This is a genomic window from Pseudoxanthomonas sp. F11 (assembly GCF_037046485.1).
In the GTDB taxonomy this organism is placed as follows: Bacteria; Pseudomonadota; Gammaproteobacteria; order Xanthomonadales; family Xanthomonadaceae; genus Pseudoxanthomonas_A.
The window spans coordinates 113,981-341,526 of sequence record NZ_JBANLZ010000002.1 but is presented as its reverse complement, the minus strand read 5'-3'; the positions used below and the strand labels follow the sequence as shown (position 1 = coordinate 341,526).

Annotated in this window: 206 protein-coding genes, 1 tRNA gene, 4 pseudogenes and 1 riboswitch (2 of these 212 running past the window's edge); of the genes and pseudogenes, 98 read left to right on the top strand and 113 right to left on the bottom strand. The window is 68.1% G+C overall.

Annotated elements, in window-relative coordinates:
• The 3 genes in view from V8246_RS07325 to V8246_RS07315 are tightly spaced (at most 46 nt apart) and all read right to left on the bottom strand, a layout consistent with a single transcriptional unit that may run on beyond the window.
• Positions 1-354, bottom strand: partial view of a DUF6776 family protein gene (locus V8246_RS07325; protein WP_336188582.1) — the start only. 375 nt of this gene lie to the left of the window's left edge; the window shows 354 of its 729 coding nt (coding positions 1-354); it begins with the start codon at positions 352-354; the stop codon falls past the left edge of the window.
• Between the two features lie 46 nt (positions 355-400).
• A complete protein-coding gene (locus tag V8246_RS07320) occupies positions 401-826 on the bottom strand; it encodes a polymer-forming cytoskeletal protein (RefSeq protein ID WP_336188581.1) in 426 nt (141 codons plus the stop codon).
• Between the two features lies 1 nt (position 827).
• Positions 828-1,562, bottom strand: coding sequence for a DUF6776 family protein (locus V8246_RS07315; protein ID WP_187573579.1), 735 nt, complete (start codon positions 1,560-1,562; stop codon positions 828-830).
• Between the two features lie 98 nt (positions 1,563-1,660).
• On the opposite strand from V8246_RS07315, the gene V8246_RS07310 reads away from it, so the two are divergent.
• The 3 genes and pseudogenes from V8246_RS07310 to V8246_RS07300 form a co-directional block, all read left to right on the top strand.
• Complete coding sequence (locus V8246_RS07310; RefSeq protein WP_187573580.1) at positions 1,661-2,281, top strand: DUF4126 domain-containing protein; 621 nt, start codon at positions 1,661-1,663, stop codon at positions 2,279-2,281.
• An 85-nt stretch (positions 2,282-2,366) separates the two neighbouring features.
• Positions 2,367-4,265 carry an EAL domain-containing protein gene (locus V8246_RS07305; RefSeq protein ID WP_336188580.1) on the top strand — a complete coding sequence of 633 codons (1,899 nt, stop codon included), beginning with the start codon at positions 2,367-2,369 and terminating at the stop codon, positions 4,263-4,265.
• 29 nt (positions 4,266-4,294) lie between these two features.
• Positions 4,295-6,679 (top strand): annotated as a pseudogene (locus V8246_RS07300) (ATP-binding protein); the annotation flags it as partial.
• Positions 6,680-6,765: 86 nt separating this feature from the next.
• On the opposite strand, the gene bfr reads toward V8246_RS07300, so the two are convergent.
• The 3 genes and pseudogenes from bfr to V8246_RS07285 form a co-directional block, all read right to left on the bottom strand.
• A complete protein-coding gene (gene bfr / locus V8246_RS07295; RefSeq protein WP_336188579.1) occupies positions 6,766-7,236 on the bottom strand; it encodes a bacterioferritin in 471 nt (156 codons plus the stop codon).
• A 122-nt stretch (positions 7,237-7,358) separates the two neighbouring features.
• Positions 7,359-7,571, bottom strand: a complete 213-nt coding sequence (locus V8246_RS07290) for a (2Fe-2S)-binding protein (protein WP_162111469.1) — start codon at positions 7,569-7,571, stop codon at positions 7,359-7,361.
• A gap of 154 nt (positions 7,572-7,725) precedes the next feature.
• Positions 7,726-8,241 (bottom strand): annotated as a pseudogene (locus V8246_RS07285) (RNA pyrophosphohydrolase); the annotation flags it as partial.
• Between the two features lie 116 nt (positions 8,242-8,357).
• Here V8246_RS07285 and V8246_RS07280 point away from each other — a divergent pair.
• The 4 genes from V8246_RS07280 (at position 8,358) to V8246_RS07265 (ending at position 12,768) form a co-directional block, all read left to right on the top strand.
• A tRNA-Met gene (locus V8246_RS07280) sits at positions 8,358-8,434 on the top strand.
• A gap of 292 nt (positions 8,435-8,726) precedes the next feature.
• Positions 8,727-10,148 carry a protein kinase gene (locus tag V8246_RS07275; protein ID WP_336188578.1) on the top strand — a complete coding sequence of 474 codons (1,422 nt, stop codon included), beginning with the start codon at positions 8,727-8,729 and terminating at the stop codon, positions 10,146-10,148.
• Positions 10,149-10,159: 11 nt separating this feature from the next.
• Entirely contained in the window at positions 10,160-11,305 is a 1,146-nt protein-coding gene (locus tag V8246_RS07270) for an ATP-dependent helicase (RefSeq protein WP_336188577.1), read from the top strand.
• Between the two features lie 170 nt (positions 11,306-11,475).
• Complete coding sequence (locus tag V8246_RS07265; RefSeq protein ID WP_336188576.1) at positions 11,476-12,768, top strand: hypothetical protein; 1,293 nt, start codon at positions 11,476-11,478, stop codon at positions 12,766-12,768.
• Positions 12,769-12,839: 71 nt separating this feature from the next.
• On the opposite strand, the gene V8246_RS07260 is transcribed toward V8246_RS07265, so the two are convergent.
• Both V8246_RS07260 and V8246_RS07255 read right to left on the bottom strand, forming a co-directional pair.
• Entirely contained in the window at positions 12,840-13,763 is a 924-nt protein-coding gene (locus tag V8246_RS07260; protein WP_336188575.1) for a hypothetical protein, read from the bottom strand.
• A gap of 186 nt (positions 13,764-13,949) precedes the next feature.
• A complete protein-coding gene (locus V8246_RS07255) occupies positions 13,950-14,279 on the bottom strand; it encodes an HNH endonuclease signature motif containing protein (protein WP_336188574.1) in 330 nt (109 codons plus the stop codon).
• Positions 14,280-14,884: 605 nt separating this feature from the next.
• On the opposite strand from V8246_RS07255, the gene V8246_RS07250 reads away from it, so the two are divergent.
• Positions 14,885-15,940 (top strand): bifunctional nicotinamide-nucleotide adenylyltransferase/Nudix hydroxylase, encoded by a 1,056-nt coding sequence (locus V8246_RS07250; protein WP_336189066.1) that lies wholly within the window; start codon positions 14,885-14,887, stop codon positions 15,938-15,940.
• A gap of 62 nt (positions 15,941-16,002) precedes the next feature.
• Positions 16,003-17,427 carry a nicotinate phosphoribosyltransferase gene (locus V8246_RS07245; RefSeq protein WP_336188573.1) on the top strand — a complete coding sequence of 475 codons (1,425 nt, stop codon included), beginning with the start codon at positions 16,003-16,005 and terminating at the stop codon, positions 17,425-17,427.
• Between the two features lie 4 nt (positions 17,428-17,431).
• On the opposite strand, the gene V8246_RS07240 is transcribed toward V8246_RS07245, so the two are convergent.
• The 8 genes from V8246_RS07240 to V8246_RS07205 all read right to left on the bottom strand — a co-directional run bounded on the left by V8246_RS07240 (position 17,432) and on the right by V8246_RS07205 (position 23,987).
• Positions 17,432-18,031: a NapC/NirT family cytochrome c gene (locus V8246_RS07240; RefSeq protein WP_253457229.1), complete on the bottom strand. Its 600-nt coding sequence runs from the start codon at positions 18,029-18,031 to the stop codon at positions 17,432-17,434.
• 3 nt (positions 18,032-18,034) lie between these two features.
• Entirely contained in the window at positions 18,035-18,589 is a 555-nt protein-coding gene (locus V8246_RS07235; protein WP_312770119.1) for a nitrate reductase cytochrome c-type subunit, read from the bottom strand.
• 10 nt (positions 18,590-18,599) lie between these two features.
• Positions 18,600-21,092, bottom strand: coding sequence for a periplasmic nitrate reductase subunit alpha (napA, locus tag V8246_RS07230; RefSeq protein WP_336188572.1), 2,493 nt, complete (start codon positions 21,090-21,092; stop codon positions 18,600-18,602).
• Positions 21,076-21,405, bottom strand: a complete 330-nt coding sequence (locus V8246_RS07225) for a chaperone NapD (RefSeq protein ID WP_336188571.1) — start codon at positions 21,403-21,405, stop codon at positions 21,076-21,078. Before V8246_RS07225 ends, napA begins: the two co-directional genes overlap by 17 nt.
• Positions 21,402-21,914 (bottom strand): ferredoxin-type protein NapF, encoded by a 513-nt coding sequence (gene napF, locus V8246_RS07220; protein ID WP_336188570.1) that lies wholly within the window; start codon positions 21,912-21,914, stop codon positions 21,402-21,404. Before napF ends, V8246_RS07225 begins: the two co-directional genes overlap by 4 nt.
• A 3-nt stretch (positions 21,915-21,917) precedes the next feature.
• A complete protein-coding gene (locus V8246_RS07215; protein ID WP_336188569.1) occupies positions 21,918-22,088 on the bottom strand; it encodes a periplasmic nitrate reductase, NapE protein in 171 nt (56 codons plus the stop codon).
• Positions 22,089-22,170: 82 nt separating this feature from the next.
• On the bottom strand, positions 22,171-22,746 hold the full coding sequence (locus tag V8246_RS07210; RefSeq protein ID WP_336188568.1) for a molybdenum cofactor guanylyltransferase: 576 nt from the start codon (positions 22,744-22,746) through the stop codon (positions 22,171-22,173).
• Positions 22,743-23,987, bottom strand: coding sequence for a molybdopterin molybdotransferase MoeA (locus V8246_RS07205; RefSeq protein ID WP_336188567.1), 1,245 nt, complete (start codon positions 23,985-23,987; stop codon positions 22,743-22,745). Before V8246_RS07205 ends, V8246_RS07210 begins: the two co-directional genes overlap by 4 nt.
• A 158-nt stretch (positions 23,988-24,145) precedes the next feature.
• Here V8246_RS07205 and hemN point away from each other — a divergent pair, with 158 nt between their 5' ends.
• From hemN to V8246_RS07175, 6 genes are all read left to right on the top strand, one after another.
• A complete protein-coding gene (gene hemN / locus V8246_RS07200; protein WP_162108207.1) occupies positions 24,146-25,543 on the top strand; it encodes an oxygen-independent coproporphyrinogen III oxidase in 1,398 nt (465 codons plus the stop codon).
• A 19-nt stretch (positions 25,544-25,562) separates the two neighbouring features.
• Positions 25,563-26,318, top strand: a complete 756-nt coding sequence (locus V8246_RS07195) for a helix-turn-helix domain-containing protein (protein ID WP_245125781.1) — start codon at positions 25,563-25,565, stop codon at positions 26,316-26,318.
• 211 nt (positions 26,319-26,529) lie between these two features.
• Positions 26,530-28,803: a nitric-oxide reductase large subunit gene (locus V8246_RS07190; protein ID WP_336188566.1), complete on the top strand. Its 2,274-nt coding sequence runs from the start codon at positions 26,530-26,532 to the stop codon at positions 28,801-28,803.
• 312 nt (positions 28,804-29,115) lie between these two features.
• On the top strand, positions 29,116-29,562 hold the full coding sequence (locus tag V8246_RS07185) for a hypothetical protein (protein WP_336188565.1): 447 nt from the start codon (positions 29,116-29,118) through the stop codon (positions 29,560-29,562).
• A 303-nt stretch (positions 29,563-29,865) separates the two neighbouring features.
• Positions 29,866-30,159 carry a hypothetical protein gene (locus V8246_RS07180; RefSeq protein WP_271248985.1) on the top strand — a complete coding sequence of 98 codons (294 nt, stop codon included), beginning with the start codon at positions 29,866-29,868 and terminating at the stop codon, positions 30,157-30,159.
• Between the two features lie 40 nt (positions 30,160-30,199).
• A complete protein-coding gene (locus V8246_RS07175) occupies positions 30,200-30,469 on the top strand; it encodes a hypothetical protein (protein WP_271248984.1) in 270 nt (89 codons plus the stop codon).
• 32 nt (positions 30,470-30,501) lie between these two features.
• Here the strand turns inward: V8246_RS07175 and V8246_RS07170 are convergent, their stop codons facing one another.
• Positions 30,502-30,747 carry a hypothetical protein gene (locus V8246_RS07170; RefSeq protein WP_185894354.1) on the bottom strand — a complete coding sequence of 82 codons (246 nt, stop codon included), beginning with the start codon at positions 30,745-30,747 and terminating at the stop codon, positions 30,502-30,504.
• Between the two features lie 165 nt (positions 30,748-30,912).
• On the opposite strand from V8246_RS07170, the gene V8246_RS07165 reads away from it, so the two are divergent.
• The 5 genes from V8246_RS07165 to V8246_RS07145 are packed head-to-tail and all read left to right on the top strand — an operon-like array spanning position 30,913 to position 34,214.
• Positions 30,913-32,169: an NnrS family protein gene (locus V8246_RS07165; protein ID WP_336188564.1), complete on the top strand. Its 1,257-nt coding sequence runs from the start codon at positions 30,913-30,915 to the stop codon at positions 32,167-32,169.
• Positions 32,166-32,576 (top strand): SirB2 family protein, encoded by a 411-nt coding sequence (locus tag V8246_RS07160; RefSeq protein ID WP_313221289.1) that lies wholly within the window; start codon positions 32,166-32,168, stop codon positions 32,574-32,576. The genes V8246_RS07165 and V8246_RS07160 overlap by 4 nt, the downstream gene beginning before the upstream one ends.
• Positions 32,577-32,581: 5 nt before the next feature.
• Positions 32,582-32,731 (top strand): hypothetical protein, encoded by a 150-nt coding sequence (locus tag V8246_RS07155; RefSeq protein ID WP_162108212.1) that lies wholly within the window; start codon positions 32,582-32,584, stop codon positions 32,729-32,731.
• Complete coding sequence (locus tag V8246_RS07150; protein WP_336188563.1) at positions 32,716-32,982, top strand: DUF2249 domain-containing protein; 267 nt, start codon at positions 32,716-32,718, stop codon at positions 32,980-32,982. The genes V8246_RS07155 and V8246_RS07150 overlap by 16 nt, the downstream gene beginning before the upstream one ends.
• Positions 32,979-34,214 (top strand): hypothetical protein, encoded by a 1,236-nt coding sequence (locus V8246_RS07145; protein ID WP_336188562.1) that lies wholly within the window; start codon positions 32,979-32,981, stop codon positions 34,212-34,214. The genes V8246_RS07150 and V8246_RS07145 overlap by 4 nt, the downstream gene beginning before the upstream one ends.
• Positions 34,215-34,390: 176 nt before the next feature.
• Here V8246_RS07145 and V8246_RS07140 read toward each other — a convergent pair whose 3' ends face one another.
• The gene (locus V8246_RS07140) at positions 34,391-36,406 is read right to left on the bottom strand and encodes a TonB-dependent copper receptor (protein WP_336189065.1); all 2,016 of its coding nucleotides are present in this window, start codon (positions 36,404-36,406) and stop codon (positions 34,391-34,393) included.
• Positions 36,407-36,668: 262 nt separating this feature from the next.
• On the opposite strand from V8246_RS07140, the gene nirK reads away from it, so the two are divergent.
• From nirK to V8246_RS07115, 5 genes are read left to right on the top strand one after another with little or no spacing between them, the layout of a single operon-like run.
• On the top strand, positions 36,669-37,727 hold the full coding sequence (nirK, locus tag V8246_RS07135) for a copper-containing nitrite reductase (protein WP_162108216.1): 1,059 nt from the start codon (positions 36,669-36,671) through the stop codon (positions 37,725-37,727).
• A gap of 16 nt (positions 37,728-37,743) precedes the next feature.
• The gene (locus tag V8246_RS07130; protein ID WP_336188561.1) at positions 37,744-38,517 is read left to right on the top strand and encodes an SUMF1/EgtB/PvdO family nonheme iron enzyme; all 774 of its coding nucleotides are present in this window, start codon (positions 37,744-37,746) and stop codon (positions 38,515-38,517) included.
• Positions 38,514-39,077: an SCO family protein gene (locus V8246_RS07125; RefSeq protein WP_336188560.1), complete on the top strand. Its 564-nt coding sequence runs from the start codon at positions 38,514-38,516 to the stop codon at positions 39,075-39,077. Before V8246_RS07130 ends, V8246_RS07125 begins: the two co-directional genes overlap by 4 nt.
• A 47-nt stretch (positions 39,078-39,124) precedes the next feature.
• On the top strand, positions 39,125-39,580 hold the full coding sequence (azu, locus tag V8246_RS07120; protein WP_336188559.1) for an azurin: 456 nt from the start codon (positions 39,125-39,127) through the stop codon (positions 39,578-39,580).
• Positions 39,581-39,631: 51 nt separating this feature from the next.
• Positions 39,632-39,871, top strand: coding sequence for a hypothetical protein (locus V8246_RS07115; RefSeq protein WP_336188558.1), 240 nt, complete (start codon positions 39,632-39,634; stop codon positions 39,869-39,871).
• Between the two features lie 16 nt (positions 39,872-39,887).
• Here V8246_RS07115 and V8246_RS07110 read toward each other — a convergent pair whose 3' ends face one another.
• The 19 genes from V8246_RS07110 to V8246_RS07020 form a co-directional block, all read right to left on the bottom strand.
• Positions 39,888-41,255: an ATP-binding protein gene (locus V8246_RS07110; protein ID WP_336189064.1), complete on the bottom strand. Its 1,368-nt coding sequence runs from the start codon at positions 41,253-41,255 to the stop codon at positions 39,888-39,890.
• Positions 41,256-41,272: 17 nt separating this feature from the next.
• Complete coding sequence (locus tag V8246_RS07105; protein WP_336188557.1) at positions 41,273-41,947, bottom strand: response regulator transcription factor; 675 nt, start codon at positions 41,945-41,947, stop codon at positions 41,273-41,275.
• 24 nt (positions 41,948-41,971) lie between these two features.
• Positions 41,972-42,613: a hypothetical protein gene (locus V8246_RS07100; RefSeq protein ID WP_336189063.1), complete on the bottom strand. Its 642-nt coding sequence runs from the start codon at positions 42,611-42,613 to the stop codon at positions 41,972-41,974.
• Positions 42,614-42,617: 4 nt separating this feature from the next.
• Positions 42,618-43,457, bottom strand: a complete 840-nt coding sequence (locus tag V8246_RS07095) for an SDR family oxidoreductase (protein WP_336189062.1) — start codon at positions 43,455-43,457, stop codon at positions 42,618-42,620.
• The gene (locus tag V8246_RS07090; protein ID WP_253457182.1) at positions 43,457-44,131 is read right to left on the bottom strand and encodes an iron-containing redox enzyme family protein; all 675 of its coding nucleotides are present in this window, start codon (positions 44,129-44,131) and stop codon (positions 43,457-43,459) included. The genes V8246_RS07095 and V8246_RS07090 overlap by 1 nt, the downstream gene beginning before the upstream one ends.
• A complete protein-coding gene (locus V8246_RS07085; RefSeq protein ID WP_336188556.1) occupies positions 44,128-45,630 on the bottom strand; it encodes an AMP-binding protein in 1,503 nt (500 codons plus the stop codon). Before V8246_RS07085 ends, V8246_RS07090 begins: the two co-directional genes overlap by 4 nt.
• Positions 45,627-46,286, bottom strand: a complete 660-nt coding sequence (locus tag V8246_RS07080) for a thermostable hemolysin (protein WP_336188555.1) — start codon at positions 46,284-46,286, stop codon at positions 45,627-45,629. Before V8246_RS07080 ends, V8246_RS07085 begins: the two co-directional genes overlap by 4 nt.
• 140 nt (positions 46,287-46,426) lie before the next feature.
• A complete protein-coding gene (locus V8246_RS07075; RefSeq protein WP_336188554.1) occupies positions 46,427-47,989 on the bottom strand; it encodes a sodium/sugar symporter in 1,563 nt (520 codons plus the stop codon).
• Positions 47,990-48,147: 158 nt separating this feature from the next.
• A complete protein-coding gene (locus V8246_RS07070; RefSeq protein ID WP_336188553.1) occupies positions 48,148-50,691 on the bottom strand; it encodes a glycoside hydrolase family 3 N-terminal domain-containing protein in 2,544 nt (847 codons plus the stop codon).
• Between the two features lie 8 nt (positions 50,692-50,699).
• Positions 50,700-52,133, bottom strand: coding sequence for a sugar porter family MFS transporter (locus tag V8246_RS07065; RefSeq protein WP_336188552.1), 1,434 nt, complete (start codon positions 52,131-52,133; stop codon positions 50,700-50,702).
• 33 nt (positions 52,134-52,166) lie between these two features.
• On the bottom strand, positions 52,167-53,501 hold the full coding sequence (gene xylA / locus V8246_RS07060) for a xylose isomerase (protein WP_336188551.1): 1,335 nt from the start codon (positions 53,499-53,501) through the stop codon (positions 52,167-52,169).
• Between the two features lie 41 nt (positions 53,502-53,542).
• Positions 53,543-55,036: a xylulokinase gene (gene xylB / locus V8246_RS07055; protein ID WP_336188550.1), complete on the bottom strand. Its 1,494-nt coding sequence runs from the start codon at positions 55,034-55,036 to the stop codon at positions 53,543-53,545.
• 13 nt (positions 55,037-55,049) lie between these two features.
• Positions 55,050-57,452, bottom strand: coding sequence for a glycoside hydrolase family 95 protein (locus V8246_RS07050; protein ID WP_336189061.1), 2,403 nt, complete (start codon positions 57,450-57,452; stop codon positions 55,050-55,052).
• Between the two features lie 64 nt (positions 57,453-57,516).
• Complete coding sequence (locus V8246_RS07045; protein WP_336188549.1) at positions 57,517-60,363, bottom strand: TIM-barrel domain-containing protein; 2,847 nt, start codon at positions 60,361-60,363, stop codon at positions 57,517-57,519.
• A gap of 67 nt (positions 60,364-60,430) precedes the next feature.
• Positions 60,431-62,104 carry a DUF5597 domain-containing protein gene (locus V8246_RS07040; RefSeq protein WP_336188548.1) on the bottom strand — a complete coding sequence of 558 codons (1,674 nt, stop codon included), beginning with the start codon at positions 62,102-62,104 and terminating at the stop codon, positions 60,431-60,433.
• Positions 62,105-62,111: 7 nt separating this feature from the next.
• Positions 62,112-64,019 (bottom strand): sialate O-acetylesterase, encoded by a 1,908-nt coding sequence (locus tag V8246_RS07035; RefSeq protein ID WP_336188547.1) that lies wholly within the window; start codon positions 64,017-64,019, stop codon positions 62,112-62,114.
• Positions 64,016-66,214 (bottom strand): cellulase, encoded by a 2,199-nt coding sequence (locus tag V8246_RS07030; RefSeq protein WP_336188546.1) that lies wholly within the window; start codon positions 66,212-66,214, stop codon positions 64,016-64,018. Before V8246_RS07030 ends, V8246_RS07035 begins: the two co-directional genes overlap by 4 nt.
• A 118-nt stretch (positions 66,215-66,332) precedes the next feature.
• Positions 66,333-69,296: a TonB-dependent receptor gene (locus V8246_RS07025; protein ID WP_336188545.1), complete on the bottom strand. Its 2,964-nt coding sequence runs from the start codon at positions 69,294-69,296 to the stop codon at positions 66,333-66,335.
• Positions 69,297-69,588: 292 nt separating this feature from the next.
• Positions 69,589-70,596: a LysR substrate-binding domain-containing protein gene (locus V8246_RS07020; protein WP_336188544.1), complete on the bottom strand. Its 1,008-nt coding sequence runs from the start codon at positions 70,594-70,596 to the stop codon at positions 69,589-69,591.
• A 290-nt stretch (positions 70,597-70,886) separates the two neighbouring features.
• Here V8246_RS07020 and V8246_RS07015 point away from each other — a divergent pair, with 290 nt between their 5' ends.
• From V8246_RS07015 to V8246_RS06985, 7 genes are read left to right on the top strand one after another with little or no spacing between them, the layout of a single operon-like run.
• Entirely contained in the window at positions 70,887-71,627 is a 741-nt protein-coding gene (locus tag V8246_RS07015; protein ID WP_336188543.1) for an SDR family oxidoreductase, read from the top strand.
• A 5-nt stretch (positions 71,628-71,632) separates the two neighbouring features.
• On the top strand, positions 71,633-72,256 hold the full coding sequence (locus V8246_RS07010; protein ID WP_336188542.1) for a 2-dehydro-3-deoxy-6-phosphogalactonate aldolase: 624 nt from the start codon (positions 71,633-71,635) through the stop codon (positions 72,254-72,256).
• Positions 72,253-73,404, top strand: a complete 1,152-nt coding sequence (gene dgoD, locus V8246_RS07005) for a galactonate dehydratase (RefSeq protein WP_336188541.1) — start codon at positions 72,253-72,255, stop codon at positions 73,402-73,404. The genes V8246_RS07010 and dgoD overlap by 4 nt, the downstream gene beginning before the upstream one ends.
• The gene (locus V8246_RS07000; protein WP_336188540.1) at positions 73,376-74,308 is read left to right on the top strand and encodes an SMP-30/gluconolactonase/LRE family protein; all 933 of its coding nucleotides are present in this window, start codon (positions 73,376-73,378) and stop codon (positions 74,306-74,308) included. The genes dgoD and V8246_RS07000 overlap by 29 nt, the downstream gene beginning before the upstream one ends.
• Positions 74,305-75,213: a 2-dehydro-3-deoxygalactonokinase gene (locus tag V8246_RS06995; RefSeq protein WP_336188539.1), complete on the top strand. Its 909-nt coding sequence runs from the start codon at positions 74,305-74,307 to the stop codon at positions 75,211-75,213. The genes V8246_RS07000 and V8246_RS06995 overlap by 4 nt, the downstream gene beginning before the upstream one ends.
• Positions 75,214-75,225: 12 nt before the next feature.
• The gene (locus V8246_RS06990) at positions 75,226-76,899 is read left to right on the top strand and encodes a glycoside hydrolase family 43 protein (RefSeq protein ID WP_336188538.1); all 1,674 of its coding nucleotides are present in this window, start codon (positions 75,226-75,228) and stop codon (positions 76,897-76,899) included.
• 21 nt (positions 76,900-76,920) lie between these two features.
• Positions 76,921-78,531 (top strand): family 43 glycosylhydrolase, encoded by a 1,611-nt coding sequence (locus tag V8246_RS06985; protein WP_336188537.1) that lies wholly within the window; start codon positions 76,921-76,923, stop codon positions 78,529-78,531.
• A 3-nt stretch (positions 78,532-78,534) separates the two neighbouring features.
• Here the strand turns inward: V8246_RS06985 and V8246_RS06980 are convergent, their stop codons facing one another.
• The 5 genes from V8246_RS06980 to V8246_RS06960 are packed head-to-tail and all read right to left on the bottom strand — an operon-like array spanning position 78,535 to position 84,239.
• Positions 78,535-78,768, bottom strand: coding sequence for a hypothetical protein (locus V8246_RS06980; RefSeq protein ID WP_336188536.1), 234 nt, complete (start codon positions 78,766-78,768; stop codon positions 78,535-78,537).
• Entirely contained in the window at positions 78,707-80,593 is a 1,887-nt protein-coding gene (locus V8246_RS06975; protein ID WP_336188535.1) for an FAD-dependent oxidoreductase, read from the bottom strand. Before V8246_RS06975 ends, V8246_RS06980 begins: the two co-directional genes overlap by 62 nt.
• Positions 80,586-81,899 carry an amino acid permease gene (locus V8246_RS06970; RefSeq protein WP_336188534.1) on the bottom strand — a complete coding sequence of 438 codons (1,314 nt, stop codon included), beginning with the start codon at positions 81,897-81,899 and terminating at the stop codon, positions 80,586-80,588. The genes V8246_RS06975 and V8246_RS06970 overlap by 8 nt, the downstream gene beginning before the upstream one ends.
• 8 nt (positions 81,900-81,907) lie before the next feature.
• The gene (locus V8246_RS06965) at positions 81,908-83,191 is read right to left on the bottom strand and encodes an amidohydrolase family protein (protein ID WP_336188533.1); all 1,284 of its coding nucleotides are present in this window, start codon (positions 83,189-83,191) and stop codon (positions 81,908-81,910) included.
• Positions 83,184-84,239, bottom strand: a complete 1,056-nt coding sequence (locus V8246_RS06960) for an aromatic ring-hydroxylating dioxygenase subunit alpha (RefSeq protein WP_336188532.1) — start codon at positions 84,237-84,239, stop codon at positions 83,184-83,186. The genes V8246_RS06965 and V8246_RS06960 overlap by 8 nt, the downstream gene beginning before the upstream one ends.
• Before the next feature lie 326 nt (positions 84,240-84,565).
• Here V8246_RS06960 and V8246_RS06955 point away from each other — a divergent pair, with 326 nt between their 5' ends.
• Together V8246_RS06955 and V8246_RS06950 are read left to right on the top strand one after the other, a co-directional pair.
• Positions 84,566-86,608, top strand: coding sequence for a sulfotransferase (locus tag V8246_RS06955; RefSeq protein WP_336188531.1), 2,043 nt, complete (start codon positions 84,566-84,568; stop codon positions 86,606-86,608).
• Between the two features lie 28 nt (positions 86,609-86,636).
• Entirely contained in the window at positions 86,637-89,114 is a 2,478-nt protein-coding gene (locus V8246_RS06950) for a TonB-dependent receptor (RefSeq protein ID WP_185894369.1), read from the top strand.
• Positions 89,115-89,187: 73 nt separating this feature from the next.
• On the opposite strand, the gene cydX is transcribed toward V8246_RS06950, so the two are convergent.
• Genes cydX through V8246_RS06935 form a run of 3 tightly spaced genes read right to left on the bottom strand, consistent with a single transcriptional unit; the run spans position 89,188 to position 92,041 of the window.
• Entirely contained in the window at positions 89,188-89,304 is a 117-nt protein-coding gene (cydX, locus tag V8246_RS06945; RefSeq protein WP_336188530.1) for a cytochrome bd-I oxidase subunit CydX, read from the bottom strand.
• 10 nt (positions 89,305-89,314) lie between these two features.
• Positions 89,315-90,460, bottom strand: a complete 1,146-nt coding sequence (gene cydB / locus V8246_RS06940) for a cytochrome d ubiquinol oxidase subunit II (protein ID WP_336188529.1) — start codon at positions 90,458-90,460, stop codon at positions 89,315-89,317.
• 12 nt (positions 90,461-90,472) lie between these two features.
• On the bottom strand, positions 90,473-92,041 hold the full coding sequence (locus tag V8246_RS06935; protein ID WP_336188528.1) for a cytochrome ubiquinol oxidase subunit I: 1,569 nt from the start codon (positions 92,039-92,041) through the stop codon (positions 90,473-90,475).
• A gap of 202 nt (positions 92,042-92,243) precedes the next feature.
• Between V8246_RS06935 and ccoN the strand changes: the two genes are divergently transcribed.
• The 12 genes from ccoN (at position 92,244) to cydC (ending at position 104,546) form a co-directional block, all read left to right on the top strand.
• On the top strand, positions 92,244-93,683 hold the full coding sequence (ccoN, locus tag V8246_RS06930) for a cytochrome-c oxidase, cbb3-type subunit I (RefSeq protein ID WP_336188527.1): 1,440 nt from the start codon (positions 92,244-92,246) through the stop codon (positions 93,681-93,683).
• Between the two features lie 11 nt (positions 93,684-93,694).
• On the top strand, positions 93,695-94,315 hold the full coding sequence (gene ccoO, locus V8246_RS06925; RefSeq protein ID WP_336188526.1) for a cytochrome-c oxidase, cbb3-type subunit II: 621 nt from the start codon (positions 93,695-93,697) through the stop codon (positions 94,313-94,315).
• 3 nt (positions 94,316-94,318) lie between these two features.
• Positions 94,319-94,459: a cbb3-type cytochrome c oxidase subunit 3 gene (locus V8246_RS06920; RefSeq protein WP_162108238.1), complete on the top strand. Its 141-nt coding sequence runs from the start codon at positions 94,319-94,321 to the stop codon at positions 94,457-94,459.
• Positions 94,456-95,385 (top strand): cytochrome-c oxidase, cbb3-type subunit III, encoded by a 930-nt coding sequence (gene ccoP, locus V8246_RS06915; protein ID WP_336188525.1) that lies wholly within the window; start codon positions 94,456-94,458, stop codon positions 95,383-95,385. The genes V8246_RS06920 and ccoP overlap by 4 nt, the downstream gene beginning before the upstream one ends.
• Complete coding sequence (locus V8246_RS06910; RefSeq protein ID WP_162108240.1) at positions 95,382-95,678, top strand: hypothetical protein; 297 nt, start codon at positions 95,382-95,384, stop codon at positions 95,676-95,678. Before ccoP ends, V8246_RS06910 begins: the two co-directional genes overlap by 4 nt.
• Before the next feature lie 110 nt (positions 95,679-95,788).
• The gene (locus tag V8246_RS06905; protein ID WP_336188524.1) at positions 95,789-97,378 is read left to right on the top strand and encodes a 4Fe-4S dicluster domain-containing protein; all 1,590 of its coding nucleotides are present in this window, start codon (positions 95,789-95,791) and stop codon (positions 97,376-97,378) included.
• The gene (locus V8246_RS06900) at positions 97,375-97,896 is read left to right on the top strand and encodes a FixH family protein (RefSeq protein WP_336188523.1); all 522 of its coding nucleotides are present in this window, start codon (positions 97,375-97,377) and stop codon (positions 97,894-97,896) included. The genes V8246_RS06905 and V8246_RS06900 overlap by 4 nt, the downstream gene beginning before the upstream one ends.
• A 7-nt stretch (positions 97,897-97,903) precedes the next feature.
• A complete protein-coding gene (locus V8246_RS06895) occupies positions 97,904-100,279 on the top strand; it encodes a heavy metal translocating P-type ATPase (RefSeq protein WP_336188522.1) in 2,376 nt (791 codons plus the stop codon).
• Positions 100,276-100,470 carry a cbb3-type cytochrome oxidase assembly protein CcoS gene (ccoS, locus tag V8246_RS06890; protein ID WP_336188521.1) on the top strand — a complete coding sequence of 65 codons (195 nt, stop codon included), beginning with the start codon at positions 100,276-100,278 and terminating at the stop codon, positions 100,468-100,470. The genes V8246_RS06895 and ccoS overlap by 4 nt, the downstream gene beginning before the upstream one ends.
• Complete coding sequence (locus V8246_RS06885; RefSeq protein WP_336188520.1) at positions 100,460-101,185, top strand: sulfite exporter TauE/SafE family protein; 726 nt, start codon at positions 100,460-100,462, stop codon at positions 101,183-101,185. Before ccoS ends, V8246_RS06885 begins: the two co-directional genes overlap by 11 nt.
• Positions 101,182-102,876, top strand: a complete 1,695-nt coding sequence (gene cydD / locus V8246_RS06880) for a thiol reductant ABC exporter subunit CydD (protein WP_336188519.1) — start codon at positions 101,182-101,184, stop codon at positions 102,874-102,876. Before V8246_RS06885 ends, cydD begins: the two co-directional genes overlap by 4 nt.
• A 2-nt stretch (positions 102,877-102,878) precedes the next feature.
• Positions 102,879-104,546 carry a thiol reductant ABC exporter subunit CydC gene (gene cydC / locus V8246_RS06875; protein ID WP_336189060.1) on the top strand — a complete coding sequence of 556 codons (1,668 nt, stop codon included), beginning with the start codon at positions 102,879-102,881 and terminating at the stop codon, positions 104,544-104,546.
• 164 nt (positions 104,547-104,710) lie between these two features.
• Here cydC and V8246_RS06870 read toward each other — a convergent pair whose 3' ends face one another.
• Positions 104,711-105,475: a Crp/Fnr family transcriptional regulator gene (locus V8246_RS06870; RefSeq protein ID WP_185894380.1), complete on the bottom strand. Its 765-nt coding sequence runs from the start codon at positions 105,473-105,475 to the stop codon at positions 104,711-104,713.
• 400 nt (positions 105,476-105,875) lie between these two features.
• Here V8246_RS06870 and V8246_RS06865 point away from each other — a divergent pair, with 400 nt between their 5' ends.
• From V8246_RS06865 to V8246_RS06855, 3 genes are all read left to right on the top strand, one after another.
• Positions 105,876-107,237 (top strand): DEAD/DEAH box helicase, encoded by a 1,362-nt coding sequence (locus V8246_RS06865; protein ID WP_336188518.1) that lies wholly within the window; start codon positions 105,876-105,878, stop codon positions 107,235-107,237.
• A 64-nt stretch (positions 107,238-107,301) separates the two neighbouring features.
• On the top strand, positions 107,302-107,658 hold the full coding sequence (gene queD, locus V8246_RS06860) for a 6-carboxytetrahydropterin synthase QueD (protein WP_336188517.1): 357 nt from the start codon (positions 107,302-107,304) through the stop codon (positions 107,656-107,658).
• 157 nt (positions 107,659-107,815) lie between these two features.
• Positions 107,816-108,208 carry a phasin family protein gene (locus V8246_RS06855; RefSeq protein ID WP_162108250.1) on the top strand — a complete coding sequence of 131 codons (393 nt, stop codon included), beginning with the start codon at positions 107,816-107,818 and terminating at the stop codon, positions 108,206-108,208.
• Positions 108,209-108,330: 122 nt separating this feature from the next.
• Here V8246_RS06855 and bioD read toward each other — a convergent pair whose 3' ends face one another.
• Positions 108,331-108,999: a dethiobiotin synthase gene (bioD, locus tag V8246_RS06850; RefSeq protein WP_336189059.1), complete on the bottom strand. Its 669-nt coding sequence runs from the start codon at positions 108,997-108,999 to the stop codon at positions 108,331-108,333.
• A gap of 119 nt (positions 109,000-109,118) precedes the next feature.
• Here bioD and V8246_RS06845 point away from each other — a divergent pair, with 119 nt between their 5' ends.
• The 3 genes from V8246_RS06845 to btuB all read left to right on the top strand — a co-directional run bounded on the left by V8246_RS06845 (position 109,119) and on the right by btuB (position 112,377).
• Positions 109,119-109,604, top strand: coding sequence for a GAF domain-containing protein (locus tag V8246_RS06845; RefSeq protein WP_336188516.1), 486 nt, complete (start codon positions 109,119-109,121; stop codon positions 109,602-109,604).
• On the top strand, positions 109,601-109,969 hold the full coding sequence (locus tag V8246_RS06840) for a TfoX/Sxy family protein (RefSeq protein WP_093489871.1): 369 nt from the start codon (positions 109,601-109,603) through the stop codon (positions 109,967-109,969). The genes V8246_RS06845 and V8246_RS06840 overlap by 4 nt, the downstream gene beginning before the upstream one ends.
• A 202-nt stretch (positions 109,970-110,171) precedes the next feature.
• A riboswitch (cobalamin riboswitch) is annotated at positions 110,172-110,390 on the top strand.
• 118 nt (positions 110,391-110,508) lie between these two features.
• On the top strand, positions 110,509-112,377 hold the full coding sequence (gene btuB / locus V8246_RS06835) for a TonB-dependent vitamin B12 receptor (protein WP_336188515.1): 1,869 nt from the start codon (positions 110,509-110,511) through the stop codon (positions 112,375-112,377).
• Positions 112,378-112,423: 46 nt separating this feature from the next.
• Here btuB and V8246_RS06830 read toward each other — a convergent pair whose 3' ends face one another.
• Together V8246_RS06830 and dinB are read right to left on the bottom strand one after the other, a co-directional pair.
• Positions 112,424-112,900: a hypothetical protein gene (locus V8246_RS06830; RefSeq protein WP_336188514.1), complete on the bottom strand. Its 477-nt coding sequence runs from the start codon at positions 112,898-112,900 to the stop codon at positions 112,424-112,426.
• 122 nt (positions 112,901-113,022) lie between these two features.
• Entirely contained in the window at positions 113,023-114,093 is a 1,071-nt protein-coding gene (gene dinB / locus V8246_RS06825; RefSeq protein ID WP_336188513.1) for a DNA polymerase IV, read from the bottom strand.
• A gap of 215 nt (positions 114,094-114,308) precedes the next feature.
• Here dinB and fabA point away from each other — a divergent pair, with 215 nt between their 5' ends.
• Positions 114,309-114,824, top strand: coding sequence for a 3-hydroxyacyl-[acyl-carrier-protein] dehydratase FabA (gene fabA / locus V8246_RS06820; protein ID WP_336188512.1), 516 nt, complete (start codon positions 114,309-114,311; stop codon positions 114,822-114,824).
• Positions 114,824-116,032 carry a beta-ketoacyl-ACP synthase I gene (fabB, locus tag V8246_RS06815; RefSeq protein WP_336188511.1) on the top strand — a complete coding sequence of 403 codons (1,209 nt, stop codon included), beginning with the start codon at positions 114,824-114,826 and terminating at the stop codon, positions 116,030-116,032. The genes fabA and fabB overlap by 1 nt, the downstream gene beginning before the upstream one ends.
• 136 nt (positions 116,033-116,168) lie before the next feature.
• Here fabB and glmS read toward each other — a convergent pair whose 3' ends face one another.
• Entirely contained in the window at positions 116,169-117,995 is a 1,827-nt protein-coding gene (glmS, locus tag V8246_RS06810) for a glutamine--fructose-6-phosphate transaminase (isomerizing) (RefSeq protein ID WP_336188510.1), read from the bottom strand.
• A 194-nt stretch (positions 117,996-118,189) separates the two neighbouring features.
• On the opposite strand from glmS, the gene V8246_RS06805 reads away from it, so the two are divergent.
• From V8246_RS06805 to V8246_RS06775, 7 genes are all read left to right on the top strand, one after another.
• A complete protein-coding gene (locus V8246_RS06805) occupies positions 118,190-119,458 on the top strand; it encodes an efflux RND transporter periplasmic adaptor subunit (RefSeq protein ID WP_336189058.1) in 1,269 nt (422 codons plus the stop codon).
• Between the two features lie 150 nt (positions 119,459-119,608).
• Positions 119,609-120,337, top strand: a complete 729-nt coding sequence (locus V8246_RS06800; RefSeq protein WP_336188509.1) for an ABC transporter ATP-binding protein — start codon at positions 119,609-119,611, stop codon at positions 120,335-120,337.
• Positions 120,338-120,462: 125 nt separating this feature from the next.
• Complete coding sequence (locus tag V8246_RS06795) at positions 120,463-121,773, top strand: ABC transporter permease (RefSeq protein ID WP_336188508.1); 1,311 nt, start codon at positions 120,463-120,465, stop codon at positions 121,771-121,773.
• 23 nt (positions 121,774-121,796) lie between these two features.
• Entirely contained in the window at positions 121,797-123,020 is a 1,224-nt protein-coding gene (locus V8246_RS06790) for an FtsX-like permease family protein (RefSeq protein WP_336188507.1), read from the top strand.
• Positions 123,021-123,077: 57 nt separating this feature from the next.
• Complete coding sequence (locus V8246_RS06785) at positions 123,078-124,280, top strand: ABC transporter permease (RefSeq protein WP_336188506.1); 1,203 nt, start codon at positions 123,078-123,080, stop codon at positions 124,278-124,280.
• Between the two features lie 3 nt (positions 124,281-124,283).
• A complete protein-coding gene (locus tag V8246_RS06780) occupies positions 124,284-125,621 on the top strand; it encodes a sigma-54 dependent transcriptional regulator (protein WP_336188505.1) in 1,338 nt (445 codons plus the stop codon).
• Positions 125,618-126,946, top strand: coding sequence for a HAMP domain-containing sensor histidine kinase (locus V8246_RS06775; protein WP_336188504.1), 1,329 nt, complete (start codon positions 125,618-125,620; stop codon positions 126,944-126,946). Before V8246_RS06780 ends, V8246_RS06775 begins: the two co-directional genes overlap by 4 nt.
• 176 nt (positions 126,947-127,122) lie before the next feature.
• Here the strand turns inward: V8246_RS06775 and glmU are convergent, their stop codons facing one another.
• The gene (gene glmU / locus V8246_RS06770) at positions 127,123-128,490 is read right to left on the bottom strand and encodes a bifunctional UDP-N-acetylglucosamine diphosphorylase/glucosamine-1-phosphate N-acetyltransferase GlmU (protein WP_336188503.1); all 1,368 of its coding nucleotides are present in this window, start codon (positions 128,488-128,490) and stop codon (positions 127,123-127,125) included.
• A 119-nt stretch (positions 128,491-128,609) separates the two neighbouring features.
• Between glmU and V8246_RS06765 the strand changes: the two genes are divergently transcribed.
• Entirely contained in the window at positions 128,610-129,011 is a 402-nt protein-coding gene (locus tag V8246_RS06765) for a GtrA family protein (RefSeq protein ID WP_336188502.1), read from the top strand.
• An 85-nt stretch (positions 129,012-129,096) separates the two neighbouring features.
• On the opposite strand, the gene V8246_RS06760 is transcribed toward V8246_RS06765, so the two are convergent.
• The 9 genes from V8246_RS06760 to V8246_RS06720 form a co-directional block, all read right to left on the bottom strand.
• Positions 129,097-129,522 carry a F0F1 ATP synthase subunit epsilon gene (locus V8246_RS06760; protein ID WP_245091062.1) on the bottom strand — a complete coding sequence of 142 codons (426 nt, stop codon included), beginning with the start codon at positions 129,520-129,522 and terminating at the stop codon, positions 129,097-129,099.
• 106 nt (positions 129,523-129,628) lie between these two features.
• Positions 129,629-131,035 carry a F0F1 ATP synthase subunit beta gene (atpD, locus tag V8246_RS06755; RefSeq protein WP_185894405.1) on the bottom strand — a complete coding sequence of 469 codons (1,407 nt, stop codon included), beginning with the start codon at positions 131,033-131,035 and terminating at the stop codon, positions 129,629-129,631.
• Positions 131,036-131,074: 39 nt separating this feature from the next.
• Positions 131,075-131,938: a F0F1 ATP synthase subunit gamma gene (gene atpG, locus V8246_RS06750; RefSeq protein ID WP_336188501.1), complete on the bottom strand. Its 864-nt coding sequence runs from the start codon at positions 131,936-131,938 to the stop codon at positions 131,075-131,077.
• A gap of 81 nt (positions 131,939-132,019) precedes the next feature.
• Positions 132,020-133,567, bottom strand: coding sequence for a F0F1 ATP synthase subunit alpha (gene atpA, locus V8246_RS06745; protein ID WP_162108280.1), 1,548 nt, complete (start codon positions 133,565-133,567; stop codon positions 132,020-132,022).
• A 46-nt stretch (positions 133,568-133,613) separates the two neighbouring features.
• A complete protein-coding gene (locus V8246_RS06740; protein ID WP_336188500.1) occupies positions 133,614-134,141 on the bottom strand; it encodes a F0F1 ATP synthase subunit delta in 528 nt (175 codons plus the stop codon).
• 17 nt (positions 134,142-134,158) lie between these two features.
• Entirely contained in the window at positions 134,159-134,629 is a 471-nt protein-coding gene (locus tag V8246_RS06735) for a F0F1 ATP synthase subunit B (protein ID WP_185894407.1), read from the bottom strand.
• Positions 134,630-134,734: 105 nt separating this feature from the next.
• Positions 134,735-135,034 carry a F0F1 ATP synthase subunit C gene (atpE, locus tag V8246_RS06730; protein WP_055939490.1) on the bottom strand — a complete coding sequence of 100 codons (300 nt, stop codon included), beginning with the start codon at positions 135,032-135,034 and terminating at the stop codon, positions 134,735-134,737.
• A 63-nt stretch (positions 135,035-135,097) separates the two neighbouring features.
• On the bottom strand, positions 135,098-135,895 hold the full coding sequence (gene atpB, locus V8246_RS06725; RefSeq protein WP_313223830.1) for a F0F1 ATP synthase subunit A: 798 nt from the start codon (positions 135,893-135,895) through the stop codon (positions 135,098-135,100).
• Positions 135,896-135,924: 29 nt separating this feature from the next.
• Positions 135,925-136,296, bottom strand: coding sequence for a hypothetical protein (locus tag V8246_RS06720; protein ID WP_245091055.1), 372 nt, complete (start codon positions 136,294-136,296; stop codon positions 135,925-135,927).
• A gap of 411 nt (positions 136,297-136,707) precedes the next feature.
• Between V8246_RS06720 and V8246_RS06715 the strand changes: the two genes are divergently transcribed.
• Together V8246_RS06715 and V8246_RS06710 are read left to right on the top strand one after the other, a co-directional pair.
• Entirely contained in the window at positions 136,708-137,526 is an 819-nt protein-coding gene (locus V8246_RS06715) for a hypothetical protein (RefSeq protein WP_336189057.1), read from the top strand.
• Positions 137,527-137,627: 101 nt separating this feature from the next.
• Complete coding sequence (locus tag V8246_RS06710; RefSeq protein ID WP_162108285.1) at positions 137,628-137,831, top strand: DUF2061 domain-containing protein; 204 nt, start codon at positions 137,628-137,630, stop codon at positions 137,829-137,831.
• A 73-nt stretch (positions 137,832-137,904) separates the two neighbouring features.
• Here the strand turns inward: V8246_RS06710 and lpdA are convergent, their stop codons facing one another.
• Both lpdA and V8246_RS06700 read right to left on the bottom strand, forming a co-directional pair.
• Positions 137,905-140,037 (bottom strand): dihydrolipoyl dehydrogenase, encoded by a 2,133-nt coding sequence (gene lpdA, locus V8246_RS06705; RefSeq protein ID WP_336188499.1) that lies wholly within the window; start codon positions 140,035-140,037, stop codon positions 137,905-137,907.
• Positions 140,038-140,054: 17 nt separating this feature from the next.
• Positions 140,055-141,491, bottom strand: a complete 1,437-nt coding sequence (locus tag V8246_RS06700; RefSeq protein WP_336188498.1) for a dihydrolipoyllysine-residue acetyltransferase — start codon at positions 141,489-141,491, stop codon at positions 140,055-140,057.
• Positions 141,492-141,765: 274 nt separating this feature from the next.
• Between V8246_RS06700 and V8246_RS06695 the strand changes: the two genes are divergently transcribed.
• Positions 141,766-142,524 carry a hypothetical protein gene (locus tag V8246_RS06695; protein ID WP_336188497.1) on the top strand — a complete coding sequence of 253 codons (759 nt, stop codon included), beginning with the start codon at positions 141,766-141,768 and terminating at the stop codon, positions 142,522-142,524.
• Here V8246_RS06695 and V8246_RS06690 read toward each other — a convergent pair.
• The 3 genes from V8246_RS06690 to V8246_RS06680 form a co-directional block, all read right to left on the bottom strand.
• Entirely contained in the window at positions 142,486-143,040 is a 555-nt protein-coding gene (locus V8246_RS06690; protein WP_336188496.1) for a DNA-deoxyinosine glycosylase, read from the bottom strand. The genes V8246_RS06695 and V8246_RS06690 overlap by 39 nt on opposite strands.
• 3 nt (positions 143,041-143,043) lie before the next feature.
• Entirely contained in the window at positions 143,044-143,484 is a 441-nt protein-coding gene (locus V8246_RS06685) for a DMT family transporter (RefSeq protein WP_336188495.1), read from the bottom strand.
• A gap of 177 nt (positions 143,485-143,661) precedes the next feature.
• Positions 143,662-144,111, bottom strand: a complete 450-nt coding sequence (locus V8246_RS06680) for a DUF1801 domain-containing protein (RefSeq protein ID WP_336188494.1) — start codon at positions 144,109-144,111, stop codon at positions 143,662-143,664.
• A 312-nt stretch (positions 144,112-144,423) separates the two neighbouring features.
• Between V8246_RS06680 and V8246_RS06675 the strand changes: the two genes are divergently transcribed.
• On the top strand, positions 144,424-145,056 hold the full coding sequence (locus V8246_RS06675; RefSeq protein WP_336188493.1) for an OmpW family outer membrane protein: 633 nt from the start codon (positions 144,424-144,426) through the stop codon (positions 145,054-145,056).
• Positions 145,057-145,126: 70 nt separating this feature from the next.
• On the opposite strand, the gene V8246_RS06670 is transcribed toward V8246_RS06675, so the two are convergent.
• Positions 145,127-145,684: a DUF1453 domain-containing protein gene (locus V8246_RS06670; protein ID WP_336188492.1), complete on the bottom strand. Its 558-nt coding sequence runs from the start codon at positions 145,682-145,684 to the stop codon at positions 145,127-145,129.
• Positions 145,685-145,708: 24 nt separating this feature from the next.
• Positions 145,709-146,590 (bottom strand): DMT family transporter, encoded by an 882-nt coding sequence (locus V8246_RS06665; RefSeq protein WP_336188491.1) that lies wholly within the window; start codon positions 146,588-146,590, stop codon positions 145,709-145,711.
• A gap of 77 nt (positions 146,591-146,667) precedes the next feature.
• On the opposite strand from V8246_RS06665, the gene V8246_RS06660 reads away from it, so the two are divergent.
• Together V8246_RS06660 and V8246_RS06655 are read left to right on the top strand one after the other, a co-directional pair.
• Positions 146,668-147,150, top strand: a complete 483-nt coding sequence (locus tag V8246_RS06660; RefSeq protein ID WP_336188490.1) for a YajQ family cyclic di-GMP-binding protein — start codon at positions 146,668-146,670, stop codon at positions 147,148-147,150.
• Positions 147,143-147,706: a DUF1415 domain-containing protein gene (locus tag V8246_RS06655; RefSeq protein WP_336188489.1), complete on the top strand. Its 564-nt coding sequence runs from the start codon at positions 147,143-147,145 to the stop codon at positions 147,704-147,706. Before V8246_RS06660 ends, V8246_RS06655 begins: the two co-directional genes overlap by 8 nt.
• 50 nt (positions 147,707-147,756) lie before the next feature.
• Here the strand turns inward: V8246_RS06655 and V8246_RS06650 are convergent, their stop codons facing one another.
• The 6 genes from V8246_RS06650 to V8246_RS06625 all read right to left on the bottom strand — a co-directional run bounded on the left by V8246_RS06650 (position 147,757) and on the right by V8246_RS06625 (position 154,197).
• Positions 147,757-148,179, bottom strand: coding sequence for a transposase (locus tag V8246_RS06650; RefSeq protein WP_336188488.1), 423 nt, complete (start codon positions 148,177-148,179; stop codon positions 147,757-147,759).
• Positions 148,180-148,362: 183 nt separating this feature from the next.
• On the bottom strand, positions 148,363-149,049 hold the full coding sequence (locus V8246_RS06645; RefSeq protein ID WP_336188487.1) for an HAD family phosphatase: 687 nt from the start codon (positions 149,047-149,049) through the stop codon (positions 148,363-148,365).
• Complete coding sequence (locus V8246_RS06640) at positions 149,046-149,753, bottom strand: pseudouridine synthase (RefSeq protein WP_336188486.1); 708 nt, start codon at positions 149,751-149,753, stop codon at positions 149,046-149,048. Before V8246_RS06640 ends, V8246_RS06645 begins: the two co-directional genes overlap by 4 nt.
• A 4-nt stretch (positions 149,754-149,757) precedes the next feature.
• Positions 149,758-150,771 (bottom strand): class I SAM-dependent methyltransferase, encoded by a 1,014-nt coding sequence (locus tag V8246_RS06635; RefSeq protein WP_336189056.1) that lies wholly within the window; start codon positions 150,769-150,771, stop codon positions 149,758-149,760.
• A 208-nt stretch (positions 150,772-150,979) separates the two neighbouring features.
• On the bottom strand, positions 150,980-153,481 hold the full coding sequence (locus V8246_RS06630; protein ID WP_336188485.1) for an FtsX-like permease family protein: 2,502 nt from the start codon (positions 153,479-153,481) through the stop codon (positions 150,980-150,982).
• Complete coding sequence (locus V8246_RS06625) at positions 153,478-154,197, bottom strand: ABC transporter ATP-binding protein (RefSeq protein ID WP_336189055.1); 720 nt, start codon at positions 154,195-154,197, stop codon at positions 153,478-153,480. The genes V8246_RS06630 and V8246_RS06625 overlap by 4 nt, the downstream gene beginning before the upstream one ends.
• A gap of 88 nt (positions 154,198-154,285) precedes the next feature.
• Here V8246_RS06625 and V8246_RS06620 point away from each other — a divergent pair, with 88 nt between their 5' ends.
• Together V8246_RS06620 and V8246_RS06615 are read left to right on the top strand one after the other, a co-directional pair.
• A complete protein-coding gene (locus V8246_RS06620; protein ID WP_336188484.1) occupies positions 154,286-154,930 on the top strand; it encodes an arylesterase in 645 nt (214 codons plus the stop codon).
• Between the two features lie 135 nt (positions 154,931-155,065).
• A complete protein-coding gene (locus V8246_RS06615; RefSeq protein ID WP_162108305.1) occupies positions 155,066-155,278 on the top strand; it encodes a hypothetical protein in 213 nt (70 codons plus the stop codon).
• A gap of 5 nt (positions 155,279-155,283) precedes the next feature.
• Here V8246_RS06615 and V8246_RS06610 read toward each other — a convergent pair whose 3' ends face one another.
• The 5 genes from V8246_RS06610 to V8246_RS06590 all read right to left on the bottom strand — a co-directional run bounded on the left by V8246_RS06610 (position 155,284) and on the right by V8246_RS06590 (position 159,858).
• Complete coding sequence (locus V8246_RS06610; protein WP_336188483.1) at positions 155,284-155,940, bottom strand: DsbA family oxidoreductase; 657 nt, start codon at positions 155,938-155,940, stop codon at positions 155,284-155,286.
• A 22-nt stretch (positions 155,941-155,962) separates the two neighbouring features.
• Positions 155,963-156,454: a YfbM family protein gene (locus V8246_RS06605; protein ID WP_336188482.1), complete on the bottom strand. Its 492-nt coding sequence runs from the start codon at positions 156,452-156,454 to the stop codon at positions 155,963-155,965.
• A gap of 54 nt (positions 156,455-156,508) precedes the next feature.
• A complete protein-coding gene (locus V8246_RS06600; RefSeq protein WP_336188481.1) occupies positions 156,509-157,780 on the bottom strand; it encodes an amidohydrolase family protein in 1,272 nt (423 codons plus the stop codon).
• Between the two features lie 208 nt (positions 157,781-157,988).
• The gene (locus V8246_RS06595) at positions 157,989-159,023 is read right to left on the bottom strand and encodes an aldo/keto reductase (protein WP_336188480.1); all 1,035 of its coding nucleotides are present in this window, start codon (positions 159,021-159,023) and stop codon (positions 157,989-157,991) included.
• Positions 159,024-159,123: 100 nt separating this feature from the next.
• A complete protein-coding gene (locus V8246_RS06590; protein WP_336188479.1) occupies positions 159,124-159,858 on the bottom strand; it encodes an SDR family oxidoreductase in 735 nt (244 codons plus the stop codon).
• Between the two features lie 199 nt (positions 159,859-160,057).
• Here V8246_RS06590 and V8246_RS06585 point away from each other — a divergent pair, with 199 nt between their 5' ends.
• The 6 genes from V8246_RS06585 to V8246_RS06560 all read left to right on the top strand — a co-directional run bounded on the left by V8246_RS06585 (position 160,058) and on the right by V8246_RS06560 (position 163,825).
• On the top strand, positions 160,058-160,966 hold the full coding sequence (locus tag V8246_RS06585; RefSeq protein ID WP_336188478.1) for an AraC family transcriptional regulator: 909 nt from the start codon (positions 160,058-160,060) through the stop codon (positions 160,964-160,966).
• 107 nt (positions 160,967-161,073) lie between these two features.
• Positions 161,074-161,646 carry a DUF3016 domain-containing protein gene (locus tag V8246_RS06580; protein ID WP_336188477.1) on the top strand — a complete coding sequence of 191 codons (573 nt, stop codon included), beginning with the start codon at positions 161,074-161,076 and terminating at the stop codon, positions 161,644-161,646.
• Between the two features lie 91 nt (positions 161,647-161,737).
• The gene (gene msrB, locus V8246_RS06575) at positions 161,738-162,205 is read left to right on the top strand and encodes a peptide-methionine (R)-S-oxide reductase MsrB (RefSeq protein ID WP_162108312.1); all 468 of its coding nucleotides are present in this window, start codon (positions 161,738-161,740) and stop codon (positions 162,203-162,205) included.
• Positions 162,206-162,370: 165 nt separating this feature from the next.
• Positions 162,371-163,144 carry a HipA family kinase gene (locus tag V8246_RS06570; RefSeq protein ID WP_336188476.1) on the top strand — a complete coding sequence of 258 codons (774 nt, stop codon included), beginning with the start codon at positions 162,371-162,373 and terminating at the stop codon, positions 163,142-163,144.
• On the top strand, positions 163,131-163,538 hold the full coding sequence (locus V8246_RS06565) for a DUF3037 domain-containing protein (protein WP_336188475.1): 408 nt from the start codon (positions 163,131-163,133) through the stop codon (positions 163,536-163,538). The genes V8246_RS06570 and V8246_RS06565 overlap by 14 nt, the downstream gene beginning before the upstream one ends.
• Entirely contained in the window at positions 163,535-163,825 is a 291-nt protein-coding gene (locus V8246_RS06560) for a DUF4031 domain-containing protein (protein ID WP_336188474.1), read from the top strand. The genes V8246_RS06565 and V8246_RS06560 overlap by 4 nt, the downstream gene beginning before the upstream one ends.
• 9 nt (positions 163,826-163,834) lie before the next feature.
• On the opposite strand, the gene V8246_RS06555 is transcribed toward V8246_RS06560, so the two are convergent.
• Both V8246_RS06555 and V8246_RS06550 read right to left on the bottom strand, forming a co-directional pair.
• Complete coding sequence (locus V8246_RS06555) at positions 163,835-165,634, bottom strand: M56 family metallopeptidase (RefSeq protein WP_336188473.1); 1,800 nt, start codon at positions 165,632-165,634, stop codon at positions 163,835-163,837.
• Position 165,635: 1 nt separating this feature from the next.
• On the bottom strand, positions 165,636-166,031 hold the full coding sequence (locus V8246_RS06550; RefSeq protein WP_336188472.1) for a BlaI/MecI/CopY family transcriptional regulator: 396 nt from the start codon (positions 166,029-166,031) through the stop codon (positions 165,636-165,638).
• 163 nt (positions 166,032-166,194) lie between these two features.
• On the opposite strand from V8246_RS06550, the gene motA reads away from it, so the two are divergent.
• Positions 166,195-167,049 (top strand): flagellar motor stator protein MotA, encoded by an 855-nt coding sequence (motA, locus tag V8246_RS06545; protein ID WP_336188471.1) that lies wholly within the window; start codon positions 166,195-166,197, stop codon positions 167,047-167,049.
• A gap of 9 nt (positions 167,050-167,058) precedes the next feature.
• A pseudogene (gene motB, locus V8246_RS06540) lies at positions 167,059-167,982 on the top strand (flagellar motor protein MotB); the annotation flags it as partial.
• Between the two features lie 24 nt (positions 167,983-168,006).
• Here motB and V8246_RS06535 read toward each other — a convergent pair.
• The 4 genes from V8246_RS06535 to V8246_RS06520 form a co-directional block, all read right to left on the bottom strand.
• Positions 168,007-168,462, bottom strand: a complete 456-nt coding sequence (locus V8246_RS06535; RefSeq protein WP_336188470.1) for a VOC family protein — start codon at positions 168,460-168,462, stop codon at positions 168,007-168,009.
• A 65-nt stretch (positions 168,463-168,527) separates the two neighbouring features.
• Positions 168,528-168,995, bottom strand: coding sequence for an AAC(3)-I family aminoglycoside N-acetyltransferase (locus V8246_RS06530; RefSeq protein ID WP_336188469.1), 468 nt, complete (start codon positions 168,993-168,995; stop codon positions 168,528-168,530).
• Positions 168,982-171,477: a mechanosensitive ion channel domain-containing protein gene (locus V8246_RS06525; protein WP_336188468.1), complete on the bottom strand. Its 2,496-nt coding sequence runs from the start codon at positions 171,475-171,477 to the stop codon at positions 168,982-168,984. Before V8246_RS06525 ends, V8246_RS06530 begins: the two co-directional genes overlap by 14 nt.
• A gap of 47 nt (positions 171,478-171,524) precedes the next feature.
• The gene (locus tag V8246_RS06520; protein ID WP_336188467.1) at positions 171,525-172,079 is read right to left on the bottom strand and encodes a hypothetical protein; all 555 of its coding nucleotides are present in this window, start codon (positions 172,077-172,079) and stop codon (positions 171,525-171,527) included.
• A gap of 230 nt (positions 172,080-172,309) precedes the next feature.
• Between V8246_RS06520 and V8246_RS06515 the strand changes: the two genes are divergently transcribed.
• From V8246_RS06515 to V8246_RS06500, 4 genes are all read left to right on the top strand, one after another.
• Positions 172,310-172,807 (top strand): fasciclin domain-containing protein, encoded by a 498-nt coding sequence (locus V8246_RS06515; protein WP_336189053.1) that lies wholly within the window; start codon positions 172,310-172,312, stop codon positions 172,805-172,807.
• A 126-nt stretch (positions 172,808-172,933) separates the two neighbouring features.
• Positions 172,934-173,644: a DUF6445 family protein gene (locus tag V8246_RS06510; protein ID WP_336188466.1), complete on the top strand. Its 711-nt coding sequence runs from the start codon at positions 172,934-172,936 to the stop codon at positions 173,642-173,644.
• 51 nt (positions 173,645-173,695) lie between these two features.
• The gene (locus tag V8246_RS06505) at positions 173,696-173,944 is read left to right on the top strand and encodes a DUF3297 family protein (RefSeq protein ID WP_162108327.1); all 249 of its coding nucleotides are present in this window, start codon (positions 173,696-173,698) and stop codon (positions 173,942-173,944) included.
• Positions 173,945-174,032: 88 nt separating this feature from the next.
• Entirely contained in the window at positions 174,033-174,407 is a 375-nt protein-coding gene (locus V8246_RS06500; RefSeq protein WP_336188465.1) for a YciI family protein, read from the top strand.
• A 7-nt stretch (positions 174,408-174,414) separates the two neighbouring features.
• On the opposite strand, the gene V8246_RS06495 is transcribed toward V8246_RS06500, so the two are convergent.
• From V8246_RS06495 to V8246_RS06440, 12 genes and pseudogenes are all read right to left on the bottom strand, one after another.
• Complete coding sequence (locus V8246_RS06495; protein ID WP_336188464.1) at positions 174,415-176,349, bottom strand: prolyl oligopeptidase family serine peptidase; 1,935 nt, start codon at positions 176,347-176,349, stop codon at positions 174,415-174,417.
• A 71-nt stretch (positions 176,350-176,420) separates the two neighbouring features.
• Positions 176,421-177,779: a DUF2235 domain-containing protein gene (locus V8246_RS06490; RefSeq protein WP_336188463.1), complete on the bottom strand. Its 1,359-nt coding sequence runs from the start codon at positions 177,777-177,779 to the stop codon at positions 176,421-176,423.
• A 23-nt stretch (positions 177,780-177,802) separates the two neighbouring features.
• The gene (locus tag V8246_RS06485) at positions 177,803-178,543 is read right to left on the bottom strand and encodes a hypothetical protein (protein WP_336188462.1); all 741 of its coding nucleotides are present in this window, start codon (positions 178,541-178,543) and stop codon (positions 177,803-177,805) included.
• Between the two features lie 326 nt (positions 178,544-178,869).
• Positions 178,870-179,400: a hypothetical protein gene (locus tag V8246_RS06480; RefSeq protein ID WP_336188461.1), complete on the bottom strand. Its 531-nt coding sequence runs from the start codon at positions 179,398-179,400 to the stop codon at positions 178,870-178,872.
• 575 nt (positions 179,401-179,975) lie between these two features.
• Positions 179,976-180,503 carry a hypothetical protein gene (locus V8246_RS06475; RefSeq protein ID WP_336188460.1) on the bottom strand — a complete coding sequence of 176 codons (528 nt, stop codon included), beginning with the start codon at positions 180,501-180,503 and terminating at the stop codon, positions 179,976-179,978.
• A gap of 222 nt (positions 180,504-180,725) precedes the next feature.
• Positions 180,726-181,133, bottom strand: coding sequence for a VOC family protein (locus V8246_RS06470; protein ID WP_336188459.1), 408 nt, complete (start codon positions 181,131-181,133; stop codon positions 180,726-180,728).
• A gap of 10 nt (positions 181,134-181,143) precedes the next feature.
• Entirely contained in the window at positions 181,144-181,569 is a 426-nt protein-coding gene (locus V8246_RS06465; RefSeq protein WP_336188458.1) for a YciI family protein, read from the bottom strand.
• 93 nt (positions 181,570-181,662) lie between these two features.
• Positions 181,663-183,762 (bottom strand): NHL repeat-containing protein, encoded by a 2,100-nt coding sequence (locus tag V8246_RS06460; RefSeq protein WP_336188457.1) that lies wholly within the window; start codon positions 183,760-183,762, stop codon positions 181,663-181,665.
• A 71-nt stretch (positions 183,763-183,833) separates the two neighbouring features.
• On the bottom strand, positions 183,834-185,432 hold the full coding sequence (locus V8246_RS06455) for a hypothetical protein (protein WP_336188456.1): 1,599 nt from the start codon (positions 185,430-185,432) through the stop codon (positions 183,834-183,836).
• 456 nt (positions 185,433-185,888) lie between these two features.
• Entirely contained in the window at positions 185,889-186,632 is a 744-nt protein-coding gene (locus tag V8246_RS06450; RefSeq protein WP_336188455.1) for an energy transducer TonB, read from the bottom strand.
• A gap of 45 nt (positions 186,633-186,677) precedes the next feature.
• The gene (locus V8246_RS06445) at positions 186,678-187,634 is read right to left on the bottom strand and encodes an isoaspartyl peptidase/L-asparaginase (RefSeq protein WP_336189052.1); all 957 of its coding nucleotides are present in this window, start codon (positions 187,632-187,634) and stop codon (positions 186,678-186,680) included.
• A 222-nt stretch (positions 187,635-187,856) separates the two neighbouring features.
• Positions 187,857-188,423: pseudogene (locus V8246_RS06440) on the bottom strand (cyanophycinase); the annotation flags it as partial.
• Positions 188,424-188,736: 313 nt separating this feature from the next.
• On the opposite strand from V8246_RS06440, the gene V8246_RS06435 reads away from it, so the two are divergent.
• From V8246_RS06435 to V8246_RS06425, 3 genes are all read left to right on the top strand, one after another.
• On the top strand, positions 188,737-189,333 hold the full coding sequence (locus V8246_RS06435) for a sigma-70 family RNA polymerase sigma factor (RefSeq protein ID WP_336188454.1): 597 nt from the start codon (positions 188,737-188,739) through the stop codon (positions 189,331-189,333).
• Entirely contained in the window at positions 189,311-190,360 is a 1,050-nt protein-coding gene (locus V8246_RS06430) for a FecR domain-containing protein (RefSeq protein WP_336188453.1), read from the top strand. Before V8246_RS06435 ends, V8246_RS06430 begins: the two co-directional genes overlap by 23 nt.
• 135 nt (positions 190,361-190,495) lie before the next feature.
• Positions 190,496-193,552 carry a TonB-dependent receptor gene (locus V8246_RS06425; RefSeq protein ID WP_336189050.1) on the top strand — a complete coding sequence of 1,019 codons (3,057 nt, stop codon included), beginning with the start codon at positions 190,496-190,498 and terminating at the stop codon, positions 193,550-193,552.
• 366 nt (positions 193,553-193,918) lie between these two features.
• Here V8246_RS06425 and V8246_RS06420 read toward each other — a convergent pair whose 3' ends face one another.
• Positions 193,919-194,479 (bottom strand): lysophospholipid acyltransferase family protein, encoded by a 561-nt coding sequence (locus V8246_RS06420; protein WP_162111245.1) that lies wholly within the window; start codon positions 194,477-194,479, stop codon positions 193,919-193,921.
• Between the two features lie 40 nt (positions 194,480-194,519).
• The gene (gene arfB / locus V8246_RS06415) at positions 194,520-194,954 is read right to left on the bottom strand and encodes an alternative ribosome rescue aminoacyl-tRNA hydrolase ArfB (protein ID WP_336188452.1); all 435 of its coding nucleotides are present in this window, start codon (positions 194,952-194,954) and stop codon (positions 194,520-194,522) included.
• A 134-nt stretch (positions 194,955-195,088) separates the two neighbouring features.
• Here arfB and V8246_RS06410 point away from each other — a divergent pair, with 134 nt between their 5' ends.
• The gene (locus V8246_RS06410; protein ID WP_336188451.1) at positions 195,089-195,646 is read left to right on the top strand and encodes a DUF2059 domain-containing protein; all 558 of its coding nucleotides are present in this window, start codon (positions 195,089-195,091) and stop codon (positions 195,644-195,646) included.
• Positions 195,647-195,703: 57 nt separating this feature from the next.
• Here V8246_RS06410 and V8246_RS06405 read toward each other — a convergent pair whose 3' ends face one another.
• The 6 genes from V8246_RS06405 to rhlB form a co-directional block, all read right to left on the bottom strand.
• Positions 195,704-196,357 carry a hypothetical protein gene (locus tag V8246_RS06405; protein WP_336188450.1) on the bottom strand — a complete coding sequence of 218 codons (654 nt, stop codon included), beginning with the start codon at positions 196,355-196,357 and terminating at the stop codon, positions 195,704-195,706.
• Between the two features lie 32 nt (positions 196,358-196,389).
• A complete protein-coding gene (ung, locus tag V8246_RS06400; protein WP_336188449.1) occupies positions 196,390-197,097 on the bottom strand; it encodes a uracil-DNA glycosylase in 708 nt (235 codons plus the stop codon).
• 16 nt (positions 197,098-197,113) lie between these two features.
• On the bottom strand, positions 197,114-197,953 hold the full coding sequence (locus V8246_RS06395; RefSeq protein ID WP_287758532.1) for a response regulator: 840 nt from the start codon (positions 197,951-197,953) through the stop codon (positions 197,114-197,116).
• A 13-nt stretch (positions 197,954-197,966) separates the two neighbouring features.
• Positions 197,967-198,911: a permease-like cell division protein FtsX gene (ftsX, locus tag V8246_RS06390; protein ID WP_336188448.1), complete on the bottom strand. Its 945-nt coding sequence runs from the start codon at positions 198,909-198,911 to the stop codon at positions 197,967-197,969.
• On the bottom strand, positions 198,908-199,594 hold the full coding sequence (ftsE, locus tag V8246_RS06385) for a cell division ATP-binding protein FtsE (protein WP_162111233.1): 687 nt from the start codon (positions 199,592-199,594) through the stop codon (positions 198,908-198,910). Before ftsE ends, ftsX begins: the two co-directional genes overlap by 4 nt.
• A 163-nt stretch (positions 199,595-199,757) precedes the next feature.
• Positions 199,758-201,446: an ATP-dependent RNA helicase RhlB gene (gene rhlB / locus V8246_RS06380; RefSeq protein ID WP_336188447.1), complete on the bottom strand. Its 1,689-nt coding sequence runs from the start codon at positions 201,444-201,446 to the stop codon at positions 199,758-199,760.
• 226 nt (positions 201,447-201,672) lie between these two features.
• Here rhlB and trxA point away from each other — a divergent pair, with 226 nt between their 5' ends.
• Positions 201,673-202,014 carry a thioredoxin TrxA gene (gene trxA / locus V8246_RS06375; RefSeq protein WP_055939299.1) on the top strand — a complete coding sequence of 114 codons (342 nt, stop codon included), beginning with the start codon at positions 201,673-201,675 and terminating at the stop codon, positions 202,012-202,014.
• 208 nt (positions 202,015-202,222) lie between these two features.
• Complete coding sequence (gene rho / locus V8246_RS06370) at positions 202,223-203,926, top strand: transcription termination factor Rho (RefSeq protein WP_336188446.1); 1,704 nt, start codon at positions 202,223-202,225, stop codon at positions 203,924-203,926.
• A gap of 61 nt (positions 203,927-203,987) precedes the next feature.
• Here rho and V8246_RS06365 read toward each other — a convergent pair whose 3' ends face one another.
• The gene (locus V8246_RS06365) at positions 203,988-204,854 is read right to left on the bottom strand and encodes an energy transducer TonB (protein ID WP_336188445.1); all 867 of its coding nucleotides are present in this window, start codon (positions 204,852-204,854) and stop codon (positions 203,988-203,990) included.
• A gap of 72 nt (positions 204,855-204,926) precedes the next feature.
• Here V8246_RS06365 and V8246_RS06360 point away from each other — a divergent pair, with 72 nt between their 5' ends.
• Positions 204,927-206,723, top strand: coding sequence for a monovalent cation:proton antiporter-2 (CPA2) family protein (locus V8246_RS06360; RefSeq protein WP_336188444.1), 1,797 nt, complete (start codon positions 204,927-204,929; stop codon positions 206,721-206,723).
• On the opposite strand, the gene V8246_RS06355 is transcribed toward V8246_RS06360, so the two are convergent.
• Both V8246_RS06355 and V8246_RS06350 read right to left on the bottom strand, forming a co-directional pair.
• Positions 206,720-210,016, bottom strand: a complete 3,297-nt coding sequence (locus V8246_RS06355; RefSeq protein ID WP_336188443.1) for an ankyrin repeat domain-containing protein — start codon at positions 210,014-210,016, stop codon at positions 206,720-206,722. The two genes, V8246_RS06360 and V8246_RS06355, sit on opposite strands and share 4 nt — an antisense overlap.
• Positions 210,009-210,266: a YcgL domain-containing protein gene (locus V8246_RS06350; RefSeq protein WP_336189049.1), complete on the bottom strand. Its 258-nt coding sequence runs from the start codon at positions 210,264-210,266 to the stop codon at positions 210,009-210,011. The genes V8246_RS06355 and V8246_RS06350 overlap by 8 nt, the downstream gene beginning before the upstream one ends.
• A gap of 163 nt (positions 210,267-210,429) precedes the next feature.
• Between V8246_RS06350 and V8246_RS06345 the strand changes: the two genes are divergently transcribed.
• Genes V8246_RS06345 through hemF form a run of 3 tightly spaced genes read left to right on the top strand, consistent with a single transcriptional unit; the run spans position 210,430 to position 214,309 of the window.
• The gene (locus tag V8246_RS06345; protein WP_336188442.1) at positions 210,430-212,796 is read left to right on the top strand and encodes a S9 family peptidase; all 2,367 of its coding nucleotides are present in this window, start codon (positions 210,430-210,432) and stop codon (positions 212,794-212,796) included.
• 3 nt (positions 212,797-212,799) lie between these two features.
• Positions 212,800-213,369, top strand: coding sequence for a hypothetical protein (locus V8246_RS06340; RefSeq protein ID WP_336188441.1), 570 nt, complete (start codon positions 212,800-212,802; stop codon positions 213,367-213,369).
• Between the two features lie 10 nt (positions 213,370-213,379).
• On the top strand, positions 213,380-214,309 hold the full coding sequence (gene hemF, locus V8246_RS06335; RefSeq protein ID WP_336188440.1) for an oxygen-dependent coproporphyrinogen oxidase: 930 nt from the start codon (positions 213,380-213,382) through the stop codon (positions 214,307-214,309).
• Positions 214,310-214,443: 134 nt separating this feature from the next.
• Here hemF and V8246_RS06330 read toward each other — a convergent pair whose 3' ends face one another.
• Positions 214,444-214,941, bottom strand: a complete 498-nt coding sequence (locus V8246_RS06330; protein WP_253456807.1) for a YetF domain-containing protein — start codon at positions 214,939-214,941, stop codon at positions 214,444-214,446.
• Positions 214,942-215,308: 367 nt separating this feature from the next.
• Entirely contained in the window at positions 215,309-218,071 is a 2,763-nt protein-coding gene (gene polA, locus V8246_RS06325) for a DNA polymerase I (RefSeq protein ID WP_336188439.1), read from the bottom strand.
• A gap of 105 nt (positions 218,072-218,176) precedes the next feature.
• On the opposite strand from polA, the gene V8246_RS06320 reads away from it, so the two are divergent.
• Entirely contained in the window at positions 218,177-218,473 is a 297-nt protein-coding gene (locus tag V8246_RS06320; RefSeq protein WP_336189048.1) for a DUF2782 domain-containing protein, read from the top strand.
• 10 nt (positions 218,474-218,483) lie between these two features.
• Here the strand turns inward: V8246_RS06320 and V8246_RS06315 are convergent, their stop codons facing one another.
• The 3 genes from V8246_RS06315 to V8246_RS06305 form a co-directional block, all read right to left on the bottom strand.
• Positions 218,484-218,930 (bottom strand): universal stress protein, encoded by a 447-nt coding sequence (locus V8246_RS06315; RefSeq protein WP_336188438.1) that lies wholly within the window; start codon positions 218,928-218,930, stop codon positions 218,484-218,486.
• A gap of 81 nt (positions 218,931-219,011) precedes the next feature.
• A complete protein-coding gene (gene uvrD, locus V8246_RS06310; protein WP_336188437.1) occupies positions 219,012-221,204 on the bottom strand; it encodes a DNA helicase II in 2,193 nt (730 codons plus the stop codon).
• A 163-nt stretch (positions 221,205-221,367) separates the two neighbouring features.
• Entirely contained in the window at positions 221,368-221,985 is a 618-nt protein-coding gene (locus tag V8246_RS06305) for a TIGR00645 family protein (protein ID WP_162110786.1), read from the bottom strand.
• Between the two features lie 108 nt (positions 221,986-222,093).
• On the opposite strand from V8246_RS06305, the gene V8246_RS06300 reads away from it, so the two are divergent.
• From V8246_RS06300 to V8246_RS06290, 3 genes are all read left to right on the top strand, one after another.
• Complete coding sequence (locus tag V8246_RS06300) at positions 222,094-222,810, top strand: glutathione binding-like protein (protein WP_336188436.1); 717 nt, start codon at positions 222,094-222,096, stop codon at positions 222,808-222,810.
• 155 nt (positions 222,811-222,965) lie between these two features.
• Positions 222,966-225,194, top strand: a complete 2,229-nt coding sequence (locus V8246_RS06295; protein WP_336188435.1) for a S9 family peptidase — start codon at positions 222,966-222,968, stop codon at positions 225,192-225,194.
• Positions 225,195-225,225: 31 nt separating this feature from the next.
• Positions 225,226-225,660 (top strand): cytochrome c oxidase assembly factor Coa1 family protein, encoded by a 435-nt coding sequence (locus V8246_RS06290; RefSeq protein ID WP_336188434.1) that lies wholly within the window; start codon positions 225,226-225,228, stop codon positions 225,658-225,660.
• Positions 225,661-225,720: 60 nt separating this feature from the next.
• On the opposite strand, the gene V8246_RS06285 is transcribed toward V8246_RS06290, so the two are convergent.
• The gene (locus tag V8246_RS06285) at positions 225,721-226,182 is read right to left on the bottom strand and encodes a hypothetical protein (RefSeq protein ID WP_336188433.1); all 462 of its coding nucleotides are present in this window, start codon (positions 226,180-226,182) and stop codon (positions 225,721-225,723) included.
• A gap of 132 nt (positions 226,183-226,314) precedes the next feature.
• On the opposite strand from V8246_RS06285, the gene V8246_RS06280 reads away from it, so the two are divergent.
• Together V8246_RS06280 and V8246_RS06275 are read left to right on the top strand one after the other, a co-directional pair.
• On the top strand, positions 226,315-227,334 hold the full coding sequence (locus V8246_RS06280; RefSeq protein ID WP_336188432.1) for a pteridine-dependent deoxygenase: 1,020 nt from the start codon (positions 226,315-226,317) through the stop codon (positions 227,332-227,334).
• A gap of 69 nt (positions 227,335-227,403) precedes the next feature.
• Positions 227,404-227,546: the 5' portion of a hypothetical protein gene (locus V8246_RS06275; protein ID WP_336188431.1), read on the top strand. 106 nt of this gene lie beyond the right edge of the window; only the first 143 of its 249 coding nucleotides appear in the window; its start codon is at positions 227,404-227,406; the stop codon falls past the right edge of the window.

Below are 227,546 nucleotides of genomic sequence, written 5' to 3'. Positions count from 1 at the left end.
ACCGCGTCGCTGGGCGGTGGCGCCGACGAAGCGCTCGTAGAACGCCACATCGGCGCGCAGGCCCGCGATTTCCTCGTCTCGCTCGGCCAGCGTGGCCTGCAGGTCGCGGTTGGCGTCGCGGCTGATCTGGTCCGAGCGCGACAGGGTGGCCACCTGCTGCTCCAGCGATTCGATCCGGCGCTGCTGCGCACGCACCTGCGCGGGCGTGGCCTCATCGCCCGCGCCGCCCGCCAGCCCGCGCCACAGGGCCCAGCCGCCCAGCACCAGGGCAATGGCCAGCAGGATGCCGGCGATCACCGGCCCCCTGCGGAAACGGGGCGGTGGCACGGTCGGCGGAGCGGGCCTGGCATTCATGGCCGCAGGATAGCGCGGCCGGTCCCAGCGGGCTCTGAATGCCCGGTCAGGCGTCGGCGGCCGCCCAGGCCTCCGGCGGGACCGCGCCCTCGTGCCCCGGGGCGGGCACGGCATCGGCATGCACCAGGCGCCCGGTCAGCTGCGCACCGGCGCTCATCTCCACCACCTTGTAGTGCAGGTTGCCCTGCACGCGGGCCTTGCCCGCCAGTTCGATGCGCTCGTGCGCGTGCACGTCGCCGGTCAGGCGACCGTTGATCACCACCACCGGCGCCTGCACCTCGCCCTCGATGCTGCCCTGCTCGGCCAGGGTCAGCACGGCGCGTTCCCCGGCTTCGGCGATCACCTTGCCCTGGATGTGCCCTTCCACGTACAGGCCACCACTGAACATCACGTCGCCGCGGATGGTGACCTGGGGACCGATCAGGGTGTCGATGGCGCCCACGTCGGGACGGATGGGCTTGGGCTTGAACATCTCACTTGCCTCCTGCGGCTGTGGCGGTTTTCCAGTCGAAGGCCTGCTCCACCGCCGCGTCCTCGCCGTTCAGCGTCACCTTGACGCGTTGCGGCGTGAACCCGTGCGGCAGCATCACGTTGCCGTCCAACTGCTGGAAATAACGGAAGGAATAGGTCTGCCCGGGCGCGCCGCGCTGCTGGTGCAGTTCGTCCCACTGCACGGCGGCGAGCTTGCCGTCGCGCACGCCCTCGACGCTGAAACGCATCTGTCCCTGGCTGATCGCGCCGCGGTTGAGCGTCTGCGTCAGCATGATCTGGTAACGCCAGGTGCCGCCGGCTTCCGGAGCGAACTCGGCCACATGCACGCTGAGCCCCTTGCGCTGGCTGGTCGATCCCACCAGGCGCTCGTAGAAGGCCACGTCGGCGCGCAGTGCGGCGATTTCCTCGTCGCGCTCGGCCAGCGCATCCTGGACCTCGGCGTTGGCGGCGCGGCTGATCTGGTCGGAACGGGCCAGGGTGGATTCGCGCTGGCGCAGCGTGCGCGCCTCGGCCTGAGCCGCCTGCAACGCCTGCTCCGCGCGCACCCGCGCCGCATCGGCCTGCGCCAGGCGCGGGGCCGCGGTATGGCTGGCGACGAACCAGACCGCGCCCAGGCTGGCGAGCCAGGCCAGGCCCAGCAACAGCGACGTGCCGCGGCGGCGCACGGCCACGTCGCGAGGCACGATCCGGAAGCGGGAAGGAACAGGTGCGGACATGACGGACGGGCGGCGGGCGATGCTCAGCCGGCAGCCAGACGGGACCCCTATACTCGCCGCAGTGGCGCGAGCCCACGAGTCTAACGGGAGTGGCCGGGATGTCCGAAGCGCATCTTTTCGTAATTGGGATCCTGTTGGCATGGATGGCCGGGATCCGCGTCTATCTCACCGTGTTCGGCGTGGGCCTGGCCGGCGCCCTCGGCTGGCTGGACCTGCCGCCCGCGCTGCAGGCCACCCAGTCCTGGTGGGTGCTGGGCACCTCCGGTGCGCTGGCCCTGGCCGAGTTCTTCGCCGACAAGATCCCGGGCGTGGATTCGGGCTGGGACCTGCTGCAGACCCTGGCCCGCGTGCCGGCGGGCGCCTTCCTCGCCGCGGCCACGCTGTCGCCCGACGGACAGCTGAGCGGCGGCGCGCTGGCCGCGGGGGCCGGCATCGCCCTGACCAGCCATGTACTGAAAAGCGGATCGCGTGCGCTGATGAACACCTCGCCCGAGCCGGTCAGCAACTGGGCCGCCTCGGTCACCGAGGATGCCGTGGTGGTCGGCGGGCTGGCGTTGGCCTTTGCGCACCCCTGGATTGCGTTATGTCTGGTGATCGGGGTGTCGCTGCTGATCGCCGTGGCGGTGTGGTGGGTCTGGCGCAAGGTCGCGCGCGGACTGAAGCGCCTGCTACAGACGGCGCCCTCGGCGCAGGCGACACCCCCGACCTCCGGCCCGTGACAGGGGCCGGCGCTTCGGGGATCATGGCCCTCCTGCCTCGGCCGTGAACTTGATCGCATAATGGGGCTCAGCTTGGGGAAGCCTGATGTCCGTCCTCGATTCCACGTCCCGCCCGCAGGATGAGCCCTCGCGCTCGCGCCTGCGTGCGGAAACCCCGCCGGCGCATCATTGGCGCCGCTGGGTGGGCGATGCCACGCCCGAAGACATGGAAGAGGCCCCCGATGCCGGAGAGTCCCCCACGATGAATTCCCTCCCGCAGCCCCCCGTCGACACCGCGCCGGCCACCCCGCCCACGGAGGCGCCCGCCGCGGCCGCGCCCCAGGCCCCCGAGCCGGTCGATCCCGAATCCCCATACCGCGTACTGATCGTCGAGGACGACCGCGGGCAGGCGCTGTTCGCGCAGAGCGTGCTGCACGGCGCCGGCATGCAGGCCGAGGTGCAGATGCAGTCGGACGGCCTGCTGGACGCGATGCGCCGCTTCCGCCCCGACCTGGTGCTGATGGACCTGCACATGCCGGGCAAGGACGGCATGTCGCTGACCATGCTGCTGCGCCAGCAGCCCGAATACCTGCACCTGCCGATCGTGTTCCTGACCGGCGACCCGGACCCGGAGCGCCAGTTCGAGGTGCTGGAAAGCGGCGCCGACGATTTCCTCAACAAGCCGATCCGGCCACGCCACCTGATCGCGGCGGTCTCCAACCGCATCCAGCGCGCGCGCCAGCGCACCCAGGCGCTGCAGGCCCCGCGCCCCTCGGTCAACAGCGACACCGGCCTGCCCACGCGCACCTTCGTGCTGCAGCAGTTGGCCGACTCGCTGCAGCGGCAGTCGCGCGGCGGGCTGTTCTTCCTCGAGGTCAACAGCGCGCTGAGCCTGCGCGAGCGCTACGGCTACGCGGTGTTCGAACACCTGATGAACCAGGCGGGCCGCCAGCTGGCCGCCGCCGCATCGCCGCACCCGGTGGCGCGCCTGAACGACAACAGCTTCCTGATGCTGGCCGACGGCGTGGACGAAAGCACGCTGCCGGCACTGGCCCAGCAGTTGCGCGACGGGCTGGGCAGCCATGATTTCCAGACCCGCGCCAACGAAGTGCTCAAGCTGCGCAGTTCGGTGGGCTATACCGCGCTGTCGCTGGGTTTCGCCGACGCCGGCAGTGCGCTGGAGGCGATCGAGCGTGCGGTGCTGCAGGCCCGGCTGAAGCCCGACAGCGTGGCCGAGTACGTCCCGGCCGAGATCGACGACGATGCCCCGCGCATCTCGCTGGAGGACGGGCAGTTCGAGCTGGCCTACCAGCCCATCGTGGCCGTCGCCGGCAGCGAGCAGGCGCAGTACCAGGTGCTGCTGCGCATGCGCCAGCCCGACGGCTCGCTGCTGCCCGCCTCGCAGGTGATCCCCGCCGCCGAACTGGCCGGTGGCATCGCCCAGATCGATCACTGGGTGCTGGAACACGCGCTGTTCGTGCTGGCCGAACGGCAGGCCCAGGGCCCGTCGCTGCGCCTGTTCGTTTCGCAGTCGCCGCGCTCGCTGGCGCGCGAGTCGCATGCGCAGTGGCTGCTCGACGCCCTGCGCGCGCGCGGCATCGAGGGCACGTCGCTGGTCATCGACCTGCGCCTGGCCGATGCGCTGATCCACACCGTCACCCTGCGCCAGTTCTGCCAGCAGCTGATGCCGGCCGGCGTGCAGTTCTGCCTCAGCCAGTTCGAGCCGGGCGCCGAAGCCGACGCGCTGCTCACGCAGTTGCCGCTGGGCTTCGTGCGCGTATCCAGCAAGTACGCCAGCGCCCACGCCGACATGCAGCTGCGCGACCAGCTGCGCGGGATCATCGACAACGCCCACCGCCAGGGCCTGCAGGTGATCGGCCAGCAGATCGAGGATCCGCAGGCCGCCGCGGCCATGTGGATGGGCGGCGTCGACTTCATCCAGGGCAACCTGGTGCAGGCGGTCGGCAGCGAACTCGGCTTCGACTTCCACAACGCGGTGCTGTAACGATGCCCGCCGCCGGACGGACGCCGGTGATGCCCTGGGTGACGGCCGCGTTCGCCGCGGCATCGCTCGCGTCGGTCGGGTTGCAGCAGGCCGGCATCGCGGGCCCTTGGCTGCCGGTCGCCCTGGGCGGCGGTGCCTGCGCCCTGGCGTCCGCCATCGCGACTGCGCTGCAGTCGCGTGCGCAGGCGCACCTCCAGGCCGGCATCCAGGCGCGGGCGGCGATGGCCGAATCCGAACGCGATGGTCTGCAGCGCGACCTGCAGCGCCACGACCGCCTGGAACAGGAGCTGCTGCGCGCCAAGCAGGCCGCCGAATCGGCCGCGATGGCGAAGGGCGAGTTCCTGGCCACGATGAGCCACGAGATCCGCACGCCGCTCAACGGCATCGTGCCGATGCTGGAGATGCTGTCGCGCGCGCCGCTGGCGCCGGACCAGCGCGAGATGCTGAGCACGGCGACCGCCTCCTCGCACCAGCTGCTGCGCATCGTCGACGACATCCTCGACTACTCCAAGCTGGAAGCGAACAAGCTGGATCTGGAGATCACTGGGTTCAACCTGCGCGAACTGCTCGACGGCGTACTGCAGCTCATGCACCGCCCCGCGGAGAACAAGGGGCTGCGGTTGAGCCTGCAGCTGGACCCGGCCGTGCGCCTGCCGGTACGCGGCGACCCGGTGCGCCTGCGCCAGGTGCTGACCAATCTGGTGGGCAACGCCATCAAGTTCACCGACCGCGGCTCGGTCACGCTGGTGGTGCGGCGACTGGGCGAGACGGCGGCGCAGCACCTGCTCCGCTTCGAGGTGCGCGATACCGGCATCGGTATCGAGGAAGATGCCCGCCACCGCCTGTTCCATTCCTTCAGCCAGGCCGACGCCTCGACCACGCGCCTGTACGGCGGCACCGGGCTGGGCCTGGCGATCTGCCGGCGCATCGTCGACCTGATGGGCGGGCGCATCGACGTGGTGTCCGAGGTCGGCCGTGGCTCGACGTTCTGGTTCGAAGTCCCGCTGATGAAGGTGATCGGCGATCTGCGGCAGCGCGACAACGGCGCGCTGGACCACGGGCGCGTGCTGATCGTCTCCCCCGATGCGCGCCTACGACAGCGCCTGACCCTGCTGGCCACCAACTGGGGCATGCAGCCTGTGGCGGTGGAGACCACGCAGGAGGCGATGGACCGGCTGCGCCTGGTCGGCGAGCAGGGGCAGCAGGACTATCTGGCCGTGCTGGCGGACATCGGCGGCATCCGCAGCACCGCCCTGGCGCTGCACCGGGCGATCTCGCGACGGCCCTCGCCGGACGCGCTGCGGCTGGTGTGGCTGTACGGCGACGAGGCCGTGCCGGCCGAACTGCAGCCGCGCAGCACGCAGCTGTCGCGGCAGTCGCCCGATGCGGACCTGCGCGCGGCCCTCACCGGCGCTGCGCCGGAAAGGGACGCCTCGGCCCTGCCACCGACCATGGAGGAGATCTTCCCGGAACCGGTCCGCGAGCCGGCCCCGGCCGCACCCGTCATCGAGGTTGCCGAATCGCCGCCGGTCCCCGCTTCCGTGGCTGCACCCGGCGTCGTCGAACGGGCCTCGGCGGCCCCGGAGCCCGCCATCGTCAGCGCCATGCGCACCGAGCCGCGCCTGCTGTTGGTCGAGGACAACCCGGTCAACCTGCTGGTGGCGCAGAAACTGCTGGCCGCGCTGGGCTTCCACTGCGACACGGCCGCCAACGGCGACCTGGCCCTGAAGCGCATGCAGGCCGACGCCTTCGACCTGGTGCTGATGGACTGCCAGATGCCGGTGCTGGACGGCTACGCCGCGACGCGCCGCTGGCGCGAACTGGAAGCCGAGCGCGCCGACGGCGCCCGCCTGCCCATCGTGGCGATGACCGCCAACGCGATGGCCGGCGACCGCCAGCGCTGCCTGGACGCGGGCATGGACGACTACCTGGCCAAGCCGGTCTCGCGCGAACAGCTTGAAGGGTGCCTGCATCGCTGGCTGCCGGACCGCATGAACTTCGTGCTGCGCAACGCAGCCCTGGTCCCGCCCGCCGAACCGGCCCCGCCGCCCCCCGCGGTCGCCACCGCGCGCGCGCCGGCGCCCAGCTTCCCGGTGCTGGACCAGACCATGCTGGAGGAACTCCGCGAGATCGCGGGCGACGAGACCACGCGCATCATCACCATCTTCCTGGAGGACGCGCCGCGCCTGATCGGCACGCTGGAGAAGGCCGCGGCGGTACCGGACCTGGACGCCATGCGCGATGCCGCGCACACGCTGAAGTCGTCCAGCGCCAACGTGGGCGCGATGGCCCTGTCCGCCGCTGCCAAGCGGGTGGAACTGGGCGCGCGCGCGCGCAAACTCGAGCGCCCGGCCGTCGCCGTGGCGCTGGTCATCGCCGAATACGCCCGCGCCCGCATGGCGCTGCAGGGTTACGCCGCGCAGCAGCTAGGCCGGCCGCTGCTGCCGGTACCGCCGCAGGCACGGCCGTCATCGCCGACGCCCACTGCGCCGGCAACGCCTCAGTCGTCGAGCTTGGTCAGCAGGTAGTTCGGCTCGCCGATGCGGTCGATCACCGACAGCTGGGTTTCCAGCCAGTCGATGTGTTCCTCTTCCGAATCCAGGATGTCCACGAACAGCTGGCGGCTGACGTAGTCGGCCACCGATTCGCAGTAGGCGATCGCTTCGCGCAGCGGCGGCAGGGCCTCGTGTTCCAGGGCCAGGTCGCACTCGAGGATCTCGCGCGGCGTCTCGCCGATGCGCAGCTTGCCCAGCGCCTGGAAATTGGGCAGCCCATCGAGGAACAGGATGCGCTCCGACAGCTTGTCGGCGTGCTTCATCTCGTCGATGGATTCCTTGTACTCGTGCTCGGCCAGTTCCTTGAAGCCCCAGTTCTTCAGCATTTTGGCGTGCAGGAAGTACTGGTTGATCGCGGTCAGCTCGTTGTAGAGCGCCTTGTTGAGGTACTCGATGACCTTGGCGTCGCCTTTCATGGCCATGCTCCGTGGGCGGAAGGACGGCACAGGTTAGCCCGCGCGCGCCGCCGGTGCCGGAACGCGAATCGTGATCATCTTGACCGTGCAGGATGCGCCGGGGGCGCCGCGGCAGGGGCGCGTCAGGCGGCGTTCGACAGGGTGAGGATCGGGAGCAGCGACTCGCGTGGGGCCGGTTGCGCCGCCTGCAGGATGTCCGCCGCCATCTCCAGGCAGCTGCCGCAGGTGGCGCCGGCGCCGGTCCGCATGGTGAGTTCGGCCACGGTGGCGCACCCGGCGGCGGCGGCTTCTCGGATCTGGCGGTCGGTCACGCCATTGCAGATGCAGACGTACACGGTGTCGACGGCAGGACGGCAGGCACGGGATGGCCCGCGACCATTCCACCTTGAATGAGAATGATTGTCAATTCTTGGCAGGCTCGCCGGTCCCGCCCCGTTTACGTGCGGGCCGGTCGCGGCCACGACGACGCGCCCCGTCCGGCACGCGGGGGGCGGCAGAGGGCAAGGCGGCAGGGATGGCCTGGGGACCGGCCACGGAGCGGGCGAAGGTGGCCAGGTGGCCCAGGGCACGGGCGTAGACGCGGCGCTTGAAGACCACCACGTGTTCCAGCGGGTACCAGAAATCCACCCAGCGCCAGTGGTCGAACTCGGGGCTTTCGGTCAGGTCCAGCCGCAGGTGGGCTTCGTCGCCCACCAGGCGCAGCAGGAACCAGACCTGCTTCTGGCCAATGCAGACCTGGCGTTCGTGACGCCGGATGGCGCGGGGCGGCAGGCGATAGCGCAGCCAGCCGGGCGTGACGCCCAGCACTTCGACATGTTCGGGCAGCAGGCCGGTTTCTTCGCGCAACTCGCGGTACATGGCCTCGACCGGGGTCTCGTCCGTGTTCATGCCGCCCTGCGGGAACTGCCAGCCATCCCGGCGCACGCGCCGTGCCCAGAACACCCGGCCATCGGGCCGCATCAACACGATGCCGACATTGGGTCGGTAGCCGTCCGGATCGATCACGATGCGGACTCCTGAAATCTACTGTCCCCGACTCTGCCATGCCCCGCCGCAGGCGACAAGCGCGGCCGCCCGGCTTGACAGGCAGGGGGTCGAAATGAAGAATACGCGGTTCACGCGGCTATGTAGCTCAGCCGGTTAGAGCACAGCACTCATAATGCTGGGGTCGGTGGTTCGAGTCCACCCATAGCCACCAGAATTTCTTTGAAATTCAACGCGTTAAAAAGAACCCGTCTCACGGCGGGTTTTTTGTTGGGCGTGCTTTGGGCTTACGGGGGCGGGGGTGCCGGCTTAGGGCTGGCTTAGAGAGACAGGACAACCGATTCGGCTCATCGGTTGTGATTACCTATCCAGCAACGCTTACCCTCAACTCGGCACCCCACGCAGATCGCACGATCTTGACTCCCCCGGCCAGGTTAGATGACGCTGTTGAAGGGGCGGCTCACAACTAGACCGCTAAAACCGGAGCGGGGGGGGCTATGCCAGGGATGTCGCCCGAACAGCTTAAGGACGCCGGCGAGCGCCTAGGAAAGTACTTGTCAGAGCGACCCGGCTACGAGCTGCTGTCGTACATCGACTCAGGAGGTTCCGCATCGATTTACAAGGTTGGAACCCCCCATGGAGTCAGAGTAGTCAAGGTCTACGACTGCCGATTCTTTGAAGGGACGTCTGCCGATGCAGAGCGGCGGAGACTGAAACTCCAATTGGACCTAGTCGGCCATCCCTGCCCCACGTTGGTTCAAATCTACGAAGTGACGGAAGCGCACGGCACAGCATTCATTGAAATGGAGTTCGTGCCTTGGCCATCATTGAAGGCCAAGCTTAGTGAAGTTCCCGACGACTCGATTCCATCACTTCTATCGCAGCTGGTGGAGGCCGTCACTTACCTGGAACGACGAGAGATCGTCCACAGGGATATCAAGCCTGAAAACATTCACGTATCCGACGACTTCCAGCAACTAAAACTCATAGATCTTGGTGTAGCGCGGGAGCTATCTCGCGCTGGCGAAGATGGGCCCAACTCAACGGATCACGGAAATCTGCGTCCATTCATCGCCACGGCGCAATACAGCTCCCCGGAGTATCTATTCCGCCTTGACGAGCCATCCCCAAGCCTATGGAAGGGTTTGAGCCTTTACCAGATCGGTGCCGTCTTACATGACTTTCTGGCAAAAAGACCCCTCTTCGAAGCGGAGGTGTCGATGGGTAATCGCTGGCTAGTTGCACGAGCCGTACTCTCGAAGACTCCAACGTTTCCCGATGGGGATCCGGGAAGACTGCCGCACCTTAAGGCACTGGCGTTACGCTGTTTGACTAAGGACTCATCAACTCGGTTAAGAATAGTTGACTGGAGCGACTTCGATGCCGCTTCGACCTCAGAGCCCCTCGCAAGTCTCGCCGCGAGACTGTCGCGAGGAGGGGCCGCCGCGAACGCTCACGCTCTAGCCGCAACCGAGGCCCGGCTTTGCTTTGACAGAAGCCAACTTGTCCGACTGCTTTGCAACAACTGCAAGCAGGAACTGATTCATGCTTGCGGGAATCGAATTCCCATTGTCATGCAGATGTTGGCTGGCGACCCTCCCGAGGGTTGTGAACTGGAGCTCCGTATCTCCGATGATGTAAGAATCCAAGCCCGCATCAGGTTCGATTGGTTGGGCACACCCAACCAATCCTCTGCTCAGATTAATGTTCGCGCTTGCATCGCAAATGATACATCCGGGCTCGACACATCATGCGATCACCTCGTAACCGCTTGCACTCTCGACGGAGACGCTGACGTGTATTCCAAAGAGGCCGCAGGGCTAATCGCGCAGATGATTGCTAAAACCCTAGATATCCTGGAGGCAGGTACACCTCACGCTTCGCTTCAAGGAACCGACATCGCAACACTCACTTTTCAATCGAACTAACGGACACTCGCATGGATACGAGTTGGTGGCGCACAGCGGAAGACCTCGACAAAGCTCAGAAGGCGTTCGTGATGCTGCCTCCCTCAGGCAAGCACCTTCTTCAAGGGCCGCCAGGATCGGGCAAGACCAATATGTTGCTGCTGAGAGCCCAGTTCATCGCCGGCTCCGGATTCAAGAATGTGCTTGTGATCTCATTCACAAAAGCTTTGGCCGGCTTTATGAAGAGCGGTGTCGAGCGAAAAGGCATCATTCAAAAGGAACAGGTCAGAACCTTCCATTCGTGGGCTGCGGAATACATTCTTGAGCATCTAGGTGAGAGATTGATCGACAAAGGCTCAGATTTCGATGAAGCCGCTCGCGCTCGTACGATTGAGCTACTGCGCAAAGCAAGTACCAAAGCCGCATCCACCAGTCCATACGACGGCATATTTGTTGATGAGGCGCAGGACTTCACAGTCGCAGAGTTGGAGTGCCTTATTCCTCTCTCTGAGCGGATCTGCCTATGCGGTGACGTAAGACAGGGGATCTACAACAACGACGGCTTGGAAGTTGCCACCAAATTTGGCCTCACTTCCGTCACACTAGAAAATCACTACAGAATTGGCCCGCGAATTGCTCAGGTGGCCGACCGCATCATCCCACCATCGAGTGGCGAGAAGTCCCTGGAAGACACGTCCAACTACGACCAAAAACGGTGGGGCGAGTCATCCGCAAAGATGCATCCATGCGATAGCCGGGACGACCAGTTTCACAAAATGATGGAGCTAATCGAAGTGCAGCTCGATGCATTCAAAGGCGATCTAATCGGCATCCTATGCGGAAAGAGAGAGACCGCCCTTGATGTTATGCAACGCCTCGAGGCCAGCAAGCATAAGGATAACGTCTGCCTGCATCTCAATAGCGATGGTAGCTTCAACAGCGAAAAGGTCATTCACATCCTCACGCTGCACTCTTCAAAGGGAACGGAGTTCAGAGCAGTCCACATCTTTGGGGCTGAAGAAATGGCCTCCTATCCGCTTAATCGTACCAAGCTGGCTTACACTGCCGTCACTCGTGCAAAGACAGCGCTCAATGTTTATCGCACCGGCCCGACCCGCCCGGCATTCGAGGCGGCGTTTGCGACTCCCGCGCACCTCGAGCTCGAAGATCTCTTCTGACATTTCCGATGAATAAAGACAATCTAGCGTGGTATGTGGTGGACAGGGAGCGCCTACCTAGGGTTGCTTTAGGCTTATCACCACCGACTGGGAATAGTGCCCGCAACCCACACTCGATCCTCATGGATGACAACAGGGTTGCGGTGGGGTTCCCCACCGATCTCGCCCGGATGGATGACTACTGCCCGCCGTCCGCATTCGTCCTGGATACCTCCGCTGCCGCGGAGGTGCTTTCTTGGCTCCATGTCTACAATCCGGAAACTTTTCCACTAAGCCAGTTCGGAAGAGTAGTCACCTCGAGCGATTGGGAGCTATTTGATGGCGTTGAGCATCATGGGAGCTCTCGAACAGATCAATGGGCCTCATTGATTCTAGGCGAGATGCTTGCTCAAAGTGATACTGACACGGACTTGTCGTCCGTCCCTTTATCGCGTGCGTCAGGTTGCTTTTCCACTGCGATGGCGCGTGCCTACCATATATATGGAGACTTGGAAGCTGCCAAAGTATGCGAACAACGGTTGCGGGAAATCCAGGGGGATCGCCAGTTCTCGCACCGTACGATCTCAACTACAGATCTGTTTCCTGCATGGGCGACCTTGACTTCGGGCATCAATGCCTTTGATCTTCGCGAAGCTATTGATGTATCGCTTGAAAGCGCCCGCAAGTTCGAAGCGCGGAAGGCTCTTCGCGACATTGACTTGCACGACTACCCAGAGCTTTTTAGTGACTCGGCAGAGGGTCGCGTGTTAGCCTTTCGAAAGCTGTCCAACGTGGTCGCCAATCTCGCGCCAGAGACACGTGTTGCGGCAAGCACAGCAGCTATAATCGCCGCCGCCGCTTTTCTTGTCGGACGTAGCACTAGCCACGTATTCCTCCTCAGGACTCAGGGAATCAACGTTGCATTATCGCTTATCTGGTTCAGCCTGATAGCTGCGCTCGCGGGACCGCGCCACTGGGATGCGAAGTGGCTTCGCGCGAGTAAGTCTATTGAACGTCAGTTGCGCAATAGGTTCTCTTGGCACGAGCCCTCGCACTCCGATATTTGCTGGGTGGAGTATGCCTGGCTCAAGAAGGCTGTCAGCTCGAACAAAGGTCTTTCAGATGTTTCACGCGTCTTCCCTAGGGCGCTTGCAATTGAAGTGATACCCGGGGTGACTTGTCAGTTCCGGCTGGCCTCGAATGATCAGCCGAGTAACGCGGTCGAGCAGCAGCGCGCGAGAGCCGCTGCAATTCGCGAAACAGAGCTCAAGTCTGCGCTGGAGCAACTCGTCAGCATTGCACATAGACTTCGTAGTATCGCAGGAACATCAGGTGCTCCCACGACTAGCGCCGCGCCGCCAACTGCAGAGACAGTTGACCGTGCTGGCCGCGCCGACGCTCCCGAGCAACCAAGTTTGACTCTGTCAGAACCCCGTGCTCCGACCAGAACGAGCAAACGTAAGTCGCCTCGTAAGAGCATCTAGACCGAGCGATTCCCATGCCGCACGGAAGATCGCTAACTACGTAGCCTGCAAGCCGAGGCGCGCACTCAAGGCTATGCAACCTCGGCAAGGGCATCCAGCAAGCGAGTAGCCAAGTCCTGATGGGTGACGCCTTTTGCGTCAACATTTATCGGGAGCCCCTTTACTCGCAACACGCCGAAGATAACCGCAGCAGCAATAATCCAGAAGGATGTCTGCTCTGGAACTGTCTCCTTGACAAGGTCGAGCAGTCTTCGCAACCGATCTAACGGCGACGGATGCGGATCCCCCGTGCTGCCTTTCAATGGCGAGAGCGAGGCAATGACGAACATCGCCAGAGCTATTCCCATACCTCGCTTCGCCACTACTTTTCCGACTTCGTGACCACTTTCCTTTGCGTAAGTACGCGCGGCGCCAAGCAGCCAATCAAGAGCGAACTCGTCGGCTCGCCGCTCTTCTAGCTCTGCAGTCTCTTCCTGATCTTTAATCCGGTGCTTTAACTCATGCAGGAAAACGAATGCCACAGCAAGCTGCACGCAATCGTCCGCTAGAACCTCAAAGAGATTTCCCGAGTTGAGAGGGCGGATTGGCTTGCAGTGCAGGGCATCCGGTGAGTTCAAGCAATCAATCGCGTTGTTGACGTTACTGCGAAGGGCTTTCACATATGTGGCTTCGCTTGGATCAGCCGATTCGAGCTCTGACAGGTCCAGCATTCCGACCTGCGCCGCCCAGATCGCGCCACTGTAGAGTTCGACGGCTTGAGCACCCGAAGTTGCCAACACCCAAACTGCCTCAAGACTGCGCTGTGAGAATCGGATAAACCAACTGTTTGACTCCATCACGAAGCCAACTTGATCGCCACCCCGCAGCACGAGGTTACTCACACCCTCCAGCAAGGTGTCGAGTTCTTGAGAACGCTCAGGGGCAGCTGCGCGGAACAACTTAATGAATTCATCAGTAAGATCGCTTGGATCTTTTTGATCGTCGACGTCTCTCATTTCCTTCCCTTTGAATGCAGCTTACGAAGACAACCGGCGCTAGGAGTTGTCCGGTCAGATCCAACCCTTACCTCGCAACTGCGAGGCCGGCCCGCCCCGTGCATACTCGCTCGACCAAGTCATGAAGTACATCACATCAACCTAATGTCGAACGGCAACCTGGGCGCCCCTCGGGACTTAACGGGCTTACGGAAGAGAGCCTACCGAGCCTGCCTCCAGCTCCAAGGACTCACCCCCGGCCATTCGGCGACGCAGCGCCTCCGTAGATATCTTGGACGCGACCGTCAACGCCAAGGCTTTTCCATCAAGTGATCGATAGTAGGGATCGTCCACCCCTGATCTCAGGTAAACCACGAGATCGGGGCCGATGGTCAACAGCCCAGCGTCAAACAAGGCGTGGATGTCCGTGCGCAGCAGTGGGCCATTGCTCAATGCGTTCGTCGATAGCCCCCCCCTTAGGGCACGATATGGGCTGCGTCTATAACGCTTGAGATCGTCGTGCCCGCGACCATGCACACTACCCCATAGTAGGCTACCAGGCGCTTGCGAAAATCGGTCTGTCCCTGCCTGCTGACACGCAGCACCTGCTCAACACGTTTGCCGTCCATTAGCGCTACGCCCGAGGCGATGGGCTTTGGTATTGGGACCACAACGCGGGAGTCAACATTCCTTTGCACCGCGCGTGAGACGACGAACGCGGCTACTGATAACGACGCTCAACGCGGACGATCCGTATCCAATCATGAACCTCCGGCCCTTCCTATCGTTGGCTTACGCCAACGACGGAAGCACCCCGGATGTCTGTCACCACCCTTACCAAGCGTCTTGTCGCGTCAGCACAACCCAAGGATCGTGCATACGAGCTCAGGGACGCGCAGGTACGCGGTCTCTTACTCCGGGTGCAGCCCAGTGGGCATAGAGCCTGGGTCGTCACCTGGGAGCACGGGAAGCGTCGTACGCTAGGGTCTGCTGGGCGCCTGACCCTCGACGAGGCTCGCGAGATTGCCCGCAAGATCATCCGGACCGCGCTGCACTTCCGTCACGCTTGACTCCACCAACGACCGGCGTAGCATTTGAGCCAGCCAAGGGACAGACCCGCGGCAAGCACAACGACATGAGGGATTCTCATGGAATACGACTATCTGGTGTTCATCGGGCGATTCGAGCCCTTTCATAACGGCCATGCCGCCGTTGCCCGCCTCGCACTGGGACGGGCGAAGAAGCTGATCTTTCTTGTCGGTTCCGCCGACGCCCCCCGCAGCCTGCGCAACCCCTGGACCGTCGCCGAACGTGCCGTGATGATCCAGGCGGCCCTTGAAGGCGCCACCGACCGGCTGTTGATCCGCCCGCTGCGCGACCACCTGTACAACGAAGCCCAATGGATCGCTGGCGTGCAGCGCACCGTGGCCGAGGCCATCCGCGCCGATGACGGCGACGCTGACGCGAAAGTCGGCCTGGTCGGCATGGACAAGGACGCATCCAGCTACTACCTGCGCGAATTTCCGCAGTGGCCGCTGGTGGATGTGCAGCACACCGAAACCCTGTCGGCCACCGAACTGCGCCGCTATCTGTTCGAAGCCGGCTCCATCGACTTCCATGGCGCCCTGTTGATGCTGCGCGGCAACGTGCCGGCGCCGGTCTACGAGATGCTGGAGGCCTTCCGCCGGAGTTCGCCGGCGTACGCCCAGCTGGTGGCCGAATACCAGTTCATCGAGCACTACAAGGCCGCCTGGAAGGACGCGCCCTACCCGCCGACCTTCGTGACCACCGACGCCGTGGTGGTCCATTCCGGCCACGTGCTGCTGGTGCGCCGCCGCGCCGAACCGGGCAAGGGGCTGTGGGCGCTGCCGGGGGGATTCGTGGGCCAGAACGAGGGTCTGCTGGATTCCTGCCTGCGCGAACTGCGCGAAGAGACCCGGCTGAAGATTCCCGTGCCCGTCCTGAAAGGCTCGCTGAAAGGCCAGCACGTCTTCGACCACCCCGACCGCAGCCAGCGCGGACGCACCATCACCCACGCATTCCACTTCGACTTCCCTGCCGGCGAACTGCCTGACGTGCGCGGAGGCGACGATGCCGACAAGGCCCGCTGGATCCCGGTCAGCGAAGCACTGGAAATGGGGCCCAAGCTGTTCGAAGACCACCTGCACATCCTCGAGTTCTTCCTGGGCCGGGGCTGACCCGGCCTGACCCCGCCGGCGGATAGACCGCCGGCTTCATCCGACGCGAAGGAGCTTCCGTCATGCAAACCCTCAGCAACCTTCTCCTCAACACCGACAGCTACAAGGCCAGCCACTGGCTGCAGTATCCGCCGGGGACCGATGCCACGTTCTTCTACGTGGAGTCGCGCGGCGGCATCCATGACCGCACGGTGTTCTTCGGTCTGCAGGCCATCCTGAAGGAATACCTCGCCACGCCCGTCACCCATGCCGACGTGGACGAGGCGCGCGATGTATTCGCCGCGCACGGCGAGCCGTTCAACGAAGCCGGCTGGCGCGACATCGTCGACCGCCATGGCGGCCGCCTGCCGATCCGCATCCGCGCCGTACCGGAGGGCACCGTGGTGCCCACGCACGAAGCGCTGATGACCATCGAGTCGACCGATCCGCGCGCATTCTGGGTGCCGTCGTACCTGGAGACGATGCTGCTGCGCATCTGGTACCCCATCACCGTGGCGACCATCAGCTGGCATGCGAAGCAGACGATCCGCCAGTTCCTGGAACGCACCAGCGACGACCCGGAAGGCCAGCTGCCCTTCAAGCTGCACGACTTCGGCGCCCGCGGCGTGTCCAGCCTCGAATCGGCCGCCCTCGGCGGCGCCGCGCATCTGGTCAACTTCATGGGCACCGACACCGTGTCCGGCCTGTTGCTGGCGAAGGCGCACTATCACGAACCGATGGCGGGCTTCTCCATTCCGGCCGCCGAGCACAGCACCATCACCAGCTGGGGCCGCGACAACGAAGTGGAGGCCTACCGCAACATGCTGCGGCAGTTCGCCAGGCCGGGTTCGATCGTGGCGGTGGTGTCGGACAGCTACGACATCTTCCATGCCATCCGCCAGCACTGGGGCACCACGCTGAAGCAGGAGGTGATCGATTCCGGCGCGACCGTCGTGATCCGTCCCGACTCGGGGGATCCCGTCGCCGTGGTCCACCAGTGCCTGGACCTGCTGGACGAGGCCTTCGGCCATACCGTCAACGGCAAGGGCTACAAGGTGTTGAACCACGTGCGCGTGATCCAGGGCGACGGCATCAATCCCAACAGCATCCGCGCGATCCTGGAACGCATCACCAGCGCCGGCTACGCCACCGACAACCTGGCCTTCGGCATGGGCGGCGCACTGCTGCAGCGCCTGGACCGCGACACCCAGAAATTCGCGCTCAAGTGCTCCGCCGCGCGCGTCGGCGGCGAATGGATCGACGTCTACAAGGACCCGGTGACCGACAAGGGCAAGCAGAGCAAGCGCGGCCGCATGACGCTGCTGCGCCATCGCGAGTACGGCGGCTTCCGCACGGTGCCCGTGCCCGCCTCCGCCGCCTCGCTGGACGCGGTGGAACGGCCCGCCGGCTACGACGACGCCATGATCACGGTCTGGGAAGACGGCCGCCTGCTGCGCGACTGGACCTTCGCCGAGATCCGTGCGCACGCCGACGCGGCACGTCTCTAGCGGCTCATCCCTGCGGCACGCCGGTCATGTCGGGCAGGCGGTGCGCCACGCCCTTGTGGCAGTCGATGCAGGTCTTCTTGCCGGTGCCCAGCCACAGCTTGTGCACCTGCGCGGCGCGCGAGCCCTGGCGGGTGAGGTCCATCGAGTCGTAGTCGTGGCAGTTGCGGCATTCCAGCGAGTCGTTGGCCTTCAGCCGGTTCCATTCGTGCGTGGCCAGGATCAGGCGTTCGTCCAGGAACTTCTCGCGCGTGTTGATGGTGCCGAAGATCTTCCCCCACACCTCCTTCGATGCCTGCATCTTGCGTGCGATCTTGTCCGTCCAGTTGTGCGGTACGTGGCAGTCCGGGCAGGTCGCGCGCACGCCGGAGCGGTTGCTGTAGTGGATGGTGGTCTTCAGTTCCTCGAAGACGTTGTCCTGCATCTCGTGGCAGCTGGTGCAGAACGCTTCGGTGTTGGTGGCCTCCAGCGCCGTGTTGAACCCGCCCCAGAACAGGATGCCGGCGATGAACCCGGCCACCGTCAGGAAGCCCAGGCTGTAGTGCCGGCTGGGCAGTCGAAGGGTGCGCCACAGGTCCCGTATCCGCGCCTTGGTCCGTGACCACATGGGCTACTCCTTCGCCGTCGGCGGCGACAACACGCTGTCGATGTCGCGGAACTGGTTGGCCACCAGCACCGGCGCGTCGGTCTGCACCACGTGACACTGGTTGCAGAAATAGCGGCGCGGCGAGATGGTCGCCAGGAACTGGTCGTCGCGGTCCATGTAATGGGTCACGCTGACCGGCGGCGCCTGGAAGGTGGCCGCATTGGCGCGCGCGTGGCACAGCATGCAGCGGTTGCTGTTGCGGTCGACCTGATAACCGTCGATCGCGTGCGGAATGGTCGGCGGCTGCATGGGGTACGCGCGCGCGCGTTTGAGGTCGGCATTCTCCACGTGCGCCAGCGGCGGCGGATGCCCTTCCTGATCCACGGGCACGCCCCGGCGCAGCGCATCGATCTGTCCCGCGCCGGGGATGAACACCGCGCGCGCCTCCACCGGCACGGGTGCGGCGTCGGCCACGGCGTCCACGTGCTTCGGCCGGCCTACCAGCCAGCCCGCCACGAACACCAGCGCCATCAGCACGCCCGTCAGCGCCACCGCGATCCACAGCTGCTTGTTCTGCATGGCGAGCCTCCTAGGCGGCGACGACCTTGACCGCACACTTCTTGTAGTCGGTCTGCTTGGAAATCGGATCGGTGGCGTCCAGGGTGACCTTGTTGATCAGCTGGCCCGCGTCGAACCACGGCACGAACACGACACCGCGCGGCATGCGGTTGCGCCCGCGCGTCTCCACCCGCGAGCGCATCTCGCCCCGACGCGAGGCCACGATGATCTCGTCGCCGCGCTTGAGCCCGCGGTCTTTCGCGTCGTCCGGATTCATGAACACCACCGCGGCGGGGAACGCCTTGTACAGCTCAGGCACGCGCATCGTCATCGAACCCGAATGCCAGTGCTCCAGCACGCGCCCGGTGACCAGCCACAGGTCGAAGTCGTCGTCGGGCGATTCCGCCGGCGGTTCGTACGGCAGCGCCCATATCACCGCCTTGCCGTCCTTGTTGCCGTAGAACTCGAAACCGCTCCCCGCTTTCACGTAAGGATCGGCGCCTTCGCGATAGCGCCACCGCGTCTCCTTGCCCTTCACCACCGGCCAGCGCAGGCCGCGCGCCTTGTGGTAGTCGTCGAACGGCGCCAGGTCGTGCCCATGGCCGCGGCCGAAGGCGGCGTATTCCTCGAACAGGCCCTTCTGCACATAGAAGCCGAACAGCGCCGATTCGTCGTTGGCGTAACCGGCCTCGATGTCGGCGGTCGGAAACCGGTCCACGTTGCCGTTGCGGTACAGCACGTCGAACAGGGTCTTGCCCTTGAACTGCGGGTTGGCCGCCAGCAGTTCGGCCGGCCAGCACTCGTCGGTGGTGAAGCGCCTGGAGAATTCCATCAGCTGCCACAGGTCCGAGCGCGCCTCCCCGGGCGCCTTCACCAGCTGGTGCCAGAACTGCGTGCGGCGCTCGGCATTGCCATAGGCGCCCTCCTTCTCCACCCACATCGCGGCGGGCAGGATCAGGTCCGCCGCCTGCGCCGTCACCGTGGGATAGGCATCGGAGACGACGATGAAGTTGTCCGGATTGCGGTACCCCGGCCAGGTCTCCTCGCGCAGGTTCGCCGCCGCCTGCATGTTGTTGTTGACCATCACCCAGTACGCGTTGAGCTTGCCGTCCTTCAACGCGCGGTTCTGCTCCACCGCGTGGTAGCCCACCTTCGGATTGATGGTGCCGTGCGGGATCTTCCAGATCTCCTCGGCATGCTTGCGGTGCTCGGGGTTGGTCACCACCATGTCCGCCGGCAGGCGGTGGCTGAAGGTGCCCACCTCGCGCGCCGTGCCGCAGGCCGACGGCTGCCCGGTCAGCGAGAACGGGCTGTTGCCCGGGGTGGCGATCTTCCCGGTCAGCAGGTGGATGTTGTAGACCATGTTGTTGGCCCACACCCCGCGCGTGTGCTGGTTGAAGCCCATGGTCCAGAACGACATCACCTTCGTCTTCGGATCGGCGTACAGCTCGGCCAGCTGCTCCAGCCAGCCACGTTCCACGCCGGTCATCTCGACGGCCTTCTCCAGCGTGTACGGCGCGACGAAGGCGGCGAACTCCTCGTAGCCGATCGGCTGCCCGCCGTTGGGGTCCTTGGCGTTCTTCGCCTTCACCTCCAGCGGGTGTTCGGGGCGCAGGCCGTAGCCGATGTCGTCGTTGCCGCGCTTGAAGGTGGTGTGCCTGTCGACGAACGCCTTGTTGACCTTGCCGGTGCGGATGATGTGGTTGGCGATGTAGTTGAGGATCACCAGGTCGGTCTGCGGCTTGAAGATGATCGGGATGTCGGCCAGCTCGAAGCTGCGGTGCTCGAACGTGGACATCACCGCCACCTTCACGTGCGGATGCGACAGGCGGCGGTCGGTCACCCGCGTCCACAGGATCGGATGCATCTCGGCCATGTTCGAACCCCACAGCACGAACGCATCGGCCGCCTCGATGTCGTCGTAGCAGCCCATCGGCTCGTCCATGCCGAAGGTGCGCATGAAGCCCGCCACCGCCGAGGCCATGCAGTGGCGCGCGTTGGGGTCGATGTGGTTGCTGCGGAACCCGGCCTTCATCAGCTTGTTGGCCGCGTAGCCTTCGAAGATCGTCCACTGGCCGGAACCGAACATGCCGATGGCGTCGCTGCCCTTGTCCTTGAGCACGCGCTTGAACTGCGCGGCCATCACGTCGAAGGCCTCGTCCCAGCTCACCCCGGTGAACTCGCCGTCCTTGGCGTAGGCGCCGTTCTTCTTGCGCAGCAGCGGCTGGGTCAGGCGGTCGGCGCCGTACAGGATCTTGGAGAGGAAGTAGCCCTTCACGCAGTTGATGCCGCGGTTGACCTCGGCATGCACGTCGCCGTGCGTGGCCACCACGCGTCCCTCCTTCACCGCCACGTTCACGCCGCAGCCGGTGCCGCAGTAGCGGCACGGTGCCTTATCCCATTTCAGCGTGGTCAGGTCGCCTTCGGTGACGACGTTGCTGCCGGTGCCGGTCAGCGGCAGGCCGGCCGCGGCGGCCGCCGTGACCAGCGCGCTGTGGCGGATGAATTCACGACGTGTGCTCATGGGCATCTCCGGTCGCGGACAGGATGGACAGGGGAGGCAGTGCCTCGTCGAGCGCGTGCGCGGGCTCGGCGTGGTGGTAGACCAGCAGCACGTTCAGCACGCCCGGCACGGCCTGCAGCTGGTCCACACGCGCCATCACCGCATGGCGGTCGGCGGATTCGCAGATGACCACGCTGCGCGTGCCGCCGGCGAGCGCCAGGTCGAGGTCGGCATGTTCGCGGATCATCGCCGCCAGTGCGTCGGCCGCGGTTTCGCGGTGCTGGACGACGAAGCTGGCGATGTGGACTTCGGCATCGGGAGCGGGTGCGTTCAAGCGACGGCCTCCATGGCGGGTGCGTGATGCAGGGCGATGGCGTCCACGGGACAGGGAACGACGCAGGCGCCGCAGCCCGTGCATGCTTCGGGATCGACCGTGGCGGCGCCGCGCGCGCCGGGCGGCAAACGGATCGCGGATGCGGGGCACACCTCGCGGCAGCTGGCGCAGACCACGCCCTGTGCCGACAGGCAGGTGTCGGCGACGCCGGCGACGAGCGTCCACGGCGGATCGCGCGCGGGCTCGAACGCACCGCTGCCGCACGCGGCCACGCAGTCGCCGCAGAACGTGCACTCGCCCGCGCGCGACTCGAAGCGCGGCAGGCCGTCGGCGTCGCGCAACAGCACCTGCTCGGGGCAGGCGCGCACGCAGGCATCGCAGCGCGTGCACGCGGCGAGGAATTCAGGTTCTGACTTCGACCACGGCGGTCGGCATGCGGCAGGTGGCGGCGTGGCCGGCACACGACCGAACAGCAGGGCACGACGGGAAGGAGAACGGATGTCGTCCATCGCTCAGGGCCCGGTCGGCGGCCCGGCGAACAGCAGCTGCCACATCCACACCAGGAAGCCGTAGCCGGCGACGAACAGGATCGCCATCAGAGGGAACACGACCAGCGTCAGCAGCAGGAACGCCAGGCGCTCCTGCTGTCTGCTTGCAACGGCTGTTCCTTCGCCCTGCTCCATGATGCCTACCTTGTGGGTGGGTACTGGGTGCGACGGTGCTGCGGACGCAGGCTATCACATTAATGTGACGCGTCCGACCCGCTCATCCGCTGCGGGCCTGGGTCGCCGATTGCTGCAGTGCGATCCAGTCTTCCGGCGTGTTGCAGTTGCGCAATGCCCGATCGAAGTGCGTAGCAGGCAGATGCTGCGTGTCGATGCCCTGCTGCAGGGCCCGCAGCGAGCGCTCCCGGCCGGCGCGCGCGCCCACGGCACGCATCAGCACGCGCATGCCGTCGTCCACGCGCAGCATCATCGGCAGGGGATGGCCTTCCACGCAGGCGCATGCCGCATCGACGGTCAGCAACGCCTGCAACAGGTCCGTGGACAGCAACGGCATGTCCACGGGCACGACGATCCATGCACCGTCGGTCAGACGCGATGCCAGTTGTGAGAGCGCCCCCATCGGGCCGGTATCGCGCGTCGCATCGGGCACGCCGCCCATGTCAGGACGGTCCCCGCTGACGACCACCTCGACCGCGCCCGCCTCGATGAGCATGCCGCGCATGTGCGTCAACAACGTGCCGTTCCCCCACGGCAGCAAGGCCTTGTCCGTGCCCATGCGCGAGGAACGCCCACCTGCCAGCAGCACTGCACGCCATGCGGGCGATGTCTGGCTCATGCCGGCATCCAGGCGGGCGGCTGCAGATGGCTCAGGCCATGCACCTGCACGGGCGTACCCGCGCCCACGTCGCCCAGATCGGACGGCAGCGTGATCCACGCCGTCGCCTGCGAGAACGGCAACAGGCGGAACGATGCCTGCGCCTGCGCCACGTGCGCATGCAGGCGACCGTCGCGGTCGCAGCGCAGCGTGCCGTGCAGGACGGCATGCAGTCCCGCGCGCGAGCGGCAGTCGTCGGCCAGCGGCAGCCAGCACGGCGTTTCCGGCGGCAGGCCCAGCCAGGCGCGCAGCAGCGGCTCCACCAGGAAACGGAAGCCCACCGCCGTGGACAGCGGATTGCCCGGCAGGCCGACGAACATCGCGCCTTCGCGCAGGCGCGCAGCCAGCACGGGCTTGCCCGGACGCAGCGCCACCCCATGGAACAGCGTCTCGGCGCCGCGCGCCTGCAGCGCGGACGGCACGAAGTCGTAGCACCCTTTCGACACCGCACCCGTGCTGAGCACCAGGTCCGCGCCCTCGGCCAGCGCGGCGTCCACCGCGGCCTGGAAGACCGGGACCTCGTCGCCGACGCGCCGCACGAAGACCGGTTCCGCACCTGCCGCGACGAGCGCGGCACGCAGATAGGGCGAGGTCGCATCGTGGATGCCGCCCGGCGGCAGCGGCGTGCCTGCTGCCACGATCTCGCCACCGGTCGCCAGCACGGCCACGCGCGGACGCCGTGCCACCCGGATGCGCTCGATACCCAGCCCGGCGACCAGCATCACGGCGGCCGGATCCAGCACGTGCCCTGCGGGCAGCACGCACTGCCCGGGCTGCACGTCTTCGCCGCAGCGACGGATGTTCGCGCCCACCACCACGTCTCCCTGCACGCGTATGCGCGAAGCGCCCGACGCGGCGGCAGGCAAGGCCTCTATCCGCTCCACCGGTACCACCGAGTCGGCACGCGCCGGCAACGGTGCTCCGGTCATGATCTCCCAGGCGGATGCGTCGTCCTGCGGCGCGGGCTGTCCGGCGGCGATGCGCGCGCCGATCTCCCACACCTGCGCCGTGGCATCCGGCCGTCCGGCCGCGACCAGCGCAACGCCATCCAGCGCCGCGTTGTCGAACGGCGGCAGCGCTACCGGGCTGACCACCTCGTGGGCAAGCACGCGACCGACGGCATCGCCGGGGGCACAGGGCTGCACGCCCAGCCGGTCCGCGCCGCCGCGCAGCCGCTCCACCGCTTCCCGGTAACCGATCACCCTGTCCCCTCGCCGACAACGCCTGGCCCAGCCTAGTGCCGGCCGCCGGCCTTTGCCAGCCGCCGCCACGCCTTCATGCGACTGAACCTGCGACCGCAAGCCGCAGCCGATTGACCCATATCAAGGACAGTCGCGTGGTGCGGGCCTAGGCTGCCTCCATGGCCAACCTGTCCTCCCTGTTCGATCCCGACCTGCTGCGGCGCTACGACACGCCGGGGCCGCGCTACACCTCGTATCCCACGGCGCCGCAGTTCTCGCCCGGCTTCGACGAGAGCGACCTGCGCGCCATGGCGGCGACCAGCAACGGCGACCCCATCCCGCGGCCGCTGTCGCTGTACCTGCACATCCCGTTCTGCACCAGCCCGTGCTTCTACTGCGGCTGCAACCGCATCATCACCCGCGACACCGCGCGCGGCGCGGCCTACCTGACGCGGCTGTACCGCGAAGTGGCGATGGCCTCGGCGCTGTTCGACCGCGACCGCGACGTGGAGCAGGTGCATTTCGGCGGCGGCACGCCCAACTTCCTTACCCCGGCGCAGATCGCCGAAGTGATGGACGTGCTGCGGCGGCACTTCTCCTTCGCCGCACCGGCGCGGCTGGACTGTTCGATCGAACTGGATCCGCGCTTCATCACCCCGGACGACGTCGGCGCGCTCGCCGCCGCCGGCTTCAACCGCGCCAGCCTGGGCGTGCAGGATTTCGACCCCGAAGTGCAGCGCGCGGTCAACCGCATCCAGAGCGTGGAGCAGACGCTGGCGATCATCGACGCCTGCCGCACGCATGGCCTGCAGTCGGTGAACGTGGACCTGATCTACGGCCTGCCGAAGCAGAGCCTTGAGGGCTTCTCGCGCACGCTCGACATCACCCTGGAGGCGCGGCCCGACCGCCTGGCGATCTACAGCTACGCGCACCTGCCGTCGATGTTCCGCCCGCAGCAGCGCATCAACGCCGAGGACCTGCCTTCGCCGGAGGTCAAACTGGGCCTGCTGCAATGCGCGATCGACAAGCTGGGCGAAGCCGGCTACGTCTACATCGGCATGGACCACTTCGCCCTGCCTGGCGACAGCCTGGCGCAGGCGCAGCAACGTGGCGACCTGCACCGCAACTTCATGGGCTACACCACCCATGCCGAGAGCGACCTGGTGGGCCTGGGCGTAAGCGCCATCAGCCACATCGGCCCGAGCTTCAGCCAGAACCCGCGCGACCTGGGCAGCTGGGAACAGGCCATCGACCAGGGCCGCCTGCCCGTGTGGCGCGGCATGCGGCTGGAGGAAGACGACGTGATCCGCGCCGACGTGATCCAGCAGCTGATGTGCCACGGCACGCTGGACTACCGCGATCTGGGCCGCCGGCATGTGATCGAGTTCACGACTTACTTCGCCGACGCCCTGCAGCGGCTGCGCCCGCTGCAGGACGACGGACTGGTGGAACTGCGCCCGGACGGATTGCGGGCCACCTCGCGCGGACGGATGCTGTTGCGTATCATCGCCATGTGCTTCGACCGCTACCTGCCCACCGCTGCAGCCTCGACGCCTCGCTTCTCGCGCACCGTCTGACCACTCCGGGAGTGTCCGCATGAGCTCGCCGCTGGTCTTCCCGCGCACGGATGCGAGCATCGTCGCCGACGACGGCGATGCGCTGAGCTTCTGCTCCACCTGCGCGTTCTCGCAGGCCTGTCTGTCCGAGGGCATGGACAAGCGGGCGCTGATGGACCTGCATGTGCTGGTCGAACACGTCGGCCCACTGCGCGCCGGCGAACACGTGTTCCGCGAGGGCGATCCGTTCGGCGCCATCGCCGCGGTGCGGGCGGGCACGGTGAAGACCTACCAGATCGACCGCAACGGGCACGAGCAGGTGCTCGGCTTCCACCTGCCCGGCGAAGTCATCGGCCTGAACGCGATCCACGGCGACCGCTATCCCTGCAACGCCATCGCCCTGGACACGGTGATGCTGTGCCGCTTCTCGTTCCCGAAGATCGCCCTGCTGGCCACGCGCCTGCCCAACCTGCAGCAACACCTGTTCAAGCTGATGAGCCGCGACATCGGCGTGGCCTCGCTGTTCGCCCGCGACAATACCGCCGACGAGCGCATGGCCGCCTTCCTGATCGGCCTGTCGCGCCGGCTGGCCGCGCGTGGATTCTCGCCGCGCCGGTTCCAGCTGACCATGGCGCGTACCGACATCGCCAACTACTTGCGCCAGGCGCCGGAAACCGTCAGCCGCGTGCTGCGCCGTTTCGAGCAGGACGGCCTGCTGCACATCAAGCAGCGCGATGTCGAGATCCTCGACCTGCCCCGCCTGGAAGCCCTCGCGCTGAGCGTGCTGCGGGATTGAGGCCGCGCCTGGATGCAGATGTGGGAGCGACGTGAGTCGCGATCGCGTCTGGGGTCTTGACCCATCGGTTCGCGACTTACGTCGCTCCCACAGCATTCATGCAGGCTGCCAACGACTGCTTTCCTGCGATTCCTCCCCCGCTTGACCTGCGTCATGGAGCCCCCGTGCCGGGGCGCCGATGATGCGGCCGTTTCCCGAGGAGAGCCGCATCATGAATTCGACACGCAAGTTGTGGGTGGGGTTGGCGGCCCTGCTCATGGCGTCGTTCGCCGTCCTGCTATGGGTCGGCAGCGAGACCTACCGCCAGGCGCCACCCATGCCCGAACAGGTGGTCACCACCGACGGCAAGGTGGTCTACACCCGCCAGGACATCGAGACCGGCCGCCAGGTGTGGCAGTCCATCGGTGGCCAGCAGCTGGGCTCCATCTGGGGCCACGGCGGTTACGTGGCGCCCGACTGGGGCGCGGACTGGCTGCACCGCGAAGCGGAGGCGATCCTCGACCTGTGGGCCAAGCGCGACACCGGCGCGGACAGCTACAAGACGCTGGACGAAGCCACCCAGGCCGCCTACGCCAAGCGCGTGCAGTCACTGTTGCGGCCCAACACCTACGACGCCGCCACCGGCACCATCACGGTCGATGCCGATCGCGCGCAGGCCATGGGCCAGGTCGCCGACCACTACCAGCGCCTGTTCGGCCACGACCCTTCCACCGCGGAGCTGCGCGAGGCCTACGCCATGCGCAACGACACCGTGGCCGATGCCGAGCACCGTCGCCAGCTGACCGCGTTCTACTGGTGGGCATCGTGGGCGTCGGTCACCGAGCGCCCCGGCTCGGAGATCACCTACACCGCCAACTGGCCGCATGACGCGCTGGTCGGCAACACGCCGGCGTCCAACCTGCTCATCTGGACGGTGTTCAGCGTGCTGTTCCTGATCGCCGGCATCGGCCTGCTGGGCTGGCACTACGCCACCAGCCATGGCGAGGAAATGGTGCCGGTGCTGCCGAAGAAGGACCCGCTGGCCGCGATCAAGGTGACGCCCTCGATGCGCGCCACCGCCAAGTACTTCTGGGTGGTGATCGCGCTGTTCCTGGTGCAGATCCTGCTGGGCGCGACCACGGCGCACTACCAGGTCGAAGGCCAGGAGGCCTACGGCTTCGCGCTCGCCGAAATCCTGCCCTACTCGCTCACGCGCACCTGGCATACCCAACTGGCGGTGCTGTGGATCGCGACCGCCTGGCTGGGCATGGGCCTGTACATCGCCCCGGCGATTTCCGGACACGAGCCGAAGTTCCAGCGCCTGGGGGTGAACGTCCTGTGGGCGTGCCTGTTGATCATCGTGGTCGGTTCCTTCACCGGCCAGTGGCTGGCGGTGATGCAGAAGCTGGGGCTGGCCAGGAACTTCTGGTTCGGCCACCAGGGCTGGGAATACGTGGACCTGGGCCGCTTCTGGCAATGGTTCCTCTTTGTCGGCCTGCTGTTGTGGCTGACCCTGGTGGGACGCGCGCTGTGGCCGGCGATCCGCAAGGGCGACGATTCGCGTTCGATCGTGGGCCTGCTGTTCCTGTCGGTGGTGTGCATCGGCCTGTTCTACGCGGCCGGCCTGATGTGGGGCGAGCACACGCACCTGTCGATGGTCGAATACTGGCGCTGGTGGGTCGTGCACCTGTGGGTGGAAGGCTTCTTCGAGGTCTTCGCGGTGGCGGTGATCGCCTTCCTGTTCACCCGCCTGGGCCTGCTGCAGGTCCGCAGCGCGACGCTCACGGTGCTGTTCGCCACCATCGTGTTCATGGCCGGCGGCGTGCTGGGCACGCTGCACCACCTGTACTTCACCGGCACCACGCCGTCGGTGATCGCCCTGGGTGCGAGCTTCTCCGCGCTGGAAGTGGTGCCGCTGGCCTATGTCGGCTTCGAGGCCTACCACAACTACAAGCTGGGCAAGGCCACGCCGTGGATGGCGAAGTACAAGTGGCCGATCATGTTCTTCCTGGCGGTCTCGTTCTGGAACCTGGTGGGCGCCGGCCTGTTCGGCTTCCTGATCAACCCGCCGCTGCCGCTGTACTACATGCAGGGCCTGAACCTGACCGCCAACCATGGCCACACGGCGATGTTCGGTGTGTACGGCATGCTGGGCATCGGCCTGATGCTGTTCTGCCTGCGCGGTCTGAAGCCGGACGTGGCGTGGAACGAGAAGCTGCTGAAGACGGCGTTCTGGGCGCTCAACATCGGCCTGGCCGGCATGGCCGCCTTCACCCTGCTACCGCTGGGCATCCTGCAGCTGATCGCCTCGATCGACCACGGTTACTGGTACGCGCGCTCGGCCGAGTTCATGCAGCAGCCGATCGTGGAGATGCTGGTGTGGATGCGGGTGCCGGCCGACACGCTGTTCAGCGTGGGCGCGGTGGCGCTGGCCTGGTTCGTGTTCCGCCTGTGGGTGGCCCCGCGCCGCGAGCCCCTGCCCGCCGCGCAACCGAGCGAAGCCTGACCCTGGAACCGGCATCCGCGGATGGGGATGCCGGGCCACCTGCTGCAGGTTGCAGCCAGAGAGCCGCGCAAGCGGCTCTCTTTTTTGCGTGGGCATCAGATTGGAATCCTTCTCCCCGTTCACGGGGAGAAGGTGGCCGAAGGCCGGATGAGGGGCGCCGAAGCCGCGAACCCATGTACGTCCGGAAGCTCGCCCGGCGCAAACTCTGCGCAGCGTTTTGCCACTAACATCCACCGAGGCGGCGGACATCGCCGCTAGCTGGCGACTGGTGTTTCCACCTCAAGTGAACCCGATGCAATCGATGGAGCGATCATGGGCTACGAAATCCATATCACCCGCAAGACCGAATGGTTCGACGAAGACGGACCGGAGATATCGCTGGAGGACTGGAAGGCCTACATCGCATCGGACCCCGAAATGCGGCTGGACGGCTACGCGGAAGCGACCATGGAAAACGGCGACGTCTTCCGCACTGAGCACGACGGCATTGCGGTCTGGACCGCATATTCCGGACATGGCGTCGACGGCAACATGGCCTGGCTCTACCCCGGCTCAGGCGGCATCGTGGCCAAGAATCCGGACAGGGAAATCCTGGCCAAGATGTTCGAGATCGCCCAGGCGCTCGGCGCCCGCGTGGTGGGCGACGAAGGGGAAGAGTACGGGGCGGATGGGGAAATGGCCGAAGCCGCCGAGGCGGCCGAAGAAGCTGCATCGCCCGGCATGAAGCAGGCCAAGCGTCCGTGGTGGAAGATATTCTGATGCGGAAAGGCTCACGGGCTGGGCTGAGCAAAGCCCAGTACCCACACCGACTCGACCATGGAGCAAGAATCCTCTCGGCGGATAAAGATCACACTGTTGGGGTTTGCAGGCTTACCCCAACCTATGAACTAGGCGTCAATGCGCCTGGCCGTCGGGTCGCGTACATTCCCTTGTCATGAACCGTATCCATGCAGGCACACCATGAGATACCCCGGATTGCTGTTGGTCTGCCTGGCGGTCATGTCATCGACGGGGTGCTCGCGTCCGGCGCCTTCGCTTCCAGCCCAGCTCGTCGATATCCCGATGGCCCGCAAGCCCCAGCTTCCGGAAACCGAAGCCGCTTGCTCCCTGGTCGGCGGCTGGTGGGAGCGCCGGGGGCTGCCGCCCGGCGGGCCTTATGTCTGCGATTTCCCCGCACGCGATGCAAGAAAGATCTGCACGGACAATCGGCAATGCGAGGGCCGCTGTCTGGTGGCCGCCGACATCCCCAAGGGCGGTCCTGCCATCGGCAGTTGCTCCGATTCGATCCGCACGTACGGGTGCTTCAAGCAGATCGAAGATGACGTGGTACGGCATGTCTGCGTGGATGGCACGTGAGGCTTCTCGCGAACGTGGCCAATCCCGCCAGGAGAACTGCATGCGATTTCTTTCCATCTCCATGATGCTGGTCGGTGCGGCCATCGTCCTCGTGGGTTCGATCATGGTGCCTTCCTATTTGTCCAACGAGCGCCCTGCGATTCCACGGCCGGAGCGCGGACAGGTCGTCGCATTCAACAACCATGGAAAAGTCACCTACATCAGTAGACACGACGATCTGGTCCACAACGCGTACTTCATCGGAGGCGCTTTCATCAGCCTCCTCGGCGGAACCCTCTACCTGCGACAGGTGCCCCGTCGCCGGACATGACCCAAAGCGCCCGCGCCTTGGGGGGCGACGGATCAATGCGAACACCCACCACAGCACTGCCCCGCCTTGTGACCGCGCGGTTCGCTGTCACCGGCTTCGGCGTGTTCGCCGACCTCCTTGAGGATGGCGATCACGCGCTCGGTGGGCAGCGTGGTCATCACCATCAGCCGGCCGGTGCCGGCTTCCAGGCTGACTTCGGCTTCCGGGTCCCAGGCGCGCAGGGCCTCGGTCATGGCCTGCTGGCGTTGCGCGGAGGGTGCATGGGCGTGGTCGGACATCGGGCTTCCTGTGGTCGTGGGTGCGCGCTGGCGCGGATGGCAGGACTGTAGGCGTTCGCCACGCGCACGGCCTTGACCGGAATCAAGGCGACGCAGGCATGCGAATCGCGCCCGGCCTGACCCACGTCAAGGCGGTCGCGGGTCGGGGCGGGCACGCTGGCACCCATGAAGATCGACATCGTTCCCCCGCCCCGTCCGCGCGCCGCGCCGCCGCAGGCCGGCCTCTCGCCGGCGTGGCTGGCGCATGCACCGCATCGGCTGATGTTCTTCATCGGCGCCGGCAACGTATTGCTGGCGATGCTGTGGTGGGCGCTGTGGCTGGTGGCCACGCGCTGGAGCCTGTGGACGATGCCGCAGACACCGATCTACGCCGGCTGGCTGCATGCGTTCCTGATGCAGTACCTGGTGCTGCCCAGCTTCATCTTCGGCTTCCTGCTGACCGTGTTCCCGCGCTGGATGGGCATGGCCGACCTGAAGCGCTGGCATTACGTGCCGGTGGGCCTGGGCCTGATGGGCGGACAGCTGGCCATCCTGCTGGGCGTGGCGGGCTGGCAGGCGGGGCTGACCGTCGGCCTGTGGATGGCGCTGGCCGGCTGGACCACGGCACTGCTGACGCTGGGCCGGTTGCTCGCGGACGACACCGCCAGTACCTGGCACGCGCGCTCCTGCTTCGCCGGCTTGCTGCTGGGCTGGCTGGGGCTGGTGATGTTCATCGCCTTCGCGCTGGGCGCGTCGCCCACGTGGGCGTTCGCCAGCATCAAGCTCGGTGGCTTCGGCCTGCTGCTGCCGGTGTACGTGACGGTGGCGCACCGCATGTTCCCGTTCTTCGCCGGCAACGTGGTGCCGGGCTACGTGCCGTGGCGCTCGCTGCCATGGCTGGGCGCGGTGTGGGCCCTGCTGATGGCGCATCTGGGCCTGGAACTGGCGCACGCCTACGCCTGGCTGTGGCTGGCCGACGTGCCGCTGCTGGTGCTGACCGCGTGGGCGGTGCATCGCTGGTGGCCGCGCGGGCGCATGCCGGGACTGCTGGCCGTGCTGTTCGTCGGCACCGCATGGTTGCCCATCACTTTCCTGCTGTACGGGGTGCAGAGCATCACCTTCCTGGCGACGGGCGAGTTCGTGCTGGGGCGCGCGCCGATGCATGCGATGTTCATCGGTTTCTTCGGCAGCCTGCTGGTGGCGATGGTCACGCGGGTGACGCAGGGCCATTCCGGACGACCGCTGGAGATGCCGAAGGTGGCGTGGTTCGCCTTCGTCGCGATCCAGGGGGTGGCGGTGATGCGCATCGTGGCCGATGTCGCGCCGGATGCGATGGCGTGGCAGGCCGCCGCCGCCGTGGGCTGGCTGCTGGCGCTGGCGCCGTGGGTCGGGCGCATCGGTGGCATCTACCTGCGACCGCGTGCCGACGGGAGGCCCGGATGAGCGCCATGATGACCTTCTACCCCGACATCAAGCTGGTCCACATGGGCGCGGCGATGACCAGCGGCACGCTGTTCGCGCTGCGCGCACTCGCGCTGCTGGCCGGCATGCGCTGGCCGCGCGCGGCGGTGGTGCGCTACACCAGCTACACCATCGACACCGTGCTGCTGACCGGCGCGATGATGCTGCTGACGATCCTGCCGGCGGGCATGTTCGCCAACGGCTGGCTGACGGTGAAGATCGCCTTCCTGGTCGCCTACGTGGGGCTGGGCATCGCCGCGTTCCGTCCCGCACGCGGCAACGGTGCGCGCACCGCACTGGTGGTCGCGGCGGTGCTGTGCTTCCTGCAGGTGTATGGCATCGCCCGCGCCCACGATCCGTGGGGCTGGCTGCTGTGGCTGGGGAGTTGAACGCCATGGATACCGCTTTCGATACCGGACTGTTGCCCGAAGCCTTCGCGACCTGCGCCTGCTGCGTGCGCGAATCGCTGGACGCCGCCGGGCTGTCGCTGGACTGCGCGCCCGACCACCAGGACCCGGAGCCGGACGCATGGCACATGCCCTGACCCTGGTGCGGCTGGACCTGCGCGACCTGGCGGCACCGGAGCCGATGGAGCGCATCCTCGACTGCCTGCGCACCCTGCAGCGCGGTGAGCGCCTGGTGGCGCAGACGCCGCTGTTTCCCGCGCCGCTGCTGCCGATCCTGGACCAGTGGGGATTCGCATACCAGGTGCGCGATACCGAAGCGGGCAACGCCTGCATCGCGATCTGCCACGTCGCCGACCGGCATGTACTGGAGCCCCCGCAGGCGGCATGAGCGGACTGGCGTTCGCGTCGGCGCCGCGGCCGTCGCTGCCGATGCGCTTCCTGATCGCGGCGCTGGCGTGGGGCGCCGTGGCGGGGCTGTGGCTGGCCCGGCAAGGCGAGATCGCGCTGCTGTCGCGCTGGACGCCCGCGACGCTCGTGCTGGTGCACGTGTTCGCGCTGGGCCTGCTGGGCAACGCGATGCTGGGCAGCCTGGTGCAGTTCCTGCCCGTCGCCGCCGGCAGTCCCTTGCCGGGCACGCGTGTCGTGCCGTGGCTGCATGCAGCGTTCAACGCCGGCCTGGTCCTGCTGCTGGCGACGTTCGCCGTGTCTTCGCACGCACTGGCCCTGCCGGCGAGCGGACTGCTGGGCGGATCGCTGGCGATCTTCGCGCTGCTGGCACTGGCGGCCGTCATTCGCGGCAAAGGCGCACGCGTGGTGCGCGAAGGCATCGGCCTGGCGCTGCTCGCGTTGATCGCGACGGCGGCACTGGGCCTGCTGTTGCTGGCGGCACGCACCGGTTGGCGCGGGCCTGCGGCCGCGGACATGGTGGACGTGCACGCGGCCTTCGGCGTCATCGGCTGGGTGCTGGGATTGCTGGCCGCGGTGGGCGGAGTGACGCTACCGATGCTGCAGGGCACGCGCGCGCTGCCGGTCCCTGCATTGCGCACCTGGCAGGTCGCATCGATGCTGACGCTGGGCATCGCGGTGGCGACACTGGCGGACGTGCTCCCCGACAGCGCCTGGCGCCTCGCGGCGTGGCCGCCGGCCGCGTTCGCCCTCGCCGTATGCGTGCTGCAGGCGCGCGCACCGCATCGTCGCAATCCGGTCCTGCGCCGTTTCTGGCAGGCCGGCTGTGCGTGCCTGTTCGCCGCCAGCCTGCTCGTGCTGCGACCCGACGTGCCGCTGGTGCCGCTCGGCGTCCTGGTACTGGGGGTCGGCCTGCCGCTGCTGGTCGTCGGCATGGCGCTGGAGATCACCGCCTTCCTCACCTGGATCGCGTTGCGCCAGCGCGTACCGCGCGGCGTCCGTGTGCCCGGCGTGGGCAGCCTGTTCGAGGAAGCGGACAGGCGGCGCGCATTCGTCCTGCATGCCGTCGCGGGCGCATGGCTGGTGGCGGCCGCATTCGCGCCGGCCCTCGCCCGCGGCGCCGGCCTGGCGATCGCGCTCGCCTATGCGGTGAGCCTGCACGGGCAATGGCGCTGCTGGCGGCAGGCGGCGACGTGGCGGTGCGCTGGCGACTGATGTTCCAGCACCGTCCTCGTCCTGGAAGTCACGAACGACGGGCCGTTCGTGGCAGGCCTGTCGAACCACGCGTTCCACTGGGTCGGATAGCGGCAAGGGCCTCTTGATTCCTCGCAGAACGAACGGCATCGAGGGCCAGCGACCGCTCGACGCCGTTGTCAGCCGATACCGGTGCGTCAGTAGCGCAGGTTGAGCTTCATCCAGGCGGTGCGGCCAGGCTCGTTGATGCGCACCGGATCGGCCGGATAGCCGAAGGCGCTGTTGCCGCCCAGGTTGAGGTGCTCGCTGTAGGCGCGGTCGAACAGGTTGTCGATGCCCGCCGCGAGCTGCAGGCGATCGCTGAAGCGATAGCCCCCGTTGAGCGAGAACACCGCAAAGCCCGCGCTCGGCCCCAGGTCGCGTCCGACCACATTGCCCTGCGTGGTGCTCACCCGGTCCTGCGCGGCCGCCACGCGCCACAGCGCGCCCCACGACCATGGCCCGCGTTCATGGCTGACCGACAGGCGCGCCTCCAGCGGCGGCATCTGCGGCAGCGCCGTGCCGGTATCGCGTCCTTCGCCCCAGGCGTAGGACGCGGCGCCCGACAGTTTCCAGCTCTGGGCGGGACGCCAGTCGATGCCCGCTTCGCCGCCGCGGATACGGGCGTCCACGTTGTGTGCGCGGGTGGTGCTGCCCATCATCCCTGCGGTGTAGTCGAACAGGATGAAGTCCTGCACGCGGCCCGCGTACAGCGAGGCCCAGGCGTCCACCTTGGCACCGTTGAACTGCAGGCCGATGTCCAGCTGCGTGGTGCGCTCGGGCTGCACGCCGGCAAAAGCGTTAGGCGCACCGACTGGGCCGCGCGTGGGCGAGAACAGCTCCCAGTAGTCGGGCATGCGCTGCGTGTGGCCGAGGCCGGCATACGCGCCCCAGCGGCCACCCATGTCGTGCTCGTAGCGGACGAACGCACTGGGCAACGTCTCCCTGCGGACCATACCGGCGGTGGGATTGGGCATCGGCATCATGCCGCCGGTGCTGGCGCGCAGGTCCTGCGCCTCGGCGCGGTCGACGCGCACGCCGCTCATCACGTGGTGGGTATCGGTGATGTGCCAGTGCGATTCGGCGAAGGCGCCCCAGCTGTGGAACTTGGCGTCCACGCTCCACGGCAGCGCGAGGTAGGCTCCCCGCCCGCTGGCGCTGCGCCTGCGGTGCCGGCTGTCGCGCAGGTCCACGCCTGTGGTCACTTCCCAGCGCCCGGACTGCCAGGTGGTGGCGACGCGGCCGCCGCGCGTGCGGTGCGCCACGTTGCTGGCCATCGGCATGGGCATGCTGCCGGTGGGATCGGGGTCGCGCAGGCTGTAGTTGTCCATCACGTGGTCCACGTCGTTCTGGTAGACGTTGGCGACCACGGCATCGAGCACGCCGCCGATATGCTTCTTCTCGAAGCGCAGGCCCAGGCTGTCGCGGCGGAACTGCGCGCCGTCCATGCCGCGGCCGGCGTAGCGCGCCTGGGCGTCGCCGATGCCGGCGCTGAGTTCCAGCACCGTGTCTTCGTCGGGCGTCCAGCCGAGCGCGGCGTCTGTATTCCACTTCTTCCATGCCGACGGCACCCCGTCGCCATTGCCGTCCTGGTAGTCGTCGGCCTCGGAACGGTTGGCGGACACGCGCGCATAGCCTCGCGGCGTACCGGCGCTGATGTCCAGCACCTGGTCGTTGCGGTCGCGGCTGCCGGCCAGCAGGCTGCCGGTGGCCTGCACGCCCGGCTCGGCGAAGTACGGGATCTCGCGCTCGAAGCGCACCGTGCCGGCGGAAGCGCCGCCGCCCCACAGCACCGTCTGCGGCCCCTTGACGACGATCAGGCGGTCGTAGGTTTCCGGCGCGATGTACGACAGCGCGTTGTCCATGCGCGAGGGACAGGCGCCGCTCATCGCGCCGTCGTTGGTCATCAGGTTGATGCGCGAGCCGAACATGCCACGCAGCACCGGATCGCCGTTGGTACCGCCGCTGCGCAGCGTGGCGAAGCCGGGAATGGTCTTCAGGTAGTCCGCTCCGTCGCTGGCCGGCACCGGCTGCCGCGGCAGTTTGGGATCGGTGATGAAGGTGGTGGCCATGGCGGGCGCCACGCCGACCACGACGATGCCGTCCAGCGTGGTGGCGGGCATCGCATCGGCGTGCAGCGCGGCGTGCGATTCCTGTGCATGCGCGATCGGCATGTTCGCGAGCGCGCCCAGCAGGGCCATGCACAGCAGATTACGGTTCATGACGCTTCTCCTCGTGTGATGCCGCCATTCTCGCGACGCACCCTGGAGCGCAGATGCGACAAGGTGTCGCATCGATGCGCGCGCTTGACGTGAGTCAAGCCCCTGCGCGAATCCGTGCGTTCGCGCCCTTCCGATTGATTCAGATCAACGAGGTGCCGTGCGTGCATTTCCACCATGGCCGCACACCCACCGATGATCGACCGAGGAACGCACCATGAAACGCCTGTACCCCTCCCTGCTCGCCTGCGCACTCGCGGCACTGTCCGCTGCCCCCGCCTTCGCCGGCGAACAGGGCGGCCGCATCACGCCGGCCGGCGAAACCATCCACGCCGTGATGACGGCGCCGCCGATGGTGCCCCCGCCGATCACGCGCAAGACCCCGGCCCATGTCGTCGTCGACCTGGAGATGATCGAGAAGGACATGCGCATGGCCGATGGCGTGACCTACAACTTCTGGACGTTCGGCGGCACCGTGCCCGGCAGCTTCATCCGCGTGCGCAAGGGCGACACGGTGGAGTTCAAGCTGAAGAACCGCCACGACTCGCACATGTCGCACAACATCGACCTGCATGCCGTCACCGGCCAGGGCGGCGGTGCGGAAGCCACGTTCACCCTGCCGGGGCATGAAACGCAGTTCTCCTTCAAGGCGCTGAACCCCGGCCTGTACATCTACCACTGCGCGATGGCGCCGGTCGGCATGCACATCGCCAACGGCATGTACGGCCTGATCCTGGTGGAGCCGGAAGAAGGCCTGCCGCCGGTGGACAAGGAGTTCTACGTGGTGCAGGGCGACTTCTACACCGAAGGCGCGTACGGCGAGCCCGGCCTGCAGCCCTTCAGCCTGGAGAAGGCGATCGACGAGCATCCCACCTACGTGGTGTTCAACGGCTCGGTGGACGCGCTGCAGGGCGACAACGCACTGACGGCGAAGGCGGGCGAAACCATCCGCATGTTCGTCGGCAACGGCGGCCCGAACCTGGTGTCCAGCTTCCACGTGATCGGCGAGATCTTCGACAAGGTCTACACCGAAGGCGGCAGCAAGTACCAGGAGAACGTGCAGACCACGCTGATCCCCGCCGGCGGTTCGGCCATGGTCGAGTTCAAGGCCGACGTGCCCGGCAACTTCGTGCTGGTGGACCACAGCATCTTCCGCACGTTCCACAAGGGTTCGCTGGGCATCCTGAAGGTGGAGGGACAGAAGAATCCCGACATCTACACGGGCCAGCAGCACGACATCGAGTATCCGGAAGCCAAGCCGGCGGCCGGCAAGTGAGGACAGGATGAAACGGATGCCGCCTTCGACCGCCACGTTCCTGCTGCTCGCGCTGGCATCGGCGTTCGCCATCGCCGGCGACGCGGACAGCGGATACCGGCGCATCGAGGGCGGCGATTTCCGTTCGTCCGTGCGCTTCGAGGAGGACACCCGCGTGGTGCGGGTGCCCTCGTTCGCGCTGATGGCACGGCCTGTCAGCAATCGCGATTTCGCCGGATTCCTCGCGCGCCAGCCGCAGTGGCGACGCGACCGCATTCCCGCGGTATTCGCCAGCCCGGGCTATTTGGGCCACTGGACCACGGCCGACGCACCCGGGCCGGCGCTCGATCCGGACGCGCCGGTCGTGCACATCAACTGGTACGCCGCCGATGCCTACTGCCGCGCGCAGCAGGCGCGGCTGCCGCGCTTCGTCGAATGGGAATACGCGGCCGCCGCCGACGCCACGCGCCGCGACGCGCGCGCCGATGGCGCGTGGCGGATGCGCCAGGTCAACGACGGCACGCCCCACGCCATCGATGCGGCCGCGGACGCGCCTGCCAATGCCTACGGCGTCCATGGCCTGCACGGCGCGCACTGGGAATGGAGCGAGGATGTCGCCTCGCTGCTGGGCGACGGCGACCGTCGCGGCCAGCAGGACGGCGATGCCCTGCGCTACTGCGGCGCCACGGCCATGAGCTTCAACGACCCCGGCGACTATGGTGTGGTCAAGCGCTTCGTGCTGCTCTCCGCGCTGCCACCCGACGCCACGCTGGGCAACCTCGGTTTCCGCTGTGCCAGGAGCACGCCATGAAGATCGCCTCCCTGTTCCTTTCCCTGCTGGTCCTCGCCGCGCCGCTGCGCGCGCAGCCGCTGCCCGGCGATTCGGTCTACCACCTGCAGGCGGGCACGCAGGCCGCCGACGGACAACCGGTCGCCTGGTCCTCGCTGCGCGGCCAGCCCCGGCTGGTGTCGATGTTCTATACGAACTGCCACCTGATGTGCCCGCTGATCATCGAGAACGCCAAGAGCGTGCAGAAGCAGCTGTCGCCCGCCGAGCGCCGGCGGCTGGGCGTGGTCATGGTCAGCCTGGACCCGGCACGCGACACCCCGTCCGCGATGCGGGACGTCGCGCAGCGCCACCGCGTGCCGGACGGCTGGCGGTTCCTCACACCCGCGGCCGACGACGTGCGCGCCATCGCCAGCGTACTGGACGTGCGCTACCGGTTCCGCGACGACGGCAGCATCAACCACACCAGCGTGCTGGTGCTGCTGGACGCCGACGGCCGCGTGCGTGCGCGCAGCGAGGTGACCGGTGCCGCCGCGGATCCGCAGTTCCTGACCCAGGTCAAGGCGCTGCTCGCCGGACCGTGATGTCATGGTCCCACACCCACCCAAACGATGAACGACGGAGCCACACGATGAAACTCTCCCACTCCCTGCTCGCCCTTGCCCTGTTCGGCGCCGCCGGCATGGCCCAGGCCGCCGGCAACTGCACGGTCAGCCTGAAGGGCGACGACACCATGAAGTTCGACCTGAAGGAGGCCACCGTCTCCGCCAGCTGTGCCACCATCACCCTCGAGCTGACGCATACCGGCAAGCTGCCGGCCGCGGCGATGGGCCACAACGTGGTGGTGTCGAAGACCGCCGACCTGGCCGGCGTGGCACGCGACGGCATGAAGGCCGGCGCGGCGGGCGCCTACGTCCCGGCCGGCGACGCGCGCGTGATCGCGCATACCGCACTGATCGGCGGCGGGCAGAAGACGAAGATCACCTTCCCTGGCAAGAAGCTGACCGCCGGCGGCGACTACAGCTTCTTCTGCAGCTTCCCTGGCCACTCCACGCTGATGAAGGGCAAGCTGGTCGTCACCAAGTAACTCCTCTGCTGCGCCGCCCCCGGGCGGCGCAGCGCGTTCCGGAGACCGCGCATGGAATACGTCATCCGCCTGGACGATGCGCTCGCCGACTTGGCCGCGATCGAACGGCCACTGCTCGATCTCGATCCCGCCGCCGTGCTCGACCGCGACGCCGCGACCGGCACGCTCCGCTGCTCGACCAGCGCACTCGCCGTGGAACTCATGCTTGTGTTCGCCCAGGCCGGCCACCGGCTCGCGCCCGACGCCATCGAACGGCTGCCGTCGGTGTGCTGCGGCGGCTGCAGCGGCTAAGGCGCACCACGCGCGCTCACGCCAGGCAGGGCAGCTCCACCGACACCGACAGGCCGCCCCAGTGCGGCGACTGCGCCAACCGGATGGTGCCGGCGTGTGCCGTGACCACTTCCTTGACGATCGCCAACCCAAGCCCACTGCCCTCGTGGCGGCTGCCCAGCCGGCGGTAGAACCGGTCGAACACGCGCTCGCGTTCGTCGTCGGGAATGCCGGGACCACTGTCGTCCACCGACAGGAAGGCGCGGCCATCGGCTTTCCACGTGCGCACCTCGACGGTGGCGCCGGCCGGCGCATAGCGCGCGGCGTTCTCCACCAGATTGCGCACCAGCAGGCCGAGCGCGATTTCGTCGCCCGACACCAGCACAGGCTGCAGATCCAGGCGCAGGGTCTGCCCCCGCGCATCGAGCAACGGCCGGGCGGCGTCGATCTCGATGCCGGCCAGCGCGGCCAGGTCCAGCCGCGTCCGCGCCACCACGCGTCCCGTGCTTTCCGCGCGACTCAACGACAGCAACTGCGCCACCAGACGTTCGACGCGCTGCACGCTGGCGGTCAGCAGCTGCTGGGACGCTTCGCGTTCGCCCTCGTCGCCGGCGTGGCATGCGTTGTCGGCATGCACCTTCAGCGCGCTGATGGGCGTGCGCAGTTCGTGCGCGGCATCGGCCACGAAGGTGCGCTCGCGCGCCAGGGCGGCATCCAGCCGTTGCAGCAGGCCGTTGATCGCATCGACCAGGCCACGCGCCTCCAGCGGCACCTGGGCCGGATCCAGCGGCGTCATCCGCTCGGGGTCGCGCTGGCCGATCTCGTGCGACATGCGCCGCAGCGAGCGCGTGGCCAGTGCGACGCTCCACCAGACCGCCAGGGCGATCAGCGGCAGCGACAGCAGCAGCGGCAGCAGCGTGCCGCCGGCGATGTCGCCCGCCAGTTCCTCCCGGATGTCGGTGAGCTCGGCCGACTGGAACCATCGACCGTTCGGCGACCGCAGGGTGAACGCGCGCCAGTGCGCGCCATCCACCACCACGTCCTCGTATCCGGCCTTCAACGTCGCCAAGGGCCGCGCCGGCGCACTGTCCGAGCGCAGCAGCAGCCGACCCTGGGCGTCCCAGACCTGGAAGGCCAGCTTGTTCTCGTAGGCATGGCCGTCGTTGAACGCCAGCGCCTCGCCCACGCCGTGCGCCTGCCCGTGCCAGCCGCGCAGCACGATCGGCTCGCCCGGAAACGCGTTCAGTTCGCTGAGCGGCTCGTCGACCAGGCTGACCAGCACGCGAGTGGACTGCACCAGGCGGGCATCGAACATCTCGCCGGCTTCCTGCAGGCCGGCCCGGTAGCTGAGCAGGCCCGCCGCCGCCATCACCACCGCCAGCGTGCCCAGCAACAGCCACAGCAGGGTGGCGCGCATCGACCTCATGGCGCATCCCCGACGGCATCGCCCAAGGCATAGCCGAGTCCGCGCACAGTGCGGATGATGCCGGGCTCCAGCTTGCGGCGGAGCTGGTGGACATGGACATCGACGGCGTTGCTGGCCACGTCCGCATCCCAGCCGTACAGGTGCCGCTGGATCGCGTCGCGCGCCATCGGACGACCGCGCTGCTCCATCAGCACGCGCAGCAGCGCGAACTCGCGGCGGGTCAGGTCGAGCGGCCGCCCTTTCCAGCTGGCGGTGAGCGCGGCCGGGTCCAGCCGCAGCGGGCCCGATTCCAGCGTGGGATTGGCACGGCCGGCACTGCGCCGGATCAGCGCACGCACGCGCGCCAGCAGTTCGGCGGTATCGAAGGGCTTGCCCAGATAATCGTCCGCGCCCACGTCCAGGCCGAGGGTGCGGTCGGCCGGGCGCTCGCGCGCGCTCAGCACGAGGACCGGCACGGCATCGCCGGCGGCGCGCAGCTGACGGATCACCTCGATGCCGTCCATCCGCGGCAGCCCCAGGTCCAGCACGACCAGGTCGAAACCGCCGCCACGCAGGGCCAGCAGCCCGCTGGCCCCGTCCTGCACCCAGTCGACGGCGAAGGCCCCACGCCGCAGCGCGGTACGGATGCCTTCGCCCAGCGACAGATCGTCTTCCACCAGCAGGATGCGCATGCAGCCAGTCTGGTGGCCGTCTCCTCAGTGCGCAAGGTGCGCTGCGACTTCCTTCAGCTTGGCCTGCGCCTCCTGGCGACGGCCTGCATCGGCCACCTCGCGGCCGGGGCGAGCGGGGGCCGCCAGCGCCTTCTGGAAGGCCGTGCGGGCACCGGCCCAGTCCTTCTGGTCGCGCAGGAAATCCGCGTAGAAGTAGTTGGCGTCGATGCCGTCCGGATCGATGGCCAGTCCCTTGCGCAGCATCGTGCGCGCGGCCGCATCGTCGCCGAACCCCAGCGGCCAGCCGGGGACCTGGTAATACAGGGCACCCAGGCTGGTGTAGGCGGCACCGTCCAGCGCGCTCGCATCGAGCTTGATGGCCGCCTCGAAATCCGCGCGTGCCCGCTTCACCAGGCCCAGCGCGCCCATGCCGCCCTTCTCGCCGGCCAGGCTGGACAGCACGATGCCCTCCCAGATCAGCGCCGCGGCATCGCGCGGAGTGGCCTGGCGGATCTTCTCGGACTGGTGCAGCAGTGCTTCGAACGCGGCTTCCCGCTGCGGCTTGGGCAGCTGGTAGTTGATCTGCGCCCAGCGGTCGCGCACCTGGTTGACGCTGCTCGTCGCCGGCTCGCCGGCCACGGCGATGCCGACCAGCAGCGCCGTGGACATCAGGATGAGGAAGAACATGGATTTACCGTGGGTGCGCTTCATGGGGAACGTGCTCCGTCGTGGACAGGGGTGACCGTCGCGCATGCTTGCGGACGGCGGGAAGGCGGGACCGCAGGCTGCGGTCGACAAGGCCCGGCAGCAGGCCGTTGAGGCGGGCGAACAGCTTCTCCGGCCAGCCGATCTGCATGCGTGCGGTGCCGCGTTCGATGGCGCGGACCAGCTGGCGTGCCACCTCGGCCGGCGCATCGCTGGCGGTCTTCAGTTCGGCGTTCAGGGCGTCGACGGCCGGCGTGTTGAAGGGCGTGCGCGTGGCGCGGGGCGACAGGTACTGGAAGCGCAGCGGCGTGTCGGCGTACTCCCGTGCCAGGGCTTCGGTCAGTCCGCGCAGGCCGGACTTGCTGGCGCTGTAGGCGGCGAAGCCGGGAAACGCCAGGCTGCCGAAGGTCGAGCCGACCACGACGACCGACGCCGGCGCGTGCGTGCCCAGCACCGGCAGCAGCGCGTGCACCAGCAGCATGGGCGCCACCAAGTTGGTCTGCACCAGCCGCGCCATGTCCTCGGGGGACTGGTCGGCGAACAGGCCGAACGCGCCCTGGGCGTGCGCCACCACCAGCACCGAGGGCGTGGGGTTGGCCGCGGCCGCGGCGCGCACGACCTGCGCGCGTCCTTCGTCGGTGGCGACATCCGCCGCCACCCATGACAGAGCACCCGCGGGCAGGTGCTGGGCGAGCCGGCGCAACCTGCCTTCGTTGCGGCCCACCGCCAGCACGCGCGCGCCCGCGGCGATCAGGGCCGCGCACAGCGGCTCGCCGATGCCGCCGCTGGCGCCGGTCACCATCACCGTCCTGCCGGCCAGTTCCATCACGCCGCCTCCGCCAGGCGGGCACCACCGTCGCGCAGCGTGCGGAAGATGTCGCCGTACAGCACATAGAAGCGGCGCGCCGCGTGCACGATGGCGGCCTTGTCGCCCTCATCGTCGATGCGATCCATCAGGCGCTTGAAGAAGCCCACATGCTCGATGTCCAGGTCGCCGTGGGAGAGCAGGTAACTGAAGGCGTTGCGGGGAAGGTCCAGCGAGGTCTGCAGCGTGTTGGCGGCGCGCGTGGCGAGCGCGACGCTGGTGCCCTCCAGCACCAGCACCATGCCGAAGAAGCCGACCGGATTGCCGCGCTGGATGGTGTCGTAGGCGTAGCTGACCATCAGTTCGGTGGCGAGCGAAGGGGAAGACGCCTCCGCGGCGGCCCGGTCCTCGCCGCAGGCGGCGATGTCGTCCAGCACCCATTCGTGATGGCCCATTTCCTCTTCGATGTACTCGCCCACCGCCGTGCGCAACCACTCCAGGCGGGCCGGCAGCCGCGCCCCGCAGGCCATCAGCAGCGGCACGGTATGGCGGACGTGGTGGAAGGCCTGATTGAGGAAAGCCACGTAGTCCTCGCGCGCGATCCGGCCCGCCAGCGCGGACTGGATGATCGGGACGGACAGCAGGCCGTTGCGTTCGTGCGCAGTCTGCGCGACCAGCTCATCATGGAAACTCATGCGGCAACTCCGGAGGGGGATACATTCGGGGGGCGGCGGTAGCAGGCGTCGATCTCGGCCTGATAGCGGCCGAGGATCGCTTCGCGGCGCGGGCGACCGTTGGCGGTCATCAAGCCCGCATCGGCGGTGAAGGGAGCGCCGGCACGCACGAAGCGGGCGACGCGTGCGTAATCGGGCAGGCCCGCGTTGATGTCGGCCAGCGCACGTGCGAGACGGGCGTCGTCGATGTCGGCGCGTCGCGGCACCAGCACCGCGACGTTGTCCGCCTGGGCCTCGCCCCAGACCACGGCCTGGGCGATCGCGGGATGCGCCAGCAGTTCGCTTTCGACCCACTCAGGCGACACATTGCGGCCGAACGCAGTGATGAACACGTTCTTGCGGCGACCGGTGATGTGCACGTGACCCTCGGCGTCCTGGTAACCGAGGTCACCGGTGCGGACAGGGCCGTCCGGCAGCGGTTCGCCGCCGAGATAGGCGAGTGCACGCGCACCTTCGACCTGGATCTCGCCCTCCACGATCGAGACGCGGGCATGCGGCAGCGGACGGCCGACGCTGCCATCGCGCGTGGCCTCCGGGCGGTTGAGGCACACCACCGAGCCGCATTCGGTCAGACCATAGCCTTCGAAAACGGGCAGCCCGAGCGCGCGGGCGCGCTGCAGCAGGCCCGGCCCCACGCGCCCGCCACCGACGGCGATGTAGCGCAGCGAAGCCGGGAGCGGCGCACCCTGCTCGGCCGCCATCACCAGCGCCAGCAACAGCTGCGGCACCAGGATCACGCTCTCCGGCTGGTAACGGTGAAGGCAACGCAGCAGCGTGGGCACATCCAGGCCGGTGGCGCCGGTGTAGCCGATTTCCGACAGCGACGGCAGCGCGATGTCCGCATCCGCCAGCAGGGTCGCGTACAGGCCCGCCACGTTCTCCAGCAGCGTTGCCAGCGGCATCAGGCACAGGTGCCGACGCGGTGCGATCGGCGCCGCGGCATCCACCAGCGACGCGGCCACGGTGAACAGCGTGTCCGCGTCCAGGCATACACCGCGCGGGCGACCCGTGGTGCCGGAGGTATAGGTGATGCACGCCGTGCGATGCGGCAGTTCAGGCCCTGGCGCATCGTGCGCCGGGGTGCGCCAGTACGCCAGCCGCTCGCTGTCGAGGAATCCGCTGAGTGCTTCCACGCCAGGCGGCATGGCGTCCTCGCGCGCCGTCACCACGCACTGCGCGCCGCTGCTCGCCAGCGCATGCCGTATCTGCGCCTCGGAGAAGAACACCGGCAGCGGCACATGCACGCCCCCGATCTCGCGCAGGGCCAGGTCCAGCACGAACCAGCTGGGTCCATTGTCCAGGCGGCTGGCGACGCGGCGGATGCCGGTCCTGGCCAGCCACGCCACCAGCGCGTCGATCCGCGCCGCCAGTGCGGCATCGTCCAGCGAGCCCTGGGCGCTGATGACGCGCGGCGCATTCCGCCGTGCCCCGCGCAGCACGACATCCATCGGCCGCGTCATGGCGCACCCGCCAGGCAGGCATCCGGCGCGTTGCAGGCCGCCGGCCGCTCCACGCCGCGCAGATAGGCGACGCCCTCGGCCAGATTGCCGCAGATGAGCCGGGGACGCGCGTCGTAATAGCGCCCCCAGTCCGCGCCGGCATCGCCCAGGCGCTCGGCGCGCGCTTCGGCCAGCTCCAGCATCGGCAGGCGCAGCCGCTCGAAGGCGTTGCGCAGCTGCTGCGTGGCGACCAGCAATACCCAATCCATGCCGGCCGCCTGCAGGGTCAGCGCCAGCTGCAGGATCAGTTCGCGTGCGATCCCGGGCGAGGTGGCCGCGAAATTCCCCACTTCCACCACGCGGCGGCGGTCGATGTGTGCGATGCCTCGCCGTGCCATGGCGTGTTCCACCGGTCCGTCCAGATAGTGCTCGACGAACAGCGGCCCCTCCGCGCCGGCGCGGATGCCCACGGCGGCGGCCAGGCGGCCGTCGCTGTCCCGGTAGGCGATCAGGTGGGGGAAGAAGTTCCGCAGGACCGCGCCGTAGCGGTCCCGATAGACGTCGGCGATGAAGGCTTCCACGGCCTCGCGGCCGGGGTCGTCGCGCTCCACCAGCTGGACGCTGACGAAGCGTCCGGGAAGGGGCGCCAGGGCGATGTGGGGGCGGATCCAGTGCATGGCGGGCATGCTGGAAGCGCCGGATTAAGGCTCGATTAGGTGCGAGTTAAGCGCTCATTAGATTCTCGGCACGAATTCGTGAGAATGGGCACCGCATCACCGTGCAGCTAAATTCCTTCTGAACGCCGCAGCGCCGGACCTCACCAGAACAGCGCATACAGCGCGGTCAGGATCGCCAGCACGGCGACGGCGCCGATGTTGAACGCGCCGCCCGTGCGGTAGTCGACGTCGCGGGTCTGGATGATGTCCTTCTCCGGCGCATGCGGCGTGGCCAGCGAGACGACGACGGCCAGCGCCAGCGCCAGCAGGAACACCAGGCCGACGCGGTCGATGAACGGCAGCGCCGGCCACGCCAGCTTCAGCACGATGGACAGCGCAAACGACCCGATCGCCGCCGCCAGCGCGCCGGCCTCGTTGGCGCGCTTCCAGAACAGGCCCAGCACGAAGATCACCACGATGCCCGGTGTGAAGAAGCCGGTGTACTCCTGGATGTACTGGAACGCCTGGTCGAAGCTGCCGAGCAGCGGCTTCGCTGCCAGGATGCCGAGGACGACGGTGACCATGGCGGCGATGCGGCCCACGCGCACGAGCTGCGCCTCGCTGTGCTGGCGCTTGCCCTTGGCGTAGAAATCCAGGGTGAAGATCGTCGCCACCGAGTTGATCTTCGATGCCAGCGACGCGACGATCGCGGCCACCAGCGCGGCGAACACCAAGCCCAGGATGCCGGTGGGCAGCAGCCGCATCATCGTCGGATAGGCCTGGTCGGGCTTGTCCAGCCCCGGCGCCAGCATCACCGCGGCGATACCGGGCAGCACCACGATCACCGGCATCAGCAGCTTGAGGAAGGCGGCGAACAGCACGCCCTTCTGTGCCTCGCCGATGTCCTTCGCGGCGAGCGCGCGCTGGATGATGTACTGGTTGAAGCCCCAGTAGCTGATGTTCATGATCCACATGCCGCCGATCAGCACACTGAGGCCCGGCAGGTCCTTGTAGAAGGGGTTGTCCTTGTCGAGGATCATCTCGAAGTGGCCGGGCTGCGCCTCCCACAAGCGATGGAAGCCGGCGACGACACCGGCGCCCTCGCCCAGTTCGTTGAGCGTGAGGCCGGCGACCAGCAGGCCGCCCAGCACCAGCAGCGAGACCTGCACGATGTCGGTCAGCGCGACTGCCTTCAACCCGCCATAGAGCTGGTACAGCAGCGCGAACACGCCGATCAGCACCACCGCCAGCATCTGGTCCATGCCGGTGACCTGGGACACCGCGATGGCGCCCAGCCACAGGATGGAGGTGACGTTGACGAATACGTACAGCCCGAGCCAGAACACGGCCATCAGCGTGCGGATGCGCGTGCCGTAGCGCTGCTCGAGGAACTGCGGCATCGTGTAGATGCCGTTGCGCAGGAATACCGGCAGGAACCACTTGCCGACGATCAGCAGCGTGGCCGCCGCCATCCACTCGTACGATGCGATGGCCAGCCCGATGGCGTATCCGGAGCCGGACATGCCGATGATCTGTTCGGCCGAGATGTTGGCCGCGATCAGCGACGCGCCGATGGCCCACCACGGGAGCGACTTGCTGGCGAGGAAGTAATCCTTCGCGTCCTTGGTGTGTCCGGCCTTCTCGCGCGACACCCATTGCGCCAGCACGAAGATGCTGGCCAGGTAGGCCAGCACGATGGCGATATCCATTGTCCCCAGACCCACGGCCCCACTCCTGCGGTTGGATCGACCCACGCGCATCCCTTGCGCGGATCGGGATGCGAACCGCACGAGGCGGATCGCGATGACGGGAGATCATGCGCTGGCGTTCCCTGCCCTCGCACGCCGACGGTGGCATGGCTCATCGCCCACGTCTTGCCTTGTTACCTGACCGGGCAGGCGACCGTGGCTTCGGCTTCGTTCAACGCACCCAGGGCGATACGCGACACGGAGATTCGCAGCGCCGCGCCACTTTCCAGCACCGGCACCTGCACCAGCTTCGCCACATCGGCGCCGGCGGTCGCGAAGCACTTCAATGGAACGCCGACCACGTTCCATTCGCCCTGCGGGATCGCCTCCAGCGTCTTGCGCAGGTCGATGCGGCCACCGCAATCGTCACCGCAACCCAGGCCCAGCCACACGGGCGCGCTCACCGCACTCTCGCGGCGCACGGTCAGCTGCAACTGCACATCGCCGTTGCTTTCGCGGGTCATGTCGAGCGGCGTCCCGGACACCAGCAGCCATCTGGCCGGGGCGCTGCCCGACCAGGTCAGGCGGCGCGCATCTTCCTGTGCCCGGTGGTCGACGGCAGTCAGCGCGAGGCTGCCGTCCGCCAGCGCCACCGGCACCGTGGTGGCCGGCATGCCCGCCTGAGCGGCATTCGACAACTGCATCGCCACGCCCAGCGCCGGCTTGCCCTTGTCGAAATACACGCCGCTGGCGGCCTGCTCACCCTCGATCCCCGAGTCTTCCGGCAACGCGGCCAGGTCGCCCTTGTCGGCATAGGTCAGGCCATGACCGAAAGCGAACAGCGGGTCGTAGCCTTCCTGTCCCACGTTGTTGGCGTACTGCACGGCGGTGCGCGGCCAGCTGAAGCTCAGCTTGCCCTTGAAGTCGTGCTGCACGCTGCCGTCGGCCTTGCGCAGCAGCACATCGGCGATGCCGGCGCCTTCGGAGCCCGGCAGCCAGGCCGCCACGAACGCATCGGCCGCGTTGATCTCGCGGTTCATCCACAGTGGGCGCCCACTCAGGAACACGGCCACCACCGGGATGCCCTCGGCCTTCAGCCGCCTGATCAGTTGCAGGTCGCTGTCATCGCCGGGCTTGTAGAGCAGCGTCTGCAGGTCGCCCTGGAACTCCGCGTACGGGTTCTCGCCGAACACCACCACCGCCACGTCGGGCTTGTGGGTGTACTTGCCTTCGATGGCGAGGATCGCCTCGCCCCCCGCCGCCTTGGCCTGCTGCGCGATGCCTTCGAAGATCGTGTCGGCGTTGGGGAAGTCCTTGCGCGTAGTGCCGGTGCCCTGCCAGTTGAGCGTCCAGCCGCCGGCCTGCTTGCCGACATCGTTCGCGCCGTCGCCGGCCACCAGGATGCGCTGCTTCGGCGAAAGCGGCAGCACGCCGCCCGCGTTCTTCAGCAGTACCAGCGACTCGCGCACGGCCTGGCGCGCCACGGCGCGATGCTCGGGCGCGCCCAGCAGGGCGAACTGTCCGCCCACCGCGCGCGAGGACGGCTTGCCAGCCTCGAACAGGCCCAGGCGGAACTTCACCCGCAGGATGCGGCGCACCGCATCGTCCAGCCGCGCCTGGCTGATCGTCCCGGCCTTCACCGCCGCCAGCGTGGTTTCGTAGAAACCCTTCCAGCTGTCCGACGCCATCGCCATGTCCAGGCCGGCGTTGATCGTGGCCGGGCAATCGGTGTTGGTGCAGCCCTTCACCTGGCCGTGGCCGTTCCAGTCGCCCACCACGAAACCGCCGAACTGCATGCGGCCCTTCAGCGCATCGGTCAGGTACGGCTTGTTGCCGTGCATCTTCTCGCCATTGACGCTGTTGAACGAGGCCATCACCGTCTGCGCGCCGGCCGCGATCGCCGGCGGATAGCCGGCACCATGGATGCGCACCAGGTCGGCTTCGCTGATCTTGGTGTCGCCCTGGTCCTTGCCGTCCGTGGTGCCGCCATCGCCGAGGAAGTGCTTCACCGAGGCGATCACGTGGCGGCCGTCGAGGAAGCCCGGCGTGCCGACCTTGCCCTGCAGGCCCTCGACCATCGCACCGGCATAGCTGGCCACGATCTCGGGCGATTCCGAATAGCCTTCGTACGAACGGCCCCAGCGGTCGTCCTGCGGCACCGCCACGGTGGGTGCGAACGCCCACTCCATGCCGGTGGCGCGCGTTTCCAGCGCGGTGATCTCGCCGATCCGGCGCAGCAGATCCGGATTGCGCGTCGCGCCCAGGCCGATGTTGTGCGGGAACAGCGTGGCACCGACGATGTTGCTCTGCCCGTGTACGGCATCGATGCCGAAGATCACCGGGATCGCCTTGCCGCCCTGCGAGGTGTCCATCGATGCGTCGTAGAAGGCGTCGGCCAGGGCCAGCCACTCGGCGGGCGAGGCGTCGTAGCGGCCGCCCGGGTCGGAATTGCCGCCGGCCAGGATCGAACCGAGCCGGTAGGTGCGCACGTCGTCCGGCGTGATGCTGGCGATATCGCCCTGCACCAGCTGGCCGACCTTCTCCTCCACCGTCATCGTGGCCATCAGGTCGGTGATGCGCTGTTCGAGTGCGGCATCCTCGGCCAGCGGCCAGGCCACCTGCGGCCAGGGGTTGGCATCACCGGTCGCCGGGGCAACGGCCTTGTCATCGTTCTTGCAGGCACCCAGGGCCAGCAGCAGGGCGGCGATGAGCACACCGCGGCGGGTGTTCGTGGACATGATCGTCTTCATCCTTCCATCTGCTCCAGTTCCTTGCCCTTGGTCTCGTGGATGAACCGGCGGACCAGGAAGAAGCTGATCACGGCGCAGACCCCGTAGAAGGTGTAGCTGGCGGCCAGGCCCAGGCCCGATGCCATCAGCGGGAAACTCTGCGCGATGAGGTAGTTGGCGAACCACTGGGCAAACCCGCACACAGCCAGCGCCGAACCACGGATCTGGTTGGGGAACATCTCGCCCAGCATCACCCACATCACCGGGCCCCAGGACACGTTGAAGAAGATCACGTAAAGATTGGCGGCCACCACCGCGACCACGCCCATCTGCTGGGACAGCACCAGCGTGCCTGCCGCATCCAGCGTGCCCTGGCTGAAGGCGTAGACCATCACGAACAGGGTGACGGCCATGCCTGCGGAACCGATCAGCAGTAGGGGCTTGCGGCCGATCTTGTCGATCAGCGCGATAGTGACGAAACAGGCCGCGATCGACACCGCGCCAGAGCCGATATTGATCAGCAGCGCGTCGCTCTCGGTGAAGCCAGCCAGCTGCCAGAGCGTGGCTCCGTAGTAGAAGATCACGTTGATGCCGACCAGTTGCTGGAACACCGCCAGCAGCAGGCCGGCCCAGACGATGGCGCGGATGCCGAAGAAGCCGCGGCCACCTTTCGGTGTGAAGACATCGCTCAGGCGCGGCCGATGGTCGACGGAAAAGCTGGCTTGGATTTCGGCCATCTTGGTGGACGCTTCGGCAGGTCCCAACAAGCGGGTGAGCACCGCGTTGGCTTCCGCGAGGCGACCCTTGGACACCAGGTAGCGTGGGCTTTCCGGAATGAAAAACAGGGTGACGAGGAAAACCGCGGCCGGGACCGCCTGCATCAGGTACATCCAGCGCCACGCCTCGATCCCGCCCCAGAACGCCTCCGTGGAGCTGCCTGCCGCCGCTGCGAGGTAGTAGTTGACCAGGAAGGCCAGTGTCAGGCCGGTGATGATCATGATCTGCTGCGCCGTTGTCATGCGGCCGCGGATGCTGGCCGGCACGACTTCGGAAATGTAGGCGGGCGAGAGCACCGAGGCCGCACCGACGGCCATGCCGCCCAGGATGCGCGCCATCACGAAAATGCCCTGGCTATGTGCAAACCCCTGGATCAGCGCGCCGACCAGGAACAGGATGGCCGCGAGTCGCATCACGTTGCGACGCCCCATGCGATCGGCCAGGGTGCCGGCAAAGAAGGCGCCGATGAAACAGCCGATCAACAACGAGCCGACGGTGAAGCCCAGGCCGGCGTCGTCAAGGGCGAACGCACTCTTGAGGCCGGGCTGGGTGCCGTTCACAGCACCGCTGTCGTAACCGAAAAGCAGTCCACCGATGGTGGCGACGCAGCTGATCAAGATGATCAGACCGGTGTTGTGGCCTCCGGCAGATGGTGTTGCTGGCACGCTGGACATGCTGTTCCCTCCCAGGAATGGTGATCGCCGCGCTCAGCGCAGCAGGTACTGGTTGAGCAGGTTCTCGTAGCGCTCCTGCTTGCCGCTAGTCTGCCGGGGTTCGCCCTGTCCGGTCGCCAGCGCTGCCAGATCGGCCAGACCGAGCTTGCCGCTCTCGAAGTCCTTGCCCTTGCCGCTGTCGAAGCTGGCGTAGCGTTCCTTACGCCACTGTTCCCACGGCGACTCGGTCAGCAGCGCGTGCGCGACTTCCAGACCGCGCGCGAAGGCGTCCATGCCGCCGATGTGGGCGATGAACAGGTCTTCCAGGTCGGTCGATTCACGGCGCACCTTGGCATCGAAGTTCAGGCCACCCTCCAGCCCGCCCTGGCGCAGCACCACCAGCATCGCCCCGACGGTGTCGTACAGGTCGGTGGGAAACTGGTCGGTGTCCCAGCCGTTCTGCGCATTGCCGCGGTTGGCGTCGATGCTGCCGAGCAGACCGTGATCGGAGGCGACCTGCAGGTCGTGCTCGAAGGTGTGCCCCGAGAGCGTGGCGTGGTTGGCCTCGATGTTGAGCTTGAAGTCCTTCTCCAGCCCATGCTCCTTCAGGAAGCCGGCTACGGTAGCGCTGTCGAAGTCGTACTGGTGCTTCATCGGCTCCATCGGCTTGGGCTCGATCAGGAAGTTGCCGGTCAACCCGATGCTGCGGCCGTAGTCGCGCGCCATGGTCAGGAAGCGGGCGAAGTGCGCGAGCTCGCGCTTCATGTCGGTATTGACCAGCGAGGCATAGCCTTCGCGACCGCCCCAGAACACGTAGTGCTCACCGCCCAGCTCCACCGTGGCCTCCAGCGCCGCCTTCACCTGCACAGCGGCGCGCGCCACGATGGCGAAGTCCGGATTGGTCGAGGCGCCATTCATGTAGCGCGGGTGCGAGAACAGGTTGGCCGTGCCCCACAACAACTTGATGCCGGTCGCGTCTTGGCGCGCCTTGGCCAGGCCCACCATGTGCTTGAGGTTCTTCTCGTACTGGCCGATGTCCTCGGCATCCGGGGCCAGGTCGATGTCGTGGAAGCACCAGTAAGGTACCCCCAGCTTGGTGAAGAACTCGAACGCCGCATCGACCTTGGCTTCGGCCGTGGCCATGGGCGAGCCGGCTTCCCACGGGAAGTGGCGCGTGCCCGGGCCGAACGGATCGTGGCCGGCGTTGCAGAAGGTGTGCCAGTAGCAGACGGCGAAGCGCAGGTGCTCCTGCATGGTCTTGCCGCCGATGGTCTTGTTCGCGTCGTAGACCTTGAACGCCAGCGGGTTGTCAGAACCGCGGCCTTCGAAGGGAATGCGGCCGATGCCGGGGAAGTATTCCTGGGCGCCGATGAAGGGCTGGGTGCTCATGGTGCGTGATCCTGTGGTTGTGCGTGATATGCGGGGGAAGGTCAGCCGCGCTGCAGCGGCGTGACGGCATCGAGGTGTTGGAGGAAGCGGGCGTAGGCGGCCGCGTAAGCCGGTGCGCGGGACGCATCGGGCGTGGTGGACAAGGAGGGATCGACCGCGACGTGCGCGCGCGCGACCTCGGCGATGGACGCTTCACTGCCCTGCGTCTTGTCCAATGCCCACAGCGCCTGCAGGGCCGCGCCGAAGGCCGCGCCTTCCGACTGCGCCGGCACATCGACCGGCAGGCCGAACACGTCGGCCACCAGCTGGCGCCAGGCCGCGCTGTTGCTGCCGCCGCCGGTCAGCACGATGCGCTCAAAGCGCATGCCGGCGCGCACGAAGGCATCGAAGCCGTACTTCAGGCTGTAGGTGGCCCCTTCCATCGCGGCGCGGTAGACATGCGCCGGGGTCATGTTGGTCGCGTCCATCCCGGCCAGCACGCCCTTGCCTTGCGGCAGGTCGGGCGTACGCTCGCCGTTGAGGAAGGGCAGCATCACCAACCCGTCCGCACCCGCAGGCGTGGCGTGCAGATGCGCATCGCCCTCGCGCGTGCTGAAGCCGAAGGCCTTGGCCACCTGTTCGGTGGCCACGGTGCAGTTCATCGTGCAGATCAGCGGCAGCCAGCCGCCGGTGGAGGAACAGAATGCGGCCCAGGCGCCGTCGGGATCGACGACCGGCACGTCCGAGTAGGCGAACAGCGTCCCCGAGGTACCCAGGCTCATCGCCAGCCTGCCCTCCTCCACGCAGCCGGTGCCGATGGCCGCCATCATGTTGTCGCCGCCACCGACGGCGACCTTCGCCGTCGCCGGTAGACCGAGCTGCGTCGCCGTGGCCGGATCGATGTCGAACAGCGCATCGGGCGCGACGATCGGCGGCAGGCAGTCGGCCAGATCGCGATCGGGATCCGTCGCGCGCAGCAGGTCCTTCGACCACGTGCGCGTACGTACATCGAGCCAGCCCGTGCCGGAGGCATCGCCCCACTCGCAGAAGCGCTGCCCGGTCAGCACGAAGTTGAGGTAGTCGTGCGGCAACAGGATCGTCGCCAGCTGCGCGTACGCCTCGGGCCGATGGGCCTTCGTCCACGGCAGCTTCGAGGCGGTGTAACCGGCAAGGATGGGATTGCCGGCCAGTGCAATCGTCGCCGTCGAACCGCCCACGGCGTCCATGATCTGCGCGCACTGGGCCGTGGTGCTGGTGTCGCACCACAGCTTCGCCGGGGCGAGCACCTCGCCATCGGCATCCACCGGCACGAAGCCGTGCTGCTGGCCGGACACGGCCAGCGCCACGATGCGCGCGCGCGCGGCCGGGTCGATGCGGCCGAAGCAGGCCTGCATCGCGGCCACCCAGTCGGCGGCGTGTTGCTCGCGATGGCCGTCGTCGCCGCTCATCAAGTCGAGCGGCTCGCTGACCGTAGCCACGAGGGTGCGCGCGGCGGGGTCGTACACCACCACCTTCAGGCTCTGCGTGCCCGCATCGATGCCGGCGAACAGACTCATCGGATTGCCTTCTTCATGCTTTTCCCAATGCGCCATCGCGCAGTCGCACCGCCGCCGACGCCCCGGCGGCGAGCTCGATATCGAGGGCCTGGCCCGCATGGACCAACTGGTAACGGCCACCCTTGTCCGAGTGCAGCGTCGCGTGCGCCAGCCGTCCTGCCTTCCAGTTGAGGTCCAGGCGTGCGGCGTTGCGCACGCGTACGCCTTGGAGTTCGCCGTCGCGCCATGACGCCGGCAGCGCGGGCAACAGGAAGATCGATCCGCCCCAGCTCTGCACCAGCATCTCGAGGATGCCGGCAGCGCCGCCGAAGTTGCCGTCGATCTGGAAAGGGGGATGCGCGTCGAACAGGTTCGGGTAGCTGCGCTGCGGCGCCAGCAACATGCGCAGGATCTTCAGGCAGCGCTCGCCATTCCCCAGGCGGGCCCAGAAATTCAGCCGCCATGCGATGCCCCAGCCGGTGGCGTCGTCGCCTCGGATCTCCAGCGTACGTTGTGCGGCACGGGCGAGTTCGGGCGTGTCGCGCAGGTTGATCTGCGCACTGGGGTGAAGGCCGTACAGGTGCGAGATGTGGCGGTGGTGGATCTCGGGTGCCTGCATGTCCCAGTCGTGCTGCCATTCCTGCAGCTGCCCGGCCTTGCCGATCCGGTTGGGCGGAAGCTGTTCCCGCAGCGTGGCCAAGCGCGCGGCAAGATCGGCGTCCACGCCGAGAACGCGTGCGGCGTCGATGCACTGCCCGAACAGATCGCGCAGGATCTGCGCATCCATCGTCGGGCCGGCGCAGATCGCCGCACCGAACGGATGTTCGTTCTCCGGCGACAGCGACGGCACGGTGACCTTGTGGCCGGTGTGCGGATCATCCTGCAGCGTGTCGACGAAGAACTGCGCGGCGCCCTTGAACAGCGGCCAGACCTGCTTCAGGTAATCCGGATCGCGGCCGTAGTCCCAACGGTCCCACAGCGCTTGCAGCAGCCACGCGCCACCGGTCGGCCACAGCGCCCAGCGCGCGCCGTCCGGCGGCGTGGCGGCGCGCCACAGGTCGGTGTTGTTGTGCAGCATCCAGCCGCCGGCGCCGTACATGTCGCGGGCGACATCGGCGCCGCTCTTCGCCAGTTCCCCCAGCATGCGCTGCACCGGTTCGACGCATTCGCCCAGGCCGTTCGCTTCGGCCGGCCAATAGTTCATCTCGGTGTTGATGTTGACCGTGTACTTGCTCTCCCACGGCGGATCCATCAGGTCGTTCCAGATGCCCTGCAGGTTGGCGGGCTGGCTTCCCGGTCGCGAACTGCAGATCAGCAGGTAGCGCCCGTACGCGTGGTACAGCGATACCAGCGCGGGATCGTCGCCCTGCGCGAAGGCCGCGATGCGCTCATCGGTCGGCAGGTCCGCGGCGGCGTTGCGACCCAGGTCCAGCCGTACGCGATGGAACAACCGGCGGTGTTCGGCCAGATGGTCGGCCAGCACGGCATCGAAGCCCTTGTCCTGCACCCGCGCCAGCTGGGCGGCCGTGATCGCATCGGGATCACCGCTGACGTCGTCGTAGGCCACATGACTGGTCGCCGCCACGATGCGCAGCTCCAGTTCGCGCACGCCGTCGAACGCGATCTGGTCCTGCTCCACCCGCACCTGGCCCTCGCGGTGTGCGACCTGCACGCGGAAGGCGAAGCGCAGGTGCCCTTCGATGCCATGCTTGCCGACGTTGCGGCCGCTGACGTGCCAACCACCGTCGACGATTCGCGTGGTCGTCGCATGTTCGTTGCCGGTGCGGATCCGGCCGATCATCGCCTCGCCGCCTTCGATGGTGTAGCGCACGACGATGCACTGGTCGACCGGCGAGACGAACACCTCGCGCCGGTGCACGCCGTTTCCGACACGGAACGTGGTGCGCGCCACGGCGGCATCGAGATCCAGCTCGCGCCGGTAGTCGGCCACGCCATCCAAGCGGTCGAACTGCAGCCACAGGTTGCCGAGCGGCTGATAGGCCATCTGCTTCACCGGGCGCGAGATCAAGGTCTCGTCGGCCAAGGCGGCGGCCTCGGCGTAACGGCCGGCGAAGACGAGTTCGCGTATCCGCGGCAGGCCCTCGCGCGCCTTGGAATTGACCGCCGAGTACGGCCCGCCCGAATACAACGTGTCTTCATTGAGCTGGAGGCGCTCGTGGGCCACACCGCCGAACACCATCGCCCCGAGACGGCCATTGCCGACCGGCAAGGCCTCCACCCAGACCCGCGCGGGCTGGCGATACCAGAGCCGCAGGTCCTGCATTGCCGTCGCATCGACCATCACGGCATCGGAACGGCCCGGCAACGCCGCGATCACCGCACCCGCCGCCACGCCCTTGAACAGCGTACGGCGCGCGGAATCGCACGGCCCGGCGTCGACGGCGACCGGCGACGCGTCCGGGCGCGGGGACTGCATCATCCGGCCCTCCCGGACAGTTCTTGTCTACCGGTTACCATCGTGCCGTCCGGACGCCCGTCTGTCATCGTGCAGTGCGGGGAAACCGCACGACCTGCGCCTTGCCATCGTAGCGGACGGTGACGTCGCCCTGGGGTTCCAGCGTGCCGGCGTCGGCGCGCGGACCGTCGATGAAGCGCACGCGCACTTCGCGCGACGCGACCATGCCCGGATAGCGGCCCACACGCGCACCGATGCGCAATTCACCCGCCCTCTCGTTCCACGCCAGCGGTATGCGGCTGGACTCGCCGCGCTCGTAGCCGTAGTTGCGGCCGTTGTCCTCGTACAGCGAGAACGTACCGTCGGCGCCGGTGTAGACCTCGATCGTCAGCGGCGCATCGGGCTTCTCGTCCACGTACTGCTGGACCACGGTGCGCGGCACGATAGCGCCGGCGCGGACGAACAGCGGCATGCGTTGCAGCGGCGCGGCCGCCTCGATCGTCTGGCCGCCGTCGTAGCGCTTGCCGGTCTCGAAGTCGATCCAGCTCGTGCCCGCCGGCAGGTAGACCGGGCGCGTGGTGGCCTTGAACGTGGTGACCGGTGCGACCAGGAACGCCGGGCCGAACAGGTACTGGTCGGCGATGTCGCGCACCTTGGGGTCGGACGGGAAGTCCATCGCGAGCGTGCGCAGCAGGGTGCCGTCCTGGTGCCAGGTGTCGCCGGCCAGCGTGTAGATGTAGGGCAGCAGCGTGTAACGCAGCTTCAGGTAGTGGACGAAGCTGTCGTAGTGCGGCGTGCCTTCCGGGGCGATCTCCCAGATCTCGCGGTACGGGAACTGGCCGTGCAGGCGGAAAATTGGCACGAAGGCGCCGTGCTGAAACCAGCGCAGGCTCAGTTCGCGCCATTCGGCCAGGTGCGCCGGATCCTTCGTCTCGTAGCGCTTCTCCGGCGAGAAGCCGCCGATGTCGAAGCTGACGTTGGGCGCGCCCGCCATCGAAGCATTGACCAGGCCGGAGATCTGCTCGCGCAGGTCGTCCCAGCGCGGCACGATGTCGCCGCTCCAGAACGCCGCCCCGGCGCGCTGCTGGCCCGCGAAGAACGCGCGCGACAGGATGAAGACGCGCTTGTCCGGATCCTGCTCGCGCGAACCGCGGTAGACGCCTTCGGAGTGCACCAGCGGATACGAATTGAAGAACTCCACCGATGGGCCCAGCGCGGTCGGCGTGGTGCGCGCTTTGCGCTCGCCGATGTCGATGTTGCTGTGCAGGTCGGGTTCGCTGGCATCCAGCCACCACGCATCGAACCCCTTGCGGTTGAGCTTGCCGTTGACCTGGCGCCAGAAGATGTCCTGCGCCTCCTTCGAATACGGGTCGTAGAACGAGTTGAGATAGCCTTTGCCGATCCAGTCCAGCTCGCCGACCTCGACATTGCGGCGGTACATGTGGCCGGCGGCGTCCAGCTCCCTGTAGTTCGACGTGGTCGGATAGAACTTCGGCCACACGGAAATCATGATCTGCGCATGCTGGTCGTGGACGTGGTCGACCATGCCGTCCGGATCGGGGAAGTTCTTCGCATCGAAATCATGCGAACCCCAGGCGTCTTCCGGCCAGTACGACCAGTCCAGCACGATGGCGTCGATCGGCAGCTTGCGCTTGCGGTACTCGTCCAGCGCGCCGGTCAGTTCGGCCTGGGTCTTGTAGCGCTCGCGGCTCTGCCAGAAACCGTACGACCACTTCGGCAGCAGCACGGCCTTGCCGGTCAGCGTGCGGTAGCCGGCCAGCACCTGGTCGGCGTCGTCGCCGGCCACCACGTAGTAGTCGATCGCCTGGGCGGCCTCGGACCAGATCGACAGGTCCTTCGCTTCGTCGGCCGGCAGCGGATCGCGATGCAACAGCGCGATGTAGGCCGGTTCGATGCGGTCCCACACCAGCTTCACCGTGTGCCGCTGACCGGCCTTCATGTCCAGTGCGAACTCGTGGTGCCACGGGTTCCAGTTCTGGCGCCAGCGGTCGAGCACCAGCTTGCCGTCGATGTAGAGCCTGGCGTACTCGCTGTTGTACAGCGAGAAGGTATGCCGCCCGTCGCTGCGCGCGGCGATCTCACCTTCCCAGACCACGTCGCTGCGACCGCCCTCGGCCAGGTTCTTCCCCTTCGCCGGGAAGTTGGCCAGGTCCTTGATGTACTGGTAGTTCACCTCGCTTTCGCGACGCTCGACCACCTGCTTGCCGTTGACGGTGTAGCGCGCGGTCAGCGCACCCGGCTTGCCCTGCGCGTCGAACAGGTCCAGCGACGCGCCCAGCGGCTGCAAGCCGCGCGGATCGCCGTAGCGGGTGATCGCGTTGCTGTCCCACAGGATGCCGTAGCGGCGCGTGGAGACGAGATAGGGAATCGCCTTGTCGATGTTGTGCTGGAGCAGTTCGACATCGCGGCCCTTGAGGTTCATCCAGCCCTGCTGGTGCAGGCCGGTGCCGTAGAAGGCCTCGTCTTCCGTCGACTCGAAACGCTGGCGGATGGCGTAGTAGTCCTTGCCCTCGACCCTGGTCGGCGTGAACGTGCGGGCACGTTCGGCCAACAAGGGCATGCCGGCGGCGTCGAAGAAGCTGACCCGACCCGTGCGGGCATCGACCTTTGCCGAGATGCCCTGCGTGGATACCGTCACCTGTCCGCCGGCTTCGCCCACCTTCACCGCCGGCGGGGCGCTGGTCTTCGCGCGCATCAGGCTGGGCGTGCGGGCGAAATCGCCGTCGGGATCGGCCATCACGCGCAGGATGCCCGGCGCGACCGCTTCGATCTTGACGTCGGCGGCGGCCGCATCGGCAGGACGCACGATCACGCCGTGATCGATCCTCTCGACCGCGTCCTGCCCCGCGGCGTTGGCGCCCGCCGCGGCCAGGGCCAGCAGCGGCACCGTCAACGTCTTCAAGTAACCCATCGCTTGCTCCTCGTTCGGGCGCGTGGGCACCCGGGTTCTGGGACCGGCCTGCCGGTCCGCGGATCGATCAGTAGGTGGCCAACTTCACCCGCAGCAACTGCGGGATGCCTGAGAAATTGAGGCCGTAGTCGGTCTGGTCGCCATTCCAGCGCCGTCGGAAGACCCACTTGCCATCGACGTAGGTGCCCTCGTCGACATAGTCGTAGATCTGCCGCGCGGCCACGGCCGGATCGGCGGCGGTGATGTTGATGCGCGCGTGCGCGCCGGCGACCAGGAACTCATCCGGCCCCAGCTGCACCACCAGCGCACGACCGATGGGCTCCGGATTGCCGGGCGGCTCGCCCTGGAACCAGAACTGCGGTACGCCGTAGGTCACCACCATGTTCCAGCGGTCGTCGATCTTCACCGTCTGCACGGCCTGGCCGGGCTGCTCGGCGGTACCGCGCACCTTGCCCTCGAAGCTGGCCTGCGCGATGACGCGCGCCGCCGGGCGTGCGATGGCGTAGTTCAGCGCGAACGGAGCGAGCGTCTCGGCGTCCACTTTCTGCGCGCCCAGCGGCCAGTTGGTGTAGTGCGAGAAGTCGATGCCGAACGGCGACCAGCCGATGGCCTGCTCGCCCAGGGCGGAAAAGAAGTAGCGCGCGTATTCTTCCCGGTTGCCGGTCTCGGCGACGAACAGCGGATTGTCGGGGCGCGCGTAGCGGTCCAGCACCGTGGTGTAGTGCGTGTACTCCGGCATGTAGATGTCGGGCGCCAGCAGGTCGATATGCGGCGCAGCGGCCTTGTACACATCCAGGACGTTGTCGGTGGGCCCGCCGCTGGCGTATTGCCCCGGCTGGCCGGGATTGAACGGTCCGCGCAGCGCGGCGTTGATGTACATCGGCAGCGGATAGACCGCCTTGCCCGCTTCCGCGACCTGATCGATGTAGTGGGCGATATGCCAGGCGTGGAAATACTCGTCCGCGTCGGCGCCGAACACCTCGCGCCATGTGCCCGGCGACTTGCCGAGCTTCTTCAGCAGGGCGTCCGGCACCGGTCCTTCGAATATCTTCTGCGCCAGCGGCGAGAAATCGCGCACGCTGCCGTAGGTGCCCGGTTCGTTCTGCGGCTGCACCATGATGACGGTGCGCTGCGGATCGGCGGCCTTGAGGTGCGTCATCAGGGCGACGAACGCCTTGCGGTCTGCGTCCAGCGTGGCCTGCGCGTGCGGCGACAGCGAGTTGAGCGTGCGGCCGTCGGCGGTCACGACGCGCGGGAAGCGGGTGTTGTCCAGCTTGACCCAGTCCGGCGCATAGTTCGGGCTGTTGTTCTTCCAGGTGGCGAACCACAGCAGGATCAGCCGCACATCCTTCTCGCGCGCCTGCTTCAGCAACACATCGACGAAGGAGAAATCGAACGTGCCTTCCTTCGCTTCGACCTGCTCCCAGGCCACCGGCACCATCACCGTGTTCGGCTTGACCACGTCGATGGCGGGCCAGACGTCGTCCAGCGCCTGCGGCCAGTTGCTGGAGTTGTTGACCTGCGCGCCGAGGATGAGGAACGGCGCACCGTCCACCATCAGCGCATGACGGCCGTCCTCGCTGACGATCTGCGGGATCGGTGTGGCATCGGACGCATCGGCCGCGCCGTCGCCCTTCGCCGTGGCCGGCGCATCGCCTTTTCCGGTCGGTTGGCAGGCGGCCAGGCCGAGCAGCGCGACGAGCGAAAGCAGCAACAGGCGGCGGGGCATCATTGAAGGCATTCCGGGGTCACCACGCATCGGTACGGAAAGGCGAGGCAGGCAGGCCCGTCGCGTTGATCAGGTCGGCGTCGGCCGGGTTATCGGACCAGCCGTAGCGCAGCGCCACCGGTGACTTCACCGCGCCGCTGCGCACGACGACGCGACCGTCGACGAGCGCGGCCTCGGCCGGATGGAAGACGCGATCGGCGCCGGCCAGCGCGAAGCCGTGCACACGCGTGCCGCCTCCACGCACCGCGAGCGCGCTACCGCCATCGTCGAAGGCGAGGGTCGCGACGCCGTTCGAGAACTGCGCGCGCGTATGGACCGGTCCGTGGTAAACCAGCGACTCACCGTACGCAACGTGCCGGGCCGCCAGCGCAAGCCGCTTGCCGACATCCTGCTTGTTGAGCGGATGGATATCGGTCGGATTGCCGATGTCGATGGTGACCACCTGCGCCGTGGCCGGCAACGCCAGCGTGGTCGACTGCGATTCGCGCAGCACCGCCCACGGGCTCGTATCGCCCTGGTCGACGCCGGAAGAGAAGTTGGCCAGCTGCACCCAAAGGAACGGCAGATCGGGGGCCTGCCACTGGCGACGCCACTGCTGGATCATCGCCGGGAACTGCGTGCGGTACTTCAGCGCCTCCGCCACCGTGTTCGCGTTCGATTCGCCCTGGTACCAGATGACGCCACGAATGGCGTACGGCTGCAGCGGATGGATCATCCGGTTGTAGAGCAGCGTGGGGTGCTGGTTCTTGTCGTCGACCAGCGCCACGGTCACGCGCGACGGGCGGAACGACCAGTCCGCCAGCGCACGCGCATTGCCGCCCGCTGGCTGTACGAAGACCTCCCCCGGCTCGCCGTGGATGCCGCCGCCGCCGCCGAAGTCCGACACCCGCACCGCCACCTGGTTCACGCCCGCGCGCAGCGCCGAGGCAGGCACGCGGTAGCGGCGCGGCTGGTTGTACTGCATGCGGGTCTCGCCGACCTGCACACCGTTGACCCAGGTGATGTCGGAGTCGTCGATGCGCCCTACCCCCAGCGTCACCCCGGCGGCAGCTTCCTTCTCGCTCAGCGTGAAGGTGGTGCGGTACCACGCCACGCCATCCAGGCCATTCCAGCCCGTTTTCTCCCACAGCGAAGGCACCGTGATCGGCACCCAATCGCGGGTATCGAGATCACGCTTCTCCCAACCGGTGTCGTCCGCCGGCCAGGAGGTCCAGCGTGCCAGATGGGCGTGTGTCTGCTGCAGCGCGCGCGTGTCGGCGTCGCGCAGCCGTTCCGCCTGCGCCCGCAACGCAGAGGCATCGACATCCTGCGATGGCGCATCCATCCAGGCCTCGATCCGGCTGCCACCCCAGGTGCTGTCGATGATGCCGATCGGCACGCCGGTGACCTTGCGCAGTTCGCGGGCGAAGAAGTGGGCGACGGCGGAGAACTTCGGCGCGGCCTGCGGCGAGGACGCCACCCATTCGCCGCCTTCGAGCTGTGCCTGCGGTTCGCCGGACCACGACTTCGGAATCTTGAAATGGCGGATCTGCGGATCGGTCGCACGTGCGGCTTCGGCCTCGGGGTTCGCCGACTGCGCGATGGGCCACTCCATGTTCGACTGCCCGCTGGCCAGCCATACGTCGCCGACCAGCACGTCGCGCAGCACGCGCGGTTGCGTGCCATCGTCGATGCGCATCACGTATGGACCGCCCGCCGTCTGCGCAGGCAACGCCAGCGACCAGCGACCATCGGCGCCGGTGTGTGCCGTGGCGTCGCGGCCGGCGAAGCTCACCTGCACGCGCGCGCCGGGCGCGGCCTCACCCCAGACGCGCAGCGGCTGGTCGCGCTGCACGACCATACCATCGGCAAAGATGCGGGGAAGTTCCACGGCCTGCGCGGCGGGGATCGCCAACAGGGCCAGCACCAGGGTAGCCGCTCGTTTCATTTCGGATCTCCGTACCAGATGCCACGCCCTTCGGTGCCGAAGTAGACGCGGCCATGCAGGCGGGGATCGCCTGTCACATGGCGGATGATGCCGCCAAAGCGCAACGCATCGGTGTCGATCCGCTGCCAGCGCCGGCCGGCATCGTCGGAGCGGAACAAGCCGCGCTGCCCCCGCACCTCGCCGAACACGAACAGCACGGGCGTGTCGCCGTCCTTCGCCGGCTTGCCCAGGCCCACGGACATGACGTTGTCCACCCCGGGCACGCGCTCCAGCTTGCCGGGCGCGAGGTGCAACAGGCCGCGCCACGACGCCGCGATCCAGGCTTCGCCCGTCTTCTCCGGGTGCGGCCGGATCTCGGCGCGATACCAGTCGCCGATTTCGCCGACCGGGGCGCGCACTTCCTGGAAAGCGACGCCACCGTTGCCGCTGACGTACAGCTTGCCGCTGATCGCATCGAAACCGTAGTAGATGCCTTCATCGACGCGATCGGCCTCCACCACCGCGGTCTTCGGCAGGCCCTTCACCGGTTGCCAGCGCCCGCCCATGTCGGCGGTGATCCAGTGGTGCTCCCCATTGCGTGGACGCCAGATCGCGCGCTTGCCGTCGGCCGCGAGCGTGATCTGTCCCGCGCCCTCGCCGTCCGGCGGCTCGCTCGCGAACGCGGTCCAGGTCCGCCCGCCATCCTTCGACCAGGCGCCGCGCACCGCGCCTTCCGGGCGGTTGTGGAAGTAGCCCGTGCGCACCATCATCTGTGGCGCACGGCCGGCGAAGGCCAGGCTTTCCGTGTTGGAGAATCGCACACCGGCAAAGCGCTGCTGCGAGACATCAAGATGGTCGTGCACGAACCCATCGACATCACCGAGTCCGCTTACCAGGTGCGCGCCCTGCGGCGGACTGACCAGCGCGAGCGGGACGGTTTCCTCGAAGCCCGCCTGTTCGAAACGCCACGCCATCTCGGCGCCCGCATCGAAGGCCTTCGCATTGGTGGACGCCCACACGCCATAGCCGGTGACGAAAAGGATGCGATCGGGATCGAACGGGTCGATCTCGATGTCCGCCATCCAGTGAGGCTTGGCGTCCTGCGTCCAGGGTGCGGCGGCATGGTCGAAGCCGGAACGCGGGAACAGCGCCGTCCAGGTGCGCCCGCCATCGAGACTGCGATAGATATCGTCGTGCGGCTGGTAGCGGCGGAACGTGCTGGCGATGATGACGTCCGGGTTGTCGGCCTGCACGGCGACCGCGCCCCAGCCGAAACCGGCATCGGCTTTGGAGCGGCGTACCGGCGTGATGTCTTCCCAGCGGTCGCCGGCGGGGTCGAAGCGCCAGACGGCGCCATCGGCCATGTTGTTCGGGCCCGGCTCGTCGCCGTAGCTCAGCAGCCAGCGCCCCCGGGCGTCGCGCACCATGTGGCTGGGGCGCAGGCCGACGGGTTGCCCGGGCACCGCCTGCCAGGTCGTGCCGCCGTCGCGTGAGCGATAGAGGCTGGTCTGGTTTGTCGACACACCGGCATAGATCGTCTTCGTCGGCGCGCCTTTCGTACTGTCGACCGGATCGAATGCCACGAAGGCGATACCGACCGGTCGCAGTTCGCGCCAGCCTCTCGCCCAGGCCGAGCGATCCCTCGCGATGGCCGGAAAGCCCCGCACTTCGCGCCAGCTCGCCCCGGCGTCGTCGCTCCGCCACAGGCCGTCGGCACGCGTACCGAACAGCAGCACGCGGCCGTCGTTCGGATCCACTGCCAGACGCTCCCCGTTGCCGCGGCCCTGCTCATTGCCGCCGAACTTGAACGGCAGCGGTGTCCGCTGGAACGTGGCGCCGCGATCGGACGAACGCAGGATCACACCATCCTGCCCACGCTCATGCAGGTAAGTGCCAACGGCAAGATAGAGGCGATCGGGATCGGAGGGATCCAGCGCCAGACTCTCCACGCCGAAGCGGCCGTTGTCCTCGTAACCCATCCAGTCCATCAGCGGCAGCCAGCGCCGCTCGCGCGGCTGCCAGCGGTAAGCGCCGCCGATGTCGGTGCGCGCGTACAGCAGACCCTTCTCATGCGGATGGAACACCAGCCCACTGACGAAGCCCCCGCCTCCGATGGCCACGTTCTGCCAGCGGTAGCCGGTAACGTCGTCCTTCGCCACCGCGCTGGGCACCAGCAGGAAAACGAAGAGCGCGAGGATCAGGCGGAGCGTGAGCACGGAGTCTCCTGTCGGGGAACAGCGGTGCGCCGGCAGGAGCACACCTCGGACGCCGCAGCAGGCCGGCGCCGGTCCATAGAAGGATCGGCCGGTGCTACCGGCCGATCCGTGGGCTGCATCAGAACGTGAAGCGGACCGTGGCAGCGTAACGGCGGTCGTTGACGTACCACGAGGTGGTGCGCTTGCCAGCACCGTTCTGGTCCATCAGCGTGCGCTGCTCGGCGTTGTTGAGGTTGTTCATCTCAAGGCCGAACTGCACGTTATCGGAGAAGCGATAGAAGATCGAACCATCGAGCTGTCCGAAGCTGTCGCTGTATACCGGCAGTTTCCAGGCGACGGACTCACCGTCGAGATTGTTGTTGGTGCCGTTGTAGCCATTGGGGCCGATCGACAGCAGGTACTCGCTGCGCCAGTTGTACGCCAGCCGGATCTGCCAGGGGCCTTTCTCGTAGAACGCGGCGACGTTGTAGGAGTTCTTGGACAGGCCATCCGCCGGCAGATCGTCGAACAGCGATCCGTCGGTATCCACCGGCACCGCGTTGGAGGCGTTCGGAATCCTGGTGGAGCTGTCGATGTAGGTGTAGTTGGCCGACATGCCCAGGCCATCGAAAGGCGCAGGCAGGAAATCGAAGAACTGGTTCCACCCTATCTCGGCGCCCTGAATCTTCGCCGTGCCCACGTTCACCAGGCGCGAGACCAGGTAGTCGTACTGGTTGCCGTCGACGCCCGGATAGGGGACCAGCTCGGTCTGCTGGCGGAAATAGTCCTTGATGTCCTTGTAGAAGAAGTTCACCCAGGCCATGCCGCCCTTGTCCGGCGCGAAGTACCACTCCAGCGACAGGTCGAACTGGTTGGCCTTCATCGGCGTCAGGTACGGGTTGTCGGTGGAACTGCCCGTCAGGTCGAGCTGGTCGGGCCCGAGGGTCTGCCCGGGCACCGTGGTCACGCCGTCGCGGACGGCGACGCTGAGCACCTGGTAGGCCTGCATGTCGCTGAAGGCCGGGCGCGCGATGGCCTTGGACGCGGCGAAGCGGACGATCCAGTTCTCCGCCGGCTCCCACTTCACGTTCGCGCTGGGCAGCACGTCGGTGTACGAGTTCTCCGCGGAGATCGGCTCTGACTGCCCGCTGCCCAGGTAGGGCGCGAACGCATTGTTCGGGTACACCAGGTAGCCCTTGGCGCTGTTTTCGGTACGCACCACGCGCACACCGACATTGCCGTCGATGCGCGCCTGGTCCATCGCGAAGTTCAGCATCGCGTAAGCGGCGTAGGTCTTCTCGTTCTGTACGTTGCCCCACTGCGGATCGGCGAGGTTGCGCGGGGTGATCTGGCCGTAGCAGCAGCTGTAGTACGGGATCGCCGCACCATGGATGTCGAGGTAGCTGTTCGGGAAGCCCAGCGCGGTGGCCAGCACCGGCGAATAGAACGAGCCCGGCGTCGACGCGCCGCCACGATAGAAGTTGTCGAACGTGATCAGATTGGTCAGGCTGGAATTGACCGTGCCGTTGAGGTCCAGCCCCGGCAGCGCACCGCCCGGCAATGCCCATCCCTGCATCCACGGCTGGAACACCGGCTGCCAGTCGTAGCCGGTGTCGATGCTGTGCGCATCGCGGTCGGTGACGCGCACGCCGAACTTCACCGAATCGATGAATTTGCTGTCGAAGCTGTGCTTCAGATCCGCGCGCCAGGCGACTTCATCGGCCGTGTTGTCGTCCCGATGGTCCATCGTGAAACCCCAGTAGTAGTTCGCGGGGTTGGCGGTGAACTGGTTGTCGACGCCGATGCGCGGTACGCCGCGACCCAGGTCGATGTCGATGTAGGGCACGTTGAGGCCCAGCGACACGGTGGAGTCCAGCGCCTCGGTGTTCGCCTTGATGTACTGCAGGTCGGTGGAGAACTCGGTACGGTCGCTGAAAAGCCACTTCAGGCCGAACGAGTAATCGGTCGTGTCCGACTTGCGATGCGAGGCGCGGATGTCCGTCCCCATCGGGATGTCGCCGTTCGAACGCAGGCGGCCGGAAACGAAGACGTTGCCGTCGAGTTCGTAGGGCTCGCTGGCATCGACACGCACCTGCATCGGGTCGTTGGAGACGAAGATCGCGTCTTCATACCACAGCTCGTCGTACTTGCTCTGGAAGGCGGTGGCGAACAGTTCCAGGTTGTCGTTCGGGCGCCACTGAAGGGCGACGTAGGCACCCTGGCGTTCGCGTTCGTACTCCAGCGTACGCCAGTCGGCGCCGCGGGGCAGCCACAGATTCTCGTTGGTGCCGTCGTTGTCGAGGTCGGAGTTGGCCGTCTCGAAGAACGGCCGCACGAACATGCCATCGGTACGGGTGGCCAGTTCGGAATGGGCCAGGTTCACCAGAATGCCGAACTCGCCTGCGTCGGTGTCCCAGCGGTTGCTGAAGAGCACAGACCCAGCGGGCTTCACCTGGTCGGCGAAGTCGCCCCTGTTGGCGCTGAAGGACATGCCGAAGCGGCTGCCGTCGATGTCGAACGGCATGAAGGTGCGCAGGTCGACGCTGCCGCCGAGGCCACCTTCGATCATGTCGGCCTTCTGGTTCTTGTACACGTCCACGCCGGCCATCAGCTCGGATGGCACGTCCTGGAAGCTCAGGGCCCGGCCACCCGACGCGGAGAAGCTGTCACGCCCGTTGAGCTCGGAGCGCACCTGGGTCAGGCCGCGCACCTGCACGCCGCCGCCTTCGGCGGAGAAGTGTTCCGGATCGCCGACCGTCAGGAAGCGATCGATGGTCACGCCGGGAATGCGCGACAGCGTTTCCGTCACGCTGCGGTCGGGCAAGGCGCCAATGTCGAGCGCGGTGACCGAGTCGACGAAGGTGTCGGCGTCACGCTTGATGTCCTGCGCGCGGTAGACGGAGCCGCGGATGCCGGTGACGACGACGGCATCGAGTTCGGTGGGCGCATCGCCTTCTTTCGCCTCGGTCGTGGCCTCCTGCGCGAACGCAGGCGCCGACAGCAACAGCGCGATGCCGAGGGCGAGGACGGTGGGCTGCAGGTGGCGGCCGGCGGAACGGCCCGCACGGGGACCAGCCGCGATGCGGCGCTGACGCGTTGACATGGATGTTCCCTCCCAGGACACATGGCAAACGATGGAGTTGTGGTCCTGCCCGGACGTCTTCGCGCCCCGTGGCCGGATGAAGCGATGGCGGCTGCGGCCCCCTGCCGCGGTCGTCGATGGTTCGGTCTTTCCCGTGGAGCGCTGCCGCAACCGGAGCCTTGCGACCGGTGCTTGGCGCTCACCTGGCGGCCGTGGGACCGCCTTCCTGTGACTGCGCCGGGAGCATAGGCGGGGCTGACATGCCGTACCAATGAAATATTGATCGCCAGCTATATCGAACCCGAATAGGTCTTCAGACGCCGTCGCCGCCGCCCTCGCTCGCGGGCGGTACCGTGCCCGTCTGGGAGGGCTCCAGGTCGGTATAGAGGCGACGGGCCGTGCTGCGGAGGGCGTCCAGCACGCGCTCGGCACCCGGGGACAGCAGCTGATCACGCCGGCGGATGATGCCGAAGAACTCCATGCGCACGCCCAGCTCGATCGGCAACACGCACATCTGCCCGGTCTGCAGGTATGGGCCGACCGACTCGGCCGGCAGCGCGGTCAGCAGGTCGCTGTGTCGCAGCAGGTGGATGATCACCGGCAGGGATGCGGTTTCCACGATGTTCTGCGGCGGCGGCTGGCCGTGTTCGAGGAATACCGCATCCAGGCGCGACCGCAGCACGCTGGCGGCCGGCGGCATGATCCAGCCGTAGTCGGACAGATCGGCATGGGTGATGCGCGGGCGCCGGGTCAGCGGATGGCCGGCGCGCACGATGACCGCATGCGGCTCGTCGGCCAGCGGCTCGAAATCCAGCTCGCCCGCGCCTTCCGGCCCCATGATGCGGCCGACCACGATGTCGAGCTGGCCATCCAGCAGCTTGGCCACCAGCGGTCGGCTGTAGTCCATCTCGACCTTGATCAGGATGTCCGGAAAATCGCGCTTCACTGCCGCGATGGCCTGCGGCACCAGCGTGGTACCCGGATTCACCACGGTGCCGATCGCGGCCTGGCCCATGCGTCCGCTGCGCAGTGCGGCGATCTCGTCGTGGGCACGGCCGATCTCAGACAGCGCGGAGCGGGCGCGCCGGATCAGGACCTGCCCGTACCAGGTGGGCTCCACGCCACGGGCGTGACGCTCGAACAGCGGCACGCCGAGCAGGCTTTCCATTTCCGCCAGCAGCTTGGAGGCGGCGGGCTGGGTCATGTTGGCGGCCTCGGCCGCGCGCAGGACCGAGCGCTGTTCGTACAGGTGCAGCAACAGGGACAGGTGGCGGGTCTTCAGGCGCGTGGCGCCGAACCAGCCGGTGGTGGGGTGGACCATGGTCGCCTCCGCGGCACGAGCTATTCGTGTGCGGAATAGCCTATGACAAAAATTTCATTTGTCGTACATAGATGCCCACGCGAGGCTATGCCACGCTTCAAGCGCGGGTCGGCGGCCATGCCTGACCGCCCGCGGGGGAAGGCCCCGGGGACGGCCGGCACAGGTTCGCCACGGGACATTCCCGCATCCGATCACCGCCGGGAGGAGGGCCCCATGGCGACACCGCAGTCCGACGGCACGTCGCGTGCCGGCGCCATCGCCGCGTCCACGCCCCACGGAATCCGTCTGCCATGAGCGGCCGCCTGTCCGGCAAGGTCGCGCTGGTCACCGGTGCCGCCAGCGGCATCGGCGCGGCGACGGCGCGGCTGTTCGCGCGCGAAGGCGCCACGGTGGTCGGCCTCGACAAGCAGCCCGCCTCCATCGACGATGACGGCGTACAGCACCGCATCGCCGACATCACCGACGCCGGCGCCGTCGACGCCGCCGTGCAGGTGGCGCTCGCCGCGCATGGCCGCATCGATGTGCTGGTCAACAACGCCGGCGCGGACGTGTTCTCCGATCCGCTCACCCTGTCCGACGAGGAGTGGGAGCGCTGCCTGTCGCTCAACCTCAAGGGCGCATGGAATGTGTGCCGCGCGGTACTGCCGTCGATGCAGGCGCAGGGCGCGGGCAGCATCGTCAACATCGCCTCGGTGCACGGGCACAGGATCATCGCCGGCTGCTTCCCGTATCCGGTGGCCAAGCATGGACTGATCGGGCTGACCCGTGCGCTCGGCATCGAATACGCTGCACGCGGCATCCGGGTGAACTCGATCTCGCCGGGCCTGATCCTGGTGCCGCGCATCGAGGCCTGGTTCGCCCGCGAACCGGGCATGCGCGAGCGCCAGACCGAGCTGCTGCCGCCCAAGCGCATCGGCATGCCGGAAGAAGTCGCCTACACCGCGCTGTTCCTCGCCAGCGACGAAGCGCGCTTCATCAACGCCACCGACATCGCCATCGACGGTGGTCGCTCGCAGGTCTACCACGACTGATCCGCATGGACGCCCTCCCCCTCCCCTTCGCCCTGCCGCTGATCGCGATCCTGCGCGGCATCACGCCTGCGGACGTGCCCGCGCACGTGGGCGCACTGGTGGAGGAAGGCTACGACGCGATCGAGATACCGACCAACTCGCCGGACTGGACGCGCAGCGTGCGCATCGCCGCGGAGGCGTTTGGCGGGAGGGCGCTGATCGGCGCCGGCACCGTGCTGACGACGGCCGACGTCGATGCACTGATTGACGCTGGCGGGCGCCTGATGGTCACACCGAACACGCGCCCGCCGGTGATCCGGCACGCGGTAGCGCGCGGCCTGCAGGTCGTCGCCGGCGTCGCCACGGCGAGCGAGGCCTTCGACGCGCTGGACGCCGGCGCGCAGGTGCTCAAGCTGTTCCCCGCATCCGTCTACGGACCGGCGATGGTGCGCGCCCTGCGCAGCGTGCTGCCGCCGGTTCCCCTCTTCGCCGTCGGTGGCGTCACGCCCGACACCCTCTCCGGCTACCTCTCAGCCGGCGGTCAGGGCGCCGGCATCGGCGGCGAACTTTACAAGCCCGGCCAGTCGGTCGAGCGCACGCGCGAGCACGCGCGACGCTTCCGCCAGGCCTACCTGGACCACGCCGCATGAAGATCGTCCGCGTCAGCACCTTCCACGCCGCACCGCGCTGGCTCTTCCTCAAGGTCGAGACCGACGAGGGCGTGACCGGCTGGGGCGAGCCCGTCATCGAAGGGCGCGCCAGCACCGTGGAAGCGGCGGTGCACGAACTGGCGGACTACCTGATCGGCCAGGACCCCGCGCGCATCAACGACCTGTGGCAAGTGTTGTATCGCGGCGGCTTCTACCGCGGCGGCGCCATCCTGATGAGCGCGATCGCCGGGATCGACCAGGCGCTGTGGGACATCAAGGGCAAGGCGCTGGGCGTGCCCGTCTACCAGCTGCTCGGCGGGCGCGTGCGCGACCGCATGAAGACCTACCGCTGGGTCGGCGGCGACCGCCCCGCCGACATCGTCGCGCAGATGCAGCGCTCGCAGGCGCAGGGCTTCGACACGTTCAAGTTCAACGGCACCGAGGAACTGAAGCTGATCGACAGTCCGCGCGCGATCGACGCGGCGGTGGCCAAGGTCGCTGCGATCCGCGACGCGATGGGCGACCGCGTCGATTTCGGCGTCGATTTCCACGGCCGCGTCAGTGCGCCGATGGCGCGCGTGCTGCTGCGCGAACTGGCGCCGTTCAGGCCGCTGTTCGTCGAAGAGCCGGTGCTGCCCGAACAGTGGGAGTACTACCGCCCGTTGTCCGATGCGACCTCGATTCCGCTCGCCGCCGGCGAACGCATGTACTCGCGCGCCGAGTTCAAGCCCGTGCTCGCGGCCGGCGGCCTGGCGATCCTGCAGCCCGACCTGTCGCATGCCGGCGGCATCACCGAGTGCGTAAAGATCGCGGCGATGGCCGAGGCGCACGACGTGGCGCTGGCGCCGCACTGCCCGTTGGGCCCGGTCGCGCTGGCCGCGTGCCTGCAGGTGGACTTCGTGTCGCACAACGCCATGCTGCAGGAGCAGAGCATCGGCATCCACTACAACACCGGCGCGGACCTGCTGGACTACGTGCTCAACAAAGAGGATTTCCGCTGCGACGACACCGGCAGCATCGCCGCACTGCCCAAGCCCGGCCTGGGCGTGGAGATCGACGAGGATCGCCTGATCGAAGCGCACCGACAACCGCCGCGCTGGCGCAATCCGGTATGGCGGCATGCCGATGGCAGCGTGGCCGAGTGGTGATGCGGTGACCACGGCGCTGGCGACCCTGGCCGTCGACAGCCGCTGCGTGCTGGGCGAAGGCATCCTGTGGTGCGACCGCCGGCGCGTGCTGTACTGGGCCGACATCCTCGCCGCCGAACTGTGGCGGCACGATCCCGACAGCGGCCATACGCACACATGGTCGCTGCCCGCGCCGCTCGGCTGCCTCGCGCTGGCCGAAGACGGGCGCCTGCTGCTGGGCCTGGCGAAGGGTCTCTGCGCGAGCGATGTGGAAGGGCAGCTGTCCTCGCGCGACCTCGCCCTGGAGACGCTGGCCGATGTCGAAGCCGGCGACCCGATGACCCGCATCAACGACGGCCGCGCGGATCGCGAAGGCGGCTTCGTGTTCGGCACCAAGAGCGAACACGCCGACCTGCGTCCGGCCGGCCGCTTCTACCAGTACACCGCGACGCACGGCCTGCGTGAACTGGCCTTGCCGCACGCCGCCATCCCGAATTCGATCTGCTTCGACGCCACTGGCACGCGGATGTACTTCTGCGATTCGGTGACGCCGCGGATCCTGCATTGCCGTTACGACGCGACGACCGCGACCGTGTCCGACATCGCGGTGTTCGTCGACCTCGACCTGCCCGGCGCGGAACCCGACGGTTCCATCATCGACGCCGAAGGCGCACTGTGGAACGCGCAGTGGGGCGCAGGGCGCGTGGTGCGCTACCTCCCGGACGGCCGCATCGACCGGATCGTGCGCGCCCCCGCGCCGCAGTCTTCGTGCTGCGTGCTGCGCGAGGACACGCTGTACGTGACCAGCGCACGCGTCGGTCTCGATGCCACCGCGCTCGCCGCTTCGCCGTTGTCCGGCGGCGTTTTCGCGCATCGCACCGGGCGCGTGCTGGCGCGCGGCGTGGACCGGGTGCGCCTGCCATGATCGCCGTCGACTGGGGGACCAGCAGCCTGCGCCTGTACCGGATGGCCGACGACGGCCAGGTACGCGAACGCCGGCGCAGCGACCAGGGCGTACTGGCGTGCGCCGGCCGCTTCGGCGACGTGCTCGCGCAGGAAATCGCAGGCTGGGACGACACCGATATCCTGCTGTGCGGCATGGTGGGCGGCCGCGGCGGCTGGTACGAGATGCCGTACCTGTCCTGCCCGGCCGGCAACCATGCGCTGGCGCTGGGCATGCAGCGTTTCCATCCGCCGGGCTTCGATGGCCGTGCGCTGTGGCTGGTGCCGGGCCTGCGCGACAGCGACTCGGACAGCGTGCCCGACGTCATGCGTGGCGAAGAGACGCAACTGGCGGCACTGCTCGACGCCCTGCCCGGCGGAACGCATGTCGTCTGCCTGCCCGGCACCCACAGCAAGTGGGTCACGGTGCGCGACGGCCAGGTGCACCGCATCGCCACCGCGATGACCGGCGAACTCTTCGCGCTGCTGCGCCAGCACAGCATCCTCGGCCGGCTGATGCCGGCCGGCGATGTGCGCTTCGACGGTTACGCCTTCGACGCCGGCCTGAAGCGCAGCGCCGACGCCGGTGGCCTGCTGCACCACCTGTTCGGCGTGCGTACGACAGGCCTGTTCCAGCAGTTCGCCGAACCGGCGCTGCCTTCGTATCTCTCGGGCCTGCTGATCGGCCACGAGTTGCGCGCATCGGGCGTGCTGTCCCATGCGCCGCGCCCGGCGCAGGTGCACCTGATCGGCAACGACCGCCTGCTGGCCTCCTACGCGCACGCACTGACGACGCTGGGCGTCGGCGTGCAGCGCCATCCCGAAGATCTTTCTGCACGTGGCCTGCATGCGCTGTGGGCACGGCGTACCGCGACCGCCGCCAAGTAGAGGAAGAACAGAATGCTGAAGCACTGCGCATGGATCCTGGCGGCATCGTTGATGGTCGGCCCCGCATGGGCGGGCGATGCGGTCTTCAGCGAAGTGCGCTACCACGGCGACGATGGCGGTCCGCCGGTGGGCGCGGACGAGTACCGCAATCCGGTCGTCGCCGGCTTCTACCCCGACCCGTCCGCGATCCGCGTCGGCGACGACTTCTACCTGGTGACGTCCACGTTCGGCTATTTTCCCGGCCTGCCGGTCTTCCACAGCACCGACCTGGTGTCGTGGACGCAGGTCGGCAACGCGATCCACCGCCCCGACCAGATCAATTACGGCGATAAGGAAGAACTGACCCGCGGCCTGTTCGCCGCCACCCTCGCCCACCACGACGGCACCTTCTACGTCGCCAACACCTGCTTCTACTGCGACCGTGGCAACTTCGTGGTCACGGCAAAGAATCCTGCCGGCCCCTGGTCGGACCCGATCTGGCTCGGCATCAGCGGCATCGATCCCTCGCTGTTCTTCGACGATGACGGCAGCGCGTGGATCGTGCACAACGACGTGCCCGACGGAAAGCTCCGCTACGACGGGCACCGCGCCATCTGGCTGCAACGCTTCGACTTCGGAACGCGCGAGCGCGTCGGCCAGCGCATCCTGCTGGTGGACGGCGGCGCCGATCCGGCCACGAACCCCGAACACGTCGAAGGCCCCCACCTCTTCAAGCACGACGGCTGGTATTACCTGACGGCGGCCGAGGGCGGCACCGGCGAGCAGCACGCGCAGATGGTATGGCGCAGCCGCGCGCTTACCGGCCCCTACCAGCCGTCCCCGTCGAATCCCGCGTTGACCCAGCGCGATCTCGACCCGAAGCGTGCCGATCCGGTGACCTCCACCGGCCACGCGCAGTTCGTGAAGCTCAAGGACGGCACGTGGTGGGCGGTGTTCCTCGCCACCCGCCCGTACCGCGGCAACCAGTACAACCTCGGCCGCGAAACCTTCCTGCTGCCTGTCACCTGGAAGGACGGCTGGCCGGTGATCCTGCCACGTGGCGAGCGCGTACCCATGGTGGCCAAGCGCCCCGACCTGCCGCGCAATCCGCAGCCGCTGCCGACCAGTGGACCGATGACATGGACCGAGCGCTTCGACGCGCCCACGCTGCCGCCGGCGTGGATGACCCTGCATCCGCCGCAGCGCCGCTGGTACGCCACCGGCAAGCATGGCCTGACGATCACGCCGGGCACGATGCCGCTGGGCGCATTCGGCACCGCGCCGGGCCAGCCGTCGTACATCGCGCACCGCGTGCAGCATCACGCGGCCACGCTGGAAACCACGCTCGCCACCTTCGAGCCCGCGACCGGCGAACTGGCGGGACTGGTGCTGCTGCAGAACGAGTACGGGCACTACGTGCTCGGCGTCGAACGCGATGCGCGCGGACTGGCGGTGTCGCTGTACCGGCGCAGCGGCCGCGACAGCGCGAAGGGAGGCGATCGCCTGGCACGCATTCCGCTGGACGAAGGGCACGGCCCCGTGTCGCTGCGCTTCCGCGTCGACGGCCCGCGCCTGGACGCGTCGTACTCGCTGACCGCTGGCGACTGGAAGAGCGTCGCCACCGGCCTGGACGCCAGCCTGCTGAGCGTGGAGACGGCGGGCGGCTTCATCGGCAACACGTTCGGCCTCTACGCCGTGCGTCACTGACCGCGCAGTCGCGGCGTCCGCATGCGAGGCACCTCGCGTCGTGCACTGTTCAAGGCCGGACTCGCCGGCCTGGCCACCTGGCCGCTGTCGTCGCGCGTGGCCGCCACCACAGCGTGCGCGCCTGCGCCGCCGGCGCACGCCACCGGCGTCGAAGGCCAACGCAAGGCCGACCTCGGCAACGGCACCTATCTCAACCCCATCGTCACCGGCGATCGTCCCGACCCCACGATCCTCAGGGACGGCGACGACTACTACATGACGTTCTCGTCGTTCGACGCCTATCCCGGCCTGGTGATCTGGCACTCGACCGACCTCGTCGCCTGGACGCCGCTCGGCCCCGCGTTGCGCACGCAGGTGGGCACGGTGTGGGCGCCCGATCTCTGCAAGCACGGCGGCCGCTACTTCATCTACCTGCCGGCGCTGGCGAAGGACCAGGTATGGAAGATCCACGCGATCTGGGCCGACGACATCCGCGGACCGTGGAGCGCACCGGTGGACCTGCACATCGATGGCTGCATCGATCCGGGCCACGCCGTCGGCGAAGACGGGCAGCGTTACCTGTTCGTCAACGGCATCCGCAAGGTCCGCCTCACCGACGACGGCCTGGCGACCGACGGCGCTCTGGAGCACGCATACAGCCCGTGGCGCTATCCGGACGACTGGATCACCGAGAACTTCGCGCCCGAAGGCCCCAAGCTGAACCGGCGTGGCGACTGGTTCTACCTGGTCACCGCCGTCGGCGGTACGGCCGGCCCGGTCACCGGCCACATGGTGATCGCCGCGCGCTCGCGCTCGATCCACGGCCCATGGGAGCACTGCCCGCACAATCCGCTGGTGCGCACGTTGAGTGATGCAGAGCCCTGGTGGTCGCGCGGCCACGCGACGCTGGTGGAGGGACCGGCCGGCGACAGCTGGATGGTCTACCACGGCTACGAGAACGGCTATCGCACGCTCGGTCGGCAGACGCTGCTGGAGCCGATCGAATGGACGGACGATGGCTGGTTCCGCGCGCGCGGCGGCGATCTGTCGGCCGCGCTGCCGGCGCCGCGCGGCGGCAAGGCGGGGATCGCCGGCGTCGCGCTGTCGGACGATTTCTCGAGCGACCGGCTCGGCACGCAGTGGGCCTTCCACGCGCCGGGACCGGACGAGATGCAACGCGTGCGGTACGGCACGAAATCCCTCCGCCTCGCCGGCGCAGGCGGGTCGCCTGCGGATGGCAGTCCCCTCACCTGCATCGTCGGCGACCGCGCCTACCAGGCCGAGGTCACGCTGACCCTGGTCGATGGCGGCGAAGGCGGCCTGCTGCTGTTCTACAACCCGAAGGCCTTCGTCGGCCTGGGCTTCGCGGCGGACGGACTGCGCGTGTTCCAGTACGCGGAGGAACAGACCTGGGCGCGGCAAGCGATGCCGACGCGGCGCGTGCGCCTCCGCCTGACCTACGACCACCACGTGGTGACCTGGCACCACTCACGCGACGATGGCCGCACCTGGACGCGGCTGGACACGCGCATGGAAGTGTCCGCCCTGCACCACAACGTGTTCGGCGGTTTTCTCAGCCTGCGCGTCGCGTTGTACAGCGCCGGACCGGGTGCGGTGGAGTTCAGCGACTTCCGCTACCGCGCGCTCGCCTGAGCATCACGCCATCGGCGTATCGTGATGGAAGTGGCGCTTGAACGGCACCTCGCCGTCGCGTCGCGCGTCCAGTTCCTGCGCATATCGATGGCCGGCGTACACCGCGTGCGCGATCAGCCCCGGCGCCAGCGCATCGCCGATGCAGGCCACGCTGCGGATGCCTGCATCGGCCCACTCAGTCTCGCGCGTCTTCAACGCCTGGTAGAGCGCATCGTCGGGCAGGCGGGCGGTGACCACCACCGCAGTCGAGCGAAGACGCCGCGCCGCTCCACGCGTGCTCCAGCGCGAGCGTGGTTCCCGTATAGCCGGTGACCAGGTGCGATACGCGTTGCGCGACGCCCAGCTCGGCCATCCGCCACTGGATGTGGCGATAGTCCAGCGTGTTCGCGCTCCACGAGGCGATGGTGTCGTCCGGGGTGAGGTAGGTGACCTCGCAACCGCGCAGGCGCAGCGCCTCGGCGACCACGCTGGCGATGTAGAAGTAGTCGTCGTCGTAGACCACCACGCGGCCCTCGGGCCAGCGCCCGTCCATCAGGTCGTCCGGGGTGAACACCCGCGGATTGTCGGCGAAGTCGGCGATGCCCAGCCCATGGCTGCGCCCGAACCCGTCCCGCCGCCAGTGGCATCCCGTGGCGATGACGACGTGGTCTGCGCCGAAGTCGAGCACGTCCTGCGCGGTCAGCGCGGAGTCGAGGTAGGTGCTGACGTTCGCCAGCTTGCCGATCTGGCCGAGCCGCCAGTCGCGCACACGCGCCCATTCGGCCAGCCCCGGCAGGCGCGCCTCGCGCGTGACCCGCCCGCCCAGTTCGCGCCGGGCTTCGGCCAGGTGGACCTCGTAGCCGCGCTGGCCGAGTGCGCGCGCCGCTTCCAGGCCGGCGGGTCCGCCGCCGACGACCAGCACGCGCGCATCGCTCGCTTTCGGTGCGATCCGCTCCGGATGCCAGCCCTTGCGCCATTCCTCGCCCATGCTGGGGTTCTGCGTGCAGCGGATCGGCGATATCGTCATGTCGCCGGAGACGCAGATGTTGCAGCCGATGCATTCGCGGATGTCGTCGACGCGGCCTTCCTCGATCTTGCGCGGCAGGTAGGGGTCGGCGATGGACGGCCGCGCGGCGCCGATCAGGTCGATCACGCCGCGGCGGATCTGCGAAACCATCGTATCGGGCGAGGTGAAGCGGCCCACGCCGACCACCGGCTTGGTCGTCGCCTTGCGGACGAAATCGATGAAGGGCTCCTGCGCGCCTTCGCGGGCGAAGCGCGACGGAACCGAATCGTTGTACCAGGCGGCGAGGTTGACGTCCCACAGGTCCGGCAGCTCGGCCAGCATCCCGACGATGTCCTGCGCTTCGGCCAGTTCCACCCCGCCCGGCCCCAGCAGTTCCTCGGTGGCGAAGCGCAGCGCGACCGCACAGCGGTGGCCGACCGCCTCGCGCGTGTCCTGCAGCACTTCGCGCAGCAGGCGGATGCGGTTCTCCAGCGAGCCGCCATAGGCATCGCTGCGCTGGTTGCGCCGACGCTGCAGGAAATGCATCGGCAGCGACAGGTCATGCGCGGCATAGACGTAGATGATGTCCATGCCCGCCTTCATGCCGCGCACCGCCGCCTCGCGGTGCCAGCGCCGGTACTCGGCGATGTCGTGCAGGTCCATCGCGCGGGCCTGCGCGGGATAGCCGTACTTGGAGGGTTGGTGCGACGGCGCCAGCAGCACTTCGCGCGAATACAGATTGGAGGCGGTGGGCCCGTTGTGCGACAGCTCCAGCGCGGCCAGCGCGCCATGCGCATGCACCTTGTCGCACATCAGCGCGAGCGCGGGAATGTCGCGGTCGTCCCATAGGCGTGCTTCGACATACGGCGTCAGATCGCTGCTGGGATGGATCTCGCACTCTTCCGTCGAGATCACGCCCCAGCCGCCCTCGGCCTTCACCTCGCGCATGGCCGCGTGCGCCAGCGGCATCGCATGGCCCATGCCGTTGCAGTGCGGCACCTGGAAGAAGCGGTTCTTCGTGGTCACCGGCCCGATGCGGACCGGCTCAAACAGGATGTCGTAGCGGGGATCACGCATGGCGCGTCGTCCGGTTACGCAGGTGGCGCAGGAAGAAGTACAGCGGAAGGCCCGCCACCATCAGCGCCAGCGCCAGCCAGAACGGCCGGGCGCCCATGCCGACGAAGGCGAATACCGCGTAACCGACGCCGAGCACCGCGGCGACGAGCAGGTCGCGCCCGGCATCGCGCTGCCCGCGCCACCACAGGACGCCCAGCGCCAGCGAACAGCCCAGGTACAGCGGCAGGTTGGCGGCGGTCACTACCGTGCTGAGGAAGGTGAAGCCCGTTACCGCCGATTCGCTGTAGTTCATCAACACCATCGCCGTGGCCAGCAACGCCGTGAGCACCAGCGCGCCGGCCGGCGCGCCGTGGGCATTGGTGCGCGCGAAGACACGGGGCATCGTGCCGTTGTCGGCCATCGTACGCATCATCTCGCCTCCCAGCAGCGTCCAGCCATTGAGCGCGCCAAGCCCGCTCACCACCACGAACAACGCGATCCAGCGGCCCATGCCCTCGCCCCCGAAGCGCTCCATCACCAGCGCGAAGGGCGCGCTGGATTGGGCCAGTTCGGCGTAGGGAAGCAACAGCAGCGGCACGGCGGAAACCACCAGGTAGATGGCGGCCGTGATGCCGGTGCCCGCCAGCGTCGCGCGCGGGATGGTGCGCCCCGGATCGTCCACGCGCGAGGCCGGGATGGTCGCCGACTCGATCCCCAGCATGGCGAACAGCGCCAGTGTCGAGGCCGCCATCGCATCGCCCAGGCTGATCGGTTTGGCCGGCGGATGCGCGCCGAACGCTGCAGGCGAGTCCAGCAGCACCCAGATGCCCAGCACGGCCACCGCCAGCATCGGCACCAGCTTCATCACCGTGGTCACCACCTGCACGCGACCGCCGCTGCGCACGCCCAGCAGGTTGACGCCCACGAACAGCCACAGCACACCGACGCACAGCCACGCCGGCTGCACCCGGGCGAGCGGCGGGAAGATCGCTGCGGCGTAGCCCACCACGCCCGTGGCCAGGGCCGCCAGCGTGATCCAGTTGGACACCCAGTAGGACCACAGCACCGCGTACGCCGGCAGGTCGCCGAGCGTGCGCTGGACGTAGCCATAGGGCCCGTCGGCCTCCGGCAACAAACGCGCCAGACGGGCGAAGACGCGCGCCAGCGCGAGGCAGCCCAGCACGGTGATGCCCCAGCCCAGCAGCGCGTTGTAGCCCAGCGGCGCCAGCGAGGCAGGCAGCACGAAGATGCCCATGCCGATGGTGTTGCCCACCACCAGCGCGGTGCAGGTCCAGAAGCCGATCTTCCTGCCGTCACCGGGCTGCATGCGCGGCGTCAGTCCAGTGCCACCGGCGCGCCCGCCTTCACCACGCCGCGCACCTGCTGCAGGCAGGCGATGTCGGCCAGCGGATCGCAGGCCAGGGCGACGAGGTCGGCGAGCTTGCCCGGAGTGATCGATCCCAGTTCCTTTTCTTGGCGCAGCAGCCGCGCCGACTCCAGCGTCGCCGCGCGGATCGCCTGCAGCGGCGTCATCCCGTAGCGGACCATGTAGGCGAACTGGCGCGCATTGTCGCCATGCGGGTAGACGCCGCTGTCGGTGCCGTAGGCGATGTTGACGCCGGCGGCGACGGCCTTGCGGAAGCCCTCGCGCTGGGCCTCGGTCGTGTCCAGGTTCTTGCGCAGGATTTCGGCGGACCAGCCGTCGCGGCGGCCGACGCTGTCGATGTAGTCGCCGTTGTAGATGTCGGCGACCAGGAAGGTGCCGTGCTGCTTCATCAATGCGATCGCCTCGTCGTCCATCAGCGAGCCGTGCTCGATCGAGCGCGCACCGGCACGCACGGCGCGCTTGATACCTTCCGCCCCATGCGCGTGCGCGGCGACGAAACGGCCGCGACGCCCGGCCTCTTCCACCGCTGCGCGTATCTCGGCCTCGGTGTACTCGGATTGCCCGGGCTCGGTGCCGTCGGCGAGCACGGCGCCGGTGGCGATCAACTTGATGAAGTCGGCGCCCGCGTCGAGGATCTCGTTCACCCGCCGACGCACCTCCGCTTCGTTGTCCGCGACGCCACGGCGGAAGATCGCCGGCACCTCCGTCCCCGCGGGCAATCCGGTGATCTCGCCGCCGCCTCCGGTGACCGTGACGTAGGTGCCGGCAACGAACATGCGCGGCCCGGGCACGAGGCCGGCGTTGATAGCATCGCGCAACTGCACGTCGGCGAAACCGCGATAGACCCCGACATCGCGCACGGTGGTGAAGCCGGCCTGCAGGGTCGCCCGTGCGTTGCGCGCACCGATGAAGGCATCGCGCGCGGCGTTGCTCCTCAGCGGCGTCGCAGGATCGCCATAGGGCCCTTCGTCGGCCAGGTGCGTGTGCATGTCCATCAGGCCGGGCACGACGGTCAGCGCAGACCAGTCCAGCACCCGCAGCCCGGGATCGACGGCGTCTGCGGATGCGGCGATCGAAGCGACCCGCCCGTCGCGCACCAGGATGTCGCGCCCGGCGAGCATCCGCCCCGTGTCCACATCGAGGACGTGGCCTGCCCGGATCAGCAGATCCTGTGCCCCGGCCGGCAGTGCGACGGCGGCCAGCAGCAGTGCAGGCAGCAACCGGTCACGCATCGCCATACGCTGCCCTCAACAGGTTGTGGAAATGCCAGACGCCGCTTTCGCGCTTGGGACACAGGCGACCGGCGTCATACAAGCCTGAGGCCAGGCCCTGCTGCACGGATTCGCAGATGCGGATGTCCTCGTCCTGCACCTCGTCGCTGAAGGCCTGATCGTTGGCGATGCGGGCAAGGGCCGCGTCGTCCTGCGCGTAGTAGTAGTCGAACTCCACCCGGCAGCGGTCCGCTCCCAGCGGCAGGATGCGGTTGGTCTGCAATCGTCCCGGCATGATGTTGAGCATCACGTTGGGATAGACGAAGTAATAGAACGCATCGCCATCGCCGTAGATGTCGCCGCTGTTGCGCAGCGGCGAGTGCTGCAACGAGTGCCAGGGGAACAGCTCGGTGCCGTACGCGCGGTAGTCGAGCACCTTCGACAGCCCGGGATGCACGTGCGGCAGATGGTAGCCCTCGAGGAAATTGTCCACGTAGACTTTCCAGTTGCACCCGATGTCGTAACTGTCGCGGCGATGGAAGCGCATCGCGGCCAGGTCGATGGGGGCGATGCGCTCGGCGATGCCGCCGTACACCGCATCGAACGACGGCACGTCTTCGTCCACGGCGACGAACACCAGCCCCTGCCAGGCGTGTACGCGCAGCGGAGGCAGGCGGATATCGTTGACGTCGAAATCCGCGACACCCTGCATCTCCGGCGCGCTGCGCAGCTGGCCTTCCAGCGTGTAGGTCCAGCCGTGGTACTTGCAGTGCAGCGCGCGTGCGCCCTTGCCGTTGCACAGCGCCAGCGGGCCGGCACGATGGCGGCACACGTTCGGAAAGGCGCGCAGCACACCATCCTGCCCGCGCACCACTAGCACCGGCACGCCGGCCACGTGCTCGACGATGTGATCGCCCGGCTCGGCCAGTTGACCCGCATGCGCGACCAGCTGCCAGCTGCGCCGGAACACCGCTTCCTGTTCCAGCGCCAGCGTCGCCTCGCCGGCGTAGTAGCGGGCCGGTAGCGCCCGGGCGCGTTCGAGGGGCAAGGGGTCGGCGGGACGGGACATGGGATTCCTGGGAGGCGTCGGCCGGTCGAGCGCGGGGCCGGTCCGCCAAGCCTAAGCGCAGGACGCAGGCGCGCACAGCCCCCGCACCGGAACGTGGCGTGTCCGCATCGCCCTGCACCCGGAAGGTGCGGGAGGCCATGACGAAAGTTGGATTACTTTTTGCGGATCGAAATTTCGTGCATTTCGGTCTATTCCTGCTCTATCCAGCCCCCCCGGTTCGCCTATAGATTGAAAGCGAGGGCACACCACCACTGCCGGAACGACCGATTGGAACGACCGCTGGACGACTGCGGACGCACGACCGACCCCATGCACGGGGACGGTGCATGACCGCGGCCGCCGCGCCCACCGGCACGCTGCAGACGGCGCTCGACCATGCGCGCCAGTTGCTGGCCATCGACCCGGCGATGGCCGCGCAACAGGCCGACGAGATCATCCGCGTGATCGGCCGGCATCCGATGGCCCTGCTGGTGCTGGCCGCCTCGCACCGTGTGCGCGGGCAGATGCCGCACGCACTCGATGTGCTGGAACCGCTGGTCCGCGAACATCCGCAGTGGCCGCTGGCCCATCTGGAGCACGGCCTGACGCTGGGCCGCGCCGGACGCGGCGGCGATGCGGTGCGCGCCCTGCTCCGCGCGCTGGCGCTGAAGCCCGACCTGCCGCAGGCGTGGCGCGAACTCGGCGACCACCTTTCGGCGATGGGGGACGGCGACGGCGCGGCGCAGGCCTACCTGGAGCACACCCGCCATGCCACGCGCGATCCCGGCCTGATGCAGGCCGCCGCCGCCCTGGCCGACAACCGCATTCCCGAGGCGGAAGCCCTGCTGCGCGCGCACCTGAAGCGCCTGCCCACCGATGTGGCCGCCATCCGCATGCTAGCCGAGGTCGCCGCGCGCGTGGGTCGCGGCGAGGATGCCGAGTCCCTGCTCGCCCGCTGCGTGGAACTGGCGCCGGACTTCCTGCCTGCCCGGCAGAACTACGCGCTGGTACTGCACCGCGCCAACCGGCCCGAGGACGCCCTGCGGCAGATCGACCACCTGCTGGCGCACGAGCCGGACAATCCGGCGCACCTGAACCTCAAGGCCGTGGTGCTGTGCCGCATCGGCGATTACGAACCCGCGCTGGCGCTCTACGAGCGCGTGCTGGCGTCGTACCCGCAGCAGGCGAAGATCTGGATGAGCTATGGCCATGCCTTGAAGACGGCCGGTCACACCGCGCGCGCTATCGACGCCTACCGCCGCGCGCTTTCGCTGCAGCCCGGCTTCGGCGAAGTGTGGTGGAGCCTGGCCAACCTGAAGACCTTCCGCTTCAACGACGACGACATGGCGGTGATGCGTGCGCAGCGCGCGCGCACCGATCTTCCGGACGAAGATCGCCTGCATCTGGACTTCGCCCTGGGCAAGGCTCTGGAGGATGCCGGCGACTACGCGGCGTCGTTCGCGCACTACCGCGACGGCAATGCCCTGCGCAGCGCGCAGCTGGGCTACCGCGCCGACGACACCCGCGCGCGCGTGCAGCGCCTGCGCGGCGCGCACACCGCGGCGTTCTTCGCGCAGCGCGCAGGCCTGGGCTGCGATGCACCGGATCCCATCTTGATCGTCGGCATGCCCCGTGCCGGCTCCACGCTGCTGGAACAGATCCTGTCCAGCCACTCCGCCGTGGAAGGCACGATGGAGCTCCCCGACATCACCTCCATCACCCGCGAACTCAGACAACAGGCGCGGGCGCGCGGCGCAGACACCTATCACGACCTGCTGGCGACGCTCGACGGCGACGCCCTGCGCGCGCTCGGCGAGCGCTACCTCGAGACGACCCGCATCCACCGCAAGTCCGGCCGCCCGTTCTTCATCGACAAGATGCCGAACAACTTCGCCCACATCGGCCTGATCCACCTGATGCTGCCGAACGCGAAGATCATCGATGCGCGGCGCCACCCGCTGGCCTGCTGCTTCTCCGGCTTCAAGCAGCACTTCGCGCGCGGCCAGGGCTTCAGTTACGGGCTGGAGGACATCGGCCGCTACTACCACGACTACGTGGCGCTGATGGCGCACTACGACGACGTGTTGCCCGGGCGCGTGCACCGGGTCCTCTACGAACAGCTGGTCGAGGACACCGAAGCCGAAGTGCGCCGCCTGCTGGCCTACTGCGGGCTGCCGTTCGAGGACGGCTGCCTGCGCTTCTTCGAGAACGCGCGGCCGGTGCGCACCGCCAGTTCCGAGCAGGTCCGCCAGCCGATCTACCGCGAAGGCGTGGATCACTGGCGGCATTACGAACCGTGGCTGGAACCGCTGAAGGTCGCGCTGGGCCCCGTGTTGGGCACCTATCCGGCGGTTCCGGACTTCACGGCAGGCAGTTCCATCCCCGATTGACCGTCATCACTGGAGAGAGGTGAGCTGGATGAGTACCCGTAGCAGAAGAAAGCCGGGGCGGCGCGATCCGTCGACCCTGGCGAGGTTCCCGTTGACCGCCGCGATCTACCTGGCGTTCGGCGCCACCGCCCTGGCCCAGGACGCACCCGCCACGCCGCCCGCCGAGGGCGAGCGCAGCGCGGCCACGCTGGACACCGTCACGGTGACCGCGCAGAAGCGCGTGGAGAACCTGCAGGAAGTGCCGATCAGCATCCAGGTGCTGGGCACGGAACAGTTGAAGAACCTCAACGTCACCGATTTCGACGACTACGTGAAGTACCTGCCCAGCGTGTCGTACCAGTCGGCAGGCCCGGGCTTCGCGCAGATCTACATGCGCGGCGTCGCCAGCGGCGGCGACGGCAACCACTCCGGTTCGCTGCCCAGCGTGGGCGTGTACCTGGACGAACAGCCGGTCACCACCATCCAGGGCCCGCTGGACATCCACATCTACGACATCGACCGGGTCGAATCGCTGGCCGGCCCGCAGGGCACGCTGTACGGCGCCAGTTCGCAGGCCGGCACACTGCGCATCATCACCAACAAGCCCGACCCCACCGGCTTCGCCGCCGGCTACGGGCTGGAGCTCAACAGCGTCAGCCACGGCGGCATCGGCCATGTCGCCGAAGGGTTCCTCAACCTGCCCATGAGCGACCGCGCGGCGATCCGTCTGGTCGCCTGGAACAAGCACGACGCCGGCTACATCGACAACGTGTACGGCACGCGCACGTTCCCGTCGTGGGATGCCGACTCCGGCGGCAACGGCACCATCGACAACGCCGGCCGTGCCAGGAAGGACTACAACGAGGTCGACACCACCGGCGCGCGCCTGGCGCTGAAGGTGGACCTCGACGACAACTGGTCGATCACCCCGACGATCATGGGCCAGCAGCAGAAGTCCGAAGGCGGTTTTGCCGTGGACCCGCAGGTGGGCGAGCTGGCACTGACGCACTTCTATCCGGAGACCTCGGACGACCGCTGGTGGCAGGCGGCGCTGACGGTGGAGGGCAGGATCGGCAACTTCGACCTGACCTACGCGTTCGCACGGCTGGACCGCGACGTCGACGTGGAACAGGACTACAACGACTACGCCTTCTGGTACGACACGCTGGCGGCGTACGGTGCCTACACCTGCTCCGACTTCGATCCGGACACCTTCACCTGCGCGCCGGGCTCGCTGGTCAATCCCTCGCAGTACATCCAGGGCGTGGACGGCTACAAGAAGACCAGCCACGAACTGCGCATCGCCTCGCCGACCGAGAACCGCTTCCGCTTCGTCGCCGGCGTGTTCATGCAGGACCAGGAACACGACATCCAGCAGCGCTACAAGATCGACGGCCTGTCGCCGGTGCAGTCGGTCACGGGCTGGCCCGACACGATCTGGCTGACCAAGCAGCTGCGCCAGGACAAGGACAAGGCGGTGTTCGGCGAGCTCAGCTTCGACATCACCGAGGACCTGACCGCCACCGCCGGTGCGCGCTGGTTCGAGGTCGACAACAGCCTGAAGGGCTTCTTCGGCTTTGCCGACTGGGGCTGGGTGTCCAGCTACGGCGAGGCGGCCTGCCCGGACGGTGCGCCCACTTTCAACGGCGCGCCCTGCAGCTTCTTCGACAAGCGGGTGAAGGAGAACGGCCACATCGGCCGCTTCAACCTGACCTGGCGCATCGATCCCAGCAAGATGATCTACGGTACGTGGTCGGAAGGCTTCCGTCCCGGCGGCATCAACCGCCGCGGCACGCTGCCTCCGTACCTGTCGGACTACTTGACGAACTACGAGTTCGGCTGGAAGACCACGTGGCTGGACAACCGGCTGTCGTTCAACGGCTCGGTGTTCCGCCAGGATTGGGAGGACTTCCAGTTCTCCATCCTCGGCGCCAACGGCCTGACCGAGATCAAGAACGCCAACCAGGCGCGCATCAACGGTGCCGAGTTCTCGCTGGCGTTCGCGGCCACGTACAACCTGCAGCTGACGGCCGGCGCCGCGTTCTACGACGCGGAACTGACAGAGAACTACTGCGGCTTCACCGACGACGACGGCAACCCGGTCACCGAGTGCGCCGACCCCGAGGCGCCGGAAGGTACGCAGCTGCCGGTCACGCCGAAGATGAAGGGCAACCTGACCGCGCGCTACACCTTCGACGTGGCAGGCGGCGAGGCCTTCCTGCAGGGGGCGGTGGTGCACGTGGGCGACCGCAAGTCCGACCTGCGCCTGGCCGAACGCGAGATCCTCGGCGACCTGGATGCCTACACCACGGTGGACGTGTCGGCCGGCTACCGCCGCAACGACTGGAAGGTGGACGTGTACGTCAACAACCTGTTCGACGAACGCGGCGAGCTGAACCGGTTCACCCAGTGCGCGGAGTCCGTCTGCGGCGCCGCGGGCGTGGTGCCGGAGTATCCGAACGGCCAGGTCTATACGGTGGTGACCCAGCCGCGCACCATCGGCGTGCGGTTCTCGCAGGAGTTCTGAGGCGGGACGCGACGGATCGCGACAACGAAAGCCCCGGTGCGAGCCGGGGCTTTTTTCGCAGGCGCTGCGGCGGTCAGGAATCGCGATCGTCCGCGTTCCGGTCATTCTCCCGCATCTCGTACCACATGCCGTTGAGGATGGCGAAGCTCGCGGCCAGGCCGGCGCCCAGGATCCAGCTGAAGTACCACATGCGACTCTCCTCAGTAGGCGTTGGGGTTGCGTCCCATGCCCTCACCGTCGACCTTGCCGCGCAGCACGCGGAAGACCCAGGCGGTGTACAGCAGGACGATGGGCAGGAAGAACGCTGTGGCCAGCAGCATGATGAACAGCGTCATGTGGCTGGACGACGCGTCCCACAGGGTCAGGCTGGAGCCGGCCTGGGTGGACGACGGCAGCAGGAACGGGAACGTCGCCACGCCTTCGGTCAGGATGATGCCGATGATGCTGGCCGACGACGCCAGGAACGCCAGTCCGGCGCGGCCGACACGCAGCAGCAACGCGCTCAGTAGCGCGCCCGCCACGCCCAGCGCAGGCAGCAGCCAGGCCATGGGCCAGCGCGCGTAATTGTCCATCCACGCACCGGGCTTCGCCACGGCAACCTTGGCCAGCGGATTGGATGGACCGGCAGGATCCATCGCCACCTGAAGCGCGTAGCCATCGATGCGCGCGACCCAGATGCCGCCGATCACGAACAGCACCGCGGTCGCAACGGCGGCGATGCTGCCGTAGCGCCGCGCGCGCGCGGCCACGGCGCCGGAGGTCTTCATCGCGAGCATGCCCGCCCCGTGCATCACCAGCATCGCCACGCTCACCAGCCCGCACAGCAGCGCGAACGGTGTCAGCAGGCCGAACAGGCCGCCTTGGTAGTACACCCGCAGGATGTCGTCGAAGTGGAACGGCACGCCCAGCAGCACGTTGCCCATGGCCACGCCGAACACCAGCGCCGGCACCAGCCCGCTGGCGAACAGCGACCAGTCCCACGCGGCGCGCCAGCGCGGATCGGGCACCTTGCTGCGGAACTTGAAGCCGACCGGCCGCAGGATCAGCGCCACCAGGATCAGGAACATCGCGATGTAGAACCCCGAGAAGCTCACCGCGTACAGCGGCGGGAACGCCGCGAAGATCGCGCCGCCGCCCAGGATCAGCCATACCTGGTTGCCTTCCCACACCGGCCCGATGACGTTCAGCACGATGCGCCGCTCCTCGTCGGTGCGGGCCACCGCGGGCAGCAGCGTGGCCACTCCCAGGTCGAAGCCGTCCATCACCGCGAAGCCGATCAGCAGGATGCCCAGCAGCAGCCACCAGATCAGCCGCAGCGTGGCGTAGTCGAGAGGAATCGTGTCCATGCGCGTCTCCCGTCAGCCTGCCAGGGCCGGTTGCGGCGAGGGGCCGTCGGGCATCGGCGCCGCCAGGTGCTCGGGGCCCTTCAGGATCAGCTTGCGCATCAGCCAGATCTCGACGATGGCCAGCACCGTGTAGATCAGCACGAAGCCGCTGAGTGTGATCATGATCTGGTGCAGCTTCAGCCCGGATGCGGCCAGGAAGGTGGGCAACACGCCATCAATGATCCAGGGCTGGCGCCCGTATTCGGCGATCAGCCAGCCGGCCTCGATCGCCACCCACGGCAGCGGCAGGCTCCAGAACGCCAGCTTGAGGAACCCGCGGTACCGGTCCAGCTGTTGCCGGCTGGCCAGCCAGAACGCCAGCGCGAAGAAGGCGATGAAGTAGAAGCCCAGCCCGACCATCACGCGGAAGCTCCAGAACAGCGGCGCGACGTGCGGGATGGTGTCGTGCGCGGCCTGCGCGATCTGCGCCTCGGTAGCGTTGCCGATGTCCTCGCGATAGCGCTTGAGCAGCAGCGCATGGCCGATGTCCCGCCAATGGGCTTCGAACACCACGCGCGCGGTGCCGTCGTTGCGGTCGGCGCGCAGCCGCTGCAGCGCCTCGTAACCCAGCAGGCCGTTGCGGATGCGGCCCTCGGCACGCTCCACCAGCTCCAGGATGCCCGGCATCTCGGTGTTGAACGAACGCGTGCCGATCAGGCCCATCACGTACGGGACGTGCAGGGCGTAGTGGTTGGTCTGGTTCTTCTGGTCGGGAATGGCGAAGGCGTTGAAACCGGCCGGCGCCGGCTCGGTCTCCCACATGGCCTCGATCGCGGCCAGCTTCATCTTCTGGTGCTCACTGGTGGCATACCCGCTCTCGTCGCCCAGCACCACCACGGACAGCGCCGCCGCCAGGCCGAAGCTGGCGGCCACCGCCATCGAGCGCTTGGCGAAGTCGATGTTGCGGCCCCGCAGCAGGTAGAACGCGCTGATCGCCATCACGAACATCGCGCCGGTGACATACCCGGCCGACACCGTATGGACGAACTTGGCCTGCGCCACCGGGTTGAAGATCACCGCCATGAAGTCGGTGATCTCCATGCGCATCGTTTCGGGGTTGAACACCGCGCCGACGGGATTCTGCATCCAGCCGTTGGCCACCAGGATCCACAGCGCCGAGAAGTTCGACCCCAGCGCCACCAGCCAGGTGACCACCAGGTGCTGCACCTTGCTCAGCCTGTCCCAGCCGAAGAAGAACAGGCCGATGAAGGTCGCCTCCAGGAAGAACGCCATCAGGCCTTCGATGGCCAGCGGCGCGCCGAAGATGTCGCCCACGTAATGGCTGTAGTAGGACCAGTTGGTGCCGAACTGGAACTCCATCACGATGCCGGTCGCCACGCCCATGGCGAAGTTGATGCCGAACAGCGTGCCCCAGAACAGGGTCATGCGCCGCCAGATGTCGCGCCCCGTCATCACGTAGACGCTTTCCATGATGGCGATCAGGAAGGACAGCCCCAGCGTCAGCGGCACGAACAGGAAGTGGTACATCGCGGTGAGCGCGAACTGCAGGCGGGACAGTTCGACGACGGTCATGTCGGGCATGGGGAGCTCCTGGGACCTGACGGCATTCTAGACCCGCCCGTCGGCGGCAGGGGGGCGACCATCTGTCGCACCCGCCATGCACGGTCTATCCTCCATCCTTGCACGCCTTCCGCCGGGGACCTGGCGGAAGCTTTGATCAGAATCAATGCGGCCCCGGTGCCCGGGGCCGAGAATCCCGCCGTGGAAAACTAGGAGAGGCCGCATGCAAGGCGTCCAGGGGACTTATAACGACAAGGTGGTGCGCCAGTTCGCGGTGATGACCGTGATCTGGGGCATCGTGGGGATGGCCGTGGGCGTGCTGATCGCCGCCCAGCTGTACTGGCCGGCATTGAACTTCGACCTGCCGTGGCTGAGCTACGGGCGCCTGCGCCCGCTGCACACCAATGCAGTGATCTTCGCCTTCGGCGGCTGCGCGCTGTTCGCCACCAGCCTGCACGTGGTGCAGCGGACCAGCCACGCACGGCTGATCTCGGACAAGCTGGCGGCCTTCGTGTTCTGGGGCTGGCAACTGGTGATCCTGCTGGCGGCCGTGACCCTGCCGCTGGGCCTGACCCAGGGCAAGGAGTACGCCGAGCTGATCTGGCCCATCGACGTGCTGATCGCGGTGGTGTGGGTGGCCTACGGCGTGCTGTTCTTCGGCACCATCGCCAAGCGCAAGGTCAAGCACATCTATGTGGCGAACTGGTTCTACGGCTCGTTCATCATCGCCGTGGCCCTGCTGCACATCGTCAACAGCCTGGCGCTGCCCACCGGCCTGCTGCACTCCTACCCGGTGTACAGCGGCGCGGTCGACGCGATGGTGCAGTGGTGGTACGGCCACAACGCGGTGGGCTTCTTCCTGACCGCGGGCTTCCTGGGGATCATGTACTACTTCGTGCCCAAGCAGGCCGGCCGCCCGATCTACTCCTACCGCCTGTCCATCGTGCACTTCTGGGCGCTGATCGCGGTGTACATGTGGGCCGGCCCGCACCACCTGCACTACACCGCGCTGCCGGACTGGGCGCAGAGCCTGGGCATGGTGTTCTCGCTGATCCTGCTGGCCCCCAGCTGGGGCGGCGCCATCAACGGCATCATGACCCTGTCGGGCGTGTGGCATAAGCTGCGCACCGATCCGATCCTGAAGTTCCTGATCGTCTCGCTGTCGTTCTACATGATGTCGACCTTCGAAGGTCCCATGATGTCGATCAAGACGGTCAACTCGCTGAGCCACTACACCGACTGGACCATCGGCCACGTGCATTCCGGCGCGCTGGGCTGGGTGGCGATGATCTCGGTGGGCGCGGTCTACGCCCTGCTGCCCAAGCTGGCCGGCCGCGAGCAGATGCACTCGGTGAAGGCCATCGACACCCACTTCTGGCTGCACACCATCGGCGTGGTGTTCTACATCGCCTCGATGTGGATCGCCGGCGTGATGCAGGGCCTGATGTGGCGCGCCACCAACGCCGACGGCACGCTGACCTACAGCTTCGTCGAAGCGCTCAACGCCACCTATCCCTACTACCTGTTCCGCCTGGCGGGCGGCCTGCTGGTGCTGAGCGGCATGTTCCTGATGGCCTGGAACATGGTGAAGACCCTGCAAGGCGCCAAGTCTACCGCGGCGCAGCCGATCATGGCGCCCGACGCCTCGCAAGCCCGCGCCTGAGGACCGACGAGATGAGCAACGGAAATTCCCACGAGAAGATCGAGAAGAACGTCGGCCTGATGGCGGTGCTGATCGCGGTGGCGGTGTCCTTCGGCGGACTGGCGGAGATCGTGCCGCTGATGTTCCAGGCCGAGGCGATCAAGCCGCTGGAAGGCGTCAAACCCTACCCCGCGCTGGAGCTGGCGGGCCGCGACATCTACGTGCGCGAGGGCTGCTACAACTGCCACTCGCAGATGGTGCGCACGCTGCGCTTCGAATCCGAACGTTACGGCCACTACTCGCTGGCCGGCGAATCGGTCTACGACCGCCCGTTCCAATGGGGCAGCAAGCGCACCGGGCCGGACCTGGCCCGCGTGGGCGGACGCTACTCCGACGACTGGCACCGCGTGCACCTGATCAACCCGCGCGACGTGGTGCCGGAGTCGAACATGCCCGCCTTCCCCTGGCTGCAGAAGGCCACGGTGGACGGCGCCGAGGTCGCCGCGCGCATGAAATCGCTGAAGACGCTGGGCCACCCGTACAGCGAGGCCGAGATCTCCAGCGCCGCCGCCGACGTGGAAGGCAAGACCGAACTGGACGCCGTGGTCGCCTACCTGCAAGGGCTGGGCAAGGCCGCGCCGAGGGGGGGCTGAACCATGGTATCGGGCATCGTCACAGGGGTATTGCTGGTGTTGTTCCTGGCCGGCTGGGTGTGGGCGTGGAGTCCGCGCCGGAAGGCCGATTTCGAGGATGCGGCACGCCTGCCGCTGGGTGAGGAAGGGGAGAAGAACCCATGAGCGCTGGTTGGATCGGATTCATCGTCGCGCTGGTCGTACTGAACATCCTGGGCTGCGTATGGCTGCTGTGGTGGACCAGCCGTCGCCGCCCCGGCGATCCCGCGCCGGAGGACACCTCGCACGTGTGGGACGGCGACCTCACCGAGTACAACAAGCCGCTGCCGAAGTGGTGGATCAACCTGTTCTATCTCACCATCGTCTTCAGCATCGGCTACATCGCCTGGTACGGCGGCCTGGGCGTCATTCCCGGCTACGCGAAGTGGACCTCCGCCGGTGAGCACGACCAGCAGAAGGCCCTGGACGACAAGAAGCTGGAGGCGACGTTCGCGCCGTTCGCCGGCAAGCCGATCGACCAGCTGGCGAAGGATCCGAAGGCACTGGCACTGGGCCGTTCCATCTTCAACAACACCTGCGCCACCTGCCACGGCTCGTCCGGCCAGGGCGCCATCGGCTACCCCAACCTGACCGACGACATCTGGCACTGGGGCGGCACCCCGGATCTGGTGCTGCAGACCGTGCTGGACGGCCGCGAGGGTGTGATGCCCGAATGGGGCACCGCGCTGACCAACATGGGCGGCCCCAATGCGGTCGACTACGTGATCGCCTACGTCAACGTGCTGAACAACCCCGAGGAAGGCATGAAGAACAACTTCATGGCAGCCCAGGGCAAGCCGCTGTACGATGGCCTCTGCGTGGCCTGCCACGGCGTGGACGGCAAGGGCAACCAGGAACTGGGCGCACCCGACCTGACCGACGGCTACTGGCTCTACGGCAACAGCAAGGAGAGCATGCGTACCACGATCACCCAGGGTCGGCATGGCGTCATGCCTGCGCACCGCGAACTGCTCGGCGAGACGCGCGCGCGGCTGGTGGCCTCGTACGCATGGTCGCTGTCCCACAAGCAGGCGGCCGGCACGGCGCAATGACCGACTTCACCGAGCCCCGCCTCGACCATCCGCCCCGGCCGCTCGCGCAGCGCGTCGGGGCGGTGCTGTGGCCCAGCTTCTTCGCGGCCGGGGTGGCGACGATGGTGTTCTTCGCCTTCGTCGATCCGCTGACGCTGCGCGACATGACCTTCCCTGACCTGGCGATCAGCCGCGAGTTCGGCTACACGCTGGGCTTTTTCATGTTCTGGCTGGCCACCGCGGCCAGCAGCCTGTTCACCTGGATCCTGCTGCGCCCCGCCAGCCGCTTCAACCGCGCGCTGCCGCCGGACTGAGCGCGCGCCACGCGCCCTGACCGCGAAGGAAGCGCGCACCTGCGACAAACCGTCGCTCCCTCGCGCACGCCCGCGGCGCGAGCATGACGCCAGCCAAGACAGAGCCCTCCATGTCCACGCCAGCCTCCTCCTCACCCTCCGACTCGACCAGGCGCCGCATTCCGCTGGACGTCGTCGATGCGCAGGGCAATTCCTTCTACGTCAGCGAGCGCAAGGTCTATCCGCGCGACGTCGCCGGCACGCTCAACCGCCTGCGCGTGGCGGCGGTGTGGTGGCTGCTGGGCATGTACTACGTGTTCCCGTGGCTGAAATGGGACGGTCGCCAGGCGGTGCTGTTCGACCTGCCGGCGCGCAAGTTCTACGTGTTCGGGCTGGTGTTCTGGCCGCAGGATTTCCTGTTCCTGGCCATGCTGCTGATCATCGCGGCGATGGCGCTGTTCTTCTTCACTTCGCTGGCCGGTCGGCTGTGGTGCGGTTATGCCTGCCCGCAGACGGTGTGGACGGAAGTGTTCCTGTGGATGGAACGCTGGACCGAGGGCGACCGCAGCGCACGGATGAAGCTGGACGCGGCCCCTTGGAGCGCCAACAAACTGCTGCGCAAGGGCGGCAAGCACGTGCTGTGGGCGGTGTTCGCGCTATGGACGGGCTTCACCTTCGTCGGCTTCTTCACCCCCATCCTGGACCTGGGCGCGCGCCTGTGGCCGTTCGCCTGGGGCGGATGGGAAACGTTCTGGGTGCTGTTCTACGCGCTCGCCACGTGGGGCTTCGCCGGTTTCCTGCGCGAGCAGGTGTGCAAGTACATGTGCCCCTACGCGCGATTCCAGAGCGCCATGTTCGACCGCAACACCCTGATCATCGCCTACGACCCCATGCGCGGCGAACCGCGCGGCCCGCGCAAGCGCGGCCTGGGCAGCGTGCTCGAACGCGCACGCGGCCTGCTGTCCAAGGAAACGGCCTACGACTACGTGTTCCGCGCGGGCAAGCATCCGTCCGCCGCCAGCCAGGCCGCGCACGCCAAGGGCACCATCACCTGGGACGGCGACCTGGGCGAGGTGGCGCCGTTGCCGAAGTTCGCGCCGGAGGAGCTGGGCGACTGCATCGACTGCACGATCTGCGTGCAGGTCTGCCCCACCGGCATCGACATCCGCAACGGCCTGCAGTACGAGTGCATCGCCTGCGGCGCCTGCATCGACGCCTGCAACGATGTCATGGGCAAGATGGGCTATCCGCGGGGCCTGATCCGCTACACCACGCAGAACGCCGTCGACGGCAAGCCGTCGCGCGTGCTGCGCCCGCGCGTGTTCGTTTACGGCGGCCTGCTGCTGGCGCTGGTGGCCGGCTGGGCCTGGGGCGTGACCCATCGCAGCGACCTGATCGCCGAGGTGTTGCGCGACCGCAACGCGCTGTACCGTGAAGTCGCCGATGGGCAGGTCGAGAACAGCTACACCCTCAAGCTGATCAACAAGGACCAGCAGACGCGCAGCTACCGCGTCACCCTGGCCTCGCCCACGCCCGGCATCGTCCTGCGCGGTGGCGAGATGACGGTGACCGCCGAGCCCGAGCAGGTGCTCTCGCTGCCGGTCGTCGCCACCGCCCCCGCCACGGTCACCGGCCGTCATGCGGTCACGCTGACCGTGGTCGCCACCGAGGGCGGCAACCAGAAGACCGTCGACACCAGCTACTTCGGACCCACGCAATGACGTCGAACGCCTCCCCTGCCAGCGACCGCAAGCGCCCGTTCTGGAAGGAACCCATGATGTGGGTGGTGCTGGGCATCCCGCTGGCCTCCATCGTCGCCGGCGTGGGGCTGGTGGTGGTGTCGGTGCGCTCCGGCAGCGCGGACGCGGTGATGGACAAGGTGGACCGCGTCTCGCAGATCCAGACCACCGACCTGGGCCCGGACGAAGCCGCTGCCGCACGCAAGCTCAGCGCCATCGTGCAGATCCGCGCCGACCATGTGGAACTGGTGCCGGTGACGGGCGAATTCGCGGGCACGTCGCCGCTGGTGCTGACCCTGGCCCACCCGACCGAAGCGGCGAAGGACACCACCCTGAACCTGGCCCGCGATACCGCCGGCTGGACCGCGCCGGCGCAGATCGACACGTCCCACGACTGGAATGTCCAGCTCGCCACGCAGGACGGCCTGTGGCGCATCCGCGGGCGCCTGCAGAAGGACACCCGGGCGGTACGGCTGGCCCCCGCGCGCGGGGGCGGCTGAGTCCGGCATGGACATGCCCCTGGTGCCCTGCCACCACTGCGGTGAGCCGGTCGCCGATGCCGCCCACCGCGTCGACGCCGGTGGGCACGCGTTCTGCTGCAGCGGCTGCGCCGCGGCGGCGGCCTGGATCGAGGAGGCGGACCTGGGCAGCTACTACCGGCTGCGCAGCGCCAACGCCAACCGCGTGCAGGCCGACCGCCTGGACCTGGACAGCTGGGACCGCAGCGAACTGCTGGACCAGCACAGCCGCGTTGTCGATGGCGGTCGCGAGATCGTGCTGCTCACCGACGGCATGCGCTGCGCCGCCTGCGCCTGGCTGATCGACCGCGCCCTCGCGCGCGAGGACGGCGTGCTCGACACCACCGCCAATGCCGTCACCGGCCGCATCCGCATCGCCTGGGATCCGGCGCGCACGAAGCTGTCCGCACTGCTGCACCGCCTGGCGATGCTGGGCTACCGGCCCTACCTCGCCACCGGCGATGCGCGCGAACAGAAGCGGCTTTCCGAGCGCCGCCGCTGGCTGCTGCGCCTGGGCGTGGCCGGCCTGGGGTCGCTGCAGGCGATGATGCTGGCCGAGGCGCTGTACCTGGATGTCAACGCGACGATGCCGGTACCCACGCGCGACATGTTCCGCTGGCTGACCTTCCTGGTCAGCACGCCGGTGGTCTTCTACAGCGGCTGGCCGTTCCTGGCCGGCATGGCACGCGAACTGCGCGCGCGCCACGTGGGCATGGACACGCTGATCGCCGGCTCCACCCTGCTGGCCTACTTCGCCAGCCTGGTGGAGACGATCCGCGGCGGCACGCACGTGTGGTACGACGCGGCGGTGATGTTCGTGTTCCTGCTGCTGGCCGCGCGCATGCTGGAGCAGCGCGCACGCAACGTGGCCACCGCGCAGGTGGATGCACTGGCACGGGCGCAGCCGGTGTTCGCGATCCGCGAATGCGACGACGGCACGCGCGAATCGGTGCCGCCGTCCGCGCTGCGGGTGGACGATGTGGTCTGCGTTGCCGCAGGTGAGGGCGTGCCGGCCGATGGCGTGCTGCTCGACGGCGCGGCCGATTTCGAGGAAGCGCTGCTGACCGGCGAATCGCGGCCCGTGCGCCGCCACGCCGGCGACACCGTCTACGCCGGCACCACCTGCCGCGAACGGCCGGCCCGCGTGCGCGTCACCGCCGCCGGCACCGGCACGCGGCTGTCGCAGCTGGCCGAACTGGTCGACCGCGCGCAGGGCCACCGCCCGCCGATGGCGCAGCTGGCCGACCGCGTGGGCCGCCACTTCGTGCTGTCGCTGCTGGTGCTGGCCGCCTGCGTCTATGCCGGCTGGCGGATGTACCAGCCCGAGCGCGCGTTCGAAGTGACGCTCGCGTTGCTGGTGATCAGCTGCCCCTGCGCTCTGTCGCTGTCGGTGCCGGCGGTGCTCGCCGCCGCGCATGGCGCGCTGGCGCGCTGCGGCGTGCTGGCCACGCGGCCCGAGGCGCTGGACACGCTGGCGCGCGCGACCGACGTGGTGTTCGACAAGACCGGCACGCTCAGCGACGGCCGCCCGGCCTGCGTCGCGGTGGAGGTGTTCGATGGCCTGGACGCGGACGGCGCCGCCCGCATCGTCGCCGCACTGGAAAAGGACAGCGGCCATCCCATCGCGTCGGCCTTCGCCGACATCGCCACGCATGCCCCGGCGCAGGCCGTGGTGGCACGGCCGGGCCAGGGCGTGGAAGGCGACATCGACGGGCGCCACTGGCGTTTCGGACGCGGCGACTGGGCGGCCGGCCGCGAGGACGACGGCACTTTGTGGCTGGGCGATGGCGCGCGTGGCGTGGCCCGGTTCACCCTGACCGAGAAACCGCGCGACGACGCGGCCGCGACGATCGCGGCGCTGCGCGGCCAGGGGCTGGCCATCCACCTGGCCAGCGGCGATGGCGAGGGCGCGGTCCGCCGGCTCGCGCACGCACTGGGCATCGCGTCCGCGCACGCACGGCAGTCGCCGGAGGACAAGCTGGCGGCCGTACGCCGGCTGCAGGACGAAGGCCGCATCGTCGCCATGGTCGGCGACGGCCTGAACGATGCGCCGGTGCTGGCGGGCGCCGACGTGTCCATCGCGATGGGCGAAGGCGCGCCGCTGGCGCAGCAGGCGGCGGACCTGGTCGCCACCGGCCCCTCGCTGCTGCGCATCGCCGACGCCGTGCGCGTGGCGCGCCTGTCGCGGCGGCTGGTGAAGCAGAACCTGGCCTGGTCGGCCGGCTACAACCTGCTGGCGGTACCGCTGGCGGCGGCGGGCATGGTCACGCCCTGGATCGCGGCGCTGGGCATGGCGGTATCCTCGCTGGTGGTCACCCTCAATGCGCTGCGGCTGGCGCGCACCTCCACGGAGATGGCGGCATGAACATCCTGCTGATGCTGTTGCCGATCAGCCTGGTCCTGCTGGGCCTGGCCATCGCCGCGTTCGCGTGGGCGGTGCGCAAGGGCCAGTTCGACGACCTCGACACCCCGGCGCTGGACATCCTGGACGACGCACCGCCGCGTCCGTCCACGCCGCCCGCGCCCGCGCTCCGCGAAGGCGACGATGGGGCCTGATGTTCCGGTGCTGCTGGCCGCGCTGCTGGCCGGCCTGGTGGGCAGCACGCACTGCGCCGTGATGTGCGGCGGGATCGCCACCGGCTTTTCCGCCATGTCGTCCCGCCCGGGCTGGGGCAGCGCGCTGCAGCTCAATCTCGGACGCGTCGCCGGCTACGCGCTGGCCGGCGCGCTGGTGGGCGCCTTCGGTGGCGGCCTGCTGTCGTTGGCGCGGCACCAGAACGCCGTGCTCGCCATGCGCGTGGGCGTCGGCCTGGCGCTGGTGGTGCTGGCGCTGCGCCTGCTCGACCAGCGCGGCCGACTGGACTTCCTCGCCCGCCCCGGCGCGAAGGTGTGGCAGGTGCTGCGCCCGCTGCATGCGCGCGTGCTGCCGGCCGATACCGTACCGCGGCGACTGATGGCCGGCGCGCTGTGGGGCTGGCTGCCGTGCGGCCTGAGCCTGAGCCTGCTGACGGTGGCCTGGTTGCAGGCCAATGCACGCGATGCCGCGCTGACGATGGCGATGTTCGGCCTGGGCACGCTGCCGATGATGGTGACCCTGACATGGTCCGGCGCGCGTCTGGGTCGCCACTGGCAGCGCACGTCGGTGCGGCGCGCGGCCGCCGTGTTCGTGCTGGCGGCCGGGCTGCTGACGATCGCTTCGCCGTGGCTGATGCAGCATCCCGCCTTGCACGGCGTGCTGGCGGCGCTCGGATGCCGGCCGCTGCCGACGTGAGCGCAAACACGATGGACGCACCGACCGGCGCGGCGGCGAAGGCGCGCCTGCAGGCATTGGGCGCGGTCGCGCGCGCGCCCCTGCGCGCCGCCGCGGCGCTGGGCGTGATCGGCGGCGTGCTGGTGGTGCCGCAGGCGGCGCTGATCGCACTGTGCCTGCAGCGCGCGTTCGTGGAAGCCGTCCCGCCCGCCGCGCTGCTGCCACTGCTCGGCGCCCTGCTGGCAACGCTGCTGCTGCGCGCAGGCATGGCATGGGCGGGCCGCCGATTCGCCGACCGCGCCGTCGAACGCATCCGCGTCGACGTGCGCGCGCGGATCGCGCGTGGCCTGGTCGCACGCGGGCCTGTCTGGGTGCGCGCGCAGCAGAGCGGCGCGCTGGCCGAACGCATGGGCGCGCACGTGGACACGCTGGAAGGCTATTTCGGCGGCTTCGTGCCCCTGCGGGCGGACGTGGTGGGCGTGCCGCTGGCGATCCTGCTGGCCGTGTTTTTCGTGGATCGCACCGTCGGCCTGGTGCTGCTGCTGACCATGCCGCTGGTGCCGGTCTTCATGATGCTGGTCGGCTGGGGCGCGCAGGCCGCCAGCCAGCGGCAGCTGCAGGCGCTCACGCGCATGGGCGGGCATTTCGCCGACCGCCTGCGCGGTCTGGGGCTGATCCGCCTGTACGGACGCGGGGCATCGGAGCTGCACGGCATCCGCGCAGCGGCCGAGGAACTGCGCGTGCGCAGCCTGCGCGTGCTGCGCATCGCCTTCCTGTCGTCGGCAGTGCTGGAATTCTTCGCCTCGCTCAGCGTGGCGATGATCGCGCTCTACCTGGGCCTGACCTACCTGGGCATGCTCGACCTGCGTGCGGCGCCGCTGACGCTGGGCATGGGCGTGTTCTGCCTGCTGCTGGCGCCGGAGTTCTACGCGCCGCTGCGGCGCCTGGCGACCCACTACCACGACCGCGCCGCGGCGCTGGCGGCGATGGACGAGATCGCGCGGGTGCTGGACACAGCACCGCCCGTCCTGTCGATCGATGCCGGTACGGGAACACCCCCCGTGGCCGCAACGCCGCTGGTCAGCGTGCGCGATGCCACGCTGCGTCATCCCGCCGCCGTGCGCGACGTGCTGTCCGACCTCACGCTGGACCTGCATCGCGACCAGCACGTGACGCTGACGGGCGCCAGCGGCGACGGCAAGAGCACGCTGCTGGAAGCCCTGGCCGGCTGGCTGCCGCTCCACGCAGGCACCCTGCGGCACGCGCCCGGCCTGCGCATCGGCTACGCGCCGCAGCGTCCGTTCCTGTTCGCCGGCAGCCTGCGCGACAACCTGCGCATGGCCAAGCCCGACGCCAGCGACGTGGAACTGGAACAGGCGGCCGAGGCCGCGCAGGTGATGCGCTTTGCATCGCGCCTGCCGGAGGGTCTGGACACGGTGATCGGCGAACGCGGCTTCGGTCTGTCCGGCGGCGAGGCGCGGCGGGTGGCGCTGGCGCGCGTGTTCCTGCGCGATCCCGACCTGCTGCTGCTCGACGAGCCCACCGCCTTCCTCGATCCCGACACCGAAGCGGCTGTGCTGCAGGCGATCCGGACGTTCGCGCGCGCCCGCTGCGTGCTGATGGCGACCCACAGCCCGGCCGCACAGGCGGCGATGATGCAGGTCTGGCACGTGCACGACGGTCGCGTGCGTACGCAGGGAGGCATGCCGTGAGCCTGCATCGGGATGACGATGCAACGTCGCTGCACGACGTGCTGGCAAGGCATCGTCCGCGCATCGCGCTGTCCGTGGGCCTGCTCGCGCTGACCCTGCTGGCAGGCACCGCCCTGCTGGGGCTGTCCGGGCATTTCCTGACAGCCGCCGCGCTGGCCGGGAGTGCGGCGGTCGGCTTCAACTTCTTCGGCCCGTCGGCCGGCATCCGCGCACTGACCTTCGTGCGCATCCTGTCGCGCTATGGCGAGAAGCTGCTGGGCCACGACGTGACCCTGCGCATCGCGCGCGACCTGCGCGCCTGGCTCTTCGCACGCGCGCTGCCGCTGGCGCCGCTGGGGCTGGGGCGGTTCCGCATCGGCGATCTGATGGCGCGGCTGATGGCGGACATCGAGGCGATCGACGGCCTGCTGGTGCGCGCCATCGGCCCACTGCTCGCGCTGCTGTCGCTGTGCCTGCTCGCGACGGCGGTGACGCTGGCCGTACTGCCGCTGGCCGGCAGCGTGCTGCTGGTCGCGCTGGCATCGATCGCCGCGTTGGCCCCATGGCTGGCGGCACGCAGCGTCGCCACGCTCGAAGGCGAGCGGGCGCAGGCTCGCACCCGCCTGCGCGCCGCCGTGCAGGAAGGCATCGAAGGCCAGCAGGATCTGGTGGCGATGGACGCGACGGCGGCATGGCTGGCCGCACTGGATGCGCGCAGCCGCGAGGTCGCGCACTGGGAGGAGCGACGCAAGCAGCGGCTCGCGCTGGCGACGCTCGCGCATGGGCTGGTTTCCGCGTTCACGCTGCCGACGATGCTGTGGGTGCTGCTGGCCGCCGTGCACGCCGGACGCCTCGGCGCCGCGGCGGCGGGCGGCCTGTTCTTCATGACCGTCGCGGTGCTGGAAGCCTGCGCCGCCATCGGGCCCGCATGGCAGGCCTGGCGCGCGGCCACGGTGGCGGCGCAGCGGCTGCAGCAGGTGGTGGATGCACCGGCGGCGGCGAGCGGTGCCGCGGGCGCGGAGCCGCCGGCGCCGAGCGGTGCGCTTGAACTGGAGGACATCGTGTTCGCCTGGCCGGGCACCCCGCGGCGTGTGCTCGACGGCGCACAGCTATGCATCGCACCGGGCGAGCGCGTACTGGTGGCCGGCGACAGTGGCGAAGGCAAGTCGTCGCTGCTGGCACTGGTGCTGGGATTGCACGCGCCGCAGTCCGGCCGGGTGCGCTTCGCCGGCGACGACCTGCGCGCCCTGGACGCAACCCGCTGGCACGCCCGCATCGCCTGGCTGCCGCAGGACGCGCCGGTGTTCTCCGGCAGCGTGCGCGAGAACCTGCGACTCGGCGATCCGGAGGCCGACGACGCGCGCCTGTGGCAGGCGCTGGCGCAGGTGAAGCTGGACGCGCGCTTCCGCGATTCAGGCCTCGATACATGGGTCGGCGAGAACGGAGCGACGCTGTCGACCGGCCAGGCGCGCCGCCTGGCGCTGGCGCGCGCCCTGCTGCGCGATGCGCCGCTACTGCTGCTGGACGAGCCGACCGAAGGCCTGGACCAGGACACCGCGGATGCGCTGATGCGCGACATCGTGGCGGCAACCCCAGGGCGCAGCGTGCTGATCATCAGCCATGCGGCGCTGCCGGATGGGGTGGTGGATACGCGCTACCGGCTGCGGGACGGGAAGCTGATCAAAGAATGAGCGTCCCGCTCGTTGTAGGAGCGACGCAAGTCGCGACCGTAGCAAATAAGCGCTCGCGCGCCATCTGGTGAAAAAACTCAACGGAGGCGACGCTTTCCGATCACCCATCCGTGCTGTCCAGGCCTGCGGTCGCGACTCACGTCGCTCCTACAGAAAGCGGGCCCTCAGGCCCGCGCTTCGGCCAGGGCGTCCAGGCGCTTGCGGTTGAGCAGACGCACGTGGTGCGGGTCGTCGGTGGCGATGCTGCCTTCCTGGCGCAGGCGGGTGAAGCTGCGGCTGACGGTCTCCACAGTCAGGCCCAGGTAGTCGGCGATGTCGGTGCGCGTCATCGGCAGGATGACTTCGGTGTCGTCCTGGCCCTGGCGGCGGCGGCGCTGCGCCATGTCCACGAGGAAGCCGGCCAGCCGTTCCATCGGATTCAGGCGGGCCAGCGCCATCAGGTTGCCGCGGGTGGCGTCCAGTTCCACGCAGGCGCGTTCCAGCAGTTCGCGCTCCAGTTGCGGGTGGTCGTGGCACAGGCCGCGCATGTCGGCCATCGAGAACTCGCACAGGGTGCTGTCGGTGATGGCTTCGATGGTGTGCTTGTAGTGCGAGGTGCCCGAGAAACCGATGAAGTCGCCCGGCATCAGGAAGCCGGCCACCAGCCGGCGCCCGTCGGGCAACAGGCGGATGCGGCGCAGGGCGCCCTTGGTGACGGTGAACACGCCGCGCCGGGCTTCGCCTTCGCGCACCAGCGGCTCCCCGGCCACCAGGCGGACATCATCGGCCAGCGCTTCCATCGCATGCGCCTTCTCCACCGGCAGGGCGGCGCACACGGCCAGGTGCCGGACCAGGCAGCCACTGCAGCCGCGCGCGACCTGGCACACCACGCCATCGCCGGGCGCGGCGGGCACCGGGGTGTCGTTAAGGCGGAGGATGCGAAGGCTCATGGCGGTCGGCTACGTGGGTCTTCGGCGGTCATGATACGCCCCCAAGTCACGGATTTACCGGCTGCGACAATCGGTCGCGGACCGGGGGCTTTCAGGCGCCGTTCCCCCATTCAGGTCCGGATTCGGTTACAGTGCGCGCCGCTTGCCTGCGGCCGTTCGTTTCCCCGATGGTCCGCCGGCGCCGGGAATCCGCTCTGGTTTCCCGCGCCCGCCCCGCTCCGACTTCTTTCGTTGCGCAAGCTCGGTCGCGCCGTTTTGGCGCTGCCGCACCCCTTCTCGCAGCGCGGTTTCAGGGAACGCTTCGAGTCACGGCCAGTCCCGCATTCTGCGTGCATGCGCCGCCACACCCGCGTGTGGCGACGGCGCACGCGTCCGGTCGGCCGCCATTGGAGCCTTACCCATGACGTTTGAAACCCTTGGCCTTGCGCCCGCCCTGCTGCGCGCGCTGGACGAACAGGGCTACACCCAGCCCACCCCCATCCAGGAGCAGGCCATTCCGCTGGCCCTGGAGGGCCACGACCTGCTGGCCGGCGCACAGACCGGCACCGGCAAGACCGCCGCCTTCGGCCTGCCGCTGATCCAGTACCTGGCCACCACCCCGCAGGAAGTCCAGCGCGGCGCCCCGCGCAGGCCGCGCGCCCTGGTGCTGACGCCGACCCGCGAACTGGCCGTGCAGGTACACGACAGCCTGCGGGGCTACGGCAAGTACCTGCGCATCCCCAGCACCACCATCTACGGCGGCGTCGGCATGGGCAACCAGCTGGACGCGCTGCGCCGTGGCGTGGACCTGGTGATCGCCTGCCCGGGCCGCCTGATCGACCACCTTGAGCGCCGCAGCGTGGACCTGTCGGGCATCGAGATCCTGGTGCTGGACGAAGCCGACCGCATGCTCGACATGGGCTTCCTGCCGTCGATCAAGCGCATCCTGGCCAAACTGCCCAAGCAGAACCGCCAGACCATGCTGTTCTCGGCGACTTTCGCCGACCCGATCCGCGAGCTGGCCCTGGAGTTCATGCGCGAGCCCAAGCAGATCCAGGTGACCCCGCGCAACACCGTGGCCGAGACCATCACCCACCGCGTGCACCCGGTGGACGGCAGCCGCAAGCGCGACCTGCTGCTGCACCTGCTGGCGCAGGACAGCCGCCTGCAGACGCTGGTGTTCGCCCGTACCAAGCACGGCAGCGACAAGCTGGCGACGTTCCTGGAGAAGAGCGGCATCAAGACCGCGGCGATCCATGGCAACAAGTCGCAGGGCGCCCGCCAGCGCGCGCTCAGCGACTTCAAGGCCGGCCGCATCAACGTGCTGGTCGCCACCGACATCGCCGCGCGTGGCATCGACATCGACCAGCTGCCGCAGGTGATCAACTTCGACCTGCCGATGGTGGCCGAGGACTACGTGCACCGCATCGGCCGCACCGGCCGCAACGGCTCGACCGGGCAGGCGATCTCGCTGGTGGCGCAGGACGAAGCCAAGTACCTGCGCGCCATCGTCCGCCTGCTCAACCGCGACATGGACCTGCGCGACGTGCCGGGCTTCGAGCCGCAGACGCCGATCCGCTGGGGCAACAGCGCGCCGGGCAAGGCCGAGCTGCCGGGCGGCGAGCGCACCCCGCGTCGCAACGGCCCGCAGAAGCACGCGCGCCGCCCGCACGGCGACGCGCCGCGGCATGCGCACGCCGGGCCGAAGAAGCACGGCGGCCAGCGCCGTGACGGCGGCCGTTCCGGCGGCGCCCGCCAGGGCCAGGCGCGCCCCGCCCGCTAAGCTTTAACCGCGCGCGCGGCACCTCTGCGGGTGCCGCGCGCCTCCCCGCTCCAGGAACCACCGCATGGACATCTTCAAGGTCTTCACCGTCGAAGCCGCCCACCGCCTCCCGCACGTGCCGGAAGGCCACAAGTGCGCGCGCCTGCATGGGCATTCGTTCCGCATCGAACTGCATCTGTCCGGCCCGGTCGATCCGCAGGCCGGCTGGGTGATGGACTTCGCCGACGTGAAAGCGGCCTTCAAGCCCATCTACGAGCGGCTGGACCACCACTACCTCAACGACATCCCCGGCCTGGAAAACCCGACCAGCGAGCAGCTGGCGAAGTGGATCTGGGACCAGACCAAGCCGCTGCTGCCGTTGCTGAGCGCCATCGTGGTGCACGAAACCTGCACCTCCGGCTGCCGCTACACCGGGCCCTGAGAGGTATGGAACCGGTTTCATACCACCTCTTACAAGCGTTTGATTTGTAACGGCTCCTGACCGTTCGTCGGATTTCCATACGGCGGTTATTGCATTGCAACATCGGCAAGCCTATGCTGCGACGCAACAAACGGGATTCCCCTTTCAGGAGCACGCCATGAACGCGCAATTCAACGAAAGCTTCAGCCAGTTCACGCACCAGTTCGCTGCGGCCGCCTCGCGCGCCAACCGCCTGGCCCTGGAAAGCGCCGAGACCGTGTTCGGCGTGCAGCTGAAGACGTTCGAGAAGAACATCGACGCCACCACCGCCTTCTTCGGCGAGCTGGCCGAGACCCGCGACCTGGACGGTTACAAGAACCTGTGGCCGAAGGGCCTGCAGGTGGCCAAGGACAACGCCGAGCGCGTGGTCGCCGCCAGCCAGGAAGTGTTCGGCCTGAGCCTGAAGACCGGCGAAGCCTTCGGCCAGCTGGTGAAGAGCCAGTTCGAGAGCGCGACCGACAGCGTCCAGGCCTCGGTGGCCAAGGCGACCAAGGCCGCGAAGGCCAAGTAAGACCGCTTCAACCGGTCATTGCGCGGCCCTCCCCTCCCTCCGCGCAAACCCGACCCGGCAGCCCCCACGCTGCCGGGTTTTTTATTGCGCGCAGTTTTCCTGCAGGAAGGCTTCAGGCCCTGCTACAAGGGAATCGCGATGTGCCGGCTGAGTTGTCCGGCGTCGATGCCCGGCGCATGCGGCAACCGTCCCCAGCACGGCACCGGCATGCGCGCCGACAGCAGGGCGAAGTTCTCGTCGCGGCGCGCCATGTCCGGGTCGACTTCGTTGGCGATCCAGCCCACCAGCCGCGCGCCGTCGTCCTGGATGGCGCGCGCGCTGAGCCGCGCATGGTTGATGCAGCCCAGGCGCATGCCCACCACCAGCACCACCGGCAGACGCAGTTCCTGCACGAGGTGGCGCTGGTCGAGGGTGGCGGTCAGCGGGGCGGCCCAGCCGCCGACGCCTTCCACCAGCACCATGTCGGCCAGCGGATGCAGGCGCTCGAACGCGGACACCAGCACGCCCAGTTGCACGTCCACGCCGGCATCGCGCGCGGCGATCTCCGGCGCCAGCGGTGCGGGCAGCGCGTAAGGGTTGACGTCATCGTAGGGCGGCCGCGGATCGCTGGCCGCCTGCAGGGCCAACGCATCCTCGTTGCGCCAGCCCTCAGGCGTCGGTTCGCAGCCGCTGGCGACGGGCTTCATGCCCACCGCACGCAGGCCGCGTGCGCGGAACGCATGCAGCAGCGCCGCGCTCGCGACGGTCTTGCCCACGCCGGTATCGGTGCCGGTGATGAACACGCGGTCCATCACGGTCCTGCAGGCGCAAGAGCGCCACTCGGTAAGGCCATCATCGTTGTTGGGCATGCCGGTTCATGGCGACGATGATAATCCGGCCGCCACCGGACCCGCGGGGTAGAATCGGGCCCATGTCATTCGCCTCCCAGACGCTCACCGGCAGCAAGCCGGAACAATACGCGCAGCTCGCCGACCAGGCCCGCGCCCTGTTGGCCGGTGAACCGGACCGGATCGCCAACGCCGCCAACCTCGCCGCGCTGATCTACCACGCCCTGCCCGACTTCAACTGGGTGGGCTTCTACTTCTTCGATGGCCGGGAATTGGTGGTCGGTCCGTTCCAAGGCTTACCAGCCTGCGTGCGGATCCCGTTGGACAAGGGGGTCTGCGGAGCCGCCGCACGCACCCGCCAAACCCAGCGCGTGGACGACGTGGACGCCTTCCCGGGCCACATCGCCTGCGATTCCGCCTCGCGCTCGGAACTGGTGGTCCCGCTGGTGAAAGGGGGCGAACTCGTCGGTGTGCTCGACCTGGACAGCCCCCGCCTGGCGCGCTTCGATGCGGACGACCAGGCGGGCATGGAACGCATCGCCGCCATTTTTCTGGATTCGTTGACATGACAGGCACCAAGCTGCGCAACATCGGCCCCAAATCCGCCGCCTGGCTCCGCCAGGTCGGCCTGCGCACGCAGGAGGATCTGGAGTCGGTAGGCGCGGTGGAGGCCTTCATCCGGGTCAAGCGCGCCGGGTTCCGCCCCAGCCTCAATCTGCTCTATGCGCTGGAAGGCGCCCTGCTGGACTGCCACTGGCAGCAGTTGCCGGAGGCCCGTCGTGGCGAACTGCTGGTGGCCTACGATGCCGCCGCCGCGCTACTGCCGCCCCCGCGGGGCCGTCCCGCCGCAGGGCCGGTGACCACCACCCATACCGAGCAGGAAGAAGACACGGGTCCTTCGCTGAACCTGTTCGACTCGCGCGGCGACGACTGACGCCGGCAAGCATCGCGAACCTTTGTAGCAGCGCCCCATGGGCGCGATGCCTTTCGCGCAGCACCCGGCGGAGAAACATCGCGAGCCGGCCTGCTTCTGCAACGGGACATTCCGGGCAAAAGCATCGCGGGCATGGCCCGCTCCTACAATGGATTTCCTGCCAGGAAATGCCCCTTGAGCACGATGGGCACGCGCTTCCCGTATACTGCGCGCGCTTTCAGGTGACCCGTGCCTCGTGCCGGGTTGAAACGGGAAGCCGGTGACCCGCGCAGGCGGCATGCCGGCGCTGCCCCCGCAACGGTAGGCGAAGAAAGCCGCGGCATCGGCCACTGTGCGTCCACGACGCATGGGAAGGCGCCCCGGCGGAGTGCCCTGCACTCGTTCGCAAGCCCGGAGACCGGCCTGGAAGTCCACTGGTTGCGATGCGGAGGGCGTCGCGGCGTGCCGCGCCGCTTCGCCTGCGCTGTCCGCTCCGCATGCCTTTCCATCGCGACTCCACGCCGAACAATGCGCGCGGGGCGCGCGATGGAGCAGTTCCGATGCAGAGCCGTACCTTTTCCTCCCCTTCCCTGCTGGCCTTCGCGGTCGCGATGGCGCTGCCGTTCGCGGCGCAGGCGCAGGACGCCACCGACCTCGATGAAATCGTCGTCTCCGGCACGCGTACCGAAGTCGCCGTCGAAGACAGCCTGGTGCCCGCGCAGGTGATCGGCCGCGACGCGATCCAGCGCAGTCAGGCGCGTTCGCTGGGCGAACTGCTGCAGGGCCGCGCCGGCATCTCGATCGCCAACCAGGGCGGCGCCGGCAAGATCACCACGCTCAACCTGCGCGGCGCCGAATCCGATCACGTGCTGGTGCTGGTGGACGGCGTGCGCATGGGCTCGGCGACCGCCGGGCTGCCCGCCTTGCAGGACCTGCCGATCGACCAGATCGACCGCGTCGAGATCGTACGCGGCCCGCGCTCGAGTCTGTGGGGCTCCGAGGCCATCGGCGGCGTGATCCAGGTGTTCACCCGCCGCAACACCGGCAAGGTGCGTCCGAACGTCCGCATCGGCGTGGGCAGCGACAGTACCCGCGAAGCCAGTGCCGGCATCGGCGGCGGCATCGGGCGCGGCTGGTTCGGCGCCGATGTGGCGTACACGCGCACCGACGGATTCAACGCCTGTCGCGGCACCGGCGGCGATCCCGCGAACCCGTTCGACGGCGCCGGCTGTTTCACCGACGAGCCCGACCGCGACGGCTACCGCAACACCTCGGCCACCCTGCGCGGCGGCTATTCCTTCACCGATACGCTGGCACTGGAAGCCAACGCGCTGCGCGCCGAGGGCAAGAGCGAGTTCGATGGCAGCTACACCAACCGCTCCGAGACCGTGCAGCAGGTGCTGGGCACCAAGTTGCGTTATACGCCCAGCGACAAGATCAACCTGCTGCTGAGCCTGGGTCGCAACGACGACAAGTCCGACGACTTCCACGACGACGTGCAGTCCGGCTATTTCCAGACGCGCCGCTACGTGGCCTCGGCGCAGGGCGACTTCACCGTGGCCGCGAACCAGCTGCTGACTGCGGGCATCGACTGGCAGGACGATCGGGTGGAAAGCACCACCCTGTTCGCCATCACCCGGCGCGACAACCTGGCCGGCTTCGTCGAGTACCAGGGCCGTTTCGGCGCGCATCAGCTGCAGGCCAGCGTGCGCAACGACGACAACGAACAGTTCGGCAACCACACCACAGGCAGCCTCGGCTACGGCTACGGCTTCGGCAATGGGCTGAAGCTGACCGCCAGCGCGGCCACCGGCTTCAAGGCACCGAGCTTCAACGACCTGTACTACCCCGGCTTCGGCAATCCGTACCTGAAGCCGGAAGAATCCGAGAGCGTCAACCTGGGCATCGCGCAGTACGCGGATACGTGGAACTGGACGTTCAACGTCTACCAGAACAAGGTGGACCAGCTGATCTCCTACGATTCCCAGATCTTCCTGCCCAACAACATCGACGAAGCGCGCATCCGCGGTGCGGAGCTCACCGTCGACTTCACGCTGGCCGGCTTCGACATCGCCACCCAGCTGAGCCACACCGATCCGCGCAACCGTTCGGCCGGCCCCAACCACGACAACCTGCTGGCCCGTCGTCCGCGCAACACCGCGCGCATCGACGTGGACCGCGCGTTCGGCGACATCCGCACCGGCCTGACGTTCAACGCCGCGGGCGAGCGCTACGACAACCTGGCCAACACCGACCGACTGGGCGGCTACAGCACGCTGGACCTGCGCCTGGAGTACGCCATCGCGCCGGCCTGGACGCTGCAGGCGAAGGTGGGCAACGTGTTCGACCGCGACTACGAAACCGTCGCCTGGTACAACCAGGCCGGTCGCACCTACGGCCTGAGCCTGCGCTACCAGCCGCGCGACTGACATGGATGCCGGTGGCCCGCGTGCCGCGGGTCACCGGCGCATCGCCTCAATGCAGCATGCCGTGCCGATGCGTGCCCAGTGAAACGACAGGCTCGCCGCGTACCGCCCGCAGCGTGTGCACGAGCTGGTGATAGGTGGATGCCAGTTGCGCGAACAGGTCCGCATAAGCGCTGCGCCCGCTGTCGGCCACGCCCTGATAGGCGCCGCGCCCCAGGTCGATGAAGTACTCCACGCTGACGCGGCGCCGCTGCGCCAAGGCAGGAAACAGGCCTGCGATCAGCAGGCAGCGATCGCCGACGTCGCGCAAGGCCTCGCTGCGGGCGCTGCCGACGCGCAGCTGCGCCTCCAGCCATTCCAGCGCCTGCGTACGCGCCAGCAGGTGTCCGTCGCGCTGGTGCCGCAGCAGCACGAACACCAGATAGCTCTCCTGCGCTTCGTCCAGCGACTGTCCGCAGCGCGTGCAGGCCTCGCGCACCAGCGACTGCCACAGCTCGGCCGCCGCACCCTGTCGAATCGTATCCATCGTCTGCCTCCCCTCGGGTTGACGACGCCGAGACTATCGCCGAAGCGCAGGACGCGCTGGCAGGCGTGCGCAGCGAGTGCCAACGGGCAGCGGCCACGTGCACAACGGCCTCGTGACCGCCGTCAAACGACGGTGTCGAACAGCCCTGGCTGGGTGGCGACCTCGTCGCGATCACGGAAGCCGGACAGCCCCACGCCGACCAGCCGGTAGCGCGTCGAGGCCGGCAGGTCCACGCGTTCGCGCAGGGCCAGCGCGATATCGACGAACTCCTGTGCCGAGGCCGGCGGCGCTTCCGGCGTGAAGCTGCGGGTCAGGATGCGGAACTGCGCGGTCTTCAGCTTCAGCACCACCGTGCGGCCCACGCGCTCGGTCTTGCGGGTGGCCTGCCAGGCCTTCTCCGCGATGCGGACGATATGCGGTTCCAGTTCGGACAGCAGCAGGTCGGTCGCGAAGGTGTCTTCGGAGGAGATGGACTGCACCGGCTGGTCGGGTTCGACAGGCCGCTCGTCGATGCCGCGCGCGCGCCGGTACAGGCTGCCACCGAAGCTGCCGAAGCGCTGCTCCAGATCGCGCTGGTCGAAGATGCGCAGGTCGCCTACGGTGTGGATGCCGGCCGCATTCAACTTGCCCTGCATCACCTTGCCCACGCCCGGAATGCGCTCCACCGGCAGCGGCGTGAGGAAGGCCTCCACCTGGTGTGGCCGCAGCACGAACTGCCCATCGGGCTTGCGCCAGTCCGACGCGATCTTGGCCAGGAACTTGTTGGGCGCCACGCCGGCCGATGCGGTGAGCTGCGTCTCTTCGCGGATCTGCGCGCGGATGGTTTCGGCCACGGCGGTGGCCGTCGGCAGGTCGGACTTCGGCGCGGTGACGTCCAGATAGGCTTCGTCCAGCGACAGCGGTTCGACCAGGTCGGTATGACGCAGGAAGATCTCGCGCACCTGCCGCGACACCGCCTTGTAGCGTGCGAAGTCCGGCGGCACGAACACCGCCTGCGGACACAGCCGCTCCGCGCGCACGGCCGGCATCGCCGAGCGCACGCCGAACACGCGCGCTTCGTAGGATGCCGCGCACACCACCGAGCGCTCGCCGCGCCAGGCCACCACCACCGGCCGTCCGCGCAGCGACGGATCGTCGCGCTGCTCCACCGACGCGTAGAACGCGTCCATGTCGATGTGGATGATCTTGCGCATCACGCGATGATATCGGCCGCCGTACGCGATCGCATGGAGACTTCCCGATCCGATGCGCATGCGCGTGCAGAATGCGGGCAGGCTGCGCCAAACCCTTGCCGCAATTGGGTTGCGGCGATGGTACGCCGGCGTATGGAAAAACCCGCGTTGATCTGCATCAAGACAAGCGTATGCACATGTGTGCATTATTTGCGCTTCGCAGAACGGACCCCGCCATGAACGCCCCCGCCTCCTTCTCCCGCGAACAGCTGCTGGCCAGCGCGCGCGGCGAACTGTTCGGCCCCGACAGTGGCCGCCTCCCGAACGACCCGATGCTGATGTTCGACCGCATCACCGAGATCCGCCAGGACGGTGGCGCGCACGGCAAGGGCATGGTGCGTGCGGAACTGGATATCCATCCGGACCTGTGGTTCTTCCAGTGCCACTTCATCGGCGATCCGGTGATGCCCGGCTGCCTGGGCCTGGACGCGATGTGGCAGCTGACCGGCTTCTTCCTGACCTGGATCGGCGCGCCGGGCCGCGGCCGCGCGCTCGGCTCCGGCGAAGTGAAATTCACCGGCCAGGTGCTGCCCACCGCCAAGCGCGTCAGCTACGAGATCGACATCAGCCGCGTGGTCAACCGCAAGCTGGTGCTGGCCGTGGCCGACGGCCGCATGCTCGTCGACGGCCGCGAGATCTACACCGCACGCGACCTGCGCGTGGGCCTGTTTACCTCGACGGAGAGCTTCTGATGCGTCGCGTCGCCATCACCGGACTGGGCATCACCTCCTGCCTGGGCAACGATGCGGATACCGTGTCGGCCGCGCTGCGTGAAGGCCGTTCGGGCATCCGCCATATCCCGCAGTACGCCGAACTCGGCTTCCGCAGCCAAGTGGGCGGCGCGCCGGAGATCGACCTTGAAGCGCAGATCGACCGCAAGCAGAAGCGCTTCATGGGCGATGCCGCCGCGTTCGCGCACATCGCGCTGCGCGATGCGATCGCCGATGCCGGCCTGGACGACGCGCTCGTCAGCCAGCCGCGCACCGGCCTGATCGCCGGTTCCGGTGGCGGTTCGGCGGAATGGCAGATCGAAGCCGCCGATCTGCTGCGCAGCCGGGGCATCCGAAAGGTCGGGCCGTACATGGTCCCGCGCACGATGTGCTCGACCGTGTCCGCCACGCTGGCCACCGCGTTCAAGATCAAGGGCGTGAGCTATTCGATCTCCGCCGCCTGCGCGACCTCCGCGCACTGCATCGGCGCGGCCGCGGACATGATCCGCGCCGGCCGCCAGGACATCATGTTCGCCGGTGGCGGTGAAGAGCTGCACTGGGCGCTGACGATGATGTTCGACGCCATGGGCGCGCTGTCCAGCAAGCGCAACGACGATCCGACCCATGCCTCGCGTCCTTACGATGCGGACCGCGACGGCTTCGTCATCGCCGGCGGCGGCGGCATGCTGGTGCTCGAGGACTACGACCACGCGGTGAAGCGCGGCGCGCGCATCCATGCCGAACTGCTGGGCTACGGCGTGACCTCCGATGGCGCCGACATGGTGGCGCCGTCCGGCGAAGGTGCCGTGCGCTGCATGCGGATGGCGCTGGAAGGCGTCTCCCGGCCCCTGGACTACCTCAACACCCACGGCACCTCCACCCCGCTGGGCGACATCATCGAACTCGAGGCGATCCGCACCGCGCTCGGCGACACGCTGCCGCCGATCTCCTCCACCAAGGCGTTGTCCGGCCACTCGCTGGGCGCTGCCAGCGTGCATGAGGCGATCTACTGCCTGCTGATGATGCGCGATGGCTTCATCGCAGGGTCGGCCAACATCGAGACGCTGGACGAAGGCGCGGCGGGCTTCCCCATCGTGCAGGCCAGTCGCGACGCCACGCTCGACACGGTGATGTCCAACAGCTTCGGTTTCGGCGGCACCAACGCCAGCCTGGTGTTCGGCCGGGCGTAATACCGACCCGGCAGCAAGAAGCTCCAGAAAGCACAAAGCCCGGCAGTAGCCGGGCTTTGGTGCAACGCGGGAGGAGAGAGATGCCTCGTTGCGGCGAGGATTCTGCAGGCCGCGTATTACAGACAGGAGACAGCACTCACTCCACCGTCACCGACTTCGCCAGGTTGCGCGGCTTGTCCACGTCGGTGCCGCGGGCCAGGGCGGTGTGGTAGGCCAGCAGCTGCACGGGGATGGTGTGCACGATGGGGCTGAGCACGCCCACGTGGCGCGGGGTGCGGATGACGTGCACGCCTTCCGATTCGCTGAAGTGGCTGTCCTGGTCGGTGAACACGAACAGTTCGCCGCCGCGCGCGCGCACTTCCTGCATGTTGGATTTTACTTTCTCCAGCAGGATGTCGTTGGGCGCGATCACCACCACCGGCATGTCGGCATCCACCAGCGCCAGCGGACCGTGCTTCAGTTCGCCCGCCGGATACGCTTCGGCGTGGATGTAGGAAATTTCCTTCAGCTTGAGCGCGCCTTCCAGCGCGATCGGGTAATGCAGGCCGCGGCCGAGGAACAACGCATCCGACTTGGGCGCAAAGCGTTCGGCCCATGCGGCGATCTGCGGCTCCAGGTTCAACGCGTGCTGCACGCTGCCCGGCAGATGGCGCAGCTGCTCCAGGTAATCGGCTTCCTGCGCCGGCGTGACCTTGCCACGCAGCTTGCCCAGCACGACGGTCAACTGGAACAGCGCCGCCAGCTGGGTGGTGAAGGCCTTGGTGGACGCCACGCCGATCTCGGCGCCGGCACGCGTGTAGCAGACCAGCTCGCTGGCGCGCGGGATGGCGCTCTCCGGCACGTTGCAGATCGACAGCGTGTGCTCATGGCCCAGCGACTTGGCGTACTTCAGCGCCTCCATCGTGTCCAGCGTTTCGCCGGACTGGGAAATGGTGACGATCAGGTGCTTGGGGTTCGCGTACGCGGCGCGGTAGCGGTATTCGCTGGCGATCTCGACGTTGCACGGCACGCCGGCGATGGCTTCCAACCAGTAGCGCGCGGTCATGCCGGCGTAGTAGCTGGTGCCGCAGGCGAGGATCTGCACGCCCTCGATGTCCTTCAGCGCCGCTTCGGCGTTGGCGCCGAACAGCGCGGGCGAGAAACCGCCATCGACCACGGCCTCGATGGTGTCGGCGATCGCCCGCGGCTGCTCGTGGATTTCCTTCTGCATGAAGTGGCGGTACGGGCCCAGCTCAAGCGAGGCCAGCGACACGTCGGAGACGTGCACATCGCGCTGCACGGGCTGATCCTTGCCGTCGAACACCTTGACCAACTGGCGCGTCACTTCGGCGGTATCGCCCTCCTCCAGGAAGATCACACGGCGCGTGGCCTGGATGATCGCGGAGACGTCGGAGGCGATGAAGTTCTCGCCCTCGCCCAGGCCGATCAGCAGCGGGCAGCCCATGCGGGCGCAGACCATGCGCTCGGGCTCCTGGCGGCTGACCACAGCCAGCGCATAGGCGCCGGTCAGCTCCTTGACCGTGCGCTGCAGCGCGGCCAGCAGGTCGTCGCCGCCCTTGAGGTGGTGGTGCATCAGATGGGCGATGACTTCGGTATCGGTCTGCGACTCGAACACGTAGCCGAGGGCGCGCAGCTTCTCGCGCTGTTCCTCGTGGTTCTCGATGATGCCGTTGTGCACCAGCGCCACGCCGTGGCTGATATGCGGGTGCGCGTTGGCCTCGGTGACGCCGCCATGGGTCGCCCAGCGCGTATGGCCGATGCCCAGCCGCGCATTGAAGCCCTCGGCAGCGGCGGCGCCCTCCATTTCGGCCACGCGCCCGGTGCGGCGCACGCGGCGCACGTCCTGCTGCTCGACCACCGCGATGCCCGCGGAATCGTAGCCCCGGTATTCCAGCCGCTTCAGTCCTTCGATCAGTACCGGCACCACGTCGCGATCGGCGATCGCGCCCACAATTCCGCACATAGGCCTGCTTCTTCCTTCTGAGTGAAACGAGCGGACATTCTACGTGTCCGGTACTGGACAGGCCCTGTCCGGCGAGTGTCCGCGGACACCCGGACAGCCTTGAGCGCCGGACAACCCCTTTTTCAATCAATCACTTGCGTTTGGCACGCATCCTGCTGAGTACGGCAGGTCATTCCAAACAACGCATGCCGACGATGATTCGGGACACCTCCGCGCAAGACCGAGTGCTCAGTTCCACCCAGGCCCGCCCCGCCTGGCGCCGTTGGGTGTGGCCCGCCGCCGGCGGGACCCTGCTGCTGGCCGGCATCGTGTTCGCCGCGCGCGGCTGGCTGGCCGGCACCACCTCGGTCGACGGCGCCCGGCTGCGCATCGCCGAGGTCACCCGCGGCGATCTGGTCCGCGACATCGCCGCCGACGGCCGCGTGATCGCCGCCAACAGCCCCACCCTGTACGCGGTGGCCGGCGGCGTGGTCACCCTGAAGGTCGTGGCCGGCGACAAGGTGATCAAGGGCCAGCCCCTGGCCGAAATCGACAGCCCTGAACTGCGCAGCAAGCTGGCGCAGGAGCAGACCACGCTGGCCGGTCTGGAAGCCGAAGCCAGCCGCGCCACGCTGGATGCCAGCGTCACCCGCGCCAATGCCCAGAAAGCGCTGGACCAGGCCGGGATCGAGCGCCAGGCGGCCGAGCGCACGCTGCAGCGCTACCAGCGCGGATTCGAGGGCGGCGCGGTGCCGCAGGTCGACGTGCTGGAAGCGCAGGACAACCTGCGCAAGGCCGAGATCGCGCTGGCCCACGCGCGCAAGGACGCGGGCCTGCAGGGCCAGGGCGCGGGCCTGGATGCGCGCAACAAGCAGCTGCTGGCCGAACGCCAGCGCGCGGTGGTGGCCGAAGTGCAGCGCCAGGTGGACGCATTGACCCTGCGCGCGCCGTTCGACGGCCAGGTCGGCCAGATCCAGGCCGTGCAGCGTTCCAACGTGGCGATCAACGCGCCGGTGCTGAGCGTGGTCGACCTGTCGGTGTTCGAGGTCGAGATCAAGGTGCCCGAGAGTTTCGCCCGCGACCTCGCCATCGGCATGCCAGCCACGCTGACCAGCGCCGGCCAGCCCTACCCGGGCGAGATTTCCGCGGTGTCGCCGGAAGTGGTGAACGGCGAGGTCGTCACCCGCCTGCGCTTCTCCGACAAGCAGCCGCCCGGCCTGCGGCAGAACCAGCGCCTGTCCGCACGCATCCTGATGGAGACGCGCCGCAACGTGCTGATGGTCGAACGCGGCCCGTTCGTCGAACAGGGCGGTGGCCGCCAGGCCTACGTCATGGACGGCAGTTCCGCGGTGCGTCGCCCGGTGCAGCTGGGCGCCAGCAGCCTGAGCCACGTCGAAGTACTGGGCGGCCTGCAGCCCGGCGACAAGGTGGTCGTCTCCGGCAGCGACCAGTTCGGCGATGCCGAGCGTGTTTCCGTGAACTGAGGAGTGAGTGGTGAAGCGAGAAGTGAGAAGTGAGTAAAGGCATTACTCCGCTTTTCCCCTCACTCCTCACCCCTCTCCAATCACTTCTCATCCTGATCTCCCCCAGCCCTTAACTCTCTCCACCCACCCCTCGCTCCAAAGGAATCCACCATGCTAGAGATGCGCCAAGTCGCCAAGGTCTACCGCACCGAACAGGTGGAAACGCATGCGCTGCGTTCCCTCGACCTGCATGTCCGCGAGGGCGAGTTCGTCGCCGTCACCGGTCCGTCGGGTTCGGGCAAGACCACCTTCCTCAACATCGCCGGCCTGCTGGAGACCTTCACCGGCGGGCAGTTCCTGCTCGACGGCCAGGACGTGAGCCACCTGGGCGACGACGCGCGGTCGCGCCTGCGCAACCAGAAGATCGGCTTCATCTTCCAGGGCTTCAACCTGATCCCCGACCTCAACCTGTTCGACAACGTCGACGTGCCGCTGCGCTACCGCGGCATGCCCGCCGCCGAACGCAAGCAGCGCATCGAGGACGCGCTGGCGCGCGTGGGTCTGGGTTCTCGCATGAAGCATTACCCGGCCGAACTGTCGGGCGGACAGCAGCAGCGCACCGCGATCGCACGTGCCCTGGCCGGCAGCCCGCGCCTGCTGCTGGCGGACGAACCGACCGGCAACCTGGACTCGCAGATGGCCCGCGGCGTGATGGAGCTGCTGGAGGAGATCAACCGCCAGGGCACCACCATCATCATGGTCACCCACGATCCCGAATTGGCCGCGCGCGCGCAGCGCAACGTGCACATCGTGGACGGCATGGCCACCGACCTGTCGGTGGAGCCCGCACTGATCCGTGCGGCGCACGCCACAGAAGCGGGGGCTGGCGCCTCGGCATAGGCGCGATGCATTCGCACCCGCAGGAGTGAGTGGAGAGGAGTGAGGCGCGAGCGAAAGCCAACGCCGTTGCCTCCACTCACTGCTCACTCCTCTCCACTCACTCCTCGCTTCTCCTGGAGCACGCCATGTTCGGCTACTACTTCTCTCTCGCGCTGCGTAGCTTCAAGCGCAACAAGGCGCTGACCTTCCTGATGGTGCTGGCCATCGCGCTGGGCATCGGCGCCAGCATGACCACGTTGACCGTGTTCTATGTGCTGTCCGGCGATCCCATTCCGCAGAAGAGCGACAAGCTGTTCTACCCCCGCATCGACCCGCGCTCGGCGAATGGCTTCACGCCCGGCGACGAGCCGGAAGACCAGTTTACCCGCTACGACGCCGAGCGCCTGCTGCGCGACAAGAAGGGCGACCGGCAGGCCTTCATGACCGGTGGCGCTTCTTCGATCGAGACCGAAGACGGCAGGATCGAACCGTTCCGCATCGATTCGCGCTACACCACGGCCGATTTCTTCCCGATGTTCGACGTGCCGTTCCGCTACGGAAACGGCTGGTCGGCGGCCGATGACGAATCGCGCGCGCGCGTGGCCGTCATCTCCAAAGCGCTGAACGAGAAACTGTTCGGCGGCGCCAACAGCGTGGGGCGCGAGATCAAGGCCTCCGGCGCGACATTCCGCGTGATCGGCGTGCTGGACGAGTGGCGGCCGGCCCCCAAGTTCTACGACATGACCCAGGACCGCTTCACCGAAGTGGAGCAGCTGTTCGTGCCGTTCTGGACGGCGCTCAGTCTGAAGATGGGCACCCAAGGCAACATGAACTGCTGGGGCGACTCCAGCGGCGACGAAGAAGGCTCGCGCGGACCCAATGCACCCTGCTCGTGGCTGCAGTATTGGGTCGAGCTGGGCACGCCCGAGAAGGTCGAGGCCTACAAACAGTACCTGAAGAACTATTCCGACCAGCAGCGCGCGGCGGGCCGTTTCGAGCGCCCGACCAACGTGGACCTGCACAACGTCATGCAGTGGCTGGACAAGCAGGGCGCGGTGCCCAGCGACGTCCGCCTGCAGGTATGGCTGGCGTTCGGCTTCCTGGCGGTCTGCCTGCTCAACACCGTGGGCCTGCTGCTGGCGAAGTTCCTGGGCCGCGCGTCGCAGATCGGCGTACGGCGCGCCTTGGGTGCGACGCGCAAGGCCATCTTCGCGCAGTGCCTTGTCGAAGCGGGCACGGTCGGCCTGGTCGGCGGCGTGCTCGGCCTGGCGCTGGCCTGGCTGGGCCTGCTAGCCGTTCGCCAGCAGCCCGCCGGCTATGCCGATCTGGCCCACATGGACCTGAAGATGCTGCTGGCCACCTTTGCGCTGGCGATCGTCGCCAGCCTGCTCGCCGGCATGCTACCTGCGTGGCGCGCCATGCAGGTGACGCCCGCCATCCAGCTCAAGAGCCAGTGACCCATCCATCCAAGAGGCACGTCATGGACATCCGCCCCATTCTTTCCACCCTGGCCCGTCACAAGACGGCCGCCGCGCTGATCGTGCTGGAAGTGGCGCTGTCGTGCGCCATCATCTGCAACGCGGTCTTCCTCATCACCCAGCGGCTGGAGCGCATCGACCGCCCCACCGGCCTGGCGAACGAGGAGATCGTGCGCATCAGCATGGGCAACCTCGGTGACAACCCCGAGGCCGACGCGCTGGTGAAGCAGGACGTCGCAAGTCTGCGGGCGCTGCCGGGCGTGAAGGCCGCAGGCAGCATCAACCACGTGCCGTTCGACAACTCGTCGTGGAACAGCTCCATCCAGCTCGCTCCCGAGCAGGAACGTCCCAGCGCGCAGGCCAACGTCTACCTGGGCGACGCCGTGGTCGAAACGCTGGGCCTGAAGCTGGCCGAAGGTCGCGACTTCAACCCGGACGAATACTCCAACTGGACCGAGATGAACAAGCAGAACGCCCGGGTGAACCTGCCCGCGGTGATCCTGAGCCGCGATTTGGCGGAGAAGCTGTTCCCGGGCGAGAGCGCCGTCGGCAAGAACATCTATTCGTGGAATGCCGACAACACGCCGCACCGTGTGGTCGGCGTGGTCGATCGGTTGATCCGCACCAACGACAACGGTGGTCCTGCCGAAGCCGGTTACACGATGATCCTGCCGGCTAGGGATCTCACCATGGGCACCTTCGTCCTGCGCACCGCACCGGAGCGTCGCACGGAAGTGCTGAAGGCGGCGCTGGCGACGCTGGAGAAGAACAGCGCCCGCCGGCTCGTGCTTCGCGACGGCACGTTCGAGGACATCAAGCACAACTACTATCGCGGCGACCGCGCGATGGCCTGGCTGCTGCTGACCGTGATCGTCTCGCTGCTGGTCGTTACCGCGCTGGGCATCGTCGGCCTGGCCAGCTTCTGGGTGCAGCAGCGCACCAAGCAGATCGGCATCCGTCGTGCGTTGGGCGCGACCAAGGGCCAGATCCTGCGCTATTTCCAGACCGAGAACTTCCTGCTGGCGTCACTCGGCATCGTCATCGGCATGATTCTCGCCTACGGCATCAACCAGATGCTCATGGGCAAGTACGAATTGCCGCGCCTGCCGCTGCTGTACCTGCCGGTGGGTGCCGTGCTGCTCTGGCTGCTGGGCCAGGCGGCCGTGTATGGTCCGGCCCGCAAAGCCGCGTCGGTGCCGCCGGCGGTCGCCACCCGCACCGCCTGAGCCTTCCGCTCCCTGCCGCGCACGCACCGCCGGCGTGCGCGGCCCCACGGGGTTTCCATGTCTTCCTTCCTGTTGCTGGGGCGACACCATGCGGGCATCGGGGTGATCGTGCTGCAACTGGCGATCGGGGTGATGCTGTGCCTGCAGGCCTGGCAGGCGATCACCTCGCTGCGCATGGCGCGCGCCGCTCCCGACGGGATCGACGATGCCGGCCTGCTGCTGGTGCCGTGGATGCAGATGGCGCCGACAGCGGATCCAGGCGTGTCCGCCGTGCTTGGCCGGCTGCGCAACGTCCCGGGCGTGCTGTCGGCCACCGTGGCCAACCAGGCGCCATATGACGCCACTGCGTGGAGCGCGCAGGTCTGGACCGCGACCAATCCCGCAACGAAGCACGTCGTGTCGGTCTTCCTCGGCGACGAGGACTTCGCCTCCACACTCGGCTTGGCGACGTCCGCAGGACGGCATTTCATGCCGCATGAATTCCGCGACTACCGCGGCGACCAGACCGATCTCCAGGCCGGCACCTGCTCCGTCCTCGTGTCCTCGGCCTTGGCCTCCCGGCTGTACGGCAGCTTGGACCCGCTTGGCCGTCCCTTGTTGATCGCGCCGGGCGCGCGGCTGCGCGTGGTCGGTGTGTTCGAACGCCTGCCTCCACCGGCGGGCGCCCGCGATACGGGCGACCTAGCGGTGGTGCTGCCGGTGCGGATGTCGCGGGCAGCCGAAGCCAGGTTCATCGTCCGCCATGCGGCCGATCCGGAAATCGTCGCAACGCGCATCCAAGCCGCGCTGTCCACCGCGCATCCCTCCGTCGTGGTGGCCGATCCCGTGGACATGGTTGCGCTGCGCGAAGCGTCCCTGCATGAGCCGCGATCCCGCGCATGGTGGTGGTCGGGCGCCTGCATCGCATGGTGGGTCTCGACACTGGGCCTGCTGATGCTCGGCGGACAGCGCTGGGTGCATGAACATGCACGGGAATTCAGCCTGCGCCGCGCGGCCGGCGCCACCGGCCGCCAACTCGCGCGACGGTTGCGTCTCGAGTACCTCGGCCTGGCCTGCGCGGCGGCGTCGGTCGGGCTGGCGGGCGGACAATGGCTGTTGCCCCATCTTGTGCACGGGTCTGCCCCGCCCTCGCACGGGGCGCTGGTGGCCGCTGCCGCGTGGGTGATGCTGGCCGTGCAACTGGCCGCCGCATGGCCGGCCCATCTGGCCCGCCGCATTCCGCCGCACCTCGTCAGCCGCAGCCCTTCGGGTAGGCTATAGCGCATGCCTACCATCCTCGTCATCGATGACAACCGCGCCGTCAGCACGGCGCTGGAAGTGCTGTTCTCCCTGCACGACATCGACACCCTGCACGCCGAATCGCCGGCGGCCGGACTGGCGTTGCTGCGCGAACAGCCGGTGGACCTGGTCATCCAGGACATGAACTTCAGCGAGGACACCACCTCGGGCCTGGAAGGCGAACAGTTGTTCGCCGACCTGCGCAACGCGTGGCCGGACATGCCGGTGATCCTGCTGACCGCGTGGACGCACCTGGAAGCGGCGGTGAACCTGGTGAAGGCCGGTGCCGCCGATTACGTGGCCAAGCCCTGGGACGACCGCAAACTCCTGGCCACCGTCAACACGCTGCTGGAACTGACCGAAACGCGCCGCGAACTCGACCGCCGGCGCAGCCGCGAACGCCGCAGCCGCCACCAGTTGGAGCAGAAGTACGACCTGCGCAACCTGGTGTTCGAGGACCCGGCCAGCGAACGCGTCGTGGCGCTCGCCTGCCAGGTGGCGCGCTCGGACCTGCCGGTGCTGATCACCGGCCCCAACGGCGCAGGCAAGGAGAAGATCGCCGAGATCATCCAGGCCAACTCCAGCGTGAAGCAGGGGCCGTTCGTGACCCTCAACTGCGGTGCGCTGCCATCGGAACTGATCGAGGCCGAGCTGTTCGGCGCGGACGCAGGCGCGTATACCGGCGCCAACAAGGCGCGCGAAGGCAAGTTCGAAGCCGCCGACGGCGGCACCCTGTTCCTCGACGAGATCGGCAACCTGCCGCTGACCGGACAGATGAAGCTGCTGCGCGTACTGGAGACCGGCCGCTTCGAGCGGCTGGGTTCCAACCGGGAACGCAGGGTCAGCGTACGCGTGATCAGCGCCACCAACGCGGACCTGCCCGCGATGATCCGCGACGGCAGCTTCCGCGAAGACCTGTACTACCGTCTCAATGCCATCGAACTGGCGTTGCCGCCATTGGCCGAACGTCCGGGCGACATCCTGCCCCTGGCCGAGCGCTTCCGTCCCGACGACAAGCCGCTGGGCGAAAGCGCGCGCGCGGCGCTGCTGCGGCACGCCTGGCCGGGCAACGTGCGCGAGCTGCGCAACGTCATCCAGCGCGCCGGGCTGCTGGCGATGGGCGATCGCATCGAAGCCGGCGACCTCAACCTGCCCAAACCCGCGCCTGTACGCACGGCGATCGTCGCCGAACCGGAGCGCGCCGACATCGAGGCCGCCCTGGCCCGTGCCGGCGGCGTGATCGCGCAGGCCGCCGCCGAACTCGGCATGAGCCGGCAGGCGCTGTACCGGCGCATGGAACGCTTCGGCATCAAGACCACATGATCCGCCGCTCGCTCGCCGGCCGCGTACTGTCCTGGCTGCTGCCGCTGCTGGCGGTCGCGCTGGTGCTGCCGGTCGCGCTGTCGCACTGGCTGCAGGACGACGTGCTGGCGGTGCTGCTGTCGGCGATCATCGTGCTGCCGCTGGCGGCCTGGGCCATCCATCGCGGCCTGCGCAGCACACGATCGCTGTTCCGCGCATTGTCCGGCAGCGTCAACAGCTACCGCGACGGCGAATACAACTTCGGCATCCACTGGCAGGGCAGCGACGAACTCGCCGAGCTCGTGCGTTCGCACGCCGCGCTGGGCGAAGTCCTGCGCGAGCAGCGGCAGACGCTGGTGCAACGCGAATTGCTGCTCGACACGATGGTGCAGAACACACCGGTGGCCATGCTGCTGGTAGCCCCCGGCGGCGACGGCGTGCGGCGCGTCGTGTTCGCTAACGTCGCTGCGCGCAAGCTGCTGCACGGCGGATGGAAGCTGGAAGGCCAGGACTACGACACGTTGGTGGCCGCTTCGCCGGTGGAGATGCGCGAGGCGCTGGCCCGCAGCGGCGACAGCCTGTTTGCCATCGGCAGCGAGGAGGAAGACGGCGAAGAGCAGGTCTACCACCTCGCCCGCCGCAATTTCCGGCTCAACGGGCGCCCTCACGAACTGCTGCTGCTGCGCCTGCTGACCAACGAACTCCGTCGGCAGGAAGTGATGACGTGGAAGAAGGTGATCCGCGTGATCAGCCACGAGCTCAACAACTCGCTGGCGCCGGTGGCTTCGCTGGCGCACTCCGGCGCGGAGCTCGTCCGGCGCGGCAAGCATGAGCGGCTGGAGGAAGTCTTCGGCACCATCGAGGACCGCGCGCGCCACCTTGAAGGCTTCATCCGCGGCTATGCGCGCTTCGCCAAGTTGCCGCAGCCACAACTGCAGACGGTGCACTGGCGCGGCTTCCTGGAGGGGCTGCGGCGCCAGATCGGCTTCGAACTGGAGATGCGCGATGCCGACGTCGAAGGCCGCATCGATCTGGCGCAGATCGAGCAGGCACTGCTGAACCTGCTCAAGAACGCGCACGAGTCCGGCACCACCGCCGACGGCGTGTCCGTGCGCGTCACCCGCCTGCCCGGCTGGGTCCGTATCGAAGTGATGGACCGCGGCACCGGCATGAACGATGCGGTACTACAGAACGCGCTGGTGCCGTTCTATTCCACCAAACGCAACGGCACCGGCCTGGGCCTGGCGCTGACGCGCGAGATCATCGAAGCGCACGGCGGCCGCCTGTCGCTGCACAACCGCGACGGCGGCGGGCTGTGCGTGGCGATCCAGCTGCCCGAAACCTGATATGTCCAAAGGCGGGGCGGCATCACCGCTCTGCTCCCGAAGCCGAACCCGCCTGGGCACCGACTCCCCTCTCCCACCGGGGAGAGGGCAAGGGGTGAGGGCTGGCAGCCGCGGTCCCGCTTCAACGGGCTTTCGTCCAGATACCCCACCCATGGCGGGCCTGAGCCCGCCCTGCGTCACTTCGGCTTTTTCTCCGGCCGCTGCCAGCCCTCGACCGTCATCTGGCGCGCACGCGCCACCGTCAGCTTGTCGGCCGGCGCGTTCTTCGAGATCACCGAACCGGCGCCGATCGTCGCGCCATCGGCCAGCGTCACCGGCGCGACCAGCGACGAGTTCGAGCCGACGAACACGCGGTCGCCGATCGTCGTGGTGGACTTGTTCACGCCGTCGTAGTTGCAGGTGATGGTACCGGCGCCGATGTTGGTGCCCATGCCGATGACGGCGTCGCCGAGATACGTCAGGTGATTCGCCTTGCTGCCCGCGCCGATGCGCGCGTTCTTCGTTTCGACGAAGTTGCCCACGTGCACGCCATCGGCCAGCACGGTGCCCGGGCGCAGCCGTGCGTAGGGGCCGATCAGCGCCGCACCTTCGCTGGCGACGCCTTCCAGGTCGCAATGCGCGCGCACCTGCGTGCCGGCGGCCAGGGTCACGTCCTTCAGGCGCGTGAACGGGCCGATGACCACGCCATCGCCCAGTTCCACCCTGCCTTCCAGCACCACGTCGACATCGATCTGCACGTCGCGACCCACCGTCACCGTGCCGCGCTGGTCGAAGCGTGCCGGGTCCACCAGTCGCGCCCCCTGCACGCACAACGCGCGTGCGGCACGCAGTTGATAGGCGCGCTCAAGCTGTGAGAGCTGCCACGGGTCGTTGGCACCCTCGGCCTCGATCGGCTCGCCGACCAGCACCATTTCCGCGGGGGTGAATTCCTCCGCCGCCATCGCGAAGACGTCGGTCAGGTAGTACTCACCCTGCGCGTTCTCGTTGGACAGGCGGGCCAGCCAGCCCTTCAGCGCGCTGCCATCGGCGGCGATGATGCCGGTGTTGATCGTGCGGATGCGGCGCTGCTCCTCGTCGGCGTCCTTGTGCTCGACGATGGCGGCCACGCGGCCGGCCTCATCGCGGACGATGCGTCCGTAACCGGAGGGATCGGCGGGTTCCGCGACCAGGACCGCCAAGCGGCCTGGTGCGTCCAGCAGGCGCTGCAGCGTCTTGCTGCGGGTCAGGGGAACATCGCCGTACAACACCAGCACGCGTGCGCCATCCGGTACGTCCGGCATCGCCTGCATGACGGCGTGGCCCGTGCCGAGCTGCTGCGCCTGATGCGCCCAGTGCAGATCCGCCTGGTCGGCGAAGGCCGCCTGCACCTGGTCGCCGCCGTGGCCGTAGACCACGTGCACGCCCGCCGGCGACAGCGCGCGCGCCGCTTCGATCACGTGCGCCAGCATCGGCCGCCCGGCGATGGGCTGCAGCACCTTGGGCAGCGCGGACTTCATGCGCTTGCCTTCACCGGCGGCGAGGATGACGACGTGCAATGGCTTCATGTGGACTTCCCTGATGAGTGCGTGGCGCGAGGACACCGCATGGTAACAAGTCCCTTCCGGAACGCATTCCACGCGTGGACCCTGCCACGGCCGCGCGCACCGGCGGGTAACATGCAGGGATGACGCCATCTCCCCGCCACACGCTGACCCGCCAGGGCGGCAGCTTCCTCATCGTCGGACTGCTGCAGCTGCTGCTGGACTGGCTGGTGTTCGTGGGACTGACGGCGCTGGGCGTGGTAGCCGCGCCCGGCAACATCGCGGGTCGCGTGGCGGGTGCCCTGCTCGGTTTCTGGCTCAACGGGCGGGTGACGTTCGCCGAGGGCGGTCAGGCACGCCTCGGCTGGCGGCGGCTCGGCCGGTTCCTGGCCGTCTGGATTCCACTGACCGTGCTGAGCACGCTGGCGGTCAGCGGAATCAGCAGCGTCCTGGGCCTGGAGCTGGCCTGGCTGGCCAAACCACTCGTCGAAGGCGTGCTGGCGGTCGTGGCCTTCTTCCTCTGGCGACACGTGGTCTATCGCTGACCGCATCGCGCGCGATGCGCACGCGACGGACATGAAAACGCCGGCACGAGGCCGGCGTTTCCGATAAAGCGCTCGTGCGTGGACCTCAGTGCTTGAGGTTCTTGCGCAGGCGCTCCAGCGCGCTGAGCTGGGCGATGCTCATGGCCAGCTGGGCCTGGGCTTCTTCCACGCTCATCTTCGGGTCCTTGTGCGCCAGCACGCGCTCGGCTTCTTCCTTCGCCTTGCGTACCTGCGCCTCGTCGATATCCGACGCACGCACGGCGGTGTCCGCCAGCACGGTGACGACCTGCGGCTGCACCTCGAGGATGCCGCCGGAGATGGCGAAGTCCAGCTGCTCGCCGCTGGCCAGCGTCACCACCACCTTGCCCGGCTTCAGGCGGGTGATCAGCGGCGCGTGCTTCGGCGCAATGCCCAGCTCGCCCAGTTCGCCGGTGGCGACGACCAGGGTGGCTTCACCGTGGAAGATCTCCTGTTCGGCGCTGACGATGTCGCAACGGATGGTGGTGGTCATGGATCTCTATGGCCTGTTCGTGCGGTAGGAAGAGTGAGTGGAGAGGAGTGAGAAGTGAGTAGGAGCAACCGCTCACTCCTCACTCCTCTACCCTCGCTACTCGCTCTTACGCCTTCTCGGCGAGCTTCTTGGCCTTCTCGACCGCTTCTTCGATGCCGCCGACCATGTAGAACGCCTGCTCCGGCAGGTGGTCGTACTCGCCGTCGACGATCGCCTTGAAGCCGCGGATCGTGTCCTTCAGCGAGACGTACTTGCCCGGCGAGCCAGTGAACACTTCGGCCACGTGGAACGGCTGGCTGAAGAAGCGCTCGATCTTGCGCGCGCGCGACACGGCCTGCTTGTCCTCTTCGGACAGCTCGTCCATGCCGAGGATGGCGATGATGTCCTTCAGTTCCTTGTACTTCTGCAGGGTGGCCTGCACGCGGCGCGCGGTGTCGTAGTGCTCGTGGCCGATGACGTTCGGGTCCAGCTGGCGGCTGGTCGAGTCCAGCGGGTCCACGGCCGGGTAGATGCCCAGCGAGGCGATGTTGCGGCTCAGCACGACGGTCGCGTCCAGGTGGGCGAACGTGGTGGCCGGCGACGGGTCGGTCAGGTCGTCCGCGGGCACGTACACGGCCTGGATCGAGGTGATCGAACCGGTCTTGGTGGAGGTGATGCGCTCCTGCAGCACGCCCATTTCCTCGGCCAGCGTCGGCTGGTAGCCCACGGCCGACGGCATGCGGCCCAGCAGCGCCGACACTTCGGTACCGGCCAGCGTGTAGCGGTAGATGTTGTCGACGAACAGCAGCACGTCCTTGCCCTTGCCGGACGCGTCCTTCTCGTCGCGGAAGTACTCGGCCATGGTCAGGCCGGTCAGCGCGACGCGCAGGCGGTTGCCCGGCGGCTCGTTCATCTGGCCGTACACCATCGCCACCTTGTCCAGGACGTTGGAGTCCTTCATCTCGTGGTAGAAGTCGTTGCCCTCGCGGGTACGCTCGCCCACGCCGGCGAACACGGACAGACCCGAGTGCGCCTTGGCGATGTTGTTGATCAGTTCCATCATGTTGACGGTCTTGCCCACGCCGGCGCCGCCGAACAGGCCGACCTTGCCGCCCTTGGCGAACGGGCACATCAGGTCGATGACCTTGATGCCGGTTTCCAGCAGGTCGGTGGCCGAGGACTGGTCTTCGTACGACGGGGCCGCACGGTGGATTTCCCAATGGTCGGAAGCCTGCACTGGACCGGCTTCGTCGATCGGGTTGCCCAGCACGTCCATGATGCGGCCCAGCGTGCCCGCGCCGACCGGCACCGAAATGGCCTTGTCGGTGTTCACGGCGATCAGGTTGCGCTTCAGGCCGTCGGTGGAACCGAGGGCGATGGTGCGCACGACGCCGTCGCCGAGCTGCTGCTGCACTTCCAGCGTGATGTCGGTGTTCTGCACCTTCAGCGCGTCGTACACCTTCGGCACTTCGTGGCGCGGGAATTCGACGTCAACCACCGCACCGATGATCTGAACGATCTTGCCCTGACTCATTGCTGCATTCCTCTAGATGAATTCTTGTGACTACGCGCGTCAGACTGCCGCCGCGCCGCCGACGATTTCGGAGATTTCCTGGGTGATCGCCGCCTGGCGGGCCTTGTTGTAGACCAGCTGCAAGGTGCCGATGAGCTTGCTGGCGTTGTCGCTGGCGGCCTTCATGGCCACCATGCGCGCCGCATGCTCGGACGCGATGTTCTCCAGCACGGCCTGGTACACCAGCGACTCGATGTAGCGCGTGATCACGTGGTCGAGCACGGTCGCGGCATCGGGTTCGTAGATGTAGTCCCAGTCGTGGCGGGCGACCTGCGTTTCAGCCGCGGGCAGCGGCAACAGCTGGTCGAACGCGGCGCGCTGGGTCATGGTGTTGACGAAGTCGTTGTAGACGACGAACACGCGGTCCAGCTTGCCTTCGGTGTACGCGTCCAGCATCACCTTGATCACGCCGATCAGCTGGTCCAGCTTGGGCGTGTCGCCCAGGTGGGACACGCTGGCCAGCATGTTGACCTTGACCCGGCGGAAGTACACCGAGGCCTTCTGGCCGACGGTGACCACGTCGACTTCGACGCCCTTCTCGTTCCACTGGCGGATCTCGCCCAGCATCTTGCGGAACAGGTTGTTGTTCAGGCCGCCGGCCAGGCCGCGGTCGGACGACACGATGATGAAGCCGACGCGCTGGACGTCCTTGCGCTCGACCATGAAGGGATGCTGGTAATCGGTGTTGGCCTGGGCCAGGTGGCCGATCACCTGCTTCATCGCGCGCGCGTACGGGCGCGAGGTCTTCATGCGGTCCTGCGCCTTGCGGATCTTGGAGGCCGAGACCATCTCGAGCGCGCGCGTCACCTTGCGGGTGTTCTGCACGCTCTTGATCTTGGTTTTGATTTCGCGTCCGCCTGCCATGCTCTGCTCGCTTGATTCGTCTTCGTAGGGCGGGTCTGGCCCGCCGCCTTCACGAATGGTGGGCCGGGGCCCACCCTACGCTTACCAGGTACCGGTCTGCTTGAACTCGGCGATGCCCTTCTTGAAGGCGCCTTCGATCTCGTCGTTCCAGTTGCCGGTGCTGTTGATCGTGTCGACCAGCGCGCCCTGGGTGTTGGTGAAATGCGCGTGCAGCGCTTCTTCGAACGCCAGGATCTTGCCGACCGGCACGTCGTCCAGGTAGCCCTCGTTGACGGCGTAGATGGACAGCGCCTGCAGGGCGATGGACATCGGCGCGTACTGCTTCTGCTTCATCAGCTCGGTGACGCGCTGGCCGCGCTCCAGCTGCTTGCGGGTGGCTTCGTCCAGGTCCGAGGCGAACTGCGCGAACGCGGCCAGCTCACGGTACTGGGCGAGCGAGATGCGGATGCCGCCCGACAGCTTCTTGATGATCTTGGTCTGGGCGGCGCCGCCGACGCGCGACACCGAGATGCCGGCGTTCACGGCCGGGCGGATGCCGGCGTTGAACAGGTCGGTTTCCAGGAAGATCTGGCCGTCGGTGATCGAGATCACGTTGGTCGGCACGAACGCGGACACGTCGCCGGCCTGCGTTTCGATGATCGGCAGCGCGGTCAGCGAACCGGTCTTGCCGGTGACCTTGCCTTCGGTGAACTTCTCCACGTACTCCTCGGACACGCGCGCGGCGCGCTCGAGCAGGCGGGAGTGCAGGTAGAACACGTCGCCCGGGTAGGCTTCGCGGCCCGGCGGACGCTTCAGCAGCAGCGAGATCTGGCGGTAGGCCACGGCCTGCTTGGACAGGTCGTCGTACACGATCAGGGCGTCCTGGCCGCGGTCCATGAAGTACTCGCCCATGGTGCAGCCAGAGTAGGCGCTGATGTACTGCATCGCGGCCGACTCGGAGGCGGTGGCGGCGACGACCACGGTGTGGGCCAGCGCGCCGTTCTCTTCCAGCTTGCGCACGATGTTGGCCACGGTCGAAGCCTTCTGGCCGATGGCGACGTACACGCACTTGATGCCGGTGCCCTTCTGGTTGATCACGGCGTCGATGGCCATCGCGGTCTTGCCGGTCTGGCGGTCGCCGATGATCAGCTCGCGCTGGCCGCGGCCGATCGGGATCATCGCGTCGACCGACTTGTAACCGGTCTGCACCGGCTGGTCGACCGACTTGCGCCAGATCACGCCCGGGGCCACGCGCTCCACCGGCGCGGTCAGCGAGGTGCCCAGCGGACCCTTGCCGTCGATCGGCTCGCCCAGCGCGTTCACGACGCGGCCGAGCATCTCCGGACCCACCGGCACTTCCAGGATGCGGCCGGTGGTCTTGGCCACGTCGCCTTCGCGCAGGTGCTCGTAGTCGCCCAGGACCACGGCGCCGACCGAGTCGCGCTCCAGGTTCAGCGCCAGCGCGTAGGTGTTGTTCGGCAGCTCGATCATTTCGCCCTGCATGACGTCGGCCAGGCCGAAGATGCGCACGATGCCGTCGGACACGCTGGTGACCGTGCCTTCATTGCGCGACTCCGCGGCCAGCTTGACCTTCTCGATACGGGTCTTGATCAGGTCGCTGATTTCAGAGGGGTTGAGCGTGGTAGCCATGGGTAAGTCCTGTGTGCCGGCTCGCGCGCGGCGGTTCAATGGGAATTCAGTGCGTCAGCGCCGACTGCAGGCGCGCCAGCTTGCCTTTCAGCGAGCCGTCGATCACCACGCTGCCGGCATCGATCACGGCGCCGCCGATCAGCGATGCATCGACGGCCGTCTCGACCTCGACCTCGCGGCCGAAGCGCTTCTTCAATGCCGCCTTGATCGCGTCCAGCTCACCATCCGGCATCGCCGTGGCGGAGGTGACCTTCGCCTTGACGACGTGCTCGGCTTCGGCGCGCAGCTCCTCGAACAGGCCGGCGATCTCCGGCAGCTGCGGCAGGCGGCGCGCATCGGCGAGGATGCCGAGGAAGCGGGTGAACGCCTCGCTGGCGCCTTCCGGCGACAGCAGCGACACCGCATCGGCGGGCAGCAGCTGCGGGTTGGGCAGCAGCGCGGCCACGCGCGGGTCCGCCGCGGCGTGCGCGGCGAAACCCAGCGCCTGCGACCAGGCGGCGAAGTTGCCTTCGTCGCGCGCCGTCGCGAAGGCGGCGCGGGCGTAGGGGCGGGCGACGGTCAGGGCCTGGCTCATCGATCAGCTCGTCCGGATCAGATTTCGGCGGCGAGTTCGTCGAGCAGCGCCTTGTGGGCGTTGGCGTCGATCTCGCGCTTGAGCAGCTTCTCGGCACCGCTGACGGCCAGCGCGGACACCTGCTTGCGCAGGTCCTCGCGGGCACGCGTGGCGGCGGCTTCGATCTCGGCCTGGGCCAGTTCCTTCTGGCGGTTGGCTTCGGCGATGGCTTCGTTCTTGGCCGCGTCGACGATCTGGTTGGCGCGCGCGTGGGCCTGGTCGATGATCTCGTTGGCCTTGACGCGGGCTTCCTTCAACGCTTCGTTGACCTTTTCCTGCGCCTGCGCCAGGTCCTTCTGGCTGCGATCGGCCGCGGCCAGGCCTTCGGCGATCTTCTGCTGGCGCTCTTCGATGGCGGCCAGCAGCGGCGGCCAGATTTTGGTCGCAATGATCCAGATCAGGCCGGCGAAGGCCAGCGCCTGGGCGAACAGAGTGAGATTGATATTCATCGTAAACCTGCCGGTGATGAAGGGCCCGCGCACATCGCGCCGGCCCAGCTACGCCTGGTGACTGACCGCGGGCGGAAGCCCGTGGTCAGGCGTGCACGCGACGGATCAGCCCGCCAGCTTGGCCAGCTGCTCGGTGAAGATCGTGATGAACGGGCTGGCGAAGGCGAACAGCAGGCCGACGGCGACCGAGATGATGAACGCGGCGTCGATCAGGCCAGCGGTGATGAACATGCGCACCTGCAGGACCGGGATCAGTTCCGGCTGGCGGGCAGCCGATTCCAGGAACTTGCCGGCCATGATGGCCAGACCCAGACCGGCGCCCAGCGCGGCCAGGCCGATCATGATGCCGATGGCGAGGGCGGTCGAAGCCTGGACCTGGGCGAGGTTGGTGAGGATGCTTTCCATGGTGATCTCCGGAACTAAGTGCTTGAAAGGTGGATGGTACGAAGGGAACGGTGAAGCGGAAACTCAGTGACTGTCTTCCGACAGGCTCAGGTAGACGATCGACAGCATCATGAAGATGAACGCCTGCAGCGGGATGACCAGCAGGTGGAACAGCATCCAGCCCAGGCCGAACGTCGCACCGCCGAGCATGCCGAGGATGCCGGCGCCGCCCAGCACCCAGATCAGCAGGAAGACGATCTCGCCGCCGAACATGTTGCCGAACAGTCGCATCGCCAAGGAGATGGGCTTGCTGACCCATTCGACGATATTGAGGATCAGGTTGAACGGCATCATCCACTTGCCGAACGGCGCCGTCAGGAATTCGTGGGTGAAGCCGCCCAGGCCCTTGGAGCGCAGCGCGAAGACGATCATCAGGAAGAACACGCTGATCGACATGCCCAGGGTGGCATTGACGTCGGCGGTGGGCACCGGCTTCCAGTAATGCACGCCCATCAGTTCGAGCGGCTTGGCGATGAAGTCCGCCGGGATCATCTTCAGCAGGTTCATCATCAGGATCCAGAAGAAGATGGTGATCGCGATGGGCGTCACCAGCTTGCTGGTCCCGTGGTAGGTGTCGCGGGCCTGCTTGTCGACGAATTCCAGCATGATCTCGACGAAGGCCTGCCACTTGCCCGGCACGCCGGCCGTGGCCTTGCGGGTGGCCAGCCAGAACGCGAACACGATCAGCAGGCCCATCAGCACGGCCGTCACGAAGGTGTCGACGTTGATCGTCCAGAAAGGACCATCACCGCCCACCTGGGCCGTGAGGTTCTTCAGGTGGTGCTGGATGTAGGTGGTGGGAGTTAGAGCCTCGCCCGCCATGTGTCGGAAACCTTTCGTCTAGATTGGGTTTATCGCTGCTTGCCAACCGCAACCAGCATCTGTGCCACCAGTCCGGCGACCACGCCTGCCAGGAGGGGCAGCGGGGGCAGCTTGTACAGCCCCGCGCCGATCACCAGCACGCCGATCACCACGACCCACTTCACCACCATCCCGCCGACCAGCCTGAGGACCGCCGAGACGGCCCCCAACACGCCGCCACCGAAGGCCAGCCAGGCCGCCAGCAGTGCACCGGCCACGATCGCCAGCCCTCCGACAGCCGCCGCCACCGCCTGGGGCACGCCCCGGAGCAGGAACAACAGCGCGACCAGCAGCACCGCTGCCGTCTGCCAGACGGCGGCGCGCAACACCAGCCGCCGGCCCGCAGCGACGGAATTCAGCACACGAAAGCCCTACGGAATTGGCGGGTACAAGGCAGTAAAGCGCCTCGCCGAGCCGCAAAAGTATAGCAGCGGGACAATTTCAGGGACAACCGCCAAAGGTCGAAGTGCAGGCATCCGCCGCCGGCCCGCCGGCAAGCCTTGTGCGGCCTGCATGTAACCGTTTCCCCTATTCAGAATTTTCTTCCCGGTTTTCCGGAACTTTGGAAAATCAGGCCTGTCAGTCCCTGTAGGCCTGCTGCTCAACTTCCTCGTCCGATGCTCCGTTGCAGGCCTCTCCGAAGCCCCGGCTGCCCCCGGGGCTTCGCCTTTTCTGCGCCCCCAGGCCGACGCCGGCGTGGTTCAGCCACTTCACCCGTTGTCGACCCGTCTGCCGCCACGGTAACGGCTCCCCCTGTTTCGCATGGAGCCATGATGACCCCCGCCTTCCCCCGCCGCCGCGCCACCCTCTTCTGCTGCCTGTCGCTGGCGCTCGTCGCCTCCGCCGCACACGCCGCCGACACCGACGACCGCTTCACGCTGCGCCTGGGCGCCATGAATGTGGATGCGCAGGGCGAACTGCGCGGCAGCACGGTCTTCGAGGGCAACGACCTGGCGTTCTCCGAGGATTTCGACTTCGGCAGCAAGGAGTGGGTGCCGCGGGTGGACGGGGTGTTCCGCATGGGCGAGCGCCACCGGCTGATCTTCGATTACTTCCAGTACGACAAGTCGCAGCGCGCCACCCTGAGCGAAGACCTGTCCTACGACGACGTGACCATTCCCGCCGGCAGCTTCGCCAAGGGCGAGGTCGAGTTCCAGCTGGCCAGCCTGATGTACGACTTTGCGGTGGTGGAAACCGAGCGCTCGAGCATCGGCCTGCAACTCGGGGCCGAGTGGGCCAAGCTCAAGGGCAGCGTGTACGCCGAGGCCGGCGAGGACAGCTACCGGGACAGCCGCAGCGAGACCGGTTATGCGCCGGTGGTCGGCGTGCGCTTCACCACCCGCCCGTCGGACAAGTGGCTGCTGAACCTGCAGGGCCAGTACCTGGATGCGGGATGGGGCGATTTCGGCGACTACGACGGCAGCATCACCCGCGCCAACGCCCTGGTGGAATACCGCTTCACCGAGAAGTTCGGCGCGTTCGTGGGCTACGACTGGTTCAAACTGGATGTCGAACAGGCCGGCAGCGACGGCCTGCTGGGCCTGGACCAGCGCTTCAAGGGACCGGTGGCGGGCGTCACGCTGGCATTCTGAGCCGTCAATAGACAACAGCTATCGATTCGAACGGATCGTTTCATTGGACGGGGTGCGCGCCCACCCCATAATGAGATCAATTCTCATCTGGAGGCCCCGTCGTGAACAAGACCCTGAGCTTCGCGATCCTGCACTTCTCGGTGGCCTTCACCCTGGGCTACCTGTTCACCGGCAGCCTGCTGGTGGGCGGCATGCTGGCGCTGGTCGAACCGGCCACCAACACCGTGGTGTTCCACTTCCACGAGAAGGTGTGGAAGCGGATCGAGGCCAGGCGTGCGGCGCGCGCGACCGCGTTGCCTGCCTGAGCCACGGCCGCGCAAGCAAAAGAAAGGCCACGCATCCGCGTGGCCTTTCGGTTTCCGCCCGTCTGACGGTCGGTTACTTCTTCTTCGGGATGTACAGGTCGGTGATGGTGCCCTCGTACACCTCGGCCGCCATCGCCACCGTTTCGCCGAGCGTCGGGTGCGGGTGGATGGTCGCGCCGATATCGCCGGCCTCCGCGCCCATCTCGATGGCCAGCGCCAGTTCGCTGATCAGGTCACCGGCATGCACGCCCGCGATGCCTGCACCGATGATGCGGTGGGTGTGCTCGTCGAAGATGAGCTTGGTGAAGCCCTCGCCGCGCCCGATGCCGACGGCGCGCGCCGACGCCACCCACGGGAACTTGCCCACGCCGATCTTCAAGCCCTTGGCCTTGGCTTCGGTCTCGGTCACGCCGACCCAGGCGATTTCCGGATCGGTGTAGGCGACGGACGGGATCACCCGCGCCACCCACTCCTTCTTCTCACCGGCGGCCACTTCCGCCGCCAGCTTGCCCTCGTGCGTGGCCTTGTGCGCCAGCATCGGCTGGCCCACCAGGTCGCCGATGGCGAAGATGTGCGGCACGTTGGTGCGCATCTGCGCATCGACCGGGATGAAGCCACGGTCGGTGACCGTCACGCCGGCCTTGTCGGCATCCAGCTTGCCGCCGTTGGGCGAACGGCCCACCGCGACCAGTACGCGGTCGAACGTGCCCGATTCCAGCTCCGGCTTCTGGCCTTCGGTAGCGCTCTCGAAGTGCACGGTGATGCCCTTCTTCGACGCCTCGACCTTGGCGGCCTTGGTCTTGAGGTGGACGATGACGCCCTGCTTCTTCAGACGGTCGGCCAGCGGCTTCACCAGGTCCTTGTCGGCACCCGGCATCAGCTGGTCCATGAACTCGACCACGGTGACCTCCGCGCCCAGCGCGCGGTACACGGTGGCCATCTCCAGGCCGATGATGCCGCCGCCGACGACGAGCAGCTTCTTGGGCACCTCGGCCAGCTGCAGCGCGTCGGTGGAATCCATCACGCGCGGGTCGTCCCACGGGAAGTTCGGCAGCTTCACCGCCTGCGAACCGGCCGCGATGATGCACTGCTCGAAACGCAGCAGCTGCGTCTTGCCGTCGCTGCCGAGGATTTCCAGCTCGTTCGGCGAGACGAACTTCGCCACGCCGGTGACCGTGCGCACCTTGCGCTGCTTGGCCATGCCGGCCAGGCCCTTGGTGAACTGGCCGACCACCTTGTCCTGCTTGAAGCCGCGCAGCTTGTCCAGGTCGATCTTCGGCTTGCCGAAGCTGATGCCGATGTCGTCGGAGTGCGCCGCCTCGTCGATCAGCGCTGCCGCGTGCAGCAGCGCCTTCGACGGGATACAGCCCACGTTGAGGCAGACGCCGCCCAGCGTGTCGTAACGTTCGACCAGCACGGTATCCAGGCCGAGGTCGGCGGCGCGGAACGCCGCCGTGTAGCCACCCGGACCGGAGCCGATCACGACGATGCGGCACTCGATGTCGGCCGGCTTGCCGGTGCCCAGTGCGGGCTTCGGCGCCGACGTGGCGGGCGCAGCAGGCGCAGCGGGCGAGGGCGTGACCGGAGCGGGCTTGGCGGGGGCCACCGCAGCGCCCTCGCCTTCGATGATCGCCACCAGGCTGCCCTCGGCGAGTTCGTCGCCGAGCTTGACCTTGATCTCCTTGATCACGCCGGCGGCGGGCGACGGGACTTCCATCGTCGCTTTGTCCGATTCCAGCGTGACCAGGCCTTGGTCCTTCTTCACCGTGTCGCCGACCGCGACCAGGATCTCGATGACCGGCACGCCATCGTAGTCGCCGATGTCGGGGACCTTGGCTTCGATCGGGCCAGCGCCGCCGACAGCAGCCGTCGCTGCGGCAACAGGTGCGGGTGCAGCGGTGGGCGTCGGCGCAGGCGCGGCGGGAGCAGCAGGCGCGGCCGGTGCCGGCGCGGACGCTGTAGCGCCCTCCGCTTCCAGCACGGCCACCACGCTGCCCTCCGACAGCGTGTCGCCCAGCTTGACCTTCAGTTCCTTCACCACGCCGGCCGCCGAGGACGGCACTTCCAGCGTGGCCTTGTCAGACTCCAGCGTCACCAGGCCCTGGTCCTTCTTCACCGTGTCGCCGACGGCGACCAGGATTTCGATGACCGGCACATCGCTGTAATCGCCGATGTCGGGGACTTTGACTTCGATCGTATTCGCCATGTCTCAAGTCTCCCGGATCAGAGCAGCACGCGGCGCATGTCGGCCAGCAGCTGGGCGAGATAGGCGGTGAAGCGCGCGGCGGCGGCGCCGTCGATCACGCGGTGGTCGTAGCTCAGCGACAGCGGCAGCATCAGGCGCGGCTGGAATTGCTTGCCGTCCCACACCGGCTGGATCGAGGACTTGGACACGCCGAGGATGGCGACTTCCGGTGCGTTGACGATGGGCGTGAAGGCTACGCCGCCGATGCCGCCGAGCGAGGAGATCGAGAAACAGCCGCCGGACATTTCGGCCGGACCCAGCTTGCCTTCACGCGCCTTCCTGGCCAGTTCGCCGCTTTCCTGGGCGATCTCGTTGACGCCCTTCTTGTCGACGTCGCGGATCACCGGCACGACCAGGCCGTTCGGCGTGTCGGCGGCGAAGCCGATGTGGAAGTACTTCTTCCGCGTGAGGTTCTCGCCGCTGGCGTCGAGCGAGGCGTTGAAATCGGGGAACTTCTTCAGCGCCGAGACACTGGCCTTCATCAGGAAGGCAAGCATGGTCAGCTTGATGCCGGCCTTTTCGTTTTCCTTGTTCAGCGCCACGCGCAGCGCTTCCAGGTCGGTGATGTCGGCGTGGTCGTGCTGGGTGACGTGCGGGATCATCGCCCAGTTGCGCGCCAGGTTGGCGCCGGAGATCTTCTTGATGCGCGACAGCGCGACGACTTCGGTCTCGCCGAACTTGCTGAAGTCCACCTTCGGCCACGGCAGCAGGTTGAGCCCGCCACCGGCGGCGGCCGGCGCCCCCGCGGCGGCCGGTGCGGCCACGCCACCTGCCAGCGCGCCCTTGACGTACTTCTGCACGTCTTCCTTGCTGATGCGGCCACCGCGCTCGCTGCCGCTGACCTGGTTGAGATCCACGCCGAGTTCGCGCGCGAACAGGCGCACGGCCGGGCTGGCGTAGGCGACCTTCTCCGGCAGCACGCGATCGGCATTGAATTCGACCGGCGGCGTGCGCGGCGGCGAAGCTTCCGGATCGATGCCCGGCTTGTCGTCCAGCACGCGCGAGGCCGCGGGCGCGACGGCCGGGGCGGCGCGTTCCTGCGCGATCTCCCGCTGGGCGATCTTGTCGGGGGTCGGCGATACCGCGACCGGTTCGACCTTCGCGCCGGTTTCGGCCGTGGCGGCCGTGGCGGTCGGTGCGGGTGCAGCGGCGGCCTTCGCATCGGCGGCGCCTTCGCTGACTTCGATCAGCGCCACGACCGCGCCTTCGGCGATCTCGTCGCCCAGCTTGACCTTGATTTCCTTCACCACGCCGGCGAATGCCGACGGGACTTCCATCGTGGCCTTGTCCGACTCCAGCGTGACCAGGCCCTGGTCCTTCTTCACCGTGTCGCCCACGGCCACCAGGATCTCGATCACCGGCACGCCGTCGTAGTCGCCGATATCGGGGACCTTGGCTTCCTTGATGTCGGACATGGCGTTACTCCGGTGCGTGCGTGAAGAGGGAACCCCTATTGTGTCCGCAGCGGCGCCACGCGCCAACCATCCATTGCGGCCGATCGATGTCTCCAGCGGGACATCGGGGCCCGCATCGCGCGCAGTGGTATCGCTTTGGTCGGGCCGCGACACGATTCCCATGCGGCAATACGCACCCGCACTGTTCATCCACGGCGCCCTGCCGCGCGTATCTGGATGCGGCGTTCACAGGCCCGTGCCTAGGATCGCCCCCCATCCGCAAGAGGAGATACCCATGCGCTGGCTCGTCCTGCTGTTGTCGCTCGCCATGCCCGCCGTGTCCTGGTTTTCCCAGCAGAGCGTATTCGGGCCGACCAATGGCGCCATCTCGGACCGCTACCCCACGCTCATCGTGGCCGCAGGCTATGCATTTGCGATCTGGGGCCTGATTTTCCTGTGGGACATGGTGTTCGGTGCGTGGCAGGCGTTCTCGCGACGCGCGGCAACGGACCCACTTGCGGGGATCCGCCCTTGGGCGGCGGCGGGGTTCGCGCTGACGGCGGTGTGGATGCCGGTGTTCTCGCAGCAGCTGTTCTGGCTGGCGCTGCTCATCATCTGGTCGGCGTTGGCGTGCCTGCTCACCTGTGCGCTCAAGCTGTCGACCGCGCGTATCACCGCACCAGGCCTGACGGCCTGGGCATGGGCACCGCTGTCGCTGCACGCAGGCTGGCTATCGTTGGCCGCGTTCCTCAACACCGCGCAGGTGATCGTGGCATACCGCCTGCTGCCGACCGACGCCATGCTGCCGTGGACGCTGGTGCTGTTCGCCCTGGCGACCGCGCTGCTGCTGTGGGCCAACCACCGCATGCGCGGCAACCTGCCGTTCGTGGCGGCGGCACTCTGGGCGCTGGCGGCGGTGTACGTGAAGCAGTCCGGCTGGCGCCTCCCCGGCAGCGATACTGCCGCGCTCGTGGCGGTCGTGGTGGCGCTGGTGCTGGCGGTGCAGACCGTCTGGCTACGCCTGCGTCCGCAGCCCCGTCCCGCCGTAGGCTGAGCCCTCCCGCCACGGCGCCAGCACGCTCCAGGCCTCCCGCAGCGCCTCCAGCCCCATCGCGGCGTGCGCCGGGCTGGTGGAAGGCAGCGCGATGCGCTGCACGGGCTGGCGGAGCTCGGGCAACTGCGGCTCGATGTGGCGGCGGAACAGCGACGCCGCCGTGGCGCCATTGAACGCGATCACGCGCAGCTGGCCCAACGAGACGATCAAGGGCACGAGCGCATTGGCCCGCTCACTGCCGCGCACGATCGCGCTGTCCAGGCTGCCGGCGCGCCGACATTCGCCGATCACGTCCCACAGGCCGATCCCGGCCCGCTGCAGCGCGACCAGCCGTTCGCCATACGTCGCCTCTGCCGGAACGTCGGCCAGCGCGGCCATCAACGGCCAGAAGCGGTTGCGCGGATGCGCGTAATAGCGGGCGGCCTGCAACGAGGCCGCACCCGGCATGGACCCCAGTATCAGTACCCGGCAATCGGACGCGACCACCGGCGGAAGACCGGTCAGCACTTCTTCCATGCGTCAGCCGCCCGAGGCCTGCCACGGCTTCACCACCAGCACGGCACCCGCCACCACCAGCAGGAGTCCCACGATGCGGAGCGCATCGACGGGCTGGCGCGCGTGCAGCACGCCGTAATGGTCCAGCACGACCGAGCCCACGAGTTGCCCGGCCACCACCAGGCAGATCAACGAGGCCGCGCCCAGGCGAGGCACCAGCAGGGTGGCCGAGGCGACGAACAACGCGCCGATCACGCCCCCCATCCAGGCCCACCACGGCACTTTCGCCAGCGCCGCAGGCACGAACACAGGTCGCGTCAGCAGCCACCACGCCAGCAGCACGCCCGTCCCGACCATGAAGGACGCCAGCGAGGCGAACACGGGACCGAAGGTCTGTTTGCCGAGCGATGCGTTGATCAACGCCTGCAGCGGCAGCAACATGCCGATGAAGAGGGCCAGAGCCACGCCGGTCGCATTCATATCGTATCTCGTGCGGTGGAAGGACGACACGATACGCCAACGCCCTCGTCCCCTCACGCCTTGCCACCGTACAGGGCGGCAAGGCCGATGCAGCAGCGCAACGCGCTCGGGGCGTGCGGACTTCCGCTGGAGGGAGACGGGGATCGCCGATATGCCGCCGGGTCACTTCCGTGCGCGGCTGGCCTCGTATTGTGCGATATGCGCGTCCACCGGCGTGGAGGCGATCACGCCGCCGACCACCTCGGGCAGCAGGTCGTCCAGCGCCTTGAAGCGCAGGCAGCTCTTGCCCATGTCCAGCCTCTTGCCGGCATCCGCATACGCGTTGCGCAGCGCCACGTCCTGGGTGGAGTTGGCGTAGCACGCCATCAGGTACAGCGCGTAGTACTGCTTCTGTGCGGCCAGCGCGACATACGACAGCGGCTGCTTGTTGTAAGTGTCCGGATAGCGCGACAGCGGGATCTCCCAGCTGATCATGCCCCAGCTCATCGCCTCGACGTAGCCTGGGGGAACATGCCGGTTGACCAGGTCGCGTACCGCCGACACCACGGCCCGGCGGCCCTCAGGCAGCTCCGTCAGGTAATCGTCGACCGTCTTCGCCTTGCTGCTCGCCATGCTGGCCACTCCGTGTGCGCGAACAGTAGCGCAGCCGCGGGCTCCGCGTCATGCCGTACGTCGCTCCGTCGGTGCGCCGGATATCGCTCGGATCACTGAACGGCGATGCCGCCTGCGCTCAGCGACATGCACACGCCGTGAAATGGAGGTGCAGAAGGAGGGAATTCCCGCTGCGTTTGCGATCGGTTCACGTCGCGCAGCAGGCGATATTCATGCAGGGGTGGTTACGGTGCGCTCGCCCTGACGGCGACGGCGCATCACGCATCGCACCGCACGGAGGGGACATAAGAAAACAAAACAGGAGATTCCTGCATGACATCCATTCGTACCCTCACGATTGCCCTGGCTTCCCTCATTGCCATGCCTGCCCTGGCGCAGGATGCAACAACCGACACGACATCCGATGCCGCCAGCAAGCGCTTCGCCGTGGTCGGCGGCGCCGCCATCCTCAAGCCCGATCGCGATCCCGCGCCCGGCCTGAAGGTCGACGGCGACGTCGCGCCGGTGATCAGCGCCAGCTGGTATGCGACCCCGAACATCGCCGTCGAGCTGTGGGGCGCCGCCGACAAGTTCAACCACCGTGTGCGCGCCGATGGCGCCGGCAAGATCGGCACCGTGGACCAGCAGCCCATCGCGCTGAGCGGCCAGTACCACTTCGGCACCGCTGATCAGGTGATGCGCCCGTTCGTGGGCCTGGGCTACTACGAGTCCAACTTCAGCAACGAGACCATCGGCGGCGACGGTGCGCACGTCGGCCTGGAGACCGCCAAGGGCGCCATCGCCACCGCGGGTGTGGACTTCAACATCAATCAGACCTGGTTTGCGCGTGCGGATGCCCGCTACATGAAGGGCGATGCCGGCGTGCGCGTGGCCGGCCAGGGCACCGGCGAAGAACTGACGATCGACCCGTGGGTCGTGGGTGTGGGTATCGGCGCACGCTTCTGATCCATCGCACCATCGCGTCGATACGGCGGCGGGCTTCCGGGCCCGCCGCCTTTTCTTCAGGGCGGATGGATCAGCGCATGCCGTGACCGCGCAGGCGCTGCAGGCGCGCGACACGCCACTTCACGCCCCAAGCGTAGACCAGGTAGTACCCGAGCAGCAGGCCGGCCACCGCCAGCAGGCTGCCATGCCCGCTCAGCAGCGCATGGGTCGCCGGCAGGCCACCGCTCTGCCAGTACTGCGCCATCTGCACGAACCCCAGCACGATGCGCCCGGCCACGATGGCGACCAGCAACAGGGCCAGCCAGGCGTTGGGCTGGTAGAAGACGCCCTGCGGTGCGACCTCCCAGCGCGTGAGCCACACGCCCAGCAGGCCGAGCAGACTGCCTGCACCCAACCCCACCCCCGCGCCTGTCAGGCTGTCCGGCCACCAGAACAGGCCGAGCGCACTGACCGCCACGAAGATCGCCACCGACACCAGCAGGCTCCATGCATTGAGCGCCAGCAGCCAGCTGCGGGCCATGCGGCGCGCCCGCCCGTAGCGGTAGCGCTGCCACAGCGAGAGCGGCAACAGCACCACCCACAGTGCGAGCAGCAGGAATACGAACAGCAGGACGAGGACGATGGGCATGCGCGCATCATGCCGCATCGCGCGTCAAGGATGTTCGGCCTCCACGTGGACCTTCTCGCGCCGCAACAGATAGAGTCCGCTGGCCACGATGATGCCCGCGCCGATCCAGGTCACGCCATCCGGCAGCACCGACCACAAGGCCACGTCCAGCAGCACGCCCCATACCAGCGCGGTGTACTCCAGCGGTGCAATCAGCGAGGCCTCGCCACGACGGAAGGCCTCGGTCAGCGCCACCTGCGCCAGCGAACCGGAGATGCCGACGCCGGCGATGATCCAGCCGTGCGCGGGCTGCAGCGGCCTCCATGCAGGCAACGCCAGCAGCCACGCACCCAGCGACAGCAGCACGACGAACCAGAACACCATCGCCTGCGTACTGTCGCGCTGCGCCAGCATGCGCACGGTGACCGCACCCAGCGCATAGCAGACCGCCGCGATGAGGATCGCCAGCCCGCCGCCGGTCAGCATGCCTTCGCCGGTCGGGCGCAGGATCACGAACACGCCGACCAGGCCGATGACGATCGCGATCCAGCGGCCCGCCCCCACCCGCTCCTTGAGCAATGGGCCCGCCATCGCCGTGACCAGCAGCGGCGCGACGAAGGTAATCGCGTAGGCCGTCGACAAGGGCATCGTGCGCAAGCCGTACACGAACCCGGCCATCATCGCGATACCCAGCGCGCCGCGCAGCAGGTGCAACGGCCAGTGCACGCGCAGCAACGAGCGGGCCGGCACCGTGGCCAACACCCAGATCGCGACCAGCGGCAGCGAGGACAGCCCGCGCAATGCCGCGACCTGCAGCGGCGGGTACTGCGACGAAAGCAGCTTCAATCCCGCGTCCATCAACGCGAACAACAGCACGGCGGCCAGCATGAGCAGGACGGCGGAGGCGAGCGAGGGGCGTGAAGGCATGCGCCATTATCGCCGGCCAGCGCTCAGCCGCGAGGGCGGCACGGTAGAATGGCGTCGAACCGGACAGGAATTCCCCCATGCCCTCCTTCGACGTCGTTTCCGAAGTCAACATCCACGAACTGACCAACGCCGTGGACCAGGCCAATCGCGAACTCTCCACCCGCTTCGACTTCAAGGGCGTGGAAGCGAAATTCGTGCTGGAAGACAAGCTGATCACCCAGTCGGCGCCCAGCGATTTCCAGCTCAAGCAGATGACCGACATCCTGCGCGCCCGCCTGATCGCCCGCCAGATCGACGCCCGCTGCCTGGAGTTCGGCGACGTGGAAACCAACCTGGCCGGCGCCCGTCAGAAGATCACGGTCAAGCAGGGCATCGAGCAGAAGCTGGCCAAGAAGATCGTCGCCACCATCAAGGACGCCAAGCTGAAGGTGGAAGCGCAGATCAACGGCGACAAGCTGCGCGTGACCGGCAAGAAGCGCGACGACCTGCAGGACGTCATCGCACTGCTGAAGAAGACGGACTTCGAATTGCCCCTGCAGTTCGACAACTTCCGTGACTGATTCGCCTGCCGCCGCCAACGGCGTGCCCGATCCCATCGCCGCCACCCGCCGCTGGGTGGAGCGGGCAGTGATCGGGCTGAACCTGTGCCCATTCGCCAAAGCGGTGTACGTGAAGCAGCAGGTGCGCTTCGTGTTGAGCGACGCCAGCACGCCGGAAGCCCTGCTGGAGGAACTGGCCGAGGAACTGGTACTGCTGCGCGATGCCGATCCCGAGCAGGTCGACACCACGCTGATCGTGCATCCGGACGTGCTGACCGACTTCCTGGACTACAACGATTTCCTCGACAACGCCGACGCCGCCGTCGAGGCGCTGGACCTGCAGGGCGTCATCCAGGTCGCCAGCTTCCACCCCGACTACCAGTTCGCCGGCACCATGCCCGACGACATCAGCAACTACACCAACCGTTCGCCCTACCCCACCCTGCACCTGCTGCGCGAAGCCAGCATCGACCGCGCCGTGGAAGCCTTCCCCGATGCCGACGTCATCGTCGAACGCAACGTGAAGACGCTGGATGCGCTGGGGCATGCGGGCTGGGCGAAGCTGTTTGCGGACTGACGACGCTTTGTGCTTTCTGTAGGAGCGACGCCAGTCGCGACCGGACGCCATCAACGCTCAGGACGGTCTGCAAGGCACCCGTTCCCAAGCCACACGGCATCCCAGTACGGATACTTTCCAATCTCATCGACCAGTCCTGCGCGCAGAGGATTTGCGATCACATAGCGCGCCGCGGCCCTGAGATCATCGCTGGACCGCATCGCACGATCATGGAAGCCGGGAGCCCAGACACCGTCATGCTGCCGCCCGACCCGGAAAGATCGGGAGGTATTGGCTTTCAACCGCTGGACACAAACAGGAAGTGTCTCCATCGCTCCCAGTTCGATCAGTCCATGCCAATGGTCCGGCATCAGCACCCAGGCCATCAGGCGCGAGCGATACCACAGTCGCTTGTCCGTGATCGCGCGCGCCATGTCGTGAGCCATGGCCGGATCCGAGAACAACGGTCGTCGATCACGGGTGACGAAGGTCACCAGGTAGACGTGCCCGGCAATCGACCTGCGCCCACGACGGAGACCGGCATGACCCTGCGCAGGACGATGGTGTGCGGATTGATCCATGCCTGCGAGCATGGTTTCCTACATCGCCGGAGCGACATCGGGAGATGGCGAGAAAACGGGTCGGATTTTGCCGTGCGGTCGCGACTGACGTCGCTCCTACATCAGCTCACCGGCCAACCGCCGCTCCAGCAGCCGACGCGCATCGTCCAGCGACGGCAGGATGGTATGGCCGAGCGCACGCACGACATCGTCCGGCTCCAGCAGATCCGGGATCTGAATGGGATGCATGCCGGCGGCCAGCGCGGCACGCACGCCGGTGGGGGAATCCTCCAGTACCAGGCACTGCGCCGGGTCGACGCCCAGCGACGCCGCGGCCAGCAGGTAGATGTCCGGCGCGGGCTTGGGATGCTCGACGTCGCTGCTGGTGCAGATCGCATCGAACCGGGGCAGCAGGCCCGCGGCCTCCAGCTTCCTCAGCGCCAGCGGACGGCGCGTCGATGTCGCCACCGCGCGTGGAATCCCGCGCGCCTGCAGGAATTCCAGCATCTCGATGATGCCGGGACGATGCGGCACGCCTGCCGCGACGACCGCGTCGTACAGCGCATGCGAACGCTGCAGCACCTGCACGCGTTCCAGCTCGCCCACCGCCTCGTCCAGCAGGTGGCGGCAGACGGCTTCGCTGTGGCCCACCATCGACAGCCACAGCATCTCGGGCAGGTCGTGTCCTCGTTCGCGAGCGGCCTCCGCCAGGCACGCGATGATGGCGCGTTCGCTGTCCAGCATCAGCCCGTCCATGTCGAAGACCACCGCCATGGGCGTGAACGGCAATGCCGCCCGACTCATGCCTCGGCTCCAAACAGCTGACGGAGATCCCCCTGATCGAGAAGGCGCCACTGCCCCGGCGCAAGGTCGCCCAGCGTCAGCCCGCCGATGCGGCTGCGATGCAACGCCTGGACATGGTTGCCGACCGCGGCGAACATGCGGCGCACTTGATGGTAGCGACCCTCGGTGAGCGTCAGCTGCGCATGGCGCGCATCGATGACGTGCAGGCGTGCCGGCGCGAGCGGCGTCTGCTCCGACTCCAGCATCAGCGTGCCGCTGGCGAAGATCGCGGCTTCGTCACCGCGCAGGTCCTGCGCCAACGTGACGTCGTAGACCTTGGGCAGGTTGGCCTTGGGCGAGATGATCCGGTGCAGTAACCCGCCATCGTCGGTCAGCAGCAGCAGGCCACTGGTCTCGCGATCCAGCCGGCCCACGGTGGACAGCACCGGCGAACGCTCACGAAAGCGCGACGGGAACAGGTCGTAGACGATGCGGCCCGTGTCTTTGGTCGAGCACGTGTAGCCCACGGGTTTGTGCAGCAGGATCGCCACGCCCGGCGCGGGATCCAGCGGCTCGCCATCCACGCGGATGTTGTCATGGTCGACCGGATCGTCGGCATACAGCACCTCGCCCGCGGCGTCGGTAATCCGCCCCTCGCGGAACATCCACTGTACGTCCTTGCGGCTGCCATAGCCGAGGTTGGCGATGTGCTTGACGATCTTCATGGGCTCAACGCCTCGCCTTCACCGCGGCGATGACCTTGAAGCCATCGCGTTCGCCGGCGACGCGCACCTCGCCGAACTGGTCGTTCAAGGTCTGCTCGTACGGCAGGTGGCGGTTGGCGACCAGCCACAACCGGCCACCCGGCTTCAGCGCGGCGGCCGCGGCGGTGATGAAGCGCTGCCCGATGTCCGGGCGGTCCGCACGGCTCTGCGTGTGGAACGGGGGATTGCTGACGATGAAGTCGTAGCGGTCCGGCAGCCCCCCTGTCACGTCGTGCCAGCGGAAGTCGAGGCGCGCCGAACCCGCGGCGCTGCACAGGTTCTCCTTCGCCAACGCCAGCGCGCGCGCCTCGGCCTCGTAAAGGTCCAGCGCGGTGATGCCGGGATTGCGCGCCAGCAGGGACAGCGACAGGAATCCCCATCCTGCGCCCAGATCGGCGCCGTGCCCGGTGATGTCCGTCGGCAGGCATTCGACCAGCAGCGCGGACGCCGGATCGATCCGGTTCCAGGCGAAGACGCCGGGACGGCTGAGGTAGCGGCCGTTCTCGATCCGGCGCGGCGCATCCAGTGCCGACCATTGCGCCAGCAAGGCGCCGTCAGCCCTCTGCCCGAGGGGGGGCGTCCAGAAGGTACGACAATGGAACTTGGTCAGCGTACCCGCCAGGCCGGCGAGCAGCTTCAGGTCCGCTTCGCCCGACTTCGCGCCCTCGTTGTTGGTCATCGCGGCGACCACCACGCCCCCCGGCGCGGCCAGTTGTACGGCGCGCGCCAGCAGTGCGCGCGCTTCTTCGCGCTGGCGCGGCGGCAACACCAGCACCAGGGCGTAGCGCGTCTCTTCGGCTGCCGCATCGGCGACGACGCGCAGCCCGGCGCGCTCCAGCAGTTCGGCGTCGGGCCGGAAACTCTGTTCGCATACCAGCTGCGATAACGGGAACTGGCGCAGCGCGGCGCCATCGCGCGCGCGCAGGAACAGCACCGGCCCGGATGGCCAGGAAAGCAGGCCCTGCGCGAACGGCAGCATCAAGGCATCGAGAGCGGGATCGGAGAATTTGGAGGCCACGACGCGGCGTACAGGAGATGTTGTCGCCGCATTCTAAGGCACTCGATCACCCGCATCCTCCAGAACCGGACGAGACGGGAGGATCGTGGAAATCTCCGGATGCATCGGTGCGACCGTCGGATTGCGTCGGCGTGACGGCGACATCGCACCCGACGATCGCCGGCATGCTTCAGCCCTGCAGTTCGCGCAGCGTCACCGACGGCGGCGCATCCAGCACCTTGCGGGTGGCGAACAGCCCCGCACCCAGTGCCGCCAGCATGCCCAGCCCGCCACCGATGGCGGCCAGCGGCCAGTTCGCCTTCCACGGCAGGTCGAACACCTGCGTGGCGACCACACCGGACAAGATCGAGGCCGCGATGGCGGCGACCAACCCCGCCAGCAGGCCGATGGCGGCGAACTCCGAGGCCTGCGCAAGCCGCAATTGGCGACGGCTGCCGCCCAGCACGCGCATCACGCCGCCTTCGAGCAGGCGCTCGTCCTGGCTGGCACTCACCGCGGCCATCAGCACCAGCAGGCCCGCCGCCAGCGAGAACCAGAACACCACCTGCACCACCTGCGACACCTGTTCGGCCGTGCTGCGCACCTGGTTCAGCACGGCCTCCACATCGACCACCGACAGGTTGGGGAACTGGTTGACCAGTTCGCGGGTGAAGGCGGCGTCGCCCGACGGTACGCTGACGGCGGTGATATAGCTGGCGGAATACCCGTCGAGCGCACCCGGTGAAGCGATGACGAAGAAATTGGGACGGAAGCTCTCCCAGTCCACGCTGCGCAGGCTGGTGATGCGGCCCTCGAAACGCTGTCCGGCGATGTCGAAGGCGACGCGGTCGCCCAGTTGCCAGCCCAGGTCTTCGGCAAAGCCTTCTTCCACCGACAGCTCCGGCGACGACGGCATGCGATCGGTCCAGAACTCGCCCGCGGTCACCTTGTTGTCGTCGCGCAGGGTCGCGGCCATCGACAGGTTGAACTCGCGGTCCGCGCGACGCTGCGCACGCGCGTCGGCCCCTTCATAGTCGGCGCCGCTGGCGGGCTTGCCGTTGAGCTCGACCAGACGGCCCCGGATCATCGGGTAGAGGTCGACCGCCGACAACCCGCGCGCCTGCATGAAGGCCTTCACCGGGTCCACCTGGTCCGGCTGCACGTTGATGATGAAGCGGTTCGGCGCATTGGCCGACAGCGCCAGCTGCCAGCGGTCCAGCAGGTCGGTGCGCACGAAGGTCAACAGCAGCAATGCCATCAGGCCCAGGCCCAATGCGGATACCTGCGCGATGGAGGTGCCGGCACGGCGACTGACGTTCGCCAGTCCATAGCGCAGACTCCCGCGCAGGCGCGACCGTATGCGGTGCACCAGCAGGATCAGCAGCCACGCCAGCAGGGCCAGCACCGTGAGCGTGCCGACGATGCCGACCAGCATCGCGGTGCCGAGCGCGGGCGAACCCGCCTTCCACCACAGCAATGCGCCCAGGCCGACCAAGCCGGTCAGCGCGACCAGCCACGCGCTGGGTTCGGTGCGGTCCAGGTCGCGGCGCAGCACGCGCAGGGCGGGCACGCGACGCAGCGCCAGCACCGGCGGCGCACCGAAGGCGAGCAGCACGATCATGCCCACGCCATAGCCCTGCAGTGCCGGCATGAGGCCCGCCGGGGGAATGTCGATCTGAAGCGACTGCTGCAGCCAGCGGCCGATGCCCCACTGCAGGCCGAACGCGATGAGCACGCCGACCGTGCAGGCCGCCAGTCCCAGCAGCACCAGTTCGCCGACATGGATGCCCACCAGCGTGCGCTGCTGCGCGCCCAGGCACCGCATCACCGCCGTGCCGGAGAGGTGACGCTCGCTGTGACGCCGCGCGGCCATCGCCACCGCGACCGCCGCCAGCACGACGGACACCAGCGCCGCCAGGCCGAGGAAGCGGCTGGCGCGATCCAGCGCGGAGCGCACCTCCGGCCGCGCATCCTGGATGGTCTCCATGCGCTGGCCACGCGCGAGCTGCGGCTTGACGGCCGCGGTGAAGCGTTCGACCGCGGCCGCATCGCCCGCAACGACCAGCCGATAGCGCAGGCGGCTGCCTTCCTGCACGAGGCCGGTGGACGGCAAGTCCGCGAGGTTGAGGAAGACCTTCGGCGCGACATTGAAGTAGTCGAGGGCCGCATCCGGTTCCTGCGTGACGAGTGCGGCCAGCTTCAGCTCACGCGTGCCAATCCCGATCGTGTCGCCGGGCTTCGCGCCCAGCGTTTCTGCGCCCGCCTGGCTGATCCACAGCGTGCCCGGCGCGGGGATGCCACGGGCATCTCGCTCGGCCGCACCTGCGCGATCGACGATGCGGAAGCTGCCGCGCAACGGAAATCCTTCGCCCAGCGCGCGCAGGTCGCCCAGCGACAGCGACTCGCCGGCGCGGATCATGCTCTGCAGCTCCTGCGTTTCGGTCACGCGCAGGCCTGGTGCCGCGGCCAGCGCACGCAGCGCCTCGGTGGGCGGCGCATCGCCGCGCACCACCACGTCGCCGCCCAGCAGGCGGTTCGCCTCGATGGCCAGCGCGCGCTCGGCGCGATCGGTGACGAAGCCCACCGAGGTCACCGCCACCACCGCCAGCACCAGCGCGGCGAACAGGATGCGGATGTCGCCCGCAGCCAGGTCGCGCCTCAGCTGGCGCCAGGCCAGTGCCAGCGTCCTCATGCGGCCGCACCTTGCAGGCGTCCGGCATCCAGCCGGAGCAGGCGCTGGCAGCGCGCGGCCAGGTGGTCGTCGTGCGTGACCAGCACCAGCGTGGTGCCGGCATCGGCGTTCAGCGCGAACAGCAGCTCGATGATCGCCTGCCCGGTGTGGGTGTCGAGATTGCCGGTGGGCTCGTCCGCGAACAGCAGCGACGGCCGGGTGACGAACGCACGCGCCAATGCCACGCGCTGCTGTTCGCCACCGGACAGCTGGCGCGGGTAATGCGCCAGGCGCTCGCCCAGGCCCACCTTCTGCAGGATCTGCCGCGCCGGCCCTTCCACGTCGGCATCGCCCCGCAATTCCAGCGGCAGCATGACGTTCTCCAGCGCCGTCAGCGAGGGCAGCAGCTGGAAGCTCTGGAACACGAAGCCGACCTTCTCGCCGCGCACGCGTGCCCGGCCGTCCTCGTCCATGGCGGAGATGCGCTCGCCATCGAGCGTCACCGAGCCGGTGCTGGGCACATCCAGTCCGGCCAGCAGGGACAGCAGCGTGCTCTTGCCCGACCCCGATGCCCCGACGATCGCCACGGTATCGCCGGGGCCGATGCGGAAGCCCACATCCTCGAGTATCGTCAGTTCGCCACCGGGCAGCGTCACACGCTTGCCCAGGCCCTGCACGTCGAGGACGGCGCGGGCGGAGGCGTGGGCTTCAGTCTGCAGTCTGCTGGCGTCGGCCATGATCGTCTCGTCGGTCATTTCGTGGATCATCGGGAGCACGGTTCGCATGTTTCGTTATTCAGGCAGGTATGGGGCCGGACGCGCGCGCATGCAATGGGCGTCGGGCCTGGTCCTGCTTCTGTTCGTCGCATTATTCGCACGTCCCGTCGTGGCGCAGACCGCGCAGGCCGCACCCGCGAAGGCCGCACGCACGCTTCTGGTGATGGGCGACTCGCTGTCCGCCGCCTATGGCCTGTCGCCGGCACAGGGCTGGGTGGCCCTGACCGCTGACCGGATCGGCAAGACCCGGCCGGGATGGCGGGTGGTCAACGCCAGCATCAGCGGCGAGACGACCGCCGGCGGCGCGGCGCGCATCGCGGCGGAACTGCAACGCCACAAGCCCGCCGTCGTGGTCATCGCGCTGGGGGCGAACGATGGGTTGCGCGGCCTGCCGCTGGCGCAGACGCGCGCCAATCTGGAAAAGATGATCAAGGCCGCGCAGGCACGCAAGGCGAAGGTGCTGCTGGTGGGCATGCGCATGCCGCCCAACTACGGACCGGACTACACGCGCGGGTTCGAGCAGAACTACAGCGTACTGGCGAAGCAGTACGGCACCGCCCTGCTGCCGTTCCTGCTGGAACCCATCGCGCTGGACCGCAACGCCTACCAGGCCGACAACCTGCACCCGGTCGCGAGCGCGCAACCCAAGCTGCGCGACCATGTCTGGAAGGCCCTTGAGCCCCTGCTGCGCTGAGGCAGGGCCTCACACCTACAGCCGCGTAGGACTTTTCCTACGCGGATCCGGGACTTCCGCCGAATGTGATAACTGGCACATTCGCGCACAGTCTGCACGCCGGTTCCCTGCCCGGCGTGTCGACCGGAGTCCGTCATGCCCCGCCTGCTGTTCACCATCGCCGCCAACGACAAGGGCTGGCAACTCTACGAAGGCCAGTACGGCCGCAACTGGTTCGACAACCTGGGCGATGCGCGCGAAAGCGCCAAGCTGCTCGCCGCCACCCTGCACCAGCACCATGGCATCCCGACCGCCGTGGTGGTGGAAATGCCCAGCAACGAGTCCGTCCTGCTGGCCCGTCACGGCTGATCCTCTTACGCCGCAATCCCCGACAGCTGACGCAGTGCCTGTTCGAACACGTCCGCAGGCTGGCCGCCCTGTATCAGGTGGCGGTCGTTGAAGATCACTGCCGGCACCGCGCGGATGCCCTGCTGCTGGTAGAAGCGTTCGCGCTCGCGGACCTCCGCTGCGAAACGGCCCGTATCCAGGACCTGGCGGGCCTCGGCCGCATCCAGTCCTGTCGCTTCGACGATCGCGACCAGCGTATCGAGGTCGGATACGTTGCGTCCTTCACCGTGATACGCCTGCAGCAGCGCGCGCTTGAGCGCGAGCTGCGGTGCGGCGCCCTGCTCGCCCGCCCAGTGCAGCAGGCGGTGCGCGTCGAAGGTGTTGTAGATACGGTCGCGCTTCTGCAGGTCGAACCGGAACCCCAGCGCCGCGCCGCGCTGGCGCAGCGCTTCGCCGTTCTGGACGAGCTGTTCCGCGTCCAGCCCGTACTTGCGTCCCAGATGGTCGGCGATGGATTCGCCCGCCGGGCCCATGTCCGGGTTGAGTTCGAACGGCTGGAAGCGCACCTCCACCCGCAGACCGCCGCCGACCGCGGCAATGGCACGCTCGAGCGACGCCAGGCCGATCGCGCACCATGGGCAGGCGACGTCGGAGACGAAATCGATCTTCACGGGTTCACTCACAAGCAGCACTCCAGCACTCGTATCAGCAGAACCACAGGATGGCGCCATCGCCGCGCGCAGCGGCGTTGCGGTAGAAGTCGACCAGGCCGCGGTAGTTGTCCACGATGTAGTCCAACGCATCGTCACCATCGCGGACACACATCTCGTGCAGATAGATGTTGGCCTGCGCCAGGCTCGTCGGATCGAAGCGGCGCCTGAAAGCCTCCTCGTCAATGAGGGCGGAAGAGACCTTCGATACCTGTTCGGGAGACAGAACGCGTGCAGGTCCGTTGCCAGTATCCTCTCCCACCTCTTCGTCGCCCACCACAGCCCATCCGAGCGGCGGCTCGGCGTCCTCGGCCTGGCCGGTCAGCATGAAATGGATGCAGTGCCACGATTTATCCAGATCGATGCAGTTCGGCGGCTCGCTTTCGCCATCGTCCGGGTAGAGGTAGCCCTCCACGAGGTCGGGATCCTCCTTGAGGCGATCGATCGTCGCCCGACCGATGCCTGCCAAGCACGCCACTATGCCCATGAGCGATATCCTTGTGTCCGAATGATGGAATAGCGACGCAAGACTGACAGGGCGTCAGTCGCGCTTGTACACACGACCCTGCTTCATCACGAAGCCGACGTTCTCCAGCACGGCCACGTCCTGCAGCGGGTCGCCGTCCACGGCGATGAGGTCGGCGTAGTAGCCGGGCTTCAGCACGCCGACCTCCTTGTCGATACCGAACAGCCGCGCATTGACCAGCGTGGCCGAGCGGATCGCCTGCAGCGGGGTCATGCCGAACTGCACCATGCGCGAGAACTGGCGCGCATTGAGGCCATGCGGATACACACCGCCATCGGTGCCGAAGCCCATGATGGCGCCGGCCTGGTGCGCTTTACGGAAGTTCTCGCGCTGGGTGGCGCCCACGCGGCGTTCCTTTTCCAGCGACTCGGGCAGGAACCCGGCCTTCTCGCCTTCGCCGAGGATGTACTCGGTGTTGTAGATGTCCATCACCAGCACGGTGCCGTTCTTCTTCGCCAGCGCGATGCCCTCGTCGTCGATGAAGCTGGCGTGCTCGATGGAGTCCACGCCGGCGAGCAATGCATTGCGGATGCCAGTGGCGCCGTGCGCGTGCGAGGCGACCTTGCGGCCCAGCGCGTGCGCTTCGTCGACCAGCGCCTTCAGTTCCTCCAGCGAGTACTGCGGCGCACCGACCTCGGTGCCCTTGGACAGCACGCCGCCGGTGGAACAGGTCTTGATGAAATCGGCGCCGAACTTCACGTCCTGCCGCACCTTCTGCCGCACGGCCCAGGGACCGTCGGCCACACCGTCGCCCACCGCCTTGTATTCGGCCGGCAGCAGGTTGTTGTCGCTGCAGTGCCCGCCGGTGATGCCGATGGCCACGCCGCCGGCGAGGATGCGCGGACCCTCGACCTCGCCATTGGCGATGGCATCGCGCAAGGCGACGTCGGCGTAGCCGGGCGAGCCGGGCACCCGAACCGTCGTGAACCCGGCCAGCAGGGTGGTGCGCGCGTTCTTGGCGCCCTTGATGGCCGCCGCCGGCAGCGAGATGGCCAGGCGCCGGTAGCCCTGCAGATCGGCGTCGCCATGCAGGTGCACGTGGGCATCCATCAGCCCGGGCAGCACGGTTTTCCCAGACAGGTCGTGCACCGTCGCGCCGGCCGGCACCGACGTGCTCGCGGCCGGACCGATGGCGGTGATGCGCGTGTCCTCGATCACGATGGCCTGGTCGGTCAGCATGCGCCCGGATTCGACATCGAGCAGGCGGCCGGCCTTCACGTAGGTCGTCGCGGCGAACGCGGGCATGCAGGCGATGGACAGGACGGCGGCAAGGACACACAGGCGCATGGAGTATCCGGAAGTCGAATGAAGAGAAGGCGAATGTAGCAGGCCCACCCTGTAGGAGCGACGTAAGTCGCGACCGCGCACCTGGTCGCCCACAGAAAGCCGATGGTTTCTCATCAGGGCGCGCTGCTGCGCGTTCTTGTTTCTGCACGGGGTATTGGCGCGGTCGCGACTTACGTCGCTCCTACAAGGGGGGCACCGTGCGGTGCACTCAGACGGGCGTGGGATTGCGGTAGGCGAAGCCGGCCTGGTGCCAGTACGGGTACGGCTTGGGGCGCTGGCTGGCCTTGTCCAGTTTCGCGACCTGCTCCGGGGTGAGGTTCCAGCCGACCGCGCCGAGGTTCTGCTTCAGCTGCTCTTCGTTGCGTGCGCCGATCACCACGGTGCTCACGGTCGGGCGCTGCAGCAGCCAGTTCAGCGCGACCTGCGGGATCGACCTGCCGGTTTCCTGCGCGACCTCGTCCAGTGCGTCGACCACGTCGTACAGGTACTCCAGGTCGACCTGCGGGCCGGCATCGTTCGCGGTCTGCGACTGCAGGCGGCTGTTCTCGGGCAGCGGTTGGCCGCGGCGGATCTTGCCGGTCAGGCGACCCCAGCCCAGCGGGCTCCACACCACCGCGCCCACGCCCTGGTCGGCGGCCAGCGGCATCAGCTCCCATTCGTAGTCGCGGCCGACCAGCGAGTAGTACGCCTGGTGCGCCACGTAGCGCGTCCAGCCGTGGCGGTCGGCGGCGGCCAGCGATTTCATCAGGTGCCAGCCCGAGAAGTTGGACACGCCGAGGTAACGGATCTTGCCGGCCTTCACCAGCGTGTCGAGCGTGGACAGCACTTCCTCCACCGGCGGGCGGGCGTCGAAGCCATGCAGCTGGAACAGGTCGATGTAGTCGGTGCCAAGCCGCTTGAGCGCTGCATCGACGGCGTTGATGAGGTGGTGGCGGGAAGAGCCGACCTGGTTCTCGCCGTCGCCGAAGCGGAAGGTGGCCTTGGTGGAAATGATCAGCGCATCGCGCGGCCTGCCCTTGATCGCTTCACCGAGGATCTCTTCGGCAGCGCCCTTGGAGTAGACGTCGGCGCTGTCGAACATGGTCAGGCCGGCGTCGAGGCAGATGTCGACCAGGCGGCGCGCTTCGGCCACGTCGGTGCTGCCCCAGGCACTGAACAGCGCACCCTGGCCCCCGAAGGTACCGGTGCCGAAGGAGAGGACGGGCACGCGGAAGCCGGACGCGCCGAGGTAACGGTATTCCATGGGGAGAGTTCCAGAAGCGGGGGAGTGCGCCATTGCACTCCCCCGTTCCGCGGGCGGCAACCCCTGGGCGTGGAATACTTTGTTGCCTGCCGACGAAATGTCAGTTCGGGCTGGCGGCCGGCCGCACGATGACCTCGCTGACGTCCACATCGTCGGGCTGTTCGACCGCATAGGCGATCGCGCGCGCCACGGCCTCGGCGGGAATCGCGACCTGGCGGAAATCCTCCAGCCACGCCTTGATGCCGGCATCGGTGGTGGTTTCGGCCAGTTCGCTGGTGGTCACGCCGGGCGACACCACGGTGACGCGCAGCCTGTCGTGCTCCTGGCGCAGGCCTTCGGACAGCGCGATCACCGCGTGCTTGGTGGCGCAGTACACCGACGCGCTGGGCCACACCCGATGGCCCGCGGTGGAGGCCACGTTGATGACCTGCCCCCTGCCCTGTTCCTGCATGATTGGCAGAGCCGCCGCGATGCCGTGCAGCACGCCGCGGAGGTTGACGTCGATCATCCGGTTCCATTCGTCGATCTTCAGCGCGGCCAGCGGCGACAGCGGCATGACGCCGGCATTGTTGACGATCACGTCGAGCCGGCCGTATTCGGCCTGGGCGAACGCCACGAACGCCTGCACGTCTTCAAGGCGGGTGACGTCGAGCGCATGGCAGCGCGCGCTGCCGCCGGCAGCGGTGATCTCGGCGACCAGCCGCTCCAGCCGGTCGGTGCGTCGCGCGCCGAGGACGACGTGGGCACCGCGGCGGGCGAGTTCGCGCGCGGCCGCTTCGCCGATGCCGCTGCTGGCACCGGTGATGGCAATGACTTTTCCTTGGATTCCGGACATGGGACACCTCGTGGGGGGAAGCCCGGCGCGGGCTGCGTCGGGAAGGGGCGCAGTCTGGGCGCCGATGGCGCTTGCCCGATATCGGATTCCTCCACGATCCTTGCCCGATCCTGCCCAGGCGCCTTCCGCGCCATGCCATCCACCTCGGCGCTGCGTAGACTCGTTTCCCTCCCCCGCGTTCGCACCACAGGGACAATCCATGCCCGACAACACGCCCGCCCATGAAGCCTGCCTGCGCGAACTGGCCGGCCTGATTGAACGATCCACCGGCGAAGACGGCCTGCACGCCACCACGATTCCCGCGCTGCATTTCTCCCGGCTGAGCGCCCCCATGCCGTTGCCGACACGCGGCGTGCAGGAAGCCGCCCTGTGCCTGATCGTGCAGGGCGCCAAGCGCGCGATCCTGGCCGACGAGGTCTACGACTACGACGCCAGCCGCTTCGTCGTCGCGTCGGTCGACCTGCCGGTGACCGCCCAGGTCACCCAAGCGGCCCCCGACGCACCCTACCTGTGCCTGGTGCTGAAGCTTTCCCCGTCCACCATCGCCGAACTCGTCACCGAGGCAGAGTCGGCAAGGGCCCCCCTGCCACCGCCGTCGCGCGGCCTGTGCCTGGCCCCCAGCAGCGTGGAACTGCTGGAGGCGGCGATCCGCCTGGTGAAGCTGCTCGATGCGCCGCAGGACATCCCGTTGCTGGCGCCGCTGGTGGAGCGCGAGATCCTGTACCGCGTGCTGTGCAGCCCGCAGGGCGCGATGTTGCGCCACATCGGCATCGCAGACAGCCAGGGCCAGCGCGTGGCCAAGGCGATCCATTGGCTGCGCCAGCATTACGCGCAGCCACTGCGGATCGACCACATCGCCCGCGAGGTGCACATGAGCCCGTCGGCCCTGCACCATCATTTCAAGGCGGTCACCGCGATGAGCCCGCTGCAGTACCAGAAGCAGCTGCGCCTGCAGGAAGCGCGTCGCCTGATGCTCAGCGAGGTGATGGACGCCGCCAGCGCCGGCCATCGCGTGGGCTATGAAAGCCCCTCCCAGTTCAGCCGTGAGTACAGCCGCATGTTCGGCGCGCCGCCAGTCCGCGACGTCGAACGGCTGCGCGGCCTCTAAGGTCCGTCAGCGCCCGCTGAACGCGCCGTAAGCCCCGGCCCCCGCCGCGTTGCCGGGCTTCGGCGCGCGGGCGCACAATCGATGCGTCACATTTCCGAGGACCGGCCATGAAAGCCCCCGCCCTGCTGCTCACCGCCTTCATCGCGCTGGCCGCCGCGCTGCCCGGCCAGGCGAGGCCGAAGAACGTCACCGACCCGGACATTCCACGCAGTCTGCCCACCGACGGTGGCGCGGTCAGCGTCCAGTGGACCGACCCGGCACAGTTCAGCGAGATCAAGTTCAGCGGCAACCGCTGGGAATCCGCGCAGGGCAACTGGGTCGTGGAGCTGGCCCGCTACCTGCGGGACGAGGCCGGGCAGCGCCTGGCACGCGGCCAGACGATGGAGGTCACCATCACCGACATCGACCGTGCGGGCCGGTACGAGCCCGCGGTGCGCCCGGACATGCAGGACATCCGCATCGTCAAGGACATCTACCCGCCGCGGATGACGCTCAGCTTCGTCGTGAAGGGGCCTGATGGGCAGGTACTGGCCGAAGGCGAGCGCAAGCTGGTGGACCATGGCTTTCTGATGGGCAGCAACATCAACAGCAACGACAGCCTGCGCCATGAGAAGCGCATGATCGACGATTGGTTGCGCAAGGAACTCAAGGGCAATGCCGCGCTGACGGGCACGCCCTGATACGCCGCCCGCCGGCACCGGCACCGGCACAGGTTGTGACGAGCAACAGTCGGCACCATATCGTGGGCACCCTTTCCCGCGGAGCGTGTCCATGACGGCCTTCGACCTCACCCCGCCCACCGATGCGCAGCGCACGGCGCTGATCGCCGGCCTGAGCGAAGACGAGCGCCGCGTGCTGCTGCAGCACGGCACCGAAGCGCCGTTCTGCGGCGTGTTCCTGGACAACAAGCAGGACGGCGTCTACACCTGCCGCCTGTGCGGCCTGCCGCTGTTCCGGTCCAGCGCCAAGTTCGACTCCGGCACCGGCTGGCCGAGCTTCTTCCAGCCGGTGGACGAGGCGCACATCGGCCGCATCCGCGACACGAGCTACGGCATGGTCCGCACCGAGATCGTGTGCGCGCGCTGCCACAGCCACCTGGGCCATGTGTTCCCGGACGGGCCGCCCCCGACCGGCGAACGCCACTGCCTGAACTCGGTATCGCTGGCCTTCACGCCGAACGGTGAACCGCTGCCCGATCCGCTGCAGCGCGGCGGCGCGGAGTCGCGCGCGGCGGGGTGACGGCCACCGCCTGTCATGAACCGGGCACATGTGTCGCCCGACACGCACGTCCGCCTGCCGCTCGAAGGGCGCCGCCTCGAGCGTCAGGTCTACTGCTGTTGAGGCGCATGGGCGTGACGCGTTCGAGCAGAGCCACCCGCGCCGGCGCGCTATCCTAGCGACCTGATGACGCTTCCCCTCCGCACCGCCACCCGCTACGTCACCCCGCTGCGCGAAGGCGGCTCCATGCCCGCCGTCGTGGAAGCCGACGACGAAGGCCTCTACGTACTCAAGTTCCGCGGCGCCGGCCAGGGCCCGAAGGCACTGGTGGCCGAAGTGATCGCCGGTGGACTGGCGAAGGCGTTGGCGTTGCCGATGCCGGACCTGGCACTGATGGAACTGGATGCCGATCTCGCGCGCACCGAAGGCGATCCGGAGATCCAGGACCTGATCAAGGCCAGCGCCGGGCTCAACCTGGCGATGGACTACCTGCCGGGCGCGGTCAACTTCGACCCCGTTGCCGAACAGCCCGACGCGGAGCTGGCGTCGCGCATCGTCTGGTTCGACGCCTTCATCAGCAACGTCGACCGCACCGCGCGCAACACCAACCTGCTGATGTGGCACCGCCGGCTGTACCTGATCGACCACGGCGCCGCGCTGTACTTCCATCATGGCTGGGACGGCGATACCTCCGGCGCCGGCAAGCCGTTCCCCCTGATCCGCGACCACGTCCTGCTGCGGTGGGCCTCTCGGCTGGCGGAGATCGACGGCAGCATGGCGGCCATGCTGACCGAAGCCATGATCGCCGGCATCGTCGCCGACGTACCCGATGCGTGGCTGCAGGGCCCCGATGGGTTCGGCGATCCGGCGACGCAGCGCGCCGCGTACGTCCGATACCTGGTCCGCCGTGTGGCGCAGCGCGATGCGTTCGTGCAGGAGGCGATCCGTGCGCGCGCATGACACCTACGACTACGCCGTGATCCGCGTCGTCCCGCGCGTGGAACGCGAGGAGTTCGTCAACGTCGGCATCATCCTGTCGTGCGAGCGTGCGAAGTTCCTGGAGGCGCGCATCGAGCTGGACGAAGCGCGACTGCTCGCACTCGATCCCACGCTGGACCTGGAATCGCTGCGTCGGCACCTGGATACCATCCCGGCGATCTGCCGCGGCGGCGAAGCGGCCGCACCGATCGGCCTGCTGCCGCCGCGTGCGCGCTTCCACTGGCTCACGGCCAAGCGCAGCTCCATCATCCAGACCTCGCCGGTGCACATGGGCCGCTGCGGCGACCTGGCGGCCACGCTGGAGCACCTGATGGACCGCATGGTGCGGCCGCCGAAGGCCACCGCCCCGCGATGAGCGTCTACGTGGACGACGCGGTCACGCTGTGGCGTGGCCGGCGCTGGGCCCACCTGATGGCCGACACGCTGGACGAACTGCACGCGATGGCGGAACGGCTGGGCATGCCGCGGCGCGCCTTCCAGGACAAACGCAGCGGCGCGCATTACGACCTGACCGAGGAACTGCGCGAGCAGGCGTTGCGGCTCGGCGCGATCGCGATCTCGCGCCATCGCGACCGCGACCAGGTCCGCGCGGTCATCCGCCTCGCCCGCTCGCAGTGGAGCGGGCTGCGCACGGACGACTGAACCTCTCCGTCAGAGGCGCTGCGCCTTGCCGCTGCGGATGGCGTCATGCAGCAGGCGCGCGACCTCGCGCTGCATGCTCTCGCTCGCGGCTTCCTGCCGGCGCGCCAGTGCTTCCTGTTGCCGTGCGAGCGGTTCCTGCTGACGGGCCAGCGCCTCCTGTTGACGGGCGAGCGCGTCCTGCTCCTCCGCCAGCGCCTTCATTCGGCGATCGGTCTCGGCCTGGCGCGCCTCGCGACCCTGCAGCCCGGCTGCTGCCTGTTCGGCCGCGATGGCGGCCATCCTCGCACCGAGTTCTCCCTGCTTCGCACCCAGGCCACCCTGGCGCGCGCCCAACGCACCTTGTTGCTCGCCCAGACGGCCCTGCTGCTCGCCCAGTGCGGCGACCGGCGCATGCGCTTCCTTCACCCGCTGCAGCGTGGCCGGATCGCGCACGAGGTACTGCTTGCCGTCCTCACGCAGCCACAGCACCGGTTCATCGCCTCGCTGCGCCGCCTTCGCGGTGCGGATGTCGTCGCTGCTGCCGGCCATGCTCACATGGTCGCCGTCGATCAGCACATAGGCATCACCGCCGCGTGTGCCGCCCAGGTTCAGGACTCCGGTGACCTTGTCGCCGAACATCGGCGGGGCCGGGGGCGGCGGGGGCGGCGGGGGCGCAGCCTTCGGCGGGGCGGGAGGTGCCGGCGGCGCCGGCATGTCGCGCACATCGGCGACCCGGATGGGGCGGGGTGCCGCGTGCGTGGCGGGCATGGCGGCGGTCTTCGGCTGAGGTGCGACCGGTGCGGCCACGGCGGACGCCGCCACCGGCGTGCTGCTGGCGATCACGCGGTACGGCACCACGCCCAGCAGCACGACACCCAGGATCAGGGCCATCGCGCTGCTGCGCAGCGGGGAAACGGTGTGCTGCAACATGAGCAGTCTCCTCTTCAGGATGCGGAACGTGGGGGAAGCGCCGGCGAGTGCCGGCGAAGGTGCGGTGGCGACGCCCAGCTTCACCAGCAGGCGTCCGTAGTCGTGGGGAGCGTGCTGTTCGTCCTGCAACACGGCGGCATCGCAGGCGACTTCGCGGGCGAAGGCGTACTCGCGCACGGCCAGGTGCGCGACCGGATGGAAGAAGAACAGGTGCTGCGCGAGCGCCGGCATCCACGCCCACCAGAGGTCATGGCGTTGCAGGTGCGCCAGTTCGTGGTGCAGCGCCATGCGCAGGTCGTCGTCGCTCATCGTGGCGAGGCCGGAGGCCGGCAGCATCAGCACCGGACGCCAGGGCCGGGCCAGCATCGGCGAGTCGATGTCGTCGCTGAGCCGCAGTGCGGGCGCCGCGACGACGCCGAGCCGCTGCGCCAGCGTGCGGTAAAGCGCCTGCACGCGGCGGTCGCGACACGGACGTGCGCGCCGGACCTGTCCACGCAGGCGCCAGGCGTGGCGCAGCGTGTTCGTCAGCATCACCGCAACGCCGGCCAACCAGGCCGCCATCAGCAGAACGCCGGTATCGGTCCGCGATGCCTGCATCGCCGGCACCGACGCGACGGTCGTCGAGGGTGGAACGTACGTCGCTGTCTCGGCGGCCACGGCCAGCACCACCGGCGGGGCGACCGGCTCCGCCGGCAGCAAGGGCAGCGCGACCGGCGCATGCCATAACAGGCCCACCACCATCTGCGTGGCGACCAGCCACCACAACCAGGCCCGGGTGCGCGCATCCAGTCGCGGCAGGTAGCGACACAGCGCCCATACCAGGGCGGCGAGCCACAACGACTGCAGCCCGACGGCGAGCAGTCGCGACAGGAGGCCATCGGCCAGTGCGACGAGATCCATGTCAGCCCTCCTTCCGCTTGGACTGCAGGTTGGCGACCAGGGCCTCGAGTTCGGCCAGTTCGTCATCGCTCACTTCCGAGCGCTGCGACATCCATGCGACGAAGGGAGACAGCGATCCCTGCAGGGTCTTCTCGACGAAGCTGCCCACTGCCGTGCGCATGACATCGTCCGACTGGGCCACCGGCGCGTAGCGGTACACGCCGTCAACGGGCCGACGACGCAGGTAGGCCTTGGCCCGCAGCCGCTCCATCATCGTCAGCACGGTGGAGCGGGCCAGACCGCGCGGTTGGCCGAAGGTAGCGGCCACCTCGCCTACGCTGGCCTCGCCGTGTTCGGACAGGTGCTGCAGCAGCGCCAGTTCTTGGTCGCCGATGGACTTGCGGGCCTTGCCGGGCATGGGATCGCCTTGTGGCTACAGTTGTCGTCAACATGCCCGTGACGACAACTGTAGTCAACCCTGCCGAAGGTCACTGCGGGGCGGGCACCGACGAACGGTCGCCCCTCAAGAAACCGGTGGCCGCGCCGATCCTAAGGAAACCCCTCCCTGCGCCCGTGTCGCCATGCTCATCATCGTCGGCTTCATCATCGTCACCCTGAGCGTGATCGGCGGCTACCTGGGCTCGCACGGCAAGCTCGGCGCCCTGTGGCAGCCGTTCGAACTGGTCATCATCGGCGGCGCCGCGCTGGGCGCGTTCATGGCCAGCAATCCGACCAAGGTGGTCAAGGGCACGCTGACCGCCACGCTGTCGGTGTTCAAGGGCGCCAAATACAAGTCCTCGGACTACCTGGACGTGCTGACGCTGATCCACGAGATGCTCAACAAGGCGCGCCGCGACGGCTTCATGTCGCTGGAAGAGCACATCGAGAACCCGACCAACAGCCCGCTGTTCCAGAAGTACCCCAAGATCCTCGGCGACCATCATCTGCTCGACTTCCTGACCGAGTGCCTGCGCCTGATGGTGGGCAGCAACATCGAACCGCACGAACTGGAACCGCTGCTAGAGCTGGAACTGGAGAAGCACCATCATGAAGCGATGGCGCCGGCGCATGCGCTGCAGAAGATGTCCGACGGCCTGCCCGGTTTCGGCATCGTGGCCGCGGTACTGGGCATCATCGTGACGATGGGCTCGATCGGCGGCGACATCGCCGCGGTCGGCGCGCACGTTGCCGCCGCGCTGGTCGGCACCTTCCTCGGCATCCTGCTGGCCTACGGCTTCGTCTCGCCGCTGGCGGCCGCGATCGAGGCGCAGGTGGAACAGGACAGCCGCATGTACGAATCGGTGAAGACCGCGCTGCTGGCCTGCCTGCGCGGCTACAACCCGGCGGTGGCGCTGGAATTCGCGCGCAAGACGCTGCCCTCGGACGTGCGTCCGCCGTTCGCCGAGTTCGAAGCGCACCTGAAGGCCAACAAGTAGGCCGCGGCAATGAGCGAACAGCGCCCCACCATCATCGTCCGCCGGGTCAAGAAGGTCGCCGGCGGCGGCCATCACGGCGGCTCGTGGAAGGTCGCCTATGCGGACTTCGTGACCGCGATGATGGCGTTCTTCCTGGTGATGTGGCTGATGGGCGCCACCACGAACAAGGAACGCGCGGCGATCTCGGAGTACTTCCGCAATCCCAGTCCGCTGAGCGGCAAGAGCTTCTCGCCCGCGCCCGGTCCCGCCGGCCCCGGTGGCGCCAGCACGTCAATGATCAAGCTCGGCGGCACCATGGACATGCCCAAGGGCGAGAGCGACAACCCTTTCGCCAAGCCGCCCGGCGATGCGCAGCAGGCGTCCGAGGCACAGCGCAAGGCGGAGGAGAAGCAGCGCCTGGAATCGCTGATGCAGGCGCTGGAGGAAGCCATCGGCAAGAGCCAGGCGCTGGAACCGTTCAAGGACCAGCTGCTGCTGGACCTCACGCCGGAAGGCCTACGCATCCAGATCGTCGACCAGCAGAATCGGCCGATGTTCGACCTGGGCGGGACCGTGCTGAAGCCGTACACGCAGGCGATCCTCGCGGAGCTGGCCACCTTCATCAACCAGGTGCCGAACCACATCAGCATCACCGGCCATACCGACACCACGCAATACGCCTCCAGCCGCGACTACACCAACTGGGAACTCAGCGCAGGGCGCGCCAACGCCGCACGTCGTGCGCTGGTGGCCGGCGGCATGCACGAGGACAAGGTGTCGCGCGTGGTGGGGCTGTCCTCGTCGGTGCTGTTCGACAAGCAGAACCCGCAGAATCCGATCAATCGCCGCATCAGCATCGTGGTGATGACCAAGGCGGCTGAGGACGCATTGCAGGGCGAAGGCCGGCTGCTGTCGCCGGGTGCGCCTTCGCCGGATGCCGACACCGCGATGCCGCAGGCGCCCGTGCAGGCGGTCGCCTCATCCGCCCCAGTCGCCACCGCGCCCGACCCCGGTCATCCGTGAGGCAGGCCCTTTCAGCTCGATCGTGTTGCCGTCGGGATCCTGGAAGTACAGCGACAATCCGTCGCCTTCCGCGCCGAAGTTGATCTCCGCCGGCCCCACCGGCGCGATGCCGAAACGCGCCAGATGCGCTCGGAGCGCCGTTTCATCGAAAGGATCGATGCGCAGGCACAGGTGGTCGAGGTTGCGCCCTTCCACGCCCGACGGCGCTCCGCCCCGCGCACCCAGCTTTCCCGCCACGTCGACGAGATCGATCATGGAGGTGCCTGCACGCAGGTGCGCCAGGCCCAGGTGTTCGCGCCGGCGCTCCACAGGGCAACCCAGCACCTCGCCGTAGAAACGGATGCTGCGTGCGAGGTCGCGCACGCGCAGAACGAGGTGGTCGATACGCCGGACATCGAAGGGCGGGGTCATCTCGGGTCTCCAGGACAGTCCCCACAGCGACGAACGATCCGGGCCGGCTTCGACACGGCTGCGGCTCACTCCACCGCGATATCGAAGTGCATCACGTCCTCGCGCGTGCCCAGCCGGGTATACAGGGCCACCGCAGGGTCGTCGCCGTAATCCGCCTGCACGAACACGACCCAGGCGCCCCGCGCGGCGGCGATGCGGCGTAGTTCCGCGATCAGCGCCGTGGCGATGCCGCGGCGGCGGTGCGTGTCCGCCACCGCCAGGTCGTACAGGTAGACCTCGCTGCGCGCACGTTCGAACTTCGGCAGTACGTAGGCAGCCAGTCCGCCGACCACCACCCCTCCCTGCAGCGCCGCCACCGCGATGAAGGTATCGCTGCCCAGCAGATGGGCCAGGTAGGCATCGTCCGGCTGGGCGTCGGCGTAGGTCGGCATGTCGTCGAACGCCCGCCCGAACATCCGCAGCATGTCTCGCATGAGGCCGATGTCGGACGTCCCCAAGGGGCGCGGTATGGTTTCCGGATCAGGTATCGCCATCGGTGCAGTCCTGCTGCGGCGAAGGTGAGCGTGCCAGCGAATGCAGCACCTGCTCGGACACCGTGCGTAGGTGCAGGTCCTGCTGCGGGAAGGGAATCTCGATGCCGGCGGTGGTCAGCGCGGCGTACAGGCGCGTCATCAGTTCGCTACGGGTCGTGCCCCAGTCGTCGAAGCGACGCGTCCAGGCGCGGATGGCGAAATCCAGCGAGCTGGCGCCGAAGCCGGTGAACAGCACCGCCGGGGCCGGATCGTCGGCGATACCCGGCGTGGTGCGCGTGGTCTCCTGCAGCAGCTGCATCACCCGCGTCACGTCCGAGCCGTAGGCCACGCCCAGGTCCACGTCGACGCGTCGGTTCTGGTCGACCAGCGTCCAGTTGGTCACCTTGTCCGACAACAGCATGCCGTTGGGCACCACCACGTCGGCGCCGTCGTAGGTGCGCACCGTGGTGGCGCGCATACCGATGGCGCGGATGCGGCCGGCGGTACCGCCGATGTCCACCGCATCGCCCGGCTTCACGGGCCGCTCGAACATCAGGATCAGGCCGGAGACGAAGTTGCGTACCACGTCCTGCAGGCCCAGGCCGATGCCCACGCCCAACGCGCCGAACAGGAAGGCCAGCTGCCCGATCTTGAAGCCCGCGGCCGACAGCGCCGCCAACAGGCCGACCAGCAGCAGCACGTAGTAGCTCAGCGACGCCACGCTGTTGTCCACGCCGCGCGGCAGCGCCATGCGCGGCAGCACTTCCTCGCGCAGCAGCGCACGCAGGGTCCGCGCGACCCACACGGCCAGCACCACGCCGATGCAGAACACCAGCACATGACCCAGGCTGATGGACAGCTCGCCATACTCGAAGCGATGCGTGACGACGGCCTTGGCCGTGTCGTACACCGGCCGGAAGATGCGGAAGCGGGTCATCGTGTAGGCGATCCAGCCGACGACCGCCGCCACCCTCGCCCAGCGCGCGAACGATTCCAGCAACGTGCCCCCATGGCGGCGCATCAGCCACAGCCGCCTGACCTCCTTGCGTGCGCCCAGCCGGCGCAGCAGCGCTTCGAACACGGTCACCGCCGCATACAGGACCAGCGCGAAGTAACCGCTCTCGATAGTGGCGGACACCAGCATTTCCGCCAGCGACACATTGCCCAGCACGTTCGCGCCGATCGATACCATCAGCACGACCACGGCGGCCCAGCCCAGGCCGTGCACCAGCTGTCCGGCACGCCCGGTCTTCCCGGCGAAGCGCTGCCCGCGCGAACGCCACAGCAGCCACGCCGTGACCGCCAACGCGAGCATCGCAAGCACGAGGCAGTACAGGCGGTACAGGTAGTCGCTGGCCATCAGCAGCACCGACAGCCGCTGCAGCAGGTAGAAAGCCGTCGCCAGGTACGGCCAGGGACCCAGCAGGCGACGTCCCTGCTGTGGCAGCAGGCGCAGCACCGGCACCAGCGCCACCAGCATCGCCATCTGGTGGGCGAACAGCGGCGCATTGGGCTCGAACACCAGCACGCCGATCATGGACAGCAGCAGCCAGGTGGAGATGGGCCGGCGGATCACCCGCAGTTCGGCATCGGTCGCAAGCACCGCAGCCGGATCCACGCCACGACGCCGGTGGCGCCAGGCCACCCCCAGCAGCACCGGCAGCAACAGCAGCTGCAGCACATGCAGCACGCGCTGGTTGCCCACGTCGGCCGCGGCGTACTGGGCGACGAAACTGTTCTCCGACTGGAGGCCGCGCGTCAGGCTGTCCCTCACGCCCTGGCGCAGCGTGCCGGTGTCCTGGACCCGCCACAGCGGCGGCGCATCCAGGCGGAACAGGCGCCGGTCGGCATGGTCGATCGCGTCCTCCACGGCGCGCTGGCCTGTTTCGATCCGTGCGGCCAGCAGGTTGGCCCGGCGACCCAGCCCGATCTGTTCGGCCAGCGGCGACGACAGCGCCTGCTCTGCCTGCTGTAGACGCGCGGCGACCGCCTCGACGCGCGCGCTCAGCGCGGCCGGCGTGCTGTCCGGTGACATCGCCCGCCGCGTCAGCTCCCAATCGGCGCGACGCAGCGCCAGCTCGGCGGCGTCCTGCGCATACGGCGCCACCGATGCCTGCATGTCGGCACGCCAGCGGGCGTACTGGCGCGCATCGAACTTCCAGTGCCGCTCCATGCTCTCCAGCCGCACTACCGGCAGCGTGCGCAGTTCGCCATAGGCGAACAGGCCGTTCTTCTGCGCCACCGACTGCTCGATCGCCGCCAGACGGGGCACCAGCCTGCCCAGCGGATCCGCACGCGCGGCACGCAGCGACACCTCCTCCGCGTAACGTTCATCCGTATCGGCACGGTGCGGGATGTCCGCCAGCGCGATGGCCTCGGACACCCGGGGCTTGGACGGGGCCAGCAGCGTCGTGGCGTCCTGCGCATACCCGAGAGGTGCGGCGAACGGCAACAGGCAGGCGAGAAGGGCCAGCAGCACGCGCATGGAGGTCGGCCTGGACACCGCGGGATGCCAGGAGTCTAGCGCGTGCGCGATGGGCACGCTTGCGCTCAGAACGCGTCGCTGCCCGGGCGGATCTCCACGCCCATCACGGCCGCCAGCTGCTGCATGCCGTCGTCGTCGCGGCGCAGCGCCATCCAGCCGGCGTAGGCATCGCCGCCGGTGTTCCAGTTCCACAACGTATAGCCGTGTTCGCGCAGGCGGTCGTAGGCGGTGGCCATCAGGGCCGGCACATCGGTGCCGTCGAGGAAGTCCTCGTCGCTGGGGTCTCCGCCCCAGTCGATCTCGATGGCGTAGCGCGCCGCCAGCTGGTTGACGCAGTCGATGAAGGTCTCGGCGTCTTTCCAGTCCACGTAGAAGCCGGACGTCCAGTCGATCGCGTCCTTCACGGCCCACAGCACCTGGTCCGGCTCGGCACCCGCATCGCCGGTGGCGTCGCGGTAGGCGGCGAACTGGCGCAGTGCGGTTTCCTCGTCGCCCGGATTGATCAGGACCAGCAGGTTCCACACCAGCGCCTCGGTGTCGTCCAGGTCCATGTCGTCTTCGTCGTCGAAGGCGTGGCGGAAGTTGTCGTCGGGATCGAATTCGTGGTCGGGCGCAGTCATGGCGTGGGGCGATCCGGCGGCGTCAAGGCTGGCTGAATATTAAAGCCATGTGATGCATCCGCGCGTGAGGGCGGCGCGTAAGTCTTGCCGCAGTTCCGACACCTCACCCGACCACCCAGGAGATCCCGATGAATCGCACCGTCCTTTCCGTTGCGCTGCTGGCCGCCTTCACCGCCGCCGCATGCTCGCCGAAGACCGCCGACGCCGAAGCCGGCGCGGCCCCCACGCCGGTGGCTGAAGCCAGCGACCCGGCCCCCGCCGAAGCCACCACGCCCGCCGTCGAGCAGAAGGACGTGGTGGACACCGCCATCGGTTCGCCCGACCACACCACGCTGGTCAGCGCCGTGCAGGCGGCGGGACTGGTGGACACGCTGAAGGGCGCAGGCCCGTTCACCGTCTTCGCGCCCGTCAATGCCGCCTTCGACGCGCTGCCGGCCGGCACAGTGGATACGCTGCTCAAGCCGGAGAGCAAGGCCGACCTGACCGCCGTGCTGACCTACCACGTGGTGCCCGGCAACGTCGACGCCGCCACGCTGACCCAGCAGATCCAGGCCAGTGGCGGCACCGCCACGCTGAAGACCGTGCAGGGTGGCGAGCTGAAGGCCCAGGTGGCCGACGGCGGCGTGACGCTGACCGATGCCAAGGGCAACGTGGCCAAGGTCACCACGGCCGACCTGAAGGCCAGCAACGGCGTGATCCATGTGGTCGACAAGGTGCTGATGCCGTAATTCCTCGACGGCAGCACACGCCGGGGCGGTCGTGGTGGGCCGCCCCGGCGTTCTTTGTTTCCGCCCGCGCGGCGGTCTATCGTGGCGGTGCCGGCGCGCCTGGCCGCATGCCGGGGAGGCCGCGCCATGTTCAACCCGCATCCCCAGGTCCAGTACCTGCCCCTTGGCGAACATGCTGCCTGCGTCGTCATCGACGACGCCCTGCTGGCACCGGAACGGCTGCCGGCGTTCGCGCAGGCGTACCGGGAGGATTTCCAGGCGGCACCGCCGGCCGTGTTCCCCGGCGTGCAGCTGCGGATGCCGGAGGCATTCACCGCCCTACTGCACGATGTCTTCCGCGATCACGCCAGACGCGCGTTGGGGGCCCGCCGTGTGCTGCGCAGCGCCAGCCGCCTGGCGCTGCTGACATCCCCGGCAGCGGTGCTGGCACCCACGCACTGGATTCCGCGGCGCGAGCGTACCTTCACGTCGGAGCAGTGCATCGCGGTGGCGGAGTTGTTCCTGTTCCACGACGCCACCCTCGGTGGCACGCATTTCTTCGCCCCGCGCGTGTCGGCACAGGCGCTCGAGCAGTTGGAACACGATGCGGACGCGCTGTCGCCGGACGCGTTCTCCCAACGCCATGCCATCGCCGCAGGCTTTCCGCATGCGAGCAGCGCGTATTTCGCCCACGTGCGCACGGTGCCGGCACGCTGGAACCGGCTGCTCATCCACGACGGCGCGGCCTTCCACGCGCCGGCCATCGCCGACCCCTCCCGGCTGGCATCCGATCCGCGCCAGGGAAGGCTGACGCTGCAGGCCGTCCTGGTGTGCAGCCGCAACCGCGTGGCGTGGTGAACGGCGCGCTTCGGGTATCCTGTCGCCTTTCCGCCCGCACGATGCACGACCATGTCCGATACCCCTCCCGACCGCCTGGCCTCCGATCCCCGCAGCCCCTTCCATGACGCCCAGGCGATGGACCGTGGCGTGGGCATCCGCTTCAACGGCGTGGAGCGCGACAACGTGGAGGAGTACTGCATCAGCGAGGGCTGGGTGCGCGTACCGGTCGGCAAGTCCAAGGATCGCCGCGGCAACCCGATGACGATGAAGATCAAGGGCACCGTGGAAGCCTGGTACCGCTCGCCCGCCGCCGAGTGAGCGCGTCGCCGCGCCTGCCGCGGCCGTGGCGCCGTCCATCACGAGGGCGTGGCACAATCCCGGCCTGCACGGCTCGCCGGGAGGGCGCATGAAGTTCCTGTTGCTGATCTATACCGACGACACGCTGCTCGAAGCGCTGCCTGCCGGTGCGTTCGACCAGATGATGCACGGCTGCATCACCCACGCCGACGAACTGAAGGCGCAGGGCACGCTGCTCGAATCGCAGCAGCTCGAGCACGGCAGCACCGCACGCACCGTACGTGTGCGTGACGGCAGGACACAGGTCGTCGATGGCCCGTTCGCCGAGACCAAGGAGATCCTGGGCGGCTACAACCTGATCGAGGCCGACAGCCTGGATGAGGCGGTGAAGATCGCGCAGGAGTTCCCGTGGATCGGCACCGGCAGCATCGAGGTGCGGCCGGTGCGCGATTTCGAAGCGGTACGCAGGCGCGTGGGCGCCTGAGCGGGCGTCACTTGGCCGCCGCGCCGCCGAGGTGGCGCGACAGGAACCCCAGCAGCCGGTTGTAGTACGTGCGGCGGTTTTCTTCGGCGTAGAAGCCATGCCCCTCGGTGCGCACGTACAGCGCTTCCACCGGCACGCCCGCCGCCTTCAACGCCTTTTCCATCCTCTCGGTGTGCGCCTGCGGGGCGATCTCGTCCTTTCCGCCCGCGGCGAGGAAGACCGGCACACGGATCTTCGTCGTCAATGACGTGGGCGAGATATCGGCCAGCGCCGCGCGCTCGTCGCCCACCCAGTCGTCCATGTAGTTGCCGAGCCACTTGGCATGGCGCGATTTCTGCCGGTGCATCAACTCCAGGTCGTACACGCCCACGTAGCCGGCCGCGCAGCGATACAGCGCCGGCTCCTTGGCCACGCCCATCAGTGCCGCATAGCCGCCATAGCTGGCGCCGTACAGGCAGATGCGCTGTGGATCGGCGATCTTCTGCTCGATCGCCCAGCGCGTGGCATCGGTGAGGTCGTCCTGCATCGCCCCGCCCCATTCGCGTGCACCGGCCTGCATGTGCGCGCGCCCGTAATTGCCCGAGCCGCGGAAATTGAGCCGGAGCACGGCGTAGCCGGCGCGCGCCAGCATCTGCGCCTCGTCGTCGATCTCCCAGCGGTCGAAGATGCCGATCGGTCCGCCATGCGGCATCACCACCAACGGCAGCGGACCGCGGCTGCCGCGGGGGCGCGTCAGGTACCCATGGAGCGGCAGGCCATCGCGCGCCTTCAACGCGACCGATTCGCTAGGCGCCAGCGTGGCCGGATCCAACCAGCTGCGCCGGCTGAAGATCAGGTCGGCCGCGTTGGTTTCGGTGTTGAAAAGGTAGAAGTCGCCCGGACTGGTGTCGTTCCAGATGTGCACGACCTTCAGCCTGCCGTCGCGCGTGCCCGAGGTGATCAGGACCGAATGACCCGGAAACGACCGCTCGAGCTTGCGGTAGAGGCGCGCCGTCTCCGATGTTTCGTCGAAGAACGCCGTGCGCAGCCTGTCGTGCATGAAGAAGCTGCCCACCGGCGTGCGACCGCCCGGGGCGCGGATGATCCGGTAGGGATCGACCACCGCATCGCGGAGTACCTGCGTGCGCTCGCCGGTCACCGTATCCAGCGCCACGATCGCGTCCGGCCCCTCGCGCTGCTCGACCTGCAGGTAGGCCGTGCGGCCGTCGGGCGCAAAGCCCCATGGCACTTCGACACGCTGCGTCGTGTTCTCGTCGTTGATCAGCGTCCAGGGAGCGTCGCTGGTGGCGCGGTGATAGAGCTTGCTGGCATTGTCCTCGCCCGCACCCAGCGCGAAGCGGACCTGGCCCGTCGCATCCACGACGAAGTCGGCGCGGCGGATGGGGGCCGTCGCCACGGTGTCGAGCTTGCCGTTGTACGCGTCCAGGGTCATCAGCCGCGTGTTCGGCATCGAGGTATCCAGCGCGTACATGCTGATCAGCACCTTGCGCGGATCGTCGGGCATCGGGTCGACCAGCTCGGCCGCACGCGGCAGCGGGTCGTTGCCATCCAGTCCATAGCGACCAAAGATCTGCCGGCGCACCGAGCCGTCCACGTTCGTCGCATACAGTTCGCCGGTCGCATAGGGCTGGTCGCGTGAACCGTATTTCTTCGCCACCGACACGACGACGCGATCGTCGCTGACCCACCAGACATCGTCGATGATGCTGTCGGCGCCGGCGCTGATCTTCGCGGTGATCTGACGATCGCTGCGCCGCTGCACGGCGAGGATGGTCTGGTCCTCCAGCGGTACGGTCAGGGCGTAGTACTCGCCGGTCGGCGAGATCTTCAGCGTTTCCAGCACGTCCTGCTTCAGGAACGGCTCCAGATCCACCTCGGCCTGCGCCAGCGGCGCCAGCAGGCATCCCAGCAGGATGCCCGCACTCCGTGTTCCCCACCCCATGGATGCCTCCTTGGCATCGTTGTCCCCGCGTGGATTAAACCGCAGGGCGACGGGACGCGACAACCAACGGATCAGCGCGCGAGTGCGGCGGGATCCCGCTGTGGTTCCACCGGCAGCACAGAGAGGATCGGCTGGAGTTCCTGCAACCGCTGCTGACCACCGCGCAGCCACGCCTGCCCCTGTTCGCTGTGCAAATGGTCGCGCCCGATCCGGTCGATGGCGGCGGCGTCGCCCTGCTTCGCTGCCAGCAGCAGCTGTTCGACCATGTTCGCTGGCGATGCCGCTACCGGCGTGGGCCCGATCTCGACCGGATGCCAGCGCAGGCTCTCGGCCATCGCCGCATTACGTGGCTGGGCATCGAGGCAATCGATCCTGCACAACGTCGGTGGCGCAAGCTCTTCCTGCCTGCCGCGGACTCCCTCCTTGTCGTATACGGAGGTGCGGTAGAAGAACTGGTGGTCCTCGGACCGATGGATGACGTTCCTCGCCGGATCGGTGGGTTCCTCGCGTTTCTGCAGGAAGGGCGGATCGCTCAGCGCGTTGAGGTAGTCGATCATCAGATTGCCGCTGCGGATGGACAGACCATCCAGCGCGTAGCTTCCGCCGATGTCGCTGTGCGCACCCGCCACGGTGACGTTGAGGAAGCGCCCGCCGGCGGTCACGCCGGGATCCAGCACGCGCGTGGACTGGAACAGGTTGCGTCGTTCGTCTTCGGCGGTGATCTGAAATCCCGACACCACCGAGGGCGGCAGCCGGCGATCATGGTTGCGCGGCTCACCGGTACCCACCGGATCGAACAGGCCGACGGCCTGGATGACGGTGCCGGGTTCGCGCAGGGGCGGGCGCGTAAACTCGAGCCGCTCGATGAAGCCGTTTCGATCCCGCACCACATTCATGCCCGCGGGGTCCTGGATGCCACGCTCTTCGATCAGGCGGGTGAAGCCGGCGGCCTGCTCGGCACCTCGACTGAAGCCGATGGCAGCGATGCGGATGTCGGCATCGGAATTGTCGCGCAGCCACGTCGAGGCCTGCTGGATGAACTGGAGGTACATTTCCTCCATGCGGGATTCGTAGCTGCCGCCGGTGGCCAAGTCGACGCCGCCTCGCCAACCTCCCTGTGTGCCGGGGCCTTCCACGTATCCACCCGCGATCGTGCTGCTTCCGTGGTCTTCCAAGGCACGCCGCTCAAGCGCCTTCACTTGCGCATGGATAAAGGCCACATTGGTATGGTTCTCCGGCGCATCCGTAAGCATGCTGTTGCCGGTGCCATCGAAGGACGCAACGAACAACCGGTCGTTCGACCGGTTGCCGTCTTGCAGTACCGGGGCGGAAAACCCCGCCAGCTGCCTGCCAGCTTCGGGAAAGCTCGCCAAGTCCGCTTCTGTCGCCGGTATCGTGCCGACACCGTCCGGATATCGTTCTCCTCCCATGCTCCTCTCCCTGGATGAAAGTGTCAGTAGGTCTTGCTCCACGCCAGAATCAGGTCATCGCGAAACCTGCTGTATTTGTTGCCAGGGATCTGCAGTTCCCGCGTCGGTACGAATGCCCGCATGTAGACATTGATGGTTCTGTCGTTCACTTCCAGAAGGATGTCGGGATTGCCGAGATCCCCTAGCACCTCTTCCTTCGGCACGTTATGCAGGACCTTCTGGTCTTTGAATATCTCGCCTATATCCACTTCCGCCTGATGAGCAGCGCCGTCTGCGGATCGCCACGTCACCTTCGCCGGTCCCGGGAAATTCCTGACGCTCAGGTAGCCGGCGGACAGTTTCTTGAGCGCGTCCGGATGCGCGCTTGCCGAGGAGATCTGCAACACATCCTCGTCGTCGGACAGATGCAGGAATCCGTTGTAGACCACCTTGCAGCCATAGGTCGAATAACTCGTGGCTCCGAAGTTGTGCCTGACGAATGTCAATGGCCAGTCGGTGGCCGTGCTATCGATCTTGCCGACGGTCTTCCCGCTGCCTGATTCCTGCGTCATCGCCATGCCCTGACATCCTGCGGTTGAAAAGATCATCGCCGAGACCAGCGCCAGCGAGTATGCGTGGCGCGGCGAATCTCGAAGGGGTGATGGCTTTCTGCCCTGCATCAGATAGACCTCTCGCGTCTTGCGTGACGTCTTCTGTACGACAGAAGCCGCAAGCACGCAAGCTTTCACCTTCGAAGCACCCCCATATCTGGCGCGTACATTCATGTACCTCACTCCGCCGGCATCGCGCCTTCATCCATGTGCACCACCTCCCATAGGTGGCCATCGAGAGATCATCGATCTGCTTGGCGACATAAGCCACATTGGTGTGATTCCCGGTGCATCCTTGAACATGCCGTTGCCGGTTCCATCGAAGGCAGCGACGAACAGTCGGTGACCCCGCACGTCGCTATCGCGGAGCAAGGGCGCCGAGAGACAGCGAGTTGCCTCTGGGCGTCAGGAAAACTCGCGAGGTCCAACGCCGTCGCCGGTATCGTGCGTGCCCCATCGGGATGTCGTTCGCCGCCCACGCTCCACTCCTTGGAGATATGTCAGTAGGTTTTCGTCCATGCCAGTACAAGCTCGTCACGTGAGTAACCGCTCGCGCCGCCCCGGGCCTGTTGCGCCCTGGTAGGAATCAGGGCTCGCATGTAGACGTTGATGGTACGGTCGTTGACTTCAAGCACGATATCCGGATCCACAACGCCGAGATCCTCGCGATAATCCTCCCGCGGCACGTTATGCCGAACCACGCGATCCTTGAATATTTCGCTGATATCCACTTCCGCTTCATGAGGAACGCCATCCCTTGATCGCCAACTCACCTTGGCGGGCGGCGGGAAGTTGCGCTTGCCGACATTCCCCGCGCGTAGCAACTGCTCGCGCGAGCCTTTGTATGAGGACATCGGCGGACTCACCTCGTCCTCGCGATCGACACCATGCGTGAAGCCCGCATACGTGATCCGACAGCCTATCGTGTCGAAGCAATGTGCTCCGAAGTTGTGCTGGGTGAATGTCAACGGCCACTCCATTGCCATCTTCTCGGCCCCTGTCGTCGGTGTCGTTCCCGTGTTCTGCGTCATCGCCATACCTTGGCAACCTGCGGTTAAGATCGTTGAGGCGACCAGCCCTGCGAGCAAGGAGCAAGCGCCATTCCTGCTTGCAAGCGCAGATCTTCGAATCATCGCAAGGCCTCCTGCCTGAAAGAATCGCACCTTTACGCCAGCCTGCCACGTCTCGCAAGACGCGCGACGCCCATGTGGGCAGCGCCGCGCACTGCATTCATTTACTTCAAAGCCTCACCTGCTGCATCAGGGCCATTAGGCTGGGGTGAGCGCGAAACCCAACAGCTTCAACCCTCCCGCATGCGACCATCGTCCTCGGACGCTGCAGCCCAATCCTCCGGCAATGTACCTGACCGAATGTAGCGATGGATCGAACTGTATGGCCAGTCCGCCGCACGCATCACATAGCCGTGATTGACCGGGTTGATATGAACGGTTCCGTTGCCCATCCACCAGGACAGGAGCCTGAAATGCCGCGAGTTGCGCCTGCGCCTGCGTGTAGGTCGCCAGGTCTTCCCGCGTTGCCGGGTAGGTTTCCACGCCATCCGGATGTCGATCGCCGCCCATCTCCACGCTCCTTGTGCGTCTTCCCGCTAGTAGGTCTTGCTCCACGCCAGAATCAGGTCATCTCGGAAATGGCTGTACTCGTTTCCTGGGATCTGCGGGACCCGGGTAGGCACGAACGCCTTCATGTAGACGTTGATCGTCCTGTCGTTCACTTCCAGAATGATGCCGGGGTCGCCGATGTCACCATCCACGGCTCCATTGGGCACATGATGAAGGACGCGCTGATCCCGGAATATGCTTGCAATGTCAACGGAAGCCGAATGCTTCACACCATCCTTCGACTTCCACACCACTTGGGCCGGTTCCGGGAAGTTACCGACCGAGAGATAGCTCGCATCCAGGTTCGCAGGGTACTTCTCGCCCAGCGACGCTGAAGACAGCTGGAGCACACCGTCTGGTTCGGAGATGTGAGTGAACCCGTTGTAGGTCACCCGGCAGCCATAGGTCGAGTAGCAGAACGCACCGAAGTTATGCCGCACGAACGTCAACGGTTCGCTATTCGTTGAGTTTCCGCCCCCCGAGGGCACGTGCCCGGATTCCTGCGTCATCGCCATGCCTTGGCACCCTGTGGTCACGACCATCAATACGATCACCCCTGCGAAAGCGGAGCGAACGCCATTCCTGCCTGCAGGCGCTGATCTTCGGATCATCGCAAGGCCTCCTGCCTGAAAGAATCGCATCTTTACGCCAGCCTGCCACGTCTCGCAAGACGCGCGACGCCAATGTGAGCAACCCCGCGCACTGCATTCATCTACTTCGAAGCCTCACCGGCTGCATCAGTCGGTAGACGGTCTGGCCTCATCCATGTGCACGACCTCCCACAGGTGGCCATCGAGATCCTCGAAGCCGCGTTGGTACATGAACCCGTAATCCTTGGGCTCCATCGGCTCACGACCACCGGCCGACAGCGCCTTGGCGACCACCGCATCCACCTCGCTGCGGCTGGCGACCGACAGGCACAGCAGCACCTCGGTGTGCGTGCGCGCATCGCAGAGGGTCTTGCGGGTGAAACCCTGGAAGAACGGCTCCACCAGCAGCATCACGTAGATGCTGTCACTGATGACGAGGCAGGCGGCCTCGTCGTTGGTGAAGCTCGGATTGGTCGCGTAGCCGAGCGCGTTGAAGAAGGCCTTGGACGCTGGCAGGTCGCGCACCGGAAGGTTCACGAAGATCTGGGTGCTCATGCGCTGCGCCTCACTGCGGCTTGCGGGAGTGGAGGTCGGCTGCCAGACGCGCTTCCTGCTCGCGCAGTTCGGGCGTCAGCGCGTCGCCGAAGTCATCGGCTTCGAACACCGGGCGCAGTTCGATCTCCGCACCGCCATCGAACGGCGCGCGCTTGATCCATTCGATGGCTTCGTCGAGATTGCGCACCTGCCACAGCCAGAAGCCGGCGACCAGTTCCCTGATCTCGCCGAAGGGGCCGTCGATCACCGTGCGCTGCCTGCCCTCGAACCGCACGCGTGCGCCGCGCGAACTCGGATGCAGGCCCTCGCCGGCCAACAGGATGCCGGCCTTCACCAGGGCTTCGTTGAACCTGCCCATCTCGGTGAGCAGTTCGGTGCCCGGCATCTCGCCGGCTTCGGATGCGGGGCTGGCCTTCACCAGGACCATGACTTTCATGCGGGTTCTCCGTCGCGCGTTGCGCCGGACGATCCGGCGCTTTCAGGGAGACGACGAACGGAAGGGGCGGCGATCGACACGCCGATCCCGCGCCTAGGGCAGGCGCAGCGGCAGGTCGCGGCGCGCCAGCGCTTCGTTGCCGCTGTGGTCGCGGGCGGTGATGCGCAGCAGGTAGTCGCCGGACGCAAGCGAAGCGGGCTGCCACGCGCCTTCGGCCCAGGCACCGTCGCGCACGGTATTGGTGACGCTGTAGCGGAACCGGGTAACGGCGCTGCCGTGCACGGTGATGCCGCTGCCCGGCGCGTAGGCCACCTGCACGGCATCGTCGGACGGCAGGCGCTGGAAATCGATGGTCATGCGCGGCGTTTCGAAGCCGGGTACCGGTGTGCCGTCGGGGTGCAGCAGTTGGTAGCCCAATGCATGCAGGCCCAGGCGCCTGCGCGGCAGGTTGCGGTCCACCTGGTCCCACGCATCCACCACGATGCGGACGCCCTGCAGGTCGCGCGGCACCACGATGCGGCCGTCCTGCTTCGCATCGATAGGCTGGTCCAGCGTATCGAACAGCGTCACCTCGTCGATGCGCGGCGGATAGGCGTCGGTGAAACCGGCGAAGCCCAACGCGATCGCATTGCGCTCGTAACCCGACGGACCGAGGGACAGGTGCACGTGGGCCATGCGGTTCACCGTGCCCAGTGCATCCCCCACGGAGAAGCGGGTGCCGCGGCGCACGCGGATGCGGGAAGGATCGTCGCTGAGGTCATGCAGCAGTTGGAAGCGCGCAGGATCGAGCAGTTCGCCGCGGGGCGTACGCCCCACCTTCATGTGGATGTAGGCCAATGCGCCGACGGCCAGCCCTTCGCCCAGGCCGTCGAATCCCCATGCGGCCGAGGGACTGCCCACCTTGCCATCGGCGATGGCCAGCACGGTGGCGCCCACATCGCCACGGATATCGAGCCCGCCGTGCAGGTGGTGGCGGCTCTCGCCCTGGTAGTCGCCACGCACTTCGCCCAGCGTCCCCACGACTTCGTGCCATCCGTGCTGCGGCGCGAGCGGCCAGCGGCCCCCGGTATCGGGCAGAGGATCGTCCGGCGCGGGACCGACCGGCGTGACGGCGGCCACCGCACCCGCCGCCATCGGTGCGATGCGATGCACGCGATGGCTGCCCGCGTCGGTGAAGTACACATCGCCGGCGGCGTCGATGGCCAGTCCTGCCGTCCGCGAAAACCGCTGCCCCGGCAGATGGCCGGCCAGCGCCCGCCAGCGTCCATCGCGCATCACCTGCATCACGCGGCCAGTGGACAGCTCGCCGATGTACAGGTGGCCATCGTGGGTGAGCGCCAGCGCCAGCGGACGGCGCGGCCCGGCCTGGGTGTCCAGGTCAGGCTGCAGCGGAAGCGTGCTGACGCCGCCCTTCGGCCCGATGCGGCGGATCGCATCGTTGCGCATGTCCGCCACCCACGCGATTCCCGTGGCATCCACTGCCACGGCGGTGGGCGTATCGAAACGCGCCTGATCGCCGGTGCCATCCTGGAAGCCGGGGCCTTCGCCACCGGCGAGCGTGGTCACTTGGCCCTCGCGGTCGATCACGCGGATGCGGTCGTTGTAGGTGTCGGCCACGTAGACCCGGCCCGCGCCGTCCACGGCCACGCCGATGGGCCCGTTGAACAGCGCCTGCCGAGCCGGCCCGTCGCGGAAGCCGGGGCCACCGCCGCCGGCGAGCGTGGTCACCACGCCCTGCGGCGTGACCTTGCGGATGGCATGGTTGCCGGTGTCGGCGACATACAGGGTGCCGTCGCCATCCAGCGCCAGCGCCGAGGGCGTATGGAAGGCGGCCGCCGCGCCGGTGCCGTCGGCGAATCCTTCGCGTCCGCCCGCCAGGGTCGACACGGTACCGTCGGGGGCGATGCGGCGGATCCGGTTGTTATCGCCTGCGTCGGCGACATAGCGCATCCCGTCGGCCGCCACCACGATGCCCCACGGGTCGTCGAATCGTGCCACCACGCCGGTCCCGTCCAGGAGCCCGCGCATGCCATCGCCCGCCACCAGCGACAACTGCCCGGACCATCCGAACGGGGTGGCGGGCGGCCCGGATTCGGGCACGGGGACGGGGAAACGGGGGGTGACCAGGAAGGTCGCGGCGAGCGCGACGGTGGTCAGCACCACCACCGCCCAGGCCCAGGCAGTACGACTCATCACGTCAATGCGGCGGATCGGGACGCCGCATCATGGATGACGGGCAACGCGCTTGGGAAGCGCGTGCGGACCTACAGGCCGCTGGCCGTCACTTGGCAGGGGACCGTAAAGGTCACGGTCCCGCCGACCGGCAGGGTCGGCACCGCCACGCCCGCCCCCACCAGGCCCGGCAGCGAGGCTGCACCGGGGCACGCGGCGCCGCCACTGGCGCTGCAGGTGATCGGATTGCCCGAGACAGGGCAGTCCAGGCCGGCACCGGGGGTGTCGCTGACCACCGCGCCATCGGCGGCAAGGGGACCGGCGTTGGAGACGACGACGGTGAAGTTCGCCACCTGCCCGCTGATCACCGGGCCCACCGCGGCCGACTTGACCACCGACACGTCGGTCGCCCGCCCGCTGTTGGTGACGGAACAGACGATCGCCTGCCCGGCGTGTGCACTCGTGAGGCTCAGCGTGTTCCCGCTCAGGGCGCCGCCGGTGCACGTCCACGCGCTGGCGGTGTAGGGACGCGCATTGCCCCCGCCCAGCGTTTCGGACAGGGTGATGACGTTCCCCGGCGCCACCTGCACCGCGGCGCCGATGTCGGTCTCGGCGGCGCTGTCGGCGACCGAAGCCAACGTGGCGGTGTTGGTGCCACCGGTGCCGGACAGCAGGGCGGTGTCGTTGACCGCGGCATTGGTCCACGTCTTGGCCAAGGCCAGGGTCGCGGGCGCGGCGTTGCTCAACGTGCAGGTGATGGTCTGGTTGGCGCGGTAGTTGGCGGACGGAATGGTGACCTGGCGTGCGGCCGTGTCGACGGTGGCGGCTACCGTGGCGCCGTTCTGATCGGTGCAGGCGGCCGCCAGCAGCACATAACCGGAAGGAACGCTGGATTCGGTCAGCGTGATCGCCGCCGCATGGTTGGTGAGCGGATACACCGCCGATGCCACGGGCGTGTTCTGCGCCGTCGTGACCAGATTGAACGTCTGCGACAGCGCATTGCCGGCCGTGATGCCGAACGTGCCGGTGCCGCCGGTGGACTGCTTGCGCACGACCACCTTCGCGCCATCGAAGCTCCAGCGCAGTTCCAGCTCGTCGCCCGCACCCCGGTCGCCCGCCATGTCCACCGCGAAGGTCAGCCGGGTGATGCCGGTGCCATTGAAGCGGACCGATCCGCAGGCGGTACCGTTCGACGTGGACAGGCATTCTGCCGAACCGGTCCCGCTGAACGTACCGGTCGTCGTGCGCGTGAAGCGGTTCTGCGCCGGGATCACGGTGAATTGCGTGTTGCCCGACAGCCGCTCCAGTGCCACCGATCCGCCCGTCGCGTTGAATCCGGTCAGCGTCCAGCGCGCGCTGTTCGGTCGGTTGTTGTCGTAGTACCCACCCAGACGGTCTACATGCAGCACGGGGTTGTCCACGGCCTTACTGAAGGTAAACACGTAGTTACGCGTGCCGGCATTGTCGTAGACCATCGTCAGCGAGGGACCGCCGTTGACGCCGCCGCCGTAGGGGTCGTTCCACCAGTTGGTGCTGCTGAACGTACCGGCCGAATACGCCTCGTCCACCTGACCTGTCAGTGTCACGGTGATGCCGCTGACGGTGGCGCTGGCCGAGGCGGTGCCGTTGGTCGTCCAGCTGGGGGTGATCAACGCCAGCGCCGGGCCGGCCAGCAGCAGCCCGACAAGCACCAGGCCGGTCCGCAGGGCACCGGGCCGTCGGCGCCGCACCGGTGCGGCGACCAGGGAACAAGGCGCGTGTGGGTGGCGTGTGGAAGGGGCGCCGTTCGGGCGCAGATCACCATGAGCGCGGTACGACATCGACGAACGGAACCCCTGACGCATCGGTTGACGAGGCACTGCCCGGGTCGGACCATCCCTGATGGCCCCGCCTGCCCCTGTGGTGGACCCTCCCCGTGGCGCCGGTCCTGGCGAGGCGGGGTGAGCCCGAAGTGTGGTCTGTATCTTAACTTACAGATGACACATTTGATAACTGCGTCACAGTTGTGGCCCGCAAACACGCCGATGTGGGCCGCCCAGGCTCCCGATGGCGGGGCAGCGGAGTGCAATGAGAGAGGGCGATCGGCGAGGCAGGGGATGGCCACATGGCCGACCTGCAGGGCGCCGGTCCCGGGGATCCTCGCCCGGCTATCCCGCCGGAATCGGCCTGAACGGGGAATCCAGCACGACCGGCTGCGAAGGGGACGCGTCCTCTTCCCCCATCGCCGCCCTGCATTCGGGGGAGCGCTGCCGGGCCTCGCGCTCCTGGCGCCGGTACTCGCGCTGGCCCGGCCCGCCCATCGAGAACTCCACGGGGATCGCCACGCGGGTGGCGACGGGCGCTCCGTCGATCTCCTCGGGCACATAGCGGAGCGAAGCCACCCACGTGCGCAGCGCCTGCTCGAACAGCGGCAGCTGCCCCTCCTGGGCCTCGATCGTCTCCACCGTGGCGCGCCCGTCGGTGCCGATCTGCAGCACCACGCGGAACGCGCCGCCCTTGTTCCGCCTGGCGGCATCGACCGGATAGCGCGGTGCGGGCAGGAGGTAGCGCCCGTCCGCATAACCCGGACCATTCCAGCCGTAATCCACCGCCAGCCGCATGTCGCCGTCCGCCGACGGAACGGCACACGCATCCACGAAGACGGTCGTGGCGCCCGCGCGCGGTTGTTCGCCGGCCCGGGCCGGCTCGAAACGCCATTGCCCCACGCGCTGCGCGATCGCCTCGCGGATCACGGCGGGCAGCTTCTGGTCCACCTCGACGCGCTGCGGCACACCCTGCGCGTCCAGCACGACCCGCGCATGCGCGCGGAAGTGGATCGGCTCGGGCGCTGGCTCGGCCGACGCCGCACTGAGGGCCACCATCAGCAGCCCGATTCCCCACATCTTGCGCATGCTCCGTCTCTCCCCGGGACAGCCGAAGCATAGCGCCATCCCGACTCAGCGCGCGGGCAGCGGGTCTTCCTTATAGATGGCCACATGCGGCACGCCATCGGCGCCGATCCAGCCGCGGTACATGCCCTCGGTATTGAACGGGAACGCCATGCTGCCATCGGCGCCCAGCGCGATCGCGCCGCCGTCGCCGCCGGCCTTGGGGATGTCGCGGTTGATCACGCTGTCCGCGGCGCGCGCCAGGCTGTGGCCGGCCAGGCGCACGCGGGCGCAGACCTCGTGCGCGGCGGCGGCACGGATGTAGTACTCGCCCCAACCGGTACCGGAGAACGCGCAGCGGTCGTCGGCCCAGGTGCCCGCGCCGATGATCGGCGAGTCGCCCACGCGGCCGTAGCGCTTGTTGGTCATGCCACCGGTCGACGTGCCCGCGGCCAGCTGGCCCTTCGCATCCAGCGCCAGCGCGCCGACCGTGCCGAAGTAGACCTTGCCCGGCAGGTCCTGCGGCGTGTGGCTCGCCTGCGCCTGCTGCTCTTCCTTCAACGCGTTCTGCAGCTGCTGCCAGCGCTTTTCGGTGCGGAAGTAGGACGGATCGACCAGGGCGATGCCCTGCTCCTTGGCGAACGCCTCGGCGCCGCCGCCGACCATCATCACATGGCGCGACCGGTCCATCACCGCGCGCGCCAGGGTGATCGGGTTCTTGACGCGGTGCACGCCGGCGACCGCGCCGGCCTTGCCGGTGGCGCCGTCCATGATCGAGGAGTCCAGCTCGTTCCTGCCGTCGTGGGTGAACACCGCACCGCGGCCGGCGTTGAACTGCGGCGCATCCTCCAGCACGGTGATCGCGGCGGTCACGGCCTCCAGCGCGGGCTTGCCCGCCTTCAGCTGCGCGTGCCCCGCGCGCAGGGCCGCTTCCAGTGCGGTGCGCGCGGCAGCTTCGTCGGCCGGGGTCATGCCGGCGCGCTCCACGCCCGCACCGCCGTGGATCACCAGCACCGGCGCATCCATCGCCACCAGCACGCCGTTGCGCACCGCGTAGCGACGCTCGGCGGCAGGCTTGTCCACGCGACCGCTCGGCAGGTGCAACACGGAATCCACGCCGGCGATGACGGTGTCGACGCGGTCCAGGTTCATCGGCTCGTCTTCGACTTGCTTCTGCGCGAAGCCGCCCTTCACCACCGTGGCGCCGGCGCCCGGCGCGGTGGCGTACACGCGCGCGGTGCCGTCGCCTTCCACGGCAACCGCGGCATCCTCGTCCACGCCCAGGCCCAGGATCGGGCGGCCGGCCAGCGACTCGGCCTTGGCGACGAAGGCGATCAGCCGGCCCAGGCGGTTGCGCTCGCTGAAGTGCGTATCGGTGATCACGCCCTTCAGCAGCGCCAGCTGCAGGAAGTCCGTCTCGATGGTGTTGTCCGGCCCCAGAGGGTCGGCCAGCGCATGCGGGCTGATCACGCTGCCACCGTCCATCGCGCCGTAGAGGTATTCGCCCTGCATGGCCAGGCCGGCGCTGGTGCCGCCCAGCGGCTTGCCCGCGCGCACGTGCGCATCCAGCGCCGCGCCCACCGGCGTGCCGCGCCAGTAGCGCACGTAGCGCGACTGGTCGCCGCCGGCCAGGAAGATGCCGTCGGCGCGCTTCAGGCTGCGCAGCACGGCCGGATCGCTCGCGCTTTCGCGGTCGCTGAAGACGTAGGTTTCCACCGAGGCGATGCCGCCGACCTCGTTGAAGAACTCCTCGCCGATCTCGCCGGCCTGCGAGGCGCGCAGCACCACGATGTGGCCGTTGCCCGCCTTCTTCATGAACCAGCGCATGGCCTCGAAATTGCGGTCGCCGCCCCCCATCAGCAGCAGACCCGGCTCGACCTTGCCCGGCGTCCTGGCCGACACGTCGCCGAGCACGTAATGGGCGGGCCTGGCCGCGAACGCCGGCAGCGCCGCCGCCAGCAACAGCATGCCCAGCGCACCGCGCCGCACCGCACCAAGGACAGACACCATGCCATGCACTCCACGTCGAAGGTCGCGGCAGGATGCCACGCACCGGTGACTTGTGGAGACGAAGCGGCGCCTCGCTTCCCCCATGCCGCAGCGCGCGCGCTTGGGCTAGAGTGCGGGCATGCCCACTGAATTCGATGCGTGGTTCGTCCGCGAAGTGCTGGTCCATGAACGGGCACTGGCGCTGTTCCTGCAACGCCACTGGCCGCACCGCGACGAATGGCACGATCTGCGCCAGGAGGTCTACGCGCGGGTCTATGAAGCCGCCGGACGCACGCGCCCGGACGCGCCCAAGGCCTTCCTGTTCACCACCGCGCGCCACCTGATGACCGACCGCCTGCGCCGCAGCCGGGTGGTGTCGATCGAGCCGGTGGGTGATTTCGAGTCCTCGAACGTCTACCTGATCGACGAGGTGTCGCCCGAGCGCTGGACCGGGACCCGCCAGGCGCTCAAGCGCGTGGTGGAGGCCCTGGACCGACTCCCCGACCGCTGCCGCGAAGTGGTGTGGCTGCGGCGCGTGGAGGAGCTGCCGCAGAAGGCGGTCGCCGCGCGCCTGGGCATCAGCGAGAAGACCGTGGAAAAACATCTGGCCAAGGGGATGCGCCTGATCGCCGACCATCTGTACGGTGGCGACGACGCGCACGTGCCGGGCGGGCGCAGGGATGCCCGCCTTGTCATGGACGAGGACGACGGACATGACCGACAGCAAGCGGATTGAACAGCAGGCGGCCGACTGGCTGGTCCGCCGCGACGCGGGAGACTGGGCGCCACACGACCAGCAGGCGCTGGAGGCATGGCTGTCGGCGTCGGCGCGCCACAAGGTCGCGTTCCTGAGGCTGGAGGCCGCCTGGGCCGAGGCAGGCCGCCTGCAGGCACTGGCAGCCGGCCTGCCGGCGGGCGGACCGCCGCCGCGCACGGAGGCCGCCGGCCTTGGTGCCCCTGCGCCTGACCTGCCCGACCTGCGCGGCATCACCTTCGCGCCACGCCATGCGCACGCGCGCCCTAGCCGCTGGCGGCACGGCGTGGCGGCCGCGCTGGCGATGCTGGCGCTGGGCTCGGCGGCATGGGGCGGCTGGCAGCTGACCGGACGCCAGCAGGCGCACTACGCCAGTGCCGTCGGCCAGGTACAGACCCTGACCCTGCCGGACGGTTCCACCGCCACCCTCAGCAGCGACAGCCAGCTGGAGGTGCGAATCACCCGCCAGGAACGCCATATCGCGCTCACGCGCGGCGAGGCCTTCTTCGACGTGGCCCACGACCGGCGCCGCCCCTTCGTGGTGGAAGCGCAGGGCCGCCGCGTCGCCGCCGTGGGCACGCGCTTCTCCGTGCGCCGCAACCCCGAGGACGTGCGCGTGGTGGTGACCGAGGGCAAGGTGCGTCTTGAAACCCGCATCGGCGACGACGGCCGCGCGCAACCGGTCTCCCTGCTGCCGGCCGGCAGCGTGGCCACCGCCGGACGCAACGGCGTGCTGGTGCGCTCGGTCCCGGTGGCCGACGCCGAACGCTACCTGGAATGGCGGGAGGGATTCCTGACCTTCGACGACACCTCGCTGGCCGAGGCCGCCGCCGAGTTCAACCGGTTCAATGCACGCAAGCTGGAACTGGCCGACGCCACGGTGGCCGACCTGCGCGTGGGCGGGAACTTCCGCTGGTCCAATGCCGAGGGCTTCGCGCGCCTGCTGGAACAGGGATTCCCGGTACGCGTGGAGCGGCACCCGGAGCGCATCGTCCTGCACGCGCGCTAGCGGGCCGCCGCGCCACCGACGAACGTCGCGGGGGGATTTGTCCGGTTCGTTCGTCCTGATGTCCAGAAGGCGCCATTCCGAGCGCCCCGGGGAGAGTCGTCCATGCGGTATCCAATGCGAGTCCTGCTGTTGAGCATGGCCTGTAGCGCGGCGCTGTCCGCGCAGGCCCAGGCGGCCCCCGGCCGCATCGACCTGCCCGCCGGCGAGCTGGCCACGGCGCTGAACACGCTGGCCAAGCAGTCCGGCACCCAGCTGGTGTACCGCGCCGATCAGATGAAGGGCCGTCGCACCACGGGCGTGCAGGGCGCCGCGAACACCGACCAGGCGCTGGAACGGCTGCTCAAGGGCAGCGGCTTCGAAGCCAAGCGCGACGCCTCCGGCGCGGTGCTGATCGTGCAGGCCGACGCCACCCCGCGTCGCGCCCCGGCGCCGCGTCCCGCGCCTCAGGAGGCGCCTCCCGGGGGCGGTGCCGCGCAGGCCGAGGAACCCGTGACCCAGCTGGAGACCCTGCAGGTCACCGGCTCGCGCATCCCGCGTGCGCAGATCGAAGGTCCGGCGCCGATCACGGTGGTGACCGCGGAACAGATCCAGGCCGCCGGCCTGACCTCGGTGCCCGAGGTGCTGCGTTCGCTGAGCCAGAACAGCGGCAGCGTGCAGGGCCAGCAGAACACCACCAGCGCCCAGTCCACGCCCGGCGCACAGGCGGTCGACCTGCGTGGCCTGGGCCCCAACCACACGCTGGTGCTGATCAACGGCCGCCGCATCGCCGACTTCCCGCTGCCGCTCAACGGCCGCAGCAACTTCACCGACATCGGCAACATCCCGCTGGGCATGATCGACCGCATCGAAGTGCTGACCGGCAGCGCCTCGGCGGTCTACGGCTCCGACGCGATGGCCGGCGTGATCAACTTCATCCTGAAGAAGTCCACCGACGGCACCATCATCGACTACCGCTACGGCGACACCGAACGCGGTGGTGGCTCCTCGCAGCACCTGACGCTGACCACCGGTTTTGACACCGGCAGCTTCAGCGGTATCGTCGGGGTTGAGCTGATAAACAAGAAGCCATTGTGGGGCACAGACCGCAGCATCCAGGATTCCACCTACGACGCACCCACGGAAGAACGCCGCCTGCCACGCCTGATTGCCCAGTTGCAGGACTGGGAAACCGATACCAACGAACTCCCGGCCAATGGTTGCGCCTCGATGGCTGGCCTCAACCAGGGCACGACGGTGGCCGCGGAAGATCCCGACTACGGCCCGTACTGTGGCAGTGACCGTGCCATCGCGTATCGAACCATCCAGAATGAGCGCAAGGGCTATGCCGCTTACGGCTCGTTCGAGTACCGCTTCTCCGACACGCTATCCTGGTTCGCGGATCTGCAACTTGGGCGGCAGGAAGTAAAGCTGCTGACCGGCACCAACGGCAACTTGGCGGCCAGCGACCACATGGGCTGGGAGTTCCATGATCCGGACTCCACCAACAACTACCGCAACAAGGTCTTCTACAACGCCGCCACGGATCGCCGCGAGATCTGGTCCCGCCAGTTCACGCCCGAGGAGATGGGCGGCCTGCGCAACCGCATGAATACCACTACCCAGAAGACCTTCGGGGTGACCACCGGCCTGAAGGGCGCGTTTGGCGAGGCATGGAACTGGGAAGCCGCCTACAACCATTCGCAATACAAGGCCGACGTGGGCATGCCACGCATCGATGCCGAGGCCGCCAACCGCCTGTTCCTCGGCGAACGACTGGGCTACAACGACGATGGCTATGCCATCTACAGCCCGGATCCGGCGCGACTGTTCACGCCCCTGACCGTCGATGAATTCAATTCCATCGCTGTGATGTCCGTGTTTCGTCCGGAAGCCAAGAACGACAACGTCAGCTTCACCGTCGACACACCCGCCCTGTTCTCAATGCCGGCAGGTGATGCCGGCTTCGCGGGCGCGCTGGAGTTCGGCCGCCAGTCGTACCACATCAACCCTGATCCGCTTGCGCTGACCGAAGACGCATATTACGGGCCGCGCTACGGTGATGGTGACGGTGAACGCGACCGCTGGAGCGCAGCCGCCGAGGTGCGCGTGCCCTTGGCCTCGACGCTGGACGCCAGTCTGGCCGGGCGTTACGACCGCTACAGCTACGGCAACAAGAACCCGGGCAAGTTCACCTATAGCGCGGGCCTGGAATGGCGCCCCATCGACACGCTGCTGATTCGCGGCTCCTATGGCACCGGCTTCCGCGCACCGGACATGCACTATCTGTTCGCAGGCGATGACTACTACCGCACCCGCTTCGCGACCGATTACTACGACTGCCGTACGGCAGAACCCGGATCGTCCAACAACTATTGCTACGACGTAGGTGACTACGACGTCAGCACCTTCGACGTCTACAACGGAAACCCCGAGCTGGATGTGGAAACCAGCAAGTCGTTCACCGTCGGACTCGTCTGGTCGCCAGTGGCCAACTTCGATCTGGCAGTGGACTACTACAAGATCCGCGTAATGAACCAGGTGCAGACGCAGGACCGTGAATTGCTACGCATGACGGAAGCAGATTGCCGCCTGGGCGAGACCGATACCGGCGCCGCTGTGGACATCAACTCACCGACCTGCGTGGATGCGCTGGCCCGCGTCATTCGTGACGAGGACGGTGTGATCTCGAGCGTCCGCTTCAGCCCGATAAACATCGCGAACGAAGAAACGTCCGGCATCGATGTCACTGCCAGCTACCGCCTTCAGACGGCAACTGCCGGCGATTTCGCCTTTCGGGCCAACTACAACTGGACGCACCGCCACACGCGCCAGCAGTATCCGGGCGACCCGAAGGAGGACATGCTCGACGTCAGCTTCGCCGACACCACGCTGCCCCGCACCAAAGGCAACATCGGCGTGGCATGGGATAAAGGCACGTTCGGCGCGAGCCTCTTCGGCAACTACGTTGGCCGCGTCGCCAACTACGCCAACGACGCCTGGACCAAGGCGACATGGCGATTCAATGCAGGTGCGCGTTACGACATCAACGACCACCTGCGCGTGTCGCTGACCGTCAACAACCTGCTGGACGACATGCCGCCCAAGGACGCGACCTGGTCGAACTATCCGTACTACGACACGTCCTGGTTCGACTCCACCGGCCGCAGCTACTTCCTGCAGGTCACCTGGAAGCTGGGCGGCGAAGCGCTGTAACCCGCAACCCCAGGGAAGGGAGCGAGGCCCGCCGCAAGGCGGGCCTTTTTTTCTGGACGCCGGCGGCCAACCGCCCAGCTGATCCGCGATCCGTCATCCCGGCGAACGCCGGGACCCCATGTCCTTGCACGACCCCAGCGCTGCACCGAACGCCCACGCGACAACCACGACGTCGTCATCCCAGCGAATGCTGGGATCCAATTGCCCTTGCCGTGGACACCTGCCCGAACAATCCGCAGCCGCCGCAAGTCGATTCAGGCAACCGCGGGATCAAGATGGGTCCCCGCTTTCGCTGGGACGACGGCAGCTTCGTCATCCTGGCCCACGCGCTGGTCCAACTCCGGCCAGGTCAAGGCTCGTTGACGCTCACACCGTCCCGCGGTTCTTCCCCTGCCACGGCTGGTACCACGCGCGGATCGCGGCCATGTCGGTGTCCATGTCGCCGGTGGGGTAATACACGTCACCGATGCCGATGGTCTTCTCGGGATAGTGGAAGTACGCCATCAGGATGGGTACCTGCGCCTGCTGGGCGATCTTCAGGAAGCCGCCCTTCCACTTGTCCACGCGCTTGCGGGTGCCTTCCGGCGTCAGCGCGAACCACATCCTGTCGGACTGGCGGATCATGCGGACCGCCTGCTCCACCGTACCCTGCGGCGAACTGCGATCCACCGGCACCACGCCCAGCTTGCGCAGCAGCGGCGACAGCGGCCACCAGAACAGCTGCGCCTTGCCCAGCACGCGCACCTGGAAACCCATGGCGATCTTCGCCGCCATGCCCCAGATGCCGTCCCAGTTGGACGAGTGCGGCGCCACGATCATCACCAGCTTGGGGATGTCCGGCAGCGTGCCGACGATCTTCCAGCCGAACACGCGCAGAAAGGTGCGGCCCATCCAGCGGGTGAAGCGGTTGGGCGGCACCTGCGGCATGTTCGGCGGGATGCGCGGGACGATGTCGTGACTCAAGCGGTTACTCCCATTGGTTCTTCTGCGACCGGCCGCGCTTGACCTCGCTGCGTCCGCGCTTGGCGTCCAGCCGGCGCGCCTTGGCCGCGCGCGAGGGCTGGGTGGCGATGCGCTTCTTCGGCACGACCAGCGCCGCGGCGATCAGCGCGGCCAGGCGCTCGCGCGCGTCCTGGCGGTTGCGGTCCTGCGTGCGGAAGCGTTGCGCGTCGATCACCAGCACGCCTTCGTCGGTAAGGCGGCGGTCGCGCCGGGACAGCAGCCGCTCGCGCAGGGCGTCGGGCAGCGACGGCGAACCGGCTACGTCGAAGCGCAGCTCCACCGCAGTGGCGACCTTGTTGACGTTCTGCCCGCCCGCGCCGCTGGCGCGCACGAACCGCTCGACGAGTTCGTCGTCGGGTATCGACAGCGTCGGCGTGATCTCGAGTGCGGTGCTCCCCATGCGCGGATTGTATTCAGGATGCGGGGCCGTTCGCAGCGCGCTGGCGCCCCGATCGTCGTCGATTAACACCAGATTTACTCACGGGCAGGCACCCTACGACCCCACTTCCGAGTCGCCCACGCCGCCCACGCCGCATGCCCCGCCTTACGTCGACCACGGCCCGCGCCCTGTCCCGCCTCCTGATCGCCCTCGCCCTGGCGGCGTCCGTACCGACCTTCGCCGCCGAGCCCACCGACGCGGACATCGACCGCCTGCTCAAGGCGTCGCGCGCCGAAAGCCTGCTCGCGGGCGTCGTGCCGCAGATGGAGGCGGTGCAGCAGCAGGAGTTCGACAAGCATTTCGCCGGCAAGGAGATGACCGAAGAGCAGAAGGCCGAGGTGGCCCGCATCCAGGCCAAGACCCAGGAGATCGTGCGCAAGGCGCTGTCGTGGGAAGAGATGCGCCCGGTGTACCTGGACGTCTACAAGAAGACCTACACGCGCGAGGACGTGCGGGCGATCACCAAGTTCTACGAAAGCGCCGCCGGCCAGCGCATGCTCGACAAGAATCCGGCGCTGATGCAGAACATCATGACCGCCGTGCAGCAGAAGATGGTGCCGATGCTGGACGAGCTGCAGGCCGAGATCAAGAACATCCCCGTCACGCCGCCACCCCCGGTTTCGCCACCCCAGAAGCGGCGCCGGACGCGCTGATCGCTCGCCTCGCGTGGTTGAAGGGAGCGTCCGTCCACGGCGGACGCTCCCCCTGCATCAGGGCTTCGCGGCGAACGCGTCGCCGGGCGCCAGCGTGCGCTGCGCCAAGTCGGCGGCGCTCTTCTTGTTCCAGACGACCAGGTAGTCCGCCTGCTTCTCGATGATGGACGCCCGGTTCGCCTTGAACCACGCCTCGCCTTCCGGCGTGTTCTGCACATGCTTGGCATTGGCGATCCATTTGGCCACGTCCGCATTACGCCAGTTGAACTCGTTCTCCGAGGCCGCCTTGATCGGCCACAACGAGAAGCGCGCCTTCCACGCGCCCATCCGAGGCGTGACCACGGCGTAGTACGTCTGGCCAGGCGACAGTTCGGCCTCCATGAAATCCGCCGCCTCGGAGACCACCATAAACCGATGGCGGCCGGGTGCGACGTCATAAACGACCTGCGTTCCGGTCGAGCTCACACCGATGAACCGGGTCTCGTCACCGGTGATGTCGAACAGGGACGCCTGGATCGCGCCGCCGAAAGAGGACGGGCGCAGGAACACGACGCGGCTGTTCTCGCCGGGCGGCTCCACCAAGGCACTCCCGTCCGCAGGCTTCATCAACGACGACGCACATCCCTGCAGGAACAGGAACGACAGAATCGCCACCATCTTCAGTACTTTCATGCACTTCTCCCCATGGGTGCGCACGGCGGCGCGCCGCACGCGAAAACCGGGCCCGACGGACCCGGAACGAATCAGAGGTCCAACGCACCCCTCGGCGGCAACCGCCAGTCGATAGGCGACAGTCCCCGCTGCGCCAGGTATTGGTTGGTGGCGCCGAAGTGCCCGCATCCCAGGAAACCACGATGCGCCGACAGCGGCGAGGGATGCGGCGCGCGCAGCACGCGGTGCCGGCGCGTGTCGATCACCTTGCCCTTGGCCTGCGCGTAGCTGCCCCACAGCAGGAACACCAGCCCTTCGCGCTCGCGCGCCAGCGTCTCGATGGCGTGGTCGGTGAAGCCTTCCCAGCCCTTGCCCTGGTGGGCGCCGGCACGTCCTTCTTCCACCGTCAGCACGGCATTGAGCAGCAGCACGCCCTGGCGCGCCCACGGCAGCAGGCAGCCATGGTCCGGCGGCGCGATGCCCAGGTCGGCATTGAGTTCCTTGAAGATGTTCGCCAGCGACGGCGGCACCGGCACGCCGGGCAGCACCGAGAAGCACAGCCCGTGCGCCTGCCCGGGGCCGTGGTAGGGGTCCTGGCCCAGGATCACCACCTTCACCGCGTCGAACGGCGTGGCGTCGAAGGCCGCGAAGATCTGCGGCCCCGGCGGATAGATGCGCGCGCCCGCCGCCTTGCGCTGGCGCAGGAAGGCGGACAGCTCGCGCATCTCCGGCCGCTGCAGCCAGTCGCCGATGCGCGCCTTCCAGGAAGGCTCCAGCCTGATGCGGTCTTCTTCGGTCATGCCGGACGCACGCGCCTCAGACCAGCGCGCGCGATGCGTCCATGCGCGCCAGACGCAGCTGGAACAGGACCTTGGTCACCAGCAGGCGCTCGGCGATCGGCTTCAGCACCAGGTCGTTGGCCCCGGCCTGCAGCAGCTCGGCCTGGTTGTCGCGGTTGCTGTCGCCGGTCATCACCAGGATCGGCAGGCGCCGCTTGCCGTAGGCGAAATCCACGCGAATGCGCTGCACGATGTCGCGCCCGCTCAGCTCGCCCTTCAGGATCACGTCGGTCAGTACCAGGTCGAACTTGTGCGTGGACAGGCCCAGCGATTCGGCGGTAAGCAGGGCGAACGCATCCTCCGCCTTCAGCACGTGCACCACGTTGAGCGACTGACGCTCCAGCATGCGCCGCGTGGTCTCGGCCACCACGCGACTGTCCTCGATGTAGAGGATCGTCGCACCCACCACCGGCTCGGGCTGCACGTAGCCGCGGATGAAGGTCGCCAGCGCCTCGTGGCCCAGCGCCTTGTCGAAATAATCGGTGACGAACTCGGTGAAGCGGCGTTCTTCCAAGTGCTGCTGGGCATCGCCGGACACCACGATCACCGGCACGTAAGCCTGGCCCGCCGCCTCGCGCACGCTGCGCGCGATCTCCAGTCCGTCGCCGTCGGGCAGCGCCAGGGCGGTGGTGACCAGGTGCACTTCGCCCTGCTCCAGCGCGGTACGCGCCTCGGCGATGCTGGAGCAGCCGATCACCTGCACCCCCGGCACTTCGCGCTGCAGCACGTCGGCGATCAGCTTGCGCACCAGCTTCGACCCATCCACCACCATCACGCGGGGCGCGTCGCTGATCAGATGCCGGAGCTCTTGGGCCATGAAGATGCGGAAGTCAGGTGGCAGTCGGGCGAGTCTGACGCAAGAAGTGGCCGGTCACCAGCCATGCGCCCAGCCAGCCCACGATCGTGGCCGCCAGCACCACGAGCGCAGCACCCAGCGGATCCAGCCCTGACAGCGCGAACGGGCTGCCATAGCTGCGCGCCAGCGCGGCCAGCGGATCACGCAGCGCCAGCGCGGCCAGCGTCAGCAGTCCCAGCGCCAGCGCACCGGCCGCCAGGCCATACCAGGCCCCCAGGTAGACGAAAGGCCGGCGGATGAAGCCGTCGCTGGCACCCAGCAACTGCAGCACGCCGATCTCCTCGCGCCGCGACTGGATGTCCAGGCGCACGGTATTGCCCACCACCAGCAACGCACCCAGCCCGAACAGGGCGGCCAGCACCCAGGTCAGGCGCTCACCGAACCCCATCCAACCGGTCAGACGTTCGCGCCAGGCCGCATCGTGCTGGAGCAGGTCCGTTTCCGGCAACGCCTCCAGCGCGGCGACCAACCGCGCCTCGTCGCCTTCGGGCACCACCACCAGCAGGGCCGGTAGCGGATTGCCGTCCAGCAGGTCCAGCGAATCGGCCAGTCCGCTGCGCTGGCGGAACTCCGCCAGGCCCTGGTCGGGCGTGCGCACCTCCACGCTGGCCACGTCGTCGCGCGCGCGCAGCGTTTCCGCCAGCGCCTGCGCGCGCGCCACCGGCGTCTCGGGCGTCAGGAACAGATCGATCTCGCGCGACTGCTGCACATCGCCGGCGAAGTGGCCCACGTTCTGCAACGCCAGCCACAGGCCCAGCGGCAGCGCGAATGCCACCGCCATCACGCCGACCGTCAGCAGCGTGGCCCACGGGCGGCGCACGGCCCGTCCCAGGCTGGACACGAAACTGTACAGATGCTGGTCCAGCCAGATGCCCGCACCGGAGCGCGCCTGCGCGCGGCTGTTCTTCGCGTCGCTCATTCGGCCAGGTCCGCCGGGGAGATGTCGTCGACCAGCTTGCCGTGGTCGAGGATCAGCACGCGCTTCTTCATGCGCTTGAGCAGCGACAGGTCGTGACTGACCACCAGCACGCTGGTCCCCCGCTCGGGCATGGACGCGAACAGCGACATGATCTCCGCCGCCAGTGTGGGGTCGAGGTTGCCGGTGGGCTCGTCCGCCACCAGCAGGCGCGGCTCGGCCACGATCGCGCGGGCGATGCCCACGCGCTGCTGCTCGCCGGCGGAGAGCTGCGTGGGCAGCGCGTTTTCCCGGTGGCCAAGCCCCAGTCGCGCCAGCACTTCGCGCACCCGCTTGCCGATGTCGCCCCGGCGGTCGCCGCGCAGGATCAGCGGCAGCGAGACGTTTTCCATCACCGTGCGGTCGGTGAGCAGGCGATGGTCCTGATAGACCGCGCCCACCTCGCGACGATGCAGCGGGATACGGCCGCCACGCACCTTCAGCAGGTTCCTGCCGCCGAACACCACCGCACCGCGGCTGGGCCGCTCGCTCAGGTGGATCAGCTTCAGCAGGGTGCTCTTGCCCGCGCCGGAATGCCCGGTGACGAACAGCATCTCGCCTTCGGCCACCTCGAAGCTGACGTCCTCCAGCGCCGCGTGGCCGCCGGGGTATTGCTTGCTGACGTTTTCGAATCGCAGGACGCTCATGTGCGCCGATTATGCCGGAGCCGGCATGTCGGTTGCGATGCGCACCGGTACCCATGCCGATCAACGCTTCTGTAGGAGCGCCCTCGGGCGCGATGCCTTTGCTCCGGATGCTTTTCCGGCAAAAGGCATCGCGCCCATGGGGCGCTCCTACAGGTATCGCGGGTCAGTTGCCCGAGACGAACGAACGGATCTTGCGGCCCAGGCGGGTCAGGAAACCGGCGTTGTCGGCGACTGGCTTCGGTACGGGCGCCTGCTTGGGTGCGGCGGGCGCGGCACTGGCGACGGCGCCTTCCGCGCCCTCGAGCGGACGACCGTGGCGACGGCGGCGACGCTTGCGCGGCTTGCGCTCGCCTTCGGGCTGCGTGGCGGTGCTCTCGGGACGCGGCACGTCGGCCGCATGCGCCACCGGGGCGGCCGCGGCGACGGCCTCGCCTTCGGGGCGCGGCGCACGCGGTGCGCGCGGCGGGCGCGGCTTGCCGTCGGCCGAGCGCGGTCCGTCGCGGCGGGTACCGTCGCGACGACCGGCACCGCCTGCGCCACCGGGCTTGCGGCCACCTCCACGGCGTTCGTCGTCGGCGGCCTTCTGTTCGCGTGCCTCGCGGAAGATCTGACCGATGCTTTCTTCTTCGTCATCGCCCTCGCCTGCCACCGGCTTCGGGCGCTCCGGACGCGGCAGCGCGGTCAGCAGTTCCGCGGTGACCGGCTCGGACGGGATCTTCTGCTCGATATAGGCCTCGATGTCGGGCAGCGACATCGCATAGCGCTCGCACGCGAAGCTGATCGCATCGCCCTCGGCGCCCAGGCGCGCGGTGCGGCCGATGCGATGCACATAGTCCTCGGCATCGAACGGCAGGTCGAAGTTGAACACGTGCGACACGCCGTCGATGTGCAGGCCGCGCGCGGCCACGTCGGTGGCCACCAGCAGTTCCAGCTGGCCGGCCTGGAACTTCTTCAGCAGCGATTCGCGCTTCTTCTGCGGCACGTCGCCTGACAGCACGCCAACGCGGTAGCCCGCGCGCTCCAGCGCGCGCGCCACCCGTTCGACGAACGCCTTGGTGTTGACGAACACCATGGTGCGCGCGCCCTCGCTGCGCGACAGCAGGCCAATCAGCAGCGGGATCTTCTCCTCGTCGGCCGGGTAGTACAGCTTCTGCCGCACCTTGGCCGCGGTGATGAACTCGGTCTCGACGACGAGCTTCTCCGGCTCATTCATGTGCTCGTAGGCCAGCTCCAGCACGCGGTGCGAGAGGGTGGCCGAGAACAGCAGCGTCTGCCGGGTGGTGCGCTCGGGCATGCGCCGCAGCAGGAAACGGATGTCCTTGATGAAGCCCAGGTCGAACATGCGGTCGGCTTCGTCCAGCACGCACACCTCGCAGGCGTGCAGGCTGACCACCTTGTGCTGCTTGACGTAGTCGATCAGCCGGCCGGGCGTGGCGATGATGACGTCCACGCCCTTCTGCAGCAGTTCGCGCTGCTTGTCGTAGTCCACGCCGCCGTAGACCAGGGCGAAGCGCAGGCCTAGGTCGGCACCGAACTTCACCGCGTCCTTGTGGATCTGGATGGCCAGTTCGCGCGTGGGCGCCAGGATCAGCGCGCGCGGATCCTCGGGCTTGCGCTCGGCCAGCGCCGGGCGGCTCAGCAGGCGGTTCATCACCGCCACCAGGAACGCCAGCGTCTTGCCGGTGCCGGTCTGCGCCTGGCCGGCGACATCGCGCCCCGCCAGGGCGACCGGCAGCGTCATCGCCTGGATCGGCGTGCAGCGGGAGAAACCTGCGCCTTCCAGCCCGGCGAGCAACGCCGGATGCAGGTCGAACGAGGAGAACGTGATGTCGGTTAACGGTTTGTCGCTCATGCCTTCTTCTTTTGCGTCGCTGTGTTCCGCGCGCGTGTCGTGTGAATGCGGTGGGTGTGCTTGCATCGGCCGTACCGGCGTCGCACACTGCGCCCCCTGTGCCGGGTTGCGCGACCACCTGGGTAACCTTGAAAAGGTCGCGGAACGCCCCAGTTTACCCCAATCGTGGAGGCCGTCCCGGCCCGAACCCGTCCGCGCCCGCCCGCGGACCCCGCAGGAGATCCCCGTGAGCGACAAAGTGACCCACGTCGGCGATGCCGATTTCGACGCCGCCGTGCTGCAGTCCGGCGAACCGGTGCTGGTGGACTTCTGGGCCGAATGGTGCGGCCCCTGCAAGATGATTTCGCCGGTGCTGGACGAACTGGCCGAGACCTACGGCGGCAAGCTGAAGGTCGCCAAGGTCAACGTGGACGAGAACCGCGCCACCGCCATCAAGTACCACGTGCGGTCCATCCCGATGCTGCTGCTGTTCAAGGACGGCCAGATCCAGGCCACCCAGATCGGCGCCGTCGGCAAGGGCCAGCTGACCCAGATGATCGACAAGGCCCTGGGTACCCAGGCTGCCTGAGCCCCCAGCGCCCCGCACGCCGGGGCGCGCTGGCTGAATCCGCTTGAACCCGCCGTGGCGGCCCGGCTTGCCGCCACCCAGGCCCGGTGATAGTGTCGAACCCGAATTCCGGCGCAGGGGATGCGCCGCACCCATCTGAAGCCCCCGTCTCCTTTTACTCACCCGCCGCCGCAACGCCGGCGCTCGCCACCTAGCGAGGATTCGCAACTTGTCCGACAGCAGCAACGAAACCGGCGCCCCCGCCGAAAAGCGCGTGCGCAAGACCCGCGCCCCCAAGACCCCCGCCGCCGATACCGCCGCCCTCGCCGAGCGCGCGGCCGATCCCGCGCCGCAGCTTCCGCTGCCGCCGGTCGCCGAACGCGCCGCGGCCCCCGAGGCGCCCCCGGCGTCCGCCGCCCCGGCCCCTTCGCAGGGCACAGGCGAGAACGCCGGCCCGCAGCCACAGGGCGGCTCGCAGCACGAGGGCGGCGACCGCGGTGAACCCCGCGACGGCAACCGCTTCGGCAACAACCGCCGCGACCGCTTCCGCAACCGCCGCGAGCGCAACCGCGACCGCCAGGGCCAGGACGGCATGCCGCAGGACGGCAACGGCGGCGGCCAGGAGAACTTCGCACCGCGGGCGATGCCCAACGTGCCGGAGGGTTTCCCGCAGTACTCGCTGGGCGACCTCAAGCGCATGCCCGCGCCCAAGCTGCTGGACATCGCCGAGCAGCTGAACATCCAGGAAGGCGTCGCCCGCGCCCGCAAGCAGGACGTGATTTTCGCCCTGCTGAAGGTGCTGACCCGCCACGGTGAAGGCGTCGCTGCCGACGGCGTGCTGGAAATCCTGCCGGACGGCTTCGGCTTCCTGCGCGCCGCCGAGGCCAGCTACCTGGCCGGCCCGGACGACGTGTACATCAGCCCCAGCCAGATCCGCCGCTTCAACCTGCGCACCGGCGACCACCTGGCCGGCCGCATCCGCTGGCCGAAGGACGGCGAGCGCTACTTCGCGCTGTCGACCATCGACACCATTAACGGCGAGCCGCTGGAAGCGTCGAAGAACAAGGTGCTGTTCGAGAACCTGACCCCCCTGTTCCCGCGCCGCCGCTTCACCCTGGAGCGTGGCAACGGGTCGTCGGAAGACATCGCCGGCCGCATCCTCGACCTGATGGCGCCGCAGGGCAAGGGCCAGCGCGCGCTGATCGTGTCGCCGCCCAAGGCGGGCAAGACGATCATGATGCAGCAGATCGCCACCGCCATCACGACCAACCACCCGGACGTGCACCTGATCGTGCTGCTGGTGGACGAGCGTCCTGAAGAAGTCACCGAAATGCAGCGCACCGTACGCGGCGAAGTGGTCAGCTCGACCTTCGACGAGCCGGCCGCGCGCCACGTGCAGGTCGCCGAGATGGTGATCGAGCGCGCCAAGCGCCTGGTCGAGCACAAGAAGGACGTGGTGATCATGCTGGACTCGATCACCCGCCTGGCCCGTGCCTACAACAACGTCGTACCCAGCTCCGGCAAGGTGCTGACCGGCGGCGTGGACGCCAACGCCCTGCACCGCCCGAAGCGCTTCTTCGGCGCCGCGCGTAATGTCGAGGAAGGCGGTTCGCTGACCATCATCGCCACGGCGCTGGTCGAGACCGGCAGCAAGATGGACGAGGTGATCTACGAAGAGTTCAAGGGCACCGGCAACAGCGAAGTGCACCTGAACCGCCGCATCACCGAAAAGCGCGTCTATCCGGCCATCGACATCAACCGCTCCGGCACCCGCCGCGAGGACCTGCTGATCGAACCGGAACTGCTGCAGAAGATCTGGATCCTGCGCAAGCTGCTGCATCCGATGGACGAGATCGCGGCGATGGAGTTCCTGCTGGACAAGATGAAGAACACCAAGTCCAACGACGAGTTCTTCAGCTCGATGAAGCGCTGATCGAAGCACCCCATGGAAAAGCCCCGCGATGCGGGGCTTTTCTTTTACCGGACTGCCGCGATCAGGTGTCGCCCAACGGCGTCAGCAACTTCGGCCCCCGGGTGTCGCCCGCCATGTGCACGCCACCGTCTGCGAGCGTATCGGGCGAGAATCCGGGGCGGTCCTCGTCCCGCGACCAGGAGACGCGCTCGCGCGGGCCGGGCACGTAGGCTTCCCACTGGCCGTAGCGGCGCTTGCCGCCGAAGTTGAAATCCACCGGCACGCGCACCACCCAGTACGGCTGACTGGCGGCTTCGCCCCGGCTGGGCGGCTTGAACGTCCATTTCTCCGCCGCACCGACGGCGGCGCGCGCAAACCGGTCGCGGAACTGGCGCATCTGCGCCTCGCTGGCGACCATGCGCAGGTTCACCTGCTCGGCGACCACGTCGCTGACGGAACCATCGGGATCGATCTTCAGCAGCAGGTACACCGTCCCCTGGGCGCCACTCTGCGCGGCCGCCATCGGATAGCCGGGCGGCTTCATGACCACGCTACTGACGCGCTCCTCCGGCGGAGTCGCCTCATAGTCGCCGAAGTCCGCGCCACGCACCGACACCAGCATCTTGCCGTCGCCGGTGGACTTGGCCACCAGGCGCGCACTCATCTTGGTGCGTACTTGCTTGGCATCACCGTCGATGACCACCGGCTCGAAGCGCCACGATGCGGCAACCCCGGAAACGAAGGCGGGGATGCCCTCGGGTAACCGATCCGGCGTGTCCAGCTCCACCGCCGCTACGCTGCCATCGGTGCGGATCGTGAGCATGCCGGTCACCCGCATGCTGGCCTCGACCTGCTTGCGCACGGCGCCCGGGCCCTGCGCCCAGGCGCTCTGCACGAAAGCCGCCATGCCCACGAGCATCCATGCCAACCAAACACTGCGCTGCCTCATACGCCCTCCTCGATCCCTGGAAGCGGGCCGGTCCGGCCCTGTCCGCCGCATACTATCCCTACGAGGTGACGCATGCACGGTAGTGGTCTGGAGTTGGCGCTGGTGTTCCTGCTGGCCGCGGTGATCGCGGTGCCGGTGTTCAAGCGGTTCGGGCTGGGCGCGGTGCTGGCGTATCTGGTGGCCGGCGTAGTGCTGGGCCCGGACGGCCTGGCGCTCGTGCGCGACGCCGACCGCATCCTCAACGCCGCCGAGATCGGCGTGGTGATGATGCTGTTCGTCATCGGTCTGGAACTGTCGCCCTCGCGCCTGCGGGTGATGCGCAAGCCGGTGTTCGGTGCCGGCGGGCTGCAGGTCCTGCTGAGCGCGCTGGTGCTGGGCGGGATCGCGCTGCTGTTCGAGCATCACTGGAAGACCGCGCTGGTGGTCGGGCTGGGCCTGGCGCTGTCGTCCACCGCCGTCAGCCTGCAGCTGCTGTCCGAACGCAAGGAACTGACCAGCGAGCACGGCCGGCTCGGCTTCGCCATCCTGCTGTTCCAGGACCTGGTGGCGATCCCGTTGCTGGCGGCGATCCCGCTGCTGGGCGGCGCCAAGAACGAAACGCTGACCTGGACGATGGTGTTCCATGCCATCGGCGCCATCGCGATCGTGATCTTCGGCGGCCGACTGGTGCTGCGCCACCTGTTCCGCGTGGTCGCGCGCACCCACATGCCGGAAGTGTTCACCGCCACCGCGCTGCTGGTGGTGCTGGGCATCGCCTGGTTCATGCAGCTGGCCGGGCTGAGCGCGGGCCTGGGCGCGTTCCTGGCCGGCGTGCTGCTGTCCGATTCCGAATTCCGCCACGAGCTGGAATCGCAGATCGACCCATTCAAGGGCCTGCTGCTGGGCCTGTTCTTCATCGCCGTCGGCATGGACATCGACCTGGACGCGGTGGTGGCGCAGCCCGAACTGATCACCGCCGGCGTGGCGACCCTGCTGACGGTCAAGTTCGCGCTGTTGTTCGGGATCGGCCGCTGGCCGGGGCGACTGGACCCGCGCGGCGCGCTGATGCTGGCCGGCACCCTGTGGCTGGGCGGCGAGTTCGCCTTCGTGGTCTTCAGCGAAGCGGCCCGGGTGAAGCTGATGGACGCCCAACTGCGCAACCAGCTGACCGCCATCGTCGGCGTCTCGATGGCCCTGACGCCGTTGCTGCTGCTGGGCCTGCATCGCCTGCTGGCGGAGGTGAAGCGCCCCGCGCCGCAGAACCGTAGCTTCGACGAGATCCCCGACGCGCAGCCGCAGGTGCTGATCGCCGGCATGGGCCGGTTCGGCCAGATCGTCGCGCGCCTGCTGACCGCGCAGCGCATTCCCTTCGTCGCGCTGGAGCACAGCACGGAAACCGTGGACACACTGCGGCGCTTCGGCAACATCCGCCTGTACTACGGCGACCCGACCCGGCCGGACCTGCTGCGTTCGGCGGGCGCGCAGCACGTGAAGGTGTTCGTGATCGCCATGGACGACCCCGACACCAACATCAAGGCCACGCGGCTGATCCGGCGGATGTTCCCCGAGGCGCGCGTGCTGGCGCGCGCGCGCAATCGCCAGCATGCATGGCGGCTGATGGATCTCAGCGCGGAGGCCTATCGGGAGACACTGGGCTCCAGCCTGGAGATGGCGCAACAGGTGCTGGTGGAGCTGGGCGTGCCGCCGGAAACCGCCGCCGAGCATACGCGCCGTTTCCGCGCGCACGACGAGAAGCTGCTGCGCGCGCAGTACCTGGTCTACGACGACGATGGCGCGGTAATCCAGACCGCGCGCGATGCGATCGGCGACCTGGAGAGACTGTTCGAGGCGGATGCGACCGGCGACGGTACGCCGCCCGGCGCGCGCTAGCCTCGGTCGCGCAGGAAGCGCGCCATCGAGGCGCCCGCACCGGGCGCGACGGGTACGAACTCGGCCGCCACGTCGATGAAGCCGCGCATCACCGCGATCTCGCGCGGGGTGCGGTTCAGGGTGTCGCGCAACTCCGGATCGGCGCCGGCGCGCAGCAGCCGGCTGACCACCCGCAACAGGCCGTGCAGCGAGGCCAGATGCAACGGGCCGAAGCCCCGCGGATCCTGCACGTCCAGCGACACGCCTTCGTCGAGCAGGCGTTCCAGGCCGGCCAGCACGACCTCTTCGTCGCAGGCCGTGCCAGGCTCGGCACGTGCGCCGAGCAGCAGCAGCAGCGGCGTCACCGCGCCGGCGGCCACCTGCTCGGATTCCGCGCCCGACAGCAGCAACGTGTCGAGCAGGGCGACCAGACGCGGCTTCTCGCGCGCGGTGAAACCGTACAGCGCTGCGCAGTGCAGCGGCGTCAGCCCCTGCGCATCGCCGGCATGCACGTTGGCGCCGGCCGTGATCAGGCGCGCGACGATCTCCGGCAGGCCCAGCGCGGCCGCGAGCATCAGCACGGTGACGCCACCGGGCAGGCGGTGTTCGATGTCGGCGCCGGCAGCGAGCAACGCGCCGACGATATCGGCCTGGCGCATGCTGACCGCCGCCGACAGCGGCGTGGCGCCGGTGGTGGCGGCGCGCTGCGGATCGGCGCCACGGGCCAGCAGCAGATCCACGGTGGACCCGAAACCGCCACCGGACGCGCGCAGCAGGGCCGTGCATCCTTGCGCATCCGGCGAATCGACATCGAAGCCCAGGTCCAGCAATCGTCGCACCGCGTCGCGGTCGCCGGCCATCGCCGCCGCCGGCAGGTCGGACGCACGCAGGGCGCGCCGCGGTAACGGCCAGGTGCGCCAGTCCAGCCAATCGGCCAGGTCGCGACGTCCGCAGGCCAGTGCGACGCCCAGCGGCGTCTGCCCGTCCGCGGCGCGCGCATCAGGCGATGCGCCCTTCGCGATCAGCTGCTTCAGCGCGGTCTCGCGGCCGAGCACGGCCGCCAGGTGCAACGCGGTCATGCCATGGCTGTCGCGCGCTTCGCGGTCCACGCCGATGTCGAGCAGGCGGTCGAGCAGGCGCTGCCAGCCCAGCCGCACCGCCAGCGACAGCGCCGGATCGCCCTGCGGGGAAGGCGCGAACGGGTCGGCGCCGCGCTCCAGCAGATCGAGGGCGAAGGATTCCAGGGTCCGCGCGGCCTGGTCGTCCGCCGCGCACGCCGCCAGGAAGCGGGCCAGCCCACCAGCCCCGGCCGGCGAGGCGCCGCGCGCCAGCACCGGGACCAGCGCCGGCACGCCCGCCGAGCCATGGGACATCAGCGAGAACACCAGGGTGTCGCCGCGCGCGTCGCGACTGTCCGGATCGGCCCCGTGGCGCAGCAGCCATGCCAGGCGCGCCGGACGCTGCATCTCCGGGTCGTGCAACAGCGCGCCCAATTCGTCCCGCGCACTCAGGCGCGCCAGTGCGTCGAGGCCCTCCACCTGCCCGCTCGCCAGACCGTCACGCAGCAGCGCCACCGGCGCGCGATCGGGGGGGGCTTCGTCGTCGCCGGCCGCGACGGCGGTAGGCAGCGCATAGCCGGGGTCCAGCACGGAAACCAGCGCCCACCGCCCGGCTTCCGCCGCCAGGTCGACGGCGCGCCGGTCCTGCGCGTCGGTCGAGGCGGGATCCACGCCCCATTCGAGCAGCCGGCGCACCAGGGCCGGGGACCCCTGCTCGGCGGTGCACGCCAGCATCAAGGCATTGCGGCGATCGGCATCCACGGCGTGGCGATCGGCGCCGGCTTCGGCCAACTTGTCCAGCACATTCAGATGCGCGCCCCGCGCGGCCTCCAGCCACGGCGTGCGCTGCAGAGCGTCTCGGGCATGCACGTCGGCACCGGCAGCCAGCAGCGTGGCCGTGATCTCGGCATGGCCGGCATGAGCCGCCTCGTGCAGGGCGCTGCGACGCCGCGCGTCGCGCGCGTCCACCTTCGCCTTGTGCTTGAGCAGCAGTTGCACGCCGGCAGGATCGTCCTCTTCGGTCGACGCGGCGGCCAGCAGGACCGGCTGTCCGTCCTGCGGGTCGGGACGCGCGCCGCGTTCCAGCAGGAATTTCGCCAGCCGCCAGTTGCCCGCCACGCAGGCCACCCCCAGCGGCGTCAGGCCGTCGTGGTTCAGCGCATCGAGTTCGGCGGCGGCATCGCGCAGCAACGCCACCACGCCGGGGTCGGAACTGCGGGCGGCATGGTGCAGCGGCGTGTTGCCGTCCGCATCGGCGATGCGGGGATCGGCACCGTTGGCCAGCAGGGTGGTGACCGCGTCGGGCCGGCCGTGCCAGCTGTCGCGGGTGGCCGCCAGCAGCGGGGTGACCCCAGCATGCGCGTGGTTGAGGTCCACGCCATGCGCGATCAGCGTGCGCAGCAGGCGCAGGTCGGGCAGCACCGCCGCCAGCGCGCCCAGGCTGCGCTGGTCGCGCGCGCCTTCAGGTGGCAGCGCATGCGGATCCGCCCCGGCTTCGATCAACTCCAGCGCGCGCTCGACGCGCCCGCCGCGTGCGGCTTCGAACAGCGCCTGGTCCAGATCCAGTGCCTTGGCGGCTGTCTCGATCGCCGGTTCGGGCGTGGCGGCGTCGCTCCCGCTGTCCGGCATCTCCACGACCGGCAGCACCCCCGCACCCTCCAGCCGCTGCACGCCCCAGTGCAGCACCGGCAGCAGCAGCGCGTAGACCACCGCCGAACCGGTGCGCAGGCCGTCCGGCACCAGGCCGGGCCAGGCCAGCCAAAGTCCGCCGCCGACGGCCAGCACCAGCAGCGTGGCCACCGCCAGGCCGCGCCAAGCGTGGAAGTCGCGTTCCACCAGGCCACGCCAGTGCGCAGACAGGGCACCGCCATCGCGTTCCAGGCCGTGCCACAGGGGCCACGTGCGCCACAATCCCACGATCACCGCGCCGACCACCGCGCTGACACCCAGCGCGGCAGGCAGGCTGCCGGTGTCGCGCAACGAAGCCAGCGGCCATGCCAGCAGCACCGCCGTGCCGGCAAACGCGGCCGCCCAGGCCAACAACAAGGCAGGCACGTCCTCGCGCCAAGCACGGGCCGGCGCCAGCAGCCGCGTGCCACGCAGCCAGGACACCCCCAACGCGATCGCCGGCTGCGCCAGACAGGCGCCGACCGCGGCCAGCAGCCCTCCGGCCCCACCGCCGGCGCCGGCCAGCAGCAGGCCCGCCAGCAGGGCGATCACGGCAATGGGGCGGGGTTGCAGCCGGAACTCAGGCATCGGGACGGACAGCAGGGTCGGACGGCGGCGGGAACTGGATGTGGAAGCCCTGCGCCGCCAGGTTGGTGCGCACGACGGCGGCGTCCTCGCGGGCCAGCTTGCGGTCCGCGGTCAGGGCCACGTCCAGCACGAACGTCAGCGCGCCCAGTTGCGTGCGCAGCGGCTCAGGCACGCGACCGAAATCGTCGCGCGCCGCCAGATAGACGAACGTGTCGGCCTTGCGCTGGCTCTTGTAGACGTAGGCGTGCATCCGCGCGTACTGCGCCCTGCGAGTGGACAAGCAGGGATTGTGCGGGAAATGCCCCATGCGCGAAACCCGCGCCGCGCGCGCGCGGGGCGTGACGATCGGCGGCCGGAGCCGGGTGGAGGGGCTGGTAATCTTCGCCTCTTCACCTTGCACTAACGGATGCCCGATGCGCCCCGCCCTGCTCGCCTTGCTGCTGCCGTTCACCCTCGCCCCTTCGGTGAACGCCCAGACGTCCGCGCCGTTCACGCTGGAACAGGCGATGGCCGAACCGGACTGGATCGGTCCGCCGGTGGAACGTGCCTGGTGGACCTGGGACGGCAAACAGGTGCAGTACGAACTCAAACGCGACGGCAGCAGCGTGCGCGACACCTTCGAACAGACGCTCGACGGCGGGGCCGCGCAGCGCGTCGCCGACGACCAGCGCGCGCGCCTGGACGCGGCCGACCCGGTCTACGACGCCGCCCGCCAGCGCATGCTGCTGGTGCGCAATGGCGACCTGTTCGTGCGCGACCTGCGCAGCGGGACGCTGACCCAGGTGACCCGCACCAATGAGGTGGAACAGCAGGCGCGCTTCAGTGCCGACGGCGCGGTGCTCTGGCGGGCGGGCAACAGCTGGTACCGCTGGACCGCCGGCACTGGCACTGCCGTCGTCGCCGAACTCAAGGCCGAACGCGATCCGCTGGCCCCGCCCAAGGCCGATGCGCTGCGCGAGCAGCAGCTGCGCACGATCCGCACGCTGGCCGACGACCGCGCCCAGCGCGAGGCCGCGCAGAAGCAGGCTGAGGCATGGCGCAAGGCCGATCCCACGCGCGCGCCGGCCCCGATCTACCTGGGCGCCGAGGTGGAGATCGAATCCAGCTCGCTGTCGCCGAATGGCCGATGGCTGCTGGTGGTCACGCGGAAGAAGGGCGCCGATGCCGGACAAGGCGGCAAGATGCCCAAGTACGTCACCGAATCGGGCTACGAGGAATTCCAGGACGTGCGGACGCGCGTGGGACGCAACGCGCCCCTGCCGCATGCGCTGTGGCGCGTGGACTTGGCCGACGGCAGCGTCAAGCCGTTGGCTTTCGACCCGCTGCCCGGCATCGACCGCGACCCGCTCGCCGCGCTGCGCAAGAAGGCCGGCCAGGAGCCACTGAAGGGCCACCGCGACGTGCGCGTGGAGAACGACAGCGACGGCAGCGCGATGGCATGGACGAACGACGGCACGCAGGTCGCGGTGCAGATCCATGCGGTGGACAACAAGGACCGCTGGATCGCCACGGTCGATCTGCCCGGCGCGCGCCTGCAGCCACGCCACCGCCTGACCGACGAGGCCTGGATCAACTGGGGCTTCAACCAGTTCGGCTGGCTGCCGGACAACCGCACGCTATGGCTGTTGTCGGAAGAGTCCGGCTACTCGCACCTCTACACGGCGACGGGTTCGGACAGAGTCCGCGCACGCACGTCGGGCAAATGGGAAGTCTCCGAGCCGCAGGTGGCGCCGGACGGCAACGGTTTCCTGTTCCTCTGCAACCGCGCCTGGCCGGGCGACTATGAAGTCTGCTCGCTCGACCTCGCCAGCAACCACGTGCGCGAAGTCACCGCACTCGACGGCGTGGAAAGCTTCAGCGCCTCGCCGGACGGCCGCCAGCTGCTGGTCCGCCATTCGCGCAGCTACACGCCCGCGCAGCTGTCTGTGGTCGGCCTGGAGGGCCGCCCGGCGCGGCAGCTCACCGATACCCGCTCCGCCGCCTTCAAGGCGCGCCGCTGGCACGAGCCGCAGTACGTGCAGGTACCATCGAAGCATGGCGCCGGCGTGGTCTGGGGCAAGTACTACGGCCCGGAGACGATGGAACCGGGCAAGCGCTACCCCATCGTGATGTTCGTGCACGGCGCGGGTTATCTGCAGAACGTCACCGCACGCTATCCCAACTACTTCCGCGAGCAGATGTTCCACCACCTGCTGGTGGAGCGCGGCTATATCGTGCTCGATCTGGACTACCGCGCCAGCGAAGGCTACGGACGCGACTGGCGCACGGCGATCTACCGCAACATGGGCAACCCCGAGCTCGAGGACTATCTCGACGGCCTGGACTGGCTGGTGGAGCAGAAGCAGGGCGACCGCGACCGCGCCGGCATCTACGGCGGCAGCTACGGCGGCTTCATGACCTTCATGGCGCTGTTCCGCTCGCCGGGCACCTTCAAGGCCGGCGCCGCGCTGCGGCCGGTGGTGGACTGGACGCAGTACAACCACGAGTACACCAGCAACATCCTCAACACGCCCGAACTGGACCCCGAGGCGTACCGCGCCTCGTCACCGATCGAGTACGCCGACGGCCTGCAGGACCACCTGCTGATCGCCCACGGCATGATCGACGACAACGTGTTCTTCAAGGACTCGGTGGTGCTGACGCAGAAGCTGATCGAACTGCGCAAGGACAACTGGGAACTGGCGGCGTATCCGCTGGAGCGCCACGGCTTCACGCGGTCGGACTCGTGGCTGGACGAATACAAGCGCGTGCTGAAGCTGTTCGAGCAGACCCTGAAGTAGCGCATGGCCGCATCGCCTTCCATCACGAACGGCACCGCCTTCGTCACCGTCACCGCGAAGGTGTCGATCGTGATGGGCATCGTGGCGACGCTGTACGCCGCCGTGCAGGTGCTGGTCGCACTGCTGGTGCTGCGCGGCGGCGAGGTCGACAGCGTCCTCGCCTTTCTGGCGACCCAGCCGAGTCCTGCAGCGGCGCGGTGGGTGCTGTCGCACCTGGTGGCCATCACGGTCGGGTTGCTGCTCGTGAGCGGCGCCTTCCTGGTGGTGTCGGTGGGCCTGCTGCGCCGCCGCGCGTGGGGCTGGTGGGGTTTCGTGGCCTTCCTGGTGCTGGGCGCGGCCGCCAACTTCGGCGTCATCGCCGTGATCGACGCGCTCTTTGCCTGGATCGACCACCTGCCGAAGGCGCCCGATGTCGCGTCACTGGCGGCCGAACTGGGCGCGCTGCGCCGCCTGTCGCTGGCACTGGCCTGGGCGACGGCGGTGGCGTTCGGCGCCCTGCATGCACTGATCGTCTGGCAGCTGTGCCGTCCTCACGTGCGCGCCGAGTTCGGGTGGGCACAGCGTGCCCGGTAGAATGCGCGGCATGAACGACATCACGCCCGTCCGCGATTATCTGACCGACCTGCAGGACCGCATCTGCGCCGCCATCGAGGCCGCCGATGGAAGTGCGCGCTTCCATGAGGACGGCTGGAGCCGCGCACCCGGCGATCCCTCGCCGATCCGCGGCGGGGGACGCACGCGCGTGCTGCGCGATGGCGCGGTGTTCGAACAGGCGGGCATCGGGTTCTCCGATGTCTCCGGGGATCGGCTGCCGCCCTCCGCCTCCGCACATCGTCCCGAACTTGCGGGCGCCTCCTGGCGCGCGGTCGGCGTGTCGCTGGTGTTCCATCCACGCAACCCCTACCTGCCCACCACCCACGCGAACGTGCGCCACTTCCGCGCCGAGCGCGATGGCGAGACAGTGGCGTGGTGGTTCGGCGGCGGCTTCGACCTGACCCCGTTCTATCCGGTCGACGAGGACGTGCATCACTGGCACCGGACCGCGCGCGACCTGTGCGAGCCGTATGGCGGGCAGGTCCGCTACGACGCGCACAAGCGCTGGTGCGACGAGTACTTTTTCCTCAAGCACCGCAACGAGACCCGCGGCGTGGGCGGGCTGTTCTTCGACGATCTGAGCGAGGACTTCGACCGCGACTTCGGCTATCTGCGAGCCGTCGGCGACGGCTTCCTCGATGCGTACCTGCCCATCGTCGCGTGCCGCAAGGACGCGCCTTACGGCGAACGCGAGCGCCAGTTCCAGTTGTACCGGCGCGGCCGCTACGTGGAGTTCAACCTGGTCTACGACCGCGGCACGCTGTTCGGCCTGCAGAGCGGCGGTCGCGCCGAATCCATCCTGATGAGCCTGCCGCCGCTGGTGCGCTGGGAATACGGCTATGCGCCGGAAGACGGCAGCGACGAGCAGCGGCTGGCGGACTACCTGCGCCCACGCGACTGGCTGGCCGAACTCGGCTGACGTGCTTGCTGTAGGAGCGACGTCAGTCGCGACCGCAGAAACGAAAGAAGCTATTCGCTGGATACGCGCATATCGCGGCCACAAGCGGAGTTTGCCTCTCGGCTGGCAACGTGCGGTCGCGGCTGACGTCGCTCCTACAGAGGCGGCTTCTGTCTGGTCACCAGGGTGATGTGCCCGTTGTTCTCCAGTACCGCCAAGCGGATATCGGCCATGTCCAGGCAGCCGGCTTCGCGCATCGCCTTCTCGAAGTCCTCGCGACTGATCAGCTCCCGCCGCAGTACCTCGCGATAGACCTGCCCGTCCCGCGCCAACAGCACCGGCACGCCTTCGATCCAGCGCTCCACCTTCGGCGACCGCGCCGACACCAGGCCCACGCTCCAGTTCAGCGCGATCAGGGTGGCAGCCAGCAGCAGGCCGCCGCCCACCGACGTGTCATCGCCGAGCAGCGCGTTCTGCACCGCGTTTCCCAGCAGCACGACCAGCAGCATGTCGAACGGCGTGAACTGCCCCATCGTGCGCTTGCCGGTCATGCGGATCATCGCCAGCAGAATGAAATACACCGCGCAGGCGCGCAGCACGAACGCCCACCACGGCATGGCCAGCTGGAACATCGGTTCGAGGATCGCGCTCATGCGGCACCGCGTGGTCGAGGACTCCGCGCACGGTAACGCACGGCATCAGGCCAAACGACAGGCAATAAAAAGCCCCGCGGACCAGGGGGAGATCGGCGGGGCCAGAGGAGCGGGACCTGGGGAGGGGTCGTCGCTCCGGGGGAGATCGCTCCAGGGGATGGGAGAGATCAGCGACAGACGTTGCATCTGTCGCGAGCTATATGACCACTCCGCACATGGATGGTTCGTGAAGATTCCGGTTAAAAAACCGTAAGATTCAGGAGGAATTCAGTTTATTGAACTGCCCGGTATACAAATATACCTGTCAGGGTTTTCCTGAACTTTTCGCAAGTGCATGTTCTGCAAGGAAAACGTTTTCAGGCCCGGCTCAATGGGCCTCTTCCCAGTTGTCCCCGACCCCGCTGTCCACCACCAGCGGAACGCTCAGTTGCGCGGCCGCCGCCATCCGCGCCGTCACCTCTTCCAGCAACGTCGACACGAAACCGGCTTCGGCTTCGAACACCAGTTCGTCGTGCACCTGCAGGATCATCAGCACCCGGTCGCGGTGATCCGCAAGCCACGCGTCCACGCCGATCATCGCGCGCTTGATGATGTCCGCCGCGGTGCCCTGCATGGGCGCGTTGATCGCCGCGCGCTCGGCGCCGGCGCGCTGGCCCTGGGTCCCCTTGTTGATGTACTCCAGGTACAGGCGGCGGCCGAACACGGTTTCGACATAGCCGTGCTCGCGCGCCTGCTGGCGCGTGCGTTCCATGTAATCGCGCACGCCGGGGTAACGGCTGAAGTACAGCGCGATGTAGTCCTGGGCCTCGCCACGCCCGATCCCCAGCTGGCGCGCCAGCCCGAACGCGCTCATGCCGTACATCAAGCCGAAGTTGATCGCCTTGGCGGCGCGGCGTTCGTTGGCGGTGACCTCTTCCAGCTTGCGGCCGAACACTTCCGCCGCCGTCGCCTTGTGGATGTCGGCGCCGGATTCGAATGCGCGCACCAGGCCCGGGTCCTGCGACAGGTGGGCCATGATGCGCAGCTCGATCTGCGAGTAGTCGCAGGCCACCAGCTTGCGGCCGGGCGGCGCCACGAAAGCCTTGCGGATGCGGCGCCCGTCGTCGGTGCGGATGGGGATGTTCTGCAGGTTGGGATCGGTCGAGGACAGCCGCCCCGTCGCCGCGCCGGCCTGGTGGTAGCTGGTGTGCACGCGACCGGTGTCGAGATTGACCATCTCCGGCAGCTTGTCGGTGTAGGTGCTGCGCAGCTTGGCCAGGCCGCGGTATTCCAGGATCACCCGCGGCAGCTCGTGCTGGTCGGCGATGGCTTCAAGCGCCTCCTCGTTGGTGCTGGGCTGGCCGGTCGGCGTCTTCACCAGCACCGGCAGCTTCAGTTCGTCGAACAGCAACGCCTGCAGCTGCTTGGGCGAATCCAGGTTGAAGGTGCGGCCCGCCAGCTCGGTGGCCTTCTGCTGCGCCGCGAGCATGCGCTTGGACAGGTCGGCGCTCTGCCGGCGCAGCTCGTCGCCGTCGATCATCACGCCGTTGGCCTCGATGCGCGCCAGCACCGGCACCAGCGGCATTTCGATGTCGCGGTATACGCGCTCCAGGCCAGGCTCCGCCGCCAGCCTCGGCGCGATCGCGCGATGCAGGCGAAGGGTGATGTCGGCGTCTTCGGCGGCATAGCGGGTGGCGTCGTCGACGGCCACCTGCGAGAACGGGATCTGCTTCGCGCCCTTGCCGGCCACATCTTCGTACTTGATGGTGTCGTAGCCGAGGAAGCGCCTGGCCAGGCTGTCCATGTCGTGGCGGTTGCTGCCGGCGTTCAGCACGAAGCTCTCCAGCATCGTGTCGTCGGCGTAGCCCTGCACGTCCACGCCATGGCGGCGCAGCACGTGCAGGTCGTACTTGCCGTGCTGGCCCAGCTTGCGCTTGCCGGGGTCGGACAGCACCGGCGACAGCGCAGCGAGAACGGCGGCGCGATCCAGCTGCGGCGGCGCACCGGGGTAGTCGTGCCCGACCGGCACGTATACGGCATGGCCGACCTGGGTGGCGAAGCTCAGGCCCACCAGATTGGCCTGCATCGGATCCAGGCTGTCGGTCTCGGTGTCGAAGGCGAACTCGTCCGCGGCGCGCAACTGCGCCACCAGCGCCTCCAACTGCTCCGGCGTGGTCACGGCGGTGTACGCGCCGGCTGCGCCCAGCGCCGGGTCGACGGCTTCGTCCGGCGCCGTCGTGGCGACGCGTCCGGTACCGCGCGCGCGACCCGGCTCCTTCTCGGCCACGGCGGATGCGTCGGGCGACCCGCCTTCCAGTTCCTTCAGCGCCTGGTTGAAGCCGTAGCGTGCGTACAGCTCGCGCAGCTCGTCGACATGGCGTTCGCGCAACGGCAGCGTGTCCGGGCCGCCGTCCAGCGCCACGTCCGTCTTGATGGTGACCAGCTCACGATTCAACGGCAGGCGCGGCAACGCGGCGCGCAGGTTGTCGCCGATCTTGCCCTTGATCTCATCGGCCCTGTCGATGATCGCGGCCAGCGTGCCGTATTCGCCCAGCCACTTGGCGGCCGTTTTGGGACCGCATTTCTCCACGCCGGGCACGTTGTCCACCGCGTCGCCCATCAGGGCGAGGAAATCGACGATCTGCTCGGGGCGCACGCCGAATTTCTCGACCACGGCATCGGCGGAATCCAGGCGGCTGCCGCTCATCGTGTTGACCAGCGACACGCCCGGCCGCACCAGCTGGGCGAAGTCCTTGTCGCTGGTGGAGATGGTGACCTCCATGCCCTGCGCCGCGCCCTGCAGCGCCAGCGTGCCGATCACGTCGTCGGCCTCCACGCCCTCCACGCGCAGCAGCGGGAATCCCAGCGCCTGTACGATGCGGATCATCGGCTCGACCTGCGCACGCAGATCGTCGGGCATGGGCGGCCGGTTCGCCTTGTAATCGGGATAGAGCTCGTCGCGGAAGGTCGGTCCGCTGGCGTCCAGCACGAAGGCCACGTAGTCCGGCTTTTCCTTCAGCGTGGCGCGCAGCATGTTGACCACGCCGAACAGCGCGCCGGTCGGCTCGCCCTGCGCGTTGGTGAGCGGGGGCAGCGCATGGAACGCGCGGAACAGGTAGCTGGAGCCGTCGATCAGTACGAGTCGTGTCATGCCGGCATTCTACGCCGCACCCCTGGGCACGGCGTCACGCGCCCCGTGCCGGCATTCGGCGCATAATCGGGCTGTCACTCCCTACCGGACGCCACCATGAACCGCATGACGACCTTCGCCCTGCCGTTGTCCTGCCTGCTGGCCGTGGCCGGTTGCGCTTCGACCGCGGGCAACACGCCTGCCGACATCGACCTGGCCAACGCACAGGTTGCGGTCCGCACGGAAAAGAACGGCGACACCATCGAGGAGTATCGGGTAGCCGGCAACCTGCGCATGGTCAAGGTGACGCCGGCGCGCGGCGCGGCGTACTACCTGTACGACTCCGACGGCGACGGGCGCCTGGACAAGAGCAAGGACAACGTCGACGTATCGCCGGTGTACTGGAAGCTCTACGGCTGGTGAGGTCCCGCGCTCATCGGATCACCAGCACCGGCACGCCGCAGCGGGCCAGCACCTCGCTGGTCTGGCTGCCCAGCAGCAGGCGGCCCAGGGCGCGCCGCCCGTGCGAGGCCATCACGATGAGGTCGCAGCCTTCGCGCTCGGCCGTGTCCACGATCGTCTCGGCCGCATAACGGTCGGCCACATGCAGCCGCTGTGGCGTCACGCCCGCCCGCGCCCCCTCCGCTGCCGCCGCATCCAGCACCTTGCGTGCGGCTTCGTTGCGGGCGTTCTGGAAATCCGGCAGCGAGGTCGCCACCGCGCTCCAGCCCAGCGCATCGTCGAAACCGGTGTTGATGGGCTCGCTGACGGTCAGCACCGTGGCCTTGGCCTGCAGCCGGGCCGCCAGGGCCAGGCCGTGCTGCACGCCCTTGCTGGCCCGTTCCGAGCCGTCCGTCGCGATCAGGATATGCCGGTACATGCCGCACCTCGTGGTGATGGGGTGCGGCCATTACACGCCCGCCGTGCTTAGGGCGCCGTGATCTGGATCAACGGGCAGCGCCTAGACGGCCTGCAGGTTGGCGTAGGCCAGCACCAGCCACTTGCTGCCCTCGTTGGCGAAATTGACCTGCACGCGCGCGTGCGCGCCGCTGCCCTCGTAGTCGGTCACCACGCCCGGCCCGAACTTGGCATGGGTGACGGTCTGGCCCAGCTTGAGTCCCGGTGTTTCCAGGCTGGCATGGCTAGGCGTGGGACGGGTGGCGAAGCCGGAGGCCGGCCGGCTGACCTGCACGCGCGGACGCACTTCGTTGAGCAGGTTCGCCGGAATCTCGCGCAGGAAGCGCGACGGGATGCCGTACATGTCCTGCCCGTGCAGGCGGCGCGCCTCGGCATAGGTCAGGACCAGCTTCTGCCGGGCGCGGGTGATGCCCACGTAGGCCAGGCGCCGTTCCTCTTCCAGCCGGCCGCTCTCGTCCAGCGAACGGTTGCTGGGGAACAGTCCCTCTTCCAGGCCGGCCAGAAACACCAGCGGAAACTCCAGGCCCTTGGCCGAGTGCAGCGTCATCAGCTGCACGCCGTCCTCGCCGGCCTCGACCTGGCCTTCGCCGGCCTCCAGCGCGGCGTAGGAGAGGAAGGCGACCAGTTCGCTCATGCCTTCCGTCGCGTCGTCATCGTCGATGCGGCGAACGAAGCGCGAGGCGACCGACACCAGCTCGTCCAGGTTTTCGGTGCGCGATTCGGAATCCAGTCCACCGCGGCTTTCCTTCGCCCAGTGCTCGCGCAGGCCCGATCGGACCAGTACGTGATCCACGCGCTCGGCCAGGTCCAGTTCGGCGGTTTCGCCCGCCAGCTGCTCGACCAGCGCCATGAACGCGGCCAGTGCGTTGCGTGCGCGCCCGGCCAGTTCCGTGCCCTGCGTGGCCAGCATGGCCGCCCCCCACAGCGACACGCGCGCGTTCCGTGCGAGACGGCGCACTTCGTCCAGCGTGCGCTCGCCGATGCCGCGTGCCGGCGTGTTGACCGCGCGCTCGAAGGCGGCATCGTCCCCGCGGTTGGCCACCAGGCGCAGGTAGGCCAGCGCGTCCTTGATTTCGGCGCGCTCGAAGAAGCGCATGCCGCCGTACACGCGGTACGGCAACTGTTCGGACAGCAGCGCTTCTTCGAAGGCGCGCGACTGCGCGTTGCTGCGGTAGAGGATGGCGGCGTCGCCCAGGCTGCCGCCGTCGCGCACCCATTGGCGGATGCGCTCGACGACGAAGCGCGCTTCGTCCATCTCGTTGTAGGCGGCATACAGGTCGATCGGCTCGCCATCGCCGGTATCGGTCCACAGCTGCTTGCCGATGCGGCCGGGGTTGTGCGCGATCACCGCGTTGGCCGCGCCCAGGATGTTGGCGCTGGAACGGTAGTTCTGCTCCAGCCGGATGGTCCGCGCGGAGGGATGGTCGCGCAGGAACTGCTGCATGTTCTCGACTTTCGCGCCGCGCCAGCCATAGATGCTCTGGTCGTCGTCGCCCACCACGAACACGTGTCCGCTGTCGCCGGCCAGCACGCGCACGAAGGCATACTGGATGGCGTTGGTGTCCTGGAACTCGTCCACCAGGATTTCACGGAAGCGCATGCGGTAGTGCGCCAGCAGGGCCGGCGTGTCGCGCAGCAGCTCGTGCGCGCGCAGCAGCAGTTCGGCGAAATCCACCAGTCCTGCGCGGTCGCAGCGTTCCTGGTAGCCGGCATAGACCTGCCGGCGCACGTCCAGCCAGTCGTCGTTCGGCGCCGGCTGGATGTGCTCGGGCCGGCGGCCTTCGTCCTTCTGCTCGTTGATCCACCAGGTGAGCTGCTTGGGCGGATACTTGCCCTCGTCCAGCTCCATCGCCTGCACCACGCGCTTCACCAGCCGCTGCTGGTCGTCGCTGTCCAGCACCTGGAAGGTTTCGGGCAGCTTCGCTTCCTGCCAGTGCAGGCGCAGCAGGCGGTGCGCCAGGCCGTGGAAGGTGCCGATCCACATGCCGCGGCTGCCATTGCGCAGCTGCACGTCGGCGCGCGCGCGCATCTCGCCGGCCGCCTTGTTGGTGAAGGTCACCGCCAGGATGCCGTGGGCGGGCACGCCGTGCACCTCGTTCAGCCAGGCAATGCGGTGGGTCAGCACGCGGGTCTTGCCGGAACCGGCGCCGGCCAACACCAGGTAATGCCCGGGCGCGGCCGAGACGGCGTCGCGCTGGGCGGGATTCAGGTCATCGAGCAGGTGGGAGACATCCATCCGCGCATTTTACGGCCTGCGGCGGACCAAACCCTGAGACGCGGGCGATTCGACCCGGCTGGATGAGTCTCACGCAGATCCGCTTGCGGCGGATATCGGCCCATCCTGCGCCAGGATGGCGGCGATTCCCGCCTCTGCGAACGTCGCCATCAAAGGTCCCGGGTCAGTGCGCGGCGTGCTTTGCCGGCGCCGCACCATTCATCAACTTGTCGGTCCAGGCGATGCCGATCGCCGACAGGATGAAGACGCAGTGGATGATCGTCTGCCATAGCACGCCATCCGGCGTGAGCTGCGTGCACTGGGCACTGGTGATCGCCATCTCGGCCTTCATCTGCGCCAGCTGCGCGGACGAGCAGAACGGCAGGCCATTCAGCGCCCCCGCCGCGATGAAGGTCTTCAAGAGATGGATCGACGAGATGCCGATGATCGCCATCGCCAGCTTCACCTTCAGCACGCTCGCATTGACGTGGCTCAACCATTCCGGCTGATCCGGATGACCTTCCAGGCGCAGGCGCGACACGAAGGTCTCGTATCCCCCCACGATCACCATCACCAGCAGGTTGGAGATCATCACCACGTCGATCAGGCCCAGCACGATCAGCATGATCTCCTGCTCGCCCAGGCCCGGGGCGCGGTGGATCAGGTGCCACAGCTCCTTGCCGAACAGGAACACGTAGACGCACTGCGCGACGATCAGGCCCAGATACAGCGGCAACTGCAGCCAGCGCGAGGCGAAGATCAGGTTGGGCAGGAAGCCGAGACGGGAATTGGAAGGCTGCATGGGCCGGAACGGTCTTTTCCAAGGATGGCGCAGGGTAGCGGTCGGATTTGACGCTGCCAAGTCCGCGGCCGCGGCTAGACTGCCGGCTCTCCCCCGCGATGAACCGCCATGATCGACCTGTACTACTGGCCCACGCCCAACGGCCACAAGATCACCCTGATGCTGGAAGAACTGGCGGAGGCGGGGGCCAAGCTGGATTACCGCATCATTCCGGTGGATATCGGCAAGGGCGACCAGTTCAAGCCGGAGTACCTGGCGTTCTCCCCCAACAACAAGATGCCGGCGATCATCGACCACGCGCCCGCCGATGGCGGCGAACCGATCAGCGTGTTCGAATCCGGCGCCATCCTGCTGTACCTGGCCAACAGGACCGGTCGCTTCTTCGGTGCCGATACGCGCCAGAAAGTGGCCGTGAACCAGTGGCTGATGTGGCAGATGGGCGGCCTGGGGCCCATGACGGGACAGTACGGCCACTTCACCGTCTACGCGCCGGAGAAGATCCCCTACGCCATCGACCGCTACACGCGCGAAGTGCAGCGCCTGCTCGGCGTGCTGGACAGGCAGCTGGCGAAACACGCCCATGTGGCAGGCGGCGACTACAGCATCGCCGACATGGCCACGCATCCCTGGGTCAATGCCTACGACAAGGCGCCGCTGGACCTGTCGCCCTATCCGCATCTGCAACGCTGGCACGCGGAGATCGCCGCGCGTCCCGCAGTGCAACGCGCCTACGCGCTGGCATCGCACGTCAATCCGAATGCCGGCCAGCCACTGACCGAAGAGGAACGCCAGCACCTGTTCGGCCAAAGCGCCAACACGCGGTAGGAGCGCCCTCGGGCGCGATGCTTTTCGGTCGGACCGCGCACGCGCATCGCAGGCATGGCCCGCTCCTGCAGGAGCAGGGTCTCACTGCAACCGGAGGTCTCTCGGGCCGAATGCCATAATCCAGGCCTGACCGGCCCCGCCGCCCGAGAAACCTCATGCGCCTTGCCCTGTTCGCCCTGATGACCGCCGCCACCGCCCTGCCCGCTCACGCCGAGAAGCTCACCCTGGAAGCCATCACCGGCAGCGCGCCGCTGTCGGGGCCGACGCTGACCAAGCCACAAGTCGCGCCGGACGGATCGCGGGTGACCTTCCTGCGCGGCAAGGACCGCGACCGCAACCGGCTGGACCTGTGGGAATACGACATCGCCAGCGGGCAGACGCGCCTGCTGGTGGATTCGTCGGTGGTGCTGCCGGGCGAGGAAGTACTGAGCGACGAGGAAAAGGCGCGCCGCGAACGCCAGCGTATCGCCGCGCTGTCGGGTATCGTCGACTACCAGTGGTCACCCGATGGCAAGGCGCTGCTGTTCCCGCTGGGCGGGGAGCTGTATTTCTACGACCTGACGAAGTCCGGCAGGGACGCGGTGCGCAAGCTGACGAACGGCGGCGGCTTCGCCACCGATCCGAAGATCTCGCCGAAGGGCGGCTTCGTCAGCTTCATCCGCGACCGCAACCTCTGGGTCATCGACCTGGCCAGCGGCAAGGAAGTGCAGCTGACCCGCGACGGCAGCGACACCATCGGCAACGGCGTGGCCGAATTCGTCGCCGACGAGGAAATGGACCGCCACACCGGTTACTGGTGGGCGCCGGACGATGCGACCATCGCGTTCGCGCGTATCGACGAAACGCCCGTGCCGGTGCAGAAGCGTTACGAGGTCTATCCGGATCGCACTGAAGTGGTCGAGCAGCGCTACCCCGCCGCCGGCGACCACAACGTACTCGTGCAGTTGGGCGTGATTGCGCCGAAGACCGGCGCCAGGCCGCAGTGGATCGACCTCGGCACCGACGAGGACATCTACCTGGCCCGCGTGGACTGGCGCGATCCGCAGCGCCTGACCTTCCAGCGCCAGTCGCGCGACCAGAAGAAGCTCGAGCTGGTCGAAGTAACGCTGGCGACGGGCGGACAGCGCACGCTGGTGACCGAGACCTCGACCACCTGGGTGCCGCTGCACAGCGACCTGCGCTTCCTGAAGGACGGACGCTTCCTGTGGTCGTCGGAGCGCAGCGGCTTCGAACATCTGTACATCGCGTCGGAAGACGGATCGACGCTGAGCGCGCTGACGCAGGGCGAATGGGTGGTCGATGGCCTGCTGGCGTTCGATGAGGCCGCCGGCCTGGCCTACGTGAGCGGCACGCGCGACGGCGCCACGGAAGCGCATGTCTACGCCGTGCCTCTGTCCGGCGGCGAGCCGCGTCGCCTGACGCAGACGCCCGGCATGCACGCGGCCACCTTCGCGCGCAACGCCAGCGTCTTCGTCGACAGCTGGTCCAGCGACACCACCCTGCCGCAGATCGAACTGTTCAAGGCCGACGGCACCAAGCTGGCGACCCTGCTCGTCAACGACGTCTCCGACGCAACGCACCCGTACGCGAAGTACCGCGCCGCGCACCAGCCGACCGCCTACGGCACGCTGACCGCCGCGGATGGCACCACGCCGCTGCACTACAGCCTGATCAAGCCGGCCGGCTTCGATCCGAAAAAGCAGTATCCCGTCGTGGTCTTCGTCTATGGCGGCCCCGCCGCACAGACGGTGACGCGCGCCTGGCCCGGCCGCAGCGACAGTTTCTTCAACCAATATCTGGCCCAGCGGGGCTACGTGGTGTTTTCGCTGGACAACCGCGGCACGCCACGCCGCGGCGCGGCCTTCGGCGGTGCGCTGTACGCCAAGCAGGGCACGGTGGAGGTGGACGACCAGCTGCGCGGCGTCGAATGGCTGAAGTCGCAGGCGTTCGTCGATCCGGCGCGCATCGGCGTGTACGGCTGGTCCAACGGCGGCTACATGACGCTGATGCTGCTGGCCAAGCACAACGAGGCCTACGCCTGCGGGGTGGCGGGCGCGCCCGTCACCGACTGGGCGCTGTACGACACCCACTACACCGAGCGCTACATGGACCTGCCGAAGGCGAACGAAGCCGGCTACCGCGAGGCCAGCGTGTTCACCCACGTGGACGGCATCGGTGCCGGCAAGCTGCTGCTGATCCACGGCATGGCCGACGACAACGTACTGTTCACCAACTCCACCAAGCTGATGAGCGAGCTGCAGAAGCGCGGCACGCCGTTCGAGCTGATGACCTACCCCGGCGCCAAGCACGGCCTGCGAGGCAGCGACCTGCTGCATCGCTACCGGTTGACCGAGGATTTCCTTGGCCGCTGCCTGAAGCCGTAAGCGTTCAACGGGAAACGACCGGAGCCCGCGCATGCACGCCGCCACCCCGCCCCCCTCCACCTGGTGGAGCCGCAACTGGAAATGGTGCGTGCCGGTGCTGGCGGCGCTGCTGCTCGCGCTGTTCGCCACCTTCGTATTCGGGATCCTGATGCTGGTCTTCGGCGCGATGAAATCCTCCGAACCCTACCGGCATGCGATGACGCAGGCGCAGACCGATCCTGCCGTCACGGCCGCGCTCGGCACCCCGATCCGGGCCGGTTGGCTGGTGCAGGGCAATTTCAGCAGCAACGGCCCCGACGGCGAGGCCAACCTGTCCATTCCGCTGGACGGCCCGAAGGCCGACGGCACGCTGTTCGTCGTCGCGGAGAAGCACGCCGGCGAGTGGCGCTACGAAACCCTGGCGGTGAACGTGGACGGTGGCGAGCGGATCGTGCTGGAAGACGACGCGGCGATGCCCCTGCCCTGATCCCCGAACGACGAAAGCGGCCCAGGGCCGCCTTCGCGCATCCGATCCTGGCGGACCGCGTCAGGGTTTGGGCGCGGGATCGGGCACCACGAGGGACGGATCCACCGGCGTGCCCGGCGGCACGTAGATGGCCACGCCGGCGGCCTGCTTCTGGGTGGTGGGAATACCCACGCTCAGTCCGCCACCCGAGTGGCGGCCGTAGCTGCCCGCACCGACCGACATGCCTACGGGCGAACCGCTGGAGCCCACGCCCAGCAGGACGACGCCGTTGGCGCCGAGGGCGGCAGCTTCGCGCTTCAGGCGCGCCACGGCGGCATCGGTCTGGCCCTGGGTGCCGAAGCCGACCGCGCTCTTGGACTCCAACTGCGCGATTTCCTGCGAACCGGCCGGTGGCGTGCGGTAGATCTGCACCTGCGCAGGATCGATCGGCGCGCGGGCCTGGCCCAGCATGACCTTGGAGCTGCCCGCGCACCCGGCCACAAGCGCGGCGACGAGCACGATGGCGACGGTACGGAACGACATGGCGGCTTCTCCCGGTGGCCCAGCGGCGATGTTCCGCCGCACCGCCTGAATACTGGCATATCCCGTCGTCGGGCGGTGCCACGGGGCGGCGGGTTATCATTTCACCTTGACCATGCGCCTGTTGCCCGCACGATGAGTTCCGCTCCCGACCTCCCGCCCGCGCCCCCGCGGCTGGCGGTCGACTACATCCACGCTCCCGGCCCGCAGGCGCTGCTCGGCATGCCCGAAACGCTGGCCGTGTTCGGGTTCGGCATGCTGGCGCCCAGCTCGGCCGCCATCGACGATCCCCGCTACCTGCACGTGCCGCTCTCGCCCCTGCGTGAAGCCGCGGCGCCCTATGAGGTGTGGCGGTCGGCCGGTCCGGTGGCCACGGGGCGCGAAGGCGCCATCCGCTACAGCCACGACGGCGCATTGATGTTCGGCGTGCTGGAGTGGGAAGAACCGGACGGCGGCATCCTGCATGCGAGCGCCCATGCGTACGCGGCGATGATGGCGTTCTGGCGGGACAGCGGTTATCCACACCTGCTGCGCATCTGGAACTACTTCGACGCCATTACCGAGGGCGAAGGCGACGGCGAACGCTACCGGCAGTTCTGCGTCGGCCGCGTGCAGGGCCTGGGCGATGTGGACACGCGCACGCTGCCCGCGGCGACCGCCATCGGCAGCCGTGACGGTCGCCGCGTGCTGCAGGTGTATTGGCTGGCCGCCCGCGAGCCCGGCCTGCCGCTGGAGAATCCGCGCCAGGTCAGCGCCTACCGCTACCCGCGCGAGTACGGGCCGCAATCGCCGACGTTCGCGCGTGCCCTGTTGCCGCCTTCGTCACGCGTGCCGCTGCTGCTGTCGGGCACGGCCAGCATCGTCGGCCATGCGTCGCAGCATGCCGATTCGCTGCGCGCCCAACTGGACGAAACGCTGACCAACCTCGACAGCCTGCTGGGCGCGGCGCGCGAGCGCGCACCGACGCTGTCGCCGCACCTGGACGGCACCTCGCGACTGAAGGTCTACGTGCGCGACGCGGGCGATGCCGACGCCGTCGCCGCGCAGCTGGAAGCCCGCCTGGGCACGCGCGTGCCGTGGCTGATGCTGCATGCCGATGTCTGCCGGCGCGAGCTGCTGGTGGAAATCGAAGGCATGCACGGCGTCGGCGCTTGAAGCGACAGGCCCGCATCCGCATAGTGCCGGCATGAGGCGCCGCAACGCGCGCCGGCCGGAGGATGTGCGATGGGACTGATCAGCCTGCTGTGGGGCATCGTGGCGATGCTGTGGATGGTGCTGGCCCTCATTCCTCTGCTGGGTTGGGGCAACTGGTTCCTGATCCCGTTCGCGGCGGTGGGCGCGATCATCGCGGCCGTCGGCATCCTGTT

Bases quoted from the DNA above. Each gene is read 5' to 3' on its own strand.
- ccoN (WP_336188527.1), top strand. From the start codon at position 92,244: ATGCAAGGCGTCCAGGGGACTTATAACGACAAGGTGGTGCGCCAGTTC.
- V8246_RS06665 (WP_336188491.1), bottom strand. From the start codon at position 146,590: ATGCCTTCACGCCCCTCGCTCGCCTCCGCCGTCCTGCTCATGCTGGCC.
- V8246_RS06870 (WP_185894380.1), bottom strand. From the start codon at position 105,475: ATGAGCCTTCGCATCCTCCGCCTTAACGACACCCCGGTGCCCGCCGCG.
- napA (WP_336188572.1), bottom strand. From the start codon at position 21,092: ATGAGCACACGTCGTGAATTCATCCGCCACAGCGCGCTGGTCACGGCG.
- V8246_RS06590 (WP_336188479.1), bottom strand. From the start codon at position 159,858: ATGTCCGGAATCCAAGGAAAAGTCATTGCCATCACCGGTGCCAGCAGC.
- V8246_RS06420 (WP_162111245.1), bottom strand. From the start codon at position 194,479: ATGCCGCAGGTGCCGCCCAACCGCTTCACCCGCTGGATGGGCCGCACC.
- V8246_RS07050 (WP_336189061.1), bottom strand. From the start codon at position 57,452: ATGCAGTCCCCGCGCCCGGACGCGTCGCCGGTCGCCGTCGACGCCGGG.
- V8246_RS06430 (WP_336188453.1), top strand. From the start codon at position 189,311: ATGACCGACAGCAAGCGGATTGAACAGCAGGCGGCCGACTGGCTGGTC.
- cydX (WP_336188530.1), bottom strand. From the start codon at position 89,304: ATGTGGTACTTCAGCTGGATCCTGGGCGCCGGCCTGGCCGCGAGCTTC.
- V8246_RS06320 (WP_336189048.1), top strand. From the start codon at position 218,177: ATGACGACCTTCGCCCTGCCGTTGTCCTGCCTGCTGGCCGTGGCCGGT.
- V8246_RS06505 (WP_162108327.1), top strand. From the start codon at position 173,696: ATGTCCGATACCCCTCCCGACCGCCTGGCCTCCGATCCCCGCAGCCCC.
- V8246_RS06935 (WP_336188528.1), bottom strand. From the start codon at position 92,041: ATGCCCGACATGACCGTCGTCGAACTGTCCCGCCTGCAGTTCGCGCTC.
- V8246_RS07125 (WP_336188560.1), top strand. From the start codon at position 38,514: ATGAAGATCGCCTCCCTGTTCCTTTCCCTGCTGGTCCTCGCCGCGCCG.
- V8246_RS07130 (WP_336188561.1), top strand. From the start codon at position 37,744: ATGCCGCCTTCGACCGCCACGTTCCTGCTGCTCGCGCTGGCATCGGCG.
- V8246_RS06520 (WP_336188467.1), bottom strand. From the start codon at position 172,079: ATGACTGCGCCCGACCACGAATTCGATCCCGACGACAACTTCCGCCAC.
- V8246_RS06475 (WP_336188460.1), bottom strand. From the start codon at position 180,503: ATGGCGATGACGCAGGAATCCGGGCACGTGCCCTCGGGGGGCGGAAAC.
- napF (WP_336188570.1), bottom strand. From the start codon at position 21,914: ATGGACGACATCCGTTCTCCTTCCCGTCGTGCCCTGCTGTTCGGTCGT.
- V8246_RS06640 (WP_336188486.1), bottom strand. From the start codon at position 149,753: ATGAAGATCGTCAAGCACATCGCCAACCTCGGCTATGGCAGCCGCAAG.
- V8246_RS06490 (WP_336188463.1), bottom strand. From the start codon at position 177,779: ATGGGAGGAGAACGATATCCGGACGGTGTCGGCACGATACCGGCGACA.
- xylA (WP_336188551.1), bottom strand. From the start codon at position 53,501: ATGAGCACCCAGCCCTTCATCGGCGCCCAGGAATACTTCCCCGGCATC.
- V8246_RS06910 (WP_162108240.1), top strand. From the start codon at position 95,382: ATGACCGACTTCACCGAGCCCCGCCTCGACCATCCGCCCCGGCCGCTC.
- V8246_RS07240 (WP_253457229.1), bottom strand. From the start codon at position 18,031: ATGTGGTCACGGACCAAGGCGCGGATACGGGACCTGTGGCGCACCCTT.
- V8246_RS06595 (WP_336188480.1), bottom strand. From the start codon at position 159,023: ATGGAATACCGTTACCTCGGCGCGTCCGGCTTCCGCGTGCCCGTCCTC.
- V8246_RS06920 (WP_162108238.1), top strand. From the start codon at position 94,319: ATGGTATCGGGCATCGTCACAGGGGTATTGCTGGTGTTGTTCCTGGCC.
- V8246_RS06350 (WP_336189049.1), bottom strand. From the start codon at position 210,266: ATGCACGCCTACGTCTACAAGAGCCAGCGCAAGGCCGACACGTTCGTC.
- V8246_RS06785 (WP_336188506.1), top strand. From the start codon at position 123,078: ATGTCTTCCTTCCTGTTGCTGGGGCGACACCATGCGGGCATCGGGGTG.
- V8246_RS06365 (WP_336188445.1), bottom strand. From the start codon at position 204,854: ATGAGGCAGCGCAGTGTTTGGTTGGCATGGATGCTCGTGGGCATGGCG.
- xylB (WP_336188550.1), bottom strand. From the start codon at position 55,036: ATGAGTCTGTTCGCCGGCATCGATGCGGGCACGCAGAGCCTGAAGGTG.
- V8246_RS07170 (WP_185894354.1), bottom strand. From the start codon at position 30,747: ATGTCCGACCACGCCCATGCACCCTCCGCGCAACGCCAGCAGGCCATG.
- V8246_RS06780 (WP_336188505.1), top strand. From the start codon at position 124,284: ATGCCTACCATCCTCGTCATCGATGACAACCGCGCCGTCAGCACGGCG.
- azu (WP_336188559.1), top strand. From the start codon at position 39,125: ATGAAACTCTCCCACTCCCTGCTCGCCCTTGCCCTGTTCGGCGCCGCC.
- V8246_RS06395 (WP_287758532.1), bottom strand. From the start codon at position 197,953: ATGGCCCAAGAGCTCCGGCATCTGATCAGCGACGCGCCCCGCGTGATG.
- queD (WP_336188517.1), top strand. From the start codon at position 107,302: ATGGACATCTTCAAGGTCTTCACCGTCGAAGCCGCCCACCGCCTCCCG.
- V8246_RS07275 (WP_336188578.1), top strand. From the start codon at position 8,727: ATGTCGCCCGAACAGCTTAAGGACGCCGGCGAGCGCCTAGGAAAGTAC.
- V8246_RS06280 (WP_336188432.1), top strand. From the start codon at position 226,315: ATGAGTTCCGCTCCCGACCTCCCGCCCGCGCCCCCGCGGCTGGCGGTC.
- rhlB (WP_336188447.1), bottom strand. From the start codon at position 201,446: ATGAGCGACAAACCGTTAACCGACATCACGTTCTCCTCGTTCGACCTG.
- V8246_RS06885 (WP_336188520.1), top strand. From the start codon at position 100,460: ATGGGGCCTGATGTTCCGGTGCTGCTGGCCGCGCTGCTGGCCGGCCTG.
- dgoD (WP_336188541.1), top strand. From the start codon at position 72,253: ATGAAGATCGTCCGCGTCAGCACCTTCCACGCCGCACCGCGCTGGCTC.
- V8246_RS07085 (WP_336188556.1), bottom strand. From the start codon at position 45,630: ATGACGCGGCCGATGGATGTCGTGCTGCGCGGGGCACGGCGGAATGCG.
- V8246_RS06560 (WP_336188474.1), top strand. From the start codon at position 163,535: ATGAGCGTCTACGTGGACGACGCGGTCACGCTGTGGCGTGGCCGGCGC.
- V8246_RS06840 (WP_093489871.1), top strand. From the start codon at position 109,601: ATGACAGGCACCAAGCTGCGCAACATCGGCCCCAAATCCGCCGCCTGG.
- V8246_RS06855 (WP_162108250.1), top strand. From the start codon at position 107,816: ATGAACGCGCAATTCAACGAAAGCTTCAGCCAGTTCACGCACCAGTTC.
- V8246_RS06615 (WP_162108305.1), top strand. From the start codon at position 155,066: ATGCCCCGCCTGCTGTTCACCATCGCCGCCAACGACAAGGGCTGGCAA.
- V8246_RS06585 (WP_336188478.1), top strand. From the start codon at position 160,058: ATGCCCGACAACACGCCCGCCCATGAAGCCTGCCTGCGCGAACTGGCC.
- hemF (WP_336188440.1), top strand. From the start codon at position 213,380: ATGAACGACATCACGCCCGTCCGCGATTATCTGACCGACCTGCAGGAC.
- bfr (WP_336188579.1), bottom strand. From the start codon at position 7,236: ATGAAAGGCGACGCCAAGGTCATCGAGTACCTCAACAAGGCGCTCTAC.
- V8246_RS07185 (WP_336188565.1), top strand. From the start codon at position 29,116: ATGGGCTACGAAATCCATATCACCCGCAAGACCGAATGGTTCGACGAA.
- V8246_RS07235 (WP_312770119.1), bottom strand. From the start codon at position 18,589: ATGCAGAACAAGCAGCTGTGGATCGCGGTGGCGCTGACGGGCGTGCTG.
- V8246_RS06670 (WP_336188492.1), bottom strand. From the start codon at position 145,684: ATGCCCATCGTCCTCGTCCTGCTGTTCGTATTCCTGCTGCTCGCACTG.
- V8246_RS06965 (WP_336188533.1), bottom strand. From the start codon at position 83,191: ATGCGTGACCGGTTGCTGCCTGCACTGCTGCTGGCCGCCGTCGCACTG.
- V8246_RS06435 (WP_336188454.1), top strand. From the start codon at position 188,737: ATGCCCACTGAATTCGATGCGTGGTTCGTCCGCGAAGTGCTGGTCCAT.
- V8246_RS07065 (WP_336188552.1), bottom strand. From the start codon at position 52,133: ATGTCCAGCGTGCCAGCAACACCATCTGCCGGAGGCCACAACACCGGT.
- V8246_RS06315 (WP_336188438.1), bottom strand. From the start codon at position 218,930: ATGTACCGGCATATCCTGATCGCGACGGACGGCTCGGAACGGGCCAGC.
- V8246_RS06625 (WP_336189055.1), bottom strand. From the start codon at position 154,197: ATGGCCGACGCCAGCAGACTGCAGACTGAAGCCCACGCCTCCGCCCGC.
- V8246_RS06830 (WP_336188514.1), bottom strand. From the start codon at position 112,900: ATGGATACGATTCGACAGGGTGCGGCGGCCGAGCTGTGGCAGTCGCTG.
- V8246_RS06765 (WP_336188502.1), top strand. From the start codon at position 128,610: ATGACGCCATCTCCCCGCCACACGCTGACCCGCCAGGGCGGCAGCTTC.
- V8246_RS06775 (WP_336188504.1), top strand. From the start codon at position 125,618: ATGATCCGCCGCTCGCTCGCCGGCCGCGTACTGTCCTGGCTGCTGCCG.
- V8246_RS06485 (WP_336188462.1), bottom strand. From the start codon at position 178,543: ATGAATGTACGCGCCAGATATGGGGGTGCTTCGAAGGTGAAAGCTTGC.
- V8246_RS07265 (WP_336188576.1), top strand. From the start codon at position 11,476: ATGGATGACTACTGCCCGCCGTCCGCATTCGTCCTGGATACCTCCGCT.
- V8246_RS06905 (WP_336188524.1), top strand. From the start codon at position 95,789: ATGTCCACGCCAGCCTCCTCCTCACCCTCCGACTCGACCAGGCGCCGC.
- V8246_RS06695 (WP_336188497.1), top strand. From the start codon at position 141,766: ATGCGCTGGCTCGTCCTGCTGTTGTCGCTCGCCATGCCCGCCGTGTCC.
- V8246_RS07070 (WP_336188553.1), bottom strand. From the start codon at position 50,691: ATGTCCACGAACACCCGCCGCGGTGTGCTCATCGCCGCCCTGCTGCTG.
- V8246_RS06675 (WP_336188493.1), top strand. From the start codon at position 144,424: ATGACATCCATTCGTACCCTCACGATTGCCCTGGCTTCCCTCATTGCC.
- dinB (WP_336188513.1), bottom strand. From the start codon at position 114,093: ATGCGCAAGATCATCCACATCGACATGGACGCGTTCTACGCGTCGGTG.
- V8246_RS06570 (WP_336188476.1), top strand. From the start codon at position 162,371: ATGACGCTTCCCCTCCGCACCGCCACCCGCTACGTCACCCCGCTGCGC.
- V8246_RS07000 (WP_336188540.1), top strand. From the start codon at position 73,376: ATGCCGATGGCAGCGTGGCCGAGTGGTGATGCGGTGACCACGGCGCTG.
- ccoS (WP_336188521.1), top strand. From the start codon at position 100,276: ATGAACATCCTGCTGATGCTGTTGCCGATCAGCCTGGTCCTGCTGGGC.
- uvrD (WP_336188437.1), bottom strand. From the start codon at position 221,204: ATGGATGTCTCCCACCTGCTCGATGACCTGAATCCCGCCCAGCGCGAC.
- V8246_RS07310 (WP_187573580.1), top strand. From the start codon at position 1,661: ATGTCCGAAGCGCATCTTTTCGTAATTGGGATCCTGTTGGCATGGATG.
- V8246_RS07140 (WP_336189065.1), bottom strand. From the start codon at position 36,406: ATGCCGATCGCGCATGCACAGGAATCGCACGCCGCGCTGCACGCCGAT.
- V8246_RS06305 (WP_162110786.1), bottom strand. From the start codon at position 221,985: ATGCAGCCTTCCAATTCCCGTCTCGGCTTCCTGCCCAACCTGATCTTC.
- nirK (WP_162108216.1), top strand. From the start codon at position 36,669: ATGAAACGCCTGTACCCCTCCCTGCTCGCCTGCGCACTCGCGGCACTG.
- V8246_RS06535 (WP_336188470.1), bottom strand. From the start codon at position 168,462: ATGACCCCGCCCTTCGATGTCCGGCGTATCGACCACCTCGTTCTGCGC.
- V8246_RS06460 (WP_336188457.1), bottom strand. From the start codon at position 183,762: ATGAGTCGTACTGCCTGGGCCTGGGCGGTGGTGGTGCTGACCACCGTC.
- V8246_RS06995 (WP_336188539.1), top strand. From the start codon at position 74,305: ATGATCGCCGTCGACTGGGGGACCAGCAGCCTGCGCCTGTACCGGATG.
- V8246_RS06680 (WP_336188494.1), bottom strand. From the start codon at position 144,111: ATGGCGAGCAGCAAGGCGAAGACGGTCGACGATTACCTGACGGAGCTG.
- V8246_RS06660 (WP_336188490.1), top strand. From the start codon at position 146,668: ATGCCCTCCTTCGACGTCGTTTCCGAAGTCAACATCCACGAACTGACC.
- atpE (WP_055939490.1), bottom strand. From the start codon at position 135,034: ATGGAAAGCATCCTCACCAACCTCGCCCAGGTCCAGGCTTCGACCGCC.
- V8246_RS07320 (WP_336188581.1), bottom strand. From the start codon at position 826: ATGTTCAAGCCCAAGCCCATCCGTCCCGACGTGGGCGCCATCGACACC.
- V8246_RS06480 (WP_336188461.1), bottom strand. From the start codon at position 179,400: ATGACGCAGAACACGGGAACGACACCGACGACAGGGGCCGAGAAGATG.
- V8246_RS07215 (WP_336188569.1), bottom strand. From the start codon at position 22,088: ATGGAGCAGGGCGAAGGAACAGCCGTTGCAAGCAGACAGCAGGAGCGC.
- V8246_RS06360 (WP_336188444.1), top strand. From the start codon at position 204,927: ATGCACGGTAGTGGTCTGGAGTTGGCGCTGGTGTTCCTGCTGGCCGCG.
- V8246_RS07195 (WP_245125781.1), top strand. From the start codon at position 25,563: ATGAGCTCGCCGCTGGTCTTCCCGCGCACGGATGCGAGCATCGTCGCC.
- V8246_RS06495 (WP_336188464.1), bottom strand. From the start codon at position 176,349: ATGGGGTGGGGAACACGGAGTGCGGGCATCCTGCTGGGATGCCTGCTG.
- V8246_RS06340 (WP_336188441.1), top strand. From the start codon at position 212,800: ATGGCCGCATCGCCTTCCATCACGAACGGCACCGCCTTCGTCACCGTC.
- V8246_RS06700 (WP_336188498.1), bottom strand. From the start codon at position 141,491: ATGTCCGACATCAAGGAAGCCAAGGTCCCCGATATCGGCGACTACGAC.
- V8246_RS07180 (WP_271248985.1), top strand. From the start codon at position 29,866: ATGGCCCGCAAGCCCCAGCTTCCGGAAACCGAAGCCGCTTGCTCCCTG.
- motA (WP_336188471.1), top strand. From the start codon at position 166,195: ATGCTCATCATCGTCGGCTTCATCATCGTCACCCTGAGCGTGATCGGC.
- V8246_RS06295 (WP_336188435.1), top strand. From the start codon at position 222,966: ATGCGCCTTGCCCTGTTCGCCCTGATGACCGCCGCCACCGCCCTGCCC.
- V8246_RS06630 (WP_336188485.1), bottom strand. From the start codon at position 153,481: ATGAGGACGCTGGCACTGGCCTGGCGCCAGCTGAGGCGCGACCTGGCT.
- V8246_RS07305 (WP_336188580.1), top strand. From the start codon at position 2,367: ATGTCCGTCCTCGATTCCACGTCCCGCCCGCAGGATGAGCCCTCGCGC.
- polA (WP_336188439.1), bottom strand. From the start codon at position 218,071: ATGACACGACTCGTACTGATCGACGGCTCCAGCTACCTGTTCCGCGCG.
- V8246_RS07115 (WP_336188558.1), top strand. From the start codon at position 39,632: ATGGAATACGTCATCCGCCTGGACGATGCGCTCGCCGACTTGGCCGCG.
- V8246_RS07150 (WP_336188563.1), top strand. From the start codon at position 32,716: ATGGCACATGCCCTGACCCTGGTGCGGCTGGACCTGCGCGACCTGGCG.
- V8246_RS07160 (WP_313221289.1), top strand. From the start codon at position 32,166: ATGAGCGCCATGATGACCTTCTACCCCGACATCAAGCTGGTCCACATG.
- V8246_RS07210 (WP_336188568.1), bottom strand. From the start codon at position 22,746: ATGAGCCAGACATCGCCCGCATGGCGTGCAGTGCTGCTGGCAGGTGGG.
- V8246_RS06790 (WP_336188507.1), top strand. From the start codon at position 121,797: ATGGACATCCGCCCCATTCTTTCCACCCTGGCCCGTCACAAGACGGCC.
- ccoO (WP_336188526.1), top strand. From the start codon at position 93,695: ATGAGCAACGGAAATTCCCACGAGAAGATCGAGAAGAACGTCGGCCTG.
- V8246_RS07045 (WP_336188549.1), bottom strand. From the start codon at position 60,363: ATGGGTTACTTGAAGACGTTGACGGTGCCGCTGCTGGCCCTGGCCGCG.
- V8246_RS07175 (WP_271248984.1), top strand. From the start codon at position 30,200: ATGCGATTTCTTTCCATCTCCATGATGCTGGTCGGTGCGGCCATCGTC.
- ftsE (WP_162111233.1), bottom strand. From the start codon at position 199,594: ATGAGCGTCCTGCGATTCGAAAACGTCAGCAAGCAATACCCCGGCGGC.
- ung (WP_336188449.1), bottom strand. From the start codon at position 197,097: ATGACCGAAGAAGACCGCATCAGGCTGGAGCCTTCCTGGAAGGCGCGC.
- V8246_RS06895 (WP_336188522.1), top strand. From the start codon at position 97,904: ATGGACATGCCCCTGGTGCCCTGCCACCACTGCGGTGAGCCGGTCGCC.
- V8246_RS07100 (WP_336189063.1), bottom strand. From the start codon at position 42,613: ATGTTCTTCCTCATCCTGATGTCCACGGCGCTGCTGGTCGGCATCGCC.
- glmU (WP_336188503.1), bottom strand. From the start codon at position 128,490: ATGAAGCCATTGCACGTCGTCATCCTCGCCGCCGGTGAAGGCAAGCGC.
- V8246_RS06510 (WP_336188466.1), top strand. From the start codon at position 172,934: ATGTTCAACCCGCATCCCCAGGTCCAGTACCTGCCCCTTGGCGAACAT.
- V8246_RS07040 (WP_336188548.1), bottom strand. From the start codon at position 62,104: ATGCCTTCAATGATGCCCCGCCGCCTGTTGCTGCTTTCGCTCGTCGCG.
- V8246_RS06470 (WP_336188459.1), bottom strand. From the start codon at position 181,133: ATGAGCACCCAGATCTTCGTGAACCTTCCGGTGCGCGACCTGCCAGCG.
- V8246_RS06300 (WP_336188436.1), top strand. From the start codon at position 222,094: ATGATCGACCTGTACTACTGGCCCACGCCCAACGGCCACAAGATCACC.
- V8246_RS06355 (WP_336188443.1), bottom strand. From the start codon at position 210,016: ATGCCTGAGTTCCGGCTGCAACCCCGCCCCATTGCCGTGATCGCCCTG.
- V8246_RS06530 (WP_336188469.1), bottom strand. From the start codon at position 168,995: ATGGCGATACCTGATCCGGAAACCATACCGCGCCCCTTGGGGACGTCC.
- V8246_RS07260 (WP_336188575.1), bottom strand. From the start codon at position 13,763: ATGAGAGACGTCGACGATCAAAAAGATCCAAGCGATCTTACTGATGAA.
- V8246_RS06690 (WP_336188496.1), bottom strand. From the start codon at position 143,040: ATGGAAGAAGTGCTGACCGGTCTTCCGCCGGTGGTCGCGTCCGATTGC.
- atpB (WP_313223830.1), bottom strand. From the start codon at position 135,895: ATGGCGGGCGAGGCTCTAACTCCCACCACCTACATCCAGCACCACCTG.
- V8246_RS06425 (WP_336189050.1), top strand. From the start codon at position 190,496: ATGGCCTGTAGCGCGGCGCTGTCCGCGCAGGCCCAGGCGGCCCCCGGC.
- V8246_RS06805 (WP_336189058.1), top strand. From the start codon at position 118,190: ATGATTCGGGACACCTCCGCGCAAGACCGAGTGCTCAGTTCCACCCAG.
- V8246_RS06970 (WP_336188534.1), bottom strand. From the start codon at position 81,899: ATGCAGCCCGGTGACGGCAGGAAGATCGGCTTCTGGACCTGCACCGCG.
- V8246_RS07010 (WP_336188542.1), top strand. From the start codon at position 71,633: ATGGACGCCCTCCCCCTCCCCTTCGCCCTGCCGCTGATCGCGATCCTG.
- msrB (WP_162108312.1), top strand. From the start codon at position 161,738: ATGACGGCCTTCGACCTCACCCCGCCCACCGATGCGCAGCGCACGGCG.
- V8246_RS07190 (WP_336188566.1), top strand. From the start codon at position 26,530: ATGAATTCGACACGCAAGTTGTGGGTGGGGTTGGCGGCCCTGCTCATG.
- V8246_RS07090 (WP_253457182.1), bottom strand. From the start codon at position 44,131: ATGAGTTTCCATGATGAGCTGGTCGCGCAGACTGCGCACGAACGCAAC.
- V8246_RS06600 (WP_336188481.1), bottom strand. From the start codon at position 157,780: ATGCGCCTGTGTGTCCTTGCCGCCGTCCTGTCCATCGCCTGCATGCCC.
- V8246_RS07095 (WP_336189062.1), bottom strand. From the start codon at position 43,457: ATGGAACTGGCCGGCAGGACGGTGATGGTGACCGGCGCCAGCGGCGGC.
- V8246_RS07080 (WP_336188555.1), bottom strand. From the start codon at position 46,286: ATGCACTGGATCCGCCCCCACATCGCCCTGGCGCCCCTTCCCGGACGC.
- V8246_RS06990 (WP_336188538.1), top strand. From the start codon at position 75,226: ATGCTGAAGCACTGCGCATGGATCCTGGCGGCATCGTTGATGGTCGGC.
- V8246_RS06740 (WP_336188500.1), bottom strand. From the start codon at position 134,141: ATGAGCCAGGCCCTGACCGTCGCCCGCCCCTACGCCCGCGCCGCCTTC.
- V8246_RS06985 (WP_336188537.1), top strand. From the start codon at position 76,921: ATGCGAGGCACCTCGCGTCGTGCACTGTTCAAGGCCGGACTCGCCGGC.
- fabB (WP_336188511.1), top strand. From the start codon at position 114,824: ATGCGTCGCGTCGCCATCACCGGACTGGGCATCACCTCCTGCCTGGGC.
- V8246_RS07035 (WP_336188547.1), bottom strand. From the start codon at position 64,019: ATGAAACGAGCGGCTACCCTGGTGCTGGCCCTGTTGGCGATCCCCGCC.
- fabA (WP_336188512.1), top strand. From the start codon at position 114,309: ATGAACGCCCCCGCCTCCTTCTCCCGCGAACAGCTGCTGGCCAGCGCG.
- V8246_RS06555 (WP_336188473.1), bottom strand. From the start codon at position 165,634: ATGGATCTCGTCGCACTGGCCGATGGCCTCCTGTCGCGACTGCTCGCC.
- V8246_RS06975 (WP_336188535.1), bottom strand. From the start codon at position 80,593: ATGCGTGATCCCCGCTACGACATCCTGTTTGAGCCGGTCCGCATCGGG.
- V8246_RS07020 (WP_336188544.1), bottom strand. From the start codon at position 70,596: ATGGTCCACCCCACCACCGGCTGGTTCGGCGCCACGCGCCTGAAGACC.
- V8246_RS06715 (WP_336189057.1), top strand. From the start codon at position 136,708: ATGACCCCCGCCTTCCCCCGCCGCCGCGCCACCCTCTTCTGCTGCCTG.
- V8246_RS06605 (WP_336188482.1), bottom strand. From the start codon at position 156,454: ATGGGCATAGTGGCGTGCTTGGCAGGCATCGGTCGGGCGACGATCGAT.
- V8246_RS06795 (WP_336188508.1), top strand. From the start codon at position 120,463: ATGTTCGGCTACTACTTCTCTCTCGCGCTGCGTAGCTTCAAGCGCAAC.
- V8246_RS06500 (WP_336188465.1), top strand. From the start codon at position 174,033: ATGAAGTTCCTGTTGCTGATCTATACCGACGACACGCTGCTCGAAGCG.
- atpD (WP_185894405.1), bottom strand. From the start codon at position 131,035: ATGAGTCAGGGCAAGATCGTTCAGATCATCGGTGCGGTGGTTGACGTC.
- V8246_RS06445 (WP_336189052.1), bottom strand. From the start codon at position 187,634: ATGGATGCGCCGGTGCTGGTGATCCACGGCGGTGCGGGCGTGGAGCGC.
- V8246_RS07105 (WP_336188557.1), bottom strand. From the start codon at position 41,947: ATGCGCATCCTGCTGGTGGAAGACGATCTGTCGCTGGGCGAAGGCATC.
- V8246_RS06955 (WP_336188531.1), top strand. From the start codon at position 84,566: ATGACCGCGGCCGCCGCGCCCACCGGCACGCTGCAGACGGCGCTCGAC.
- V8246_RS06960 (WP_336188532.1), bottom strand. From the start codon at position 84,239: ATGTCCCGTCCCGCCGACCCCTTGCCCCTCGAACGCGCCCGGGCGCTA.
- btuB (WP_336188515.1), top strand. From the start codon at position 110,509: ATGCAGAGCCGTACCTTTTCCTCCCCTTCCCTGCTGGCCTTCGCGGTC.
- V8246_RS06550 (WP_336188472.1), bottom strand. From the start codon at position 166,031: ATGCCCGGCAAGGCCCGCAAGTCCATCGGCGACCAAGAACTGGCGCTG.
- V8246_RS06735 (WP_185894407.1), bottom strand. From the start codon at position 134,629: ATGAATATCAATCTCACTCTGTTCGCCCAGGCGCTGGCCTTCGCCGGC.
- V8246_RS06285 (WP_336188433.1), bottom strand. From the start codon at position 226,182: ATGTCGTTCCGTACCGTCGCCATCGTGCTCGTCGCCGCGCTTGTGGCC.
- atpG (WP_336188501.1), bottom strand. From the start codon at position 131,938: ATGGCAGGCGGACGCGAAATCAAAACCAAGATCAAGAGCGTGCAGAAC.
- hemN (WP_162108207.1), top strand. From the start codon at position 24,146: ATGGCCAACCTGTCCTCCCTGTTCGATCCCGACCTGCTGCGGCGCTAC.
- V8246_RS07270 (WP_336188577.1), top strand. From the start codon at position 10,160: ATGGATACGAGTTGGTGGCGCACAGCGGAAGACCTCGACAAAGCTCAG.
- V8246_RS07025 (WP_336188545.1), bottom strand. From the start codon at position 69,296: ATGTCAACGCGTCAGCGCCGCATCGCGGCTGGTCCCCGTGCGGGCCGT.
- bioD (WP_336189059.1), bottom strand. From the start codon at position 108,999: ATGGACCGCGTGTTCATCACCGGCACCGATACCGGCGTGGGCAAGACC.
- cydB (WP_336188529.1), bottom strand. From the start codon at position 90,460: ATGGACACGATTCCTCTCGACTACGCCACGCTGCGGCTGATCTGGTGG.
- V8246_RS07245 (WP_336188573.1), top strand. From the start codon at position 16,003: ATGCAAACCCTCAGCAACCTTCTCCTCAACACCGACAGCTACAAGGCC.
- V8246_RS06345 (WP_336188442.1), top strand. From the start codon at position 210,430: ATGCGCCCCGCCCTGCTCGCCTTGCTGCTGCCGTTCACCCTCGCCCCT.
- V8246_RS07165 (WP_336188564.1), top strand. From the start codon at position 30,913: ATGAAGATCGACATCGTTCCCCCGCCCCGTCCGCGCGCCGCGCCGCCG.
- V8246_RS06290 (WP_336188434.1), top strand. From the start codon at position 225,226: ATGCACGCCGCCACCCCGCCCCCCTCCACCTGGTGGAGCCGCAACTGG.
- V8246_RS06760 (WP_245091062.1), bottom strand. From the start codon at position 129,522: ATGACCACCACCATCCGTTGCGACATCGTCAGCGCCGAACAGGAGATC.
- V8246_RS06450 (WP_336188455.1), bottom strand. From the start codon at position 186,632: ATGCGCAAGATGTGGGGAATCGGGCTGCTGATGGTGGCCCTCAGTGCG.
- atpA (WP_162108280.1), bottom strand. From the start codon at position 133,567: ATGGCTACCACGCTCAACCCCTCTGAAATCAGCGACCTGATCAAGACC.
- V8246_RS07155 (WP_162108212.1), top strand. From the start codon at position 32,582: ATGGATACCGCTTTCGATACCGGACTGTTGCCCGAAGCCTTCGCGACC.
- V8246_RS06330 (WP_253456807.1), bottom strand. From the start codon at position 214,941: ATGAGCGCGATCCTCGAACCGATGTTCCAGCTGGCCATGCCGTGGTGG.
- V8246_RS06410 (WP_336188451.1), top strand. From the start codon at position 195,089: ATGCCCCGCCTTACGTCGACCACGGCCCGCGCCCTGTCCCGCCTCCTG.
- ccoP (WP_336188525.1), top strand. From the start codon at position 94,456: ATGAGCGCTGGTTGGATCGGATTCATCGTCGCGCTGGTCGTACTGAAC.
- V8246_RS07015 (WP_336188543.1), top strand. From the start codon at position 70,887: ATGAGCGGCCGCCTGTCCGGCAAGGTCGCGCTGGTCACCGGTGCCGCC.
- arfB (WP_336188452.1), bottom strand. From the start codon at position 194,954: ATGGGGAGCACCGCACTCGAGATCACGCCGACGCTGTCGATACCCGAC.
- V8246_RS07315 (WP_187573579.1), bottom strand. From the start codon at position 1,562: ATGTCCGCACCTGTTCCTTCCCGCTTCCGGATCGTGCCTCGCGACGTG.
- V8246_RS06580 (WP_336188477.1), top strand. From the start codon at position 161,074: ATGAAAGCCCCCGCCCTGCTGCTCACCGCCTTCATCGCGCTGGCCGCC.
- V8246_RS06845 (WP_336188516.1), top strand. From the start codon at position 109,119: ATGTCATTCGCCTCCCAGACGCTCACCGGCAGCAAGCCGGAACAATAC.
- glmS (WP_336188510.1), bottom strand. From the start codon at position 117,995: ATGTGCGGAATTGTGGGCGCGATCGCCGATCGCGACGTGGTGCCGGTA.
- V8246_RS06950 (WP_185894369.1), top strand. From the start codon at position 86,637: ATGAGTACCCGTAGCAGAAGAAAGCCGGGGCGGCGCGATCCGTCGACC.
- V8246_RS06465 (WP_336188458.1), bottom strand. From the start codon at position 181,569: ATGAAAGTCATGGTCCTGGTGAAGGCCAGCCCCGCATCCGAAGCCGGC.
- V8246_RS06620 (WP_336188484.1), top strand. From the start codon at position 154,286: ATGCAATGGGCGTCGGGCCTGGTCCTGCTTCTGTTCGTCGCATTATTC.
- V8246_RS06645 (WP_336188487.1), bottom strand. From the start codon at position 149,049: ATGAGTCGGGCGGCATTGCCGTTCACGCCCATGGCGGTGGTCTTCGAC.
- ftsX (WP_336188448.1), bottom strand. From the start codon at position 198,911: ATGAGCGACGCGAAGAACAGCCGCGCGCAGGCGCGCTCCGGTGCGGGC.
- V8246_RS06900 (WP_336188523.1), top strand. From the start codon at position 97,375: ATGACGTCGAACGCCTCCCCTGCCAGCGACCGCAAGCGCCCGTTCTGG.
- lpdA (WP_336188499.1), bottom strand. From the start codon at position 140,037: ATGGCGAATACGATCGAAGTCAAAGTCCCCGACATCGGCGATTACAGC.
- V8246_RS06635 (WP_336189056.1), bottom strand. From the start codon at position 150,771: ATGCTGCCGTTCGCGCAGGGCCTGCTTTCCTGGCCATCCGGGCCGGTG.
- V8246_RS07145 (WP_336188562.1), top strand. From the start codon at position 32,979: ATGAGCGGACTGGCGTTCGCGTCGGCGCCGCGGCCGTCGCTGCCGATG.
- V8246_RS06800 (WP_336188509.1), top strand. From the start codon at position 119,609: ATGCTAGAGATGCGCCAAGTCGCCAAGGTCTACCGCACCGAACAGGTG.
- V8246_RS06865 (WP_336188518.1), top strand. From the start codon at position 105,876: ATGACGTTTGAAACCCTTGGCCTTGCGCCCGCCCTGCTGCGCGCGCTG.